The 223658-nt window shown below is 62.2% G+C and carries 223 protein-coding genes, 6 tRNA genes, 1 other RNA gene, 13 pseudogenes and 1 riboswitch (2 of these 244 cut by a window edge); of the genes and pseudogenes, 109 read left to right on the top strand and 134 right to left on the bottom strand.

Going from position 1 to position 223658, the window contains the following annotated elements:
• The 13 genes from OKW43_RS27505 to gyrA form a co-directional block, all read right to left on the bottom strand.
• Nucleotides 1–13, bottom strand: partial view of a UDP-glucose dehydrogenase family protein gene (locus OKW43_RS27505; protein WP_429450908.1) — the beginning only. It extends 1391 nt beyond the left edge of the window; 13 of the gene's 1404 nt are visible here — the first part of the coding sequence; the start codon lies at nucleotides 11–13; its stop codon lies off the left edge, out of view.
• A 126-nt stretch (nucleotides 14–139) separates the two neighbouring features.
• The gene (lapB, locus tag OKW43_RS27510; RefSeq protein ID WP_187635521.1) at nucleotides 140–1315 is read right to left on the bottom strand and encodes a lipopolysaccharide assembly protein LapB; all 1176 of its coding nucleotides are present in this window, start codon (nucleotides 1313–1315) and stop codon (nucleotides 140–142) included.
• Between the two features lie 68 nt (nucleotides 1316–1383).
• Nucleotides 1384–1680 carry a LapA family protein gene (locus OKW43_RS27515; RefSeq protein ID WP_429450910.1) on the bottom strand — a complete coding sequence of 99 codons (297 nt, stop codon included), beginning with the start codon at nucleotides 1678–1680 and terminating at the stop codon, nucleotides 1384–1386.
• Between the two features lie 293 nt (nucleotides 1681–1973).
• Nucleotides 1974–2297 (bottom strand): integration host factor subunit beta, encoded by a 324-nt coding sequence (locus tag OKW43_RS27520; protein ID WP_006050255.1) that lies wholly within the window; start codon nucleotides 2295–2297, stop codon nucleotides 1974–1976.
• 21 nt (nucleotides 2298–2318) lie between these two features.
• Nucleotides 2319–4052 (bottom strand): 30S ribosomal protein S1, encoded by a 1734-nt coding sequence (rpsA, locus tag OKW43_RS27525; RefSeq protein ID WP_187635523.1) that lies wholly within the window; start codon nucleotides 4050–4052, stop codon nucleotides 2319–2321.
• Nucleotides 4053–4215: 163 nt separating this feature from the next.
• Nucleotides 4216–4902: a (d)CMP kinase gene (cmk, locus tag OKW43_RS27530; RefSeq protein WP_187635524.1), complete on the bottom strand. Its 687-nt coding sequence runs from the start codon at nucleotides 4900–4902 to the stop codon at nucleotides 4216–4218.
• 46 nt (nucleotides 4903–4948) lie between these two features.
• Nucleotides 4949–6253 (bottom strand): 3-phosphoshikimate 1-carboxyvinyltransferase, encoded by a 1305-nt coding sequence (aroA, locus tag OKW43_RS27535; RefSeq protein WP_246530122.1) that lies wholly within the window; start codon nucleotides 6251–6253, stop codon nucleotides 4949–4951.
• 18 nt (nucleotides 6254–6271) lie between these two features.
• Nucleotides 6272–7213, bottom strand: coding sequence for a prephenate dehydrogenase (locus OKW43_RS27540; RefSeq protein ID WP_429451799.1), 942 nt, complete (start codon nucleotides 7211–7213; stop codon nucleotides 6272–6274).
• Nucleotides 7214–7274: 61 nt separating this feature from the next.
• Entirely contained in the window at nucleotides 7275–8396 is a 1122-nt protein-coding gene (hisC, locus tag OKW43_RS27545; protein WP_429450913.1) for a histidinol-phosphate transaminase, read from the bottom strand.
• 81 nt (nucleotides 8397–8477) lie between these two features.
• On the bottom strand, nucleotides 8478–9557 hold the full coding sequence (gene pheA / locus OKW43_RS27550; RefSeq protein ID WP_187635526.1) for a prephenate dehydratase: 1080 nt from the start codon (nucleotides 9555–9557) through the stop codon (nucleotides 8478–8480).
• A gap of 63 nt (nucleotides 9558–9620) precedes the next feature.
• Nucleotides 9621–10703 carry a 3-phosphoserine/phosphohydroxythreonine transaminase gene (serC, locus tag OKW43_RS27555; protein ID WP_187635527.1) on the bottom strand — a complete coding sequence of 361 codons (1083 nt, stop codon included), beginning with the start codon at nucleotides 10701–10703 and terminating at the stop codon, nucleotides 9621–9623.
• 197 nt (nucleotides 10704–10900) lie between these two features.
• A complete protein-coding gene (locus OKW43_RS27560; RefSeq protein WP_187635528.1) occupies nucleotides 10901–11506 on the bottom strand; it encodes a DUF2059 domain-containing protein in 606 nt (201 codons plus the stop codon).
• A 124-nt stretch (nucleotides 11507–11630) separates the two neighbouring features.
• The gene (gene gyrA / locus OKW43_RS27565; RefSeq protein ID WP_429450916.1) at nucleotides 11631–14261 is read right to left on the bottom strand and encodes a DNA gyrase subunit A; all 2631 of its coding nucleotides are present in this window, start codon (nucleotides 14259–14261) and stop codon (nucleotides 11631–11633) included.
• A 475-nt stretch (nucleotides 14262–14736) separates the two neighbouring features.
• Here gyrA and ompA point away from each other — a divergent pair, with 475 nt between their 5' ends.
• The 5 genes from ompA to OKW43_RS27590 all read left to right on the top strand — a co-directional run bounded on the left by ompA (nucleotide 14737) and on the right by OKW43_RS27590 (nucleotide 17874).
• Complete coding sequence (ompA, locus tag OKW43_RS27570) at nucleotides 14737–15384, top strand: outer membrane protein OmpA (protein ID WP_187635530.1); 648 nt, start codon at nucleotides 14737–14739, stop codon at nucleotides 15382–15384.
• A gap of 240 nt (nucleotides 15385–15624) precedes the next feature.
• Complete coding sequence (gene ubiG, locus OKW43_RS27575; RefSeq protein ID WP_187635531.1) at nucleotides 15625–16323, top strand: bifunctional 2-polyprenyl-6-hydroxyphenol methylase/3-demethylubiquinol 3-O-methyltransferase UbiG; 699 nt, start codon at nucleotides 15625–15627, stop codon at nucleotides 16321–16323.
• 42 nt (nucleotides 16324–16365) lie between these two features.
• A complete protein-coding gene (gene gph / locus OKW43_RS27580) occupies nucleotides 16366–17079 on the top strand; it encodes a phosphoglycolate phosphatase (protein WP_187635532.1) in 714 nt (237 codons plus the stop codon).
• Nucleotides 17080–17211: 132 nt separating this feature from the next.
• Nucleotides 17212–17581, top strand: a transfer-messenger RNA (tmRNA) gene (gene ssrA, locus OKW43_RS27585).
• A gap of 17 nt (nucleotides 17582–17598) precedes the next feature.
• Nucleotides 17599–17874: a hypothetical protein gene (locus OKW43_RS27590; protein ID WP_187635686.1), complete on the top strand. Its 276-nt coding sequence runs from the start codon at nucleotides 17599–17601 to the stop codon at nucleotides 17872–17874.
• A gap of 114 nt (nucleotides 17875–17988) precedes the next feature.
• On the opposite strand, the gene OKW43_RS27595 is transcribed toward OKW43_RS27590, so the two are convergent.
• Nucleotides 17989–18255, bottom strand: coding sequence for a hypothetical protein (locus OKW43_RS27595; RefSeq protein ID WP_187635533.1), 267 nt, complete (start codon nucleotides 18253–18255; stop codon nucleotides 17989–17991).
• Between the two features lie 130 nt (nucleotides 18256–18385).
• The gene (locus OKW43_RS27600) at nucleotides 18386–19465 is read right to left on the bottom strand and encodes a substrate-binding domain-containing protein (RefSeq protein ID WP_429450919.1); all 1080 of its coding nucleotides are present in this window, start codon (nucleotides 19463–19465) and stop codon (nucleotides 18386–18388) included.
• A gap of 135 nt (nucleotides 19466–19600) precedes the next feature.
• Here OKW43_RS27600 and OKW43_RS27605 point away from each other — a divergent pair, with 135 nt between their 5' ends.
• From OKW43_RS27605 to OKW43_RS27620, 4 genes are read left to right on the top strand one after another with little or no spacing between them, the layout of a single operon-like run.
• Complete coding sequence (locus OKW43_RS27605) at nucleotides 19601–20086, top strand: NAD(P)H-dependent oxidoreductase subunit E (RefSeq protein WP_429450921.1); 486 nt, start codon at nucleotides 19601–19603, stop codon at nucleotides 20084–20086.
• Nucleotides 20083–21657: a formate dehydrogenase beta subunit gene (locus tag OKW43_RS27610; protein ID WP_429450923.1), complete on the top strand. Its 1575-nt coding sequence runs from the start codon at nucleotides 20083–20085 to the stop codon at nucleotides 21655–21657. The genes OKW43_RS27605 and OKW43_RS27610 overlap by 4 nt, the downstream gene beginning before the upstream one ends.
• Before the next feature lie 15 nt (nucleotides 21658–21672).
• Nucleotides 21673–24657: a formate dehydrogenase subunit alpha gene (fdhF, locus tag OKW43_RS27615; protein ID WP_429450925.1), complete on the top strand. Its 2985-nt coding sequence runs from the start codon at nucleotides 21673–21675 to the stop codon at nucleotides 24655–24657.
• Nucleotides 24658–24665: 8 nt separating this feature from the next.
• Complete coding sequence (locus OKW43_RS27620; protein ID WP_187635538.1) at nucleotides 24666–24920, top strand: formate dehydrogenase subunit delta; 255 nt, start codon at nucleotides 24666–24668, stop codon at nucleotides 24918–24920.
• A 101-nt stretch (nucleotides 24921–25021) separates the two neighbouring features.
• On the opposite strand, the gene OKW43_RS27625 is transcribed toward OKW43_RS27620, so the two are convergent.
• Nucleotides 25022–26746 carry an FAD-dependent monooxygenase gene (locus tag OKW43_RS27625; RefSeq protein ID WP_429450927.1) on the bottom strand — a complete coding sequence of 575 codons (1725 nt, stop codon included), beginning with the start codon at nucleotides 26744–26746 and terminating at the stop codon, nucleotides 25022–25024.
• Nucleotides 26747–26881: 135 nt separating this feature from the next.
• Here OKW43_RS27625 and OKW43_RS27630 point away from each other — a divergent pair, with 135 nt between their 5' ends.
• On the top strand, nucleotides 26882–28729 hold the full coding sequence (locus tag OKW43_RS27630; protein ID WP_429450929.1) for a tetratricopeptide repeat protein: 1848 nt from the start codon (nucleotides 26882–26884) through the stop codon (nucleotides 28727–28729).
• A 148-nt stretch (nucleotides 28730–28877) separates the two neighbouring features.
• Here the strand turns inward: OKW43_RS27630 and OKW43_RS27635 are convergent.
• A pseudogene (locus tag OKW43_RS27635) lies at nucleotides 28878–29108 on the bottom strand (MFS transporter); the annotation flags it as partial.
• Between the two features lie 258 nt (nucleotides 29109–29366).
• Here OKW43_RS27635 and OKW43_RS27640 point away from each other — a divergent pair.
• Nucleotides 29367–29894 carry a GNAT family N-acetyltransferase gene (locus OKW43_RS27640; protein WP_187635541.1) on the top strand — a complete coding sequence of 176 codons (528 nt, stop codon included), beginning with the start codon at nucleotides 29367–29369 and terminating at the stop codon, nucleotides 29892–29894.
• A 111-nt stretch (nucleotides 29895–30005) separates the two neighbouring features.
• A complete protein-coding gene (locus OKW43_RS27645) occupies nucleotides 30006–31034 on the top strand; it encodes a hypothetical protein (protein ID WP_429450931.1) in 1029 nt (342 codons plus the stop codon).
• Between the two features lie 19 nt (nucleotides 31035–31053).
• On the opposite strand, the gene OKW43_RS27650 is transcribed toward OKW43_RS27645, so the two are convergent.
• The 3 genes from OKW43_RS27650 to OKW43_RS27660 form a co-directional block, all read right to left on the bottom strand.
• Nucleotides 31054–31767 (bottom strand): DUF2968 domain-containing protein, encoded by a 714-nt coding sequence (locus tag OKW43_RS27650; protein WP_429450933.1) that lies wholly within the window; start codon nucleotides 31765–31767, stop codon nucleotides 31054–31056.
• Nucleotides 31768–31950: 183 nt separating this feature from the next.
• Nucleotides 31951–33402 (bottom strand): gamma-glutamyl-gamma-aminobutyrate hydrolase family protein, encoded by a 1452-nt coding sequence (locus tag OKW43_RS27655; protein WP_429450935.1) that lies wholly within the window; start codon nucleotides 33400–33402, stop codon nucleotides 31951–31953.
• A gap of 127 nt (nucleotides 33403–33529) precedes the next feature.
• Nucleotides 33530–35287: a cation:proton antiporter gene (locus OKW43_RS27660; protein ID WP_429450937.1), complete on the bottom strand. Its 1758-nt coding sequence runs from the start codon at nucleotides 35285–35287 to the stop codon at nucleotides 33530–33532.
• 214 nt (nucleotides 35288–35501) lie between these two features.
• Between OKW43_RS27660 and OKW43_RS27665 the strand changes: the two genes are divergently transcribed.
• From OKW43_RS27665 to guaD, 7 genes are all read left to right on the top strand, one after another.
• Entirely contained in the window at nucleotides 35502–36881 is a 1380-nt protein-coding gene (locus OKW43_RS27665) for an amidase (RefSeq protein WP_429450939.1), read from the top strand.
• 74 nt (nucleotides 36882–36955) lie between these two features.
• The gene (locus tag OKW43_RS27670; protein WP_187635547.1) at nucleotides 36956–37465 is read left to right on the top strand and encodes a disulfide bond formation protein B; all 510 of its coding nucleotides are present in this window, start codon (nucleotides 36956–36958) and stop codon (nucleotides 37463–37465) included.
• A gap of 321 nt (nucleotides 37466–37786) precedes the next feature.
• Entirely contained in the window at nucleotides 37787–39325 is a 1539-nt protein-coding gene (gene xdhA, locus OKW43_RS27675) for a xanthine dehydrogenase small subunit (RefSeq protein WP_429450942.1), read from the top strand.
• Nucleotides 39325–41790 (top strand): xanthine dehydrogenase molybdopterin binding subunit, encoded by a 2466-nt coding sequence (xdhB, locus tag OKW43_RS27680; protein ID WP_429450944.1) that lies wholly within the window; start codon nucleotides 39325–39327, stop codon nucleotides 41788–41790. Before xdhA ends, xdhB begins: the two co-directional genes overlap by 1 nt.
• Entirely contained in the window at nucleotides 41771–42787 is a 1017-nt protein-coding gene (gene xdhC, locus OKW43_RS27685; RefSeq protein WP_429450946.1) for a xanthine dehydrogenase accessory protein XdhC, read from the top strand. Before xdhB ends, xdhC begins: the two co-directional genes overlap by 20 nt.
• Nucleotides 42788–42833: 46 nt before the next feature.
• Complete coding sequence (locus OKW43_RS27690) at nucleotides 42834–43913, top strand: adenosine deaminase (protein WP_429450948.1); 1080 nt, start codon at nucleotides 42834–42836, stop codon at nucleotides 43911–43913.
• A 68-nt stretch (nucleotides 43914–43981) separates the two neighbouring features.
• The gene (gene guaD, locus OKW43_RS27695; RefSeq protein WP_429450950.1) at nucleotides 43982–45355 is read left to right on the top strand and encodes a guanine deaminase; all 1374 of its coding nucleotides are present in this window, start codon (nucleotides 43982–43984) and stop codon (nucleotides 45353–45355) included.
• Nucleotides 45356–45412: 57 nt separating this feature from the next.
• Here the strand turns inward: guaD and OKW43_RS27700 are convergent, their stop codons facing one another.
• Genes OKW43_RS27700 through OKW43_RS27780 form a run of 17 tightly spaced genes read right to left on the bottom strand, consistent with a single transcriptional unit; the run spans nucleotide 45413 to nucleotide 62889 of the window.
• Nucleotides 45413–46657 carry an NAD(P)/FAD-dependent oxidoreductase gene (locus tag OKW43_RS27700; protein WP_429450952.1) on the bottom strand — a complete coding sequence of 415 codons (1245 nt, stop codon included), beginning with the start codon at nucleotides 46655–46657 and terminating at the stop codon, nucleotides 45413–45415.
• Nucleotides 46654–47934 (bottom strand): beta-ketoacyl-[acyl-carrier-protein] synthase family protein, encoded by a 1281-nt coding sequence (locus OKW43_RS27705; protein WP_187635554.1) that lies wholly within the window; start codon nucleotides 47932–47934, stop codon nucleotides 46654–46656. The genes OKW43_RS27700 and OKW43_RS27705 overlap by 4 nt, the downstream gene beginning before the upstream one ends.
• Nucleotides 47931–49157: a beta-ketoacyl-ACP synthase gene (locus tag OKW43_RS27710; RefSeq protein ID WP_429450955.1), complete on the bottom strand. Its 1227-nt coding sequence runs from the start codon at nucleotides 49155–49157 to the stop codon at nucleotides 47931–47933. Before OKW43_RS27710 ends, OKW43_RS27705 begins: the two co-directional genes overlap by 4 nt.
• Complete coding sequence (locus OKW43_RS27715; protein WP_429450957.1) at nucleotides 49157–49882, bottom strand: 3-ketoacyl-ACP reductase FabG2; 726 nt, start codon at nucleotides 49880–49882, stop codon at nucleotides 49157–49159. Before OKW43_RS27715 ends, OKW43_RS27710 begins: the two co-directional genes overlap by 1 nt.
• Nucleotides 49879–50373, bottom strand: a complete 495-nt coding sequence (locus tag OKW43_RS27720; RefSeq protein WP_429450959.1) for a hotdog family protein — start codon at nucleotides 50371–50373, stop codon at nucleotides 49879–49881. The genes OKW43_RS27715 and OKW43_RS27720 overlap by 4 nt, the downstream gene beginning before the upstream one ends.
• On the bottom strand, nucleotides 50373–51557 hold the full coding sequence (locus OKW43_RS27725) for a beta-ketoacyl-[acyl-carrier-protein] synthase family protein (protein ID WP_429450961.1): 1185 nt from the start codon (nucleotides 51555–51557) through the stop codon (nucleotides 50373–50375). The genes OKW43_RS27720 and OKW43_RS27725 overlap by 1 nt, the downstream gene beginning before the upstream one ends.
• Nucleotides 51554–54025, bottom strand: coding sequence for an MMPL family transporter (locus OKW43_RS27730; RefSeq protein WP_429450963.1), 2472 nt, complete (start codon nucleotides 54023–54025; stop codon nucleotides 51554–51556). Before OKW43_RS27730 ends, OKW43_RS27725 begins: the two co-directional genes overlap by 4 nt.
• Nucleotides 54025–54744 (bottom strand): LolA family protein, encoded by a 720-nt coding sequence (locus OKW43_RS27735; protein WP_429450965.1) that lies wholly within the window; start codon nucleotides 54742–54744, stop codon nucleotides 54025–54027. The genes OKW43_RS27730 and OKW43_RS27735 overlap by 1 nt, the downstream gene beginning before the upstream one ends.
• Nucleotides 54732–55172: an acyl-CoA thioesterase gene (locus OKW43_RS27740; RefSeq protein ID WP_429450967.1), complete on the bottom strand. Its 441-nt coding sequence runs from the start codon at nucleotides 55170–55172 to the stop codon at nucleotides 54732–54734. The genes OKW43_RS27735 and OKW43_RS27740 overlap by 13 nt, the downstream gene beginning before the upstream one ends.
• Complete coding sequence (locus OKW43_RS27745; RefSeq protein WP_429450969.1) at nucleotides 55169–56788, bottom strand: HAL/PAL/TAL family ammonia-lyase; 1620 nt, start codon at nucleotides 56786–56788, stop codon at nucleotides 55169–55171. The genes OKW43_RS27740 and OKW43_RS27745 overlap by 4 nt, the downstream gene beginning before the upstream one ends.
• Entirely contained in the window at nucleotides 56775–58499 is a 1725-nt protein-coding gene (locus tag OKW43_RS27750) for a glycosyltransferase family 2 protein (RefSeq protein WP_187635563.1), read from the bottom strand. Before OKW43_RS27750 ends, OKW43_RS27745 begins: the two co-directional genes overlap by 14 nt.
• Nucleotides 58499–60193 (bottom strand): AMP-binding protein, encoded by a 1695-nt coding sequence (locus tag OKW43_RS27755; RefSeq protein WP_429450972.1) that lies wholly within the window; start codon nucleotides 60191–60193, stop codon nucleotides 58499–58501. The genes OKW43_RS27750 and OKW43_RS27755 overlap by 1 nt, the downstream gene beginning before the upstream one ends.
• Nucleotides 60190–60858, bottom strand: coding sequence for a hypothetical protein (locus OKW43_RS27760; protein ID WP_429450974.1), 669 nt, complete (start codon nucleotides 60856–60858; stop codon nucleotides 60190–60192). Before OKW43_RS27760 ends, OKW43_RS27755 begins: the two co-directional genes overlap by 4 nt.
• Nucleotides 60858–61109 carry an acyl carrier protein gene (locus OKW43_RS27765; RefSeq protein ID WP_187635566.1) on the bottom strand — a complete coding sequence of 84 codons (252 nt, stop codon included), beginning with the start codon at nucleotides 61107–61109 and terminating at the stop codon, nucleotides 60858–60860. The genes OKW43_RS27760 and OKW43_RS27765 overlap by 1 nt, the downstream gene beginning before the upstream one ends.
• A 2-nt stretch (nucleotides 61110–61111) precedes the next feature.
• On the bottom strand, nucleotides 61112–61411 hold the full coding sequence (locus tag OKW43_RS27770) for a phosphopantetheine-binding protein (RefSeq protein ID WP_187635567.1): 300 nt from the start codon (nucleotides 61409–61411) through the stop codon (nucleotides 61112–61114).
• Nucleotides 61386–62180, bottom strand: coding sequence for a lysophospholipid acyltransferase family protein (locus tag OKW43_RS27775; RefSeq protein WP_429450977.1), 795 nt, complete (start codon nucleotides 62178–62180; stop codon nucleotides 61386–61388). Before OKW43_RS27775 ends, OKW43_RS27770 begins: the two co-directional genes overlap by 26 nt.
• Nucleotides 62164–62889 (bottom strand): beta-ketoacyl synthase chain length factor, encoded by a 726-nt coding sequence (locus OKW43_RS27780; RefSeq protein ID WP_429450979.1) that lies wholly within the window; start codon nucleotides 62887–62889, stop codon nucleotides 62164–62166. The genes OKW43_RS27775 and OKW43_RS27780 overlap by 17 nt, the downstream gene beginning before the upstream one ends.
• A gap of 465 nt (nucleotides 62890–63354) precedes the next feature.
• Nucleotides 63355–63568, top strand: a riboswitch (yybP-ykoY riboswitch).
• Between the two features lie 10 nt (nucleotides 63569–63578).
• On the opposite strand from OKW43_RS27780, the gene OKW43_RS27785 reads away from it, so the two are divergent.
• The gene (locus tag OKW43_RS27785; RefSeq protein WP_187635570.1) at nucleotides 63579–64151 is read left to right on the top strand and encodes a TMEM165/GDT1 family protein; all 573 of its coding nucleotides are present in this window, start codon (nucleotides 63579–63581) and stop codon (nucleotides 64149–64151) included.
• On the opposite strand, the gene OKW43_RS27790 is transcribed toward OKW43_RS27785, so the two are convergent.
• Entirely contained in the window at nucleotides 64152–64826 is a 675-nt protein-coding gene (locus OKW43_RS27790) for a DUF4136 domain-containing protein (RefSeq protein ID WP_187635571.1), read from the bottom strand.
• A gap of 67 nt (nucleotides 64827–64893) precedes the next feature.
• Nucleotides 64894–65130 carry a hypothetical protein gene (locus OKW43_RS27795; RefSeq protein WP_429450981.1) on the bottom strand — a complete coding sequence of 79 codons (237 nt, stop codon included), beginning with the start codon at nucleotides 65128–65130 and terminating at the stop codon, nucleotides 64894–64896.
• Here OKW43_RS27795 and pepN point away from each other — a divergent pair.
• The 7 genes from pepN to OKW43_RS27830 all read left to right on the top strand — a co-directional run bounded on the left by pepN (nucleotide 65129) and on the right by OKW43_RS27830 (nucleotide 72179).
• Nucleotides 65129–67825 carry an aminopeptidase N gene (gene pepN / locus OKW43_RS27800; protein ID WP_429450983.1) on the top strand — a complete coding sequence of 899 codons (2697 nt, stop codon included), beginning with the start codon at nucleotides 65129–65131 and terminating at the stop codon, nucleotides 67823–67825. The two genes, OKW43_RS27795 and pepN, sit on opposite strands and share 2 nt — an antisense overlap.
• A gap of 203 nt (nucleotides 67826–68028) precedes the next feature.
• Complete coding sequence (locus OKW43_RS27805; RefSeq protein ID WP_187635573.1) at nucleotides 68029–68310, top strand: type II toxin-antitoxin system RelE/ParE family toxin; 282 nt, start codon at nucleotides 68029–68031, stop codon at nucleotides 68308–68310.
• Nucleotides 68311–68326: 16 nt separating this feature from the next.
• Entirely contained in the window at nucleotides 68327–68779 is a 453-nt protein-coding gene (locus OKW43_RS27810; RefSeq protein WP_187635574.1) for a HigA family addiction module antitoxin, read from the top strand.
• An 85-nt stretch (nucleotides 68780–68864) separates the two neighbouring features.
• Nucleotides 68865–69881, top strand: coding sequence for a class 1 fructose-bisphosphatase (locus tag OKW43_RS27815; RefSeq protein ID WP_187635575.1), 1017 nt, complete (start codon nucleotides 68865–68867; stop codon nucleotides 69879–69881).
• 70 nt (nucleotides 69882–69951) lie between these two features.
• Nucleotides 69952–70027 (top strand) — tRNA-Thr (locus tag OKW43_RS27820).
• A 1114-nt stretch (nucleotides 70028–71141) separates the two neighbouring features.
• Complete coding sequence (locus tag OKW43_RS27825; RefSeq protein ID WP_008921206.1) at nucleotides 71142–71291, top strand: hypothetical protein; 150 nt, start codon at nucleotides 71142–71144, stop codon at nucleotides 71289–71291.
• A gap of 291 nt (nucleotides 71292–71582) precedes the next feature.
• Entirely contained in the window at nucleotides 71583–72179 is a 597-nt protein-coding gene (locus tag OKW43_RS27830; RefSeq protein ID WP_187635595.1) for a chorismate mutase, read from the top strand.
• Nucleotides 72180–72217: 38 nt separating this feature from the next.
• Here the strand turns inward: OKW43_RS27830 and OKW43_RS27835 are convergent, their stop codons facing one another.
• A complete protein-coding gene (locus tag OKW43_RS27835; protein ID WP_429450987.1) occupies nucleotides 72218–73366 on the bottom strand; it encodes an exonuclease domain-containing protein in 1149 nt (382 codons plus the stop codon).
• Between the two features lie 337 nt (nucleotides 73367–73703).
• Nucleotides 73704–73907, bottom strand: coding sequence for a cold-shock protein (locus OKW43_RS27840; protein ID WP_187635597.1), 204 nt, complete (start codon nucleotides 73905–73907; stop codon nucleotides 73704–73706).
• A 393-nt stretch (nucleotides 73908–74300) separates the two neighbouring features.
• On the opposite strand from OKW43_RS27840, the gene OKW43_RS27845 reads away from it, so the two are divergent.
• Both OKW43_RS27845 and OKW43_RS27850 read left to right on the top strand, forming a co-directional pair.
• The gene (locus OKW43_RS27845) at nucleotides 74301–74546 is read left to right on the top strand and encodes a hypothetical protein (protein ID WP_187635598.1); all 246 of its coding nucleotides are present in this window, start codon (nucleotides 74301–74303) and stop codon (nucleotides 74544–74546) included.
• A 525-nt stretch (nucleotides 74547–75071) separates the two neighbouring features.
• Nucleotides 75072–76220: a porin gene (locus OKW43_RS27850; protein ID WP_187635599.1), complete on the top strand. Its 1149-nt coding sequence runs from the start codon at nucleotides 75072–75074 to the stop codon at nucleotides 76218–76220.
• A 128-nt stretch (nucleotides 76221–76348) separates the two neighbouring features.
• Here OKW43_RS27850 and greB read toward each other — a convergent pair whose 3' ends face one another.
• Complete coding sequence (gene greB / locus OKW43_RS27855) at nucleotides 76349–76918, bottom strand: transcription elongation factor GreB (RefSeq protein ID WP_187635600.1); 570 nt, start codon at nucleotides 76916–76918, stop codon at nucleotides 76349–76351.
• A gap of 123 nt (nucleotides 76919–77041) precedes the next feature.
• Between greB and OKW43_RS27860 the strand changes: the two genes are divergently transcribed.
• Both OKW43_RS27860 and OKW43_RS27865 read left to right on the top strand, forming a co-directional pair.
• Nucleotides 77042–77118: transfer RNA gene (locus tag OKW43_RS27860), tRNA-Arg, on the top strand.
• 74 nt (nucleotides 77119–77192) lie between these two features.
• Nucleotides 77193–77269 (top strand) — tRNA-Arg (locus OKW43_RS27865).
• 74 nt (nucleotides 77270–77343) lie between these two features.
• Here the strand turns inward: OKW43_RS27865 and OKW43_RS27870 are convergent.
• The 5 genes from OKW43_RS27870 to OKW43_RS27890 all read right to left on the bottom strand — a co-directional run bounded on the left by OKW43_RS27870 (nucleotide 77344) and on the right by OKW43_RS27890 (nucleotide 82306).
• Nucleotides 77344–77829: a phage protein NinX family protein gene (locus tag OKW43_RS27870; RefSeq protein WP_187635601.1), complete on the bottom strand. Its 486-nt coding sequence runs from the start codon at nucleotides 77827–77829 to the stop codon at nucleotides 77344–77346.
• 120 nt (nucleotides 77830–77949) lie between these two features.
• On the bottom strand, nucleotides 77950–80310 hold the full coding sequence (locus tag OKW43_RS27875) for a RelA/SpoT family protein (protein WP_187635602.1): 2361 nt from the start codon (nucleotides 80308–80310) through the stop codon (nucleotides 77950–77952).
• 99 nt (nucleotides 80311–80409) lie between these two features.
• Nucleotides 80410–80613: a DNA-directed RNA polymerase subunit omega gene (gene rpoZ / locus OKW43_RS27880; protein ID WP_008921215.1), complete on the bottom strand. Its 204-nt coding sequence runs from the start codon at nucleotides 80611–80613 to the stop codon at nucleotides 80410–80412.
• A gap of 60 nt (nucleotides 80614–80673) precedes the next feature.
• Nucleotides 80674–81357 carry a guanylate kinase gene (gene gmk / locus OKW43_RS27885; protein ID WP_187635603.1) on the bottom strand — a complete coding sequence of 228 codons (684 nt, stop codon included), beginning with the start codon at nucleotides 81355–81357 and terminating at the stop codon, nucleotides 80674–80676.
• Nucleotides 81358–81376: 19 nt separating this feature from the next.
• Nucleotides 81377–82306: a YicC/YloC family endoribonuclease gene (locus tag OKW43_RS27890; protein ID WP_187635604.1), complete on the bottom strand. Its 930-nt coding sequence runs from the start codon at nucleotides 82304–82306 to the stop codon at nucleotides 81377–81379.
• Nucleotides 82307–82653: 347 nt separating this feature from the next.
• Between OKW43_RS27890 and rph the strand changes: the two genes are divergently transcribed.
• From rph to OKW43_RS27910, 4 genes are all read left to right on the top strand, one after another.
• Complete coding sequence (gene rph / locus OKW43_RS27895) at nucleotides 82654–83391, top strand: ribonuclease PH (RefSeq protein ID WP_429450992.1); 738 nt, start codon at nucleotides 82654–82656, stop codon at nucleotides 83389–83391.
• Nucleotides 83392–83444: 53 nt separating this feature from the next.
• Nucleotides 83445–84050, top strand: a complete 606-nt coding sequence (rdgB, locus tag OKW43_RS27900; RefSeq protein WP_187635680.1) for an RdgB/HAM1 family non-canonical purine NTP pyrophosphatase — start codon at nucleotides 83445–83447, stop codon at nucleotides 84048–84050.
• Nucleotides 84047–85288 (top strand): radical SAM family heme chaperone HemW, encoded by a 1242-nt coding sequence (gene hemW, locus OKW43_RS27905; protein WP_429450994.1) that lies wholly within the window; start codon nucleotides 84047–84049, stop codon nucleotides 85286–85288. Before rdgB ends, hemW begins: the two co-directional genes overlap by 4 nt.
• 55 nt (nucleotides 85289–85343) lie before the next feature.
• Nucleotides 85344–85433 (top strand) — tRNA-Ser (locus OKW43_RS27910).
• Between the two features lie 250 nt (nucleotides 85434–85683).
• On the opposite strand, the gene OKW43_RS27915 is transcribed toward OKW43_RS27910, so the two are convergent.
• The 6 genes from OKW43_RS27915 to OKW43_RS27940 form a co-directional block, all read right to left on the bottom strand.
• Entirely contained in the window at nucleotides 85684–86088 is a 405-nt protein-coding gene (locus OKW43_RS27915; RefSeq protein WP_187639040.1) for a lysozyme inhibitor LprI family protein, read from the bottom strand.
• A 6-nt stretch (nucleotides 86089–86094) separates the two neighbouring features.
• Nucleotides 86095–88578 carry a glycoside hydrolase family 19 protein gene (locus OKW43_RS27920; protein ID WP_429450997.1) on the bottom strand — a complete coding sequence of 828 codons (2484 nt, stop codon included), beginning with the start codon at nucleotides 88576–88578 and terminating at the stop codon, nucleotides 86095–86097.
• A 235-nt stretch (nucleotides 88579–88813) separates the two neighbouring features.
• On the bottom strand, nucleotides 88814–89032 hold the full coding sequence (locus tag OKW43_RS27925; RefSeq protein ID WP_429450999.1) for a phage integrase central domain-containing protein: 219 nt from the start codon (nucleotides 89030–89032) through the stop codon (nucleotides 88814–88816).
• Between the two features lie 453 nt (nucleotides 89033–89485).
• Nucleotides 89486–89890, bottom strand: coding sequence for a RidA family protein (locus OKW43_RS27930; RefSeq protein ID WP_187639042.1), 405 nt, complete (start codon nucleotides 89888–89890; stop codon nucleotides 89486–89488).
• 65 nt (nucleotides 89891–89955) lie between these two features.
• Nucleotides 89956–90186 (bottom strand): hypothetical protein, encoded by a 231-nt coding sequence (locus OKW43_RS27935; RefSeq protein WP_187639043.1) that lies wholly within the window; start codon nucleotides 90184–90186, stop codon nucleotides 89956–89958.
• Between the two features lie 214 nt (nucleotides 90187–90400).
• A complete protein-coding gene (locus tag OKW43_RS27940; protein WP_429451001.1) occupies nucleotides 90401–91621 on the bottom strand; it encodes a Bcr/CflA family multidrug efflux MFS transporter in 1221 nt (406 codons plus the stop codon).
• Between the two features lie 260 nt (nucleotides 91622–91881).
• Here OKW43_RS27940 and OKW43_RS27945 point away from each other — a divergent pair, with 260 nt between their 5' ends.
• The 4 genes from OKW43_RS27945 to OKW43_RS27960 all read left to right on the top strand — a co-directional run bounded on the left by OKW43_RS27945 (nucleotide 91882) and on the right by OKW43_RS27960 (nucleotide 95622).
• Nucleotides 91882–92352, top strand: a complete 471-nt coding sequence (locus OKW43_RS27945; protein WP_429451003.1) for a hypothetical protein — start codon at nucleotides 91882–91884, stop codon at nucleotides 92350–92352.
• Nucleotides 92353–92513: 161 nt separating this feature from the next.
• Nucleotides 92514–93797 (top strand): glutamate-1-semialdehyde 2,1-aminomutase, encoded by a 1284-nt coding sequence (gene hemL / locus OKW43_RS27950; protein WP_429451005.1) that lies wholly within the window; start codon nucleotides 92514–92516, stop codon nucleotides 93795–93797.
• A 28-nt stretch (nucleotides 93798–93825) separates the two neighbouring features.
• The gene (gene ribD, locus OKW43_RS27955; protein ID WP_429451007.1) at nucleotides 93826–94977 is read left to right on the top strand and encodes a bifunctional diaminohydroxyphosphoribosylaminopyrimidine deaminase/5-amino-6-(5-phosphoribosylamino)uracil reductase RibD; all 1152 of its coding nucleotides are present in this window, start codon (nucleotides 93826–93828) and stop codon (nucleotides 94975–94977) included.
• Between the two features lie 15 nt (nucleotides 94978–94992).
• On the top strand, nucleotides 94993–95622 hold the full coding sequence (locus tag OKW43_RS27960) for a riboflavin synthase (RefSeq protein WP_429451009.1): 630 nt from the start codon (nucleotides 94993–94995) through the stop codon (nucleotides 95620–95622).
• Nucleotides 95623–95921: 299 nt separating this feature from the next.
• On the opposite strand, the gene catA is transcribed toward OKW43_RS27960, so the two are convergent.
• The 7 genes and pseudogenes from catA to OKW43_RS27995 all read right to left on the bottom strand — a co-directional run.
• Nucleotides 95922–96857: a catechol 1,2-dioxygenase gene (gene catA, locus OKW43_RS27965; RefSeq protein ID WP_429451011.1), complete on the bottom strand. Its 936-nt coding sequence runs from the start codon at nucleotides 96855–96857 to the stop codon at nucleotides 95922–95924.
• 79 nt (nucleotides 96858–96936) lie between these two features.
• On the bottom strand, nucleotides 96937–97227 hold the full coding sequence (gene catC, locus OKW43_RS27970; protein ID WP_429451013.1) for a muconolactone Delta-isomerase: 291 nt from the start codon (nucleotides 97225–97227) through the stop codon (nucleotides 96937–96939).
• Nucleotides 97228–97254: 27 nt separating this feature from the next.
• The gene (locus OKW43_RS27975) at nucleotides 97255–98391 is read right to left on the bottom strand and encodes a muconate/chloromuconate family cycloisomerase (RefSeq protein ID WP_429451015.1); all 1137 of its coding nucleotides are present in this window, start codon (nucleotides 98389–98391) and stop codon (nucleotides 97255–97257) included.
• Nucleotides 98392–98623: 232 nt separating this feature from the next.
• Nucleotides 98624–100309 (bottom strand): GMC family oxidoreductase, encoded by a 1686-nt coding sequence (locus OKW43_RS27980; RefSeq protein ID WP_429451017.1) that lies wholly within the window; start codon nucleotides 100307–100309, stop codon nucleotides 98624–98626.
• Nucleotides 100299–100964 (bottom strand): gluconate 2-dehydrogenase subunit 3 family protein, encoded by a 666-nt coding sequence (locus tag OKW43_RS27985; RefSeq protein WP_429451019.1) that lies wholly within the window; start codon nucleotides 100962–100964, stop codon nucleotides 100299–100301. Before OKW43_RS27985 ends, OKW43_RS27980 begins: the two co-directional genes overlap by 11 nt.
• Nucleotides 100961–101998, bottom strand: a complete 1038-nt coding sequence (locus OKW43_RS27990; protein WP_429451021.1) for a hypothetical protein — start codon at nucleotides 101996–101998, stop codon at nucleotides 100961–100963. The genes OKW43_RS27985 and OKW43_RS27990 overlap by 4 nt, the downstream gene beginning before the upstream one ends.
• A gap of 28 nt (nucleotides 101999–102026) precedes the next feature.
• Nucleotides 102027–102218 (bottom strand): annotated as a pseudogene (locus OKW43_RS27995) (enolase C-terminal domain-like protein); the annotation flags it as partial.
• A 270-nt stretch (nucleotides 102219–102488) separates the two neighbouring features.
• Between OKW43_RS27995 and ribBA the strand changes: the two are divergent.
• The 4 genes from ribBA to OKW43_RS28015 all read left to right on the top strand — a co-directional run bounded on the left by ribBA (nucleotide 102489) and on the right by OKW43_RS28015 (nucleotide 105964).
• On the top strand, nucleotides 102489–103622 hold the full coding sequence (gene ribBA / locus OKW43_RS28000) for a bifunctional 3,4-dihydroxy-2-butanone-4-phosphate synthase/GTP cyclohydrolase II (RefSeq protein ID WP_187638423.1): 1134 nt from the start codon (nucleotides 102489–102491) through the stop codon (nucleotides 103620–103622).
• A gap of 48 nt (nucleotides 103623–103670) precedes the next feature.
• Complete coding sequence (ribH, locus tag OKW43_RS28005; RefSeq protein WP_187638424.1) at nucleotides 103671–104183, top strand: 6,7-dimethyl-8-ribityllumazine synthase; 513 nt, start codon at nucleotides 103671–103673, stop codon at nucleotides 104181–104183.
• Nucleotides 104180–104614, top strand: coding sequence for a transcription antitermination factor NusB (nusB, locus tag OKW43_RS28010; protein WP_187638425.1), 435 nt, complete (start codon nucleotides 104180–104182; stop codon nucleotides 104612–104614). Before ribH ends, nusB begins: the two co-directional genes overlap by 4 nt.
• 153 nt (nucleotides 104615–104767) lie before the next feature.
• The gene (locus tag OKW43_RS28015; protein ID WP_429451024.1) at nucleotides 104768–105964 is read left to right on the top strand and encodes a pyridoxal phosphate-dependent aminotransferase; all 1197 of its coding nucleotides are present in this window, start codon (nucleotides 104768–104770) and stop codon (nucleotides 105962–105964) included.
• A 92-nt stretch (nucleotides 105965–106056) separates the two neighbouring features.
• Here OKW43_RS28015 and OKW43_RS28020 read toward each other — a convergent pair whose 3' ends face one another.
• On the bottom strand, nucleotides 106057–107271 hold the full coding sequence (locus OKW43_RS28020; RefSeq protein ID WP_429451026.1) for a transglycosylase SLT domain-containing protein: 1215 nt from the start codon (nucleotides 107269–107271) through the stop codon (nucleotides 106057–106059).
• Between the two features lie 617 nt (nucleotides 107272–107888).
• Here OKW43_RS28020 and OKW43_RS28025 point away from each other — a divergent pair.
• Both OKW43_RS28025 and OKW43_RS28030 read left to right on the top strand, forming a co-directional pair.
• The gene (locus OKW43_RS28025; RefSeq protein WP_429451028.1) at nucleotides 107889–109463 is read left to right on the top strand and encodes a UbiD family decarboxylase; all 1575 of its coding nucleotides are present in this window, start codon (nucleotides 107889–107891) and stop codon (nucleotides 109461–109463) included.
• A 46-nt stretch (nucleotides 109464–109509) separates the two neighbouring features.
• A complete protein-coding gene (locus OKW43_RS28030; protein ID WP_429451030.1) occupies nucleotides 109510–110190 on the top strand; it encodes a LysE family translocator in 681 nt (226 codons plus the stop codon).
• Between the two features lie 72 nt (nucleotides 110191–110262).
• On the opposite strand, the gene OKW43_RS28035 is transcribed toward OKW43_RS28030, so the two are convergent.
• The 3 genes from OKW43_RS28035 to OKW43_RS28045 form a co-directional block, all read right to left on the bottom strand.
• Nucleotides 110263–111228, bottom strand: a complete 966-nt coding sequence (locus OKW43_RS28035) for a threo-3-hydroxy-L-aspartate ammonia-lyase (protein ID WP_429451032.1) — start codon at nucleotides 111226–111228, stop codon at nucleotides 110263–110265.
• A gap of 207 nt (nucleotides 111229–111435) precedes the next feature.
• The gene (locus OKW43_RS28040; protein ID WP_429451034.1) at nucleotides 111436–111744 is read right to left on the bottom strand and encodes a hypothetical protein; all 309 of its coding nucleotides are present in this window, start codon (nucleotides 111742–111744) and stop codon (nucleotides 111436–111438) included.
• Nucleotides 111745–112125: 381 nt separating this feature from the next.
• The gene (locus OKW43_RS28045) at nucleotides 112126–112287 is read right to left on the bottom strand and encodes a hypothetical protein (RefSeq protein WP_171910228.1); all 162 of its coding nucleotides are present in this window, start codon (nucleotides 112285–112287) and stop codon (nucleotides 112126–112128) included.
• 271 nt (nucleotides 112288–112558) lie between these two features.
• On the opposite strand from OKW43_RS28045, the gene OKW43_RS28050 reads away from it, so the two are divergent.
• From OKW43_RS28050 to OKW43_RS28060, 3 genes are all read left to right on the top strand, one after another.
• Nucleotides 112559–113494, top strand: coding sequence for a Rossmann-like and DUF2520 domain-containing protein (locus OKW43_RS28050; protein WP_429451037.1), 936 nt, complete (start codon nucleotides 112559–112561; stop codon nucleotides 113492–113494).
• 96 nt (nucleotides 113495–113590) lie between these two features.
• Nucleotides 113591–113911: an EthD family reductase gene (locus tag OKW43_RS28055; RefSeq protein WP_429451039.1), complete on the top strand. Its 321-nt coding sequence runs from the start codon at nucleotides 113591–113593 to the stop codon at nucleotides 113909–113911.
• A 159-nt stretch (nucleotides 113912–114070) separates the two neighbouring features.
• On the top strand, nucleotides 114071–114634 hold the full coding sequence (locus tag OKW43_RS28060; RefSeq protein ID WP_187638433.1) for a YggT family protein: 564 nt from the start codon (nucleotides 114071–114073) through the stop codon (nucleotides 114632–114634).
• Nucleotides 114635–114692: 58 nt separating this feature from the next.
• On the opposite strand, the pseudogene OKW43_RS28065 reads toward OKW43_RS28060, so the two are convergent.
• Nucleotides 114693–116411 (bottom strand): annotated as a pseudogene (locus OKW43_RS28065) (methyl-accepting chemotaxis protein).
• 223 nt (nucleotides 116412–116634) lie between these two features.
• On the opposite strand from OKW43_RS28065, the gene OKW43_RS28070 reads away from it, so the two are divergent.
• A tRNA-Gly gene (locus OKW43_RS28070) sits at nucleotides 116635–116708 on the top strand.
• Between the two features lie 126 nt (nucleotides 116709–116834).
• A complete protein-coding gene (trmB, locus tag OKW43_RS28075; RefSeq protein ID WP_429451041.1) occupies nucleotides 116835–117644 on the top strand; it encodes a tRNA (guanosine(46)-N7)-methyltransferase TrmB in 810 nt (269 codons plus the stop codon).
• Between the two features lie 68 nt (nucleotides 117645–117712).
• Here trmB and OKW43_RS28080 read toward each other — a convergent pair whose 3' ends face one another.
• The 3 genes from OKW43_RS28080 to OKW43_RS28090 all read right to left on the bottom strand — a co-directional run bounded on the left by OKW43_RS28080 (nucleotide 117713) and on the right by OKW43_RS28090 (nucleotide 119620).
• Complete coding sequence (locus OKW43_RS28080; RefSeq protein ID WP_429451043.1) at nucleotides 117713–118549, bottom strand: undecaprenyl-diphosphate phosphatase; 837 nt, start codon at nucleotides 118547–118549, stop codon at nucleotides 117713–117715.
• 89 nt (nucleotides 118550–118638) lie between these two features.
• Nucleotides 118639–119232, bottom strand: a complete 594-nt coding sequence (locus tag OKW43_RS28085; RefSeq protein WP_429451045.1) for a DUF1439 domain-containing protein — start codon at nucleotides 119230–119232, stop codon at nucleotides 118639–118641.
• A gap of 85 nt (nucleotides 119233–119317) precedes the next feature.
• Nucleotides 119318–119620 (bottom strand): YkgJ family cysteine cluster protein, encoded by a 303-nt coding sequence (locus OKW43_RS28090; protein WP_429451047.1) that lies wholly within the window; start codon nucleotides 119618–119620, stop codon nucleotides 119318–119320.
• A 193-nt stretch (nucleotides 119621–119813) separates the two neighbouring features.
• On the opposite strand from OKW43_RS28090, the pseudogene OKW43_RS28095 reads away from it, so the two are divergent.
• The 3 genes and pseudogenes from OKW43_RS28095 to OKW43_RS28105 form a co-directional block, all read left to right on the top strand.
• Nucleotides 119814–120461 (top strand): annotated as a pseudogene (locus tag OKW43_RS28095) (oxygen-independent coproporphyrinogen III oxidase); the annotation flags it as partial.
• A gap of 96 nt (nucleotides 120462–120557) precedes the next feature.
• A tRNA-Leu gene (locus OKW43_RS28100) sits at nucleotides 120558–120642 on the top strand.
• Nucleotides 120643–121172: 530 nt separating this feature from the next.
• The gene (locus OKW43_RS28105) at nucleotides 121173–121535 is read left to right on the top strand and encodes a hypothetical protein (RefSeq protein ID WP_429451049.1); all 363 of its coding nucleotides are present in this window, start codon (nucleotides 121173–121175) and stop codon (nucleotides 121533–121535) included.
• 195 nt (nucleotides 121536–121730) lie between these two features.
• Here the strand turns inward: OKW43_RS28105 and OKW43_RS28110 are convergent, their stop codons facing one another.
• Complete coding sequence (locus OKW43_RS28110; RefSeq protein ID WP_429451051.1) at nucleotides 121731–122162, bottom strand: hypothetical protein; 432 nt, start codon at nucleotides 122160–122162, stop codon at nucleotides 121731–121733.
• A 25-nt stretch (nucleotides 122163–122187) separates the two neighbouring features.
• Between OKW43_RS28110 and OKW43_RS28115 the strand changes: the two genes are divergently transcribed.
• Nucleotides 122188–123210, top strand: coding sequence for an IS30 family transposase (locus OKW43_RS28115; protein ID WP_429445436.1), 1023 nt, complete (start codon nucleotides 122188–122190; stop codon nucleotides 123208–123210).
• Here the strand turns inward: OKW43_RS28115 and OKW43_RS28120 are convergent.
• A complete protein-coding gene (locus tag OKW43_RS28120; protein WP_429451053.1) occupies nucleotides 123193–123594 on the bottom strand; it encodes a hypothetical protein in 402 nt (133 codons plus the stop codon). The genes OKW43_RS28115 and OKW43_RS28120 overlap by 18 nt on opposite strands.
• A gap of 320 nt (nucleotides 123595–123914) precedes the next feature.
• Here OKW43_RS28120 and OKW43_RS28125 point away from each other — a divergent pair, with 320 nt between their 5' ends.
• Nucleotides 123915–125333: a PLP-dependent aminotransferase family protein gene (locus tag OKW43_RS28125; RefSeq protein WP_429451055.1), complete on the top strand. Its 1419-nt coding sequence runs from the start codon at nucleotides 123915–123917 to the stop codon at nucleotides 125331–125333.
• Nucleotides 125334–125428: 95 nt separating this feature from the next.
• On the opposite strand, the gene OKW43_RS28130 is transcribed toward OKW43_RS28125, so the two are convergent.
• A complete protein-coding gene (locus OKW43_RS28130; protein WP_187639425.1) occupies nucleotides 125429–125632 on the bottom strand; it encodes a DUF2970 domain-containing protein in 204 nt (67 codons plus the stop codon).
• Nucleotides 125633–126130: 498 nt separating this feature from the next.
• Between OKW43_RS28130 and OKW43_RS28135 the strand changes: the two genes are divergently transcribed.
• Nucleotides 126131–126442 (top strand): hypothetical protein, encoded by a 312-nt coding sequence (locus OKW43_RS28135; RefSeq protein WP_187639424.1) that lies wholly within the window; start codon nucleotides 126131–126133, stop codon nucleotides 126440–126442.
• Between the two features lie 112 nt (nucleotides 126443–126554).
• On the opposite strand, the gene OKW43_RS28140 is transcribed toward OKW43_RS28135, so the two are convergent.
• Together OKW43_RS28140 and OKW43_RS28145 are read right to left on the bottom strand one after the other, a co-directional pair.
• Entirely contained in the window at nucleotides 126555–127313 is a 759-nt protein-coding gene (locus OKW43_RS28140; RefSeq protein ID WP_187639423.1) for an H-NS family nucleoid-associated regulatory protein, read from the bottom strand.
• A 472-nt stretch (nucleotides 127314–127785) separates the two neighbouring features.
• Nucleotides 127786–128151 carry a hypothetical protein gene (locus OKW43_RS28145; protein WP_187639422.1) on the bottom strand — a complete coding sequence of 122 codons (366 nt, stop codon included), beginning with the start codon at nucleotides 128149–128151 and terminating at the stop codon, nucleotides 127786–127788.
• A 753-nt stretch (nucleotides 128152–128904) separates the two neighbouring features.
• Between OKW43_RS28145 and OKW43_RS28150 the strand changes: the two genes are divergently transcribed.
• Together OKW43_RS28150 and OKW43_RS28155 are read left to right on the top strand one after the other, a co-directional pair.
• Entirely contained in the window at nucleotides 128905–129150 is a 246-nt protein-coding gene (locus OKW43_RS28150) for a type II toxin-antitoxin system Phd/YefM family antitoxin (RefSeq protein ID WP_187639421.1), read from the top strand.
• A gap of 254 nt (nucleotides 129151–129404) precedes the next feature.
• Entirely contained in the window at nucleotides 129405–130220 is an 816-nt protein-coding gene (locus OKW43_RS28155; RefSeq protein WP_187639420.1) for a class I SAM-dependent methyltransferase, read from the top strand.
• An 804-nt stretch (nucleotides 130221–131024) separates the two neighbouring features.
• Here the strand turns inward: OKW43_RS28155 and tnpC (OKW43_RS28160) are convergent.
• From tnpC (OKW43_RS28160) to OKW43_RS28205, 10 genes and pseudogenes are all read right to left on the bottom strand, one after another.
• A complete protein-coding gene (gene tnpC, locus OKW43_RS28160) occupies nucleotides 131025–132665 on the bottom strand; it encodes an IS66 family transposase (protein WP_429451058.1) in 1641 nt (546 codons plus the stop codon).
• 90 nt (nucleotides 132666–132755) lie between these two features.
• Complete coding sequence (tnpB, locus tag OKW43_RS28165) at nucleotides 132756–133109, bottom strand: IS66 family insertion sequence element accessory protein TnpB (RefSeq protein ID WP_429445452.1); 354 nt, start codon at nucleotides 133107–133109, stop codon at nucleotides 132756–132758.
• Nucleotides 133109–133567, bottom strand: a complete 459-nt coding sequence (tnpA, locus tag OKW43_RS28170) for an IS66-like element accessory protein TnpA (protein WP_429445454.1) — start codon at nucleotides 133565–133567, stop codon at nucleotides 133109–133111. The genes tnpB (OKW43_RS28165) and tnpA (OKW43_RS28170) overlap by 1 nt, the downstream gene beginning before the upstream one ends.
• A gap of 146 nt (nucleotides 133568–133713) precedes the next feature.
• Nucleotides 133714–133917, bottom strand: a pseudogene (locus OKW43_RS28175) (calcium-binding protein); the annotation flags it as partial.
• Between the two features lie 54 nt (nucleotides 133918–133971).
• Nucleotides 133972–134460: a hypothetical protein gene (locus OKW43_RS28180; protein ID WP_187639766.1), complete on the bottom strand. Its 489-nt coding sequence runs from the start codon at nucleotides 134458–134460 to the stop codon at nucleotides 133972–133974.
• Between the two features lie 14 nt (nucleotides 134461–134474).
• Nucleotides 134475–135278 (bottom strand): IS66 family transposase, encoded by an 804-nt coding sequence (tnpC, locus tag OKW43_RS28185; protein WP_429451061.1) that lies wholly within the window; start codon nucleotides 135276–135278, stop codon nucleotides 134475–134477.
• On the bottom strand, nucleotides 135166–135999 hold the full coding sequence (locus tag OKW43_RS28190) for a transposase (protein WP_429451063.1): 834 nt from the start codon (nucleotides 135997–135999) through the stop codon (nucleotides 135166–135168). The genes tnpC (OKW43_RS28185) and OKW43_RS28190 overlap by 113 nt, the downstream gene beginning before the upstream one ends.
• Before the next feature lie 65 nt (nucleotides 136000–136064).
• Nucleotides 136065–136412, bottom strand: coding sequence for an IS66 family insertion sequence element accessory protein TnpB (gene tnpB, locus OKW43_RS28195; protein ID WP_147394152.1), 348 nt, complete (start codon nucleotides 136410–136412; stop codon nucleotides 136065–136067).
• Nucleotides 136406–136816 (bottom strand): IS66 family insertion sequence element accessory protein TnpA, encoded by a 411-nt coding sequence (gene tnpA, locus OKW43_RS28200; RefSeq protein WP_187633489.1) that lies wholly within the window; start codon nucleotides 136814–136816, stop codon nucleotides 136406–136408. Before tnpA (OKW43_RS28200) ends, tnpB (OKW43_RS28195) begins: the two co-directional genes overlap by 7 nt.
• A gap of 53 nt (nucleotides 136817–136869) precedes the next feature.
• Nucleotides 136870–137205, bottom strand: a complete 336-nt coding sequence (locus tag OKW43_RS28205) for a hypothetical protein (RefSeq protein WP_187639688.1) — start codon at nucleotides 137203–137205, stop codon at nucleotides 136870–136872.
• Nucleotides 137206–137953: 748 nt separating this feature from the next.
• Here OKW43_RS28205 and OKW43_RS28210 point away from each other — a divergent pair.
• Entirely contained in the window at nucleotides 137954–138805 is an 852-nt protein-coding gene (locus OKW43_RS28210; protein WP_187639689.1) for a class I SAM-dependent methyltransferase, read from the top strand.
• Between the two features lie 195 nt (nucleotides 138806–139000).
• The gene (locus OKW43_RS28215) at nucleotides 139001–139480 is read left to right on the top strand and encodes a GNAT family N-acetyltransferase (protein ID WP_429451067.1); all 480 of its coding nucleotides are present in this window, start codon (nucleotides 139001–139003) and stop codon (nucleotides 139478–139480) included.
• Nucleotides 139481–139493: 13 nt separating this feature from the next.
• Here OKW43_RS28215 and OKW43_RS28220 read toward each other — a convergent pair whose 3' ends face one another.
• The 3 genes from OKW43_RS28220 to OKW43_RS28230 form a co-directional block, all read right to left on the bottom strand.
• Nucleotides 139494–139757, bottom strand: a complete 264-nt coding sequence (locus OKW43_RS28220; protein WP_187639149.1) for a hypothetical protein — start codon at nucleotides 139755–139757, stop codon at nucleotides 139494–139496.
• A gap of 87 nt (nucleotides 139758–139844) precedes the next feature.
• Nucleotides 139845–140456, bottom strand: a complete 612-nt coding sequence (locus OKW43_RS28225) for a hypothetical protein (protein WP_429451069.1) — start codon at nucleotides 140454–140456, stop codon at nucleotides 139845–139847.
• 159 nt (nucleotides 140457–140615) lie between these two features.
• A complete protein-coding gene (locus OKW43_RS28230; protein ID WP_187639151.1) occupies nucleotides 140616–140921 on the bottom strand; it encodes an acylphosphatase in 306 nt (101 codons plus the stop codon).
• A gap of 681 nt (nucleotides 140922–141602) precedes the next feature.
• Here OKW43_RS28230 and OKW43_RS28235 point away from each other — a divergent pair.
• Together OKW43_RS28235 and OKW43_RS28240 are read left to right on the top strand one after the other, a co-directional pair.
• Nucleotides 141603–143240 (top strand): recombinase family protein, encoded by a 1638-nt coding sequence (locus tag OKW43_RS28235; protein WP_429451071.1) that lies wholly within the window; start codon nucleotides 141603–141605, stop codon nucleotides 143238–143240.
• A gap of 366 nt (nucleotides 143241–143606) precedes the next feature.
• Nucleotides 143607–144587, top strand: a complete 981-nt coding sequence (locus OKW43_RS28240; protein ID WP_187639153.1) for a plasmid partitioning protein RepB C-terminal domain-containing protein — start codon at nucleotides 143607–143609, stop codon at nucleotides 144585–144587.
• A 271-nt stretch (nucleotides 144588–144858) separates the two neighbouring features.
• Here the strand turns inward: OKW43_RS28240 and OKW43_RS28245 are convergent, their stop codons facing one another.
• From OKW43_RS28245 to OKW43_RS28265, 5 genes are all read right to left on the bottom strand, one after another.
• Nucleotides 144859–145119 carry a hypothetical protein gene (locus tag OKW43_RS28245; RefSeq protein ID WP_429451073.1) on the bottom strand — a complete coding sequence of 87 codons (261 nt, stop codon included), beginning with the start codon at nucleotides 145117–145119 and terminating at the stop codon, nucleotides 144859–144861.
• A gap of 775 nt (nucleotides 145120–145894) precedes the next feature.
• Entirely contained in the window at nucleotides 145895–146098 is a 204-nt protein-coding gene (locus OKW43_RS28250; protein WP_187631690.1) for a cold-shock protein, read from the bottom strand.
• Between the two features lie 494 nt (nucleotides 146099–146592).
• Entirely contained in the window at nucleotides 146593–147009 is a 417-nt protein-coding gene (locus tag OKW43_RS28255; protein ID WP_187639157.1) for a hypothetical protein, read from the bottom strand.
• A gap of 370 nt (nucleotides 147010–147379) precedes the next feature.
• Complete coding sequence (locus OKW43_RS28260) at nucleotides 147380–148120, bottom strand: 3-ketoacyl-ACP reductase (protein ID WP_187639158.1); 741 nt, start codon at nucleotides 148118–148120, stop codon at nucleotides 147380–147382.
• Between the two features lie 241 nt (nucleotides 148121–148361).
• Nucleotides 148362–148565, bottom strand: coding sequence for a hypothetical protein (locus OKW43_RS28265; protein ID WP_187639159.1), 204 nt, complete (start codon nucleotides 148563–148565; stop codon nucleotides 148362–148364).
• 1311 nt (nucleotides 148566–149876) lie between these two features.
• Here OKW43_RS28265 and phaP (OKW43_RS28270) point away from each other — a divergent pair.
• The 6 genes from phaP (OKW43_RS28270) to OKW43_RS28295 all read left to right on the top strand — a co-directional run bounded on the left by phaP (OKW43_RS28270) (nucleotide 149877) and on the right by OKW43_RS28295 (nucleotide 153368).
• Complete coding sequence (gene phaP, locus OKW43_RS28270) at nucleotides 149877–150452, top strand: TIGR01841 family phasin (RefSeq protein ID WP_429451076.1); 576 nt, start codon at nucleotides 149877–149879, stop codon at nucleotides 150450–150452.
• A gap of 701 nt (nucleotides 150453–151153) precedes the next feature.
• Nucleotides 151154–151423 carry a hypothetical protein gene (locus tag OKW43_RS28275; RefSeq protein WP_187639161.1) on the top strand — a complete coding sequence of 90 codons (270 nt, stop codon included), beginning with the start codon at nucleotides 151154–151156 and terminating at the stop codon, nucleotides 151421–151423.
• Between the two features lie 235 nt (nucleotides 151424–151658).
• The gene (locus OKW43_RS28280; RefSeq protein WP_187639162.1) at nucleotides 151659–151931 is read left to right on the top strand and encodes a DUF1488 family protein; all 273 of its coding nucleotides are present in this window, start codon (nucleotides 151659–151661) and stop codon (nucleotides 151929–151931) included.
• A gap of 154 nt (nucleotides 151932–152085) precedes the next feature.
• Nucleotides 152086–152355 (top strand): hypothetical protein, encoded by a 270-nt coding sequence (locus tag OKW43_RS28285; protein ID WP_429451079.1) that lies wholly within the window; start codon nucleotides 152086–152088, stop codon nucleotides 152353–152355.
• A gap of 384 nt (nucleotides 152356–152739) precedes the next feature.
• Nucleotides 152740–153051, top strand: coding sequence for a hypothetical protein (locus tag OKW43_RS28290; RefSeq protein WP_187639612.1), 312 nt, complete (start codon nucleotides 152740–152742; stop codon nucleotides 153049–153051).
• A 53-nt stretch (nucleotides 153052–153104) separates the two neighbouring features.
• A complete protein-coding gene (locus OKW43_RS28295) occupies nucleotides 153105–153368 on the top strand; it encodes a hypothetical protein (protein WP_376776530.1) in 264 nt (87 codons plus the stop codon).
• A 70-nt stretch (nucleotides 153369–153438) separates the two neighbouring features.
• Here OKW43_RS28295 and OKW43_RS28300 read toward each other — a convergent pair whose 3' ends face one another.
• The 3 genes from OKW43_RS28300 to OKW43_RS28310 form a co-directional block, all read right to left on the bottom strand.
• Nucleotides 153439–154197: an H-NS histone family protein gene (locus OKW43_RS28300; protein ID WP_187639610.1), complete on the bottom strand. Its 759-nt coding sequence runs from the start codon at nucleotides 154195–154197 to the stop codon at nucleotides 153439–153441.
• Between the two features lie 93 nt (nucleotides 154198–154290).
• Entirely contained in the window at nucleotides 154291–155028 is a 738-nt protein-coding gene (locus OKW43_RS28305; protein ID WP_312893026.1) for an MYXO-CTERM sorting domain-containing protein, read from the bottom strand.
• Between the two features lie 99 nt (nucleotides 155029–155127).
• Entirely contained in the window at nucleotides 155128–155466 is a 339-nt protein-coding gene (locus tag OKW43_RS28310; RefSeq protein WP_187639613.1) for a hypothetical protein, read from the bottom strand.
• 348 nt (nucleotides 155467–155814) lie between these two features.
• Here OKW43_RS28310 and OKW43_RS28315 point away from each other — a divergent pair, with 348 nt between their 5' ends.
• From OKW43_RS28315 to OKW43_RS28325, 3 genes are all read left to right on the top strand, one after another.
• On the top strand, nucleotides 155815–156132 hold the full coding sequence (locus tag OKW43_RS28315) for a hypothetical protein (RefSeq protein WP_429451082.1): 318 nt from the start codon (nucleotides 155815–155817) through the stop codon (nucleotides 156130–156132).
• A gap of 57 nt (nucleotides 156133–156189) precedes the next feature.
• Nucleotides 156190–156426 (top strand): hypothetical protein, encoded by a 237-nt coding sequence (locus tag OKW43_RS28320; protein WP_246530544.1) that lies wholly within the window; start codon nucleotides 156190–156192, stop codon nucleotides 156424–156426.
• 362 nt (nucleotides 156427–156788) lie between these two features.
• The gene (locus tag OKW43_RS28325; protein ID WP_187631684.1) at nucleotides 156789–157427 is read left to right on the top strand and encodes a sel1 repeat family protein; all 639 of its coding nucleotides are present in this window, start codon (nucleotides 156789–156791) and stop codon (nucleotides 157425–157427) included.
• A gap of 64 nt (nucleotides 157428–157491) precedes the next feature.
• On the opposite strand, the gene OKW43_RS28330 is transcribed toward OKW43_RS28325, so the two are convergent.
• Nucleotides 157492–157854 (bottom strand): H-NS family nucleoid-associated regulatory protein, encoded by a 363-nt coding sequence (locus OKW43_RS28330; protein WP_429451085.1) that lies wholly within the window; start codon nucleotides 157852–157854, stop codon nucleotides 157492–157494.
• A 643-nt stretch (nucleotides 157855–158497) separates the two neighbouring features.
• The gene (locus OKW43_RS28335; protein ID WP_187639294.1) at nucleotides 158498–158725 is read right to left on the bottom strand and encodes a hypothetical protein; all 228 of its coding nucleotides are present in this window, start codon (nucleotides 158723–158725) and stop codon (nucleotides 158498–158500) included.
• A 128-nt stretch (nucleotides 158726–158853) separates the two neighbouring features.
• Here OKW43_RS28335 and OKW43_RS28340 point away from each other — a divergent pair.
• Nucleotides 158854–159054, top strand: a pseudogene (locus OKW43_RS28340) (HU family DNA-binding protein); the annotation flags it as partial.
• 95 nt (nucleotides 159055–159149) lie between these two features.
• Here the strand turns inward: OKW43_RS28340 and OKW43_RS28345 are convergent.
• Entirely contained in the window at nucleotides 159150–160076 is a 927-nt protein-coding gene (locus OKW43_RS28345) for an H-NS histone family protein (RefSeq protein WP_187639296.1), read from the bottom strand.
• A gap of 307 nt (nucleotides 160077–160383) precedes the next feature.
• Between OKW43_RS28345 and OKW43_RS28350 the strand changes: the two genes are divergently transcribed.
• Nucleotides 160384–160707 (top strand): H-NS family nucleoid-associated regulatory protein, encoded by a 324-nt coding sequence (locus OKW43_RS28350; protein ID WP_187639297.1) that lies wholly within the window; start codon nucleotides 160384–160386, stop codon nucleotides 160705–160707.
• A gap of 350 nt (nucleotides 160708–161057) precedes the next feature.
• Nucleotides 161058–161288, top strand: a complete 231-nt coding sequence (locus OKW43_RS28355) for a hypothetical protein (RefSeq protein WP_429451088.1) — start codon at nucleotides 161058–161060, stop codon at nucleotides 161286–161288.
• Between the two features lie 246 nt (nucleotides 161289–161534).
• Here OKW43_RS28355 and phaP (OKW43_RS28360) read toward each other — a convergent pair whose 3' ends face one another.
• Nucleotides 161535–162116 (bottom strand): TIGR01841 family phasin, encoded by a 582-nt coding sequence (phaP, locus tag OKW43_RS28360; RefSeq protein WP_187639299.1) that lies wholly within the window; start codon nucleotides 162114–162116, stop codon nucleotides 161535–161537.
• A gap of 778 nt (nucleotides 162117–162894) precedes the next feature.
• On the opposite strand from phaP (OKW43_RS28360), the gene OKW43_RS28365 reads away from it, so the two are divergent.
• The 3 genes and pseudogenes from OKW43_RS28365 (at nucleotide 162895) to OKW43_RS28375 (ending at nucleotide 163989) form a co-directional block, all read left to right on the top strand.
• Nucleotides 162895–163158 (top strand): XRE family transcriptional regulator, encoded by a 264-nt coding sequence (locus tag OKW43_RS28365; RefSeq protein ID WP_187639300.1) that lies wholly within the window; start codon nucleotides 162895–162897, stop codon nucleotides 163156–163158.
• A 152-nt stretch (nucleotides 163159–163310) separates the two neighbouring features.
• Nucleotides 163311–163505 (top strand): annotated as a pseudogene (locus tag OKW43_RS28370) (cold-shock protein); the annotation flags it as partial.
• A gap of 304 nt (nucleotides 163506–163809) precedes the next feature.
• Nucleotides 163810–163989 carry a DUF2934 domain-containing protein gene (locus OKW43_RS28375; protein ID WP_187639302.1) on the top strand — a complete coding sequence of 60 codons (180 nt, stop codon included), beginning with the start codon at nucleotides 163810–163812 and terminating at the stop codon, nucleotides 163987–163989.
• 279 nt (nucleotides 163990–164268) lie between these two features.
• Here the strand turns inward: OKW43_RS28375 and OKW43_RS28380 are convergent, their stop codons facing one another.
• Complete coding sequence (locus OKW43_RS28380) at nucleotides 164269–164538, bottom strand: response regulator (RefSeq protein WP_429451090.1); 270 nt, start codon at nucleotides 164536–164538, stop codon at nucleotides 164269–164271.
• A gap of 178 nt (nucleotides 164539–164716) precedes the next feature.
• On the opposite strand from OKW43_RS28380, the gene OKW43_RS28385 reads away from it, so the two are divergent.
• The 6 genes from OKW43_RS28385 (at nucleotide 164717) to OKW43_RS28410 (ending at nucleotide 169199) form a co-directional block, all read left to right on the top strand.
• On the top strand, nucleotides 164717–166477 hold the full coding sequence (locus OKW43_RS28385; RefSeq protein ID WP_187639304.1) for a hybrid sensor histidine kinase/response regulator: 1761 nt from the start codon (nucleotides 164717–164719) through the stop codon (nucleotides 166475–166477).
• A 271-nt stretch (nucleotides 166478–166748) separates the two neighbouring features.
• Nucleotides 166749–167057 (top strand): acylphosphatase, encoded by a 309-nt coding sequence (locus tag OKW43_RS28390; RefSeq protein ID WP_187639305.1) that lies wholly within the window; start codon nucleotides 166749–166751, stop codon nucleotides 167055–167057.
• 534 nt (nucleotides 167058–167591) lie between these two features.
• Complete coding sequence (locus OKW43_RS28395; RefSeq protein WP_187614494.1) at nucleotides 167592–167804, top strand: hypothetical protein; 213 nt, start codon at nucleotides 167592–167594, stop codon at nucleotides 167802–167804.
• Between the two features lie 56 nt (nucleotides 167805–167860).
• On the top strand, nucleotides 167861–168196 hold the full coding sequence (locus OKW43_RS28400; protein WP_187639306.1) for a hypothetical protein: 336 nt from the start codon (nucleotides 167861–167863) through the stop codon (nucleotides 168194–168196).
• Nucleotides 168197–168535: 339 nt separating this feature from the next.
• Nucleotides 168536–168739 (top strand): cold-shock protein, encoded by a 204-nt coding sequence (locus tag OKW43_RS28405; protein WP_187639307.1) that lies wholly within the window; start codon nucleotides 168536–168538, stop codon nucleotides 168737–168739.
• 331 nt (nucleotides 168740–169070) lie between these two features.
• Nucleotides 169071–169199, top strand: a complete 129-nt coding sequence (locus OKW43_RS28410) for a DUF2934 domain-containing protein (RefSeq protein ID WP_312893011.1) — start codon at nucleotides 169071–169073, stop codon at nucleotides 169197–169199.
• Between the two features lie 777 nt (nucleotides 169200–169976).
• Here the strand turns inward: OKW43_RS28410 and OKW43_RS28415 are convergent.
• The 8 genes and pseudogenes from OKW43_RS28415 to OKW43_RS28450 form a co-directional block, all read right to left on the bottom strand.
• Nucleotides 169977–170283, bottom strand: a pseudogene (locus tag OKW43_RS28415) (SOS response-associated peptidase family protein); the annotation flags it as partial.
• Nucleotides 170284–171112: 829 nt separating this feature from the next.
• Nucleotides 171113–171247, bottom strand: a complete 135-nt coding sequence (locus OKW43_RS28420) for a hypothetical protein (RefSeq protein WP_429451094.1) — start codon at nucleotides 171245–171247, stop codon at nucleotides 171113–171115.
• A gap of 531 nt (nucleotides 171248–171778) precedes the next feature.
• On the bottom strand, nucleotides 171779–172108 hold the full coding sequence (locus tag OKW43_RS28425; RefSeq protein ID WP_187639241.1) for a hypothetical protein: 330 nt from the start codon (nucleotides 172106–172108) through the stop codon (nucleotides 171779–171781).
• 79 nt (nucleotides 172109–172187) lie between these two features.
• Nucleotides 172188–172931 (bottom strand): 3-ketoacyl-ACP reductase, encoded by a 744-nt coding sequence (locus OKW43_RS28430; protein ID WP_429451096.1) that lies wholly within the window; start codon nucleotides 172929–172931, stop codon nucleotides 172188–172190.
• Nucleotides 172932–173358: 427 nt separating this feature from the next.
• Nucleotides 173359–173820, bottom strand: coding sequence for a hypothetical protein (locus OKW43_RS28435; protein WP_187639243.1), 462 nt, complete (start codon nucleotides 173818–173820; stop codon nucleotides 173359–173361).
• Between the two features lie 95 nt (nucleotides 173821–173915).
• Nucleotides 173916–174188 carry a helix-turn-helix domain-containing protein gene (locus OKW43_RS28440; protein WP_376776512.1) on the bottom strand — a complete coding sequence of 91 codons (273 nt, stop codon included), beginning with the start codon at nucleotides 174186–174188 and terminating at the stop codon, nucleotides 173916–173918.
• 338 nt (nucleotides 174189–174526) lie between these two features.
• A complete protein-coding gene (locus OKW43_RS28445) occupies nucleotides 174527–175549 on the bottom strand; it encodes an IS30 family transposase (RefSeq protein WP_429445436.1) in 1023 nt (340 codons plus the stop codon).
• 1266 nt (nucleotides 175550–176815) lie between these two features.
• Nucleotides 176816–177127, bottom strand: coding sequence for an XRE family transcriptional regulator (locus OKW43_RS28450; RefSeq protein ID WP_429451099.1), 312 nt, complete (start codon nucleotides 177125–177127; stop codon nucleotides 176816–176818).
• Nucleotides 177128–177706: 579 nt separating this feature from the next.
• Here OKW43_RS28450 and phaP (OKW43_RS28455) point away from each other — a divergent pair.
• The 5 genes from phaP (OKW43_RS28455) to OKW43_RS28475 all read left to right on the top strand — a co-directional run bounded on the left by phaP (OKW43_RS28455) (nucleotide 177707) and on the right by OKW43_RS28475 (nucleotide 181232).
• Nucleotides 177707–178243: a TIGR01841 family phasin gene (phaP, locus tag OKW43_RS28455; RefSeq protein WP_429451101.1), complete on the top strand. Its 537-nt coding sequence runs from the start codon at nucleotides 177707–177709 to the stop codon at nucleotides 178241–178243.
• A gap of 734 nt (nucleotides 178244–178977) precedes the next feature.
• Nucleotides 178978–179277, top strand: a complete 300-nt coding sequence (locus OKW43_RS28460) for a hypothetical protein (RefSeq protein WP_246530488.1) — start codon at nucleotides 178978–178980, stop codon at nucleotides 179275–179277.
• A 301-nt stretch (nucleotides 179278–179578) separates the two neighbouring features.
• Nucleotides 179579–179851, top strand: coding sequence for a DUF1488 family protein (locus OKW43_RS28465; RefSeq protein ID WP_187639245.1), 273 nt, complete (start codon nucleotides 179579–179581; stop codon nucleotides 179849–179851).
• Between the two features lie 520 nt (nucleotides 179852–180371).
• Nucleotides 180372–180650, top strand: coding sequence for an RNA chaperone Hfq (gene hfq / locus OKW43_RS28470; RefSeq protein WP_187639246.1), 279 nt, complete (start codon nucleotides 180372–180374; stop codon nucleotides 180648–180650).
• Between the two features lie 420 nt (nucleotides 180651–181070).
• The gene (locus tag OKW43_RS28475; protein WP_187639247.1) at nucleotides 181071–181232 is read left to right on the top strand and encodes a hypothetical protein; all 162 of its coding nucleotides are present in this window, start codon (nucleotides 181071–181073) and stop codon (nucleotides 181230–181232) included.
• Nucleotides 181233–181387: 155 nt separating this feature from the next.
• On the opposite strand, the gene phoB is transcribed toward OKW43_RS28475, so the two are convergent.
• The 3 genes from phoB to OKW43_RS28490 form a co-directional block, all read right to left on the bottom strand.
• Complete coding sequence (phoB, locus tag OKW43_RS28480; protein WP_187639248.1) at nucleotides 181388–182116, bottom strand: phosphate regulon transcriptional regulator PhoB; 729 nt, start codon at nucleotides 182114–182116, stop codon at nucleotides 181388–181390.
• A gap of 308 nt (nucleotides 182117–182424) precedes the next feature.
• Nucleotides 182425–182799, bottom strand: a complete 375-nt coding sequence (locus tag OKW43_RS28485) for a cupin domain-containing protein (protein WP_187639249.1) — start codon at nucleotides 182797–182799, stop codon at nucleotides 182425–182427.
• Nucleotides 182800–183184: 385 nt separating this feature from the next.
• Nucleotides 183185–183523, bottom strand: a complete 339-nt coding sequence (locus OKW43_RS28490; protein ID WP_187639250.1) for a hypothetical protein — start codon at nucleotides 183521–183523, stop codon at nucleotides 183185–183187.
• A 369-nt stretch (nucleotides 183524–183892) separates the two neighbouring features.
• Between OKW43_RS28490 and OKW43_RS28495 the strand changes: the two are divergent.
• A pseudogene (locus tag OKW43_RS28495) lies at nucleotides 183893–184087 on the top strand (cold-shock protein); the annotation flags it as partial.
• A gap of 735 nt (nucleotides 184088–184822) precedes the next feature.
• Here the strand turns inward: OKW43_RS28495 and OKW43_RS28500 are convergent.
• Nucleotides 184823–185125 carry a hypothetical protein gene (locus OKW43_RS28500; RefSeq protein WP_187639130.1) on the bottom strand — a complete coding sequence of 101 codons (303 nt, stop codon included), beginning with the start codon at nucleotides 185123–185125 and terminating at the stop codon, nucleotides 184823–184825.
• A gap of 607 nt (nucleotides 185126–185732) precedes the next feature.
• Here OKW43_RS28500 and OKW43_RS28505 point away from each other — a divergent pair.
• From OKW43_RS28505 to OKW43_RS28525, 5 genes and pseudogenes are all read left to right on the top strand, one after another.
• A complete protein-coding gene (locus OKW43_RS28505; protein ID WP_429451106.1) occupies nucleotides 185733–186104 on the top strand; it encodes a cupin domain-containing protein in 372 nt (123 codons plus the stop codon).
• A gap of 334 nt (nucleotides 186105–186438) precedes the next feature.
• Nucleotides 186439–187434 (top strand): dienelactone hydrolase family protein, encoded by a 996-nt coding sequence (locus OKW43_RS28510; protein ID WP_429451108.1) that lies wholly within the window; start codon nucleotides 186439–186441, stop codon nucleotides 187432–187434.
• A gap of 319 nt (nucleotides 187435–187753) precedes the next feature.
• Nucleotides 187754–187960 carry a hypothetical protein gene (locus OKW43_RS28515; RefSeq protein ID WP_429451803.1) on the top strand — a complete coding sequence of 69 codons (207 nt, stop codon included), beginning with the start codon at nucleotides 187754–187756 and terminating at the stop codon, nucleotides 187958–187960.
• 92 nt (nucleotides 187961–188052) lie between these two features.
• Nucleotides 188053–188332 (top strand): annotated as a pseudogene (locus tag OKW43_RS28520) (hypothetical protein).
• A 343-nt stretch (nucleotides 188333–188675) separates the two neighbouring features.
• Nucleotides 188676–188894, top strand: coding sequence for a hypothetical protein (locus tag OKW43_RS28525; RefSeq protein WP_429451110.1), 219 nt, complete (start codon nucleotides 188676–188678; stop codon nucleotides 188892–188894).
• A 91-nt stretch (nucleotides 188895–188985) separates the two neighbouring features.
• Here the strand turns inward: OKW43_RS28525 and OKW43_RS28530 are convergent, their stop codons facing one another.
• Together OKW43_RS28530 and OKW43_RS28535 are read right to left on the bottom strand one after the other, a co-directional pair.
• Nucleotides 188986–189180 (bottom strand): DUF3562 domain-containing protein, encoded by a 195-nt coding sequence (locus tag OKW43_RS28530; RefSeq protein WP_429451112.1) that lies wholly within the window; start codon nucleotides 189178–189180, stop codon nucleotides 188986–188988.
• Nucleotides 189181–189410: 230 nt separating this feature from the next.
• A pseudogene (locus tag OKW43_RS28535) lies at nucleotides 189411–189718 on the bottom strand (hypothetical protein).
• 906 nt (nucleotides 189719–190624) lie between these two features.
• Between OKW43_RS28535 and OKW43_RS28540 the strand changes: the two are divergent.
• The 3 genes from OKW43_RS28540 (at nucleotide 190625) to OKW43_RS28550 (ending at nucleotide 193603) form a co-directional block, all read left to right on the top strand.
• Entirely contained in the window at nucleotides 190625–191209 is a 585-nt protein-coding gene (locus OKW43_RS28540; protein WP_429451114.1) for a hypothetical protein, read from the top strand.
• Nucleotides 191210–192178: 969 nt separating this feature from the next.
• Entirely contained in the window at nucleotides 192179–192403 is a 225-nt protein-coding gene (locus OKW43_RS28545) for a dodecin family protein (RefSeq protein ID WP_018419043.1), read from the top strand.
• Between the two features lie 420 nt (nucleotides 192404–192823).
• Complete coding sequence (locus tag OKW43_RS28550) at nucleotides 192824–193603, top strand: DUF72 domain-containing protein (protein WP_429451805.1); 780 nt, start codon at nucleotides 192824–192826, stop codon at nucleotides 193601–193603.
• 196 nt (nucleotides 193604–193799) lie between these two features.
• Here the strand turns inward: OKW43_RS28550 and OKW43_RS28555 are convergent.
• The 4 genes and pseudogenes from OKW43_RS28555 to OKW43_RS28570 all read right to left on the bottom strand — a co-directional run.
• A pseudogene (locus OKW43_RS28555) lies at nucleotides 193800–194063 on the bottom strand (hypothetical protein); the annotation flags it as partial.
• A gap of 161 nt (nucleotides 194064–194224) precedes the next feature.
• Nucleotides 194225–194491 carry a hypothetical protein gene (locus tag OKW43_RS28560; RefSeq protein ID WP_429451115.1) on the bottom strand — a complete coding sequence of 89 codons (267 nt, stop codon included), beginning with the start codon at nucleotides 194489–194491 and terminating at the stop codon, nucleotides 194225–194227.
• A gap of 821 nt (nucleotides 194492–195312) precedes the next feature.
• On the bottom strand, nucleotides 195313–196125 hold the full coding sequence (locus OKW43_RS28565) for a class I SAM-dependent methyltransferase (RefSeq protein ID WP_429451117.1): 813 nt from the start codon (nucleotides 196123–196125) through the stop codon (nucleotides 195313–195315).
• Nucleotides 196126–196359: 234 nt separating this feature from the next.
• Nucleotides 196360–196731 carry a hypothetical protein gene (locus tag OKW43_RS28570; RefSeq protein ID WP_429451119.1) on the bottom strand — a complete coding sequence of 124 codons (372 nt, stop codon included), beginning with the start codon at nucleotides 196729–196731 and terminating at the stop codon, nucleotides 196360–196362.
• A gap of 50 nt (nucleotides 196732–196781) precedes the next feature.
• Here OKW43_RS28570 and OKW43_RS28575 point away from each other — a divergent pair, with 50 nt between their 5' ends.
• Complete coding sequence (locus OKW43_RS28575) at nucleotides 196782–197135, top strand: hypothetical protein (protein ID WP_429451121.1); 354 nt, start codon at nucleotides 196782–196784, stop codon at nucleotides 197133–197135.
• A 164-nt stretch (nucleotides 197136–197299) separates the two neighbouring features.
• On the opposite strand, the gene OKW43_RS28580 is transcribed toward OKW43_RS28575, so the two are convergent.
• From OKW43_RS28580 to OKW43_RS28595, 4 genes are all read right to left on the bottom strand, one after another.
• Nucleotides 197300–197692 (bottom strand): hypothetical protein, encoded by a 393-nt coding sequence (locus tag OKW43_RS28580; RefSeq protein ID WP_429451123.1) that lies wholly within the window; start codon nucleotides 197690–197692, stop codon nucleotides 197300–197302.
• Nucleotides 197693–197897: 205 nt separating this feature from the next.
• On the bottom strand, nucleotides 197898–198656 hold the full coding sequence (locus OKW43_RS28585) for a hypothetical protein (protein ID WP_429451125.1): 759 nt from the start codon (nucleotides 198654–198656) through the stop codon (nucleotides 197898–197900).
• 101 nt (nucleotides 198657–198757) lie between these two features.
• A complete protein-coding gene (locus tag OKW43_RS28590) occupies nucleotides 198758–199480 on the bottom strand; it encodes a hypothetical protein (RefSeq protein ID WP_429451127.1) in 723 nt (240 codons plus the stop codon).
• A 1810-nt stretch (nucleotides 199481–201290) separates the two neighbouring features.
• Nucleotides 201291–201695, bottom strand: coding sequence for a hypothetical protein (locus OKW43_RS28595; protein ID WP_429451129.1), 405 nt, complete (start codon nucleotides 201693–201695; stop codon nucleotides 201291–201293).
• On the opposite strand from OKW43_RS28595, the gene OKW43_RS28600 reads away from it, so the two are divergent.
• Nucleotides 201685–201915, top strand: a complete 231-nt coding sequence (locus OKW43_RS28600) for a hypothetical protein (protein ID WP_429451131.1) — start codon at nucleotides 201685–201687, stop codon at nucleotides 201913–201915. The two genes, OKW43_RS28595 and OKW43_RS28600, sit on opposite strands and share 11 nt — an antisense overlap.
• A gap of 46 nt (nucleotides 201916–201961) precedes the next feature.
• Nucleotides 201962–203215 (top strand): NAD(P)/FAD-dependent oxidoreductase, encoded by a 1254-nt coding sequence (locus OKW43_RS28605; protein ID WP_429451133.1) that lies wholly within the window; start codon nucleotides 201962–201964, stop codon nucleotides 203213–203215.
• Between the two features lie 157 nt (nucleotides 203216–203372).
• Here the strand turns inward: OKW43_RS28605 and OKW43_RS28610 are convergent, their stop codons facing one another.
• Nucleotides 203373–203579: a hypothetical protein gene (locus OKW43_RS28610; protein ID WP_429451135.1), complete on the bottom strand. Its 207-nt coding sequence runs from the start codon at nucleotides 203577–203579 to the stop codon at nucleotides 203373–203375.
• Between the two features lie 91 nt (nucleotides 203580–203670).
• Between OKW43_RS28610 and OKW43_RS28615 the strand changes: the two genes are divergently transcribed.
• The gene (locus tag OKW43_RS28615) at nucleotides 203671–204015 is read left to right on the top strand and encodes a hypothetical protein (protein ID WP_429451137.1); all 345 of its coding nucleotides are present in this window, start codon (nucleotides 203671–203673) and stop codon (nucleotides 204013–204015) included.
• A gap of 247 nt (nucleotides 204016–204262) precedes the next feature.
• Here the strand turns inward: OKW43_RS28615 and OKW43_RS28620 are convergent, their stop codons facing one another.
• A complete protein-coding gene (locus tag OKW43_RS28620; RefSeq protein ID WP_429451139.1) occupies nucleotides 204263–204445 on the bottom strand; it encodes a hypothetical protein in 183 nt (60 codons plus the stop codon).
• Nucleotides 204446–205137: 692 nt separating this feature from the next.
• On the opposite strand from OKW43_RS28620, the gene OKW43_RS28625 reads away from it, so the two are divergent.
• The gene (locus OKW43_RS28625) at nucleotides 205138–205473 is read left to right on the top strand and encodes a hypothetical protein (RefSeq protein WP_429451141.1); all 336 of its coding nucleotides are present in this window, start codon (nucleotides 205138–205140) and stop codon (nucleotides 205471–205473) included.
• A 1221-nt stretch (nucleotides 205474–206694) separates the two neighbouring features.
• Here OKW43_RS28625 and OKW43_RS28630 read toward each other — a convergent pair.
• Together OKW43_RS28630 and OKW43_RS28635 are read right to left on the bottom strand one after the other, a co-directional pair.
• Nucleotides 206695–207063, bottom strand: coding sequence for a hypothetical protein (locus OKW43_RS28630; protein WP_429451143.1), 369 nt, complete (start codon nucleotides 207061–207063; stop codon nucleotides 206695–206697).
• A gap of 305 nt (nucleotides 207064–207368) precedes the next feature.
• Nucleotides 207369–207896, bottom strand: coding sequence for a Uma2 family endonuclease (locus OKW43_RS28635; protein ID WP_429451145.1), 528 nt, complete (start codon nucleotides 207894–207896; stop codon nucleotides 207369–207371).
• A 560-nt stretch (nucleotides 207897–208456) separates the two neighbouring features.
• On the opposite strand from OKW43_RS28635, the gene OKW43_RS28640 reads away from it, so the two are divergent.
• On the top strand, nucleotides 208457–209056 hold the full coding sequence (locus tag OKW43_RS28640) for a short chain dehydrogenase (protein WP_429451147.1): 600 nt from the start codon (nucleotides 208457–208459) through the stop codon (nucleotides 209054–209056).
• 1010 nt (nucleotides 209057–210066) lie between these two features.
• Here OKW43_RS28640 and OKW43_RS28645 read toward each other — a convergent pair.
• Nucleotides 210067–210255 carry a CsbD family protein gene (locus OKW43_RS28645; RefSeq protein ID WP_429451149.1) on the bottom strand — a complete coding sequence of 63 codons (189 nt, stop codon included), beginning with the start codon at nucleotides 210253–210255 and terminating at the stop codon, nucleotides 210067–210069.
• Nucleotides 210256–211328: 1073 nt separating this feature from the next.
• On the opposite strand from OKW43_RS28645, the gene OKW43_RS28650 reads away from it, so the two are divergent.
• Nucleotides 211329–212186, top strand: a complete 858-nt coding sequence (locus OKW43_RS28650) for an SET domain-containing protein (protein WP_429451151.1) — start codon at nucleotides 211329–211331, stop codon at nucleotides 212184–212186.
• 618 nt (nucleotides 212187–212804) lie between these two features.
• Entirely contained in the window at nucleotides 212805–213062 is a 258-nt protein-coding gene (locus OKW43_RS28655) for a hypothetical protein (protein WP_187639119.1), read from the top strand.
• A 337-nt stretch (nucleotides 213063–213399) separates the two neighbouring features.
• On the opposite strand, the gene OKW43_RS28660 is transcribed toward OKW43_RS28655, so the two are convergent.
• Nucleotides 213400–213672, bottom strand: coding sequence for a hypothetical protein (locus OKW43_RS28660; protein ID WP_429451153.1), 273 nt, complete (start codon nucleotides 213670–213672; stop codon nucleotides 213400–213402).
• 235 nt (nucleotides 213673–213907) lie between these two features.
• Between OKW43_RS28660 and OKW43_RS28665 the strand changes: the two genes are divergently transcribed.
• Nucleotides 213908–214576 (top strand): SDR family NAD(P)-dependent oxidoreductase, encoded by a 669-nt coding sequence (locus OKW43_RS28665; RefSeq protein WP_429451155.1) that lies wholly within the window; start codon nucleotides 213908–213910, stop codon nucleotides 214574–214576.
• A gap of 615 nt (nucleotides 214577–215191) precedes the next feature.
• Here the strand turns inward: OKW43_RS28665 and OKW43_RS28670 are convergent.
• Nucleotides 215192–215455 carry a hypothetical protein gene (locus OKW43_RS28670; RefSeq protein ID WP_187639122.1) on the bottom strand — a complete coding sequence of 88 codons (264 nt, stop codon included), beginning with the start codon at nucleotides 215453–215455 and terminating at the stop codon, nucleotides 215192–215194.
• Nucleotides 215456–215495: 40 nt separating this feature from the next.
• On the opposite strand from OKW43_RS28670, the gene OKW43_RS28675 reads away from it, so the two are divergent.
• On the top strand, nucleotides 215496–215933 hold the full coding sequence (locus OKW43_RS28675; RefSeq protein ID WP_187639123.1) for a hypothetical protein: 438 nt from the start codon (nucleotides 215496–215498) through the stop codon (nucleotides 215931–215933).
• A gap of 268 nt (nucleotides 215934–216201) precedes the next feature.
• Complete coding sequence (locus OKW43_RS28680) at nucleotides 216202–216894, top strand: GntR family transcriptional regulator (RefSeq protein WP_187639124.1); 693 nt, start codon at nucleotides 216202–216204, stop codon at nucleotides 216892–216894.
• 89 nt (nucleotides 216895–216983) lie between these two features.
• On the opposite strand, the gene OKW43_RS28685 is transcribed toward OKW43_RS28680, so the two are convergent.
• Together OKW43_RS28685 and OKW43_RS28690 are read right to left on the bottom strand one after the other, a co-directional pair.
• Nucleotides 216984–218291: an MFS transporter gene (locus tag OKW43_RS28685; protein WP_429451158.1), complete on the bottom strand. Its 1308-nt coding sequence runs from the start codon at nucleotides 218289–218291 to the stop codon at nucleotides 216984–216986.
• A 122-nt stretch (nucleotides 218292–218413) separates the two neighbouring features.
• Nucleotides 218414–219256 carry a class II aldolase/adducin family protein gene (locus tag OKW43_RS28690; protein WP_187639126.1) on the bottom strand — a complete coding sequence of 281 codons (843 nt, stop codon included), beginning with the start codon at nucleotides 219254–219256 and terminating at the stop codon, nucleotides 218414–218416.
• Between the two features lie 181 nt (nucleotides 219257–219437).
• Here OKW43_RS28690 and OKW43_RS28695 point away from each other — a divergent pair, with 181 nt between their 5' ends.
• Nucleotides 219438–220337, top strand: coding sequence for a LysR substrate-binding domain-containing protein (locus OKW43_RS28695; protein WP_187639127.1), 900 nt, complete (start codon nucleotides 219438–219440; stop codon nucleotides 220335–220337).
• Nucleotides 220338–220500: 163 nt separating this feature from the next.
• On the opposite strand, the pseudogene OKW43_RS28700 reads toward OKW43_RS28695, so the two are convergent.
• From OKW43_RS28700 to OKW43_RS28715, 4 genes and pseudogenes are all read right to left on the bottom strand, one after another.
• Nucleotides 220501–220779 (bottom strand): annotated as a pseudogene (locus OKW43_RS28700) (GntR family transcriptional regulator); the annotation flags it as partial.
• A gap of 74 nt (nucleotides 220780–220853) precedes the next feature.
• On the bottom strand, nucleotides 220854–221909 hold the full coding sequence (gene ilvC / locus OKW43_RS28705) for a ketol-acid reductoisomerase (RefSeq protein ID WP_429451807.1): 1056 nt from the start codon (nucleotides 221907–221909) through the stop codon (nucleotides 220854–220856).
• Nucleotides 221910–221973: 64 nt separating this feature from the next.
• Nucleotides 221974–222984, bottom strand: coding sequence for a PDR/VanB family oxidoreductase (locus tag OKW43_RS28710; RefSeq protein WP_429451160.1), 1011 nt, complete (start codon nucleotides 222982–222984; stop codon nucleotides 221974–221976).
• Nucleotides 222985–223079: 95 nt separating this feature from the next.
• Nucleotides 223080–223658, bottom strand: partial view of a Rieske 2Fe-2S domain-containing protein gene (locus tag OKW43_RS28715; protein WP_187639135.1) — the end only. The gene runs 966 nt beyond the window's last position; only the last 579 of its 1545 coding nucleotides appear in the window; its start codon lies off the right edge, out of view — the gene reads right to left on this strand; it ends in the stop codon at nucleotides 223080–223082.

The raw sequence follows: 223658 nt of genomic DNA on the forward strand, positions 1-223658 counted from the left end.
TGGTGATTTTCATACGCTTTCCGGTAGAGGGTTCCGGTGGTGAATGCCGGTCATGAAGCCGGCGATAATCTCGTTGCGAAATTCGCGGGGCGGTCGCGCGGCAATCGACGCCGACGCGGCCAACGCCGCCCGTGCGCCGTCAGCTCGACGCGGTAATGGGCTCGACGCGGCGTGGCGCATAGGTTTCCCAACCGCTGCAACCGGGGCACTGCCAGTAGAAAAGCCGCGCCCTGAAACCACAATTCTGGCACGTATAGCGCGGCAGATTCTTGGTGCGCTGCCGGATCAGTGTGCGCATCAACTCGAGCTCGCTGCGCCGCGGCTCTTCGGCGACGGCCTGCTGCGCTTCGAGCAGGCGCGTCATGCCGGCCAGATTCGGCGACTTCTGCATTTGCGTGCGCGCGAGTGCATGCGCGGCATCGGCGCCGCGCAGCGACGCGACGTGCTGATACGCGACATCGAGCAGATCGTTGCTCGGATGACGGTCGACCCACGTGGTCAGCAGATCGGCGCCCTCCTGCGCCCGGCCGAGCGCTTCATACGCCTTCATGATCTTCTCGGCGACGAGCGGCAGATACGCGGGGTTCTGTTCCTCGACGCGGCGCCATTGCCCGATCGCCGCTTCCGGCGCGCCGCCGGTCACGTCGACATCGCCGAACAGGATCGTCGCGCGCACGTTGGTCGGGTTAGCCTTCAGCGCGAGACCGAGCTGGTGACGCGCTTCGTCCGGTTTCTTCTGCTGCAGCGCTTCCTGCGCAAGTTCGCAATGGAACTGCGCAATTTCCTTGTCGAGCGACGGTGCGCCCATCGTTTCGAGGTGTCGCGCGGTATCGATCGACTTGACCCAGTCCTTCTCGATCTCGTAGATCGTCAACAGCGCGCGTTGAGCGCCCAGTGCGTAATCGCCCGCCTGCAGCGAGCGGAAGGTTTCTTCGGCACGGTCGAGCAGACCTGCTTTCAGGAAGTCCTGGCCGAGCTCGTACAGCGCGTGATCGCGCTCACTGACAGGCAGGTCCGCGCGGCTCAGCAGATTTTGATGCACTCGGATCGCTCGATCCGTTTCGCCGCGCCGGCGGAACAGATTGCCGAGCGCGAAATGCAATTCGACCGTTTCAGGGTCGAGCTTGACGACTTCGATGAATGCGTCGATCGCCTGGTCAGGCTGTTCGTTGAGCAGGAAGTTCAGACCGCGAAAATACGAACGCGGCAGGTTGGCGCTTTCGGACAGCAGCGTCTTGAGGTCGTAGCGCGCAGCCATCCAGCCGAACGCGAACGCGACGGGTATGACCAGCAGCCACCAGAAGTCTAGATCCATGCGATTAATGCAAATGTGCGGGAAGCGGAAACGAAAAGCCGCGCTCAGCGCGCGCGGCGCAAAATAGCTCAGATCAGCGGCGGCAGCGGCGGCGGCTGCTCGACGACGGGTGGGGTTTCGCGCGCCACGCGCAGTTCGCGCCTGAGCCGGCCATTCTCCATGCGCAGACGCACGACGGCCGGCATCGCCGATATAAGCCCCGCGAGCAAGCCGATCACGAAAAATGCGAGGCCAATCAGAATCAGAGGCGCCGACCAGACGTAGCCGGCGAGGAAATTCAGCGTAGCGGGTTGCGTGTTGGAGAGCGCCAGCACCAGCAGCAGCACGAACACCAGCACACGGATCAGCCAGACGATAAATTTCATGAATGGATCTCTTGACGGCAGTTGCGGGGTGACGCCGGCTCGATGACGCGTCGCGCCACAGTGTTGCCCGCGCCGAAGTGACCCGTATTGTAATGGATGCCCTCGCGACTGGGCAGCACGTGGCGGGACGGGGCACTTACAGGCGATTCGCGAAATGCAACGGCCACCGGAAGGCGCCCCCTCAAATCATGGACGAAAAAAAAGCGCCCGAAGGCGCTTTTCCTGGTCTTTTGCCGACTGGCTTTGGCCGCTGACGCTAGCTATGCCACGCTGCAAGACGCACAGCGGAGTCATTAAAGGTCGTCATCCGGCTCCTCGGCCTTCAGCGGCTCGCCCGCGCGACGATCCACCCGCTCACGCAATTCCTTGCCCGGCTTGAAGTGCGGTACGTATTTCTCGGGTACCAGCACCTTCTCGCCCGACTTCGGATTGCGCCCGACGCGGGAGGGACGGCGGTTGAGGCCGAAGCTGCCGAAGCCACGAATTTCGATACGATGACCTTTGGCAAGCGCCTCCGACATCGCATCGAGCATCGTCTTCACCGCGAAATCCGCATCTTTGAGAACAAGTTGCGGAAATCGCGTAGCCAGCTGGGCGACCAATTCCGATTTGGTCATACTGCAGCAGACCTCTCAGGCTTACTGGTTCTGGCCGTCGAGCTTGGCCTTCAGCAACGCACCGAGGTTCGTCGTGCCGGTAGCGGCTGCGCTCGAATCCGAAGCAGCGAGGCCGCGAATGGCTTCCTGCTGCTCAGCCGAATCCTTCGCCTTGATCGACAGGTTGATGCCACGCGACTTGCGATCGATGTTAATGATCATTGCGTTGACCTTGTCGCCTTCCTTCAGCACGTTACGGGCGTCTTCCACGCGGTCCTGCGCGATTTCCGAAGCACGCAGATAGCCTTCGATTTCACCCGACAGCTGAACCACAGCGCCCTTCGCGTCCACCGACTTGACGGTACCGTCGACGATCGAACCCTTGTCGTTCATTGCAACGTAGTTGCTGAACGGGTCGCCTTCGAGCTGCTTGATACCAAGCGAAATTCGTTCCTTTTCGACGTCGATGCCGAGAACGATCGCTTCCACTTCGTCGCCCTTCTTGTACTTGCGAACGGCTTCCTCGCCGGTTTCGCTCCACGACAGATCCGACAGGTGAACCAGACCGTCGATTCCGCCCGGCAGACCAATGAACACGCCGAAGTCGGTGATCGACTTGATCGCGCCGCTGATCTTGTCGCCCTTCTTGAAGTTGCGGCTGAAGTCGTCCCACGGGTTCGGCTTGCACTGCTTCATGCCGAGGCTGATACGACGGCGGTCTTCGTCGATTTCGAGAACCATGACTTCGACTTCGTCGCCCAACTGGACAACCTTCGACGGAGCAACGTTCTTGTTGGTCCAGTCCATTTCCGATACGTGGACAAGTCCTTCAATGCCCGATTCCACTTCGACGAACGCGCCGTAGTCGGTGATGTTGGTGACCTTACCGAACAGACGCGTGCCCGACGGGTAACGGCGCGAGATGCCTTCCCACGGATCGTCGCCCAGTTGCTTGATACCGAGTGAAACGCGGTTCTTTTCCTGGTCGAACTTGAGGATCTTCGCGGTGACTTCCTGGCCAACCGACAGAACTTCGCTCGGGTGACGCACACGACGCCATGCGATGTCGGTGATGTGCAGCAGGCCGTCGATACCGCCGAGATCCACGAACGCGCCGTAGTCGGTGATGTTCTTGACCACGCCTTCGACGATCGCGCCTTCCTTCAGCGTTTCGAGCAGTTTCGCGCGCTCTTCGCCTTGCGTTGCCTCGATGACGGCGCGGCGCGACAGCACGACGTTGTTACGCTTGCGGTCCAGCTTGATGACGCGGAATTCGAGGGTCTTGCCTTCGTACGGGGTCGTGTCCTTGACCGGACGCGTATCAACCAGCGAACCCGGCAGGAACGCGCGGATGCCGTTGACCATCACGGTCATGCCGCCCTTGACCTTGCCCGTGATCGTGCCGGTCACGAGTTCGTTGTTGTCCAGCGCTTTTTCCAGCGACAGCCACGAAGCCAGACGCTTCGCCTTGTCGCGCGACAGGATCGTGTCTCCATAGCCGTTTTCCAGCGCGTCGATCGCGACGGAAACGAAGTCGCCCGCCTGCACTTCTACCTCGCCCGCGTCGTTCAGGAACTCTTCGAGCGGGATGTAGGCTTCGGACTTCAGACCAGCGTTAACGACCACGAAGTTGTGGTCGACACGCACGACTTCGGCGGAGATCACTTCGCCAGCGCGCATGTCCTGCTTGGTCAGCGACTCTTCGAACAGAGCCGCAAAAGATTCGGTATTCGGGGTAGAGGTTTGCAGGTCGGACATAAAAATCAGAGTTTGCATGGTTTTCGCAGCGCCTGGCTCACCGGACCGGTCAGCAACTACGGCAAATACGCGAACGCCACGCGGGGTTAAAGGGTTAAAAACAACGCTTCGCGACCATCGCGAAGCACCTACCAACAACGGGACTGCCGCTGTCTGGCCGCTGCTGCGCGACCGATTTCAGTTACGCATGCGGGACCAGCGCTTCATACCATTGCACCACCTGCTCGACCGCCTGGTCGATCGACAATGCCGAGGTATCAAGCAGCTTTGCATCCGCCGCGGGCTTGAGCGGCGCGGCCGCGCGCTGACTGTCACGCTCGTCGCGTTCACGCAAATCCCGGAGCAAGTCATCTATATTAGCAGAAAATCCTTTTTGGATCAATTGCTTATGCCGCCGCGTCGCGCGGGCCTCGACGCTCGCGGTCATGAATACCTTCAACACGGCGTCCTGGAAGATTACGGTGCCCATGTCGCGGCCGTCGGCGACGAGCCCCGGCTCTTTGCGAAACGCGCGCTGACGCGCCACCAGCGCGACTCGTACCGGCGCGTGCACGGCGATCGCCGAGGCGCGGCTGCCCACTTCCTCAGCCCGAATTTCGGTCGATACGTCGACGCCGTCGATCTGCGCGAGCCCCTCGCGAAACGTGATATGGAGATCGCCGATCAGTTTGACAAGTGCGACGACATGGTCCTCCGCGATGCCGTAGCGCAGGCTCGCAAGCGCCGCGAGCCGGTACAGCGCGCCACTGTCGAGCAGGTGAAAGCCGAGATTGGCGGCCACCATCGCGGCCACAGTGCCTTTGCCGGAGGCGCTGGGGCCGTCGATCGTAATGACGGGCGTCTGGTGAAAGGGACGGGTCGGTTTCATCGAAAAAGTCGCACGTCGGGCGATTCGCACGCGAATCTGGGTTGAATCAGGGATGCGCGAGCGCGGCGAAGCGCTCGAAATAATCGGGGAACGTCTTGCCGACGCACTTCGGATCGTTGATGCGGATCGGCACGCCGCCCAGGCTCACGAGCGAGAAGCACATCGCCATGCGGTGATCGTCGTAGGTGTCAATCGCGGCATTCGGGATCAGCTTCTCGGGTGGCGTGACGACGAGGAAATCCTCGCCCTCCTGCACCTTCGCGCCGACCTTGCGCAACTCGGTCGCCATCGCGGCGATGCGGTCGGTTTCCTTCACGCGCCAGCTCGCGATGTTGCGCAGCGTGGTCGTGCCGTCCGCGAACAGCGCGGCGACGGCGATCGTCATCGCGGCATCGGGGATCAGGTTGAAGTCCATGTCGATCGGATCGAGCTTGCCGTGGTCGGTGCCGACGCCGCGCACTTCGATCCAGTCGTCGCCCATCTGCAGGTTCGCGCCCATCTTGATGAGCGCATCGGCAAATCCGACGTCGCCCTGGATGCTCGCGCGGCCTACGCCCTCCACTTTCAGCGGCCCGCCGCCGAGCGCGCCCGCGGCGAGGAAATACGACGCCGACGACGCATCCCCTTCCACCATGATCGTGCCCGGCGACTGATACCGCTGCGCCGCTGGCACCACGAACTGGTGCCAGCCGTGACGCTCGACCTTGATGCCGAAGCGCTCCATCAGCTTGATCGTGATCTCGATGTACGGCTTCGAGATCAACTCGCCGTCGACCTGCACGGTGGTGACGCCGCTCGATGTGCGCAAGAGGGGCAGCGTCATCAACAGCGAAGTCAGGAACTGGCTCGACACATCGCCGCGCACGCGGATCGGCGCGTCGGCCGTAATCTGCGCGGGGCGGATGCGCAGCGGCGGATAGCCCTCGTTCTGCTCATAGTCGATCTTCGCGCCGATCTGGCGTAGGCCGTCGACGAGATCGCCGATCGGCCGCTCGTGCATGCGCGACACGCCGTGGATCCGGTAGTCGCCGCCGTTCACGGCGAGCGCCGCGGTCAGCGGACGCACCGCCGTGCCCGCATTCCCGAGGAACAGGTCGGCCGTACGCGCGGTGAACGCGCCGCGCGTACCGGTCACGGCGCAGGTGTCGCCTTCGCGCTTCAGGCGTACGCCAAGCTTTTCGAGCGCGTCGAGCATCACCCGGGTGTCGTCGGAATCGAGCAGGTTCGTGATCGTCGTCTCGCCTTCGGCGAGCGCGGCGAGCAGCAGCACTCGGTTCGAGATGCTCTTCGAGCCGGGCAGACGAACCGTGCCGGACGCACGGGAAAAGGGTCCGAGATCGAGGAATTCCATGATGTGTCCAGTTTCCGGTTATTTGGACGCGTCGCCGTCGGCCACGCCAGCCGCGCGCTGCTCCTGCCACTGACTGCGCGCGACGCGCGAGCGCGCGAACACCGTTTCGAGCGCGGCGCCGTCGCCGGCTTCGATCGCAGCGCGCAGGCGCGCGAGCACCGCGGTGTACCCGTCAAGTTCGTCGAGCAGCGCCGCGCGATTGGCGACACATACGTCGCGCCACATCTCCGGACTCGACGCGGCGATGCGCGTGAAGTCGCGAAATCCGCCCGCCGCGAACGAGAACTTCAACCCGGCGTCGGGCGAATTGAGGATCTGCTCGACGAGCGCGAACGACAGCACGTGCGGCAGATGACTGACGGACGCGAACACGCGGTCGTGCTGCTGCGCCGTCATGTTCCGCACCAATGCGCCGGTGGCGCGCCACATCGCCGCGACGCGCTCGACCGCTTCCGGCGCGTTCTCCGGCAGCGGGCACAGCACGACGTTGCGGTTCACGTATAGATCGGGCAACGCGGCATCGACGCCGCTCGACTCGCGGCCGGCGATCGGATGGCCCGGCACGAACTGGCCGATCCGCGCGCCGAGCGCCGCGCGCGCGGCGACGACCACGTCGGATTTGGTGCTGCCCGCATCGGTGACGATCGTGTCGGCGTCGAGATGCGGCGCGATGCGTTCGAGCAGCAGCAGCGTCTGCGCGACCGGCGCCGCGAGCAGCACGAAGTCCGCGCCCGCGAGCGCGTCGCGCAACGCGGCGTCGTCGTTGAGCGCCGCGGCGCCGTCGATCACACCGAGCGCCAACGCGCGTTCGCTCGACGCGGACGTCCGTCCCACGCCAATTACCGTGCGCGCTCCGCCGGCCTCGCCGCGTTCACGCAACGCGCGCGCGAGCGATCCGCCGATCAGGCCAACACCGAAAATCACCAGCTTGTTAAAAGAAAACGCGGCCACGTCGCTCACACAATACGGACAATAAGCGCGCCGCTCCTGCCGGCCGACGCGCGGGGTCAAGGATCAACGCTTACGCCGCGGCAGGCTCGGCAAGCGTCTTTTCGAGCGCCGCGAGGAACGCTTCGTTTTCCTGCGGCAGGCCGATCGTGATACGCAGCCACTGCGGCAAGCCGTAGTTGTCGACCGGTCGCACGATCACGGCCTGCTTCAGCAGCGCGAGGTTCACACGAGCGCCGGCCTGGTCGTCGCTGCCGACGCGCACGAGCACGAAGTTGCCTTCGGATGGCACGTATTCGAGGCCGAGTTTGTCGAACGCCTCGGTCAGAAGCCTGTAGCCCTGCGCGTTCAGCGCCGCGCTCTTCTGCAGAAACGCGCTGTCGTTCAACGCCGCGATCGCCGCGGCTTGCGCGAGCGTATTGGCGTTGAACGGCTGACGCAAGCGGTTCAGCAGATCGGTCAGCTCGGGCTGCGCGATCGCGAAACCGATGCGCAGGCCAGCGAGACCGAACGCCTTCGAGAAGGTGCGCGACACCAGCAGGTTCGGATAGCGACGCACCCAGTGAATCGAGTCGTAGCGCTTGTCCGCCGACAGATACTCGGTGTACGCCTCGTCGAGCACGACGACCACATGGCGCGGCACCCTGTCGAGGAACGCCTCGAGTGTCGGACCGTCGACGAACGTGCCGGTCGGATTGTTCGGATTCGCGACGAATACGAGACGCGTGTCGTCGTCGATCGCGGCGAGCATCGCGTCGAGGTCGTGACCATAGCGCACGGCCGGCACGACGATCGCGCGCGCGCCGACACCTTGCGTCGCGAGCGCATAGACCGCGAACGAATACTGCGAGAACACGACCGCCTGGCCCTTCTCGACGAACGCGTGCGCGGCGAGTTCGAGGATGTCGTTGCTGCCGTTGCCGAGCGTGATCCATTCGGCCGGCACCCCAAAGCGCGCGGCAAGCGCCGCCTTCAGCTCGAAACCGTTCGAGTCCGGATAGCGGCCGAGGTCGGCGATCGCCTGCGCCATCGCGCGCTGCGCGGATTCCGGCATGCCGAGCGGATTCTCGTTCGATGCCAGCTTCACGATGCTCGCCTCTTCGAGACCGAACTCGCGGGCCACTTCCGCGATCGGCTTGCCGGCGATGTACGGCGCGATCGCACGCACATAGGAAGGGCCGAAAGACGCTGTCATGAAAATCTCCGAACGACGATGGATGGTGAAATATGCTTTCGGGCAGCGCACACGGCGCCGCCCCAACTCCGCTGCCAGCTCTTAGCGGGCGCGCGGATACGAGCCGAGTATCTTCAGGAACGCCGCCTTCTCGCCGAGCCCGGTGAGCGCGGCGGCCACGGCCGGATCGTCGCGATGTCCTTCGACGTCGATATAGAAGTAGTATTCCCACGTGCCGACGCGGGCCGGGCGGGATTCGAAACGCGACATCGACACGCCGTGGCGTGCAAGCGGCTCGAGCAGCTTGACCATCGCGCCCGGTTCGTTCACGACCGACACGATCAGCGACGTCTGGTCGTAGCCGCTCGGACCGGTCGGCTGCTTGCCGATCATTACGAAGCGCGTGCGGTTGTGCGGATCGTCCTGGATCAGCGCGTTGGTGACCTGCAGCCCGTAGTGGATCGCGGCGCGGTCGCCGGCGATGGCCGCAACGGTCGAATCTTCGGCCGCCATCCGTGCGGCTTCCGCATTGCTCGACACCGCCTGGCGCTCGAGATGCGGCGCGTTGGTCGACAGCCAGCGCTGGCACTGCGCAAGCGCCTGCGCATGCGCGCATACGCGCGTGACGCCGACGAGGCCGTTTTGCGTAAGCAGGTTGTGATGGATCGGCAACGCGAGTTCGCCGCCGATGGTCAGCTGCGTTTGCAGCAGCAGATCCAGCGTGCGCGACACCGCGCCTTCGGTCGAATTCTCGACCGGCACGACGCCGTAGTCGGCGGCGCCCGCCTCGACGGAGCGGAACACTTCATCGATCGACGGGCACGGCAGCCCTTCGATCGACTGACCGAAGTACTCATGCATCGCCTGTTCGCTATAGGTGCCGACCGGCCCGAGGTACGCGGCCTTGATGCTCTTTTCGAGCGCGCGGCTTGCGGCCATGATCTCGCGCCAGATCGCGCTGATGTGCTCGTCCGAGAGCGGCCCCGCGCTCATTTCCTGCAGGCGCGCGATCACCTGCATCTCGCGCTCGGGCCGGAACACCGGCGCGTTGAAATGCTTCTTGACCTCCCCGACTTCGAGCGCGACCGACGCGCGCTGGTTCAGGAGCGCGATCAGTTGCGCGTCGAGCGCGTCGATGCGATCGCGCAGAGGTTTGAGTCGTGTATTGAGTTCGTCGTCCATGCGTAAAACGGCTCTGCCGGGTAACTGCTGGAAAAGATGCGCACGCCTGCCGGTCAGTGTGACTCAGGCGCCGCGCTGTTCGAATTCCTTCATGTATTCGACAAGCGTTTTGACGCCTTCGAGCGGGACGGCGTTATAAATCGACGCCCGCATGCCGCCGACGGACTTGTGGCCCTTTAGCTGCACCAATCCCCGCGCTTTCGCGCCGGACAGGAAATCTTCGTTGCGCGACTCGTCGGCGAGAAAGAACGGTACGTTCATCCGCGAGCGCGAGCCACGCTCGACCTTGTTCAGATAGAAGCTGCTCGAGTCGATCGTGTCGTACAGCAGCTTCGCTTTTTCGAGGTTGCGCGCCTCCATCGCCGTGAGGCCGCCCAGCTTCTTCAACCATTTGAACACGAGCCCGGCGATATAGATCGCATAGGTGGGCGGGGTGTTGTACATGGAGTTGTTTTCGGCGACGGTTTTCCAGTCGAACGCCGACGGGCAGATCGGCATCGCGCGATCGAGCATGTCCTCGCGTACGATGACGACCGTGACGCCGGCCATGCCGATGTTCTTCTGTGCGCCCCCGAACAGCACGCCATACTTGGCGACATCCATTGGGCGCGACAGGATATGCGACGACGCGTCCGCGACGAGCGGAATATCGCCAAGGTCGGGAATCTCGAAGGTTTCGACGCCGTGAATGGTCTCGTTCGTGCACAAGTGCACGTAGGCCGGATCGTCCGACAACTGCCATTCCGAGCACGCCGGCGCGCGGGTGAAGCCATCAGCCGTTTGGCCGCTCGCGGCCACGTGCACGCTGCCGTATTTCTGTGCTTCCTTGAACGACTTCTGCGACCATGAGCCGGTCACGACGAAATCCGCGCGCGGTTTCGAGCCGAACAGGTTCATCGGCACGATCGCGTTTTCGCCGAGCCCGCCACCCTGCAGAAACAGGATCCGATGGCTTGCCGGCACCTGCAGCAGCTCGCGCAGGTCCGTCAGCGCTTCCTCGTGGATCGACATGAATTCCTTGCCGCGATGGCTCATTTCCATCACGCTCATACCGCTGCCTTGCCAATTTAGCATCTCGTCGGCTGCCTGGCGCAGCACTTCTTCGGGCATGGCTGCCGGGCCGGCGGAGAAATTAAAGACGCGCATGTGAGGTCCTGGAAGCGGGCGCGAAAAACGGAGTCGCGCAGGAATCGGCGAAGATATCTACGAAATGGCTCGCCGAAAAAGAAAATGGCCGTCTGCGCCAGTGCGCAAACGACCATTATCGCATTGTCGCCGCCAACCCGCCACGCCGGTGTGCCGCAGGCGACAGGCCGGCTGATCAGCGCGGCCTGCGAGCAAATTTACTTGGCAGCCGACTTGACCGATGCGACTTCCTTGTCGGCCTGGTCTCGCGTTGCCTTGATCGATTCCGGCATGTACTTCTGCATCAGGCCGTTCACGACGTCGCGACCAACCTGATCTTGCACCTGGATGAACTTGCGACCGGTCGGGCTCTTGTAGAACGCGGTCAGATCCTTGATTTCCGACGTGCTGTAGTACTTCGCGTACGCATCGTACTGAGCTTGCATTGCGTCCTGACGGAAAGAGTCGGTCGCGAACACCTGGCCCGCGCTGTCCACCAGCTTCGGCACCGCGTTCTTCTGCAGCGCCGGCACAGCGGCCTGCTTCTGCTTGTCCGTCATCGACTTGTTCTCGGTCAGCGCGTCCGACAGGATTGCCGGCACGAGCTGCTTGGCCTGCATCTGCGCGCTGTTGCCGATTGCGCCAACCAGCTTCTGTGCGTCGATGGCGTCGAGCAGGTCCTTGATGGCAGCCTGCTTGGCCGGATCAACCGGTGCTGCTGCGGCAGCCGGAGCCGCCGGCGCCTGGTTCTGCAGCGCTTGAGCCATGGCGAAGGTCGGCACGATGGCAGCCAGCAACATCAGTTGTTTGAATCGTTTTTGCATCATTACTCCCTAAGAGAAATTAACTTGGACTGCACGCCGCACGAGAAAGCGTACCGGCCCGATACGCGGTGACCCGCAGCGTAGCTTCAACGTGTTAACTGAGACTGAAAACCGCTGGCACGGATCAAGCCGCGCCGCCGCTCTCACCGCCGTTATCACCTTCAGCGGAGCCGTCGGAATCGCTTTCCGACTCGCCCTCGGCCTCAGCTACCTGTTGCAGACCCGACAGCTTGGTCCCTTCGTCAAGGCTGATGAGTGTAACACCTTGCGTTGCACGTCCCATTTCGCGAATTTCCGACACGCGCGTGCGAATCAGCACGCCCGTCGTCGTAATCAGCATGATCTGCGCTTCCGGGTCCACGAGCGTCGCGGCAACCACCTTGCCATTACGCTCCGACGTCTGGATCGCGATCATGCCCTTCGTGCCGCGACCATGACGCGTGTACTCGGTGATCGGCGTGCGCTTGCCGAAACCGTTCTCGGTCGCCGTAAGCACCGACTGTTGCTCGTCGCCGGCCACCAGCAACGCGATCACGTTCTGACCGTCCTCGAGTTGCATGCCGCGCACGCCGCGCGCCTCGCGGCCCATCGGACGCACGTCGTTTTCGTCAAAGCGCACTGCCTTGCCCGAATCCGAGAACAGCATCACGTCATGCTGGCCGTCAGTGATCGCGGCGCCGATCAGGTAATCGCCCTCATCGAGACCGACCGCAATAATACCCTTGCGCAGCGGACGGCTGAATGCTTCCAGCGGCGTCTTTTTTACCGTTCCTAACGCGGTCGCCATGAACACGAACTTGTCGGCGGAGAATTCCTTGACCGGCAGCACGACCGTAATCTTTTCGCCTTCCTGCAGCGGGAACATATTGACGATCGGCCGGCCGCGCGAATTGCGCGAACCCTGCGGCACTTCGTAGACCTTGACCCAGTACACGCGACCGCGGTTCGAGAAACACAGGATATGGTCGTGCGTATTGGCGATGAACAGCGTGTCGATCCAGTCGTCTTCCTTCATCGAAGTGGCCTGCTTGCCGCGACCACCGCGCTTCTGCGCCCGATATTCGGACAGCGGCTGCGATTTCACGTAGCCCGCGTGCGACATCGTCACGACCATTTCCTGCGGCGTGATCAGGTCTTCGGTGTTCAACTCGGTCGCGTTCAGCTCGATTTTCGAGCGGCGTGCATCGCCGAATTCGGCCTTGATCGACGTGAGTTCATCGACGATGATCGCCGAAATGCGTTCCGGGCGAGCCAGGATGTCCAACAGGTCGGCGATCTGCGCCATCACGTCGCGGTATTCGCCGATGATCTTGTCTTGCTCGAGACCGGTCAGGCGCTGCAGACGCATCTGCAGAATCTCCTGGGCCTGGGTATCGGACAGACGGTAGAGGCCGTCAGCCTGCATGCCGAACGACGGGTTAAGGCCTTCCGGACGGTAAGCTTCGCGGCCGCCGGCCGTCGCGTTTTCGGTCTCGGCGCGCGACAGCATTTCACGCACGAGCGACGAATCCCACTCGCGCAACATCAATTCCTGCTTCGCGATAGGCGGCGTCGGCGCGGCCTTGATGAGCGCGATGAATTCGTCGATGTTCGCGAGCGCAACCGCCAGACCTTCGAGCACATGGCCACGTTCGCGCGCCTTGCGCAGTTCGTAGACCGTGCGCCGCGTCAGCACTTCCCGGCGATGCGACAGGAAGCACGTCAGCATTTCCTTCAGATTCAGCAGCTTCGGCTGGCCGTCGACAAGCGCGACCATGTTCATGCCGAAGGTGTCCTGAAGCTGGGTCGCCTTGTACAGATTGTTCAGCACGACCTCGGGCACTTCGCCGCGCTTGAGCTCGATCACGACACGCATTCCGCTCTTGTCGGACTCGTCGCGGATGTCGGAAATGCCTTCGAGCTTCTTCTCATTGACGAGCTCGGCGATGCGCTCGAGCAGCGAGCGCTTGTTCACCTGATACGGCAATTCGTCGACGATGATCGCCATGCGCTGGCCGCGATCGATTTCCTCGAAGTGCGTGAGCGCGCGCATCACGACGCGGCCGCGACCGGTGCGATAGCCGTCGCGCACGCCGGCCACGCCGTAGATGATGCCGGCGGTCGGGAAGTCGGGCGCGGGGATGATCTCGATCAGCTCGTCGATCGTCGCTTCCGGGTTTTTCAGCAGGTGCTGACACGCGTCGACGACTTCATTGAGGTTGTGCGGCGGGATGTTGGTCGCCATGCCGACGGCGATGCCGGACGAGCCATTGATCAGCAGATTAGGGATGCGCGCAGGCAGGATGGCCGGTTCGTTTTCGCTGCCATCGTAGTTCGGCACGAAGTCGACCGTTTCCTTGTCGATGTCGGCCAGCAGCTCATGGCCGATCTTCGCCATGCGGATTTCGGTGTAACGCATCGCCGCGGCATTGTCGCCGTCGACCGAACCGAAGTTCCCCTGGCCGTCGACGAGCATGTAGCGTAGCGAGAAATTCTGCGCCATCCGGACGATCGTGTCGTAGACAGCGGTGTCGCCATGCGGGTGGTATTTACCGATGACGTCGCCGACGATACGCGCCGACTTCTTGTAGGCGCGATTCCAGTCGTTGTTCAGCTCGTGCATCGCGTACAGCACGCGCCGGTGCACCGGCTTCAGGCCATCGCGGACATCGGGAAGCGCTCGCCCCACGATCACGCTCATCGCGTAATCGAGATACGAACGGCGCATTTCCTCCTCAAGGGAGATTGGCAGAGTCTCTTTGGCGAATTGATCCATTATCCGTATCTTTTACGTGCGAAGGCGCGGGCTCGCCGCATCTTCGCGTAAGCATTGCAGGCGCAACGCATCACGCGATTCTAACATGCCACGCCTTCTCGCCCGACGACGGTACGTATACATATTAGAGGGCCGGCCCGCCAACACCTCGCCGATAGCTCATTTTCCGTCCCGTCGGGCCCGATTCGTGCATGGGGCCGATTCCCCGCTCAGCCAGAGCCAGCGGACCGTCCAGGCGAATCATTTGTTGCGCGTGCACCACAATTGGACGGGGATTTGATCGGGGGCGGATTTTTTTTTCGTCGGAAGGGAACGATATGGCAAAATGCCAACGCACAAAGAGTCAGACACTGCTCGAAGTCTACACAGACAGTTTTTGTTCCCCACCAATGTTATACTTCGAGCAATGTATGACTGGTCTTCGTCAACAGGCTCGCAGTAAACCTGCGGTAATCTCAATTTCGAGAGGAGAAATATGAATAAACTTTCAAAGCTCGCGTTCATTGCAGCTACCGCAGTTATGGCTGCATCCGCCATGGCGCAGTCGGTGCCGGCGTCGCGACAAGCTACCAACGACAACTGGGTGAATGGTACTGGCGAATACGTGTGGATGAATGGCACGAACGAGCTTTGCTGGCGCGATGCATTCTGGACGCCCGCAACGGCTAACGCCAAGTGCGACGGCGCTCTGGTTGCTCAAGCTCCGACCCCGCCGGCACCGGTCGCTCCGGCTCCGGCTATCTCCAGCCAAAAGATTACGTATCAAGCTGATGCGCTGTTCGACTTCGACAAGGCAATCCTGAAGCCGGCCGGCAAGGAACGTCTGGGCGAACTGGCATCGAAGATCCAGGGCATCAACCTCGAAGTCGTCGTCGCGACGGGCCACACCGACCGCATCGGTTCGGACGCCTACAACGACCGTCTGTCGCTGCGTCGTGCTCAAGCTGTGAAGGCCTTCCTGGTCAGCAAGGGCGTCGAAGCCAACCGTATCTACACGGAAGGCAAGGGCCGTCGCAACCCGGTTACCACCGGTTGCAACCAGAAGAACCGCAAGCAACTCATCGCCTGCCTCGCACCGGACCGCCGCGTGGAAGTCGAAGTTGTCGGTACGCCGAAGCAGTAAGCTGGAAAATTACCGCAGTGTCGAAAGCCCCGCTTCAGCGGGGCTTTTTTTATGCGCGGGGGCTGTGATGTTCCGTGACGCGCGACGGAGAAACGTCCCCACTCCGCGACTAGCGGCTGGCAACTCGCATCGCATCAGCACCGCTACCCGCCGCGCTTTTGCCGCCCTTTCTCTCGCCCTATATACTCAGGGTTTATCCTCGAGCGTCCGCTCACCGCTCTCATCGAGGCAGCCTTCGCCATGACCAACGCCGATCCCCACGAACTACAGAAATTCAGCGACCTCGCGCATCGTTGGTGGGACCCGAACGCCGAATTCAAACCGCTGCACGAACTGAATCCGATCCGCCTGAGCTGGATCGATGCGCACGCGCACCTCGCCGGCAAAAAGGTGCTCGACATCGGCTGCGGCGGCGGCATCCTGTCTGAATCGATGGCAGGTCTGGGCGCTAATGTGAAGGGCATCGACCTGTCGGCGCAGGCCCTCGGCGTCGCCGACCTTCACAGTCTTGAAAGTGGTGTAACCGTCGACTACGAAGAAATCGCCGCCGAGGCGTTGGCCACGCGCGAACCGGGCACGTACGACGCGGTCACCTGCATGGAAATGCTCGAACACGTGCCCCGGCCGGCCGCAATCGTCGAGGCCTGCAGGAATCTTGTGAAGCCGGGCGGCTGGGTGTTTTTCTCCACGCTGAACCGCAACGTGAAGTCGTATCTGTTCGCGGTGATCGGCGCCGAATACATCGCGCGAATGTTGCCGAAGGGCACCCACGACTACGCGCGCTTCATCCGCCCGTCGGAACTCGCCGGCTTCGTGCGCGCCGCCGAGCTGCGCACGGCCGACATCAAGGGCATCGTCTACAACCCGCTCAGCAAGCATTTCGCGCTGTCGTCCGACACGAGCGTCAACTATATGCTCGCCTGCCGCCGCGACGCCTGACCTGCCAGTACCGCCCCGACCCGCCGCATCCGAAACGAACCCATGAGCGATCCGACTCCCCTGCCGCAGCGCGAAGACAACGACGACACGCTCGGCTTTTGCCTCGCCGTGCTTTTCGACCTCGACGGCACGCTTGCCGACACGGCGCCCGACCTCGCGGCCGCCGTCAACAAGATGCGCCACGACCGGGGACTCGAGATGGTGCCGCTCGGAAAGCTGCGCCCGCTGGCTTCGGCCGGAGCGCGCGGACTCATCTGCGGCGCGTTCGGCATCGGGCCCGACCATCACGAATTCGCATCGATGCGCGAGGAGTTTCTCGCGAACTACGAAGCGGATCTGTGCATCGAGACGACACTCTTTCCGGGCATCGCCGAAGTGCTCGACGAACTCGACGCGCGTGGCGTGCGCTGGGGCATCGTCACCAACAAGGTCGCGCGGCTCACCGAGCCGCTCGTTGCGCAACTTGGACTCGAGGAGCGCGCCGGCTGCGTGGTGAGCGGCGACACGACCCCACATTCGAAACCGCACCCCGCGCCGCTGCTGCACGCAGCTCGCGAGTTGGACATCGCGCCGGAGCGCGTCGTTTATATCGGCGACGATCTGCGTGACGTGCAAGCCGGTTTTGCGGCCGGCATGAAGACCGTAGCCGCGGCGTACGGCTATTGTGGCAACGACATTCCGCCGACACGATGGCACGCGCAGCACGTGGTGGAATCGACGGCCGCGTTGCAGACGCTGCTGCGCGACGTCGGCTGACAGATCGGCTGAAAGGCGCGTCCGACACTTGCGCACCAGGTTGCGTCATTCAGCGGCCATCCAAGAGTCCGGACGCCGCCCCCGATCTATTGTAAAATGTCCTTTGGCTCATATATGTGAGCAACGAACCGCGGGGGCGACCTGGTTTCGACAGGGGTTGCGAAGCGGCTAGGGCATGTCGAGGACCCGTCACCTCGTTAATCAATGGGAAAAACGTAACTGCAAACGACGATACGTTCGCACTGGCAGCCTAAGGGCCGCCGTCCTCTGCCTAGTTCACTGACGGGCTAGTGTCGCAAGACCGGTAGCAATACCGACAGAGGTCATATACGTCAGTTAAGCCTTGGCGGCGTCACGACGTCCGGGTCGAAAATTTAGTGAATCGCCGTAGCGCAGCGTGTTCGTCCGCGTCGCTGCGGTTAAATCAAAAGACAGAACTAAACATGTAGAACTGGTCGTAGAGGACTTCTGGACGCGGGTTCGATTCCCGCCGCCTCCACCAAACACTGGGCGTTCGCGATGAACGCCCCCGAAAAGCCCCGGCAGTGTAACGCTGCCGGGGCTTTTCATTTTCGGCACCCCGCAACGCTTCGCGGGGCAAGTCAGGCGCCCTCGTTTGCTCAGCGGGACACTCAACACGAGCCGGTAAATCCGCAGCCGCTGCCTATACTCGAAAACTCGAAACAGGTCGTCGCTCGTCAAGCACGTCGTCGAAATCACTACGCGGCCGACAAGCAGGCGGGCGATGCAAAGGGAGACGGCTTCAAGGAAATCTGGCACATCGCCAAGCCTTGAGACACCGAACCGGCTGGCAGATGGGCCGGAATTCACCAGCCGCAAAGCACAACGCCGACCCACGGGCCGGCGTTGCGTCAAACCAGGAAGCTCGGGCAAAGCCCGAGCGAACGCTCATTCGTCTTTCGGGCACTGCAGATTGCAGCCGCTCGGATCGCCCAGGTCACCGCGCTTGCGCGCCTGCGAGCGTTGGCCGTGCTGATACTTGTTCGACGGCGCGGACGCGGCGAACGGCATCTGCGGATGCTCGTTGAGGCGGAATTCGTCGTTCAGGATGCCGCCTGGCACGCCAGGCGAGTTTTGCGCGAAGGCAACGGAAACGGTGGCGCAAAGCACACCAGCCGCGGCAGCGGCGGCACATGCGTGGAGAAGAGCTTTCATGTCGGTTCGGCGCGTCTTGGCGCGCGGTTAGAGCGGATGCGAAGCCAAGAGAGTAGCCGAAACCGACGAGCCGCGCAGCGGCGCGCTCGGAGCACCATCGCTTTTCTGATTACAGGCTCTTACGCCGCCGTTACGCGAGCGCGCCGCCGAGCCCCTCGTGCACATCGAGAAGCCTGCCGCAGTCGCGCGGATCATAGCCGTCGAGCTGCTCGACGCGATGGTGAAACGCGCTGCCGCGCAGCAGATCGATCACTGTCGCGAGCGGCGCGCGAGCGAGATGCGCGCGGTCGCACGCGAAGTAATAGTCCTCATCGACGATCGGAATGAAGTCGAGCCCGAAATGATGCGCGGCCGGCTCGACGCCGAAGCCTATGTCCGCCATGCCACTCGCGACGAAAGCCGCGATCGCCGAGTGCGTCAATTCGGTCGACGCATAACCGTTGACGCGGTCCGGGTCGACACCCAGCTGTCGCAGCGCAAGATCGAGCAGCATCCGCGTACCCGAGCCCGGCTGGCGGTTGACGAAACGGATGTCGTCGCGGGCAAGGTCGCCGAGCCCGCCGATCCGCTTCGGATTGCCCTTGCCGACGAAGAGCCCCTGCTTGCGCCGGGTCAGATGCACGAGCACATGGCGCTGCGGATCGAGCCAGCGCCGGTAGGTATCGGCGCACACCGAACGAAACTCGCCAAGCGGCAGATGAAAGCCCGCCAGATCGCACTCGCCGCGCGCGAGCGCGCTGACCGCGTCGGCACTGTCGCGATATTTGATCTCGACCGGTAGATCTTTGGCGACGAGCGCGGTGACGAGCGCGGCCACCGCATAACCATGCGACGCGTGAATCCGCACGTCATCGGCGGGGGGCGCGAGCCAGCGATTCAGATCGCTCGCCACTTCGCTCGCGAGCGCCTGCAGATTGCCGTCGAGCCGCTCGCCGCAGAGTCGCTGTCCGCGCAGCACCGCATGACCGAGCTCGGACAGCACGGAGCCGCGCCCGCGCTCTTTCGCGATCAGCGGACCGCCGAGCCGCTCCTCGATGCTGCGCAGCAAACCCCATGCGTGCCGATAGGACAAACCCTTACGCGCCGCGGCCTGCGCAATGCTGCCAGATTCGTTGACGAGCGCGAGCAGCGGCACCACGTCCGTCAGGCTGGCCTCGCGGCCGTCCGCGCCCTTCACCACCAGCTCGACCTGGCATTCGATCCTGACCATATATGTTGGACTCTTTCCTATTGCACGGGCCGGTTAGCCCGCCTATCTTTCGGCTATACCATATCGAATAAGCGAAGCATACGTGCGCGTATTATGAATAACAAGTGCATATATCGCTTTGGAGGAGCCCCCACTTTGGACGATTCTCTCGCCACGGCGCCGGATCAGCTCGTGCAACGTCACGCGCAGCCGGGCCGCACTCTGATCACGATCCTGCACGCGATCCAGGACGAACTCGGCTATGTGCCGCCCGCGGCGGTCGAACCGCTCGCGCGCGCGCTGAACCTGTCACGCGCGGAAGTGCACGGCGTCATCACCTACTACCATCACTTTCGCACCACGCCGGCCGCGCCCGTCACGGTGCAGCTTTGCCGCGCCGAAGCGTGCCGCAGCATGGGCACCGAGGCGCTCGCACAGCACATCGAAGCGCACACCGGTTGCCGCTTCGATGCCGGTCACCATGACGGCGCAACGGTAGAACTCGAATCGGTGTACTGCCTCGGCCAATGCGCGCTGTCGCCGGCGCTGATGCTCAACGGCACATTGCACGCGCGCGTGTCGCCGCAGAAATTCGATGCGCTATTCGCCGCAGCCCGCAAACGCGTGGAGGTACCGGCATGACGCGCCTCTATGTTCCGCGAGACTCTTCGGCGCTCGCGCTCGGCGCCGATACACTGGCTGAAGCCATCAGCAGCGAAGCCGCGAGCCGCGGCGTGGAAATCGAACTGATCCGCAACGGTTCGCGCGGCTTGCTGTGGCTTGAACCGCTCGTCGAAGTCGCGACGCCTGAAGGCCGCATCGGCTATGCGAATGTCGACGTCGAAGACGTCGCCGCGTTGTTCGACGCGGGCTTCATCGACGGCGGCGAGCATGCGCGTCGCGTCGGCGTGGTCGACGAGATTCCGTATCTGAAGAAGCAGCAGCGCCTGACCTTCGCGCGCATCGGCATCACCGACCCGCTGTCCATCGACGACTACGTCGCGCATGGTGGTCTCGAAGGCCTGCGCAACGCGCTGCAAGCCGACGGCGACACCGCGTGCGAAGCCTTGATCGAATCGGGTCTGCGCGGCCGCGGCGGCGCGGCCTTCCCGGCCGGGATCAAGTGGCGCACCGTGCGCGCCGCGAAGGCTGCGCAGAAGTACATCGTCTGCAATGCCGACGAAGGCGACTCGGGCACCTTCTCCGATCGTCTCGTGATGGAAAGCGATCCGTACTTGCTGATCGAAGGCATGATCATCGCGGGCATCGTGACCGGCGCGAGCGTCGGCTACATCTATGTGCGCAGCGAATACCCGCACTCGATCGCGACGCTCGAAGCGGCCATCGCCCGCGCGCGTCAAGCTGGCTGGCTCGGCGACAGCGTGCTGTCGAGCGGGCAGCGCTTCGAGCTGTTCGTCGCGAAAGGCGCGGGCTCGTATGTGTGCGGCGAGGAAACCGCGCTGCTCGAATCGCTCGAAGGCAAGCGCGGCATCGTTCGCGCGAAGCCGCCGGTGCCCGCGCTCGCGGGTCTCTACGGCCAGCCCACCGTGATCAACAACGTGATCACGCTCGCCACGGTGCCGATCATCTTCGCGCGCGGCGCGGCGTTCTATAAGGACTTCGGCATGGGCCGCTCGCGCGGCACGCTGCCGTTCCAGCTGGCCGGCAACATCAAGCGAGGCGGCCTCGTCGAACTCGCGTTCGGCGTGACGCTGCGCGAACTGCTCGACGACTTCGGCGGCGGCACCGCGAGCGGCCGGCCGGCGCGCGCGGTGCAGGTGGGCGGTCCGCTCGGCACCTATCTGCCGCCAAGCCAGTGGGACATTCCGATGGACTACGAAGCCTATGCGGCGGTCGGCGCGGTGATCGGCCACGGCGGTCTGGTCGTGCATGACGATACGTCGAACCTTGCCGAACTCGCGCAATACGCGATGCACTTCTGCGCGCTCGAATCGTGCGGCAAATGCACGCCGTGCCGGATCGGCTCGACGCGCGGCGTCGAAGTGATCGCGCGGATTCGGAATGGCGACACGTCGACGCGTCAGGTGCAATTGCTGCGCGATCTGTGCGACACGATGGTGTCCGGCTCGCTGTGCGCGATGGGCGGCATGACGCCATATCCGGTGTTGTCCGCGCTCGATCATTTCCCTGAAGACTTCGGTCTCGCCGCCGATCCCACCGCCGACCACGCCACCAAAGCGGCCGCGGCCTGACTCCAGGAGTTCACCATGTCCGACCAGTTCAACTCCCCCGCCGGCGCCCCGAAGGAAGTCCCCCTGGGGGGCGGCTGCGGCTCAGGCAACTGCGCATGCAAGTCGCAAGCCCTGGCACGCGCCGCCTACCCCTTCTCCGACGAAACCGACTACGGCACCCCCGCCCGCCACTCGGACGTCGACGTGACGCTCGAAATCGACGGCCAGGCGGTGACCGTACCGGCCGGCACGTCGGTGATGCGCGCGGCGGCCGAAGCTGGCGTCAACGTGCCGAAGCTGTGCGCGACCGATTCGCTCGAACCGTTCGGCTCATGCCGCCTGTGTCTCGTCGAAATCGAAGGGCGGCGCGGCTATCCGGCCTCATGCACGACGCCGGTCGAAGCCGGCATGAAGGTGCGCACGCAGACCGACCGTCTGCAGTCGCTGCGTCGCAATGTGATGGAGCTGTACATCTCCGACCATCCGCTCGATTGCCTGACCTGCCCCGCCAACGGCGACTGCGAACTGCAGGACATGGCGGGCGTGACCGGCCTGCGCGAAGTGCGCTACGGCTTCGACGGCGCGAATCATCTGAAGGACGAAAAGGACGAATCGAATCCGTACTTCACATACGACCCGGCGAAGTGCATCGTCTGTAATCGCTGCGTGCGCGCGTGCGAGGAAACCCAGGGCACGTTCGCGCTGACGATCACCGGGCGCGGCTTCGAATCGCGCGTCGCGGCCAGCGAGAACCAGCCGTTCATGGAATCGGAGTGCGTGTCGTGCGGCGCGTGCGTGGCCGCGTGCCCGACCGCGACCTTGCAGGAAAAGTCCGTCGTGATGCTCGGCCAGCCCGAGCACTCGGTCGTCACCACCTGCGCGTATTGCGGCGTCGGCTGCTCGTTCAAGGCCGAGATGAAGGGCAATCAGGTCGTGCGGATGGTGCCGCACAAGAACGGCCACGCCAACGAGGGTCATGCATGCGTAAAGGGCCGCTTTGCGTGGGGCTACGCGACGCACAAGGACCGCATCACGAAGCCGATGATCCGCGCGAAGATCACCGACCCGTGGCGCGAGGTCAGCTGGGACGAAGCGATCTCGTACGCGGCGTCGGAATTCCGCCGCATCCAGGCGAAGCATGGCCGCGATTCGATCGGCGGTATCACGTCCTCGCGCTGCACGAACGAGGAAACCTACCTCGTGCAGAAGCTCGTGCGCGCCGCGTTCGGCAACAACAATGTCGACACCTGCGCGCGCGTCTGCCACTCGCCGACCGGCTATGGCCTGAAGACGACGCTCGGCGAATCGGCCGGCACGCAGACGTTCGCCTCCGTCGACAAAGCGGACGTAATCATGGTGATCGGCGCGAATCCGACCGATGGCCACCCGGTGTTCGCCTCGCGTCTGAAACGGCGCGTGCGCGAGGGTGCGAAGCTGATCGTCGTCGATCCGCGCCGGATCGACATAGTCGATACGCCGCACGTGAAGGCGTCGCATCATCTGCAATTGCGGCCCGGCACCAACGTCGCGATCGTCAACGCGCTCGCGCATGTGATCGTCACCGAAGGCCTGCTCGACCAGCCGTTCGTCGCCGAGCGCTGCGAAACGCGCGCGTTCGAGCAGTGGCGCGATTTCGTCGCGCTGCCGGAAAACTCACCCGAAGCGACCGAAGCAGCGACCGGCGTGCCCGCGCAACAGGTGCGCGAAGCCGCCCGCATCTACGCGAGCGCCGGCAACGCCGCGATCTACTACGGCCTCGGCGTCACCGAACACGCGCAAGGCTCGACGATGGTGATCGGCATCGCGAACCTGGCGATGGCGACCGGCAACATCGGCCGCGAAGGTGTCGGCGTGAATCCGCTGCGCGGCCAGAACAACGTGCAGGGTTCGTGCGACATGGGCTCGTTCCCGCACGAGCTGCCCGGCTATCGTCACATCGGCGATCCGCTCGTGCGCGCGCAGTTCGAAAACGACTGGGCCGTCACACTGCAACCGGAACCTGGCCTGCGCATTCCGAACATGTTCGACGCCGCGCTGCACGGCAGTTTCAAGGGTCTGTACTGCCAGGGCGAGGACATCGTGCAGTCGGACCCGAACACGCATCATGTGGCGGCGGCGCTGTCGTCGATGGAATGCATCGTCGTGCAGGACATCTTCCTGAACGAAACCGCCAAGTATGCCCACGTGCTGCTGCCCGGTTCGTCGTTCCTCGAAAAGGACGGCACGTTCACCAATGCCGAGCGCCGCATCTCGCGCGTACGCAAGGTGATGCCGCCGCTTGGCGGTTACGCGGACTGGGAAGTCACGCTGCTGCTGTCGCGCGCGCTCGGCTACGAGATGGACTACTCGCATCCGTCCGAGATCATGGATGAAATCGCGCGGCTCACGCCCACCTTCCACGGCTTGTCGTACCGCAAGCTCGACGAAATGGGCAGCATCCAGTGGCCGTGCAATGAGGACGCGCCCGACGGCACGCCGACGATGCACGTCGATACCTTCGTGCGCGGCAAGGGCAAGTTCGTGATCACGAAGTTCATCGCATCGCCGGAGAAGGTCACGCGCAAGTATCCGCTACTGCTGACGACCGGCCGCATCCTGTCGCAGTACAACGTCGGCGCGCAGACGCGCCGCACCGAGAACTCGCGCTGGCACGAGGAAGACCGGCTCGAACTGCATCCGCACGATGCGGACGAACGCGGCATCAAAACCGGCGACTGGGTCGGCATCGAATCGCGCGCGGGGCAGACCGTGTTGCGCGCCAAGGTGACGGAGCGGATGCAGCCGGGCGTCGTCTATACGACGTTCCACTTCCCCGAATCGGGTGCGAACGTGATCACGACCGACAGCTCCGACTGGGCGACCAACTGCCCCGAATACAAGGTGACCGCGGTGCAGGTGATGCCGGTCGAGCAGCCGTCGCAATGGCAGCAGGAGTATTCGCGCTTCAATAGCGAACAGCTCGAGCTGCTGAAGCAGCGCGAGTTGGCCAATGCGGCCGCGGCCGTCACCGCGGGCAAGTGAGACGAGCGATGGACAAACGGAATCTGATCGACATGGCGAACCGGATCGGCGACTTCTTCGAGTCGATGCCCGATCACGAGGAAGCGCTGACCGGCGTCGCCGAGCATATCCGCCGCTCCTGGGAGCCGCGCATGCGGCGCGCGCTGCTAGCGACGCTCGATGAAGCGCCGGACACGTATGGCATCGCGCTATCGGACTTCACTCGCGAGGCGATCGTCAGGTATCGCGAGAAGTTGACGCCTGCGCAGGCGCCAGCGGCTTAGGCTTTAGGCCGTTCGCTCGATCACCGGGGCGCGGCGGCGCAATCCCTGCCGCTCGCGTGCTTGTGCCCACGGGCCACGCAACGGGAAACAGGCGGCTGTGATCACAACGACGCCTGCTCCGGTATTTCTCCCCCCACCGCAAACCACGCCTCGCAGTGCCGTACCAGACCGTGCAGGTCCGAGCCGGTGCGTCCGCGCGCGCTGATATAGCCGTCGGGCCGCACCAGATAAAACGACGGCCGCGTGCGCCCATACGATTCGGACAGCGCCGGGCCGCCATCACCGGTCGTATCCGTGACGCGCCAGATGCGCACCGCGTTCGGCAGCAGCCGCTCCACCGCGGCGGCGAGCTTTTCCAGCTCCGGGTCCGGCGGCGCCGCATGTTTCGCGGCCGGGTCGAGCGGCGTGTCGTCGACGGGCAGCGGCGGCACCAGCAAAAACAGCGAGAAGAACGCCGGATCGTGCAGATCGAAAATGCAGCCGACACCCGGCGCACGACCGAGCGGACCGTCGACGACGTGCACAAGCGCATCGGGCGCGCGCTCTCCCGCGCGCGGGCCGCCGTCGAGCACGCGTTCGAGCGTCAGCGGACTGCGTCGGTACTGGATCGACAGCTCGCTGATCGTCGCGCGCGCGGCATCGCGCAGCGGACCGAGCGCGGCCAGCACCGGCATCACGCGCTCGCGCAGCAGCTTCAGCGGACCGTGATCGGCTTCCGCCATCTGCGTGATGAAGCCGGTCTGCCTTAGCACGTCGCGCTCGATCGGATGCCGTTCGCCGTGATACGTGTCGAGCAGGCGATCCGGCGCCGCACCACCGATCACGCGCGCGAGCTTCCAGCCGAGGTTGAGCGCTTCCTGGATGCCGGTATTCATGCCCTGCGCGCCCGCGGGGCTGTGCACGTGCGCGGCATCGCCGGCGAGGAAGATACGGCCTACGCGCAGCCGATCGACCATCCGGCTATTCACGTGGAAATATGCCGACCACGCGAGGTCCGACACGTCGACCCGCTCGCGCACGCGTCGCGCGATCAGCGCCTTGCATTGTTCGAGCGACGGCGCCGGCGTCGCGTCCAGCGGCGGCTCGCCGAGCACCGCGGGGGTCGGCGCCGCGGTGCTGCCCGACGGCTCGACCGCGTGATCGGCGATCAGGCGATGGCGGCCATGGCCCATCGGAAACAGCGCGACGAGACCGTCGCCGGACGCGAAGATCTGGAACTCGTCGTCGGGCCAGTCGGTTTCCGCGTGCAGGTCGGCGAGCAGGAAGGTCTGGTCGATGGTCTTGCCCTCGAAGTTCAGGCCGAGGCGATGCCGAATCGCGCTGTGCGCGCCGTCGGCCGCGATCAGATACGACGGGCGCATGGTTTCCGTGTGGCCGTTGGCGCGGCGCAGCGTCGTCTGAATGCTCGCGGAGCCTTGCATGAACGCCATTAGCTCGACGCCGCGCTCGACCCTCACGCCGAGCGTCGCCAGATGCTCGGTCAGAAGCCGCTCGGTTACCGACTGGTCGAGAAACAGCAGATAGGGATAGCGCGTGTGCAGCGGATCGAAATCGAGCTGCGCAAGCCGCGTACCGTTCGAAAACAGATTCGCGACGCGTGCGCGATGGCCGAGCTCGAGAAACGGCTCGATCAGCCGATGCTGCTCGAGCAGTTCGAGCGTGCGTGCCTGAATGCCGATCGCGCGCGAGTGCGGATTCGGCTGCGGCGCCTTGTCGATCAGACGCACAGGGATGTGGGCGCGCGCGAGACTCATCGCTGCGGCAAGTCCGGTCGGACCAGCCCCGACGATCAGCACCGGCGACGCGTCGTAGGCGGCAGCGTCCATGCGGAACTCCGGAGGCAACAATGCGTTCTAGTGTACGCCGCCGCTCCTGCGCGCACGATCCGCGCGAATCCGGGCCCCTTGCGCAAGTATGGGAAAATGCGGCCTCGTCTGATTGATTCGAATGCCCTCCCCGTCATGCAACCTGTATTTGACCGCGCGTTCGCGGCGCATCGTGACGGCCGCCTCGACGACGCCGAACGCGGCTACCGCGCCACGCTCGACCACAATCCCAGCCATGTCGACGCGCTGCATCTGCTCGGCGTGCTGCGCCACCAGCAGGGCCAGCACGCCGAAGCCGCGGCGCTCGTGCGGCGCGCGGTCGGCCTGCGCCCCGAAGACGCGGCGCTTCAGCTGAACCTCGGCAACGCGCTGAAGGCGCTCGGCCAGATCGACGCCGCGATCGAGCAGTTCCGCAACGCGCTGACGCTCGCGCCGACCTTTCCGATGGCGCACTACAACCTCGGCAACGCGTACGCGTCGCTAGGCCGTCACGAAGACGCCGCCGATGCGTTCGAACGCTCGCTGCGCCTGCAGCCGGACGACGCGTCGTCGCACAACAATCTCGGCAACGCGCTGCACGCGCTCGGCCGTCACGCGGACGCGATCGCGTCGTTCCGGCGCGCGCTCGAGCTGCGCCCCGGTCATGCGGGCGCGCTGAACAACCTGGGCATGTCGCTGAACGCGCTCGATCGGCCGAACGAGGCGGTGCCCTGCTTCGAGGCCGCGCTCGCCGCCGAGCCCCGCTTCGTCGCCGCGCATTTCAATCTCGCGAATACGTTCGATGCGATCGGCCGCCATGCGCAGGCGGTCGCGTCGTTTGAAGCGGCGCTGCGTCTGCAGCCGAACCTGCCGCCCGCGATCTATGGCATGGGCAACGCGCTCGCGGCGCTCGGCCGTGCCGAACAGGCGCTGCCACATCTCGAGCGCGCGGTCGGGCTCGATCCGCAATTCGCGCTTGCGTGGCTTGCGCTCGGCACCGCGCACCAGGCGCTCGGCGCGCACGCGGCCGCGGTGCGCGCGCTCGACCAGGCGCTGCGGCTGCGTCCCGATCTCGCGTCCGCGCATATGAACCGCGCGCTCGCCTGGCTCGCGATGCGCGACTTCGAGCGCGGGCTGCCCGAATACGAATGGCGGTTGCAAACCGCCGCGCAACCGGCGATCCAGACGTTGCCGCGCTGGCACGGCGAGTCAATCGACAAGCACACGCTGCTGATCCATGCCGAACAGGGTTTCGGCGACACGTTGCAGTTCGTGCGCTTCGTACCGCTTGCCGCGCAACGCGCCGCGCGCGTCGTGCTCGAAGTGCAGCCGCAGTTGGTGCCGCTGCTCGCGCCCGCCGCGCAGAGGTGGCGGGTGTCGCTGATCGCTCAGGGCCAGCCGCGCCCCGCCGCCGATCTGCAGATTCCGCTGCTGAGTCTGCCGCTCGCGCTCGGCACGCGCTACGACACGATCGACGCGCGCACGCCGTATCTGAACGTGCCGCCGGCCTATGGCCGCAAATGGCGCGGCTCGCTCGGCGGTCAGGCGAAGCGCAAGATCGGGCTCGCGTGGTCGGGGCGCATCCAGCGCAACGAAACCCGTACGATGCCGCTCGCCGCGCTCGAGCCGCTGTTCGCGCTGAACGGGATCGACTGGATCGTGCTGCAGCCCGATCTGTCGGAACACGAACGTGCGGCGCTCGACGCGCATCCGCGGGCGGCCGCGATCCATCGCTTCGACCATCGCATCGGCGACTTCGCGGATACCGCGGCGATCGTCGAGCGGCTCGACGCGGTGGTGTCGATCGACACGTCGATCGCGCACCTCGCGGGCGCGCTGCGCAAGCCGCTATGGCTGATGCTGCCGTTCGCCGCCGACTGGCGCTGGTTCGACGGCGACACGCGTAGCCCCTGGTATCCCGGTGCGACGCTCGTGCGTCAGCCGAGGCCGGGCGCGTGGGATGAAGTCGTCGATGTGGTCGCCAACAAATTGCGGCACGGTTAGCCACGAACAGCCATGCGCCGCCAACAAAAAACCCCGCTGTCGCGGGGTTTTTTGCTTTCAGAAGACGAGGCGAACCCGTCAGGCCGCCCGATACTGATTGCGCGCCTCCGGCGTGCGGTACAGGAACAGCGTCGCGAGCAGACGCGCGAACGATCGCGCCAAGCGGACGCATCAGGAAGCCCTCGCCGAACACGGACAGCGACAGCATCAGCGACGCGAATTCGCTGCCGCTCGGGAAGTAGGTCTTGGCGATCGCCGAAGCGTAGTAGCCATAGACCATGAAGTCGTACATCTCAAGAAAGTTGCCGCTGACGACGCGGAACACTGTCTTGACCCTGGATTCTTCCGTGGTGGAAGCGGCGTGGGTCGCAGTGGACATGACACTCTCGGATGGGCCCGCCGCCCTGTGGGACGGATCGACGCGGACGGTGACGAGCGGGCAGTTGGGAGGATCCACTGCGTTTGGCAAGCGGATGCCATCCGATACCAGGGTAAACGCTTAGCTTGATGCGGGGCCGATGCCACGTAATGTTACTGCTGATGAGGTCGCCACGAAACGCATACAGTTTGCTTACGCGCGACACTAACGGGCGGACCGGTAGACTGTCCGCGCGAGACCATTCCGTTGACCACTCCGATGCGAACCACCACTCCTGCTCTTTCCGTGCGCCCCGCCATGCTCGAGGACGCCTCGCTGATTGCGTCGATCCATAGCGTCAGTTGGCAGGCGACCTATCGCGGTCTGTTGCCCGACGCGTTCCTCGATGGCGAAGTCACGCGCGAACGCGCCGCCTATTGGGAAGCGCGTCTCGGCGCGCCGGGCGGCGAGCACCGCATCGTGCTGATCGCCGAGCTGGCTGGCGAGCCGACCGGCTTCGTGTGTGTCGAGCGTCAGCCCGAGTCCGCGTGGGGCGTGCTGCTCGACAACCTGCATGCGCTGCCTGGTTATCAGGGCATCGGCGTCGGCAAAACGCTGATGCGCGCGGCCGTTGACTGGGCGCGCGCGCAGGGCGAGGCACAGCTCTATCTGTACGTGCTCGAGGGCAATACCGCGGCGATCGGCTTCTACGAACGGCACGGCTGGCAGTTCGTCGGCGCGGAGCCCGACCATATGGGTGGCGTGGATATCACTGCGTTGCGCTACGTGTACCGCTTGAAGCCTTGAACGTCGCGGCGACGGCGCGTGCGCTGATGTCTTCGTTTTCGGAGTCATCTGAAGGCTGGACGACGTAGTTTCGAGGGATCATTTTCTGTTGCCGATGGCTTCAGGAAACCGATGACCAGCATGCCGCTCACCTTGATCGAAGGCGCATTCGCGCTTCCCCGTCTCCGTCCGCTCGACCGCCTGCCCGAACCGTTCGGCCGTGACTGGGCGTTGCGGCCCGTCCGTCAGCGCTGGCGGGCCGGACTCGATTCGCTGTACACCGCGTTGCTGCGCACCGTCTGCATCCGGGATCCGCGGTTGCTGTCGTATGCGCAGTGGGTGTCGATCGACGGCGTGCTGATCGGTGCGAAGCGTCCGGCAGAGGCGCGCGTCGCGCACGCCACGCAGCCTGCCGGTGAACCTGCGCGTACCGCTACCGCGGCGCGTCCCGTTACGCAACGGAAGGTGCCTCAGGGTCCAATGCGAATTGCGCTCAAGGCCCGCTCGCCGCGAATCGCGCAGCGGCGCACTGTGTGGCATCGGCGTACGGTCGCGGTGAGCGCCGGCGTAATCGGCTGCGTCGCGGTGTTGGCGTGGTGGATGGTCGATCAGCCTGTGGCACCTCGGCTCATGGCCTCTGACATGCTGGAATCGGCGCAAGCCCTGATCGCGCGTCGTGACGCGCCGGCGCCGGTAGAAGAACGTCGTGCGCAGCATCAGGTTGCCAGACCCGAAGCGCCAGTGATCGCCGAGGCCGTCGCACCCGCTCCTGTGCTCCCGCCATTACCTGCCAACGTGGCCGCCGCCGCGCTCGCGCCGATAGCGGCTTCGCCTCAGCGCAACACCACGCGACACGAGCCCGCGCCACGTGAGGTGATTCGCTCATCTGCTGCGCGTCGTGTGCTTCGCGCGCAAGCGCATCCGCTTCCGGTGAATCGCCGTGCCGCAAACGCGTCGTTGCATGATTCGCGCGTGCAAAATACCCGATCTGGCGAACACGAATACGCTGACGTGACGACGTTCGCCATGATGTCCTTGCGCGACATCGCGCCGCTGCCGCCTTCCGCCGTGTCGAACCATCTGCCGGCAAGCAGCACCGAGTGGATGAACCACATGGCGCAGCGTCGCGTCACCGAAATCCCGCAACAATTCGCGCCATGAGCGCCGCCGTTCCTCGCTGTTACCTCGGCGCAGGCAAACCGGCTTCCGTCTGCTGCTGCAAACGCGCGACCTCGCTGCGAAGCTGACCCAATTGCGCCTGCGCGTTGTCGCGCTCCGCGCGCAGCGCGAGCGCCTCGTCGTGCGTCTGACGCTGACGGTCGTCGACCGTCGCCTGCTGCGTGCGGGCGACGTCGAGATCGGCCTGCAGCCGTTGCGCCTGCTGCCGCGATATCGCGATGATGCCTTGCAGATTCGCATTCTGCGCCTGCAAACGCGTGCGGCGAATCTCGACGTCCGCGAGCTGCTGCGTCTGCTGCGCGAATGCGGCGTAGATCGCCTCCGCGCGTTCCGCTGAATCGCTCCTGATCACGCGCCAGAAATGCTTGTTCTGAAACAACGCGACGTAGTACGTGATCTGCCGCGGATAGAAGAACAGGCTCGCACCGTAGCTGCCGTTGTAGGTCGTGCGCAATTCGCTGAGATTGGCATCGTGGATCAGTTGCATCAGTTCGGCGACGTCGCCGCGCGCCGCGGCGGGTGTATCTGCGGGCACCGCGGGTGCATTGTCGGAGCGAGCGCCAACCTCTTGTGGCGTCAGCTCGCCCACAGCCGGCCGCGTGCCCGCCAGCGGCACCCTGGCGCCGTCCTGCTGCGCCATTGAGACACCCGTATGCCACAACGCGTAGGCACCGGCGAGCAACATCACGCGCCGAATAATCGAGGAGTACTTCATAACTGGCCGCTCCACGCAAATCCACAATAGCGTTGGATTATCGCTTGGATTTACCGTGATGCGAAGCGCCTGGCCACCGCGTGGACCCGCTCGAAATCGAGATAGATCGCGGGACCGGTACGCAGCCGCGGGAGCGTGCTCACACTCAACCGTGCATGCCGCGCCAACGCAAACCCGCCGCGCCTAGAACCGCGTCTCGCGTGCGACCCGCAGGAAGGTATCGAGCAACGGCGTGCAATCGAGCAGCTCCGGCCCGCCCGCGCGATGAAACTCCGGGTGCCATTGCACGCCCATCACGAACGGTGCGCGCCGGTAGCGCACGGCCTCGATAATGCCGTCCGACGCCGACACCGCCTCGATATTCAGATCGCGGCCCAGCGTCTTCACCGCTTGATGGTGAATCGAGTTGACGATCGCGTCGCGTCGCCCGGGGAACATGTTCACCAGCGTCGAGCCATCCGGAAAGTGCACGCCGTGCCGGTGCTGATCGTAGTTCTCGTTGACGTGAGCGTTCGCGGTCGGCACTTCCGTTGCGATGTCCTGATACAGCGTGCCGCCGAACGCGACGTTGATCAGCTGGCAGCCACGACACACGCCGAGCACCGGCTTGCCCGACTCGATGAACTCGTGCAGCAGCTCGAGCTCGTACATGTCGCGCACGCGGTCGCCGGGCCATTCGTGGCTGTTCGCCGCTTCCGCATAGGTCTGCGGCGACACGTCGGCGCCGCCTTGCAGCAGCAGGCCATCGAGATGCTTCGCATAGTCGCGCAGACGGATGTTGCTCGGATGCAGCATGCCCTGATGACCGACGGTCGGGATCATGAACACCAGCACGTCGCGTGACATCACCCAGTGCGCGATCGACTCCTCCAGGTACTGCAGCGTCTTGCCGCGCAAGCCCTTCGCGCCCGGTTCCGGGTGGAAGATGCGCGCCGACACGCCGATGCGCAGTGTGCGCTGCGTGATCCGCTGCCCCGCGCGATCGAACAACTGTCGCGCGCGCGCCGCGATGATGCGGCCGAACACGCTCCACGCCGAATCGCTCTGCTTCAGGTAACGCGGCGGCGACGGCGGAAGCGCGCTGGGCGGCGGCGGGTTGGTGGCGCTGAAATCGGGTGCGGCGCCGAAGCCGGGCGGCGGCGAGCCGGGCGCATGCTTCGTGGGCGCGGCGGCTTCCTCGGTGGCGATTTCGTCGTCGGTGGCGATGTCCGCGGCGCTGACGTCGCCCGCGTGCGGCTCGCCGGCGGCCGCCGGCGGTTTCGCGACCGGATCGGGTTTCACGGTGGTCGCGCCGACGCTGCGCGTACCGCCGCGCCGCGCTTCGCGCTCGTGCACCGCGGCTTCCTGCCGTGCGGTCGATTCGGCGGCGGCGCTGCGCGCCTCGGCCGCGTCCCGCAGCCGCGCCGTTCGCGGATCTTCGGGGGTGAGCGCCGATGCGCTGATCGGATCGTCGGTCGACGATCTCACCTTCGCCTGCTCGGCAGCCGGGCTCGTGTCTTTGGAGACCGACTGGGCGGCATCTTCATGCGACGGAGGAAGCGAGGCGGCCGGTTCGGCCGGCGCGCCGCTCGGCGCGGGTGAGGCCGGCTGCGGACTGCCGGTCGTGCCGGCGTTTTCGGGTTTGTTTTCGCTCATGACTGTCGGACGGGCACCTTGCACGCGAACGAATGAATATGCCCTGATTATCCGTCAGTGCAGCAGGCCCCGCAAACCCGCACACAATTACTCACATTGTTGCGAAGCGTTAACCGAACGCGATGAGTCAAGGATCTGGCTGCTCTTCGAACGTCTCCCGCAACGCGATCTGCATCGACGCATGAATCTTCACGCACCAGCGCCACACGAGTGCGAGCAGTAGCGCGGCGCACACCAGCACCGCGACGAGCAGGCCGGTTGGCGGCAGGATGCTGCCCGACAGCGCGGCCACCAGCAGAAACACGCCGATCATCGACACGATCGGCACGAGGTCGGCGATCGCATGACGCAGCGCGCTCGTGAAGCGCCCCGCGGTGATCGGCTGCACGCTGACTTCGGCGAGCAGCAGCGCGAGCGACTTGGTCTTGCGATAGACGGCCACCAGAAACGGCAGTGAGACGACGAGCGCGACACTCCACTGCACGACGCGTTGCAGCGGTTCGTCATCGAGCCAGTGCGCGAGCAGCCGACCGCTATGCGGCGCGCTATACGACACGGCGAGGAAGATTGCCGCGACGAGCGCCAGATTGACCGCAATCTGCAATACGATGCGCCGCGTCATGCCGATGAGCGTCGGCTCGCCGCGCGCTGTCATCAGGCTGCGCAGCCATTGCCCATACATGCCGAACGCGTTGGACAACGTGACGGGCATCGCGCGCGCGATGCGGCGAGTAAACGGATCGGCGACGCGGATCAGATAGGGTGTCGTCAGCGTGGTCAACGCCGATATGGCGACCGCGATCGGATACAGAAACCCGCTCGTCACCTTCAACGTCAAACCGAGCGTCGCGATAATGAACGAGAACTCGCCGATCTGCGATACGGTCATGCCGACGCGCATCGACGTGCGCGCGTCCTGCCCCGACAGAAACGTGCCAAGCCCGCACGACACGATCTTGCCGACGATCACCGCGAGCGTGATGACCGCGATCGGCCACCCGTAGTCGAGCATCACGGCCGGATTCAGCATCAGTCCGATCGTCACGAAGAAGATCGCGGAAAACGCGTCGCGCAGCGGCGCGATCAAATGCTCGATCCGATGCAGATGGCGCGACTCGGCCATGATCGCGCCGATCAGGAACGCGCCGAGCGCGATGCTGTAGTCGAGCTTGACGACCAGCAGACAAAAGCCGAAGCAGAAGCCGAGCACGGACACGAGCATCATCTCGTCGCTACCGGTGCGCGCAACGTAGTTCAGCGCGCGCGGCGCGAGCAGCACACCGATCAGCAGCGACACCGTCATGAACAGCAGCAGCTTGCCGAGCGTGACGGCGGCGAGCCCGGCCGAAAGCTGCCCGGTCTGCGCGATGCCGGTCAGCAGCACCAGCATCGCGATGCCGAGAATATCCTCGACGATCAGAATGCCGAACACGAGCTGCGCGAAGCTTTCGCGTTTGAGCCCGAGGTCGGACAGCGCTTTCACGATGATCGTCGTCGACGAGATCGCGAGGATCGCGCCGAGGAACAGCGAGTCCATCGGGCCCCAGCCGAACGCGCTGCCGATCTCGTAGCCGATCCACAGCATCAGCACGATCTCGGACAGCGCGGCGACGATCGCCGTCGCGCCGACCTTGAACAGCTTGCGCAGGCTGAACTCGAGACCCAGCGAAAACATCAGGAACACGACGCCCAGTTCGCCGAGCGTCTGGATCGTCTGTTCGTCGTGGATCAGCTGGAACGGCGGCGTGTACGGCCCGATGATCACGCCGGCCGCGATATAGCCGAGCACCACCGGCTGCTTCAGGCGATGGAACAGCACGGTGACGACGCCGGCCAGCGCCATCACGACGGCCAGATCCTGGATGAAGCCGATGCCCTGGTGCATGAGCGCCTTCCTTACAAAAAGTAATCTCAGAAAGCGCAGTGTAACAAACGCCCCAGCCTTGTTTTTGGCGGATGCGCGCGCCGAGCGCCGCCGCCCGCCTCGGGCCGCTCGGCCGCAAAACCTTGCTCTACAATGCAGACGGACCTTTCCCGTTGGCTCGACCCTGCCCCGCTCATGCGCCCGACCGGCGCTCCACCCGATTTCTACCGACATCATGGCCACTGAATTCGCTCCCTTTCCGCCGCTTGCCCAGCTTGCCGCCGATCTCGCCGCCGGCCGCACCACGAGCCGCGCGCTCGTCGAAACCGCGCTCGACCGGATCGCCGACCCGGCCGGCCAGGGCGCCGCCGTCTACATGCATGTCGACGCCGCTGCCGCGCGCGCCGCCGCCGACGCGCATGACCGCTTGCGCGCGGCCGGCACCGTGCTGTCGCCGCTCGCCGGGATTCCGGTGTCGGTCAAGGACCTGTTCGACCTCGAAGGCCAGCCGACCCGCGCGGGCTCAGTCGTGCTCGCCGACGCGCCCGCCGCGAAGGCAGATGCGGTCGCGGTCGCGCGTCTGAAGCGGGCCGGCGCCGTGATCGTCGGGCGCACCAACATGAGCGAGTTCGCGTTTTCCGGGCTCGGCCTGAATCCGCACTACGGCCATCCGCTGTCGCCGTACCGGCGCGGTGTGAAGGGCGACGAACGGGTCTCGGGCGGATCGTCGTCGGGCGCGGCCGCCTCGGTCGCCGACGGCATGGCCGCGGTCGCACTCGGCACCGACACTGGCGGCTCGATCCGCATTCCGGCCGCCTTGTGCGGGCTGACCGGCTTCAAGCCGACCGCCGCGCGCATCCCGAAGCAGGGCGGCGTGCCGCTGTCGTCGACGCTCGATTCGTTCGGGCCGATCGGCGTGTCGGTCGCGTGCTGCGCGCTGGTCGACCGGATGCTTGCGGGGCTCGAGCCGCGCATCCCGGCCGCGCGGCCGCTCGAGGGCGTGCGCCTCGGCGTGTTGACCAACTTCGTGACCGACGGCATCGAGCCCGAAGTCGCGCGCGCGATCGATACCGCGCTCAAGCATCTGGAAGCGGCCGGCGCGATCGTCAGCGAGGTGCGCTTCGCGCCGCTCGAGCGCCTGCCGGAGATCAACCGCTTCGGTTTTCCGTCGATCGAGGCGTATGCGTGGCATCGTCCGCTGCTCGACAAGCATCGCGAGCAATACGATCCGCGCGTGCTGGTGCGCATCATGAAGGGACAGCCGGCCAGCGCGGTCGACTATCTGGACCTGCTCGCCGAGCGCGAGGCAATGCTCGGCGAAGCCGCGCGCACACTGTGGCAGCGTTTCGACGCGGTCGTCGCGCCGACGGTGCCGGTCGTGCCCCCGCGTCTGGCCGACCTGCTGCGCGATGACGATACGTTCGGCCGCGCCAACGCGCTGATCTTGCGTAATCCGAGCGCGTTCAACTTCCTCGATAGCTGCGCGCTGTCGCTGCCATGCCATCTGCGCGGCGACGCGCCGGTCGGCCTGATGCTGGCCGGCGCCCCCTATGCCGACGACGCGCTGCTCGCGATCGGCCGCGCGGCCGAGGCGGTGCTGAACGCGATCCGGTAAAGCGCGGCGCGACGAGGGTTCGCGCTAGAATCGCGGGCACCCGTCCTTTCGTCTCCAGACCCAATCGAAGATCCATGAATAACGACTCCGCGATGCTGCGCCGCGAGCGCACCCTGCTGGTTCTGCTCGGCCTGATCTGCGTCGCCCTCGTGGGCGGTGCGTTGTACCTGCAGTTCGGCCTGCGCGAAGACCCGTGCCCGCTGTGCATCATCCAGCGCTATTTCTTTCTGTTGATCGCGATCTTCGCGTTCCTCGGCGCGCGTTTCAACCACTGGCGTGGGGTGCGCGTGCTCGAAGTGATGGCCGCGCTGTCGGCACTCGCCGGCATCGCGACGGCCGCGCGTCATGTATATATCCAGGCGAATCCGGGCTTCAGCTGCGGCTTCGACGCGCTGCAGCCGGTGGTGGACAGCCTGCCGCCCGCACAGTGGCTGCCGAGCGTGTTCAAGGTCGCGGGCCTGTGCGAAACCGCGTATCCGCCGATTCTCGGGCTGACGCTGCCGATGTGGTCGGGCGTCGCGTTCATCGTCGCGTTCGTCGCGCTGGTGCTGAGCCTCGTGCGCAATCGCCGCCGGGTGGCCTGAGGGGGCCGAACTCGCCGCCAGGCTGCCTGCCGATCCGCGTTGCCAATGACGCCGGACTTCGTGTCGCCCATGCCGGGCGACCGGAGTCCGGCGTTTTTTTCACGCGGCGTTCCCGGATCGCGCGCCATTCCCGTCGTTCGCCGCCGCGCGACTCGTACCGGGATCATGACCGCCGCCGCATGAGCTTCATGCGACGCGGAAAATATTTTCGGGCCGGGGTAGTGCTATCTTCGGGTATGGATGGCGATCTACGTGCGCGAGGCCGGCTTTTGCGACCCCATGCGTAACGCGCGCCCGGTCCGCACTGTCTTCCGATTCGCCATGACAACGCAACCCATCCGCTTCTATCACCAGGGGTCCGTCCGCGAGGTCGCGGGCGTCCCGCCGACGCGCACCGTGCTGCAACACCTGCGCGAGGACTTGCGCTGCACCGGCACCAAGGAAGGCTGCGCGGAAGGCGACTGCGGCGCGTGCACGGTCGTGGTCGGCGAACTCGACGCGCGCGGCGAGCTTGCGCTGAAGGCGGTCAACGCCTGCATTCAGTTCCTGCCGACGCTCGACGGCCGCGCCCTGTTCACCGTCGAAGACCTGCGCGCCGCGAGCGGCGCGCTGCATCCGGTGCAGCAGGCGCTGGTCGACTGTCATGGTTCGCAATGCGGCTTCTGCACGCCCGGCTTCGTGATGTCGCTGTGGGCGCTCTACGAGAACCAGCCGGCCAGCGCCGGCCTGCCGACCCGCGACGAAATCGGCGCCGCGCTGTCCGGCAATCTGTGCCGCTGTACGGGCTACCGGCCGATCATCGACGCCGCGCAGAAGATGTTCGGCTACGCGCAGCACCCGCGTGTCGCGCTCGATCGCGACGCGATCGCGGCCACACTGCGCACACTGCGACGCGAAGACACGTTCGAATACAGCGCGCCCGACACCCGCGGCGCCGCGTTCGGCTCGCCCACCTTCCACGCCCCGCTCACGCTCGACGCATTCGCGACGCTGCGCGCACAGCATCCGGACGCGCGCATCGTCGCGGGCAGCACCGACGTCGGCCTGTGGGTCACCAAACAGTTTCACGATCTCGGCGACCTGCTGTACACCGGCAACGTCGCGGAGTTGAAGACGGTCGCGCGCGACGCGCAAACGCTGACCATCGGCGCGGCGCTCACGCTCGAAGACGCGTACGCGGCGCTCACCGCCGACTACCCCGAACTCGCCGAACTGTGGACGCGCTTCGCATCGCTGCCGATCCGCAATGCGGGCACGCTCGGCGGCAATGTCGCGAACGGCTCGCCGATCGGCGACTCGATGCCGGCACTGCTTGCGCTCGGCGCCGAGGTCGTGCTGCGCCGCGATCGCACGACCCGCACGCTGCCGCTCGACGCGTTCTATGTCGGCTATCAGAAGACCGCGCTCGCCGCCGGCGAATTCGTGTGCGCGCTGCGCGTGCCGCGCCCGGCCGGCGCGCTGCGGTTTCGCACGTACAAGGTGGCGAAGCGTTACGACCAGGACATCTCCGCGGTGTGCGCGGCGTTTGCGCTGCACGTCGCGGAAGATGGCACGATCCGCGCGGCGCGCGTCGCGTTCGGCGGCATGGCGGCGACACCGAAGCGCGCCGCGCACGCCGAAGCCGCGCTCACTGACGCGGCGTGGAACGAACCGACCGCGCGACGCGCGATGGACGCGCTAGCCGCCGACTACCAGCCGCTCACCGACATGCGCGCGTCGAGCGCGTATCGGCTGAAGGTCGCGCGCAATCTGCTGTGGCGCTTCTACCTCGAAACGCGCGACGACGCGCCGCTCGCGCTGTGCGACGTGAATGCGTTCGCGTTCGAAGCCAACGCAATCGTCGCGAAGGAGTCGTCGTGATGAACCGGACCGATGCTTTTATCGAACGCGCGGGCGAGCCCGCCACACAGCGCGAAGCGGCGCCGAATGAGGCCATCAGCGGCGCGTCGATCGGTGTGCCGCTGCCGCACGAATCCGCCGCGCTGCACGTGAGCGGCGAAGCGACCTACACCGACGACATCGCCGAGTTGCACGGCACGCTGCACGCGGCGCTCGGTCTGTCGCGCCACGCGCATGCGCGCATCGTGTCGATGGATCTCGACGCGGTGAGAAACGCGCCCGGCGTGGTCGCGGTGTTGTGCGCCGACGATATCCCCGGCGAAAACAATTGCGGGCCGGTACTGCACGACGATCCGATCCTCGCCGACGGCGAAGTGCTCTATCTGGGCCAGCCGGTCTTCGCGGTGATCGCCGAGAGCCACGAACTCGCGCTCCGCGCAGCCGCGCTCGCGAAAAGCGACGACGTGATCCGCTATGAGCCGCTCGACGCGATCCTCACCGCCACCGATGCGAAAGCCGCCAGGCAATTCGTTCTGCCGCCGCTGCATCTGCGGCGCGGCGATCCCGACGCGAAGATCGCGGCCGCGCCGCATCGGCTCGCCGGCACATTCGAGGTCGGTGGCCAGGAGCAGTTTTATCTCGAAGGCCAGATCGCGTACGCGGTGCCGAAGGAAATGGACGGCATGCTCGTCTACAGCTCGACGCAGCATCCGAGCGAGATGCAGCAGGTCGTCGCGCATATGCTCGACTGGCCCGCGCATAACGTCGTGTGCGAATGCCGGCGCATGGGCGGCGGCTTCGGCGGCAAGGAATCGCAATCGGCGCTGTTCGCGTGCGTGGCCGCGCTCGCCGCGCAGTCCTTGCGTCGGCCGGTCAAGCTGCGCGCCGATCGCGACGACGACTTCCTGATCACCGGCAAGCGCCACGACGCGGTCTACGAATACGCAGCGGGCTTCGACGATCACGGCCGCCTACTTGGCGTGCGCGTCGAGATCGCGCTGCGCGCCGGCTATTCGGCTGATCTGTCCGGCGCGGTCGCAACGCGTGCGGTGTGCCACTTCGACAACGCGTACTACCTACCCGACGTCGATATCGTCGCGCTGTGCTGCAAGACCAATACGCAGTCGAACACCGCGTTTCGCGGCTTCGGCGGACCGCAGGGCGCGCTCGTGATGGAGGCGCTGCTCGACAGCGTCGCGCGCGAGTTGCGGCTCGATCCGCTCGACGTGCGGCTCGCGAATTACTACGGCATCGGCGAACGCGATACGACGCCGTACGGACAGCGCGTCGAAGACAACATCATCGCGCCCTTGACCGACGCGCTGCTCGATTCGAGCGACTACCGCACGCGGCGCGCGGCGCTCGCCGAATTCAACGCAACCAGCCCGGTGCTCAAACGCGGCCTCGCGTTTTCACCGGTCAAGTTCGGCATCTCGTTCAACGTGCCATTCCTGAATCAGGCCGGCGCGCTCGTGCACGTGTACAAGGACGGCTCCGTGCTCGTCAATCACGGCGGCACCGAGATGGGCCAGGGACTCAACACGAAAGTCGCGCAGGTGGTCGCGAATCAGTTCGGCTTGCCGTTATCGCGCGTACGGGTGAGCGCGACCGATACGTCGAAGATCGCCAATACGTCGGCGACCGCGGCCTCGACCGGCAGCGATCTGAACGGCATGGCTGCCGAAGCCGCGGCGCAGACGATCCGCGCGCGGCTCGCCGAAGTCGCGGCGCGCCAGCTCGGCGGCGACGCCAACGACGTGCAGTTCGCGCACGGCAGCGTGTCGGTGAACGGCGGCGCACTGCCGTTCGAACAGCTCGTCAACGCCGCCTATCTCGCGCGCGTGCAGTTGTGGTCGGATGGCTTCTATGCGACGCCGAAAGTGCATTGGGATGCGCAGACGCTGACCGGTCATCCGTTCTACTACTTCGCGTATGGCGCGGCGGTGTCGGAGGTCGTTGTCGATACGCTGACCGGCGAATGGAAGCTCGTGCGCGCGGACCTGTTGCACGACGCGGGCGACTCGATCAATCCGGCGATCGATCTCGGCCAGATCGAAGGCGGCTTCATTCAGGGCATGGGCTGGCTCACCAGCGAAGAGCTGTGGTGGAACCGCGACGGCCGCCTGATGACGCACGCGCCGTCGACGTACAAGATTCCCGCGGTCAGCGACACACCCGCCGCGTTCCACGTGCGGCTCTACGACAATAGCAACGCGGAGCCGACCGTGTTCCGCTCGAAGGCGGTCGGCGAGCCACCGTTATTGCTGGCGTTCTCGGTGTTTCTCGCGATTCGCGACGCGATCGCGGTCGCGGTGCCGGGCGCGCAACATGCTGCGCCGTTGCGCGCGCCCGCGACGCCCGAGGCGATACTCGACGCGTTGGACGCTTTGAACGCGTCGCGCAACGCAGACCCGACCGAACCCGCCGCGCCAACACCTGACGCGGCCCCCCACGGAGAATCGCCGGATGCAAGCCTGGCTCACTGACCTGCAACATCTGCTCGCGCACGGCGACGCGGCCGTGCTGGTGACGGTCGCGCGCGTCGAAGGTTCGGCGCCGCGCGAAGCCGGCACGAAGATGATCGTCACGCGAGAGGCGGCCAAACATACGATTGGCGGCGGCCACCTCGAATGGAAGGCGATCGAGACCGCGCGCCAGGTGCTGCGCGACGGCATGCGCGCGCCGCGGATGCGGCGGCTCGAACGCTTCGCGCTGGGGCCGAGTCTCGGGCAGTGCTGCGGCGGCGCCGTGGTCCTCGCGTTCGAGCGGCTCGACGTCGGCGATCTCGGCTGGATCGCGTCGCTGGCCAAGCGGCTCGCGGCGGGTCAATCGACCGTGCGTAGCGTATCATTCGGCGCCGCGCCGGATGCGGTGATGCTGTCCGAGCCCGAGCCCGGCATCGACGGCGCCGACTGCCTGTTGTGGGACGGCGCCGGTTTCGACGACAGCAGCGCGCTGCTGACCGAGACCATCGCGCCGGGAGAATTCGCCGTCGTGCTGTTCGGCGCCGGTCACGTCGGCGCGGCGCTCGTGCGCGTGCTCGCTACGCTGCCCTGCACGGTGCGCTGGGTCGACGAGCGCGACGCGCAGTTCCCGTCGCCCGATACGCTGCACGCGCCGAACGTGACGATCGACGCGAACGACGCGCCCGACGAAGCGATCGATCAGGCCGCGCCAAGCACGTACTTCGTCGTGATGACGCACAACCACGCGCGCGATCTCGAACTGGCCGAGCGCATCCTGCGGCGGGGCGACTTCGCGTTCTTCGGCATGATCGGCTCGCATACCAAGCGCAAGCAGTTCGAGCACCGGCTCGCCGCGCGCGGCATCGATCCGGCGCGGATCGCGCGGATGAAGTGTCCGCTCGGCGTCGACGGCATCGTCGACAAGTCGCCCGAGGTCATCGCCATCTCGGCGGCCGCGCAGGTGCTGCAGGCGGTCGAGGCGAACGCGGGTGCGCGCCACTCGACGCAGGCGGTTTGATCCGCGGCCCGCGCCGCTCGTTACCCCACACAAAATTCCAAACACAATGAACCCGACAACCGCTACCCACGCTTCCGCCCTTTCCCCGCTTTCCCTCGTTACGCTCGCCGACAAAACCGCGCGCGCACCGAAGGCCGAGCTGCATATCCACATCGAAGGCTCGCTCGAACCCGAGCTGATTTTCGCGCTCGCGCAGCGCAACGGTGTGAAGCTCGCCTACGACTCGGTGGAAGCACTGCGCGCGGCCTATGCGTTCACCGATCTGCAATCGTTCCTCGACATCTATTACGCGGGCGCGAGCGTGCTGCTGCACGAGCAGGACTTCTACGATATGACGATGGCCTATGTCGAGCGCTGTCTCGCCGACAACGTCGTGCATAGCGAAATCTTCTTCGATCCGCAGACACACACTGAGCGCGGCGTGCGGATCGCGACGGTGGTGGCCGGCATCGAACGGGCGCTCGCCGACGCGCAACAGCACGGCATGTCGAGCAAGCTGATCCTGTGCTTCCTGCGACATTTGTCCGAAGACGATGCGCTCGCGACCTTCGACGAAGCGCTGCCGCTGTTCGAGCAATACAAGCATCGGCTGATCGGCGTGGGGCTCGATTCGTCGGAGCGCGGCCATCCGCCGTCGAAGTTCGAGCGGGTGTTCGCGAGGGCGCGCGCGCTCGGTCTGAAGCTCGTCGCGCATGCGGGCGAGGAAGGCCCGCCGTCCTACATTTACGAAGCGCTCGACGTGCTGAAGGTCGACCGCGTTGATCATGGCGTGCGCAGCATCGAGGACCCGGCGCTCGTCGCGCGTCTGGCCGACACGCGCGTCGCGCTGACCGTGTGCCCGCTGTCGAACCTGAAGCTTTGCGTATTCGACGATCTGACCAAACACACGCTGAAAGCGCTGCTCGATCGCGGCGTCGCGGTGACCGTCAACTCCGACGATCCAGCGTATTTCGGCGGCTACGTGAACGCCAACTATCAGGCGACGATCGACGCGCTGAAGCTCGACGACGCTGAGGTCTACACGATCATCCGCAACGGCTTCGAGGCGTCGTTCGTGACGCCCGAGGAACGCGCGATGCTGATCGGTAAGCTCGACGCGCACTGGCGGCAGCCCGCCGCGCACTGACGGATTTCAACAGCCGGGCCTCGACTGACGTCGGCGGACGGCGGCTTCGCTTTGGAGACAGCTTTTCCATGACTGAATCGGCTCATACCGCGCAAGCGGCACCACCGGCGCAATCGGCATTCCGCGCGCCTCTGCTGACCTTCAACGGCGATCCGGCGCACGCGCCGAACGCGGTGGTGTTCCACGAGGACGGTCTGCTGATCGTCGAAGACGGCCGCGTCATCGCGGCGGACGCGTATGCGGCGCTCGCCTCGCGGCTGGCACCCGGCACGCAGGTCGTGGAGCGGCGCGACAAGCTGATCGTGCCGGGCTTCATCGATACGCACATCCACTATCCGCAGACCGACATGATCGCGTCGCCGGCGCCGGGCCTGCTGCCGTGGCTCGACACCTACACGTTCCCGACCGAGCGCCGCTTCGCCGACATCGCGCACGCGCGCGACACCGCGAGCTTTTTCCTCGACGAACTGCTCGCGTGCGGCACGACGACCGCGCTCGTGTACTGCACGGTGCACAAGGAATCCGCCGATGCGCTGTTCGCCGAGAGCGAGGCGCGCAATCTGCGCATGGTCGCGGGCAAGGTGCTGATGGACCGCCACTGCCCCGAGTTTCTGCGCGACACCGCGCAATCGGGCTACGACGACAGCGCCGAGCTGATCGGCCGCTGGCACGATCGCGGCCGCCAGATGTACGCGCTGACGCCGCGCTTCGCGCCGACCTCGACCGAGGCGCAGCTCGAAGCGTGCGGCGCGCTCGCGCGGCTGCATCCGGACGTGTTCATCCAGAGCCACGTCGCGGAGAACACCGACGAGGTCGAATGGGTCGCCGAGCTATTCCCCGGCCACCGCAGCTATCTCGACATCTACGATCACTACGGCCTGTTGCGCCGTCGCGCGGTGTACGGCCATTGCATCCATCTCGACGACGAGGACCGCAAGCGCATGGCGCAAACCGGTGCGCTCGCGTCGCACTGCCCGACTTCGAACCTGTTCCTCGGCAGCGGCCTGTTCGACTTCGAGAAGGCCGACTCGGCCGGCATGCCGATCGCGCTCGCGACCGATGTCGGCGGCGGCACGTCGTTCTCGATGCTGCAGACGATGAACGAAGCGCACAAGGTCGCGCGCCTCGGCGGCCATCATCTGACGGCGACGCGGATGTTCTATCTCGCGACCGCCGGCGCGGCCGAAGCGCTCGACCTCGCCGACAAGGTCGGCACGCTCAGGGACGGCTCGGAAGCGGACTTCGTCGTACTCGATCCGCAGGCGACGCCGCTGCTCGCGCGCCGCACAGCGCGTCGCGAATCGCTCGAGGAGCTGCTGTTCGCGTTCGCGTTGCTCGGCGACGATCGAGCGGTGTACGAAACGTATGCGGCCGGCAAGCGCGTGCATCGCCGCGACGACGCGCGCCGGCGCGTGCCGGGGCGCGCGAAGATCGCGGCTTGAGGTTGGCTTGAGGTTGGCTTGAAGGTGGCTTGACGCCGACTCGAATCGGGCCGCGTGTCAGCCCGGCTTGCACACCTCGTGCAACGCGTTGAGCCGCCGCACCGGGTCCGCGACATACGGATTCGACTCGTCCCACGCATAACCGGCGAGCACCGCGCAAATCATGCGACGGATCGTCGGCGCCTGCTCCGGGTAGTAGATGATGTCCTGCAGCTCGCCCGTGTACCAGCGCTCGACGAACGCGCGGAACGTGTCGATGCCCTTGCGCAACGGCACGTCGTAATCGGCCGACCAGTCGAGCGTCGCGCCGTCGAGCTGCCGGTTCAGCGCGCGCGCCGCCAGATGCGCGGAGCGCAGCGCGATCGTCACGCCCGACGAAAACACCGGATCGAGAAATTCGCCCGCATTGCCTAGCAGCGCATAGCCCGGCCCGTGCAGACTCGCGACATTCGCCGCGTAGCCACCGATCTGCCGCACCGGCATCAGGAACGGCGCCTGCCCGATCAGACGGTTCAGCGTCGGCTCCTGCTGGATCAGCGCGCGCAGCGTCGCCTCGCGCTGTGTTTCGGGCACCTCGAGAAAACTCGCCTCGGCGACACATCCCACCGAAGAACGGCCGCCCGCAAGCGGAATCATCCAGAACCACACATCGCGACGCTCGGGATGCGTCGCGATGCAGATCTTGCTGCGATCGATGTCGTCGAGCGCGAGGCCGTCGCGCACGTGCGTGAAGAGCGCGGCGCGCGTCGGCATCTGCGTCGGCGCCTCCAGCTTCAGCAGGCGCGGCAGCACGCGCCCGAAGCCGCTCGCATCGAGCATGAAACGCGCTTCGACCCGGTACGCGCAGGCACTTTCATCGACGACGTCGAGCATCGGCGCCGCACCCGTGTGCACCGCGTTCACCGTGTGGCCGAAACGCACGTCGGCGCCTTGCGCAGCCGCGCAGCGAATCAGCACATCGTCGAACACCGCGCGCTCGACCTGGTACGTGGTGCCCCAGCCAGGCGAATGCTTGTCGCGAAAGTCGAACGACGAGCGCTGGTCGCGATACACGAAATACGCGCCGTTCTTGTGCTGGAAGCCCGCCTCGACGACGGCCTGCAGCATGCCGGCCTCTTCGAGGTACGCCATGCTTTGCGGCAACAGGCTCTCGCCGATCGAGAAGCGCGGAAAGTGCTGACGCTCCAGCACCAGCACCGAACGGCCCGCCTGACGCAACAGCGCCGCGGCCACCGCGCCGGCGGGACCCGCGCCGATGATCGCGACGTCGACCACGGTCCGCTTCGAAGAATCGCTATTCAAGTCACTCCTCCTACGGTTTGCATGCGTGGCCGCGCCGTATGTCGGCCTCGCCACGCTTCGAACATCAGGCTCGCGCAACTACCGCCGAACCCGAAAGAAACCGACATCGCCGTGTCGATGCGCGCGTCGCGCGTCACGCGCACGAGCGGCATGCCCCGCACTTGCGGCTCCGGCGTATCGACCCGCGCGGTCCCCGCGATAAAGCCGTCGCGCATCATCAGCAGCGTATAGATCGCTTCGTGCGCGCCGCACGCGCCGAGCGAATGCCCGGTCATGCCCTTGGTCGACGAAAACGCGGGCACCCCTTCAGCCGATGCACCGAACAGGTCGCGCAACGCGTGCAGTTCTTCGAGATCGCCAAGCGGTGTGGACGGCGCATGCGTGTTCACGTAGTCGGGACGGCGGCCCGCCTGCTCGAGCGCGCCGCGCATCGCGCGCGCGATGCCGGCCGCACGCGGCGCGATCATGCCCGCGCGATCGGTGCAATCGCCGAAGCCGCTCAGCTCCGCGTAGATGCGCGCGCCGCGCGCGAGCGCATGGTCGAGCGCTTCGAGCACGAGCACGCCGCCGCCCGACGCGATCACGAAGCCGTCGCGCTGCGTGTCGTACGGCCGCGATGCGCTCTCAGGCGAGTCGTTGAAGCGGCGCGACAGCGCGCCCATCGCGTCGAACATCAGCGTCGTGTTGTCGTGCAGCGCTTCGCTGCCGCCCGCGAGAACGATCTGCTGCCGGCCGGTCTGGATCAGTTGCATCGCCTGACCGATCGCGAGCGCAGAGGTCGTGCAGGCCGATGACGGCGAATAGCTGACGCCTTCGAGCCCGAACATTTGCGCGACGTTCGCCGACGCGGTGCTGCTCATCGCTTGCGGCACCGTGTACGGCGGCACCTTGTCGACGCCGCGTGTGTGCGCAATCGCGAGCGCCGCGTCGTAGCTCGCCATCGCGCCGACGCCCGAGCCGATCACGACGCCCGCGCGTGGCGACTGCAACGAAGCGAGCGCGAGCCCGGCATCGTCGATCGCGCGTTGCGCCGCGTGGCACGCGAAGCGCGCGGTATCGCCCATGAAGCGTTCGAGCTTGCGCTCGAACGGCGCCTCGCGCGCAATCGACGCGACGCCGGCGACCTGCGACGCAAACCCGCGCTCGCGCCACGCATCGATACGCTCGACGCGCGAACGCCCCGCGCGCAATGCAGCCGAGACATCGTCGAGCGTATTGCCGAGACACGACACGATGCCCATGCCGGTCACGACCACGCGTTGCAGGCCGACGCTCATCGAACGCGCCGGAAAATCAGCGACGTGTTGATGCCGCCGAACGCGAAATTGTTGCTCATCACGTACTCGGCGTCGATCTCGCGCGCGCCGCCGACGATGTAGTCGAGCGGCGCGCAGGCGGGATCGACGTGGTCCAGATTCAGCGTCGGCGCGTACCAGTTGCGCTTCATCATCTCGATCGTCCACCACGCTTCGATCGCGCCACACGCGCCGAGCGTGTGGCCGACATAGCTTTTTAGCGAGCTGATCGGCATGCGGGCGCCGAAGGTCTGCGCGGTCGCATGGCTTTCGGCGATGTCGCCGCGATCGGTCGACGTGCCGTGCGCGTTCACGTAGGCAATCGCATCGGGCGACAATTGCGCGTCGCGCAGCGCGAGTTGCATCGCGAGCGCCATCGTGTCGGCGGTCGGTTGCGTCATGTGTGCGCCGTCCGAGTTGCAGCCGAAGCCGACCAATTCCGCGTGAATCCGCGCGCCGCGCGCGACTGCGTGCTCGTAGTCCTCGAGCACCAGCGTCGCCGCGCCCTCGCCGACCACGAGGCCGTCGCGCGCGGCATCGAACGGGCGCGGCGTCAGATGCGGCTCGCCATTGCGCGTGCTGGTTGCGTACAGCGTGTCGAACACGGCGACCGCCGGACCCGACAACTCTTCCGCGCCGCCCGCGAGCATCAGCGTCTGCTTGCCGGACTGGATCGTCTCGTACGCATAGCCGATCGCCTGGCTGCCCGACGCGCATGCGCACGAGGTCGGGATGATGCGGCCTTTGAGGTCCCAGAACAGGCTCACGTTGACGGCCGTCGTGTGCGGCATCATCTGCACGTAGCTGTTCGACGTGACGTTGTTCATCGAGCCGGTTTCGAGCATCGTGCCGAACGCGCGGATCGGCTGCACCGAGCCCGACGACGAACCGTACGCGACGCCCATGCGGCCGTCGGCGATGCGCGTGTCGTCGGCCAGGCCCGCGTCGGCGAGCGCGAGTTCGCTCGCGCGCACCGAGTACAGCGACACCGGGCCCATCGAGCGCACCTTCTTGCGCGGATAATGCGCGGGAGTCGTGAAGCCGGGCAGCGGACACGCGAGCCGCGTATGCAGCGACTCGAAATAATCCCACTCGGTCATGCGCCGCACCGCGTTCTCGCCGCGCTTCAGGTGCGCTTGAACCGCGTCCCAGCTATCGCCGAACGCAGTCACGCCGCCCATGCCGGTGATGACGACGCGCTTCATCAGACCATCCCGCCGTTCACGCCGATCACCTGGCGCGTCACATACGACGCGCCATCCGACATCAGAAAGCTCACCACCGACGCGACCTCCGCCGGCTGGCCGACGCGGTTCATCGGCACGGTCTTCAGCGCGTGATCGAGCGTCACCTGTTCGAGCATGCCGGTTTCGATCAACCCCGGCGCGACGCAATTGACGGTGATGTTGCGCGACGCGAGTTCGACCGCGAGCGCCTTGGTCGCGCCGATGAGTCCCGCCTTCGCGGCGCTGTAGTTGACCTGGCCGCGATTGCCCATCACGCCCGACACCGATGCGATCGTGACGATGCGCCCGCCCTGGCGCGCGCGCACCATCGGCATCGTCAGCGGATGCACGACGTTATAGAAAGCGTCGAGGCCGGTTTCGATCACGACGTCCCAGTCTTCTCCGGTGAGCGCCGGAAACGCTGCGTCGCGTGTGACGCCCGCGCTGCACACGATGCCGTAGTAAGGACCGTGCGCGGCGACGTCCGCCTCGAGCGACTCGCGGCACACCGCGCGCTCGCGCACGTCGAATTGCAGCACGCGCGCCGCACCGCCCTGCGCGGCGATGCCCGTCGCGACCGCGTCGGCTTCGCTGCGTCCGGTGCGGCAATGTACGGTCACGGCGAACCCGTCGCCGGCCAACTTGTACGCAATCGCGCGGCCGATGCCGCGGCTTGCGCCGGTAACGAGAACTCGCCGGCTCATGAACTGATACTCCCTTCGATGAATGACTGGAAATCGGGCGGTTGAAACACCTTGATCACGGCTTCGGCACAGCGCGCGTCGCCGTCGTCGATCGTGCATTCGTAGGCGCTGTGGCCCGCGTCGCTGCGCAGCAGCTCGCTCACGTGTACCCGCAAACGCGCGCCGCGTCGAAACGCCGGCTGCGGCGCCTGATAGCTGCGCGAGCCGAGCAGCACGCCGGGACGCGCATGGCCGCCGCCGCGCATCGCGACGAGCGCAATATGCGCGGCGATCGCCTGCGCCATCAGCTCGATGCCGATCCAAGCAGGCATCGCGCCGGCGGCGTCGGCATACCACGCGTGCGGGTCGACGCAGGCGAAGGCGCTCAACGTGGTGTCGGCGAACGTGTCGATCGCATCGAGCAGCAGCATGCTGCCGCGGTGCGGGATGATCGCTTCGATCGGCTGCCGCACGAGTTGCTCGACCGTGAGTGGCGGAGTCGTCATGCGCATCACCGGGCGAGGATCAGGCTGACATTGCTGCCGCCGAACGCGAACGAATTGCTCATCGCGTACTGCGGGCCCGTGCCGCGCGGCAAATAACGCGCGCCGTCGACGAGGTCGAGCGCGGGCAGCGCGGGATCGGCCTCGCCGTCCCACAGATGCGGTGGCAGCGTCGCGTTCTCGCGCGCGAGGGCGAGCCACGCGAAGCCGAGTTCGGTCGCACCAGCCGCGCCGAGTTGGTGGCCGGTCAGCGGTTTGGTGCCGCTCGCGGCGACGCCGTCGGGAAACACGCGTGCCATCAGATGCGCTTCCATTTCGTCGTTCTTCTGCGTGGCGGTCGCGTGCAGATTCACATAGCCGACCGCCGACGCCGCGATGCCCGCGTCCGCGAGCGCCTCGCGAAGCGCGAGTTCGCCGCCGACGCCCTGCGGGTCGGGCGCCGAAATATGATGCGCGTCGCTCGATTCGCCGAGGCCCGCGAGCCGCACCGCCGCTTCGTCGCGGCTCATCAGGAACACGGCCGCGCCCTCCCCGACGTTGATGCCGCGGCGATTGCGGCTCATCGGATTGGTGCGCGCGCTGCTGGTCGATTCGAGCGACGCAAAGCCCTGCACGGTCAATTCGCATAGCGAATCGACGCCACCGACGACAACCGCATCGCATAGCTGCAATTGCAGCAGCCGACGCGCGGACGCGAACGCCTTCGCGCTCGACGTGCACGCAGTCGAAATCGTAAACGCCGGGCCCTGCAAGCCGAGCGCAGCGGCCGCGAACGGCGCGGCGGTGCCGATTTCCATTTGCCGGTAGTTGAAGCTGCCCGGCAATTCGCCGGCTCGCGCGTGATAGACGAACGCGGTTTCGGCCGCCTCGATGCCCGACGTGCTGGTGCCGAGCACGACACCGATGCGCTGCGGGCCGTAGCGTTCGCGCGCGGCGTCGAGCGCGGCTGTGATCTGCGCGAGCGCCGCGAGCAGCAGCCGGTTGTTGCGGCAGTCGTAGCGCGCGAGATCGGCGCGCGGCGCGAGATCGAGCGGCGCGAGCACGCTGCCGACGAACGCGTCGCCGATGCCCGTATGCACGTTGCCCATGCCGGGCGAGCGCGCGGCGGCGAGCGCCGGCACGATCTCGTCGACGTCGCCGCCGAGCGCGTTGATCATGCCGAGCGCGTGCAGATAAACCGTTGGCGCTTTCATGCCGCCCTCCGTGATTCCGATGGCTCGCCCGATGACCTGCCGGAGCGCGTTGCCGATGGCATGCCGATAGGCGCGAGCAGCACCGCGACCGCGATGCCGAGCGCGAGCGTCGTGCCGAAGCTCTTGAGTGCGGGCATCGCGCTGACGCCGAGCATGCCGAACGACAACAACGTGGTGGCGGCCGACAGCAGCACGCCGGTCCACACCGCGCCGAGATCCGCGTCCGCGCGCGCGCAGCCTTCGCGCAGAAACACCGCATAGTTTGCGCCGACGCCGAGCACCAGCATCAGCGCGAGCCAGTTGAACAGATTGAGCGGCACGCCCGCGTAGCCGAACACCGCCAGCGCGACGCCGACCGCGAACAACACCGGCAAGGTCGTCTTGATCCCGCCTTTCGCGCCGTGGCGCAGCATCAGCAGCACGCCCACGAGCACCAGCGCGCCGCCCAGCCACCAGCCGCTATCCACGCGATACGCGCCGAATAGCTTCGACACGCTCGCGGCCTTGTCGACGAACACGACGCCGGGCAGCCCGCGCGCCAGCGCGATCAGCGTGGGCTCGTTACGCGGGCTCACGTGTTGCGGGATCACGACGGCCGCATAGCTTTGTTCGTGCGCCTGATGCGCGTCGTTCGATCCGACCGCGCCGAGCCACAGATGCCGGTACGGCTGCGACCACGGCGCCGCGAGCCAGCGCTCGACGCTCAGCGGCGCGGGCGGCTGAGCGAAAGCCGCGAGCCACGCATCGGCGACTTCGTCCTTGAAGCCCGCTTGCAGCAGCGTCGCACGCAACACGGCGGAATCGTCGAACACGTGCTGCGCAAGCAGCGCGCGATCCTCGCGCTGACGTTGCGCGGACGGCACGAACTGCGCGACCGACTGATAGCCGCCGACGCTATCGGCGCCGCCGTTCAGCGCATCGAGCTTCGCGCCGAGCGCTTCGGCGCGTTGCAGCACCGCTTGTTGCGTCGCGCCGCGCACGACGAAAAACTGCGCACTGTTATCGACGCCGACCGCGTTGCGCACCGTGTCTTCCTGCGCGGCTAACGACGCATCGCGCTGGATCAGCAGATGGATGTCGTCGTCGCTAGTCAAACGCAGCCAGCCGGGCACCGATGCGATCAGCAGCAGCGCGGCGACCCACCACGCGCGCCTGCCGCTGAGCGCATGCTGCCAGCGCGCGAGCAGCCGCGCCGCGCCCGCGAACAGGCGTCGAGGGCTGTGCTTCGGCGCGCGCGTGAGCAGCGCGGGCAGCAGCCACAGCACCGACGCGAACGCGGTCGTGATGCCCACCATCGCGAAACACGCGATCTGCTTCAACGCGGGGAACGGCACCCACATCAGGATCGCGTAACCCAGCAGGCTGGTTGCCAGCGCCACGCTCAGCGCGGGCCGCACCATGCGCGCGCCGCGCCGCGCATCCCAGTCGCGGCCCGCGCCGAGATAGACGACGAAATACTGGATCGAATAATCGACGGCCTCGCCGATCAGGCTCGCGCCGAACACCAGCGTCAACAGATGCAGCTTGCCGAAGATCAGCAGCGTCGCCGCGAGCGCGCAGACGACGCCGAGCGCGGTCGAGACGAAACCCAGCAGCAACAGACGCGGCGAGCGGAACACCCACATCATCAGCAGCGCAATGCCGCACAGCGACGCGATGCCGATCACGTGCACTTCGCGTTCGGATGCGCTGCGCGCGGCCTCGGCGTAGAACACGGCACCGGTGCGCGCCAGCGATACGTCGGGGAACGCCTGACGCAACGTGCTTTGCGCGTCGGCGAGCGCCGCATGGACTGCGCGCTGCGTGCTCGTCTCATAGGCGGAGCCCGGCAGCGTCGCGATGATCAGCACGCTGGTCGTGTCGCCATGCGCATCGTGACGATGCGACACCAGCAGGTTGTCCTCGACTTCGAGATTCGACGTCGCGAGCGGCAGATTGCCGAGCCAGCGTTCGAGCCAGCCGAACGGATCGTCGGCGAGCTGGGTGCTGAGGCCGCCTTGCAGCGGGCTGTAAATGCGCTGCGCGAGCATGTCGTGCAGCGTCGTTGCGCTTGCGCTCGCGAGCGCGGTGCGATCGGCCGGCGCGAGCAGGCCGAAGCGGTACGGCAGATACAGCCCCGCGATCTGCGACAGGTCGAACGGCGGCAGCTCGGCCGTTACCGATGCGAATGCGCCGCTCTTTTGCAACGACGCGCCCAGTTGCTTCGCGGCCGCTTTCGCGTGCGCATCGTCGCGGCTCGTCACGAGCAGCACGGTTCGATCGCCGAGCGCGCTCGCGAGCGTGTCGACCGCTTTTTCGGCGACCGGGTCCGCTTCGGTCGCGGGCAGCAGCGCGAGCAGATTGGTTTCGAGCGGCGACGCTCCCGCGAAGCGCCAGCCGCAATACAGCGCCGCCAGCAACGCGAGCGCGAGCCATGCGGCACGCACGCCCCATACGCGCTTCGCGGCTCGCTGCTGCGGCATGTCCATCACGGCGCTCCGAACAGGCTGCGCTCGCCCGGCGTCGGCGCGGCGACGGCGGTGCTGTTCGCGAACTCGAGCTTCGTCACGTCGCCGTTCGCGAGCGTGATGCGCAGGCTTTGCAAATAGTCGCCGCCGCTCATGTCGAGACCCTTGATCGATTGGGCGAGCTGCGGTTGATTCGGCGTGAGTCGCATGCGCCATTGCGCGGCGCTGCCTTCGGCGCTCACGTCGAACTGCGAGTACAGCGCCGACAGATCGCCGCCGAGCATCGCACGCATCATCTTCGACACCTGCGCGACGCCGCGCGTGCCCTGCGCGCCACTTGTGCCATTCGCGCCCGAGCGCCGGCCACCGGCGTCGACCTGCGCGACGCCCGCATCGGTGATCACGTAGGTGGCCTTGTACGGCGTGTCGATCTGCCAGATCACGCCGCGCTCGCGGAAGAACAGCAAGGTGCCGTTGCTGACGAGCGGCTGCTTCATCGCGGCGAGCGTCTGCGTCTGCGTGAATCGCGCGCGCACGCCCTTAGGCTGCGCGAGATGCGCGGCGATCTGCGAGACGAGCGCGGCGTTGGCGTCGTTGTTGGCGGCGCTGGTTGAGGCTGGATTGCTTGCGGTAGCCGCATCGGCCGACACCGCTGGCAATGCAAGCGCCCCCAACACGCCGATCGCCGCAGCGAGCCCCGACGCGAGCGCTGTCAGCGCGCGCCGATTCATCGTCCCCATACGCGCTCCAGCTTTTCGAATACGACCGGCGGCGACACGAACTGCAATTCCTCGGTGGCGGCATCGACGGCGACCTGGACCGTATAGCCCTTCGTGAGCCGCGTGCCCGACCCGCAATCGACGATTTCATAGCCTATTTTCAGGCGGTTTTCGTATTCGAGCAGTTGCGCGCGCACTTCGAGCGACTGCCCGTACACCGCTGGCCGCACGTACTTCAGATGCGCCTCGACGATCGGCCACAGATAGCCGGACGCCCGCATCTCGCGATAGTCGTAGTCGAACGCGCGCAACAGCGCCGCGCGGCCCATCTCGAAGTACTTCAGATAATTGCCGTGCCAGCACACGTTCATCGCGTCGACGTCGTGAAACGGCACTTCGAGCGTCGCGCTGGCAGTCAGCACATGGTTCGGTTTCGCGGCGTCGCTCATGCGTTCGCTCCCTCGCGATAGTCGTCAAGCAGTTCGCACGCGGCGATGCGTGCGCTCAACGCGCGCAGTTCGCGTTCGAGCGCGCGGTCCTCGGCGACGAACGGCGAGTGCGCCCCTACGTCGTCGACGAATGCGCGCAGCGGCGCAGGCACCGGCGTTGCACTGTCGATGCGCAGGCGCAAATGCACGGCCTGCACCGTCGCGAGCGTATGCGCGGCGGCGACCTGCTCCGTCAATTCGAGAACGCGCAGGCAATCGCGCGCGGCGATCGTGCCCATGCTGACCTTGTCCTGATTGTGCGCCTCGGTCGAGCGCGAAAACACGCTCGCGGGCATCGTGTTCTTCAGGGCCTCGGCAGTCCATGCGGACGACGAAATCTGCACGGCCTTGAAGCCATGATTGATCGCCGCGCGTTCGGGCGCCGCACCCGACAGATTGCGCGGCAAGCCGTTGTTGAAGTTGACATCGACCAGCAACGCGAGCTGCCGGTCCATCAGATCCGCCAGATTGGCGACGGCGACCTTCAGCGCATCCATCGCGAACGCGATATGGCCGCCATAGAAGTTGCCGCCGTGCAAAATGCGTTCGTTGTCGGGATCGACGAGCGGATTGTCGTTCGCGCTGTTCAGCTCGTTTTCGACGTCGCGGCGCACCCAGCCAAGCGCATCGCGCGCGACGCCGATCACGTGCGGAGCGCAACGGATCGAATAGCGGTCCTGCAAACGATGCCCCGGCGTGTCGGCGCGGCCGGCCAGATCGGCGCGGATCCACGCGGCCGCCTCGGCCTGACCCGCGTGCGGCTTCACGTCGAACAGCGTCGCGTCGAAGTGCGCGGCGCGGCCGTCGAGCGCGACGGTCGACAGCGCGGTCAAACGCGCGGCAAGCCGCGTCAGATGCTCCGCGCGGGCCACCGCGAGACACGCGAGCCCGGTCATCACGGCCGTGCCGTTCATCAGCGCGAGACCTTCCTTCGGCGCGAGCGTCAGCGGCTCGACCCCTAGCTCGGTCCACACGTCGCGCGCCGCGCGCAACGCGCCGGCGTACTGCACGTCGCGCTCGCCCGCGAGCGCAGCGGCCACGTATGACAACGGCGTCAGATCGCCGCTCGCGCCGACCGAACCCTCGGACGGAATGCGCGGCAACACGCGATGATTGATCAAGGCCGCGAGCCGTTCGAGCAACACCGTACGCACGCCCGAGAAGCCATACGCGAGCGAATTGAGACGCGCGGCGATCACCGCGAGGGTTTGCGCGTCGTCGAGATAGGCGCCCATGCCGCACCCGTGATAACGCATCAGTTGCAACGGCAACGCCTCGACGAGCGCCATCGGCACGTCGACCACGCAGGCGTCGCCGTAACCGGTGTTCACGCCGTACACGCTCGCGCCGGCAGCCAACTGCCGGCGCAGAAACGCCGCGCCGCGCTCGATGCGCGCGCGCCATGCGGGATCGTCGTTCAGCGCGACGAACGCACGCTGGCGCGCAATCGCGACGACCTCTTCGATCGTCAGTCGGCGCGCACCGACGACGACCGGTGCATAACCGACTTCATTAGCGGTACCGGCATTCGCCACAATGCACGCGCGCCGCGCATCGCTCAGATCATGTGCGGCCATTCGCGCCTCGCTTGGAGCTGGCCCAGAAATCGAAGAAGTTGAACCATTGATAAGGGGCCTTGCGGCAATAGTGTTCGAGGCGCAGCGCGTAGCGTTGCGCCCACGCTGCCAGATGCTGCGCGCGTTCGCCGCGCGGCAGCTCGATGCGCTCGGCGAACGGCTCGAAATACATGCGATAGCCGCCGCCTTCCTTCAGGCAGAAGAACAGATAGACCGGACAGCCGAGCGCATGCGCGAGCACGTAGGGTCCTTGCGCGAACGGCGCGCTCGCGCCGAGAAATTGCGCGTCGGTGGTGCGTCCCGCTTCGCGCGCCGGCACCCGGTCGCCGACGATCACCAGCAGTTCGCCCGCATCGATGCGCTGCTGCATCAGCACCGCGGTCTCGGGACCGAAGTCGCCGACTTCGAGCAGATGCCGCGCGAAGTCGCGATGCGACGACGCCAGCACCTGATTGAAGCGGCGCGCGTGCCCGGTGTAGACGACCGCCGTGACCTTCGCGCGGTCGCCACGCACGGCGAGCGCGCGCATCATCTCCAGATTACCGAGGTGCGCGCCGATCACGAGGGCGCCTTTGCCGCTCGCAATCAATGCTTCGAACGCCGAAGGATCGTCGAATGTGACGTCGGTGTCGTCGACGCGGCCGGTCCACGCGGCGAGCTTGTCGAAGCTCGATTGCGCGAACGCGAGCATATGCCGATACGCGGTCAGCCAGCCCGGCCGCGGCGTATTCGCGCCCGGTGCGGCCGCGTTCAGACGCATGAAGTAGTTGTCCGACGCGGCGCGCGCTACCCGGCCCGTCAGCAGAAAATACGCGACGACCGGATGCAGCCACAGCGCGGTGAAGCGGCGGCCGAACAGCTTGCAGCTCAGCGCGAGCAGGCTCATGCCGAGGCGGCTGCCGCGTTCGGCGATGCGCCACCAGGCTTCGGGCTGACGTGCATCGGTGTCGTCGGCCACCGCGCCACGACGCGGCATCACCTTGTGCGCGAGCAGCATCGGCAGACGCCACAGCATGCCGAACACGAGCCGCGTATGACTGCGGCTGATGCGCACGTTGTCCCACAGCACGTCGAAATGCGACACGCCGTCGGCCGCGTAGGTCACGCGCGTCGGGATCGAGCGGAACGCGGCGCGGCGCCAGTACAGACGCACGAGGATCTCGATGTCGAAGTCCATGCGCGTCGGCAGACGCACACTGTCGATCAGCTCGCACGCGAGCGCGAGCGGATAGAGACGAAAGCCGCACATCGAATCGCGGATCGTCGGCGACAGCGTCTCGATCCATACCCACACATGGGTCAGATAGCGGCCGTACAGACGCGCCTTCGGCACGCTGTCGTCGTAGACCGGACGGCCGAGAATCACCGCGCCGGGTTCGGCGCGCGCGGCATCGATGAAGCGCGGCACGTCGGTCGCGTCGTGCTGACCGTCGGCGTCGATCTGCAGCGCGTGCGTGTAGCCCGCGGCACGCGCCGCGCGCAGGCCCGCCATCACTGCCGCGCCCTTGCCGCCGTTTGCCCGCAGACGCAGCAGCGTCATCTGCTGTGCGTATTGCAGCGCGAGCGCGGCGAGTACCCGCTGGGTCGGCGCGTCGCTGCCGTCGTCGACGACGAAGATCGGCAAGCCGTGCACCGCGAGATGCGCGACGCTCGCACCGATCGCGTCCTTGTGGTTGTAGATCGGAATGACGATGCAGGGCGCGAACGTCATCACGCGTCCTCCCGATGCACGAGCAAGCCCGACGCGCATTCGCGTCCGTCGAGCCGGTACGCGAACTGCACGCGCCGGCGCGCGGCATCATAGGCGAGCGTGAGCTCGAGCACCGCACCGGGCGACACCGGCGCCATGAACTTCAGGCGGTCGACCGATGCCACCTCTCGCACCCGCGGCCAATGCCCGGCCGCGAGCCGCGCTGCCCAGTCGATCTGCACGACGCCCGGCAGAATCGGCAGACCCGGAAAGTGGCCGGCGAAATGCTGGAGTGACTGCGGCACGCGCAGCACGTAGTGCAGCGTGTCGTCGACGCGCGTTTCGGCGAGCACTTCCATGCCTTCCGCGCGCGGCGCAAACGCGGCCGCGACCGCGTTCGCGGGCAGCTTGCCGCGCGCGTCGAAGGGCAGGCTCACGCGAAAACGCCAATGACGCGGCAGCACGACCGCATCGAAGTAATCGGCCAGATGCCGGCGCAGCGTTTTCGCGAGCGCGACGCGGCCTTCGTCGCGCAACGCGGCGCTGCCCGCTCCGGTCAGCGCGACCACCGCGCCGACCCGTTCGCGCGACACGCCTTCGAGCGGCACCAGCGCCGCCTGCGCGACATATCGATGCAGCGCGAGACGCGCCTCCAGCTCGGGCAGCGACACGCGCTTGCCGCCGAGCTTCAGCACGCGGTCGAGGCGTCCTTGCAAGCGGAAGCGCCCGTCGGCATCGAACGCGATGCGGTCGCCCGTGCGATGCCAGCCGTCGTGATCGAGATGCGGCGAGCGAACGCGCAGCGCGCCGTCGTCGTCGCGCTGCACCTCGGCGCCGGCGACCGGCTGCCACGCGTCGCCCAGATCCTGACGCCGCCACGCGATCCCGCCGGTTTCCGTGCTGCCATAGATTTCGAGCGGCGCGGCGTGGTGGAGCGCCGCATAGGCCTGCGCCGCGTCGGCCGCGAGCGGACCACCCGACGAAAAGAACGCGCGTGGCGCGGGCGCGAGCGCGGCGAAGCCCGGCGACGCGGGCCAGCGCGATAGTTGCGCGGGCGTCGACACGATCGCCGTCGCGCCGCATTGCGCGATGCGCGCCTGCAGCTGTAGCGGCTCTATGCCGATCGCGCGATCGAACGCACGGCCGGCCGCGAGCGGCCACAGCACGCGAAACAGCAGACCGTAGATGTGATGATGCGGCACGCTGGCAAGCATCGTTGCGTCGCCGAGCAACGCGCCCCACTGCTGTTCCAGCGTGTGGACTTCAGCGTTGAATTGCGCGAGCGTCTTGCGGATCGGCTTCGGCATGCCGCTGCTGCCCGACGTGTAGAGCGTGAGCGGCGCGTGGGGGTCGATCGGGTGCGCGATGTGGGCTGCGGCACGCGTCGCTGGGACGAACGCCGGCAGATCCGCATCCGTCAGCAGGAAGTCGTACGCGTCGGCGAGATCGGCGAGATAACCCGGCGTTGCATTGGCCGGAATCACCGGCTCCTTGCCGCATGCGAACAGCGCGAACAATGCGCAGGCGAACTCGAACGGATCGTCGATACAGAGCGCGCAGCGCGGCGCGTCGTGGGTTCGCACGAGCTCGATCAAGGCCGCGACGCGCGCGCGAAACGCCGCGCGATCGAGCAGCACGGCGCCATCGCGGCACACCGGCGCGCCGGGCGCGGTCAGTGCGGCGTCGGCCGACAACAGGTCATGCAACGCGATCATGGCGCCTCCGAATCCGCCCGCGCGGCACGCGGCAGCACCAAAAGTCGCCGCCAGACGTATTCGCCGGCCAGCAACGCGCCGATCAGCCCATACGCGATCGCGCCGTTGTACAGCGACCAACTCGCGCGACTCCAATCGAGCGCGGTAAAGGCTGAAAACATGCCGTTCAGCACGAAGAACACGCACCAGACCTGCGTCACGCGCCGCGTATAGCGCACCGTGCCCGGCGGCAGTTCAGGGCTGCCGAGGCGCGCGAATTTTTCGATCATGGACTGCCCGCGTACGAGCGTCGCGCCGAAAGCGATCAGCAAGCCGAGATTGACGAGCGATGGATAGAAGCGCAGCAGCAACTCGCTGTCGGTGACGACGATCGCCGCCGACGCGCAACTCAGCATCGCCACCACGCCCCAGTCGAGCGTGGAGAGCTGCCGCAGCGACATCGCGACCGGACCGCCGCCGGCCCAGCGCTGCAGCCACAACGTCACGAGCAGCATGCCGCCGACGAGACGCGGCGCGTCCCAGCGCCATGCGCATAAAATCAACGCGGGGTAAGCGAGTTTCAGCAGCACCTGCAAGACGGTCCTGCTCCAGTGAGGCCGGGCGCCGTATTCGCTTGCGGCCGGACGTGGCTCCGACATCTGCGTGCGCGGGTGCGCGGCCGGCATCAGCCTTGCGCCGCGAGCAGCGATTCGACCGCGCCGATCACGTCGCCGACCGTGCGCACGGACTTGAATTCCTCCGGCTTGATGCGGCGGCCGGTCATTTCCTGCAGCTTGATCGCGAGATCGACCGCATCGATGCTGTCGAGATCGAGGTCTTCGAACAGGTGAGCGTCGGGCGTCACGCGCTGCGGCTCGATCGCGAAGTTCTCCAGGAAGATCGCGCGGATGCGCTCAAGAATCTCAGTCTCGGACACGGTTAATCCCCCTTCCTTGCGGTTTCGTTCGCAGCGTGCGCCGCTTCGCGCTGACTCGCGACCAACGCCGCGAGCGTGTTGATCGAACGAAAGTGCTCGCGCGTGCGTTCGTCGTTCGCCGCGATGGTCAGTTGGTATTGTTTGCGCAGCACGATGCCGATCTCGAGCGCGTCGATCGAATCGAGACCGATGCCGTCGGAACCGAACAACGGGGCGTCGTCGTCGATATCGGTGGGGCTCAGGTCTTCGAGATCGAGGGCTTCGATCAGAAGCAGTTTAATTTCCAGTTTTAAAGAATCCATAATCGAACAGGTGCTGGGTAATGTGGGCTTCTACGGCATTCGTCACGCTGCGCGCCGCGATGGCCGCGGTGGTGTCGTGCGCGGCCAGCTCGTCGATGCCGAGCGGCGCGAGCACGTTCACGCGCATCCGGAAAGCGCGCGCCGGCACGTCGTACCAGCGCATCTGCCGCGTGAACGCGGGCGGATCGCAATCCATCAACACCGGCACGATCGGCGCACCGGCCTTCAGCGCCATGTGCGCGAAACCGCGCGAAAACGCGTGCAGCCGGTTCGGCGCGGGGCTGCGCGTGCCTTCCGGAAAAATGATCATCGTATAGCCGGCCGCGAGCTGCTTCGCGCCCGCCTCGACGAGCGCGATCGCATCCGCGTTGCTCACGTATTCGGCCGCGCGCACGATGCCCCAGAAACACGGGTTGCGCCAGTGCGCATGCTTGACGACGCAGCACGCGCGCGGCGTCAGCGACAGCAGGACCATCACGTCGAGGTACGTCGGGTGATTCGCGACGACGATCGCCGGTGCGCCCGCGCGCAACGCCCGGGCACCGGACACTTCGAGTTCCATCACGCCGAGCGCGCGCAGCACCGCGACGAGCGCGCGAAAAAACCGGTGGATCACCACGGTCACCGCGCGCTGCCGCGACGCGCGATGCGGCCACAGCCACGCGAGCGGAAACACGAGCAGCGAAAACAGCACGCCGCACACGCCGAACCCGACGAAGGCGAGACCGGTCGCGCAAAAACGCCACGCGTAATCAAGCCGCGCCGTCATCCCACCTCCAGTGCCACGACGCGCCGGCGCGCTGCCAGCGCGCGGGCTGGCCGGTTTCGAGGCAGTGCAGCAGCGCCTGGCTCTGGGTCGGAAAACTGGTGGCGTCGCTCGACGCGGTCCGCGGCTCGCCGCGTTGCTCGGGCGCATCCTCGTCGACGCGGCTCAACGCGCAAACAAGATGCCCGGACGACGCCTCCTTGTCGAGCAACACCGCGATCGCACCGCCGTGCACTTCGTCTTCGATCGTGCCGTACGCGAGATCGGCCGGTTCGTCGGCATACACGAGCAGCACCGGCGCATCCGGTCGTGTCGCGTATTGCGCGTACGCTTCGAGCAGCGCATAGCCGAGCGTTTGCGCACCGGCCGATACCGCACTCGCGGCCGAGCGGTCGCCGCGCGCAATTCCGAACACGCCGGTCATCGCATTCAGCACCGACAGGCTGAAGGCGGTCGGCGACACCGGCTCGCCCGCGCTGATGCTGCGCAGGATGTCGGTGGTACGCCGCAATTCCCCGTGCCGCGATGCGAACACCACCCGCGCGCGTTCCAGCGCGGCACAGTCGTGCGCGACCTTGAGCGCTACCTTGGACAGCGTGCTGAGACGCCGCCGCACGATCGGCTCGATGAAGCCGATATCGGGTGCGGCAGCTGAGGTAGCCGGCCAGCTAGACCAGCGTCCGACCGGAATGGTCCAGTGCAGATCGGGCATATTGGTGTTCGCGCGTGGAAAACGGGGAAGCGGGGGAAGCGGCTCGGGCGCCTGACGGAATACACAGCCGTCACAGCGAGCGGCGCCGCGCGGATCGCGAGGTTCCAGCCGGGATCGACCAGGCTTCCTTTGCGGAAATGCAGCGTGACCGGCGATCAAGCCCGATTATTCAGGCGCCCCTGACAATCGGTGTGTGAATGGCGGCTCGGGCTCCTTTGGTGGCCGAAATAGTACTGGATATTTTGAATCAGATTGGCCAGAAAAGACGTATCCATCTGTATCCGCGCCTGCCCGACAACGCACCGTCAAGCGGTTCAGCGTCAGCAATCACGCGGCATCGCGCGCGCAATATCGGCGAAACAAGCTTTCATTCTGCTTTCCTGGCAACTGTTACAGGACGGTGCAACCGACGCCGCGTCGTCCGCGCAACAGTCGTGGCAACGATGCGGCCGCGCCTGTTATACTCCGCCCCTCATTGGGGAGTAGCCGCCCCGCGGCACGTCCGCACCGCTTCGCCGGTGCGTCGCACGTGTGGCTCGCGGGGGCGCCTGTCAACAGACTTGGCCATCACGGCCATGGCAGTCGCAGCCTCTGGCCTGGCGAGACCGATGATCCACACGCGCCGCAACAGGGCCCGGCGTGTCGTGGGTCGTCGCTCGTTCATCTTCGGCCCGAGGAATCCATTCAACGTGAATCAAGCCTTCCTCATTTCGACCGGTGCGGTCGCGCTCGCCGAGATCGGCGACAAGACGCAACTGCTGTCGCTCGTGCTGGCCGCCCGCTATCGCAAGCCCGTGCCGATCATTCTCGGCGTGCTCGCAGCGACGCTGATCAATCACGCGGGCGCCGGCGCGCTCGGCGCGTGGCTCGGCTCGATGCTGACGCCGACCACCATGCGCTGGGCGCTGGCGGCGTCGTTCGTCGGCATGGGGCTGTGGATTCTCGTGCCCGACAAGCTCGACGACGAGGAAGCCAACACGAACCGCACGCACTTCGGCGTGTTCGGCGCGACGGTCGTCACGTTCTTCCTCGCGGAGATGGGCGACAAGACGCAGATTGCGACGGTCGCCCTCGCCGCGCGCTTTCACGACTTCTTCGGTGTGGTGGCGGGCACGACGCTGGGCATGATGATCGCGAACGTGCCGGCGATCCTGCTTGGCGACCGCTTCGCGCATCGTCTGCCAACCAGGCTCGTGCACGGCATCGCCGCGGTGATGTTCGTCGTGCTGGGCGCGTTGGGGTTGTTCGGGGTCGGGGTCTGACTACTGCGTGGCTTTCGGCGCCGACGCCGCCGGCAGCGACACTTCGTTCGCGTCCGCACCAGCGCCACCGCCGAGCGGAATCTTCACCGTATGCACGGCGCCGTTGGCAAGCGGGAAATCGGCGAGAGCACTACGTGCCAGATAAGGCATCGCCCGCACCAGCGACGACTCCTCGCCAAAATTGCGCGCCGTCACGTTGTAGACCTCCCGACCGCTCGCGCGCTCGGTGATCCGGATGCCGAGCAGGTGCGTGAACACCGGGTAGCTCTGGTTCACATAGGTCGCCGGGAAAGGCCCCCACGGTCCCCACGGATCGAACGGCCGGCCCCAGTACGGACCGGGCCACGGGTCGTAGTAGACCGGCTGCGCGACCGTCACGATGTCCGAGCGGATGCCATAGGCCAGTTCGACCAGATAGCGCGCGTCGTCGCGAGCGACTTCGCGAAACGCGTGCACGGCGAGCTCGTTCGCGACGATCCGCTCGTACGCGCCCAGCTCGAGGTTGTTCTTCTGATCCTTTTGCCGCGTGAACGCATAAGTGCGCGTCGCGTCGCTGCCGCTCCAGTCCGAGAACGCCGTGACCTGCGTCGTCACGTAGGTCGTGCAGCCGCACAGCAGCGCCGTCAGCGCGACGAACAGCAGCGCGACGCGGCGGGTCCATCGATCGATATTCATGGTCTGCCTCGTGATGCCTGTGGGTTATATCAGTTCTGCTTCAGTTAAAACCCTGATTCTGGCGCGATTATTCCGTCGCGCGATACGCTGGGCGATTGACGATGCCGGCCCCCACCACGCGCGGCGCCAGATAATACGCTGACCGCGCCAGCCGGTAAAAGGTTCGTCCCTTGCCCGGCGCGGAAAATCGGCCCGCCTTCCCTTCCGCACGATTGCCCGAGGCTTTGTACAATGAGTCGACCCAACCCGGCTCGCGCGCCGTTTGCGCGCCCGACCGCTCGAGTACACCACCAAAGAACGCCATGGCCGATACCGCAACGCCCAATGTGATCCGCCGCGCCGATTATGCGCCGCCCGCCTTCCTGATCGACACCGTCGCGCTGGAATTCGATCTGGTCCCCGAACGCACGGTCGTCAGGAACACGATGCGGGTGCGCCGCAACCCGGATGCGTCACACGCCGCGCATCTCGAACTGATGGGCGAGCAGCTTGAGTTCGTCAGCGCCGGCATCGACGGCAAGCCGTTCCCGAACGCGCATCCGCACGAGCACGGGCTGCTGCTCGACAATGTGCCGGACAGCTTCGAGCTGACGCTCACGAGCATCTGCAATCCCGTGGAAAACACCACGCTGTCGGGCCTGTATGTATCGAGCGGCAACTTCTTCACGCAGTGCGAGGCCGAGGGTTTTCGCCGCATCACGTACTTCCTCGACCGCCCCGACGTGATGGCGAGCTTCACGGTCACGCTGCGCGCAAGCAAGGCCGACTATCCGGTGCTGCTGTCGAACGGCAATCTGCTCGAACAAGGCGAGTTGCCCGGCGGCCGCCATTTCGCGCGCTGGGAAGATCCGTTCAGGAAGCCGAGCTATCTGTTCGCGCTCGTCGCGGGCAAGCTCGTCGCGCTCGAAGAACGCGTGAAGACCGGCTCGGGCAAGGAGAAGCTGCTGCAGGTATGGGTCGAGCCGCACGACCTCGACAAGACCCGTCACGCGATGGATTCCCTGATCCACTCGATCCGCTGGGACGAACAACGCTTCGGGCTCGAGCTCGATCTGGACCGCTTCATGATCGTCGCGGTCAGCGACTTCAACATGGGCGCGATGGAGAACAAGGGGCTCAACATCTTCAACACGAAGTACGTGCTCGCGAACCCCGAAACGGCCACCGACACCGACTTCTCGAACATCGAGGCGGTGGTCGGCCACGAGTACTTCCACAACTGGACCGGCAACCGCGTGACCTGCCGCGACTGGTTCCAGCTGAGCCTGAAGGAAGGTCTGACGGTGTTCCGCGACCAGGAGTTTTCGGCCGACATGGCCGGAGGCGCCGCCGACGAAGCCGCACGCGCGACGAAGCGCATCGAGGACGTGCGCGTGCTGCGCCAGATGCAGTTCGCCGAGGACGCGGGCCCGATGGCGCATCCGGTGCGCCCGGAGAGCTACGTCGAAATCAACAACTTCTACACGATGACCGTCTACGAAAAAGGCTCGGAAGTCGTGCGGATGTATCAGACGCTGTTCGGCCGCGACGGCTTTCGCAAGGGCATGGATCTGTACTTCAAGCGTCATGACGGCCAGGCCGTGACCTGCGACGACTTCCGTCACGCGCTCGCCGACGCGAATGGCCGCGACCTCGCGCAGTTCGAGCGCTGGTATAGCCAGGCCGGCACGCCGCGCGTGTCGGTTCGTACGCGCTACGACGCCGCGCAGCAGCGCTACAGCGTGACGCTGCGCCAGGGCTACGGCGATGCCGCGCCAACCGCGCGCGAAACGCAGAAGGGCCCGCTGCTGATTCCGTTCGCGATCGGTCTGATCGGCAAGGACGGCCGCGACCTGCCGCTGCGGCTCGACGGCGACGCGAAGGCGTCGGAGTCGACCACGCGCGTGCTCGAATTCACGCAGACCGAGCAGACCTTCACGTTCGTCAACGTCGGACAGGAACCGTTGCCCTCGCTGCTGCGCAATTTCTCGGCACCGGTGATCGTCGAGTACGACTACACGGCTGAACAGCTCGCGTTCCTGCTCGCGCACGACAGCGATCCGTTCAACCGCTGGGAAGCCGGGCAGCGGCTCGCCACGCGCGAACTGCTCGCGCTCGCCGCGCGCGCGGCCATGGGCGCGGCGCTGCGGCTCGACGACTCGGTGGTCGCCGCATTCGCGCGCGTTTTGACCGACGAGACGCTGTCGCCGGCGTTCCGCGAGCTCGCGCTGATGCTGCCGTCCGAAGCGTATCTGGCTGAGCAGATGGCCGAATCGAATCCGGCCGCTGTGCACGCGGCACGGCAGTTCGTGCGCAAGCGCCTCGCGAATGCGCTGCGTGACGACTGGCTGAAGGTCTACGAGCAGCATCGCACGCCGGGCGCCTATGAAACGACGCCCGAGGCCGCCGGTCGTCGCGCGCTGAAGAATCTGGCGCTGTCGTATCTGACCGAACTCGACGACTCCGCGGACGCCGTCCGTCTCGCCGCCGCGCAATATGAAACCGCGAACAACATGACCGACCGCGCGGCCGCGCTGTCGGCACTGCTCAACGCGGCCGCGCCGCAAGGCGGCAGCCCCGAGGCGCAGCACGCGCTCGACGACTTCTATCGACGCTTCGAGAAGGAGCCGCTCGTCATCGACAAATGGTTCGCGTTGCAGGCCACCCAGCGCGGCGGCGCACGACATCCGGTGATCGATACGGTGCGCAAGCTGATGACGCATCCGGCCTTCAACCTGAAGAATCCGAATCGGGCGCGTTCGCTGATTTTCAGCTTCTGCGCGGCGAACCCTGCGCAGTTCCACGCGGCAGATGGCTCCGGCTACGCATTCTGGGCCGAGCAGGTGATCGCGCTCGACGCGCTCAATCCGCAGGTGGCCGCGCGCCTCGCGCGCTCGCTCGAACTGTGGCGACGCTTCACGCCGGCGCTGCGCGACAGCATGCGCGCGGCGCTCGAGAAAGTGGCCGCACAGGTCAAGTCGCGCGACGTGCGCGAGATCGTCGAGAAGGCGTTGGCGTGATGCCTCGCTGAGTTCTTGAGTCGCATCGGAAAGCCGGCACGCGTTGCCGGCTTTTTTTCGCGCTGTTTTTCGCGCTGTTTCTCGTTGACGGGCTGAGTTCACGCCGTTAGCCATTTGGCCGACTGTTCATCAGGCGTCGCCGGGAAGAAAGTATACGTACACGCTTAACGCTTTACATTTAACGCTGTACGTTATACGATTCCATGATCACGACATTCGCAGACAAGGCCACCGCAAGAATTTTTCAGGGCAGGTTCGTGCATACATTGCCGCACTCGATCCAATCGCTAGCGCATCGCAAGTTGCTGATGATCGACGCCGCGAGCTCCATCGCGAGTTTGCACGCGCCGCCCGGCAACCGGCTCGAAGCCCTGCAAGGCGAGCGCAGCGGGCAATGGAGTATCCGCGTCAATGCGCAGTGGCGCATCTGTTTTCATTTCGTCGGCGAAGACGCGCTGAATGTCGAGATCGTCGACTATCACTGATTATTGGGAGACCGACATGGTCATCAAACGCTCCGCGCTGAACAGCATCGATTTCTCCGACATCGATACGGGCGCGGCCATTGCCGAGATCCATCCGGGCGAGATTCTGCGCAGCGAGTTCCTCGAGCCGCTCGGCATGTCCGTCAACGCACTGGCGCTTGCGCTGCGGGTGCCGGCGCCGCGAATCAACGACGTCGTGCGCGGCCGCCGCGCAATCTCCGCCGATACCGCGCTGCGGCTCGAGCGCTACTTCGGCGCCAGCGCGCAGTTCTGGCTCAACCTGCAAATCGCCTACGACCTGCGCGTCGCCACCGCCGCCGCCGGCGAGCAGATCGAACGGGAAATCGAACCGATGCCGCGCGGCGATCGCCCGAAACTGCCCAGTGTGCCCGCGGGACACGCGCGAGCCGCGGCGCTCGCGGCCAGCGTCAGCGGCACCGTGTCGGCCAGGACGCGCCGCAAGGCCTGAAGGCGTCCGTGCGACCAAAAGCACGGAGCCGACACAACGAGCGGTTAAAATCCCCACATTCTTCTAGCCTTCCTGGAGTACAGCAATGTCCTTGCAACGTCGTACCACTCTCACGAAGTACCTGATCGAACAGCAGCGCGAAACCAACAACCTGCCCGCCGACCTGCGCCTGTTGATCGAAGTCGTCGCGCGCGCGTGCAAGGCGATCAGCTACCACGTCAGCAAGGGCGCGCTCGGCGATGCGCTCGGCTCGGCGGGCAGCGAAAACGTCCAGGGCGAAGTGCAGAAGAAGCTCGACATTCTGTCGAACGAAATCCTGCTCGAGGCGAACGAATGGGGCGGCAACCTCGCGGGCATGGCCTCCGAGGAAATGGAACAATTCTTCCCGATTCCGGCCAATTATCCGAAGGGCGAATATCTGCTCGTGTTCGATCCGCTCGACGGCTCGTCGAACATCGACGTCAACGTGTCGATCGGCACAATCTTCTCGGTGCTGCGCTGCCCGGACGGCCATCAGGCCACCGAGCAGTCGTTCCTGCAGCCGGGCACCCAGCAGGTCGCCGCGGGCTATGCAGTGTACGGCCCGCAAACGGTGCTCGTGCTGACCACCGGTAACGGCGTGAACTGCTTCACGCTCGACCGCGAACTCGGCTCGTGGGTGCTCACGCAAAGCGACATGCGCATTCCCGTCGAAACGCGCGAGTATGCGATCAACGCGTCGAACGAGCGCCACTGGTATCCGCCGGTTCAGCAATACATCGGCGAGCTGAAGGCGGGTAAGGACGGCTCGCGCCAGGCCGACTTCAACATGCGCTGGATCGCGTCGATGGTCTCCGACGTGCATCGCATCCTGAATCGCGGCGGCATCTTCATGTACCCAGCCGACAAGCGTACGCCGGATAAGCCGGGCAAGCTGCGTCTGATGTACGAAGCGAATCCGATGGCGTTCATCGTCGAGCAGGCGGGCGGCGCCGCAACCAACGGCGAGAAGCGCATTCTCGACGTCCAGCCGAAGAGCCTGCACGAGCGCGTCGCGGTGTTCCTCGGCTCGAAGAACGAGGTCGATCGCGTGACCCGCTACCACCTCGAAGCGAAACAGTGATCGCGAATAAAAAATGCGTCGGGGCTTGCCAAGGCCCCAAAGTAGTCCCTATAATCTCGCTTCTCCTGATGCCGGAATAGCTCAGACGGTAGAGCAGCGCATTCGTAATGCGAAGGTCGGGGGTTCGATTCCTCTTTCCGGCACCATCAAGTTTCAAGCAAAAAGCCCAGTCCTCGTGACTGGGCTTTTTGTTTTGCCGTCGCGATGATCGCGCAGCACGCCGGCAGGTCAATCAGCAAACAGCCGAGCACTGCCGACCACGACAACGCCGAGTTGGACGATCAGTATCAGCATCGCGGCGCCCACGTGCGGCGGACGGGTTGCTTAGGGCCTCCAAAAGGCGTTTGCGGCCAACGTCGCGACTGAACCGGCGCGAGTCGTGACTCAACGCGGGGCCAGCCTAGCGGGGAACGTCGAGGGGTCGTAGGACCGTGGCATCGCGAGGTTGCGCGCGACGACTGTATCGGCTCGCGCGGTCAGTTGCTGGCGCGGCGCGCCGTATGCGGCTATCGCTTGCGCGGGGGCCGACGCGAACCACAAGATCCTGCCGGCGCATTCGATGCCAACCTGACGTCCGTTCCAGTAGACACCGTTTTCCATCGCGACCTCCCCCGAACTTTGAAGACCGTCATCATCCGCGTCGCACGTCGCGCGTCCGTCTGCCAACGCACGTCGGGTAAGCAGTAGTCGCTTCAACGATAGGTGGCCTGGCGCGGTGCGTCTGACTTGTCACCAAATGACGTTCTTTTGTCACAGCAATGCGGGAATGAGTCTGGTAGCCCACTGTCATAAGTTAATTAACGACAAATCTTTAAATAGTGTTTTGGGCGGTCAACGCGATGCGGAATGTGCCGTTTACTAGGAATCAGGCCGGAAGAATATGCAATCGGCAATACGAACGTTCAGTTCAGAAAAGCAAAAATCCTGCCGATGCGGCAATGCACAAGATTGTCCACCTTTGATTCACACGAAGGATTAGGTGCAGCGCAACGTCGATACGACCGGTCGTGCTGAAAACCAGGCAAGGCAAGGCGCAGAAGGGAATGGCGAAGGGCGGGACAGAGATGATTTCGCGCTGACAATTAAGCGGATCAAGCGGTTCGCGAATCCCAGCGCATAGTCAGACGATAAATTTTATTCAATCCCTCTGCTGATGTGTCGGCTTGTGCCGTTAAAGCAACAGAGTATGAGTGACTCGCATCGGACGCTGGTGCGACGCGGGGAACGAGGCCGATAATCGGTTCGCAAAGGAGAAAGATCATGGATGCCAAACCACCGAAGATTCCGACCCCGGACAAAGTGTTTTACCCGGATCCGGAACCTGTGGCCGTCGAGTTCCTGGGAGCCGAGCTGCCCGAGCATGTTCGCGCATTCTTCGATGAACAACGCAAGTCGTGCGATCCGAAGTAACGGGGGGCACTGACGCGACGCAACATTCGCGCTCGTTGAATTCACGCGCGGCGATCGCTCGCGCCCTCATCATGCGTCCGACGTTTCCGTCATGACGCCGGGTCGGTTCGCCTGATCACAGCAACAGCGCAGCGCTGGGCCACCCGGCTCCAGCCGTACTCATGCGCGCGACCTTCTCGCACCAACCTTCCTGCTCCCGACGACCTGTGTGAATTGGCCCGGTGCGCGCCTTTTGCCTGGCATCATTTATTCTTCTGGTTTTCTTCAGCGGCCGCGTGGCCAAGTCACCTCATGAATCGTTTGCATCGCTTCGGCGCGTCTTGCGCGCTCGCCATCGCCGCCTTCTTCGCCTTATCGCCCGCCCCCGCTGTCGCCGATGGCGACGATACCGCGCTCACCAACCTGATCGCGCTGGTCTCGCAGCGTCTTGCGCTCGCAGAGCCGGTCGCGCACTGGAAGTGGGCGAACCATCAGCCGATCACCGATACGCCGCGTGAAAATGCGCTGCTCGCCGACGTGGAAAAGCGCGCCGCGGCGGCAAACGTCGATCCGGCGTTCGCCCGCGCGTTCTTCCGTGATCAGATCGATGCAAGCAAGGACTTGCAGAACGCGCTGTTCGCCAACTGGCGGCGCACCCAGCCACCGCAAGGTCCCGCACCCGATCTCGCAACCAGCACGCGACCGCAACTCGACAAGCTGACACAATCGCTGGTGTCGAGTCTCGCGCGCGTGCAGCCACTGCGCGCGGCGGACGATTGTCCGTCGCGCGTCGCGCAATCACTGGCTAACTGGAAAGCGCTGACGCGCTATGACTCTGCCTACTCGAGCGCGTTGACGCGCGCGCTAGGTCACGTGTGCGAGACGGGCGGGGTTGGCGCGACCGGCTGATTCCGGTAACGCCACGGCGCATGGACGCTGCATAAGCGTCACATGACGACGCTCGACTCAGGCGTGTCACGCGATACGCTCAACGGCATCACGCGCAGACCACGCGCCAGACCGCTCTGCAAGATACGGTACGTCGAGAGTTCGAACGGCCCGGCCATCGTCGACGCATGAAGCTGCGCCGCCTGGATCAGCGACGGCGCGTGCCCGAGGTAGCGCCAGCCATCGACCACGTGGAAGATGCGCTGCGCGTCCTCACGCTCCTCGAACACGATAGGTCCCTCGAACGGCCAAGGCGCATTCGCCGGATCGCTCTTCGTCACACGCGGCAAGCGGTTGTGGCCCGGCCGCAGCGTGGCGATCCACTGCGCTTCGGCGAGCATCGCACCGAGTTCGCCGCCAGTCGCGCGCCATTCGACGCGTCGCACGAGCTGCGCGAGCCGCATATCCTTCGACGAACGCCGCTCGCCGGTCAGATGCGAGCGTAGCCGCTGACGCACACGTACGCTGCGCCCGACATACAGCGGCGCATCGCCTTCGCCATAGAACACATACACACCACAGCCCGCCGGCGCGGTGTCGAGCAGATCCTCGGTAATATCGCCGGCCAGCCGGTAACGCCGCGTCGTGCGCTCGATCTGCGCGCGCAGCGCCTCCAGCGGCACGAGCGTCGGCAGCCGCTGCCAGAACTGCCAGATCAGATCGGCGTCGGCGAGCGCACGGTGGCGGTCGGACGGCACCAGCGCATGGCGTTCGACGAGCGCATCGAGACCGTGGCGCTTTTCACCGGGAAACAGCGCGCGCGACAACCGCACCGTGCACAGAACGTCCGGATCGAACACGATTCCCGCGCGACGAAATTCGCTGCGCAGAAATCCGCGATCGAAACTCGCGTTGTGCGCGACGAACAGCTTGCCATTCAGACGCTCGAACAGCGCGGGCGCAATCGACTCGAACGTCGGTGCGCCGCGCACCATCTCGTTCGTGATGCCGGTCAGTTGCTGGATGAAAGACGGAATCGGCTGCTGTGGGTCGATCAGACTGCTCCAGCGCACTACGCCAGCCGGCCCGACTTCGACGACGCCGACTTCGGTAATGCGGTGCTCGCTCGCGGAGCCGCCGGTCGTTTCGAGATCGACGAAAACGATGGGTGCATCGAGTGCCGGTTCCGGCGAAAAGAGTTCAGACATGGGACAAGGGATTCGGACGCATGAATTTGCGGCAAGTATGCACCAGTTGGACGTTGCGCATCCAGGTTGCGCCGCGTGCGCAGGCGGAAACGGCAACGACGTGGCTTCCGGATTTGGCGCCGACATTCCGCAGACGCTTAAACCAGGCAATTAAACCGGAGGTCGCACGTTTCGTTTCGGCGCATTATGTTCGGACGATAATGCCTATTATTGAACCAGGCAGTTCCCGCTAAATTCGGGTTTAGAAACTACTCGAGCTTGAAATAAAAAACCCTCGCGCGGCCGGCGAAGGCTTGTGTTTGCTGACTGCGCGCGCGGCGCGGCCGGCGCGGCGCATTCACAGCGGCTGAATATTGGCCGCCTGCTTGCCCTTCGGGCTGGTCTTGACATCGAAGGACACACGCTGGTTTTCCTTCAGCGACTTGAAGCCCTCGCTGCAGATCTCCGAAAAGTGCGCGAACAGATCCTCTCCGCCCATATCCGACGTGATAAAGCCAAAACCTTTAGCATCGTTGAACCATTTGACGATACCAGTTTCCATTTCCTGTTTTCCCCTGTGATTTATCCAAAGCGGGCATTGCCCTTGAATCGATCCACCCCGATTCAATTGTCTATGTCTGATTGAAATGGAACCAGAAACAGCCAATGAAATTCGGCTTTGTCGTTATACGGGGAACGGAGAATGGCCGTCAAGTAAACTTTCTATATGCATTTAGCCTATAACAAGATAAAACTCTTAAGTCGCCGGGATATATCGGCCTCGTCAAATTTACCTGGACGAACTTTGGCCCAAGTTTTTACCGGGAAAATTTGCGATATATGCGATGCGAATGTAACAAAATCTATCTTTAAGTAAGTGTTTGTCCGAGTTGTTGCAGCGCGGCCCGACTCGCATGATGCAAACAGTGGTAGCGATGCGCTTCAGGAGGTCGCCATGCTGTTCACTGAAATTCGCCGTCTCTTCGCCTGTCTCGCTCATCCGCACGCAAAGGTCCCCGATCAGCGCGCACCCACTGAGGACTCGGCCAGCGCTTTCGACTTCGACCCGATGTGGCACGGCGACCACTGGCAGAACCTGCTCTCGTCGCCGATGGATGCGCGCCGTTATGTGATGGAAGACTGGAGCGTGTCCGCCCAGCCTAGCTGGGACGACGCGGAAGGTACCGCGCCCGCTCATTAGAGTTCTGCGCGTAGAGCTTCCGCCAAAAAAAAGCGCGACTGGTAGGTCGCGCCGACAAGGTTTGGAGATCTTTTTCGTCAACGAAAAAGTCTGCTTTGGGAAGCAGAAATTACCGTATAGCGGCCGTCTGGGATTTCTATTATTCACACAATTAACAATCCTCTATTGTCGCGATAACAACAATCCGTTTTTTCGCATTTCTTTCCGTTGTTTTTTCGCATCGTTCCGTGTCGCGAAGCAACAACGCATCGCAGGAAAATTCAGGCGGTGAATCCGCCGAGTCGGACGCAAAGCCTTTATACATAAGGCTCTAATGGCAATCACCCATCGTTTCTCTTCCCGTAATACTTTATTGCGCGAATCGGAACGCCAACTCCTGGAAGTGTCTCTCTACACTCTGCCTAATCGGATACCGGCGCGGATCTGGTCAACGCGCTTCTCACGCGGATTCCGCTTCTCGCAGCGCTCGCGTGAAGGTCTCCTAAGCCAGGGTTTTATACCTCTCTCGCTCTCGGAGTTATATCAATGAAGAAGACACTCATGGTCGCTGCCCTGTCGGGCGTTTTCGTAACGGCAGCGCACGCTCAAAGTAGCGTCACCCTCTATGGCCTGATCGACGCCGGTATCACCTATACGAACAACCAGCACGGCCATAGCAACTGGCAAATGACGAGCGGCTCGGTGAACGGCAGCCGCTTCGGCCTGCGTGGCGCTGAAGACCTCGGCGGCGGTCTGAAGGCCATCTTCACGTTGGAAAACGGCTTCGGCATCAACGATGGCACGCTCAAGCAAAACAGCCGTCTGTTCGGCCGGCAGGCGTTCGTCGGTCTGTCGAGCGACCAGTTCGGCGCGGTCACGCTCGGCCGTCAATATGACAGCGTGGTCGACTACGTCGCCCCGTTGGCGCTGACCGGCACGCAATATGGCGGGACGCAGTTCGCGCACCCGTTCGACAACGACAACCTGAACAACTCGTTCCGTATCGACAACTCGGTCAAGTTCCAGAGCGCGAACTATGGCGGCTTCAAGTTCGGCGCGTTGTACGGCTTCTCGAACCAGGCTGCCGGCTTCGCGAACAACCGCGCGTACAGCGCCGGCGCGTCGTACAACTGGGGCGGCCTGAACGTCGCTGCCGCTTACATGCAACTGAATGCCAACGGCGCAACCAGCGCGGCCGCGGCATTCAATTCGGGCGGCGCAGTGTCGGGCGACAACACGTTCTTCGCACAACGTCAGCAAACGTGGGGCGCAGGCGCCAACTACGCGTTCGGCCCGGCAACGGTGGGCCTCGTGTATTCGCAGACGAACCTGCACGGCCTCTCCGGTATCAGCCAGGCCGCATCGGGTATTGCGGGCGGCGTGGCCTTCCCGACCAACAGCGCCCAGTTCCAGAACTTCGAAGCCAATGCCCGTTACGCTCTGACGCCGGCACTGAGCCTCGCGGCCGCGTACACGTACACCCGCGCGAACCTGTCGAGCTCACACGTGCACTGGAACCAGGTCAACCTGCAAACCGCCTACGCGCTGTCCAAGCGAACCGACGTGTACCTGCAGGGCGTCTATCAGGCCGCCAACGAAAATTCGATCGTCGACGCCAACATCAATGGCCTCGGCGCGGCTTCGAGCAACAACAAGCAGGTCGCCGTGACGGCTGGTCTGCGTCACCGCTTCTAAGCACTGCGCAACGACTGGCAGCAGAAAAGGCGCCGTTCGCGGCGCCTTTTTTATGACCGTGCCGAAGCTGTTTTTGCCTGGCTTTGTGCAAGCTTGCTTGCACGTGATTCCACGTCTTCGCCAGTGGCCTAGCGGCCGCTCTCGGGCGGCGGATACCTGACGTCAAGAATATCGATTGTTTGCGGACCGGCTGGCGTGAATAACGTGACCGTATCGCCGACTTTAGCCTTCAGCAGCGCGCGAGCAATGGGCGAGATCCAGCTCACGTGCCCGATGTCCAGGTCGACCTCGTCGATACCGACGATCGTCACCTTATGCTCTTCGCCATCCTCGGTCGCATAGACGACCGTCGCGCCGAAGAACACCTGATCGACGTTTTCCTGCCGGCTGCTATCTACAACCTCGGCCAGGTCCAGCCGCTTGGTCAGAAAACGAATGCGCCGGTCGATTTCGCGCAGACGGCGTTTGCCGTAGATGTAGTCGCCATTCTCCGAGCGGTCGCCGTTCGACGCCGCCCACGAAACGAGCTTGACGACCTCGGGCCGCTCGACATCGATCAGATGCAGCAGTTCATCGCGCATTCGCCGATGACCGGCGGGAGTCATGTAGTTTTTGGTGCCTGCAGGCACGTCGGGCTGGGCGACATCGAGATCGTCATCGTTGTCTTCGCTCGACTCTTTGACAAAGGCCTTGTTCATAATGATCCAGTAACAGCAGCTAGCAACAATCTCTTAAAAGGTTACACGATCGAGCCCGCGACACAAAACGCCGTGATGGACTTCCTTTTTCGGAATCCGTTGGCTATAATCTCGTCTCTGTGTGCGGCTGTAGCTCAGTTGGATAGAGTACTTGGCTACGAACCAAGGGGTCGTGGGTTCGAATCCTGCCAGCCGCACCACCTTATTCGAGGGCGTTCCCGCCGGGAGTTCTCAGGTTTCACCAGTTTTTGCAGTAAGCATCACCATTTTGCGTGCGGCTGTAGCTCAGTTGGATAGAGTACTTGGCTACGAACCAAGGGGTCGTGGGTTCGAATCCTGCCAGCCGCACCACCCATGAAGGGCCTTCCAACCGGAAGGCCCTTTGTCTTTCCGGCGCACTACGCTCGCGCCAATGCGCGAGCCACTCATCGCGGCGCCGACTGGATATCCCCAATCTGCGCGTCCGGGTGCGGCAAGTCCTCCACCACCCCGCCTACGGTTTGCTCGCCGATCGTCTCGGCCTGCGTGCCGGTCAGTGCCTGGCGCTCACGCAGTAGATCTTCGACGGTATCGCCGAAATGGCTCGCGATAAACGCTCGCAGCAAAGCGATCCGCAGCGAGTCGCCCCGCCCTTCGGAGGCTCGATGTCCGCCCACGAACTCAGCAACGCATACCGCGCCTTGATCGCCCTGCTCGCGCACGTCGAGCCGGATCGCACGCTCGAGCACAACGGCAGCCGCCTCCCATGACGCGGAAGGCGTGAACCGTCCGTCCCACGGGCGACCCCGGTCATTGCCGCGGATCGCAACAGTCTCGCCACTGTCGGTAAAGTAGATTTCGCGCACGAAGTCGTGCAGGCTGCGCGCGACCCAGTAATCGAGCGCCACGCCAGTGAGGTCGGATACGTTCATCTGCGTTCTTCCTGGGGTTCAGGTGAGACTTGCCTTCAGTTGTATCCTGAGCCGCACGAAAGATGCCTGACTGGCGTGAAGCGCCAGTCGAGGCCGCGCCAACGCCCAGTCAGAAGCCGCTCAGTAATCTGCCCGCTCGCGGTCGATGCGCATGCCGCCTTCGTGGCGGTGATGCCCCTCTTCGCTCGGCCGCTCACGCGCGATGCGCATCACGTCGGGGTTCGTGCGCACGCGCCGCATCACGTTGGCCAGATGCACGCGATCGCTGACCTGAATCACGAAGCGCAGAATCGTGGATTCCTGCGATAGATCTTCGTCCATCGCGATATGGACGATGTTCGCGTCCGCCGACGTGATGTCGGCCGCCACGCGCGCGAACACGCCCTTGGTGTTCTTGACCAGCACCTTCACCGCGACATCGAATAGACGCCCCGGCTGCGGCGCCCACGCAACGTCGATCCAGCGACCCGGATCGCGCCGGTGGATACGCTGCGCGACGCGGCAGTCGGTGGTATGGATCGCCATGCCGAGGCCGATGCCGATATAGCCCATGATGTCGTCGCCCGGAATCGGACGGCAGCAGGCGGACAGTTGCACCGACATGCCCTCGGTGCCGGTGATGACGACCGGCGGCGCATGCGGTGTCGAACCGGACTCGGAGCGCGAGCCGTCGTCGTCGGCGTCTCGCCCGCTCATCAGCACTTCGATGCGCTTGGCCATCACCGCGGCGACCCGCCGGCCGAGACCGATGTCCGCGAAAATTTCCTGACGGTTCTTGTTGCCCGTCCACTGCACGAGCTTTTCCCACGCTTCCGGCGTCACGTCCGATAGCGCGAGACCATAGCCCTTCAACGCCTGATCGACGAGACGCTCGCCGAGCTGCACCGACTCGTTCAGGCGCATCGTCTTCAGATAGTGACGGATCGCCGAGCGCGCCTTACCGCTGCGCACGAAGCCAAGCCATGCGGGGTTCGGTTTGGAATACGGCGCCGTGATGACCTCGACGATGTCGCCGCTCTTCAGCTCGGTACGCAACGGCAGCAGCTCGTTGTTGATCTTCACCGCGACGCACTGGTTGCCGAGGTCGCTGTGGATCGAATACGCGAAGTCGAGCGCGGTGGCGCCGCGCGGCAGCGCCATGATCTTCGACTTCGGCGTGAACACGTAGACCGCGTCCGGGAACAGGTCGATCTTCACGTGCTCGAGGAATTCACTCGAGTCACCCGCTTCGCTCTGGATGTCGAGCAGCGACTTCAGCCACTGGTGCGCGCGCTTCTGCACGTCGTTCAGATCCGCGCTGCCGTTCTTGTACAGCCAGTGCGCGGCGACGCCCGCCTCGGCGATCTCGTGCATCTTGCGCGTTCGCACCTGAAACTCGATCGGCGCGCCGAACGGGCCGACGAGCGTGGTGTGCAGCGACTGATAGCCGTTCACCTTCGGGATCGCGATGTAATCCTTGAATTTGCCCGGCACCGGTTTAAAGAGCGCATGGAGCGCACCGATGCAGGTATAGCACTCGAGTGCGCTCTCCACGACCACACGAAAACCGTACACGTCGAGTACCTGCGAGAACGACAACTGCTTGTCGCGCATCTTCTTGTAGATACTGAAGATGGTTTTCTCGCGACCGGTGACTTCGGCGTCGATCTTTGCGTCCGCGATAGCGCGTTGCACCAATTCGAGAATCTTGCCAACCACCTCGCGACGGTTGCCGCGCGCAGCCTTGACGGCTTTTTCGAGCGTCGCGTAACGGTGCGGGTTGAAGTTCGCGAAGCTCAGGTCCTGCAACTCGCGGTAGGTATTGTTCAGGCCGAGCCGATGGGCGATGGGAGCGTAAATGTCGAGCGTTTCGCGCGCGACGCGGCGACGTTTCTCAGCCGGCACCGCGCCGAGAGTACGCATGTTGTGCAGCCGGTCGGCGAGCTTTACGAGGATCACGCGCACGTCGCGCGCCATCGCGAGCAGCATCTTGCGGAAGTTCTCCGCCTGCGCTTCCTCGCGATTGCGGAACTCCATCTTGTCCAGCTTGGACAACCCGTCGACCAGTTCCGCGACCTTCGCGCCGAAGCGCTCGGCGAGTTCCGCCTTGGTCACGCCCTGGTCTTCCATCACGTCGTGCAGAAGCGCCGCCATGATCGCCTGGGCGTCGAGATTCCAGCCCGCGCAGATTTCCGCGACGGCGACTGGATGCGTGATGTAGGGCTCGCCGCTCTGGCGATACTGGCCGAGGTGGGCTTCGTCGCTGAAGTGGAACGCCGCCTTGATGTCCTTGATCTCTTCCGGCTGCAGATAGCCGGACAGCGCGGACGTCAGATTGGCGATGGAAACGACGTCATGCCGGCGCGGCTGCTCCGGCGTGGCGGTCGGCCCGAACAGATGGCGAAACGATTGCTCGAGGACCGCGTCGATGTACTTGCGTGCAGACGAAGGCGAGTCGGCGTCGTGGTCCGCTTCCGTGGCGGTGGGCGGGGTAGCACTCATGGTCGCCTCCGGTAGCGGTCAGGGTTGGACGCAGTTCTGCGCGTTGAGCAATCCGGTGTGGCGAATACCGGGCAGGTCGAAAACGAAAATCCGTGCGCCTTAGACCGGCACCTTCTTCAGCATTTCAACGCCGACCTGACCCGATGCGATTTCACGCAGCGCGAGGACGGTGGGCTTGTCGCGGCTTTCGATCTTCGGCGTGTGGCCTTGAGCGAGCTGACGCGCGCGATAGGTTGCGGCAAGCGCGAGTTCGAAACGGTTCGGGATCTGTTTGAGGCAGTCTTCGACGGTAATGCGGGCCATGTTGGGTTCCTTCTCAGTATGTTGTTCATTCTACCTTATGTGCCTGACACCACGCCGCGCTCACGCGTGCGGCAGGTGGATGCCGAGCTGCATGAAAAGCTGCGTGTGACGGGCGTACTGCGACGCGAAGCGCGAGCGCGTCGCGCCGACGAGGCACTGCAACTCAGCCAGCGCGCGATCGAAGTTTTCGTTGATCACGACGTACTCCGCTTCGGCCGCGTGCGCGATCTCACCGCCCGCCGCGAGCAGGCGTCGCGTAATCACGTTCGGCTCGTCCTGGCCGCGCTTTTTCAGACGCTCTTCGAGCGCTTCGAGCGACGGCGGCAGAATAAAAATCTCCACCGCGTTGTGGAATTGCTTCTTCACCTGCAGCGCGCCCTGCCAATCGATTTCGAGCAGCACGTCATGGCCGATTTTCATCTGCTCCTCGATCCACACGCGCGACGTGCCGTAGTAGTTGCCATGCACTTCCGCGCTTTCGAGAAACTCGCCCGCGTCGTGACGCTGCATGAAGTCCTCGACGGTCGTGAAGTGATAGTGCTCGCCGTCCTGCTCCTGCGGACGCGGCGGGCGCGTCGTGTACGAGATCGACAGACGGATCGCGTCGTCGCCCGCGAGCAGAGCGTTCACGAGCGTCGACTTGCCCGCGCCCGACGGCGCGACGACCATGAACAGATTGCCGGGATAAGCGCCGGCGTACGGATGGCGCGCCGCGCCGGTTTCGCGTGGATGGTGGTCGGTCATGATGTGTAGTGCTCCAGCCTTATTCGAGATTCTGTACCTGCTCGCGCATCTGTTCGATCAACAGCTTCAGCGTCATCGACGAATCCGCGAGTTCCTTCGCCGCCGCCTTCGAACCGAGCGTGTTCGCCTCGCGGTTCAGCTCCTGCATCATGAAGTCGAGCCGCTTGCCGACCTTGCCGCCCTTCTCGATCACGTGACGCGTTTCGTTCAGGTGCGCGGTGAGGCGCGACAGCTCTTCGGCGATATCGATGCGAATGCCGTACATCGTCACCTCCTGGCGAATCCGCTCGTTGATCTCTTCACGCGACACGATCGTCGCGGCCGCATCCGGCGCGGCGATGCCGAGCGCTTCCTGCAGACGCTCGACGATCTTCTGCTGATGCCGCGCAATCAGATCGGGCACGAGCGGCGTGATCTTCGCGACGATCGCCTCCATTTCGGTGACGTTGACGAGCAGCATGGTCGCGAGCTGCGCGCCTTCGCGCGCGCGCACGTCGATCAGGTCCGCGATCGCCTGCTTGCCGCAGGCGAGCACCGCGTCGCGCAGCGTCTCGGGCGCGATGCCGCTTTCGGCGAGCACGCCCGGCCAGCGCAGAATTTCGCCGGTGCGCAGACGGCCGGCTTCTGGAAACGTGTCGAGCACTGTGCGTTCCAGCTGCGCGAGTTGCGCGAGCGCGTCGCGGTTAATCGCGCCCGCGTTCGCCGACTGCTCGCTGCGTTGCAGATTCACGCGAATGTCGACCTTGCCGCGCGACAGCTTGTTCATCAGCATCTCGCGCAGCGTCGGTTCGACGACGCGCACGTCTTCCGGCATGCGGAAATTCAGATCGAGAAAGCGCGAGTTCACCGTGCGCAATTCGACCGACACGCTGACGCCGCCCGTGCCCGTGCCCGAGGCCGCCACGAGTTCGCGCGTCGCGCTCGCATAGCCAGTCATGCTGTAGATCATCGTAGTTCTCGCGATTGCGGCCACGCGTTCGACGATGGCCTGAGAAGCGGATCGCCCGGCGTGTACGAGACGCGGGGCGGGGAATCGGCATTATCCCATTTTTGGCGGCGCCATCCGCTCGCGAGCGAGCACGGATGCGGCTCGGCACGCGGTTGCCTCGTTGCCTCGTTGCCATCCATTGCCGCTCGCCGGCACGATATGCTTCACGCACTCGCGCGGCATTCGTCGCCCGCAATTCTGCATGCCATCCGTGCATGCCATCCGTATAGGCAACCGCCCTATCCGATCGGCGGTAAAATTATGGATTCTCTCCGCCCCTCTTCCAGCCCATCCCGACCCAATCCCACATGAGCAACGACACCCAACGCCCCAGCGGTCGCCAGCCCCACCAGTTGCGCGACGTGCGCATCACGCGTCACTACACGAAACATGCGGAGGGCTCGGTGCTGGTCGAATTCGGCGACACCAAGGTGATCTGCACCGCCAGCGTCAGCGAGAGCGTGCCGCCGTTTCTGCGCGACCGCGGCCAAGGTTGGCTCACTGCGGAATACGGCATGCTTCCGCGCGCCACGCATACCCGCAGCGACCGCGAAGCCGCGCGCGGCAAGCAGACCGGCCGCACGCAGGAAATCCAGCGGCTGATCGGCCGCGCGCTGCGCACGGTGTTCGACCTCGAGAAGCTCGGCGCGCGCACGCTCAATCTCGACTGCGACGTGATCCAGGCCGACGGCGGCACGCGCACCGCGAGCATCACCGGCGCGTTCGTCGCGGCGCATGACGCGGTCGCCAAATTGCTCGCTACCGGCCGCATCGAAAGCTCGCCGATCAACGACTACGTCGCCGCGATTTCGGTCGGCGTGTACGACGGCGTGCCGGTGCTCGACCTCGACTACGACGAAGACTCGCAGTGCGACACCGATATGAACGTCGTGATGACGGGTGCGGGCGGCTTCGTCGAAATTCAGGGGACCGCGGAAGGCGTGCCGTTCTCGCGCGAAGAAATGAATGCGCTGCTCGATCTGGCAAGCGACGGCATCAGCACGCTGATCGCGAAGCAGAAAGAGGCGCTGGGAGTGCAGCAGTGAATGAGGCTCGTCGGAACAGCGGCACGAACGAGGCTCACGGCGAAACGTCGGGCATGCCGTTGAAAAAGGTCGTGCTGGCGTCGAACAACGCGGGCAAGCTGCGCGAATTCGCGGCGCTGCTCGGCGCGGCCGGCATCGAGTTGATCGCACAAGGCGAGCTCAACGTGCCGGAAGCGGAAGAGCCGCATCCCACCTTCGTCGAAAACGCGCTGACCAAGGCGCGTCACGCGGCGAAGCTCACCGGCCTGCCCGCGCTCGCCGACGACTCGGGCCTTTGCGTGCGCGCGCTGCGCGGCGCGCCGGGGGTTTACTCGGCCCGCTTCGCGCAACTCGCCGGCGGCGAGAAAAGCGACGCGGCCAACAATGCGCGCCTCGTCGATGAACTGCGGGACGCGAGCGACCGCCGCGGCTATTACTACTGCGTGCTCGCACTCGTGCGTCATGCGGAGGATCCCGAACCGCTGATCGCGGAAGGCCGCTGGCATGGCGAAATCCTCGACGCGCCGCGCGGCGAGCATGGCTTCGGTTACGACCCGTACTTCTATCTGCCCTCGCTGAACGCGAGCGCCGCGGAACTCGAACCCGCGGTCAAGAACGCCAGCAGTCATCGCGCGATCGCGCTGCGGCAACTGCTCGCGCGTCTGTCGGAGGAAGCGTGATTCCGATCCGATCGACGCCGGCCGAGGTTGGCAACCGAGTTGGCAAAGGTGTCGTCAAAGCGTTCACGTCGCCGGGCAGCATCCGCTTGACGTCGCTGCCGCCGCTTGCGCTATACGTGCATTTTCCGTGGTGCGTGCGCAAGTGCCCGTACTGCGACTTCAATTCGCATGAGTGGAAAGGCGAGACGTTCCCGGAGAACGACTACCTCGACGCGCTGCGCGCGGATCTGGAAATGGCCTTGCCACTGATCTGGGGCCGCCAGGTGCATACGGTGTTCATCGGTGGGGGCACGCCGAGTCTGCTGTCGGCGGCGGGGCTCGACCGCATGCTGTCGGATATACGCGCGTTGCTGCCGCTCGACGCCGACGCGGAAATCACGCTCGAAGCGAACCCCGGCACGTTCGAAGCGGACAAGTTCGCGCAGTTTCGTGCGAGCGGCGTGAATCGGCTATCGGTGGGCATCCAGAGTTTCAACGAAACGCATCTGCAGGCGCTGGGACGCATTCACGACGCGGCGCAGGCGCGCCATGCGGTCGAAGTTGCCGCGACCACGTTCGACAACTTCAACCTCGACCTGATGTTCGCGCTGCCAAAGCAATCGCTCGCCGAATGCCAGGCCGACGTGGAAACGGCGCTGTCGTTCGCGCCGCCGCATCTGTCGCTGTATCACCTGACGCTCGAACCGAACACGCTGTTCGCAAAGTTCCCGCCCGCGTTGCCCGACGACGACGCGTCCGCGGACATGCAGGACTGGATTCATCAACGCACCGCCGAGGCCGGTTACGAGCGCTACGAGGTGTCCGCGTATGCGCGGCCGCATCGGCAGAGCAAACACAATCTGAACTACTGGCGTTTCGGCGACTATCTCGGCATCGGCGCGGGCGCACATACGAAGCTATCGTTCCCGAATCGTATCGTGCGCCAGGCGCGCTACAAACATCCGACCACATTTATCGAGCAGGCCAAGGCCGGTGCAAGCGTGCAGGAAGAGCACGAGGTCGGGCCGCGCGATCTGCCATTCGAGTTCATGCTGAACGCGCTGCGCCTGGTGGAAGGATTTCCGGTGCATCGGTTCATCGAACGCACGGGTCTGTCGATCACGACGATCGAACCGGCGTTGCAGGAAGCGGAACGGCGCAAGCTGATCACACGCGACCACGAACGGATCGCGCCGACGCCGCTCGGCCAGGCGTTCCTGAACGACCTGCAGGCGCTGTTCCTGAAGGATCCGCAGTGATGGCGGGTCGCCTGGACTCGGCAGCGAAGTCTTTTCAGGTTACAATTTGCGGCTTGGAGGTGTGGCCGAGTGGTTTAAGGCACCGGTCTTGAAAACCGGCGAAGGAGCAATCCTTCCGTGAGTTCGAATCTCACCGCCTCCGCCAGATTCGAGGCAAAAGCCCCGTACAGTCAAAGATTTACGGGGCTTTCGTTTTTTTGACCCACAAAATAACCACGTCGCGGTCGGCAACCTCGATAAAGCGGTCTCGGTATGGGCGTCTCATCTTTCTTGGCATGCGTCAGACCGAAATACGTTTGAGGCAGCGCCGCCCGATGATGGAAGCTTGGGCGGCGCATATCATGAACTATCGATTAGCTGCTAATGCAACCGTCGATGATTCAAAGCCACGACATCTAATTTCCGCCCATTTCATCTGACATCATCTCAAGTTCGCTTGCCCTATCGAACACCGACCGCAACATGAAATCGAGGCTCGTTCCCCGAGTAGCACCGAAAGAGCCTGACACATGTTCGGCGAGAAAATTATAGTTATCATCCCGCCACGTGATCCATTCGTGCTGCACCTTGTCTAGATATGTCTTATCCTCGGGCGCGAGTTTTTTGGCTGCATTCGCGAAAGCGATATTTAGTCGCTTCTTTTGCACCGCAATCTCCGCAGTAACGCAATCAGCTTGCGCATCACTGCTGGATGCTACTTTACTGCATCGTGCGAATTGTTGTGAGTAATTTCGGTCCTCGGCATTGACGACAGCGGATAGCAACACGAAAAAAACACAGAGAATTTTCATATTTTTCATAAATCATTAAACCCCACTTTTTATAGAAAGCAATATGTCTCTGAGTTGGTTTGTCGACGGCATAAATGCGCGATTGGCCGAAGAATCATAATACGACTGGGTTCCATCCGATATTCTGCCACCTTGAATTGCACGTCCACTAGGCGCAGCAATTGACGCCCACTCTTTGGCTGCCGCAAATTGCGCATCATCCGCAGTTCCAACGCCGTTTTTCACAAATGCCGCAAGTGCGCCCCCTCCGGCCTTGCCTATCAAATACTCTCTGAACACACGCTCCTGCATATCCGCATCGTACTTCTCATCGCCGGTTAGATTCATTGCGACTTTTGCGTTGCGCAGGGTAGAAATAACCGTCTGATATTTCCCAGTTGCAAAGAGCCGATTGTGGTCAGTGCCTGACAAGGACTCGGTTCCAATTATTTCGTTAATCGTTTTGTCAGTAACTGCACCTGGCGACGGATGTCTGGGCGAATAACCAACCTTTCCACCGGGAACGTCCTTGGCGCCAGAATTATACGATTCGTAGCCACCTTCCCCACCAGAAATGATATCCCCGATTTTTCGAATTAACTCATCAAGACTGTTTGCCGATTTAAAGAAATTTCCCACCAGCCCAATTGGATTTATGTGATACACATCAGAGTCGGGGAACCCGGAGACACCAGCCGCCACCTCATCCCACCACACGAGTTTGGCGACGCGCTTCTGCTCTTCCTCGTGCTGCGGCTTGGGCCCCGTCTGCTTCTCCAACTCGGCGATCAACTGCTTCCATTTTTCCGGGTTCGCCCACTCGCTCTCGTGCCTGACGATCAGCCGGGACGCCGCCTGCATCAGCCACGGATACCCGCCACGCTCAGTCTGTGACAGCATGCATAGCTCATCAGCTGCCTGCTTCCCATCGCCTTTCCTGAACAGCGCGTCGTACGCCTTGAGCATCAACGGACTGAGATTCGAACGCGAAGCGAGGTCCGCGACATTGGCGCCGCTCGCATAATCCACCCACTTCCGGGTGGTCGCAAAAATCGTATGCGCCGGATCATGGGCATCCGCCAGGCACTCGAAGTCGATCCACTTCTGCGCGAATTCCGGCGTCACCCGGCCGCCCGGGTGGTTGAAGTCGCACACCCAGCCGTCGACCGGTTGACCTTGGGCATTCACCCCGTGTACGTGCCACCAGCTCACCGGGTAACCCGGATCGGGATGCGGATGCGGCTCGGGGACCCGTCGATTCGGGTCACGCGCCAGTTCGGCGAGCGAATGCACCTGGACGGTGTCCGTCTTTCTCGACTGCGGGTCTGCGCCGGGGACAAACTCATCGTTCTGCGTACGCTGATGCAGCACCGTGCCCGGTGCAATCCGCAGGATCGTCGGCTCGGACGGCAGGCCCAGTGCCGCCCAGTCCTCCTTGTGCGGACCGTGCTGGTTGACCCATGCGCGGCCCTGTTCGAGGAACGGCTGGATGCTGTCGTCGCAGAACACCTCGATGTGCGCCATCCGCGTCCCGGACGTGCACCCGTTCAGCGAGTCATACCGGCCGAGGTGGCCGATCAGGTCGCCCGCCTTGATCGGGACGCCGCCTTGTGTTCCCTGAGGATCGCCCGGGCTGCATGTCTGCTCCGTTGTGACAATCACACGATCCAAATTCGACTCAGGGATGCGCTCTTCGGCAACCGGGCCGCCATTCTGCATGCCCAGGTAAATCCAGCGATTGATAGCCACGGCAGGCGCGACATGGCCGCCTGCCTCAGGCGGATACAGCGTGGCTCCATTCAGGTGCGTTACCTGGCCCCATGCTGCACCCTGTACCGTCTCCGACTTGCCTATGCTGACGCTCGCACCCTGCGGCAGGATGCCAAGAACGGAGCCGTTAGGCGTCTTGCGCACTTGCAAACCGACCTGCGACGGGTCCGCGAGCTGACCAGCACGACCCCGCAGAGGCTTGTCCTGCGCGTACTGCGTCACCCGCCACTGCCGCGACCAGTACGCCGGTTTCTGCCGCTTCGGGAAATTGCTGTCGTAGTCGGCGTTCGACATCAGGTGCATGTACAGGCTGTAGAACGTCAGCTTCGTGCCGCGCGGAAACTCCATCTCGTGCCGCACGAGAGCAAAGCCCGTACTGTAGGGAGCCCGAAGCGGCACGTTGCTGCCGTCCACGCTCACTTCGCTGATCGGACAGTCGCTGTCGGCGCGATAGGCGACCAGCACGCCATTTGCGATGCAGCGTAGTCCCGCGTCGAGATCGAGCGCCTGCCCAGCGCCGGCCTCGGTGATGTGAATCCCGCCGTGCCACATGCCCTTGCGGCTGACGAGATACGCGCCGGACGGCTCGTTCAAGGCCAGCAGCCGGTAAATCTCGTGCTCATCGGTGAACTGCACTGAAGGTCGGGCATTGTCTTGTGCCTTGCGCAGGAAGGGAAAGACAAATGCCAGTTGCTTGAGGCTGGGCGGTGGTGGCGTTTGCGGGTGATGCGGTACCGACTTGCTCGTCATGGATTCGGTGCACTCCTTATAGATGAGGTCGCACCACCTTATGACGGATCGAGGGCCAGCATCAATGCGGCGCGCTCTGAATTTATGCAAACAATTGTCAAATGAAAATCTGCCGCTTCGCTGCTGCCGGTGGCCTTAGTTGTCCTCTACCGGTCGAGCTTGTATCGGGTCAAAGTCCGCCAGCCGTGCGCTACCCTTCTTGAGTTTTCTTTGCGCATCGTGCCGCCACGCTTCGTCAACAACATGTTGCCATTCGGTTGGTGTGGCTCGCGCTGCCGTTCCAGCGCTTCGGCAGCAGCTTGTCGCGGTGGCCGCGCACCGTCGCCCGGTCGAGAACCGGTTCGATGCGTCCGCGAATGCGCGACGCGTTTTGGGCTTTCGTCGCGCACATCGGCTCCAGCACCTTCATGACGAGCGCGGTTCGATAAGACGTCGCGCACGCGGCGACCGTCATGCCCCTTGCCTTTTCGACCTTCGCCGCCGTCCTCTCACCCTGCTGGGCGTCGAGCGGATCAACGCCGTCAAGTAGCTGGCGCCAGCATTCGCGCGCACGCTGGCGGGCGTCGGCCAGTCCGACAGTGCGCAGAGGTCCGAGACCCAGTCCAGGACTTGATGCGCGCCGTCGTGATTTGCAGATACAGGCCATTGCGGCCGCAGTAGTCGCCCGCCTCGGCGGTACGATTAACGAATGCGTGGGTAAGTCGGCAAACTGCCTTAGCCATGAGCCAGATTCCGTGGCACTCTAACCCCGTCACTTCTCATGAATGACGTGGCTTTGCTTTAGCGACTCTGAAAACGCTGACGGTTTCGAACGTGTTGAATTCAAACCGGCCGCCTGCTCAACACACTTCAGGCAGGCATCGAAAGGCGAGCGGAGATTCGCACATCCCGCTCCCGCCATCACGAGCTAAACCACCGCCACCGCCTCAACCTCAATCTTGAACCCATAGTGCAATTGCGGCACCGGCACGACCGCGCGCGCGGGTTTTGCGTCGCCGGCCCAGCGCGCGTAGATCTGATTGAAGCTCGCCCAATGTTCGACATCGACGACATACACGCGCACCTGCACCAGTTGCGCGACGCTGCTGCCGACGCTTTCGAGCGCCGCCTTCACATTGGCCAGAACCTGTTCGGCTTGCGCGTCGAATGGCGCATCGGCGAGCTTCTCGCCCTGCGCATTGATCGGCAGTTGCCCGGACACGAACACGAAGCCATTCGCCACCGCGACATGACTGTAGTGACCGCCGGGTTTCGCGAGCGCGGCAGGGTTGTCGGTGTGTGGCAATCGCGGGGCGTGCGTGCTATCGGTCATCAACCACTCCAGAAGTGAAAATCTCGGAGCGGTTCATCGCCGTGATGCTCACGGCGGAGCGCGCATCACGCGTCCGCCATCTCGAGCTTCTCGCGCGCATCCGCGCAGCGACGATTCAGATCGCGATGCATCAACTGGCTATCGAGCAATGCCGATACATCCGTCAAACCGTGATCAAAGCGCAACACGTATTCGATGTCGGTGTAATCGTAATAGGCGCCGCTGTCGGCTAGCCGTTGCGCTTCGGCGAATGCGGCATGCTGCCGTTCGCCGTTCATCAGGTCTTTGATCGCCATGATTGCCGCTCCGAGGAACAGTGGCTTCATCATAGCAATGCAAACTGCCGCGCACGGTGGTGCGCGCGCAACACCAGGTTTTTTCCGGAGACGGTCCGGGTGAACTCATGCGTTGACCGATCCTCGCAGCCGGGGTAGCACAAGCGTCATACACTTTTCACGCCGTTTTCACAGCGCTCGCGCAGTGAAAACGGCGTAGTACCGAGAACATCGCTCACGCCGCCGCAACCGGCGATTTCGTCGCATGCCAGCGCCTCACGAACAAGCGTCCGACAAAGCACAGGCAGCCCGCGGCGCCGACCACGATCCCCATGCCCTTCGGGGTGCCGTCCTGCCACAGTCCGACCGCGAGGCTCGACAACGCGCCGAGCGCGAGCTGCACCGCGCCGAACACGGCCGCCGCGGCGCCCGCGTTGGCGGGGTAGCGATGCATCAGATCGGTCGTGCAGTTGGCGGACAACACGCCCACCACGCTGACGACGAAGAACAGCCCGAACACGATCGACCACAAGCCGCCCCACCCCGTCAGCGACACGATGGACACGAACAGCGACGCGACGAAGCTCACGGTGGCCGCGAACGAGATGATCGGCACCGGCCCGAGCCGGCCCACGAGCCGCGTGTTCAGGTAATTGCCGAACATGATGCCGGCGATATTCAGCGCGAACAGGAAGCCATAGTGCTGTGCGGAGACGTGGAAGTACTCGATGTACACGAATGGCGTCGCCGTGATGTACGCGAACATCGACGCGAACGCCATGCCGCCGCACAGCATATGTCCCCACGCGACCGGATCGCGCAGTAGCGTGCCGTACGCACCAAACGACTTCAGCAGCGCCGACTGCGCGCGCATCTCGCGCGGCCAGGTCTCCGGCACTTTCAGAAATGCGGTCAGCGCGCACGCTGAACCGAACAGCGTCAGCGCGACGAACACGGCGCGCCAGCCGCCCACCAGCAGCAACTGTCCGCCGATCAGCGGCGCGAGCAGCGGACCGATCGCGGTGACGATGGCGATCATCGACAGTACGCGCGCCGCGTCGCCCGGCTCGTGCGCGTCGCGCGCGATCGCGCGAGCGAGCACCGACGCCGCGCCCGCGCCCAACGCCTGCACGAAGCGGAAGCCGACCAGCGAGCCGATCGAGACTGACAGCGCGCAGGCGATGCTCGCGAGCGCATACATGATGATGCCGCCAAGCAGGATCGGCCGGCGGCCATACGTATCGGACAGCGGACCGTACAGCAGCATGCCGATCGAAAAGCCGAACATGAAGCTCGTGAGCGTCGATTGCGCGGCGCCCGTGCCGACCGCGAAGGCCTGCGCGATGGTCGGCAGGCTCGGCAGATACATGTCGATGGAAATCGGCCCGCACGCGGCCAGCGCGCCGAGCAACAGGATCAGCCGGCCATCGGGCCGGCGTTTGATGACGTGAGGCATGGGGAAATCCGGATGGAACGCCGCGCCGGCATCGGCAGCGGAACGCGTGAAGCGGGAACGGTCATCGGCTGACCGGCTCGATTGTACGCGACGGTTAATCCGCTGACCGCGCACGTGCCGCGCTGCGTTGAAGTCGCGCGACAACGCCGCGCGCCGCATCCATCGTCGATCTGTTAAGCTGCTGCCTGGCTATCCGGCGCACTTATCTATGCGCAGCTTGACGTCGCGCAACGTTTCCCCTGATCCCGTTCGAACCCGCGATGACTGCCTTCCTGCTGATCTGGAGCCCGAAAAAGTGGCCGTGGCCAGAGTTGCCCGACATCGCGAAACGCGTGGCGGCCGGCGACGCGGTGGCCGACGTGTGGGGCTGCGGCTTCGCGCGCGGCATCCTGCCCGGCGATCGCGTGTTCCTGCATCGCGTCGCGCAAGAGCCGAAGGGCATCTTCGGCTCGGGCTACGCGACGCGCGCGCCCTACGAAGTCCCGGACGCGTCGACCAAACGCGGCCACCGGCTGTGCATCGACTTCGTCTACGACTGGCTCGTCGATGCGCATGACGCGCCGGTCATCACGCGCGATCAGCTGCGCGTGCATCCGTTCTCGGTGCAGACGTGGGATGCGCAAAGCTCAGGCACGATCATCAAACCGATCGCCGAAGGTGCGCTGGAGAAGCGCTGGGCCGAATTGACCGGCAAGCGCAAAGCGCCGACGATAACCGTCCCGGGCAGCTAGCCGAAACACGCGCCGCCGTGAGCGCCCGCCCGCACAGCCCGCCGGCGCCGACTCCGGTACAATTTCTCGATCCATCCCAGCATTGCGCGAGGTGCCCGCGTGAATCGTCCGAGCCCCTTTGCGCCGCTGCGCAACCCGTGTTCCCTATTCCAGCCATTGCCATGTCCAGAAACGAAATCCTCTTCGAACGCGCGCAACGCACGATCCCCGGCGGCGTGAATTCGCCGGTGCGGGCTTTCCGCTCCGTCGGCGGCACGCCGCGCTTCGTCGAGCGCGCGCAAGGCCCGTACTTCTGGGACGCGGACGGCCAGCGCTATACGGACTACATCGGCTCGTGGGGTCCGATGATCCTCGGCCACGTTCATCCCGAAGTGCTCGAAGCCGTGCAGCGCGTGCTCGCGAATGGTTTCTCGTTCGGCGCGCCGACCGAATCGGAAGTCGAGATCGCCGAGGAAATCTGCAAGCTGGTGCCGTCGATCGAACAGGTGCGCATGGTGTCGAGCGGCACCGAGGCGACGATGAGCGCGCTGCGTCTCGCGCGCGGCTTCACGAACCGAAGCCGCATCGTCAAGTTCGAGGGCTGCTATCACGGCCACGCGGACAGCCTGCTCGTGAAGGCCGGCTCGGGCCTGTTGACCTTCGGCAATCCGACCTCGGCGGGCGTGCCGGTCGATATCGCGAAGCACACCACCGTGCTCGAATACAACAACGTCGCCGCGCTCGAAGAAGCGTTCAGCGCGTTCGGCAACGAGATCGCCTCGGTGATCGTCGAGCCGGTCGCGGGCAACATGAACCTCGTGCGCGCGACCCCCGAGTTCCTGCAGGCATTGCGGCGCCTGTGCGCCGAGTACGGCTCGGTGCTGATTTTCGATGAAGTGATGTGCGGCTTCCGGGTTGCGCTCGGCGGCGCGCAGCAGCTGTACGGCATCTCGCCTGACCTCACGTGTCTCGGCAAGGTGATCGGCGGCGGCATGCCGGCGGCGGCGTTCGGCGGCCGGCGCGACATCATGGCTCAGCTGGCGCCGCTCGGCGGCGTCTATCAGGCGGGCACGCTGTCGGGCAATCCGATCGCGGTCGCGGCCGGCCTGAAGACGCTGCAGCTGATCCAGGCGCCCGGCTTCTATGACACGCTCGCCGCGCGCACCGCGCGTCTCGCGCAAGGCCTCGCGCGGGCGGCACGCGAGGCGGGCGTGCCGTTCGCGGCCGATGCGCTCGGCGGCATGTTCGGCATCTACTTCCGCGAAGCGGTCCCGGCGAGCTTCGCCGACGTCACGACGAGCGATGTGCCGCGCTTCAACGCGTTCTTCCACAAGATGCTCGACGCGGGCGTGTACTTCGCGCCGTCGGCCTACGAGGCGGGCTTCGTGTCGAGCGCGCACGACGACGCGGTGATCGACGCGACGATCGATGCGGCGCGCGGCGCGTTCGCAGCGTTGAAGGGCTGACCTAGACACCGCACCACAACGGACACCGATGTTCTCGCAAACCGATTTCGTCCATATGGAACGCGCGCTCGCGCTCGCGAGGCGCGGCATGTACACGACCGACCCGAATCCGCGCGTCGGTTGCGTGCTCGTCAGAAACGGCGAAGTGATCGGCGAAGGCTTTACGCAGCCGGCCGGCCAGGATCACGCCGAGATTCGCGCGTTGAAGGACGCGCGCTCGCGCGGCCACGATCTGCGCGGCGCGACTGCCTACGTGACGCTCGAACCGTGCAGCCATTTCGGCCGCACGCCGCCGTGCGCGAACGCGCTGATCGAAGCGCAGATCGGCCGCGTGATCGCAGCGATGGAAGATCCCAATCCGCAGGTCTCCGGCCGCGGTCTCGCGATGCTGCGCGAAGCCGGTATCGAAGTTCGCTGCGGGCTGCTCGCGAACGAAGCGCGGGAGTTGAACATCGGCTTCGTGTCGCGCATGACGCGCGGCCGTCCGTGGGTGCGCATGAAAGTGGCGGCGTCGCTCGATGGCCGCACCGGCTTGCCGTCGGGCGAAAGCCAGTGGATCACGAGCGCGGCGGCGCGTGCCGACGGCCACGCTTGGCGCGCGCGCGCGTCGGCGATCCTGACCGGCATCGGCACCGTCCGCGAGGACGATCCGCGCATGACCGTGCGCGCGGTCGATACGCCGCGCCAGCCGCACCGCGTGCTGATCGACAGCCAGCTCGACGTGCCGCTAGACGCGCAGATCCTGGCCGGCGCACCGACACTGATCTTCTGCGGCGAGTTCGATGCGCGTCTCGAAGAACGCGCGAGCGCACTGCGCGAGCGCGGCGCCGAGATCGTGCCGCTGCCGAACGCGTTCGGCAAGGTGGATCTACCGCGCATGCTGAGCATACTCGGCGAGCGCAACGTCAACGAGTTGCACGTCGAAGCCGGCTACAAGCTGAACGGCTCGCTGTTGCGCGAAGGCTGCGTCGATGAACTGCTCGTGTATCTCGCGCCGAGCCTGCTCGGCATGGACTCGATGAGCATGTTCAATCTGGCCTCGCCCGATCTGCTCGAAGACCGCGTCAAGCTGAATTTCCATACGGTCGAGCGGATCGGCGACGATCTGCGGATCCTCGCGCGCTTCGCACCGACAGCCGTACCCGGGACCGACGCCGTGTCCCCCACCGTTTCGAAATGATCAAGGACTAGCACGATGTTTACAGGGATCGTCGCGGCAGTGGGCCGCATCGAATCAGTCAAGCCGCTCGGCACGGGCGGCGACGCGGGCGTGCGCCTGAACGTCGAGGCCGGCGGGCTCGACCTCGCCGACGTGCAACTCGGCGACAGCATCACGATCCAGGGCGCCTGCATGACGGTGGTCGCGAAGACCGCTCATTCGTTCGAAGTCGATGTGTCGCGCGAAAGCCTGAACCGCACGGCTGGTCTCGGCGAAACCGGCGAGGTCAATCTCGAGAAAGCGTTGCGCGCGCATGACCGGCTCGGCGGACATATCGTGTCCGGGCACGTCGACGGGCTCGGCACCGTCACGGGTTTTGCGCCGGTCGGTGAATCGCACGAGCTGCGCATTCTCGCGCCGCGCGAGATCGGCCGCTATCTGGCGTACAAGGGATCGATTACGGTCAATGGCGTGAGCCTGACCGTGAATTCCGTCGATGACCGCGACGATGGCTGCGAGTTTTCGATCAATCTGATCCCGCATACCGTGCAGGTGACGGCGCTCAAGCATCTGCGCGACGGCGCGCGGGTGAATCTGGAAATCGATCTGATTGCGCGGTATGTGGAGCGGATGTTGTCGACGGCTTCGCCCATAGGACAGTCTTGATTCGCGAAGCAGCCCGAGACCGCCGCAGCCTCAGACAGATTCCGACCGCACCTGGCACCTGAGGTCGAGCAAGTCTTCCGCATGTAGCTGAGCGCGGCGTGGAGGCGTCCATAGTCGACACCCGCGACCTCGCACACCGGCCCATTTGCGCCCGCACGCTCGACGCCGATAGCGTCGAAACCGACATCGCTTTCGAGGTCGATATGCGCGAGTGAAGCGTCGGGCTCGATCAGATGATCGCCCAACAGCCGGGCAACGAAAGGCGGCGGCCGTGTCGCCACGCCGCCGCCCTCGTGCGATTACGCTTCGGCCGAAGCGCGCAGACGATGGACCAGCTGGTTGTCCTTACCCTCTACCAGCGGCGTAATCGTCAAGTTGAACTCGATGTCCTTGTAGGTATCGGCCTTCAGTCCCAGCGCCGCGCCACCGGTCTTCTCGGCGACCGGCGGAATCAGCTCTTCGCGCGTGGCGTAGGCGAAGTCGTCCCAGATCAGCGGATCGCCTTCGATGTTGAACTGCGTGGTCAGCTTGCGATGGCCGTCGCTGCTGACGAAGAGGTGCACGTGCGCCGGACGGTTGCCGTGACGGCCCAGCACGTTCAGCAGCCGCTGTGTCGAGCCGTGCGGCGGGCAGCCGTAGCCGACCGGCATCAGTGTGCGGAACTCGTACCTGCCGTCGGCGCCGGTCTTCACCGCGCCGCGCAGGTTGAATTCGCTTTGCGCGCCGGTCGGATCGAAATGCGAGTAGAAGCCTTTCGAGTTAGCGTGCCAGCACTCGACGATCGCGTCCGCGACCGGCTCGCCGTCCAGATCCTTGACCGTGCCGCGAATCACGAGCGGGCCCGCGTCTTCGTCCGGGTTGACGTCGATCTTCGAGACGCCCTCGCGCACCGTCGCGCCGGCGACGTACAGCGGGCCTTCGATCGTACGCGGCGTGCCGCCTTCGAGACCGATCGCCTTGTCGGCGGCGTCCATGCGGATGTCGAGGTACTTTTCGAGGCCGAGGCCGGCCGCGAGCAGCGCCGCTTCGCCGTCCTGACCGAGCTTGTTCAGATAGTTGACGCCGGCCCAGACTTCGTCGGGCGTGATGTCGAGGTCATCGATTGCCTTGAACAGGTCGCCCAGCAGACGGAAAACGATCTGCTGGAAACGTGCGTTGCCATTGCCGGCATCGACGTTGGAAGCGGCTTTCAGCAGATCCTGCACTTCTTTGGTTTCAAAAACTTTGACGCTCACGATGACTGTCTCCAGTTTGTATTGGGAAAAATGATGGCTTTGGATGCGCTCGCCTTCAAACAGCGCTTGGCCCCTGGGCTCAGATGTCGTCGTCCCGAATCGACGACGGGTGACGACACAGAGGCGTCACCGAAATCTTCATGTACGGGAACAGAGGCAAGCCGGACAGAATGTCGTGAAGTTCGGCATTGCTCTGTACATCGAAGATGCTGTAATTCGCGTACTCGCCAACGAGGCGCCAGATATGACGCCACTTGCCGCTACGCTGGAGTTCCTGCGAGTAAGCCTTCTCGCGCGTCTTGATTTCGTTCGCCACTTCGGCTGGCATGTCGGCCGGCAGGTGCACGTCCATTCGTACATGGAAAAGCATCGTTGAGTCCTCTTGATTGGAATCCGTTTAGCGGGTGACTTTCATCAGCCCGTCTCGCGTGAATCGCTTGACCTTCGCGTCGTCGAGTTCGATGCCGAGACCCGGGCCGTTCGGCACGGTCAGCTCGAAGTCGCTGTAATCGAGCGGTGTGGTCAGAATTTCTTCGGTGATCAGCAACGGCCCGAACAGCTCGGTGCCCCATTGCAGATTCGCGAAGCTCGCGAACAGATGCGCCGACGCCACCGTGCTGAACGCACCTTCGAGCATCGTGCCGCCGTACAACTCGATGCCGGCGGAATCGGCGATCGCGGCCACGCGCTGAGCGGCGAACAGGCCGCCGCTCTGTTCGATCTTGATCGCGAACACATCGGCGCCGCCGTTCTTCGCGATTTCGAACGCGCTGTCCGGACCTTGCAGGACTTCGTCGGCCATCAGCGCGACGGGGAAACGGCGCATCAGGCGCGCGAGCGCGGCGGCGGACGCGACCGGCTGCTCGACCAGATCGCAGCCCGCGTCGGCCAGCGCCGGAATCGCCCACGCGGCCTGCGTCTCGCCCCACGCCATGTTGACGTCGACGCGCACCGCGGCGCGCTCGCCGAGCGCCTTCTTGATGTCGGCGACGTGCTTGATGTCGGTCTTCAGTTCCTTCGCGCCGATCTTCAGCTTGAAGACCTTGTGCCGGCGCACGTCGAGCATATGCTCGGCTTCGCCGATGTCCTTCGCGGTGTCGCCCGACGCGAGCGTCCACGCAACCGGCAGGCGCTCACGACGACGGCCGCCGAGCAGCTCGCTCACCGGCACGCCGAGGCGCTTGCCCTGTGCGTCGAGCAGCGCGGTTTCGAGTGCGCTCTTCGAGAAATGATTGAGCTTGACCAGCTTGCCGAGGTGCGCCATCAGCGCCTGAATCCGCGTCGCGTCCTTGCCGATCATCGCCGGCGCGAAGTAGGCGTCGATCGCGAGCTTCATTGCTTCGGGGCTTTCCGGGCCGTAGGCCATGCCGGCGATCGTGGTGCCTTCGCCGACCCCGACGATGCCGTCGCTGCAATACACCTTGACCAGCATCAGCGTCTGCCCGTACATCGTGGCGACCGACAGCTTGTGAGGGCGGATCGTCGGCAGATCGACGAGGCGGGTTTCGATACGTTCGATGGTCGCTTGGATCATGGAGGCGGCTACGAGAAGTGGGTTTATTGGTCCTTTTTATACCCTTCGCCGGTTTCGCCCGTCCAATACTTTTCCCGTCCTTTTTCATACCCACAGGGTATGGTGAGGGCAGAAAGCCCGGCCTTTCTAGGGATTTTGCATTGCACCATGCGCGTCGCGCATTGAAGAATGCGAGCGTTTTCGCGCTTCAAAGATGATTTGCGTCTAGCTTCGATGCACAGAGAGCATGTTGTCATCGCATCGGATGCACGCGGAGCCGCTGACGGCTACCTGGCCATAGCTCGCCGCGCGCGGCCAGCGCGGCGATCCGGTCGGCGGTGCGGCACGCGATCGCCTGGATCGTCAGCGACGGATTCACGCCGCCGACGGTCGGAAACACCGAGCCGTCGCACACCCACAGGTTGCGGATGTCCCAGCTGCGGCAGTCCGCATCGACGACGCTCGTCGCCGGATCGTCGCCCATGCGCGCGGTGCCGTTCAGGTGGCAGGTGTCGTCGGTCTCGCGCCAGAGCTCCTTGCCACCGGCGGCCGCAAGCGCCTGCTCCATGAAGTCGAGCGAATGCGCGATGAGCCGCTTGTCGTTGTCGCACCATGAATAGGTGACGCGCGCGATCGGCAGCCCGTACTGGTCTTTCTCGTCGGCAAGCGTCACGCGGTTGCGCTGCTGCGGCAGCATCTCGCCGACGATCTTCAACCCCGCCTGATGGTTGTACTTGAGCATCTCCGCGCCGAGCGCGTCGCCCCACAGGCCGCGACCGTTCTGCGACGCGACCCACGCGTTGGGCAACGGTCCCTGGCTCATGTACGCATAGCCGCCGAAGAAATCCTTGCCCTTGTCCTCGTAGTTCCAGTGCTCGGTGATCGACAGCGACGGCGGCCCCTTGTACCAGCGGATGTCGTCATCGAAGGTGCCGTAGACGGCCTGGTTCGATTGCGCCATCAGATATTTGCCGACGAGTCCCGAGCTGTTCGCGAGTCCGTCCGGAAAGCGGCTGTTGGCCGACATCAGCAACAGGCGCGGCGTCTCGATCGCGTAGCCGGCCACCACCACGTTCTTCTCGCGCTGGAATTGCCAACGCCCTTCGCGCAGATATTCGACGCCGCTGGCGAGCCCTGCGTCGTTGGTGACGACGCGGCCGACCATCGCCAGATCGCGCACTTCGGCGCCGGCTCGCACAGCGCGCGGAATCCACGTGACGAGCGCGCTTTGCTTCGCGTTGGTCGCGCAGCCGGACACGCAGAAACCACGGTACACGCACGGATGCGCGCGGCCACGCGGCGCCGAGATGGTCGCGAGCGGCGTCGGGCTCCAGCCGATGCCGAGCGCCTCGGCGCCGCGCGCGAGCACCAACGCCGCCGCGTTCAGTTCATGCGCGCGATACGGATAGCGCGGCCGCTTCGGCCCCCACGGGTAGTTGACCGGTCCGGAGATTTTCAGTGCGTTCTCGACCTCGCCGTAGTAGCGCCACATCTCGCGCCAGTCGAGCGGCCAGTCGGCGCCATAGCCGAGCACGCTGCGCGACTTGAACCACTCGGGCCGAAAGCGCAGCGACACCATCGCGAAATGGACCGTGCTGCCGCCCACCGCCTTGCCGCTGTTGTTGTTGCCGAGCTTCAACGGATTGTCGCCATCGCAGATACGCTCGTCGGTCCAGAACAGTTTTTCCTGATGCGCTTCGTCGGACGCGAACTCTTCGAGCGGACGCCACCACGCGCCGGCATCGAACGCGACGATCTTGAAGCCTTTCTCCGCGAGCCGGCACGCAAGCGTGCCACCGCCGGCGCCGGTGCCGACGATCGCGAAATCGACCTCCTCGCTGTCAGCGTACGTGCGCATCGGCACCCAGCCGCCGCGCTGAAACACGTCGGGTGCGCGGCCGTCCTTGCCGCGCGGCCGTTGTTGCGCGTCATCGGACACGGCGGTTCTCCTTCGCGGCCTGCTCATGGGTGTTGGGCGGCGCTTCGACCGCCTCCCACGGATCGCGCCGGTTCAGGTACATGCGCACATAACCGCGCGGATTCGCCGGGCCGCCGAAGCCGATCTCGCTCCACGCGTGCGGGTGCGAGTAGTAGAGACCGCAGATGTCGTGCAGCACGCGCTCGCCGAAGAACAGCTTCGACGGCATGCCGCGCCACGCGGGGTTCGTCAGTTCGCCGCGCTGCATCTCGCCGAGCAGCGCGATCTGTGTATCTTCCGCGAGGCTCGCGAACGGCAGGCCGCCGCGCTCGCGGCACTCGGCATCGAGCGCGGCGAGGCCGATGCGCCAGGCGTCGCGCATCGGCGGCAAGCGGGCGTCGCGGTAGCCGTCGTTGCTGTTGCCGGCGAGGCGCGCGTCGAGCAGCGCGGCGAGCGGCACGACCGGTTGCGCGTTCGCTTGCGGCACGATGCGGGCGCACAGCGGTGTGACCGCGAGCCACTCGACGGCGTTGAAAAAGCGCGGCTCGAGCGGGGTCGCGAGGCGCTCGGCGATCACCGCGCGGGTGTGCGCGTCCCACGACGGCGTCGTGCGTTTGTCGAGCACGTCATAGTCTGGATAGTGGGTGGCTCTGGTCGAGCGTGGTCCGTTGGTCATTTTTCAGTCTCCCGCAGACGCAGCGCGGCGAGCCCGGCGAGCGCCAGCGCGGAAAAGCTCGGCGGCGCGGGCAGCGGCGGCCCGTCGAACAGGTTCTGGCTCCAGTTGCGCCAGCCGCCCTGGCGACGCGCGACACCGCGTGCATGAAAAGCCGCGCCGACGAAGCCGAGCGCGGTCGTGATGCGCAACCAGAGCCGCGTGTGCCAGCGCTCGCGCGGCGCGCTCAGCGCGGCATGCGCGAGCAGCGCCGCGCTGACGGGCGGAATGCTGACCGGCGCGTACATCGCGCGATGCTGGAATGCGCCACGAAAATGCAGCAGCGCAGCCTCCCCCACCGTGCCGACGAGACCCGCGGCGACCAGCAGACCGAGCGCCTGACCGGCCGGCATGCCGAGCAGTCGCGGAGTGCCGGCGGGCTCGCCGCGCAGCCGTTCGGCGACGGCCCCGAGCGCGCCCGACAGCAGTAGCGCCAGCGGCGCGCCGATCGGCGCCGCGTGAAACAGATTGTTCCAGCTCCAGCCGCCCGGCCGCTTCATCACGTTGTACAGATGGAAGCCCGTGCCGGCGATGCCCGTCGCCGCCGCGCTCAGATAAATCGCATGGCGAGCGCGATGCGTGTGCCCGCGACGATCCGCGCCGCCATGCAGGCCCGCGGCGAGCGACAGACTCGCGCTGACGAGCGGCGCGAACATCGCGGGGTTGTCGAACGAGCCGCGGTAGTGCTCCATCGCGCTGTCGGCGAGCACCGCCAGCGCGAGCAGCGCGGAGCTGTGGTTGATGGTGCGGGCCGCTTCGACGTGTGCCTCGACTTCGGCGCTGGACTCGCTCGCTCGCGCGTGCGCCGGCGCACGTCGAACGCTCCGGTCGGACCACGCCGGGGACGTCGAAGATGCTCGTGGCATGCGGCCGTGCGGGCCGCTGCCGCGTGCTTCACGATGCGACTCAGGTTGTCCCGCGCCGCGCGCGGCCAACGCCGCGATGGCCGCCACCGCTGCCGCCGTGTAAAACAATCCGGGTACGCGTGAAGCACTCATCGATCTCGATTCCTGGTGGGGACCTGCTCTATTTGATGAGGTAGCGAGCTGCGTCGCCGTGCCTGAATTCGAGCCCGCAACCGGGCCGCGACAGATCCGGCTTCATCTGGCCATCGTGCAAACGGGGTGCGCCGTCGAACAGCATGGCTTCGATCCGCGCGTGATCGTGGAACCATTCCTGGTGGCGCAAGCGCGGCGCCGCGCACGCGACATGCAGTCTCGGACATTCCGGTCTCCGGTGGTAGTGAGACGAAGCCGCCTGCTTCGCCGCAAGTACCATTCCGCACTATTGCAATCCGTACAGCGGGCCGCGCTGGCGCACCGCCCGCGTTGCCGCCCGCGCCAACGGCGCCCTCGCCCACCGTTTCGACGAGCATAGCAACCGCGCCCCGCTCATCACCAGTCGGCCAAACGGCCTATGTCGTTTAGCGGAGGCGACTTGGACCCGCGCGTGGCGTAAAATACCCGCTTTCCCGAAAAACTCGCCAACATGACGCTCGCCTCCACCCAAGAGATCATCGCCGAACTGAAAGCGGGCCGGATGGTGATCCTCGTCGACGAAGAAGACCGCGAAAACGAGGGTGACCTCGTGATCGCCGCCGAGTTTGTCACCCCGGAAGCGATCAATTTCATGGCTCGCTACGGCCGCGGCCTGATCTGTCTGACGCTGACCCAGGACCGCTGCACGCAGCTGAACCTGCCGCTGATGACCTACCGCAACGGCACGCAGTACGGCACCGCGTTTACGGTCAGCATCGAAGCGGCCGAAGGCGTGACGACCGGCATCTCGGCAGCCGACCGTGCCCGCACGATCGCCGCCGCGGTCGCGCCGGACGCCAAGGCCGAGCACATCGTGCAGCCGGGCCATATTTTCCCGATCATGGCCCAGCCGGGCGGCGTGCTGGTGCGCGCCGGCCATACCGAGGCCGGGTGCGACTTCACGAGGCTCGCGGGCCTCACGCCGGCCGCGGTGATCTGCGAAGTCATCAAGGACGACGGGACGATGGCGCGTCTGCCGGACCTGATCGAGTTCGGCAAGCAACACGGCCTGAAGATCGGCACGATCGCCGATCTGATCCACTATCGCAGCCGCACCGAATCGATCGTCGAGCGTATCTGCGAACGCACGATGCAAACCGCGCACGGCGCGTTCCGCGCGGTCATGTATCTCGACCAGCCGAGCGGCCAGCCGCACATCGCGCTGGTGCGCGGCACGCCCGCGCCCGATCGCGACACGCCGGTGCGCGTGCATGAGCCGCTGTCGGTGCTGGATCTGCTCGAAGTCGGCGAATCCACCCATTCGTGGACGCTGGATGCGGCGATGAAAGAGATCGCCGAACGCGATATCGGCGTGGTGGTGCTGCTGAACTGCGGCGACTCGAAAGACCATCTGGTCGACGTCTTCAAGGCGTTCGACTCAACGGAAAAAGCCAACGCGCTGAAGCGCCGGCCGGTCGACTTCAAGACCTACGGCATCGGCGCGCAGATTCTGCGCGAACTCGGCGTCGGCAGGATGCAAGTGCTGTCGAACCCACGCAAGCTCGGCAGCATGTCGGGTTATGGTCTCGAAGTCACGGGCTTCATTCCGATGCCCGGCAGCAAAACGCAAGCCCCGCAAATCTGATCCGGCCACTCACGCGCCTCCCGCCCACTCAAACACTACGGAATTCACATGGAAATCGGACAATACCAACCGAACCTCGACGGCGACGGACTGCGCATCGGCATCGTCCAGGCGCGCTTTAACGAACCCGTCTGCAACGGCCTCGCCGACTCCTGCATCGAAGAACTCGAACGCCTCGGCGTGACCGGCCAGGACGTGCTGCTCGTCACCGTGCCGGGCGCGCTGGAAATCCCGCTCGCGCTTCAAAAGCTCGCGGAAAGCGCGCAATTCGACGCGCTGATCGCGCTCGGCGCGGTGATCCGTGGCGAGACCTACCACTTCGAGCTCGTGTCGAACGAGAGCGGTGCGGGCATCACCCGCATCGGCCTCGACTTCGGTATTCCGGTCGCGAATGCTGTGCTGACCACCGAGAACGACGAGCAGGCCGTCGCGCGCATGACCGAGAAGGGTCGCGACGCCGCGCGCGTGGCTGTCGAAATGGCGAACCTCGCGGTCGCGCTCGAGCAGCTCGGGGGCGATGACGACGATGAAGAAGACGAAGACGACGAGGAAGAGGCATGAAGAGCGCACGCCGACGCTCCCGCGAGCTGGCCACGCAGGGACTTTACCAATGGCTGCTGTCGGGCTCGACCGGAGGTGAGATCGACGCGCAACTGCGCGGCGCGCAAGGTTACGACAAGGCTGACCACGAGCACCTGGAAGCAATCCTGCATGGCGTGATGCGCGATTCCGAAGCGCTGTCCGCCGCCATCGCACCGTGCCTCGACCGTCCGATCGATCAGCTCTCGCCGGTCGAGCGCGCGGTGCTGCTGGTCGCCGCGTTCGAACTGAAGAGTCACGTCGATATTCCGTATCGCGTGGTCATCAACGAGGCGGTCGAGCTGACCAAGACGTTCGGCGGCTCGGACGGCTACAAGTACGTGAACGGCGTGCTCGACAAGCTCTCGGCGCAACTGCGTGCCACCGAGACGCAGGCGGCTCGCAAGAGCTGAGCGCGGCGCGCATGAGGCTATTCGACATGGCTCTCATGCGCCGCACTGCACAGGGCGAAGAATCGAATCGCCCGCAAGGACGCCGCTGCGCACATCGATGAGCGCATCATTTGATGGGTGGGCGCCGTCCTGCTTCTGAACTGGACTGACCGTATGAACTCCGTGACCGAACCTCTCGTGCGGCTTGCCGCGCGCGTCGATGCCATCCAGCCTTTCTACGTGATGGAACTGGCCAAGGAGGCCGCGCTGCTCGAACGCGCAGGGCGCGACATCATTCACATGGGCATCGGCGAGCCGGATTTCACCGCGCCCGAGCCGGTCATCGAGGCGGCCGCCAGCGCGCTGCGCGGCGGCGTCACGCAATACACGAGCGCGCTCGGCGTGCATGCGCTGCGCGACGCGATTTCCGCGCACTACGCCGAGTTCTACGGTATCGACGTCGATCCGGCGCGGATCATGGTCACGGCGGGCGCGTCGGCCGCGCTGCTGCTGGCGTGCGCGGCGCTCGTCGACCGCGACGACGAAGTGCTGATGCCCGACCCGTGCTATCCGTGCAACCGCCATTTCGTGATCGCCGCCGAAGGTAAGCCGGTGATGGTGCCGAGCGGCCCGACCGAGCGCTTCCAGCTGACCGCCGCCGACGTCGAACGCCTGTGGGGCGAGCGCACCCGCGGCGTGCTGCTCGCATCGCCGTCGAATCCGACTGGTACGTCGATCGAGCCGGCCGAACTCCAGCGCATCGTCAACGCGGTGCGCGCGCGTGGCGGCTTTACGATCGTCGATGAGATCTACCAGGGGCTCAGCTACGACGCGAAGCCGGTGTCGGCGTTGTCGTTCGGCGACGATGTGGTCACCGTCAACAGCTTCTCGAAGTACTTCAACATGACCGGCTGGCGTCTCGGCTGGCTCGTCGTGCCGGCCGCGATGGTCGGCGCGTTCGAAAAGCTCGCGCAGAACCTGTTCATCTGCGCGTCGGCGCTCGCGCAGCACGCGGCGCTCGCCTGCTTCGAACCGGACACGATCGCGATTTACGAAGCGCGGCGCCTCGAATTCAAGCGCCGCCGCGACTTCATCGCGCCGGCGCTCGAATCGCTCGGCTTTTCTGTGCCGGTGATGCCCGACGGCGCGTTTTACGTGTACGCGGACTGCTGCGGCGTCGCGCATCCGGCGGCCGGCGACAGCGCGGCGCTCACGAAGGCGATGCTGCACGATGCCGGCGTCGTGCTGGTGCCGGGCATGGACTTCGGCACGCACGCGCCGAAGGAGTACATCCGGCTGTCGTATGCGACCGCGTATCCGAAGCTCGAAGAGGCGGTCGAGCGCCTGGCGAAGCTGTTCGGGCGGCATTGACGCTTGGAGTCGGTGAAAACCGAGCTACCAGACGCAAAGAAGGACACCCTCGGGTGTCCTTCTTTTTTCACGCGGCTCGGAAAGCGCCTGACCTAAGCCCCCAGTTCCGACGCCGACGCCACATGGCGCGTCGTCGAATTGGCGCTCGCATCGTCCTGATCGGCCGGTTGCGTATGCCCCGCCGGTGTCGTCGAACTCAGCGTGTGCCCATCCTGCAGTGTCACCTGCACGCGCTTGCCGTTGCCGCCGCTCGTCGCAGCGGCCGGCGCCGGGTTGGCCGACGCGGTCAGCACCGGCGCCTGCGGCGCATTGATCGGCACCTTGCGGCCACGCGCGACGTCGCGCAGACGACCGCGCTCGGCCATCACCTTCGCGCCGTAGCCGCCGTCGTCCTGCGTGCTCGAGCCGACGTACAGGCGCAGGCCGCCCGGCAGCGAGCCGCCGCGCGCGATGCAATCCTTCAGCACGAGCGCGCCGACCTTGATATTCGCGAGCGGTTCGAGCGCCGCGGTCTGGCCGCCGAAATACTGGAATTTGTCCGAGTGCACCTTCGACATCACCTGCATCAGGCCCTGCGCGCCGACGCCGCTCTCGGCGTACGGGTTGAAGCCCGACTCGATCGCCATCACGGACAGCAACAGCAGCGGATCGAGGCCGACTTCACGGCCGGTGTCGAACGCGGCCTTCACGAGCTCGCCGACAGGCTCCTGTGCCACGCGATAACGCCGCGCGAGGTACGACGCGACCAGGTCCTGCCCGTGGCTCGACACGAGCACGCGGTCATCGCGCGCATCGGCGGACACGCGCTGCTGCGGGATTAGACGCGCGAGCGCGCTGACGCCCTGCATCGTGCGCGGATCGAGGCCGTTAAGCGCCGCGGCGCTCGTGCCCGACGAGCTGGAGCCGTCGAACGCGCCATCGAAGCTGGTGGTGGCCACGGTGAGGGTCATGCTGCCATCGTTCGCGCCATCGGCGGGGTTCGGCGCGGTCGGCTTGGTTGGCGAATTGGCCGACAGCGATTCGTCGGAGGATGCGCCGGCGTTTCTGGCCGGCCCGATGGCCGGCAACGGATTGCCTTGCAGCAGGCGGACGGGACCCGCCTGCACGGCGGCCGAAATGACCGGCATCAGACGCGCGGCGAGCGCGCCGCGCCAGGTCGGCATCAGCCACAGTGCGAGAGCCAGCACCACGGCGATACCGCCGACAATGCTGAACAGGTGATGACTCAGTCGCGTCCCGCGGCGCAGCGCACCGCGCACAATTTGCGCAATACGCTCATCGGGACGCCACGATAACCAGGCGTTCATTCAGATCTCCCATCTTGCATGATCCGCGAACTCCGCCGGGACAAAATCAGGCGATACAGCGCGCTCGCAGAGTCAAGACATCGCGTGCTCTCTGGCTGAGCGGTAGCGACGTCGGGAAAACGGCAACAAATACCGTTTGGGGAGCCATGTCAAAAACAGCCCACACATACTCGATGTATGCCGGGCTCGGCTCCCACGCGAAAAACCAGCGTTGGTGGACGCTGGTGAGGACTTCAATAATGCCGTTCCACCCTGCAGGGGAAGTAAAACGGTGACGCGTTGCGTCTAGGGACCGGGGCGACGGTAAAAAGGTTAACGGCCTGCGACCAATGTGGACGGATTCTATGCACGCTTTTATAGATCGTCAACACTATAGAATGAAAAATCTATAACTATTTGTAATTATGAACAGTGTTCAGTCGGGCCGAAACCGCGTGCAACGCGCGTTTTCAGCGATCCGACCCTGGCTGTCAGAAACAGACCATTTGGTCGATCTACGTGCGCTAGCTAACGCAGGTAAAATCGACAATCGCTTTTTTGCGCCGGACAAGGACCACCGTCGTCCCTCCTGCGTTTCCAGTCCTATGCGCCGTGCATGCGGCCCTGAACGGTTACAGATGAAATACAAAGACTTGCGCGATTTCATCGGCCGCCTCGAGACGATCGGTGAACTGCGCCGAATCTCGCAAAAGGTATCGCCGAATCTCGAAATGACCGAACTCTGCGACCGCGTGCTGCGCGTGGGCGGGCCGGCCCTGCTGTTCGAGAACACCGAGCGGCATGCGTTCCCCGTGCTCGGCAATCTGTTCGGCACACCGCGCCGCGTCGCGCTCGGCATGGGCATCGATGCCGAAGCGAACGCAGGCGACCAGGCGGCGCTCGAATCGCTGCGCGACGTCGGCCGGCTGCTTTCCGCGCTGAAGGAACCGGAGCCGCCGAAAGGCTTCAAGGACGCGGGCAAGCTGTTGTCGCTAGCGAAGGCGGTGTGGGACATGGCGCCGAAGACGGTCAGCGCGCCGCCCTGTCAGGAAATCGTCTGGGAGGGCAACGATGTGGACCTCGCCAAACTGCCCATTCAGACCTGTTGGCCGGGCGATGCCGGACCGCTGATCACCTGGGGTTTGACCGTCACGAAAGGGCCGAACAAGAGCCGACAAAACTTGGGGATCTATCGCCAGCAACTGATCGGGCGTAACAAACTGATCATGCGTTGGCTCACGCATCGCGGCGGCGCGCTCGATTTCCGTGAGTTCGCGCTGAAAAATCCCGGCAAGCCGTATCCGGTGGCGGTCGTGCTCGGCGCGGACCCGGCGACGATCCTCGGCGCGGTTACGCCGGTGCCCGACACGCTGTCCGAATACCAGTTCGCCGGGCTGCTGCGCGGCGGGCGCACCGAACTCGCGAAGTGCATCACGCCGGGCGTCGACGGTCTGCAGGTGCCCGCGCGCGCCGAAATCGTGCTCGAAGGCTTCATCTATCCGCAGGAAGGCGCGCCCTCGCCCGCTCCGGCCGGCGCGCCGCCGCGTCCGTCGAAGGGTACGTCCGCCAGGTACGAACACGCGCTCGAAGGCCCGTACGGCGATCACACCGGCTACTACAACGAACAGGAGTGGTTTCCGGTCTTCACGGTCGAGCGCATCACGATGCGCCGCGACGCGATTTATCACTCCACCTACACCGGCAAACCACCCGACGAGCCCGCTGTACTCGGCGTCGCGCTGAACGAAGTATTCGTGCCGCTGCTGCAGAAGCAGTTCACCGAGATCACGGACTTCTATCTACCGCCCGAAGGCTGCAGCTACCGCATGGCGATCGTGCAGATGAAGAAAAGCTACCCCGGCCACGCGAAACGCGTGATGTTCGGCGTGTGGAGCTTCCTGCGGCAGTTCATGTATACGAAGTTCATCGTCGTCGTCGATGAAGACGTCAATATCCGCGACTGGAAGGAAGTGATCTGGGCGATCACCACCCGAGTGGACCCGACGCGCGACACGGTGGTCGTCGATCGGACGCCGATCGACTATCTCGATTTCGCGTCGCCAGTGGCTGGCCTCGGCTCGAAGATGGGGCTCGACGCGACCAACAAGTGGCCGGGCGAAACCGACCGCGAGTGGGGCCGCCCGATCGTGATGGACGACGCGGTCAAGCAGCGTGTCGATAGCTTGTGGAACGAGTTGGGCCTCGACCTTTAACGCTCGCCGGACAACACAATCAATAACGGACGGAACGCTCGCGCGGATGCACCCTTTTTCAATGATGTCGGACGGATTTTTTCTGTCCTTGTCGCTGTGCCTCGACATCGGGCTCGTCAATGTCGCAATCATTTCGCTGACGCTGTCGCACGGCTTCCGGCCGGGCTTCTGGCTCGGCCTTGGCTCGTGCGTCGGCGACCTGATTTACGCGACGCTCGCGCTCGCGGGCATGGCCGCGCTGCTGCAGTTCGAGTCGGTGCGCTGGGTCGTGTGGATCGGCGGCGCGGCGATCCTGCTGTTCCTCACCTGGAAGATGGCGCGTGAAGCGATGTTCCCGGCCACGGCTGCCGCGGTCGCCCGCGAAGGCGACGCGGCTGCGCCGCATCGATCGGCATGGCGCGGGTTTCTGCGCGGCGTGCTGCTCGCGGTGTCGTCGCCGTCGGCGATTCTATGGTTCGCGGCGGTCGGCGGCGCGCTGATCGCGAAGACCGGCGCGACGACCCCGGCGACCGCGCTGATCTTCCTCGGCGGCTTCTTTCTCGGCGGTCTGTGCTGGACGCTTTTTATCTGTGGACTCGGCAGCCACGGACGCAAGCGCGCCGGCACCGGTCTGCTGCGCGCATGTCACGTTCTGTCGGCGCTGCTGTTCGCGTATTTCTCGTACAGCGTGATCGTCAACGGGTATCACGACCTGATCGTGCAAAGCACCGCGCAAGTGGCAAGCTGAAGCGGCTCACCGACAACAAAACGGCTCGCATCGGCGAGCCGTTTTTCCTTCATGCGACTCTGCGTGAGGCGCTCATGCGAGGTAGTGCGCGAGCTTCGGCAGATCGACGTTGCCGCCGCTCACCACCACGCCGACGCGCTTGCCCTTCACCGGCACGATGCCGTTCAGTACCGCCGCCGCCGCGAGGCAACCGGTCGGTTCGACGACGATCTTCATGCGCTGCGCGAAAAAGCGCATCGTGTCGATCAGTTGGGCGTCGCTGACCGTTTCGATTCGCGCGACCAGCCGACGGATGATGTCGAACGTGTAGTCGCCGAGATGCGTCGACGCGGCGCCGTCGGCGATCGTGCGCGGCGCGTCGATATGCACGATCTCGCCGCGCGCGAGCGATTGCTGGCCGTCGTTGCCCGCTTCGGGTTCGATGCCGATCACCGTGCAAGCCGGGCTCAGCGCGGCCGCCGACAACGCGCTGCCGCTGATCAACCCGCCGCCGCCGAGGCAGACGAACAACATGTCGAGCGGGCCGGTTTCGTCGATCAGCTCCTTGGCCGCAGTGCCTTGCCCGGCGATCACGTGTGGATGATCGTACGGTGGAATCAGCGTCATGCCGCGCTCGTCGGCCAGGCGCCGGCCGATTTCCTCGCGGTTTTCCTTGTAGCGGTCGTAGGTGATCACTTCACCGCCGTAGCCCTTCGTCGCGGCGACCTTAGCCTCGGGCGCGTCGTGCGGCATCACGATCGTCGCGTGAATGCCGGCGAGGCGCGCCGATAGCGCGATCGCTTGCGCGTGATTGCCCGACGAATAGGTCAGCACGCCGGCCTTGCGCTGCTCCGCGTCGAAATGCGAAATCGCGTTGTATGCGCCGCGGAACTTGAACGCGCCCATACGCTGGAAGTTTTCGCATTTGAAGAAGACCGACGCGCCAGTGCGCTCGTCGAGCGTGCTCGACGTCAGAACGGGGGTGCGGTGCGCGACGCCTTCGAGACGGGCGGCTGCGTCGAGGACGTCATCGAAAGTGGGAACGGGAAGCGCTGGCATCGGCGAAACTCTCCTGGAGCGGGGCAAAACAGCCATTCTCCCAGCTTCTCCGCTGCTTTGGAAAGCGGCTTGCGCGAGGACCCACCACCGTCGCGGGCCGACGCGGGCCGACGCGGACCGGCAGCGCCAAAGAAAAAACGGCGTAACCCGGCGCATCGGCCGGGGTTACGCCGTCGAGATTCCCGCGCGCCTCATGCGCGCCCGCGCTTAGCGGCGATAGTAGGGGTGTCCGTAGTAGCCGCGATAGCCGTGGTAGTAGCCACGGTAATAAGGATGGCCATACCTGTAGTAGCCTCCGACCACGACCGGAACTGGCGCATACACCGGTGGGGGCGGCGCGTAGTAGACCGGCGGGGGCGGGGGCGCGTAGTAGACCGGCGGCGGCGCCGCATAGACCGGATAAGCCGGCGCAATCGGCACCCCAAGGCCGATACCGACGGAAACACCTGCCTCCGCAGCCCCGGCAAGTCCCAGGCCGAGTGCGGCTGCAACGACAAACGGAATGATCTTTTTCACTTTTGTTCTCCTAGCGCGGCCAAGGTCGCCGACTGCACATGCCTCGCATGCGGTGAAATCAATGTATCTAAAAAGCCCCGGCTGAACTGTTCGCATTTGTTGCAAATTGCAATGGGCGAGCCGAAGCGTTTTGCCGAGCGCCGCGCGAGCGCACATACGCGCCGCCGCGACGACGGCGAAATGAGCCGGGAATCAAGGGCTTGCACGCAACTGAAGGGCCGCGCGTCATAGGTCTGATCGAAGGCGCGGGTTTGAGTTCGCGCATCGGTAATCTTTAATTACAAATTCGCTTCAAACCTGACAGCCGGAGGATTTTCCCAATAAAAATGCCCGCCTCGATTGCTCGAGCCGGGCACTTCCTCACCTGCGAAGACCGCGTGACTAGCCGACCTTCACGTACGCGAATTCGCGGGACACGTTCGGCGGCACATACGCGCCGCTGATCCGCACGCGCGGCGTCAGGCGCTTTTTCTGATCCCACCAGCGACGGCGCTGGGCGTGCGTCAGGAACCGCAAGTGCTTTCGGTAAGAAAAAATACTCATATCGACCCTCCCGAATTTTCTGACTGCGAACTAAGTACGAAAAAAACAACTAAACCGGCTCATCGACCACTGTTCCTGTCACGTACGATTGTGGGCACTTTTCACACCAATGGGCGTCGCGCCACCCCATGACCGACCGCTAGCGCCATATCGCCCGCAAGCTCATCCGACGACAGCTGTCTCACCCGCAAGGGGCCGGACCGCGCGCGCTTCGCCAGATGCGCGATACTGCTGCTTTCCCGTTCACACGATCCGTCTGGAGCAGGCGACCATGTCCCAGCCTTCCTTGCCGCGCGTCGGCTTCATCGGCGCGGGGCGGCTCGCGCGCTGTCTCGCGCTCGCGTTTGCGCGCGCCGGCTATCCGGTCACCGCGGTGGCGAGCCGCTCGGCCGCTTCCGCGCGCCGGCTCGCCGCCCAGATCGCACACTGCGCGGCCTGCGACGATCCGCAACAGGTTGTCGACGCCGCCGATATCGTTTTTTTAGCCGTTCCGGACGACAACATCGGTACGACAGCGCACACACTCCGCTTTGCAGGCGATGCGACAAGCCACTCCGGCCAGGCGCTGGTGCACTGCAGCGGCGCATCGCCGGTCGAGTTGCTCGCGCCGGCCCGCGACCAGGGCGCCGCGATCGGCGGCTTTCATCCGCTGTATCTATTTAGCGGTGAGCTTGCCGATCTCGAGCGCATCGCCGGCTGCTCGGTGACGATCGAAGCCGACGGCGAGCTGAAAGAGACGCTGACTGCGCTCGCGCTCGCGCTGCGGTGCCGTCCGCTGTCCATTCCGCCGGGCGGCCGCATGCTGTATCACGCCGCCGCGCACTACGCGGCGAGCTTCGCGCTATGCAGCCTCGCCGAATGCGTCGGCTTGTGGCGCACGCTGGGCTTCGCCGAAGACGACGCGCTGCGCGCGCTGCTGCCGATGCTCGCCGGCACGATCGAAACCGCGCGCGACAAGGGCCTGCCCAACGCGCTCGCGGGTCCGGTATCGCGCGGCGATACCGGTGTCGTGGAGGAGCAGCTCGCGCTGCTGGAAGGATTCGGCGGCGACCATGCTGCGCTGTACGGTCTGCTGACGCGCCGCGCGGTCGACCTCGCCCGACGTCGCGCCAGGCCGCCCGCGACGATTGAAGCGATCTCCGAAGCTGTGGAAGAATCGCTGGGCCGCTCGCTGAATCAGGCCGCGGCAGGTGCAAGCGTGAAGTAAGCCGTGATAATGTGACGTCCGGCGCGCCGGGCGAACCACATGCGAACCACGCGACGACCGGCGCCGCGCTTCGGGATCAACAGACGAGAACGCACAATGATCAAGGTCAGCATCCTCTACCCGTACCGGGAAAATGGCCGCTTCGACATGGACTACTACTGCGCGACCCACATGCCGCTCGCGGCAAGGCTGTTCGGGCCGGCGCTGAAAGGCTGGTCGGTCGACGCGGGCCTGAACGCCGGGCCGCCCGGCACGCCGCCGCCTTACGTGGCCGCGGGTCACTTCCTGTTCGATAGCGCGGACGAGTTCTATAAAGTGTTCAAGCCCGCGTCCGAGCAACTATTAGCGGATATCCCGAACTACACCGACGGCGGCAACGGCACGATCCTGATCAGCGAGGTTCGGATTTCCGTGTGATGCCGGACAGACAGCCATCGGAAGGGCGCGCGCAATGGCGTCGAACTTCCAGTTGGCTAACCGGGTAAGTCCAGTAATCCGCCGGCACGCGCCGATCGGGCGACGCCGGCAGCCCACGGCCGGCCCTCGGCCGTCATATCAGAAGCATAAGGACACGAGATGTTTGGCGATATCGCCCGTTTTCTGCTCAATACCGTTTTCACGTTGTTTGGCGCGGCGCTGCTGTTGCGCGCGTGGCTGCAGGTCGTGCGCCTGCCGCCGTACAACCCGGTCTCGAACGCCGTGCTGCAGGCGACCAACTGGATCGTGCTGCCGCTGCGGCGCATTCTGCCGAGCACACGCAACATCGACTGGGCGAGCGTGGTCGCGACGCTGATCACCGCGATTATCTACGTCGTCCTGATGATCGTGCTGACCGGCGCCGATCCACTGACGCTCGTGCCGACGCTGCTGATCGTCGCGGTGCTGACGGCGATCAAATGGGCGCTCAATCTGATCATCTGGATGACGATTCTGATGGCGCTGCTGTCGTGGCTCAATCCGCGTTCGCAGGCGATGCCGATTCTCTATCAGCTGACCGCGCCGTTTCTGAATCCGCTGCGCCGCGTGCTGCCGAAATTCGGCGGCATCGATCTGTCGCCGATCCTGCTGTTCGTGATCGTGCAGGTGCTGCAGATGGTTGTCACGCGCGCGGCGGTTCAGCTGACTTATTTCGTGATCTGAGCTGATCGCGCGGGTAGGTCGGCTAACGCTCGACGCCGAGCCGCGCGCAAGCCGTCGGTCAAAACGTACCCCAGTCACTCTCGGCAGCCGCGGTCGCCGCCGCGCGCTCGCGCGCAGGCGCGGCGATCGCCGGCTGTGGCAACGTCAGCTTGTCGACGCGTGCGCGTGCCGGCGCTTACGTCGGCGCCGGCTTCGATCCGGCCGCCGCGAAACCGCGGCTCTCCCCCGTCCGGAACACCGACACCGTCTGCTTCATATTGCGCGCCTGCACTTCGAGCGATTGCGCTGCTGCCGCCGCCTGTTCGACGAGCGCCGCGTTCTGCTGTGTGGTCTCGTCCATCTGCGTGACGGCCTGGCCGACCTGGTGGATGCTGCGGTTCTGCTCCTCGGAGGCCGTCGCGATCTCGCCGACGATATCCGACACGCGATGGATCGCGTCCTTGATATCGGTCATCGTTGTGCTGACTTCGGCCACTTGCCGCGTTCCGCCCTCGATGATCGCGACCGACGTCGTGATCATCTCCTTGATCTCCTTGGCCGCGCTCGCCGAGCGCTGCGCGAGATTGCGCACCTCGCTTGCGACCACCGCGAAGCCGCGCCCCTGCTCGCCCGCGCGCGCCGCCTCGACCGCCGCGTTCAACGCAAGAATATTGGTCTGGAACGCGATGCCCTCGATCACGCCGGTGATTTCCGAGATCCTGGTCGAGCTGCCGCTGATCTCGCCGATGGTCCGCACCATGCCCTCGACGGCAGTATTGCCGGTGTTGGCGACCTGCGCCGCCTGAGTCGCGAGCGCGCTCGCGTTGCGCGCGTTGTCGCTGTTGCGGCTGACGGTCTGCGTCAACTCCGACATGCTCGCCGCGGTCTGTTCGAGCGAAGCGGCCTGCTCTTCGGTGCGCGCGGACAGATCGATGTTGCCGCCCGCGATCTGCTGCGAAGCGATGCTGACCGACTCGGCGCTTTCGCGGATCGAGTCGATCGTCGTCGCGAGACGCTGCTGCATGTGCGCGACCGCCCGCAGGATGCTGCGCTCGTCAGTGCTGTCGGTGTGCAGGCGCTGGCTCAGGTCGCCGCTCGCGATCTGCTCGACGAGCTTCGCGACTTCGGCCGGTTCGCCGCCGATCTGCCGCACGACCGCGCGCGTCACCAGCAGCCCGAGGCCGATCGCGATCGCGACGCCGACGAGCGCGCAGCCCGCGATCCACCACGTCACCGAGCGGACCATGTCGACGCCGTTCGCGACGCGCTGCCTCGCCAGTTCGTCGCGCACGTCGGACAGCTTGATCATCAGCGTGCGCAGCTTGACATGCAGCGGATCGGTGGTCGATTTGAGCTCCGCGAGCGCGCCGGTCTGATCGCCCTGGTCGGCAAGCGCCATCACTTTCGCGACCGAACTCATATAGGCCGGATAGGCGGCGTCGAAGTCGCTCAGCAATTGCTTTTGCGCGTCAGTGGTCGCGTGCTTGCGCTCGTAGCCGAACGCCGACAGGATCGCCGCTTCGCCGCCGTGATTCAGGCGCACCGTATCGGCGCGGCCGGCCGGCTCCGGATTCAGAATGTACGAATACAGGCGCCGGAAGTGCGAGGCGGCTTGCCAGGCGGCGGTGCCATCGTCGCGCACCGGCACGAATTCGCGGTCGTACATCTCGGTTTGCATCGTCGCGAGTTCGCGCACCTTCAGCACACCGACCGTGCCGACGATGGCCGTCACGAATGCGCACAGCAACAACGAGCCGACAAGCTTCTGGCTCAGCTTCAGATTGGAAAGCCACTGCATCTTGGGAAAGTCTCTTGATCAGGAGGGGAGCGCCGGGCTCGTGCTGGCTTCCGGTTTCGAAAGCGCACGGCGTTGGGAACCAGGCGGGTTAACGGCAAGCGGAGACGGTATCTGAAGGTCAGTGCCGTTCGAACCGTCGAAGCGAAAAGACGGGTTTGCTGTTCGCGCGCGCGAACCATACCCCTGCCCAAACGGGCGAAATCCCTGTAAAATCTTGCCTTTCGCGGGCGTCGTATAATGGTAATACCCTAGCTTCCCAAGCTAGAGCCGTGGGTTCGATTCCCATCGCCCGCTCCACTTTCCGGCTGAGTGTTCAGCGCAATCCAGCAAGAGCCGCCTCCCTGAAGGCGGCTTTTTTGTAGTGGCAACGGCCCGGCATAGTGCGCGCGACGCGCAGCCCTCACCCTTGCAGCAGCATCGACGATGATCCACGATCCAAACGACTCCGGCCTCCCGGACGACTCCCCGACACCCATGAGCGCAGGCGCCGACCAGCCCACCGGCAACCATGCGGACAATGCCGATGGCACGCCGGGTGCAGCGCCGGCAGATACGCTGTATCACCGCCGCATTCGCAGCTTCGTCACGCGCGCCGGTCGCGTGTCGACCGGCCAGCGCCGCGCGCTCGATGAGTTCGGTCCGCGCTTCGTCGTACCCTACGCGCCGCAGCAGCCCGACTGGACCAGCGTGTTCGGCCGACAGGCGCCGCGCATACTGGAGATCGGCTTCGGCATGGGCGCGACCACCGCGGAGATCGCCGCGCAACGTCCCGCCGACGATTTCCTGGGCGTCGAAGTCCACGAGCCCGGCGTCGGCGCGCTGCTGAAGCTGATCGGCGAACTGTCGGTGACGAACATCCGCATCATCCAGCACGACGCGGTCGAAGTGCTCGAGCACATGATCGCGCCCGACAGCCTCGACGGCGTGCACATTTTCTTCCCCGACCCGTGGCACAAGGCGCGCCATCACAAGCGCCGGCTGATCCAGCCGAAGTTCGTCGCGCTACTCATGTCGCGTCTGAAGCCGGGTGCGTATCTGCATTGCGCGACCGACTGGCAGAACTACGCCGAACAGATGCATGAAGTGCTCGGCGCCGATCCGTTGCTCGAGAACACCGCCGACACCTACGCGCCGCGGCCCGACTACCGTCCGGTGACGAAGTTCGAGCGGCGCGGCCTGCGGCTCGGCCACGGCGTGTGGGATCTCGTGTTCCGCAAGCGCGGCGCCGCGTAACGCGACGAGACGGCAAGCCAACAAAAAAGGTCCGCATATGCGGACCTTTTTTCATCGCGCGGCAGGGCTCAATCGGCCCAGCTCAACCCGCCGCTATAACCGATCAGCAGGATCAGCAGGCCGAAGCCGATCCGATACCACGCGAACACCGTGAAGTCGTGCGACGCGACGTAGCGCAGCAACCAGCGTATGCAGATGAACGCACTGACGAACGCCGCCGCGAAGCCCAGCGCGAAGCTGCCGAGCGCATCGGCGGTGAGCAGATGCCAGTCCTTGTACAGCTCGTAGGCGGTCGCGCCGAAGATGATCGGAATCGCGAGAAAGAATGAAAACTCGGTCGCGGCGCGACGCTCGATGCCGAACAGCATGCCGCCGATGATCGTGGAGCCCGAACGCGAGGTTCCCGGAATCAACGCGAAGCACTGCGCGAGGCCGACTTTCAGCGCATCGAGCGGGCTCAGATCGTCGATGCTGCGCACCCGCACCGCCGTGTCGCCGCGCGCACGCTGACGCGCCTCCGCCCACAGAATCACGACGCCGCCCGCGACCAGCGCGAACGCAACCGGCACCGGCGAGAACAGGGCCTGCTTGATCGACTTTTCGAACAGCAGGCCGAGCACGACCGCCGGAATCGTCGCGATGATCACGTTCAGCGCGAAGCGGCGCGCATCGGGCCGACTCGGCAGACCCACGATCACGGTGCCGATGCGGCGGCGAAACTCCCAGCACACGGCGAGAATCGCGCCGAGCTGGATCACGACATCGAAGGTCTTTGCGTGTTCGTCGGAGAAATCGAGCAGACTGCCGACGACGATCAGATGCCCGGTGCTCGACACCGGCAAAAACTCCGTCAAACCCTCGACCACGCCGAGAATCAGCGCCTTGCAAGCCAGTAGCCAGTCCATCCGTGCCCCTTATCGCGGTAGGTTGTCGCAACGAAGAGGGCCGCGCGGTCATCGCTGGCATGCGCGGCCCAGGCGGCCGCGCGTGCGCGTCATTTTTCGACGATCTGCACGCGTATGCCGTTTGTAAGGATGGTGATTGTACCGGGTTCGTAGCTCACGCCGGCAAATTGCAGTTGCTCGGGTTTGAACGTGTAGATCGGATAGTTGGTCAGCAACTGGGTCGCGAGCAGCGCCGCGGCCGCGTTGATCTGCTGCGTGTAGGCCTGCGCCTGGCCGCTCACGCTGACGTTATCGACACTTGGCGACTTGAGGATCACCGAGCGGCTCGCGACGTCGTACGCGAGTTCGCTCGACAGCGTGAATACACCATCGACCGGCTGTTGCAGGAACGGGCTCGCGAAACGCGCATCGAGTTTCACCTGCACCCGGTTCGCATCGGGCAGCATGCCCACCACCGGATTGCTCAGCGCGACCTCGAACACCTGCGACACCGTGCGCTGATACGGGAACTTGCGCTGCACGGCCTCCTGCACCTGCTGTTGCGAGAACGTGTAATGCGACGGCATAAACGGAAACATCGGGCTCGCGCATGCCGCGAGCGACACAGTGATGCCAAGCACGCTGCTGCCAGTCAGCGCTGCGCGCAAAAAGCGGCGCCGGGCCGGCGCTGCGGGTCGAGTCATGCGAAATCTCCTGTGGACGCCCTTGCGGACATCGGCTTGCGTCGGCGGGGTGTGGTTGGCGACGGCGCTGACCGCGTGCCGCGCGTCATGGATGGGATGCCGGTTGCGTTTGCGCTTCGAGTTGCGTGAGCCACGCGAGCGCTTCACCGCGATTCGCGCCGCACATCTCGAGTTGCGGCTGCAGACCCGAGCAGCACGCGGGCCGCTCCGGCCGACCGAAGATCGCGCAGCGCAGATCGTCGCCGAGTTGCACGCAGCGCACGCCCGCCGGCTTGCCGTTCGGCATGCCCGGAATCGGACTCGAAATCGACGGCGCGATACAGCACGCGCCGCAATCGGGAAGGCACGCGTGATCGTCCACCCGTGCGCTGTTCAACCTTTGATCCACGTCATCTTTCCTGAACTCAAACCTTGGCAACGCGTTGCCAGACCCGCATTGTGCCACTGCCGCCCACCGTCCGATCCCGCTCATGTCCCAAGCCGACACCCTGTTCCGCCCCGACCTGCTCGCGCGCTACAGCGCGAATGGTCCTCGTTATACGTCCTATCCGAGCGCGCCGCAGTTCCGCGCAACGTTCGACACGATGCACATGCCACAGCTCTTCAAGATGCAGCGCCAGATGGATTCCGCGACGCTGCCGTCGAGCGAACAGCGGCTCGCTCTGCTGCAACGGGTGGTCGAACGGCAGACGCACGCGGGTTCTGTCCACATCGGCATGGATCACTTCGCGCTGCCTGGCGACGAACTCGCTCGCGCGCAGGCACGGCGCACGCTGCACCGCAATTTCCAGGGCTACAGCACGCGGGCCGAGTGCGATCTGATCGGCTTTGGCGCATCGTCGATCGGCAAGGTCGGGGACGTGTACGCACAGAACGCGAGAGCGCTGCCCGCTTACGCCGACGCGATCGATGCGGGCCGGCTCGCGATCGCGCGCGGCGTCCGCCTGTCCGCCGACGACCGTCTGCGCCGCGACGTGATCACGCAGCTCATGCGCAACCTCGAACTGCGCTTCGACGAATTCGAGACGGCGTACGGCATCCACTTCGCCGACACGTTCGCGCCGGAACTCGCGCGTCTGCGTTCATTCGAGGACGACGGGCTGATCTCGCTCAGCGCGCGCAAGCTCGAAGTGCGGATGGCCGGCCGCATGCTGGTGCGCAGTCTCGCGATGGTATTTGATCGCTATCTCGGCGAGCAGACACTCGAACGGTTCTCGCGCACGGTCTGAGCGGGCGAAAGCAGTCGGCTTGCCCGTCCACCGATTTTCGGCCATAATCGGCGTCTTCTTCGCGCGCTGATCTCCCCCATGCGCGCCGCAGTATCTGCCCAGGTGGTGAAATTGGTAGACGCAGGGGACTCAAAATCCCCCGCCGCAAGGCGTGCCGGTTCGATTCCGGCCCTGGGCACCAAATCTCTCGAAGCCTTTTCTGGCTTAGATTTCCAGCAAAGCTCCCGCCCTAGGAAATTTCCCACAGGAAAACGCAAAAAGCCGCTTTCCCACAATTTTCCCACACGGCGTGGCCCCTTTCTTATATGCGCAGGCTGACATTTCGTCGGATGCGGCAGGCCCACAGACTTGGCCTGCGTTGCGCCCCATTGCATTTGAGCGCCTGCAACCGCAGATGCCGGACAATCGTCTGGCAGCTGCCCTTCCCCAACTCGAGCTGCACATTCGTCGGCCTCGGCCTTCGCCGTTGCTTTCGTACCCGCCGCACGCGCGCGCGACATCGGGAGCCGGATATGACCTCAAGAAGCGTCCCAGCCGCCGTGGCCAGGCACATCTCGTGTAGTCACCCGTCGGGATTTGGTAACAAAAACTGCGTGGAAATCCTGCGCCGCTAAGCCATCCTGCGACCGTCAGCCAAACGACGGAGGCCATCAGACTATGGAAACAACTTGCCTTGACAGCACGTCGTCAGACGTTCGCACTGTGCTGCACATGTCACCCGCCGTGATGGCGGCGGCAATCGTGTCCGCACAGAAATGCGGGCTAAGCCTGCGCGAGTGGCTCGACCGTGCTGTCGCGAGCCTCATTGCCGACGACCATCCAGAAGGTGCGGCGCCATGGTCGCTCCAGTCGGCCGACCTTTTTGCAGATGTGGCGAACTGCTCGCCGGAGCTTCTTCACGGCCGGTGGTCGCTGCTTTTCGAGCGGGTGCAACTAGAGCGCGACCTTTGGCATCAGCCGGAGCAAACGGGGCAAGAGATGAACGACGGCGAGTTGCCGGGGGCTCCGTATATAGTGCCCGCTCGGCTGCGGAAGGCGTGGCCGCGATTGGTGGCAGGGGTGTTCTGCGTCTGAGCAGCCCACTGTCTTGACAGATATTTGTCCAGACAGCAAGTTTGAACAGCAGGCGCCACATTTCGGCGGCGCGCGACCATGATTATTCCGAGCCAGAAGGTAGCAGGGGCGAGCGGAGCACTTTCTGAATTCGCACCCACTCTGCCCGGATGAACTCATGTTCCTCACGGGCAATCGCTGCATCGCGCAATACGTTCAATGGGTACCCATATTCAATCCGGCCGTCACCTGAGGCAGGTCAATAATGGCTGACTCACCGAGTTCATCCTCGAAATCGGTGTAGACAATCTTCTTCTGACCTTTCGGTATCAACTTCACGAGCGCCCGCAGCCTGCGTCGTACCGTTTCCAGCATGGGAACAGTCACATCGTCCCACCAGTCATCGCTTGCCACGCTCTGTATGAGTACCATCTGCGCGTACTCCGTCTTGTACGTCACAACGCGAGCGAAGTGCCCTTTGTAATGCGGGTAGTTGACATCGAAGCGCCTGGCGATAAAGTCAGCATGGTCGTTGTTCTTGGCAAAGATGATGGTCTTGCCGAGCCGGTCGCCACCCGCCGTCTTGTGGCCCTTCGTCATCACCACTTCCAGGGCTTTATCCACGGCGCGATCAAATTTGAAGTGCAACACCTTGCTCGTGTAAGGTGTGCCAATGCAAAAAAGAAGTTACCAACAACTGCAGCCTGAAGAACGCATGACGATTGCAAGCATGAAGCAGCAGGGTTCGAGCGTTCAGGTCATCGCCCGAACACTCGGGCGCGCGGCGTCAACCGTGAGCCGCGAGCTGACCAGGAACACGTGTTCTGCCGTGGGCTATGCGTCTGCACCAGCGCAGGCGCTCAGCACGAGCCGACGCGAGGCTGCGCGCCCGTGTCCCAAGCTGCACCCTCAAAGCGTGTCGTGGCGCGTGGTACTCACCCTGCTGGAATGGAAGTGGTCGCCCCAGCAGATCTCAGGTACCCTCAAGCGCATGTGGCCCAACGATCCGACCCAGCATGTCTCGCACGAGACCATCTACACCGCCATCTATGCCCAGCCACGCGGCGAGCTGCGCCGCCAGCTTATCGCCTGTCTGCGCCACGGCCACAGCACGCGTATGTCACGCAAGCGGGGCACTGACCGGCGCGGCCAGATCCCCGACATGGTGAGCATCCATGTGCGCCCGCCTGAGGTCGATGACCGGGTGATGCCAGGCCATTGGGAAGGCGACTTTATCAAGGGTGCCGGCAACCAGTCTTCCGTCGGCGTGCTGGTTGAGCGCACCAGTCGCCTGGTGCTGCTGGCGAAGATGGACGACGCCACCGCCGCCTCGGCCCTGGCCGGCTTCACTGCGAAGCTGAATTCGATCGCTGCGCCCCTGCGCCAGAGCTTCACTTACGACCAGGGCAAGGAAATGACCCGCCATCAGGAGCTCAGCGCCGCCACCGGCGTGCGCGTGTACTTCTGCGATCCGCACAGCCCCTGGCAACGCGGCACCTGTGAGAACACCAACGGGCTGCTGCGTCAGTACTTGCCAAAAGGCACCGACCTCTCGATCTACAGCCAGGACGAACTCGATGCCATCGCCGACAGCCTCAACAGCCGACCGCGTGCTACGCATGCATTTCATTCGCCATTCGAGGTGTTCGAACGTATGCTCGCAACCGCTTCCATAACTTCAGCTTCCGTTCATTAACCCGCTGTTGCGCTTCACCTTTGAAACCGCCCAACAAAAGCCACTCGACCGCCCCGGCTGGATAGTCCTCCGGCCACTCTCTCTTGCCAGCAATTCCACCGCAGCACGCACCCGCAGCACCCGCAACGCCGTCTCCTCATCGCCCGCGCCCACGCTCCCTGCCCTCATTGTTTCCAACAGCGACTGCGCGCAAGCAACCCGGCCCATCGCCCGGCGTAAGCGCACGAAGCTGGAGTCAGAAATCTGCAGGTCTCTTGACGCCACTTCGATTTCGGTCATCGCGTCAGTCAGGACGTACGCGAGCAGGTCGGCGAGACGCTTCTCGGTGTGAGTGAGCGCCAACTTTCGACCGAATTCGTTGTCGTTAGGATTGAGTGTTTCCATGACCGTCAACGCCTCCTGGCATGAACTTGCTGGACGACACGGAATTCAACACATCGTTTGCGGAAATGGTGGCTTCGCGAGCCAGAACCCGTGGGACGTAGGACCGGTCGCCGCGTCCACGTGGTCGTAGCAAGGCACAGCTCAACCGACGTAACTGGGATAGCGCCCGCTCAATCGCTGCTGGCCCCACCGCAGTCGTCGCTGGCTCATCAACGGAAGCTGTAGTATTGCGGCACGGTTTCTCGGCAGACACGGCGGGAATCGCGCGAGAAAGCGTGCGCTGCGAGTTCGGTCACCGAAGAACACGGTAAGGGCAATCAATGAATCGCTACGAGACTATCGCGAAGAATCTGGCAACGCAAATCCGGGAAGGCCTTCTTCCCGCCGGAGCCAAGCTTCCGTCGCTTCGCCACCTCATCGCGCAGTACGGCGTGAGCCAGTCGACGGTATTTCGCGCCTACTCGCTCCTTGAGCAGTGGGGTCTCGTGCGCGCCGAGGAGCGTGTTGGGTATTTCGTCACTCAGGGCGCCACTGTGAACGAGACGGTTCGAGCAGAAGGACTCGCAGCGGAACCAAGGAAGGTAGACATCAGCGATTTGGTGTTCTCCGTGCTCGAATCAGCCCGGCATGCGGACATTGTGCCGTTGGGTTCAGCGTTCCCCGCTCCACAGCTCTTTCCATCTGCACGGCTTCTGAAGTCACTGGTTTCCGGCACCCGGTCGCTCACCCCATGGAACACGGTGGAAGACCTGCCGCCCGGTAACGACCATCTCCGCCAGCAAATCAGTCTTCGGTACGTTGGAACGGGCATGTCCGTGTCGCCAAACGAGATTCTCGTTACAAATGGCGCCCTCGAAGCGTTGAATCTATGTCTGATGGCCGTCACCCGGCCTGGAGACCTTGTAGCCGTGGAGTCCCCGGGTTTTTACGCCGCCCTGCAAGCAATTGAGCGGCTCGACCTTCGAGCTATAGAGATACCTGTCGACCCGGTATCCGGCCTTGACCTCGAAGCGTTACAAGGTGCGCTTGACCAGCACCCCATTCGAGCGTGCTGGTTCATGCCCAACTTCCAGAATCCGACCGGCACGTCCTTGTCGGCCGACAAGAAGCGCGCTCTGGTCGAACTACTGCGTGGACGCGAAGTACCGCTCATCGAAGACGACGTCTACCAGGAGCTTCATTTCAGCCGCGACCGTCCGCTGCCGGCCAAAGCGTTCGATACACAGGGGCTTGTCATGCACTGCAGTTCATTTTCAAAAACACTCGCGCCCGGCTATCGAGTCGGGTGGACGGCGGCTGGCCGATTCGCTGACAAAGTCAGACGGCTGAAGCTGATGACAACACTTTCTGCGTGCATTCCCGCGCAAGCAGGCGTTGCCGACTATCTGCAGCACGGAGGATACGACAGACACTTGCGCTCGCTGCGTTCGTCGCTTCAGTCGCAGCTCGAGCGAATGGAGACGGCACTGCATAAGTGGCTGCCGAGTACCGTTAGGTGGGTGCGTCCGACTGGTGGCTACATGCTGTGGCTACAGCTCCCGCAGTCTGTCAAAGCAATGGAGCTTCACGCGTTGGCGAGCGCGCGCGGTATCAGCATCGCTCCGGGGCCAATTTTCTCACCGACGCACGGCTTCCAAGACTGCATCCGGCTCAATTTCGGCCATCCTTGGGACGAGCGCTTCGAAAACGCGATTCGCGGACTCGCCGAAATCCTCGACGACCCTTCCATTCACGGCTAGTGTCACCAGTGCAGCGTCAACGGCCGGGTCTACGTCGCGAGGCGCTCTGCGGCGCTTTTGCCTTGTCCAATCCGCGTGCATGAGCGCGCTTGCAATCAGAATCCTTGCATCGAACTTGTGACGTCGGCAGTCAAATGTACGGCTCCAAAGATAAGCAAGCCAATCATCAAGGCGAGTGCGATTGCGACAAACGGCAGCAGCACCATGTTGACATTCGCCAAATCCGCCTCATGAGCAGCGCGTTTGCGTACCCCAAAAAAGCCGGCCAACACCATGCAAACCATGCGGAAAAGTTCCACGATTTCTCTCCCAGAAATCCATCTCATGCTTAATAGTCTCGTATAGCTCTCGGAATTAGAAGAAGCAGTTCTCGCCGATTCGAGGTAAGCAGGAACTGAGGGTGCAGTGGAAATGTGAACAGAGTTGGACCTGCGTTGCTGACGGCGACGCTCGCGCCCGCTGCTATCGCGACTGGCACCTATTCCCAGTTTTGGAATTCGCCTGAGGCGCGTGCGACCGCCCACATCCCAGAAGCGGGCCATTCCACCCTTTGGAAGATGCGGCATGTTCCCGGGAGTAATAACTCTTCGATGGGCCCCGGAGCGCTGGGTTCTTGGTTCTCAACCATCACACGGAGCAGTTGCAGGTCCCGACGAAGTACCGCGCACGCGGTGCACCGACATTGGTAATGTCGTGTTACGAATCTCGCACCCCCGTTTCACATGTGTCCGACGCCCCCTCCTACACTCCGAGCCGTAGTCACTGACATTGCACTCAATGTGCGAGGAGTAGCGAAGATGAACAAGAAAATTCTCGGCGCAGCGCTCGGTCTGGCAGTACTGGCAGCATCAACGGCAGCATCGGCACACGTCGACGTCGCCATTGGATTGGGCATCCCCGGAGCCGTGTATGCGCCTGCAGAACCAGTGTACGCACCGCCACCTCCCGTCGTGTATGCTCCCGCACCTGTCGCCGTCGCGTACGGCGGTGGCGACGACTGGCGAGCCCGTGAATGGCGCGAACGTCGCGAGTGGCGTGAACGTGAATGGCGCCGCCAGGAATGGCGTGAGCACGAGTGGCGCGAGCATCATGATTGGCGCGGGTATTGAAACGACGCTGGCCATCGCAACGTCAGGCAACACAGCGCAATAAACGTCGTCAGCTTGGTGTACCCGGTGGAACCACAAAATCGCTGGTCCACCGGGCATCTGACAACTACGATTAGGTCGTCAACTCGGCGCCAGACTCGACTGTGGCCACCGGAGCGGGCACGGCCACGCTCTTGCGCGGCGCTTTTTTCGCCGGCGCTTTCTTGGCCGACACCTTCGCGCTCACGGCCTTCTTGGCAGCAGTTTTCTTCGCCGTCGGGGCCTTCTTCGCAACAGCTTTCGTGACCGCCGGTTTCGCATCGCCCACCGCCGCAGCGCCGCCAATCAAGAACTTCGACCGGTCTTTGGCACCAGCCAACCACGCCGGCGCACGCCCGCGTCCACTCCACGTCGCGCCCGATTTCGGGTCACGGTACATCGCCGGTTGCGGGCCTTTCCGCTGCGCCTTGCCCGCAGTTGCACCGACTGACTTCGACGCCGTCTTCTTGACCGCAGTCTTGGCCTTGCTCACCTTTGCCGCGCCTGCAGCGACGACTGCATCAGCGCCATCCTGAACCAGGAATTTGCTACGGTCCTTCGCGTTCGCAATCCAGCCCGGAGCCCTACCGTGCCCGGACCAAGTCGCACCGGTTTTCGGGTCCTGATACTTCGCCGCAGAAGAAGCCTTCGTGACGACCGCAGCCTTTGTCCCGGGCTTCGGTCCACGCTTCTTGCCGCCAGCGTGGGCATCGATGTCGGCTGTCGTCAGTCCGTGCTTTGACATCAACGCGCGAATCTTCTCAAGTACACCACTCGATTGCTTCGCAACGAGTGCCTCTGCTTGTGCCTGCAACTTCATGATTTGTGCCTGTACCTTTTCGAGTGTAGCCATGGTTTCCCCCTTTGATGGCAGTCGCCGCACTATGCCACGGGATGCCCGAGCAACGCCAGCATCTCACTCGGCGTAGCTGAACAACCACTTGCCGGCAGGTCTCGCGGTAAGGCTTTTCCGTTCCACCATCTGCTCATCCGATATCCTCTCACGGTCGACGAACTCGATGACGAGTTGATGAGCGGATTGCCGCTATCGGGTGCAGCGTAACCCCTCACCGCCCGATTCATTGAATGTGAATCCCCGAATCACTCGCCTGAATTTGACTGTTTGCCGACGGAAGTAAGCGCAACGACGTCGACCAACCTGTCGGCATCAAAATCCGGCCACCGCTTGACGGTGGCCGGAAGTTTGCAATCAGGTGCGCACGTTCAATTCATCCTTCTCACCGGCTTGTCGCACGCATCACGATGCTTAGGCTGGTGAGCCGAAGTTCACAGCAAAGCCGGTGTTTATTCGTGTGGTAAGGACATCAAAGCTCACTCAACCATTCGTCGAATTCAAGCTCGGGAATCGTCTCCAGCACTTCCGTCAATTCCGCGTCGCCACCCTCGATGAAGTGGCACAACCGTTCCGACACCTGCCTTGCGGCCCGCATTTCCTCGCCGGACTTCAGTCCGAAATCCGCCTCGTAGCGCTGACGCTCATCGGATGAAAGCCCGTCCAACATCAGATGCGCATCGCCGAAGTACGTTTCGTCAGCGTGATTCACCACGGTTTGTCCGAAAAACCGCAGGCCTGTATCAGCCTCGCCGTTGACCGCTCTTGCGAACCAGATGGCGTGGAAGCGCCCCTGCACTGGCGTTGCCGAAGTGGTCAGTCGAGTAATCTTGTACATGCATTTCCTTTTCAGTAGGTCGTTTCACGCAAGCGGTTCCCCTGCGTACTCTAGGTCCGTTAACTCCGGACCCACCGTAATTTCCTCTCGTATGCCCGACGGCGCCACCGAACATTCGCGCTAGGATAACCGGTATAGCAAGCGCTGAAAACTCACCCCCCGCCAGCTAAAATTTCAGATAGCCGAATTCTTAAAAATTCTGTTTCGCCTTCCTCTATGTATCGTTTCTCGCGCGGCCATCCGACCCAAGGCGCGCTCGAAGCGTGCGACGGGGAACCCGGAATGAAACGACCGGTACACCGCCACACTGCGCGTGCCGTTTCGCGATGTGTCGCTGGCATGTCGAACTCGGCTTGAGAGAGAAGTCGGATTTCGTCCTTTTACGGGAAGGCCTTCCGCTTGTTCCTCAAGGAGCTCGCTTCCTTATTCTTTATAGGAAAAGGGGCTCCTTTAATATCCAGAAGACTCTTTTTTAGAAGCTGTAGCTAGGGCGGTTTAAATGTCGGGGCTGGCGGTAGCCGTCTTCAGCGTGCTGAAGTGCCTTTGGTCTGCGACAGTCGCAGCGCTCAGTTCAGTGCTGCGACTTCGTCGCCTACCTTCACGTTCATCGTCAGCATCGCAGCGCCTGGACCTGGGAGGTCGAATTACGGCGATGGGCGGAGAAGTTCTAGCAGCGTCAATGCCAGGACCTGGGGCCATATCCTACATACTCATCCTTGTCGTACCCGCCGCCCTGTTTTCAGGCGCGCATCAATGACCACCATTGCCATCAACGAAGCCGTCGCAGCCCTTCCGGCTTTGATTGCAGCCCACGAGTGCGGTGAGTTTCACGAGGTCGCCATTTTGCGTGATGGCCGCCCTATCGCGCGACTGGCGCCAATCGAGACGCAGCGCGATGGCGTTGCGCGGGGCATATTCGAGGTGGGAGATGGCACACCGTCTGAGGATGCCGAGGTAGTAGGGCCGTTCCAGTCTGATGACAAACCTGGCCCGCGCTAGGAAGTCCGCCGGAACAGGGTCGAAACACCCGGGGCTGTCTTTTGCGCAGCGACGCTATGCGTCGTACAGCGAACCCCAGTTTGATATCAATTGGCGCTGCCAACAGGCGACGTTGTTGGTGCGCCGCACCACATAGTTGCTCGCGCTTCAGTCGTCAGTCTGGATTGTTCACTCAATAGACAGACAGTACCTTTACGAGGAACATGAAGGCCCGCGCTCCAACGCGCCCGGGTGCCGAACGAGTGGAGGCAAACATGGGACAAGTCGACTTCAGCGCATTTGAGCACGAAGGCTGGGAGCGGGTCGCGCAGGCCTATGACGAGTATTTCGGTGATTTGACTGCCCAGTCGAACCACGCGATGCTCGAGGTGCTCGGCATTCAGCGAGGTTCGCGTTTTCTGGATGTAGCATCCGGCCCAGGCTACCTCGCTGCTGCAGCCAAGCTTCGCGGCGCGGATGTCGCTGGCGTGGATTTCTCCTTCGCGATGGTCGAAAAGGCGAAGCGCGTTTTTCCGGGGCTTGAGTTTCGCATCGGCGACGCCGAGGATTTGCCCTTCCCCGACGAAAGCTTCAACGCAGTGGGCATCAGTTTCGGCATGCTGCATTTTCCGCACCCCGAGCGCGCACTCGCGGAGGCGTTTCGTGTGCTGCAACCTGGCGGCAGAATCGCCTTTACGGTCTGGGCAACACCGGACAAGGCAGTCGGCTTCGGGATGGTATTCAAGGCAATCGAGAAGCACGGGACGACCGATGTGCCCGTGCCGCCGGGACCGCCCTTCTTTCGGCTCAGCGATTTGGACGAATCGAAGCGCATATTGATTGATGCGGGGTTCGTTCAATTGCATATGCGCGAGGTGGACTTGACCCTTGTGCTTCGTTTGCCGGATACACCGTTTCACGCACTCATGCGCGGTGGCGTTCGAGTCGCCGCGATGCTAAACGCCCAGACGCCGGCCGCGCTGGCGTTGATTGAACAGGCCGTGGCGCACGACGCAGAGGCATATCGGAACGACGCCGGAGAGCTGCGGATTCCCATGACCTGCGTCTTGGCTTCCGCACTCAAGGCCTAGGGCCAGCCGGTCTATACAAGCGGGTCGGTACTTCCTCGCCTTGAGTTTGCCAGCCCTGATTCTTAAACGTCCCGCATAGAGGCCCGATGACGCGCGCGACCATGAATGATTCAGCGCGTTGAAGAGTTGCGTCAATGCTGCCCTGCGTTCAATAGCATCCAAATCTGCTGCGAAGGTGTGCCACCGAGAATGCGAACGAACACCGCCCCACACTGCGAACAGATGTAGTGTTCCTCTCGTTTTGTAGCCCGCAGCGGCACAATGCCCTCGAGCGCGAGGTCGTGATGAGGAGGCTCGGCCGACGTTTTGCCGTATAGGTCAGCGCACCGTGCGCAGGGTTGAATCCAGAGGTCCATTCGCCAGTTGTCCAAAATTTCTGAGCGACACGGACTATGTCGATGCTGGTAGAACGCACGGGTTTCGAAGCGAGGAATATCTGCGACGCGGCGTCGCAAGGTAGACCATCTGGGGTAAGCGCACCATCAGCGCCCACGCCTTCAAAGTATCCGTCAGCGTAACCCGTCAGAAGTTGGAATATAGTACGAGACCAACAACGCCGCGAGAGATCAGGACGAGGTGAGCGAGATCCCGCTGCGACAGTGCGACGGCTCTCTGGATGTCAGAACGCGTAACCTTGATCGTGCCAGTAGTGCCAGTCAGCGACGGCGAGTCGTGTCGGTTGATCGTAAGCGCGAGCTTTAGCACACCGAATGGAGAATTACTTGCAAGTGACGGTCGAGCGTAGCCGCATCACTGGTTGATGGAAGCGCGCGCAGTCACGATGACGGGCGCGTGGCCAGTACGTCAGCCTGTCTCTGCCTTGGCCTGCTGTTGCCGCGCATAATTGAACGGCAACAGGTCGGTGACGTCTGCATCGGGCGCACGCTGCGGCAGCTCCGTGAGTACATGCAGCAGGTAATCGTACGGCTCGACGCCGCAAGCCCGGCACGTCAGCACCAGGCTGTAGATCGTGGCGCTGGCCTTCGCGCCATCAACCGTGTCACTGAACAGCCACGATTTTCTCGAAGTGGCAAACGGCCTTACGTCGCGCTCGATCACATTGTTATCGATGGGGGCGCAACCATCAGTGACGTAGCGACTGAGATATTCCCACTGGTTGCGCGTATAGGCAATCGCCTTGCCGAGCAGGCTTTGCGGCGTCACCTTCGGCGCCAGTTCATCGAGCCACGCCTTGAAGGCCTCGAGCAGCGGCACGCTGTGTTTTTGCCGCAATTCGTATGTATAGTCCGCACGTGTCTGGCCGGCGGGCAGATCGCCTTTGGCCAGTGCCTCAACGCGGTATAGGGTTTGGAAGTACTCAAGCGCCTTCGCCACGCGAGCATTCGGCATCTTCTGCTTGCCAGAGTCCGTCTTTTTTGTAGCCGCCTTGTCCGCCTTGACGAACAGCCTGCGCGCGTGTGCCATGCATCCGAAGTGCGTTGCATTTTTAAGCGTGCGCCAGGCACTGTAACCGTCGCTCATCAGCATGCCACTGTAGTTGCCCAGAAACTTCTTCGGATGCTCTTGGCCGCGCCCCGGCTGGTACTCGAATAACACCACGGGCTCGGCGCAGTCCTGGGCACTGCGGTAGCACCACATGTAGCTCTTGCTCAACGCGGACCTGCCGGGCTCTTTGAGTACCTGAACTGTCGTTTCATCGCCGTGGATTAGTGGCTGCGACAGCAACGTTTTATGTAGCGCATCGTACAGGCGGCTGTAGTGCAGTTCGCTGGGGCGAATGACCCAATGGGCGAGCGTGCCGCGACTCACCGGAATCTGCCAGCGTGCGAGCGCCTCCTGCATCCGGTACAACGGCATGCCGTCGACGTACTTCGCGATCGCGACCGTCGCGATCACCGATGCGTCCGCATGGCTACCCGGGATCGGCTGAATCGGCATCGGCGCAAGCATGACCGGAGTATGTTCGGCGTGCCGCTCGCAGTGTCGGCAGGCCCACTTGGAACGTACGTTTTTGCGGACTGTCCACTTGACCTCGACGTGCAACTGTTCGCTGACGTCCTCGCCGATGCGATGCATCGGATTGCCGCAACAGGGGCAGCCTCGCTGGTCCTCCGGCAGGTCGTATTCGACTGGTTCACGCGTCAGGTACGCCGGCAACGGCTTGCGTCCGGCCTTGCGTCGTTCAGGCTGGCTGGCCGATGGCAATCCGGTGTCGGGCAGCGCGGACTGGACTTCCTCATCGTTCTCGTCGCAGGGCTCGGTCCGTGCAATCTGCTCGGCTTCGTCGAACACACGATCCTTGCGTTTTTCGCTTTTCGGTGCGTAATGCTCGGCCTGCAGCAGGCGGACCTGTTCTTCAAGTTGCTCGACGCGCTGGTTCAGTTCGTCGATGTGTTTCGCGTCGTCGGCTACACGCGCTTCGAGCGCGTGGATATAGCCCTCGACGGCCCGGGGTACGTGCTTGAGGTCGAGTGCATTCTTCATGCGCTCCAGGGTAGCGAAGCGCGGCGCGTCGTAGGTTTACGTCAATTCGTTAAGGGCGCACTTCCCGTTGTTTACGTGCAACGCACCGGGCTAGCTGGCGTGCTGGTAATGGCGCACAGGATGACGGCGAAGCGCGTCGATGTCGATGCCATCGAGCAGCCAGTGAAGCTGCTGCGTCGTCAGTTCGATCACCTCCTCATGCCGTCGCGGCCAGACGAAACGGTCTTCCTCAAGCCGACGCAGCAGCAGCCAGAATCCGGTGCGATCGTACAGCAGGAGCTTGATGCGATCGCATTTGCGGTTGTGGAACGCATACACGGCGCGGGCGAGAGGGTCCATCTGCATCGAGTCCTCAATCAGGGCGGCAAGGGTATTGATGCCACAACGGAAGTCGATCGGCTCGCGGTAGAGGTAGACCCTCAGGTCATCGGCGAAGCGCAGCATCAGCGACTCCTCAACGCGTCGATCATCGCCGTGAGCAGCGCCGTATCCTGTTGGCCACATTCAAGTTCAAGACTCACCCCGTTAGGCAACTGCGCCACCAAGCGTGAGGGCAACGGCGGGCGGTGCGAGGGCCTCACTGCTTCGCGTCGCGTTGAGGCTGCCAAGGCTTCGGACGTCGCCGGTCCGGGAGGTGCGAGCTCTACGACCGGCACGAACGCCGGCACGTGAACGTCAAGGGGCTTCTCCGTGCGGCGGCACTCTCCGCGCTCGCGCTGGACCCATTTTCGCAACTGGTTGGCGTTCACGCCAGCCTTGAGAGCCAGCCCGGACACCGACACTCCTGGCCTTTGGCATGCCTCGATCAGCCGGCGCTTGTCCTCTGGATCAAAGCAGCGCCGGCCGCCTTCATCGATATGCGTGACTTTGAGAGGGAGGAAGTCAAGATCGTCTGGGGTCATGTTTGCGTCCGCAAGTTGTTGTTGCGGACACAAGCTTGACCCTCCTCAGCTGGGTTCGCCAGATGCGGAGGAATTGCCGCTTACGGTTGATCGCTGTTCACCGGGACGATCTGAGCCAGGGGTGCCACCACGTCACGTTGGCCCTACCGCGCCCAGACGAAGATGCCAACCCGACATAGGTCTTCATGAGCGAGTCCGGTGACCGAAACGTGTTCCCCCGGGTGCAGTGGTGAAGAGGCCATTGCCTGGCGAATGCCGGCCTCGAATGGAAACGAGAGCTGCTCTTCCAGATAGCAGTACCACGACATCGCCCGCTCTTCCTCGGTATAGGCGTCGACCACCACTTCCATCTCAATGCGATGTTCACGTTTTGCGTCGATCTTGGGCTACCAGAGTTGATAGGGCTATAGATCGACGATACGCCACAGCAGACCGTAGGAAACACGCCAGTGACCCTCGGAATCTGTCACGGCAATCGAGGCCGTTTTCGAGTTGAGTCTGACGATGGTGCCGACACGCTCGCTCAGGTGTTTGTCGGTGAAACCGACGGTGTCGCCGACGAGGAACTCGTCGCGTTGTGCGCGCGGTGGCGGTGCCGGTTCAGGATGAATCGGGGCTGCGCTATCGGGAACGATCGCCGCGTACGGTAGCGCCCAGCGGCGCCGGCTCGCATTGTCCTGAACGACCGCCTGTGTTTGCCGAAGCTCAACGACGGTTCCCTGCAATGGAGGGGCCAGCGGGTTGTCTGGGATATAACTGATAGCCATGCCGAGGTGCAGGCGCTGCCGTACTTCCAGGATGCGTCGGGGATCATCGAGCATTTTTCCGACGGCGAGATAAAGGCGATAGAGTTCGGCGCTGGGCGCCTGCCGGAGTGAGTCGAGAATGTCCATGAATGTGATGGCGTTTAACGGGCGAGCGGCAACAGTTCGTGCACGCGATTGACAGGATACGATGGCAGCTTCTCGAGCGTGTCCTTGAGCCACGCGTACGGCTCGAAACCGTTCAGGCGAGCCGTGCCGAGCAGCGAATACATCGTGGCGCTCGCGCGGGCGCCGCGCGGGGAGCCCGCGAAGAGCCAGTTCGCCCTTCCGAGGGCAATGGGTCTGATTTGCCGCTCGAGAGCGTTGTTGTCCGGCAGCAGGATACCGCTCTCAGTGTAGCGAACGAGCGCCGGCCAGTGACGTAACGCATAGCCGAAGGCCTTTGCAAGCGGCGCCTGAGCCGGCAAGCCGATGACGTTGCCTTCCAGCCATTGCCGGAACAGCACGAGTAGCGGCAGTGCCTCAGTTTGCCGCGCCGCATATTTGAGCTCAGGCGTCTGGTCCTTGATCCGCGACTCGATCGCATACAACTGCGTGATCCACTGCAGCGCCTGCGCTGCAAGTCCCGGTTTGCTTTGCGCCTTCGCGATTTCGAAGAAGCGTCGGCGGCAATGGGCCCAACATCCAACCTCGACGATATCTCCGGTTTCGTAGAGTGCGCCATGTCCACTGTATGCGTCGGCCTGCAGATAGCCTTTGTACTTTTGCAGGTAGCGCAGCGGATGCGAACCGGAGCGCGACTCAGCGAATTCGAACACGACCGCCGGCGGGTGGTCAACCCAGACACCGTTCTCCTCGCGCTGCCCCGCGCCCAGGTATCCCCATAATCGTGCGGTGCGCGTCGCCGTGCGACCCTTCTCGAGTAACGGCAGCGTTGTGTCGTCCACGTGCATGCGCGGGGCCTGCAACTGGTGAGCCGCGTAGCGGCGGCAGCAGCACTTCGAGCAGCTCGGCTGCCGCCAGCTTCCATTCACACAGCGTTGCCCGGGGCAGGTACACACCACGGCGCGCGTAGCGCGTCTCCTGGCGATTCAAGGGAAGATGATCGACGTAGGTATTGACCAGGATGTTAGCCAGCAGGCTCGCGCTCGCATTGCTCTTCGGCAGCGGTGAAGGCTGGGCGCTCGCCGTCACGATGGTCGACTCACCATCCTTCTTCGCCGCGTATCTGAAGCGGATGTGCTCAATGACGGTGAGCCTGGATGGCTCGTAGTGCAGCGTCTCGCTGCGCTCTTCGCCGATGCATTCGAGTGAATCGAATGCCGCCTTCTGTTCGTCGCTCAGATCGTATTCAATGCGCGTGCGCGGCAGGTCCTTCGGCAGGGCAGGACGTCCCTTGCGGGTGTGGCCTGCAACCGGAACCTCATCCGGCTCGGGCGGAACCGGTAACTCCGTAGCGGCATCGAACAGATCCGCCTGGGCCGCCAGCCGCTCGGAGCTGACCCCGAAGTGCGCGCGGTTCGCCTGGGCAATCTGGTGCTGCAGGATTTCCAGTTGCTCCCACAGCACGCATGCCAGCCTGTTCTGTTCGAGCGCGAAGGCTTGCAGCGCATCGGGCTCGACCGGCAAATCCGCGACAGTGATGGCGGTGGGCGGCATGCCTGTCATGATGCCCAACTCGCGCGACGTTTACAAGATCGGAGAGCGTTGTATCTGCGCAGGCAATAGCCAGTTCAGCTCACGCGCTTCACTGCGACGGCACGATGCGGCTCGCGCGCCGGGATCTCGATGCCTTCCAGCCAGGCGTTGAGTTCAGCGAGCGTGAAGCCACGTTGGGCGAGTGACGACGGTGATGGAAAATGTCCGTGTTCAAGCCGCTTGTACCAGAGCGCGAAACCGGTGCGATCCCAATATAAGCACTTGACCTTCGTGCGATCCCGACCAACGAACACGAACAGATTGCCAGAGGCCGGCTTCTGGGCCAGAAGCGGTTCGACCAGATACGACAGTGTGTCGATCGACTTGCGCATGTCGACCGGATCACGGCAGATGTAGGCACGAACGTCGGCGGCGATCAGCAACGCGCACCTCCAAGCTGCCCGAGCACGAAGCGCACGATGCGCTCGGCGTGCGCGCCCGTCAGTTCGATGCGAACGCCGGCGAGGGACAGCGTCACCCGATCACGCGTAGACGACGTGTCCACTGTCGGTGATGGCACCGCTGGCGGCGCCCCGATGCCCGCATGGGCAACGACGAACGCCGCGTCAGGGGTGACCGCCAGCGGACGCTCGGTTTCATCCTCCAGGTTCGACAGTTTCTTGCGCCACAGATCGAACGTACTGACGGCAAGTCCCTGCTCACGGCAGAAGTGACGCTCGCCAAGTCCGCTTCCTTTCCATGCCATGACCATCTCTCGCCAGAACGCCTCGCCCTGCCGAGGCCGCCGCGTGCCCGTCGATACAGTCTCTCCCGCGGTGTTCTCCATCGCATTGCTCCGTCGTTACGATGGCTACACCTTCGCACCGCGCGTACGTGCGTTCAAGACGGGATGCGCTGACGGATACCCTTCAAATACCAACAAGGAATCGATGTCTTTCGCGGCCGGTCCCCAAATGGGTTGCCGATTTCTTTCACTGTGGTATTGAGGTCGCGTTCCACACGCGTGGCCTTGAGCACGCGCTCGATGTCGCGCTCGAAACTGACCGCGTTGCCGAAGTGAGTCATGTTCCAGTTGCAGCTTGTCTTGTCAGCTTCATGCAACTGCGGCCCCGGCACACGAATCTTTACGCCATCCTCCATGATTTTCTGCAGTCGATGGATTCCCCGATTGACCTCCTGCTGTAGCCGCGAGGCATTGAGCGTCTTGCGTATCATCCGAGTCTTCTTCCAGTTGCTCAAGCCAGTCAAGCGCAAGTGAGGCGTTGCGCAACTTGCCGCTGAGATGCAAAGTGCCAGGAAAAGGAACGGTGCGGGCGTCGGACTAACTTGTTGCCGAAAAGCTACCCGCCGCGCGAAGCTGGGCGTCCTACGGCCGTCTCGCCACGCCAGCAGCGGGTGGAAACACGTTCCAGTAGCCGTCGTCGTGTTCAAAGAAGAACAGTGCGTGGAGACCCGTCACTTGTAAGGTTTCCACACGTACGTAACGCCCTCTGCCAAAGCGGCTATGCCCAAACGCGGTTACATGCACTGGCGCGGTGGGAGCAAGCCATTTTTCAACCTGGTACCGCAGTGACGCCGTTTTCGTGTCTTTCATCCGCTGCACCCTTGCATCGGCGCTTTTACAGCCCAGTCGCCCGATAGGCGAAAACGCCGTGACGCACCGGCCGCCTTCGAGGTATGACGCATTTTTCCGCACCGCATCCAGAGGCAGGAAACTACTTGAACTATAGTGCCAAAAGTTGACATTGGCATTTGTTTCAGCGGGACCGCAACACAAACAAGCGTAGCCCAAAAGCGGCTGTTCGGCGGCCTCGGGTGACGCTTGTTGGTGCGGCGCACCACACATTCGTTTGCTCTTTGCGTCGCCGACCCTGGATTGTTTTCCCGATAGGCAGACATACCCTTACGAGGAACATAAGCCTGCGCAGCAACTTGCCAACGTGTCGGACCGGTGGAGGTAAGCATGGGGCAACTCGACTTCAGCGCCTTCGAGCACGAAGGTTGGGAGCGGGTCGCGCAGGCCTATCATACGTATTTCGGTGATTTGACCACCCAGTCGAACCACGCAATGCTCGAGACACTCTGCCTTCAGCGAGGCGCGCGTTTTCTCGACGTTGCATGCGGCCCTGGCTACCTCGCCGCTGCCGCCGCGCGGTGCGGCGCGGATGTCGCCGGCGTGGATTTCTCGGTTGCGATGGTTGAAAAGGCGAGACGTGTCTTTCCGGGACTTGAGTTCCGCGTCGGCGACGCGGAGGATTTGCCATTTCCCGACGAAAGCTTCGCGGCAGTGGGCATCAGCTTCGCATTGTTGCATTTTCCGCACCCCGAGCGCGCGCTCGCGAAGGCGTTTCATGTACTGCAACCTAACGGCAGAATCGCCTTCACGGTATGGGCGACACCGGAGAAGGCAGTGGGCTTCGCCATGGTGTTGAAGGCCATCGAGAAGCATGGGACGACCGATGTTCCCGTCCCTCCGGGACCACCCTTCTTCCAGTTCAGCGATTGGCAGGAATCAGCACGCGTGTTGCTCGATGCCGGGTTCGTCCAACCGGGCGTGCGGGAGCTGGACCTTACCCTCGTGCTTCATGCTCCCGATACACCCTTTCATGCCCTCATACGCGGTGGCGTGCGGTTTGCCGCGTTGCTGAACGCCCAGACGTCGGCCGCCCTGAAGTCGATTGAACGGGCCGTCGCACACGACGCAGAGGCGTATCGCAGCGATGGTGGGGAACTGCGGCTTCCCATGAGCTGCGTTCTCGCTTCCGCTCTCAAGACTTTGGGGGACGCGGATTTATCTGAACGGGCCCGCGGCTAGAATTTGCCAAGCCGGATGCTTGAATACTCGGAGTAAAAGCCCCGACGCCTCGCACCACCGATAATGACACGGAGCATCGAACACTCGAATCTCCCGTCCTGCGAGTTAGAGCTTGCGGGCATGCTCGCACGCGCATTCGCGCTTGACCCTCTTGCCCGCTATGTTTTTCCGGACGACGCGGTTAGGAGACGTCACTTGGTTCTTCTTTACCGACTCTATCTGCGCTTCTTTGCGCAGCATGGGCAGGTGCAGGTCAATGACTCACTTACAGCCGCCGCACTGTGGCTACCCCCGGGCCGCTATCCGCTGACCTGGGCGCAATACCTCCGCTTGTTGCCGAAGATTCTATCGGCGACGGGGATTGCCCGTTTTCCAGCGGCAACGCGTGTATTGGACCATCTAGATGGCATGCATCCAGCGGGCAAGGAATTCCGGTACTTAGGCGTGCTGGGCGTAGACCCTGCCAGCCAACGCCTGGGGCGTGGGAGCGAGTTGCTACGCGCAGGCCTTCGAGTGTGCGACCACGAGCGAATTGCTGCGTATCTCGAGACTGCCGAACCCGCCAATCTGCCTTTTTATGCACGGTTTGGCTTCGTCAAACTGAGTGAGTCCCGGCTACGCGATGGTCCGACGGTCTGCGCTCTGTGGCGCGACCCCATCAGGAATCGCCTCTAACGCAAGTTCATCATCACTTTCCATGAGTCGGCAACCCCAACTTCAACGCTATCCACGAACCGACAATGCCGCCCACGACCGCACCAATTATCGTGAACAGAAGCTTCAAACTTTCCGTGGGTAGAATGGACTCAATTTTCTCAAAGGCGGTTGGCACCAGCCCTTTGTTGACAAACAGGTCGTGCCCAAGCTTTGCCGCGATAGACGCAGGTGAAGCTGGGTCGTCAAGCGACCCAAGCCACTCCTTTCCGAGCGCGGTGCGTAAATCATTCGCCACTTCCGGGCGCTCGCTGTCAGCGATTACGCCTGCACAGAACACGCACACATGGCCGTTGAGGGCTTTGTATCTGACGTCTCTGAGCTCCTAGTTGAAGTCGAACATACAGCCTTTGGTCCCAAAATGCATTGAGCTGTCGAGTCTAGGAACAGCAAGCGCAGCAGCTTGGCGCAAAAGCATGGCTAGAAATAGCTCAACTTCGGTCGGCGGCGCCATTGTGCGTCTCCACCCGCCCAGCGCAATCAATGCGACCACTGGGGCGCCGTCCGGCTTGCGCGCGGAATACCACCTGTGCTCGAGGAGTGCAGTGGAAAGAACGACAAAGTGACTCGGGGACTCTTCCTCGCACCGGAAGAGCGCCCTTCTGCTTTCGAGATGCGCCCGTTCCCGCTCGCCGAAAGATTCGAGCAACTGTTTATTCTCAATTTCCTCCCGAGACAGAAGCGGCCCGTAGGAGCTCATGAGTCGCGCCATGAGCGAATCGGCCGGAGGAGCGGGGACAAGTTCAAATTCAAAGCTTTGTTGGACAGCGTTCAGATGCAGTATCAAATATCGCAGCGCAGGCGAATCTCTCTTCCCCAAAGGCTCCGTGACGACACCCATTCGAAGCGCACTCGCCGACTTCTTCTCCCGTGGGAATAGCGTCCAATCGACGATAGCGGTACCTACGAGCGTCGCGACATGCTTAAGCTTCGCCACACGGCCTCCTCGAAGTCACGTTGACCGCCCAACGTTTCATCGTTGCGCACTTGTCCTCCAACACAACGAAGGCCCAAGAATTGTAACGAGCTCGCGTACCCTAGAGTCTGCAACTATCGACGGAGGCTTCCCAGTTGTTGGCAACCATCTGGACATCACCTAGATTGTCGCGGCGAGCTTGAATTCATCGAATCTGGCTACCGGTGGCAACAGCTCCCGGACTTCGAGCCGGTCCACCAGAGCTGCATGAGTACCGTCGACGAGCCAATCGCAGAATCGCTCAAGTTCTTCACCTCGGCCTTGCAACACAGCTTCGACCGAACCGTGCATCCGGTTGCGCACCCAACCGGTGACCCCCAAAGCCGTGGCCTCCTTGATGCAAGCCTGTCGGTAACCTACACCTTGCACGTGACCATAGACCCTCGTCAGTATGGTCTGCAAATCGATATCGAATTGTGGCGTCATGGTGCACGCAACTCAAGGCTGGAAAAAACGCGGCGCAATCGCTTTTGGGCTGTACCGTTGTCATCCAGTCTGTCGGCGATAGGAGTCCGGCACATAAGGCACTGCTGGACTCCACGCATTCGAGCAGTTTGGCCAACCTGTGTTGTGCGTCTGCCCAAAGGCCGCACACTGTCCGACAAACTCCGAATATCACGCGCATTGGCCAAGAGCGCTGACTCCGGCCCACCCGCGCCAGGAGACGAATATGGGGCGGTGACATCTCCACGTTCCGCGACACTACGCCATGTTCTCACTCGAACGTGCATTCATGACATGCCCCCAATATCGTAGACAACGGCCAATAGATTACAACCCAAAGAGGACGTCTTGATGCGAGAAGCGGCTGTTGTCAAAGTAGTAGTCGCTGCCCACCGCTTGTCATCGACTTGTCAGAAAGCAAGCTAGCGAAGAAACAGGGAAGCATCGCGCGCCCGGGAATTCGACTTCGTTTATTTAACCGCATACCCGACACACGCGCTCAGGTCGCGAACGAAATAAAAAATTCATCTACGGGTTCTCTCAAAGAACCCAAGGGTCACACAGTTGGGGCCCCCAATGAAGGGCCCGGAGTTTGACGTTTATGCTCCTTGACTTGTCTATCCATCGAACTATCACTAGTACCGCGCAAGACAGGAGACGGACATGCTCTCATGGGCTGGTACATCGCCCTCCCTCGAGGGCAAGCTCGCAGCACAGTACGTGCGCATGTCTACGGAGTTCCAGCAGTACTCGACGGAAAACCAGAAGCGGGTCATCGCAGAGTTCGCGGCCGTGCAGGGGCTAACTGTCATCGCGACTTACGAAGACGCCGGTAAAAGCGGTGTGTCGTTAAAAGGGCGGCAGGCTCTCGTTCAACTGCTTCGGGACGTACAGTCGCCTGGCCGTGCCTTCAGCGTTGTACTGGTGTACGACGTTAGTCGGTGGGGACGCTTTCAGGACGTCGATGAGAGCGCGCACTACGAGTACGTCTGCCGACAGGCAGGTGTGCAGGTCGTGTACTGCGCGGAACTGTTTGGCTGGGATGGCAGTCCGGCGGCGGCGTTAATGAAAGCGCTCAAGCGAGCAATGGCGGGCGAATACAGCCGTGAACTCTCCCGAAAGGTTTTCATCGGCCAATGCCGACTTGCCGAGCGAGGTTTTTGGCAGGGAGCAACTCCCGGATATGGACTGGAACGGGTCTTGGTCGCGTCGGACGGGACCGTTAAAGGTGCTCTGCGCCCGAGGGAACACAAAAACATCAAGACAGATAGAGTTATTGTGAGGCCCGGTGAGGCTCATGAAGTGGCGCTCGTTCTGCGCATCTACGACTGGTACGTACGTCAAGGGCTCGGATGCAACAGAATTGCGGAGAGACTGAATGCGTTCGGCATCTGCAACGCGTATGGCCGCCCTTGGAATCCCCAGCTTATTACCAGCATTCTGAGCGGCGAAAAATACATCGGAAATAATCTCTACGCCCGGACGTCAAGTAAGCTCGATGGCAACTGGCAAAGGAATCCCGCGTCGGAATGGACCCGTTCGGTGGGCGCTTTTCAGCCTCTCGTCGACCACGGTACGTTCGAAACAGCCGAACAGATTCGAACGAACAGGACAAGAAATCTCAGCGATGAGGAGCTTCTGGAAAAGCTTCACGACTTTGTGCTTTCCGCCGAAGTCGTCAGCGCGAGAGAAATCGACCGAACCCCGTCGATGCCGGCGGAAAAGACCTATTGCAGGCGATTCGGCAGCTTGAATATTGCCTATGAGCGCGTCGGATATGAGCCACGTTACTATCGCCCAGGTCCTGATGCCTTTCAAGCATCTCGAACTGCCTTGCAAGGCTGCATTCAAAGGACGACTGACGCGTTGGTGGCCCAAGGCCATCGTGTGGAAATCTCCAAGGACGGCACCACCATTCGGGTAGATGAGGAGCTGGTCGTCAGATACACGGTTCGCCTGATACGTCAGTACGACCGTCACAGCCCGCGCTGGCGAGCGCGGTGGCCGACCTACCGTTCTCCCGACCTTCTAGTCGTATTGCGGCTGGACTCCGCACTTCAAACCCCGCTCGACTTTTATGTGTTCCCGCGGGGCAGTCTGGCGCCCGGCTACGACTTCTCGCTGTCCATCCGAAGCGGAAGTAGCGGGCCTTTCGAGACGTTCCGCTATCCCGACGAAAGCATTCTTCTTGAACTGGCAGCGCGGTCTCACATGGAGGCATACGATGGAAGGCAATCCTCTGATTCCAATCACGAATATTCCGGTCCAGCAGATTCGGGTGCTGAATCCACGGACCCGTAGGCAGTCCGCGTTGCTGGAAGCGTACGAGAATGGAACATTGAAGGGCCCCCAGCTCGCAGTTGTCCGCAGGCTGTTGAGCCGACGCATGAGGTCGGGTGGAAAGGCTCCGCCTGTTTTCTCGGGGCCGACCGCTGCCCATCGTCGCGAACTGGCTCCAGACCAACTACGTCGTCTCTATATGCGAGAAAGTGACCGTCAGAGGGTCCTCGCAAAAAAGGTTGAGTTGACCCATGCACGACTGCTATTCATTGTTCATGCGATGCGGCAGTTGATGCGCGACGAAGGATTCATCAAGCTGCTGGAGCAAGAGGGCCTCACGAGTCTTCCCCGAGTTCTGGACCAACGTATTCGCGCCGGGGGGCAGTCATGAACAAGCTGCCAGCGAAACCCCTGAAGGTCGCGTTTGAGAGCCAGCCGGTCGTGCTACAGCTGAACGCGCTCGAGTCGTCAAGGCCGCTCCCGCACACCGCTACGTCGAGCATAAAGTTCCTGCAGATTCTCGCCTCCGTCGCGACTGTTGGTCTCGTTGAACCCCTGATTGTGGTGCGAGTCGCAGATACCGACGACAGATTTCGCATCCTCGATGGGAGACTGCGGATAGAGGCTATGCGCCGCCTGGGGATGAACGAAGCCTTGTGCCTCATTGCGACAGACGATGAGGCGTACACATACAACAAACACATCAGTCGGCTGACATCGGCGCAGGACGCACGCATGATTGCAAAGGCAATCGAGCACGGTGTACCACGCGAACGGATAGCGTCAGTACTAGGCATTGAGGTCAATACAGTGAAGCGCAGGGCAAGGCTGCTTGATGGCCTATCGGACGAGGCCGCTGCGCTGCTTGCAGACAAGGCCTGTCCGGCGACAACCTTCAAGGCGCTGAAGTTGATGAAGCCGTCGCGGCAAATGGAGGCTGTCGAACTTATGTGCGGGCAAGGAAACTTCACGTCCGCCTTTGCGCGAGCGATTGTCGCCGCCACTCCGCCGGAGCGGCTTGAGTGTGATGCTGGTGTTCGCGGGAAACGGGGCAAGGAAGTCGCGGAGCAGCTTGCCCATCTCGAGCGTGAACTGGCTACGCTTCAGACGACCGTGGCTCAAACCGACGAACGATATGGCATCGAGCATCTACATCTCACCGTGTCCGCCGCTTATATTGCAACGCTCGTTAGCAATGAGCGTGTTAGCCGTTGGTTAAAGGACCATCATCCTGATTTCGCGACGCAATTTGAGACCATCAGCCAGGAAACGCGGGATGCTCGGTCCGGGTCGGATTCCAGCGGACCGAGGTCGAAAGACTTTCACGGAATCGGGGAAAACCGGCCCGGTGTTGCCTCACCTCGATAACTTGCATTGCCGCATCAACGACAGTCGATTGCCCAAGTGCAACGGCTAGTCGTCGCGACAACGGTTTTGCGAACCACGGGGAACCTGCAAGGGAGCACCCGGCCCTAGCCCGCGGTTCGCGTCTGTTAGGACGTCCGCGGTGGCGGAACTGCCCCGGAGGCGCCCTCAAACTGCGTTAGCCGATGTAACGATTCAGCGCTTCGCTGAAGCCGCTCGGCAGCGCTCGGCGAAGGTCGGCCCATACGACGACGCACGCGACGAGGAGCAACCGTCATGAGCGGCAGCGCTCAGGCACATTCTTCAAGGTGAGCGGTTCTACGGCGAACCGGCGCGACCCAGAGAAAACACGCGGTACTGAGAGCAGGATAGCGGCGTCAATCAGAGCCGTGGCGAGCGCACCCATGAGTCCACCACCGAGGCGAAGACCGCACCACATCGTCGAGCTACGCGCCAATGAAAGCGCCGATAGTGACTTAGTCAAACGGTTGGTCTGGTAAAAATCTCCAATCACAACCACACAAAATTTGTTCATTGCTGCACCTCTCCTCAGGATGTGAGGCCCGTTGCCCCCGCTATATAAACGTGCGAGCCGTCGCCCCGCTGACGTCACTTGACTCGTCGGACTGTGACAATTCGTGTTGCTAAGGAACCGGTCCAACTGAATCAACGGCCTCCTGGCGGAACCTGACGTCGAATTCGTTTTTTGGAGATGGCACGCATTTTGCGCGGATACCTGAAATCTGGTGTCATTTGGAGGACGTCATGATGACGGTATCGGTTCTGGCACTTGCTCTTGCTCCTGTCCTGCGCGCCCTCTACGTGCGGAGGCACCTGCGAGGGTCGACGTTGGTTCGTCGCGACAGGAAGGGTGCGCTCAGCTACGAGGTGCGACGGCGTGTGTGCATGGAAGCATTGCCCCTGCACGTTTCCGAGTATCCCGTCCCCAGAGAGGTGCGTCTCCGTGTCCTCCGGCTCGCTAGTTTGGTGCTATCGAGTACGGAGCGCTCCATTGCCCTGCCTTCCGAGGCCTGTGCGCGCCTCGGGAACATTTCCGCCCAGGAATTTGATGACCACTTTCCGAATTGGCTGCAGCTCGGCCAACCCGAGGCGGGTAGCGCTATGTTCGGTCGCCGCCCGCTGTGGGCACTGGAGAGCAAACGGATACCGGTCAAGGGTCAAGCCTGGTGAGAGCGGAGCAAAAAAATCTGCGTTCGCTAAAGCGTCGGCGTAGCACAGGCAATCCGACGCTCGAAATGATAAATGGCCCGCAAGGGGCCATTTGTTTGCCAAGCCGACGGGTTACCCGGTTACAGCGGCTGGATGCTCGCCGCCTGCTTGCCCTTCGGTCCCTGCTTTACCTCGAAGCTGACTTTCTGGTTTTCCTGCAGCGACTTGAAACCGCTCGACTGGATTTCCGAAAAATGTGCGAACAGGTCCTCGCCGCCGCCATCCGGCGTGATAAAGCCAAAGCCCTTCGCATCATTGAACCACTTGACGATACCTGTTGCCATTTTCCTGATGTTCCAAAAAAGAAGTGTGTTGGTGACACGTCGCCAGCGCAACGCCCCACGTGAATCGACGTTTTAACATGAGAAAAACGGAATTAACAATAGGAGTATTCGAGATGCCAGGCCTTTTGTACCCAGTTGAGAACAAAAAACCTGCAATGCAGGCCGGAGTCGATTTGCTCCGACATGCGCCTATTGCAGGAACGCTGCCGCCGGAACGCGTTCACGGCGTGACGACGGGTCAAGGCGACAATGACAACCGGCCCCACACGAGTCGGCAAAATCGGAATCTGAGTGCCGTTACAAATCAAGCATAGGCCACCGAGCGGCTTGAGTACCTTCGTGCATGGCCATGTTCCGACAAGGTTGACGTTGCCCCAAACAGCGCAGCTGCGCTAGTGTGGTCTCGCCGTGCACTGTCGCTGAGCCCAGTTTGGCTTGCACGCCGAAAGTCGGCTGCCCCGTCAGACTGGGCCGCAGGTCGTTGCAGCAAGAGTCTATTCGGAGCCAGGCGTCGCACCCGCATGTAGTGCGGCGACGAGCATCGCGCAACGTTCTGAATCCGCCTCTTCTCCTGCGAGCAATTCCTGCTCAACCGCACGTCGGAGTAACTCGGGAACGGCGTCGCTGAGAGCCTGCGACAGTCGGTCGAGCGTTCGTTTCTTTCGACCATCCAGGACGGCTGCCAACAGCACCGCGAGCTCCTCTGCAATGGCTGCGGCGACCGGCGCGAGTGCGGGTCCGAGTTTGTCGCCCGTCCCGGGAATTTCCGACTGGTTGATTCTCTTCAATGCAGACTTGCGGCTTGTGGCCATGGTCAGCTCCATAAAATCTTCGGATAGCTTGCCTCGGCGCCCAGTATTCGCGGGCAGCTCCATTGATGCGCGAACGTCCGTCGCTTCCACGCCGAACATGTACGCCTGATGTCACTGTGCGGCGGACCGCTATCAACCGCCTGCGTCGTGTAATGCCGCCGCAAGCGTGGCGCTGTTCGACGGTCCAAACGATGAAATAAAAGACGCTTAACCCGTTAAAGCGACCCGGACGACACGGCTCATGTTGGCAAGCTTGTGGCGGAGACCACTGCGCATCCCGTGAAAACGCGAACGCCACTTTTCCCCGAAAGACGCCGATGAGAGTCGATGCGGTTTATGGCCGCATCGCATCGCGGACGCCCCGTTACCAGCAAACGCGTCGCGAGGCTTTGCGCCCATCGTCATCCGTCCTTGCGCGCGACTACGGTGCTTTCAGTTGTTGCTCACATGCGCCGGCGTCGCGCAGGCCTCAACTCATATGGAGCCCACCGTTCAGTGAGAAGTCTGCACCCGTCGCGAAGGCTGATTCGTTGCCGGCAAGCCACGAAACAATCGAGGCAATCTCCGAGGCCTCTCCGAGACGGCGAACCGGGATGCTCTGGACGATTGCATCCAGTACTTCGGGACGTACGGCACGAACCATATCCGTGCCGATGTATCCCGGTGAAACCGTATTCACGGTAATGCCCTTCGTTGCCACTTCCTGGGCAAGCGACATCGTGAAGCCGTGAATACCCGCCTTGGCAGTCGAGTAGTTCGTCTGGCCGAACTGCCCCTTCTGGCCATTCACGGATGAGATGTTGATGATTCGCCCCCACTCCCTGCTGACCATCCCCTCGATGACCTGCTTGGTGACATTGAAGAGGCTGGTCAGGTTCGTGTCAATGACATCGTTCCAGTTCTCTCTGGACATCTTGCGAAACGTGCCATCCCGCGTAATGCCGGCGTTGTTCACCAGCACGTCAATCTCGCCGACGTCCTTCTTCACCCTGGCAAACGCAGCCACGGTAGACTCCCAGTCACTGACATTCCCTTCGGAAGCGGTGAAGGAAAATCCAAGCGCCTCCTGCTCCTTCAGCCATCTTTCCCGCCGGGGAGAGTTGGGTCCACAACCGGCGACGACCGTGAATCCGTCCTTGAACAACCGCTGAGAAATTTCTGTACCAATTCCACCCATGCCGCCGGTGACATAAGCGATTCGCTTTGACATGTTCTTACCTCGGTTGTTGCGGTTAAGAATTGAAACTTGTAGTTCGCCTGCACGTATGCGGCTCACGCTGCTTGGCGAGCGTTGGTCGGCGGTAAGGCCGTACCTTTCAGCTTCCGGGCGGCAGGTTTGCGAGCAGACACAGGTACTGGCGGCGCGCTGGGTACCTCCTCTGGCAAACGGTCGCGCTCAATAAAGCGCTGGAGCACCTTGCCCCCAGCGGCTTCCCGCGCTGCTCCAGTCTTCAGAGAAGGGCGTGCGCAAATGCCTTCAGGTCGTCGCGTCGGTGCGAGGCCTCGAAGTGAAGAATGGTTTCCCTCACCGCCGCAAGCATGCTTTCCTCGTACAGCGTGCTCGCGATATGCGAGGTGCCTCGCGACAACTCCATCTCGCACTTATTGAGGCGCGGCGCCTGGTCGAACGCCGCATCTTGTTTAACTGCCTTCACATCGATTCCCTCCGGGTTTGCGGAAGAGACGCCTGCTGTGCCGCATCAGAAATGCGTACAACTGCATCATTGCGGGCGCGATGCCGACCAAGCTGCGAACATCAGAACGAATGGGCATTTACGGGAAAGAGACTCCATTGACCCACGATTACCACGAGATGCGAATCAGGCACCCTGAGGCTGCCCTGTACAAAGCCAGTGAACATCGAGCTGGAGCACAGTAGCGAGACGCATACAAGCGTTCAGCGGCGGGACGGTGATTCCGCTGCGCCAATATTGCACGTCGTCTTCCCTCACGCCTAACCTCTTCGCAGCGCGGGCTGAACGGATTCCGGCCCGTTTGAATGCCCTGTCGAGGCGTGCGGCCAACGCGCGCCTGAGGCGGTCGTCCTCGACGCTACGCTCGAGGTGGCCAATATTTTGTAGATGTCGATTCATCGCTTGGGTCTCTCAGCTTTATTCTTTATAGATTTCAGCGCCGGTTTGTTCGCGGCGACGAGTGACGTTACTGGTTGGCCATGACAGCTTCGTGACTCCTGTGGCGCACCTACAGCACCTTGATAGCACTCCGAAATTCCATCCTCGTTGGCCGCACAACTATTTACCACACCGGACATCGGCGTCAAACCAAAAACAATTCCTGGCAAATCTTTGCGCAACATTAAGCCGTTACCTCGGATTTCTCCGCTCGCGCAATGTGGCGAACTGCCCTGATGACTTCAATCACCCCGTCCATTGAAGCTCCAATGACAGAGCTTCCCCGACCTTGTCCGAACTGGTCACGCTAAAACGATGCGGCCGATGACGTTTTCGCGCTGGGTGCGGATTCGACGGTGTGGCACCCAGGATTCCTCGATGCCTCAACATCGAAGCGCAACCCGTGCACCAGCCTTCTGGCGAACATTGGGCGTGCCGCGTCGCGACCAGCAACTGCGTCTGAACGCGCGAGCGGAAACAACTCTGCACATCAGGTTCCTTAGAACTTCGGAACGAGGATGACTGTACAAATTTTTTGCCGCACTGCACAAGTACGCGTAAACCCCAATATCTGGGAATCTTGCGCTATCCGTCTGTTTAGGGTTTTCACTTAGATTTGTGTTCCTCCAATGCCATAAAGACTTTCAGCGTCGTCCGCACGGGCCGCGTACCATGCGGGCCGAAAGGCCATTGACATTCGGCCACTCCTCTCTAGAATGATTTTGCTGCATCGCATCAATCGGTCCATTTTTGCGGCTCTTTGTCGCTCATAGCCCGCGATTCGGTTCATTGGGCCGTGGGACACTGGTTCCCTCACCTTCTATGGAGTTAGTGATGAACAGTATTACTCCGGAACAAGTCGTCGCCGCGCAGAAAGCCGGCGTTGACACAACGTTTGACCTCCTGACCAAAGCGTTCAACGGAATCGAAAAGCTGGTCGAGCTGAATCTGCAAGCGGTCAAATCAAGCCTCGCGGAAAATCAGGAAATCCTGGTCAACGCGTTTTCAGCCGGAGAGCCGCGGGCGTTGTTCGCACAACAGTCAAACCAGGCTCAACCAGCCATGGAAAAAGCACAGTCGCACTGGCGTCACGTTTACGAAATTATCTCCAGCACTCAAGCCGAATTCGCGGCGGTTGCCGAAGCGCAGTTCAGGCAGTACCAGCGCGATGCGCAGGGCTTCGTCGAGAACTTTGCGAAAAATGCGCCGGCAGGAAGCGAAACCGCTGTGACGGCATGGGAGACGTTCATCACGACGGTAAGCGAGACGGCGAACACGGCATATGAAACTGCGACGAAGGCCGCAAAGCAGGCGGTAGAGACTGCGGAGAGCAATATCAGCGCGGCGGCTTCGACCTCGGTCAAGCGGACTCGACAGCTTGCAGCACCGGTCGAAAGCAGTGAGAAGTAATAGCGTTTTATCGTAGCTCACTGCTGTCAAATCGTTCAGGCGAGCACCCCGCCCGCCTTGCTTGCGGGGTTGCCGCCTGTGGCGCTCGGAGGCGCCCGGTGCGCCTCGCACGCCGTCACGGCACTCGTCTCCTGCGCCAGAAATTTTCAGGCGCCGTTGCGCAGGTCGCCTGCCGTAGCTTCGTTTGATTTCGTCCGGCATCCATCACGCGAAGTGACCACTTTCTTCGAGGCCGCAGGCACATCGAGGCGAGTGCCACAGGGCAACGCCGAGCCGACGGTAACGAAACTGAAGGAGGAGCGGATGAACACGGCAGAAAGGTCCCTGCGTTCGCTGGTTGAAAAATGGCTGACGCCAGCTGCGGCGACGCCGATTCGGGTAACCCGATTCAGTCGCACAGGCTCTAGCCGCGGACGCTACGCACGCGTCGAGGTACAGCGACCGGAAGGTTCGGTTGCGCTTTTTTTCTTCCGGCACGATGACGGCACATGGCAGGTGTTCCCGCCCGGGACCCGCGGGCCAGGAGTATGTGCTGGCGCTAGCGCCGTGTGATTGGGTCGTCGCAGCAGCCTGTTTGTTGCATTGCTTGATTTCAAGCCCTGACCCATATTGTTATATTTTTCATACCAGTAAAGATGGGCGAAACCATTTTTTCCGGACATATGCCGCAAAGCAGAAGCAGGTAAATCAGAGCGCACGCAATGACCTTCACTGACAGAAACCCGACGGGCATAAGTCCCTACACGTTCCGTAATATCGCCCCCGCGATTGGCCATCTCGAGCAGGTGCTGGGCGCGGAAGGAGCGCAGTCTCTATTCACCAGAACTTACTGGCGCAGGCGCGTGCTTCAGGCACTTGCGACGCAGGGTCTTTCACCGAACCAGCAACAACGACTGCAGAGACTGCTGGAAAGCATCGATGCATTCCCGCCTGAAATATCCGTCTCCAGTTCGGAACTGTCGATGGGTTAGGCCAACCGGCAGAGGGCTCGCACATCCAGGCGGAACTCGCCTCATCGATAGCACTTTGGAGTTTCTATTGCACCACGCCATCGAAGTCGCGAGTTGGTCGCCGATGCAACTACAAGGGAAGAAAATCTCGACAGCGGTCAACCCCGGGGGCCGTCTGGCTTACTATTGACCGGGTATGCCAGCGGGTGCTCTCGGCGGCAATTCTGCGTTTGGTCAATAAGGACTCTATACAACTATGGACGACACCCTCACCGCGGAACCCTGCGTTTCATCAGACGGAAAAGTGGTCGCTTTCGTTGCATCTATTCGCAACCGGTCGGTGCAATGCTCAATCACCCGCGACGCGCTCGAACAGCATTTCTGGTTGCCGGCCGGCGCGAACCAGGCGCGCGTATTGAAAGCATTTGCCGACGGACGACAGCGCATAATGGCAGCCGTCGAAAGAAGAATGCTCAAGAAAGCCGGTGCCGCGGTAGCCCTAACCACTGCAGACTTTGCAGGCAGATGATGCAGTTCTCGCCGCGCACCATCCGTGATGGTTGTGCAGTGACCGGACGCAGCGTAGGTTCGCAATCAGTGCATCCGATGCCTCGGGCAACAACGGTTATCGACCCTCACCGACGTGTTTTCGAAGCACGAGCGTTTGTTCGTTAAAAGCGACGATGACGATGAAAGTAAAAGCAGTATCGGCGGAAGCATCGGCCCTCGAGCGAGTCGTGAGCGCTGCGCGCGAGGTACAGGCCGCATCGCAAAGGCTGGAAGCACACTACCTGCAGTACCCCGATGAACCGCGGACGACGCTGGAGCTGGCGCGATTTGCTGCTGCCATGCAGGAGCTAAAGGACGCGCGGGAAGCCTTCGACGCATTGGTCGCGAAGGGCGCCCCACCCCTCACCGTAAACAGGAAGATAGGGATGGCACGGCGAACGTGATTGCAGGACGTCCGCCCGACACACAGTGGAATTCAACTATATAGCGATAGCAACGGCGAACCAGGCGGAATGAGCAGGCGAATGCGTGTCCCGTCCCCGCGCGAGACAGATACCGCGCCTTGGACCGCCGCGAATGTCGTCCCCACGAGGCGGTCGTTTCGACGCATATGTAGTGTGCCTGCTGGCATCGGCCGTTTGCAGTTGTGCCAGCAGCAGGCCCGCTCGATGCAGACCGAGCGTCACTCTCATGGACCGGTATCCGCCGTAAGCCGGTAACCCAGTGTTACCAATCTCGCACCGCCGTTTCACATGTGTCCGGCATCGCTCCTTACGCTCCGAGCCGTAGTCACTGACATTGCACTCAATGTGCGAGGAGTAGCGAAGATGAACAAGAAAATTCTCGGCGCAGCGCTCGGTCTGGCAGTACTGGCAGCATCAACAGCAGCATCGGCACACGTCGACGTCGCCATCGGATTGGGCATCCCCGGAGCCGTGTATGCGCCGGCAGAGCCAGCGTACGCACCGCCACCTGCCGTCGTGTATGCTCCCGCACCTGTCGCCGTCGCGTACGGTGGTGACGACGACTGGCGGGCCCGTGAATGGCGCGAACGTCGCGAGTGGCGTGAACGTGAATGGCGCCGCCAGGAATGGCGTGAGCACGAGTGGCGCGAGCATCGCGATTGGCGCGGGTATTGAAACGACGCCTGAAGGCGCCACATCCGGAAAATCCGACCTCAGAGTACTTTTGAATAAAAACTAGCCCGATACGAATCGCCTTGATTGCAGCGATGCTGTGCTTCGCAACGGCAGGCACGGCAAACGCCGCAGGCTGCCTCAAGGGCGCGGTGGTAGGCGGAGTCGCCGGGCATTACGCCGGGCACCACGCTGTCGTTGGTGCAGTCGGTGGCTGCATGGTCGGCAAGCACCTTGCGAAGCAGCACGCTCAAGAGCAGGCTCAACAGCAAGCTGCCCAACATCAAGCTGCCCAACATCAAGCAGTACAGGCGCAATAAAACGTCGTCGGCGTGGTGTGCCCGGTGGAACCCAAAAGTCGCTGTTCCACCGGGCACCTGACAACTACATTTAAGTCGTCAACTCGGCGCTAGGCTCGACTGTGGCCACCGGAGCGGGCACGGCCACGCCCTTGCGCGGCGCTTTCTTGGCCGGCACCTTCTTAGCCGGCACCTTCGCGCTCACGACCTTCTTGGCAGCCACTTTCTTCGCCGTCGGGGCTTTCTTCGCAACAGCTTTCGTGACCGCCGGTTTCGCATCGCCCACCGCCGCAGCGCCGCCAATCAAGAACTTCGACCGGTCTTTGGCACCAGCCAACCAGGCCGGCGCCGGACCGCGCCCGCTCCACATTGCGCCCGACTTGGGGTCACGGTAAAGCGCCGGCTGCGGACCTTTCCGCTGCCCCTTGCCCACAGTCGTACCAACCGACTTCGATGCCGCCTTCTTGACCGCAGTCTTTGCCTTGCTCACCTTTGCCGCGCCTGCAGCGACGACTGCATCAGCGCCATCCTGAACCAGGAATTTGCTGCGGTCCTTCGCGTTCGCAATCCAGCCCGGAGCCCTACCGTGCCCGGACCAAGTCGCACCGGTTTTCGGGTCCTGATACTTCGCCGCAGAAGAAGCCTTCGTGACGACCGCAGCCTTTGTCCCGGGCTTCGGTCCGCGTTTCTTGCCACCAGCGTGCGCGTCAATGTCAGCAGTAGTCAGTCCGTGTTCTGCCATCAAGTCGCGAATCTTTTCGATAACACCCGACGACTGCTTCGCGACGAGCGCGTCTGCTTGCTTCTGAAGTTTCTGGATTTTTGCTTGCAAGGATTCCAGGGTGGGCATTCCCGCCTCCGTAGTTGAGATGCCGCACTATGCCACGCGCAAGACGCAGTGCGCTACTTCTAGCTGGGTGGCCGAATAGATAACCGAACGTTTTTAGTGATTCCTCGGCGCGCCGCCGCCCTTCTTCCTACGTCTGAAAACCACGCCGAAGCCAACCGCGACAAGCAACGCCAACATCAGGCCACCACTCATGCCGGTCGTGCCGCGAGAGTCACTCGGACTGGAAGCACCAGAAACGACAGCAGGCGAAGAGGCTTGCGTTGCGACCGGCTGCGGGAGTGCCACACCAGTTGCACTTCCTTGGCGAACCAGGGAGGCTTCCGAGGTCGGCGATGCCTGAGATGCTACGGAAGGAGCTACGTCCGGGGCAGGGCCGACGGGAGCCATAGCGGTAGACGAGGCCATAGCGGGAGCTAGTGCAGCGCGAGAGTTGGCATCGGCGGTCTTGGCCATCACCTTCCACTGGGCAAATACGCCGTCGATACAGTGGACGTCGGTGCATGCATTCCGCGATTGCCTCCAATGGGCGAGCTGTTTGGCAGAAAGTTTCCCAGCACTCAGCAGAGCCTGCTGCTGCGCGACGATATCGTCGTATTCATTGTTCAGGATGGCGTGGTCGCATATGACGCGCTCAGCCGTTTGCCGCGTGGTTGCACATTGGATATCGCTCGCCCATGCTTCGGTTGAACCAAGGGCTGCGATATACAGCAGCAATGCCAAATGTCGTCTCAGATGCACCGGTTCCCCCTTCACGATTCGGCGTATTGCGGCGGGCACCGCGTAGTTATCCAAACCCCCTTTGAGCCGGAATGCCGTGGACAGTATCTCCACGTCCGAATTCCCGTAACTCGCGCGTGCGTACGCGCTGAACGCCGAATTCCCTAGGCAGCATCAACGAAGTGTTCCAGCTCGCCAGCAACGAGCCATGGTCTATTCGGTTGAAAAGACAACAGCCGCCATGCCGGCGACCTCCGTGAAGCTTCGTGCGAAGCGATAGGCTTGACCGCCGATTTGCATCGCATTTACGCCCGAAGACGTTGATTCGAGCATCCGATTCGCGAGCGCTGTCGAAATTGCGCCAATCTGCTTCAGGTCTTCGCGTGGGCCGTCGGGGTCACCCAAATAAACGGTGCAGACGTCGGTCGTGTGTCGCATCATCACGACGCTTGAAGCTCCGTCAAGTGACCGTTCCAGGTATCCGGCGAGTGTCTGCAGCGATTCCGGTACCTGCTCTGGCCGGTCGCCCGCCAGGTTATCGTCATCCGTCACTTTTGCCTCCCTTGCCCGATTGGCCATGTGACCGTCTTGCGCCTTCTTTGTTGCTGCCATCATGGCACATCGGCGCCCGAAAGTTTGTTGCACCTGAGATTACATCGCAGGAAGCGCGTGTCGGCTGCAACGTTGCAGCCCTACCGACCAGCGTGCGAACAGTTTTGGTCTCTGCGGTTGCAGGGGATGCCTTGCCAGCCTGAGCGCCGTGGGCCGGTAACCCTGATGCCACCGGTAATCCCGTGTTACCAATCTCGCACAGCCGTTTCGCTTGTGTCGGGCCTGGTCTCCTACACTTCGAGCCATGTTTGCTGACACGGCACGCAACGCGTGCGGGGAGTAGCGAAAATGAATAACAAGATTCTTGGCGTAGCACTCGGTCTTGCTGCATTGGCAGCGTCAACTGCCGCGTCGGCACACGTCGACGTGGGCATTTGTATCGGTATCGGTATCCCGGTCGGAGTCTATGCGCCGGCTGAGCCAGTGTACGCACCCCCACCTCCCGTCGTGTATGCTGCCGCACCTGTCGCCGTCGCATACGGCGACTATGACGACTGGCGCGCGCGGGAATGGCGCGAGCGTCGCGAATGGCGGGAACGTGAATCGCCTCGCCACGAACGGCGTGAGCACGAGCGGGACGACCGTGGTCGCTGGGGCGGGTATTGAAACAGCGCCGGGAAGCATCGTCGTCCCAAAATAACTACAACCTTCGAGTATTTCCGAATGACAACTAGCCTCATGAAGATTGCCTTGGCCAGCGCTACTCTGGCGCTGGCGACAATAGGAACGGCGAATGCCGCTGGCTGCCTTAAGGGCGCGGTGGTAGGCGGTGTTGCAGGCCACTATGCCGGTCACCATGCGGTCGTAGGCGCCGTTGGCGGCTGCGTGGTGGGGCACCACCTGGCGAAGAAACACGCCGAACAGCAGTCTGCCCAGCGGCAGACAGCGCACGCGCAATAGCAAAAAACCGCGGTCGGCCGCATCTCATAGCCGCCGCAAACAGCGTCCAGCGACAGGTCCACTTATCCCCACATTTTGTTGGCAAGGCTGTGGACAACGCGCTGGCATCTAGCGTAACGCCCTGATGTCAATGCACAAACCTCCGCCGATGCAATCGCAGCACGATTGACTTCGCCAGGCGCCTCAGCATAGTGGACGCAAGCAAAGCCGCGACGGAAAAATCAATGAGAACCTTGCTCGGGCAGAGCGGCAGTCACCGACTTGAGCTATAGCGAACACAGCCCCGCCCGGCTTGGGGCATCGGACAGCAGTAGCGGTGAGGTATCATTGTGCGCATCACTTACCACAGGACGCGAAATCTGATGTCTGTAGATTCCAGCTGGTTGGGCCAAATTGAACGTGAGTGGGCACAACTTCGCCAGAGCGACCCGGCACTCGACATAGAAAAGTTCTTCCGGCACGTTGTGTCAGCGAACAAGGTTGGATTTCTTTCACTTGAATCAATCGCGGCCATTGCGAATGGCTTGCTCACAAGCCCGTTGCCGGGCGCACCGTATCTCGGCCGGCGCCTTCTTGAACGGGTTGGCCCTGACCGGCACCCGTCGCTCCGGGTCGCCCTTGCACTGTCTCTTGTCACGGAGACAGGTGGGCCTGCCGATTTCGAGGGCGGACACGTCATTCTGGGCGATGTCCTCAAGGACGATATGGCGACCGACCCGCTTCGCGGCATGGCGGCAGCGGCTCTTGCGGACAGCGCGAGGCTTGGTCGTGGCATGGACGCCGACCTTGAGATGGCCAAGGACATGTATGCCACGGCCTTGGAGCTTGGACACCGGTCGGCCGCGTATAACTTGGGCTTGTATTGGGAGGGACGCTGGGGTACGAGTGCTCCCGGCGACGTCGTCCCCGACAGCACAAAGGCGGCACAGGCCTACAAGCGTGGTGGTTCGAACGCAAAATGCGCCGCCCGTCTGGACGCATTGCGGACCCGTTCGAGCTAAACCACGCCAATCGCGCGTGCCGACGCAAAAAAAGCGAGCTCTGTGTGCTCGCTTACACGGTCGATTAAGCAGCCGCAGCTTCCGGTGCAGCCGCGACATTCGTCGTCGTGCCCACCTTTTTGGCGCCAACCAGTTTCTTCGCCGGTGCCTTCTTCACTACCGCCGCCTTTGTCGCGGGTTTCTTCGCGACGACTTTCGGCTTGCTCGCAGCGCCAGAATCTGCAACTCCGCTAACGCTAGCAATCAGAAACTTTGCCCGGTCTTTCGCACCGGCTAGCCACGCCGGAGCCGGCCCACGTCCGCTCCAGGTCGCGCCGCTCTTGGGGTCACGGTAAAGCGCCGGCTGCGGACCTTTCGGTTGGTCCTTTCCAGCAGTTGCGCCGACAGCTTTCGATGCCTTCTTGCTCGCATTCTTTGCCTTGCTCATAGCACCCGCAGTCGTCGCGACAGCCGCTTCGGCACCGCCTGCAATCAAGAACCTATTGCGGTCTTTGGCTTCAGCAATCCAGGCCGGCGCGCGGCACCTTGGATTCGACCGGCGGCAATCACCCTTCCGACGGGTCCGCGAACCCCAGCGGGATGAAAAAGCCCTAATGAAACAGTGTTGCAGTACCACGCCACCTGCGGCGGAGTCCGGCGGACGTCACCGGGGCTTCTGCCGACGCGGCGCCCCCTCGACGCGCTCCTGCGGCGCGCCGCCGACAGCGCCTGCGACATTCAGGCCGCGAAGGCGAATGTCGCAGCGAACGTAGCGCGAATCACAGAGACCCGCGCCGCCTACCTGCCGTCACTTTCCGTGACGGCCAGACCGGCACGAGCCTGGTCCCGGGCACGCTTCGGGCGCGGACGGATACGCGTCGTCCTAGGTGACTGACAAAACAGCAGGCGTGCCGCCTGGGGACACCGGGGGGAATGAGCGTTCCCGCCGCGCTGACAAACGGGTCACCACCTCCGATTTCGTAGCACGTGCGCGCCGTGCGTATGGCGTCGGCGTCCCCCGCCGAGAGCGTGTCCTGGACCGCAGGAGACTCAATTGCCGACCGTTGGTCGGCAATTTTCATGGGTGCGGCTTAGCCGCCCCCCGCCAGCACCCGTTCGAGCGCCATCGACCTGGCCGCTTCCTCCGCTTGCTCGGCCGTATCGAACACACTGCCCGACACATGCACCCGGTGCCACTCCGGGTTATCAGACGCGTCACGGAAAATGCGAAAGCGCGCGCAGTAGCCACGTGGCGTAGCCGGTATCACGTCGATGTCGACGGACGCACCTTCTATCTGATGCCTGACGAAGCCGTCCATGCCACCCTCCTGACGCCTGCGTTGTACGCAGAAATCCTAGCATGATGGTCGCGCTGCGGTACGTGCGTTGCAGCAAATCACCGGGCATCAATCAGACGCTCGATGACTTGCACACTCGTTCGGCTTGATTGACATCAGTCCACAGGAAGGGCGCGAAGGAGTTCACACTGCCCGGTCTGCTGAAGGTTGTGGCTCAGGACGTGCCCGCCAAGAAGAAGCGCTTCGGCGAGGACCCGTTCACGGGTGAAGACAGGTGGGTCGCCGCGAAACCTGCCTCAGTGCGTCTGAAAGTGCGGCCGCTGAAGAAGCTGAAGGACGCGGCGCTCTAAATCGAGGCTTGCAGAAAAAACGCCCCTCGCGACGGAAGTCCGAAGGGGCGTTCGGCTTTGGACCTGGGCACGGAGGGTGCCCAGGCACCACGTCGTTACGCTGTTGCCTGCACGGTCACAGACGCCGGCGCAGCGGCGACGTCAGGCTCCGCGACCAGCGTTTTGGCAACTGCCTTCTGCGCCGGCGCTTTCTTGACCGCCACCTTCGTTGCAGCCGGTGCCACCGTTTTCTTCGCCGCAACCATGTTGCTCGCAGCAACCACCGCCTTCGTCGCCGGCGCCTTTTTAGCCGTCACCTTCTTCGCGACGACGGTTTGCTTCGCCGGAGCAACCTTCGTTGTCGCCACCTTCTTGACTGCAGCTGTCTTTGCAACAGCACTGCGCTTGCCAGCGGCGTTCGGCTTGCTCGCCTTGTTCACAGCACGGGTTTCTGTCGTAACCGCACTGGCGCCTTCAATCAAAAACTTGGTGCGGTCTTTGACGGCAGCCAGCCACGCAGGTGCCGGACCACGTCCGCTCCAGGTCGCCCCGCTTTTCGCGTCGCGATATTTGGCCGGTTGCGGGCCTTTGCGCTGCCCCGTGTGAGCGCCTGCGCTACCGACTGCCGATGCGTTCTCGACCGCAGCCTTTGCCTTGCCCGCCGCATCCGCAGTCGCTGCGACCGCAGCGTCGCCATCTGCAGTCAGGAACCTGGTTCGGTCCTTCACGTCCTTAATCCATGCCGGAGGACGCCCGTGCCCACTCCACGTGGCGCCAGTCTTGGGGTCACGATACTTTGGTGGCAGTCCACCCTTTGTCTCGGCGGCGGCCTTCGCCTTTCCATTCGCAGCGCTGGCACCGGGCTTGCGCCCACGCTTCTGTGCGCCACCGACGTGCGCATCAATATCTGCCGTCGTCAGACCATGCTTCTCCATCAGAGCTTTGATGTTTGCAAGAACGGCCGAAGATTGCTTTGCAATCAGTGCTTCGGCCTGCGACTGCAGCTTCTTCATCTTTTCCTCGATTTGTTCGAGTGTTGCCATATGGACTCCCTTTGTTGTTGATTAACTGGCCGCACTATGCCACATGCGTGCATACTATTGCTATGAGTTCATACGGTGCCCGAAGGTTCTGTATCAATCCAAACGCGCGAATACGGCGTCGAAGAGCCGGCGTCCTGGTTCTTCAGGCGGAAAGGGCCGCTTGCGCCTACCCCTCCGCGAATCCCATGATGCGGCAACCTGCCACGGTCGCAACGCCCGGATTTTATGGGCGCAACGCTTGCGCAGGGCAACTCACAATCGACGTTCGAAAGAATGCCGGCCAATTGATTTAGACAGGGAATAATTCATGGACGAGCGGAAGCGAGACAGCATGATTGCTTATCTCCGTCGCCGGATGGAGGAGTTTGGCATTGAGCCAGACGACTTGGCACTAGCATTAGCGAGCGACAAGTTAAAACAGAAAGAAGCGCGCTACCATAGTGCGACCGGAGACACGTGGAACGGCGAAGGGGAAATGCCTCGATGGCTTAAACAGGCAATTAGCGCCGGTCAATCCATCGAACACTTTGAATTGTCGTCAAAGGCGGCGCCGCCACGAACGAGCCGCGAACCGGCGGACTGGATGAATGACCCGTTTGCGGGAAGTCCCCTTGCGCGGCCTCGCGGCTAACGCTGCATGTGTTTAAGCAGCTGGAGCGCAGAGGAAAGGGGCTGAGATTGAATCTGCCGGTTGCTCTGACGTTAGCCTTTGGCTTGCCTGCCACGAAGCAAGTCGAAGGTTTGATGTCCATTAACTGCAGCGGCCCAAAAGCACTCGCCTGTTCCCGTACGGGAAGAACATCAACGCTCAATTAAACTGACCCTGAGCGCAATGGAGAAATCAGTCTGATACGCAAACCGCGACGGAGCCCCCCGGTGAATGATTGTCGGCTGTTGTTCTCCCGTGATACAAAGAAAATGCCACGTTCAGCCGAACGGTTGATACGAGTCACCGATACAACTCTTTGGAAAATACAGGAAATGGCAACTGGAACAGAGAAATGGTTCAACGACGCGAAAGGCTTCGGCTTTGGGCTGACGAACGACTTGATGACGTTATGCTGGTGGCTCTTGGGTTATGCGGCGGAGTCCGATAAATCGCGAGCATTTGCTGCCGGCTTTGACTACCACCTGACCAAACCCCTGTCTCTCGAAAAGTTGCAGTCCTTACTGGCTAACCGCGCCGACGGGAAACTCGGCGGCACTGTCTAATTCGAGCATCCGAGCCGACAGGCACAGGGCCAGCTCTAACCAACCGCAAACAGCATCTTTAACGCTTAGCCCCCTTTTTCTGTTACTTACGCAAGAGCTCCGCTCCTGCGGAGGTCATCTTAAAAAGACTTGTAAAAAGAGCCCCACGCAACTTATGGCTTTATATGTCAGCGGCCAGGTCGCAGTGTGTGGCCAGGCGCGTTAGCTCGCCACGCCGGGCGACCACGGGCTCAACGTTCCTTCAAATTATTGCTTCGCCGCCTTCGCCGCTTTTGCTGCTTTCTCGACTGCCTGGTCAGCTGCTTCGGTCACCTCCGATGCGGCTTTTGTTGCGGCGTCCAGGTTACTTTGTGCGACTTCGACTGCCTGCTTCGTGGCCTTTTGCACGCTTTCCTGAGTGGTGTCGGCCAGCGTGACAGCTTGTTTCAGAAATGCGATTGTGGCTTCGGAGCCGACCGGGGCGTTTTGCGCGAGGTTCTCGACGAACGATTGAACCTGGCGGCTGACCTCCTGGTACCGCGCATTGACGACCTCTGCCAGCTGCGTTTGCGTGGTCGACGCAATTTCCGCAACCTGACGTTCGTACGTCAGGACCTTCTCCGCCGAGTGCAGCGCCAGCGCGTCTTGCAGACCGGTAACTTCCTGTCGGTCCTTTTTCGCCAGCCTGTCTTGCTCGCGTTGGCGCCAGTCGGCAAGCGTCGTTTTCGCCGTATCCAGATTCAGTCTGACGAGCTTTTCCTCGCCCTCCAGCATTCTGCTGGCCAGGCCGAAAAAGAAGTCAAGATTAGCTTGCTGGGCTGTAGCAGCCTGTCTCTGAAAATCACTCATATTCGCCTCCAGAAGATGTATGCCCGACGCCCAGCATGTTCGCCAACGGTGACCAACTGATGAAGCGCGCCGTCTGCAAGCTCACGGGTCGGCTGCATTTTCGACACCGGCGCCGCAGGCGTATTGGTCTCGGCCGCGAGCCCGTACAACGTCCTCAGCGCTGGGCTGCGTAAGGGTGCTCTGCGGACGTCGACAGATGCAGGAGCTGCAAACGACGAAAATTTAATTACAGGGCGGTAGCGGCGGGGGCGCCAATTGAATCTGCCTATCCGGGGCACCCTTGAAGAAGGGTGTTTCTTTTCTCGCCGCCACCTGCCGGATGCGTCTGCGCCCTTATTGCGATGGCGCTTTCGCCGGAGACCATCATCGCGATGTGTGACGAGGTCGTGGAACAGCACGCCGCTCTCTTTTCCACGCAAGCAGATATTTCGCCAGTGGAACTTCCGGGACCCGCTGGTGACCAAAGCCGGTGACGCACGAACAGGTGCCGACCTTCGGGTAAGTTTTCCGACGGACCTACGTCTGTGAGCGTTGCTGTCCGCGTACGGGATAGGGAAAACGGTATCCGTGTCGATTACACCGGGCATTTAAAGCGTTAACTCAGAGCGGGGAAGACGCGCCGCAACGGGCGTTCAGGTGCAGTGAAGTTCACGCGAACGACATGCCAGCCCGAGTGATGGCGTTCGACCGCAAGCATCAACATCGAAGTCGTGTCACACCTTCGTAGCCTGAAGTACGTAGGTTTGGTGACGATGAGTTACACGGAGCATTGCACGTCATGAATCGTCGTCTGAATCTTGATGTACATCTGCAAGACACTCTCAAACACAACGGCTCCAGGCGGGCCTTCGCAGCACGACTGGACATGACCATCAAGCGCGCCAAGGTGACCTCCAGTCGGGTGGCCAGGTCACTCGGCGTATCGGAACACGAAGTGACCCTTTGGCGCGCCGGAGTTACCGTTCCGAAGAGTACGGATTGTGCGCGCCTGTCTGAACTTCTCGACGTGGACATCGTCTGGCTATGCGCCGGTCAGGCGTAAACGACAGCATGTCATGGCAGTTCTCATCGGATACGGCCTCGCAGGCGGTTCGGCTTGTCACAGCGATAGGTCTTTTGATGGTACCGGCGATATCTGAAGCTTGATGGTACCGGCGATATCTGAAGCCGCCAGCCTTTTCGATTTTGGACACAATGACGGCAACCGGTACAAAGTGGTTCAATGATGCCAAGGGTTTGGGTTTCATCACGCCGGACGACGGCGGGGATGACCTGTTTGCCCACTTCCCGGAAATCAGCGCAAAAGGGTTCAAGTCGCTGCAGGAGAATCAGAAGGTCAGCTTCGACGTGAAGATGGGGCCGCAAGCAAGCGCTAATATCAAACCGGTCCAGGAGATAGTCTGTCTCTTTGCCGCCTATGGCGCCGGTTCGTCAGGCATCGTACTTTCAAGGCCGAGTCGACCAAGAGCGCCTGTCGAAAAAGTAAAATCCGCCAGTAAGCGCCGAGATTCGAAACCAACGCGAAGCGGGCGGCGGCGTCATCACGCATGACTCGGACGCCAATTGCTTCGACACGTTCGCCGGCGTGGGTCTTTCTGCTTTCGCGTCGATGCTTTCGCCTTCCGCTGTGAAACTGGCACGCTGAGCAACTTCACAAGTAGCTGCTCGCGAAAAACCTCTGGAGGATTGTGCAATGGACAACATTTCGCGGGAAGAGAAGATTCGTGTACGGGCCTACGAGCTCTGGGAAAAAGACGGCAGCCCCGACGGTCGCGCCGACGAGTATTGGGAGCAGGCGCGGGCACAGATAGAAGAGGAAGAATCCGAGGCCGACGGGAGCGGAGCCGACCTGAAGGGTCGGCTGCCGTTGTGACGAAAACTGGCTTGGCGCTGGCGAAGAGCCGCCATAGACCGCTTGGTCGAGTTGCAATTATTGAAGGCGGAGCTACGGCAGCGTAATACTCGCAACGAGCCTCTTGTTGTCGCTTTGCGCCGACACTCGACGTTCCGGACGCTATCCCGCGTGGCTGGTGTCCTGCCGCACTACGCTCCTGACCGCGCGGCTGATTTGGCAGGTTAAACAGCGTGCCTCCGCAGCGACATCGTTGTCAGTAAGCCTTCTTCATTCCGCTGCTGTCAGAGGCCGGCGCATTCATTCCCCCTTGTGCATTTTCGGCTTCATCTGTTTCTGCGGCATATCCCCCGACTTACCCATGGTGTTCAGGCGTCGACACAATTCGACGCCATCGAGGCGCGGCATCATCCAGTCGGTCACTATGAGACCGGGACTCTCGATGGCAGCGACGGCGAGCGCGGCCTCCCCATCGCCGGCTGTGAGCACGCGGTATCCTTCCCGCTCCACCAGCAGTCGACGCGGACGCAGAATATTCGGGTCGTCATCAACGAGCAGTACTGTCGCCAATCCAGGTGCCGCGTTCGTACAGAAACGGTATTGTTCAGTGCGGCAATAGTCATACCCAGGCTTGTCTGCATCCCGGATGGCGTTCTTGTTGCGCAGGTCTTTGTGGTGCAGCGCCTACAATTCAATCGGCACGGAAATTTTCCATCAGTCACCCATCAGTTACGACCGTGGAGACCATATGGCCGGACTGTCTGCATCATCGGCAGCGGACCGCGCACGGCATGAGGGTAGTCTTGTCACACCAACGCTCGACATGCGTGCGCATCGCCCACCCGACTATGCTGCAGAAAGCAGCGCGATGCACCGTCTGGCGCAGGCACTGACGTCGTCGGACGGTGCCATGCTGCAGACGCTCTCGGATATGGCACTGAGTCTGTGCGAAGCGGGCAGCGCGGGCATTGGCCTGCTGGAAACGGACAACGACGGCACCCCCATCTTCCGCTGGGTCGCGGTTTCGGGTGCATGCGTTGCCGCTGTGGACACCACCATCCCGATTGCAGACAGCCCGAGCGCCGTGACGCTCGAACTGGCTTCGGGACAGCTGTTTTCGTTTCCCCGGCGCCACTTCGCCTCCCTGGAACACATTTCTCCGGAGATTATCGAAGAGCTGGTTGTACCCATTCCGGGCGAACCTGAGCCGTGGGGCACCCTGTGGGTCATGTCCCACGACGGGGGACACCTTTTCGATGCGGAGGACCGCAGAATCCTGACCAGCCTTGCAAACTTCACTTGCGCCGCGCTCACCATGACCCGGGCGAAGGCTGATGCGGAAGCCCGGGCGGCAGAAGCGGAGGCAGCAAGGAATGCGCTGGCCCTGGCTGAAGCACGCAAGGACGACTTCATTGCGACCCTGAGTCATGAACTACGCAATCCCCTCGCGCCAATCGACAGTGCCCTGACGGCCGCACGAAAGCTGGCGACAGACAATCCCGCCGTGTTAGCTGCATTGGGCATCGCTGACAGACAGATGCGGATACTGAAACGGCTCGTCGGCGACCTGCTCGACGCGTCCCGGATAAGGCATGGCAAACTGTCCGTGCGCCCGTCGTACGGGTTGTTCCAGGATATCGTGGCCGACGCGGTGACGGCGATGAAGGCCGACGCCAATAATGGTCCGCACCAGCTGCATGTCACTGTTCCCCCGTATCCGGTGACCGTTCATGCGGACGCGGCCCGACTCACCCAGGTCATATCGAATTTGCTGACGAACGCGGTGAAATACACGCCTCCCGGCGGCGACATCACGTTATCGGTAAAGGCACCGGACCTGAGCATCGCATCGATACGCGGCTCATCGCCCCGAACTGCGGTCATCACGGTGACGGACAACGGTGCGGGCATTTCATCTTCAATGCTGCCGCACGTCTTTGACATGTTTGCCCAGTCGGCGTCAGCACGCGGGCATGCAGAAGGCGGCCTCGGAATCGGACTGGCTGTCGTGAAGCATCTGGTTGCCGCACACAACGGCACGGTTACCATTGCGAGCGCGGGCGAAGGTAAAGGGACGGAAGTCACCGTGCAGCTCCCGATTGTCTGCGAGAGCACGAGCGAGCCTGTCGTGACCGCGACACGCCCGATGGCGTCGAGTCGTATCCTGCTTGTCGACGACAACGCGGACACCATGGAGGCGCTGGCTACGTTGCTGGAGCTCGAGGGGCATGAGGTGAAGCGGGCACAGAGCGGACCCGACGCGCTCTCGATAGTGGAATCATTTACTCCGGACGTTGCCCTGATTGATATCACGATGCCCGGCATGGATGGCCTTGAGCTTGCGCAACTGCTTCGCCTTCGGGCCCAGTGCTCCCAGACGAAGCTGGTTGCTTTAACGGGCTACACCGATGCCGCCAGCAGATTCCAGACCGACGAACGGGTATTTGACTGCCATCTCACCAAGCCACTATCGCTCGATGACCTGGCGGATGTCATGCGGCGCTCGTGAGCCTGATAGCCCGATGGCAAACGTGGAAGGCGAGTCTCATGGCGCCGCGCCACTGGACACCGCTATCCCGCTGGACGGTTACGTGGCTGTATGCGAATACGCATCCATTCGCGCAGCGCGGCTGCGGTACCTGAGCCGCATTTCCGGGACAGAGCGTTCTTCAGGCATTTCCAGGAAAAGCCTGCGGGAGACGATAGGCAGGCATGCGATTGCAGCCGGGCCACTTCAGTGACGGGCGAAGCTGCGCCAACACTTTTCAAGGACTACACGCATGGAAACTGACAACCAGGATGGGATGCTTGAGACCCGGCTGGTGCAGGTGCGTGGTCCGGTGCAGGGCATTGGCTACCGGGAAGCGTGCGTACGCCAGGCCCAGGCGCTGGGCGTCACCGGCTGGGTACGTAACCGCATGGACGGTTCGGTGGAGGTGATGCTGCAGGGTTCGCCGGAACAGCTTGCCAACATGTGCGCCTGGCTAATCGACGGCATGTCCGCAGCGCTGGTCGACGAGCTTGAAGTGACCGAGGTTCCGCCGCCGTTTGCCCGCTTTGACTACTTTGAGCGATTGCCCACGCTGTAAAGGTGAGCATTTCGACACAGCGGAAGATGTCGGGTTTTCCATCTGCAGGCCTGTCGGGCAGCGCCATCGTCGATGTCAACGGGATGGACCTCGGGGCCTTTCAGCTGCGGGGTCACCGCGCGCTTCGAAATACATACAACCAGGCGGTAGCGATATGCCGAACATCGAAGCCTGCCGCCGGCCCAACCGCCCCAAAAATTCAACCTGTCCGCGCCGACCCACAACAATGACCTCGCTGGCGCACCCTTCCAGATAAGCCCGCCGCACCATTAACCCGCTTCGCTGGGCGGCTGCGGCATGCCAATTAGCCTGACAGATGTGCCGATGACACCAATATGAATGTGCCGTCGCGAAATAGGTAGAGTTAACACTGGTTTTAGCTGTCGCGCGTTTCGCGCAGAATGCCCCTTCGGCGTCAAATCTCAATATGGTTGCGTTCCGTTCGGACAACGAACTGCGGCGACGTCGCGCGATTATGGTGAAGCGTCACCGACCCTTTCGCGCCGATGAAGGAGATGTAATGGAGATATCTCAATGACGGCGGCCGTTTCCACGTTACATCGGGGCTACCAACTTATCGCTATCGCGTGTCCCGCACACGGTGGTCTGCATGCCGCAGACCTTGTTATCGAGAAACCCGGCCGTGCGCCGGAAACATTCGCTGCCCTGGACTACTTCTTCGACGACGAGCAGGCGTTGAAGTATGCGACCCACTGGGGACGAATCTGGGTCGACATGAATGCCTGAGGTCTGCGTCACGCGGCAGCGTCGTAACACGCGCGGGCCAAACAATGGAGAATCGAATGCGTGATGTGCCGGATATCGAACCGTCGTCCTACGTCAACACCCAACAGAAGTTGAGGTTCCTCGCACGCGATGCCCAGAATCCCGGCGCCGCCATCGTCTATTGGTTAGGACGGACCGAGCCATCGCGCGAGTCCAGCTTTTTCGATGCCATGCAAAAATTCGGCTCGCTGATGCAACTGGTTCTGCCCGACGAGCGCCCAGGCGTCTTCGTGAAACGCGATGCCGTGCAGAGGGTTACAGACTTCGGAACAGTGAAGCGACTCGTTTTCAAGGACGGCTCATGTCTGGATGTTCGGTATGCCGGGCCCTGTAGCGACCTGTGCGACAAATGAACAGCGCGTGCATGCGTGCAGTTTGTCCCGAGACAGCCCGCCGCCAGAGATGACGGCGCCGGCTTGTTCAGCCTTGGGCGGAACGAGCTCTGGTGTTGCGGCTGAGACGTATCTCGATGCGGCCGCGACGGGTTCCTGTCGCAATATCGAGTTGTCCAAACCGGCGCTTTACCCGGATTGTCCATGCTCTACAGCAGACTGCAACGCCACTGTTGGAGTCTCGGATAACCGTCAAGCACTGCGATTGAGCAGTAAGGCACTAACTGCCGCCATTGCAGTAGTTGTAAGACTCACGCGCACCGAATGAAGCGCACTCTTCAATTTTGTTGGGAACGGATGATGGCAACTGGAACAGTGAAATGGTTCAACGACGCGAAAGGCTTCGGCTTTATCACGCCGGACGACGGCGGGGAAGACCTGTTCGCCCACTTCTCGGAAATCAAGGCAGAGGGCTTCAAGTCGCTGCAGGAGAATCAGAAGGTCAGCTTCGACGTGAAGATGGGTCCGAAGGGCAAGCAAGCTGCAAACATCAAGCCAGTCTAAGAGACAGTCTGCCTCTTTGCAGCGTACGGCGGCCGGTTTGTCGGGCATCGTACTTTCAATGCGGAGCCGAGCAAGAGCGCCAGGCGAAAAGTGGCACGCGCCAGTAAGCGCCGAAATTCGGCGTCAACGCGAAGTGCGTGCGGCGGCCTCACCACGCAGGACCCGAATGCCAATTGCTTCGATACACTCGCCGGCTCGGGTCTTTCTACACTCGCGTCTGCACCGGCGCCTTCCGTCGTCGAAACGGTAGGCCGCGCGAGTTCATGAGTACCTGCTCGTGAAGAATCTACTGGAGAGTCATGCGATGGATAACGCTTCGCGGGAATAGAAGATTCGTGCGCGGGCCTTTGAACTTTGGGAAAAAGACGGCAGCCCAGAGGGACGCGCCGACGAGTATTGGGAGCAAGCCCGGGCCCAGATAGAAGATGAAGAATCCGAGGCCCGACAGGAACGGAGATGACTCAAAAGGACGGCTTCCGTAGTGACTAAAATCGATTAGGCGCCCCGTAGGAGCCGCGCCGGGGACCGCCACTGTCCAGCGCGGTCCTTGCAGGCGAACCGAACTGAGTGAGCTGGCCAAACCAGTTCAGGGTGTCCTGCGCACGTCGCGTGGACTCACTTGATATTTAATAACTGCTTCGATGACCAAGGGCAACGGAATGCTCGGACACCGATGGGCATCTTGGGTGGTGCCAGCAATGGATTCAACCTGGTCGCCCGAAAACGAAAAGCCTTGCCGCAGGCTACCAGCAGCCATCCGCTAATACTTCGGCCGCACAGGAGACAGAAAGAACTATGAACCCGGAAGCAACGGCGGCTGGGCCTGGCATTTTTGTCCCGGCCCCGGTGTTTTACCTGGCAGCGCTCGCGATAGGAATCGCACTCGAGTATCTGCTATGGCCCATTCCGATTCCCGCAGCTTCGTCAAAGGATGTGATTGCATCGATTTTCATTATCGTCAGTGTTCTGATAATGCCGCCCGTCCTCATGCGCTTTCGTCGAGCTGCCACTCCTTTCGACGCGCGGAAGGCTGCTTCGTCTCTGATAACAGATGGACCTTACCGGTTCGCGTTCGGCCCGCTCTCGCTCTGAGTTCGGCGAAAAGCGTCGGGGTCGTGGTCTTGTCTTCTCTAAAGGAGGACCACTACGTAGCTTCCTGACGATACAAAGAGCGGTTGCCGGCAAACTCCCTTCAAAGACCAAAAGGAAAGCTGAACGCGCAGAACGACGAGACCGCTTATGCCGCCATCCTGTGTTCATAGTACGGCCGGTCTCGGTCATCGAGAATGGCGTACTGTGCCGCCAGGTTAGAAGCATCTGGATTCAGCCACGCGTCGATGTTCTCGGGCTTGATTGGGATGATGCAACGGTCATGGCCCGCCGCCGTGATTTCTGGCGGCGGCTCGTCGGTTATCGCGGCAAAATGACAGCAATTCCGCGTCGCCAGCGCCGGACCAATGCGACCAAAGAGATGCGACGAGCATGTCATGGGCTGGATTTGGTCTGAACTCCGAGACGATGTTTTCGTCCCTCTCACCGCCTGCCTGCCAGCTCATACTCCTCCCTTTTGTTCTCGCCGAATCCAGTTTGTCCCGTCTGCCAACGTTGGACTGAGCAACGTGTCAACGAAGAAACGAGTCGGCCACCAACCATTCCCGGCCAAATCGGCTGGTCAGCCGATTTCCGGCGTGCGGGTCAATATTACGTAGGCGCCAACACCCACATCGGGTGTCACTCCAGCTTGACCTACGGCAATGTGTCGCGCGTCATGCGAAAGCAAAGCAGTCTCCACTCCGCCGCAGCGTCATTTGTGACCAGAGGACGACTGTTCTCGACGTCTTCAAAACCAGGGCCATGCGGAGACCGGGAATTTCCCAACGAAACAGCTACGCGCCACGGCCATCGTGGCATCCGCGTCACCTGCCTCCGATGCGCATCGCCGCACCGGTTGACTTCGACGCGCGCAACTCTAGAATGAGGCTTCGCTGCATTGCAGCAAAAAATCCTACCGGAAGAATCCAGAACGTATGGCATACGGAAATTTGCTCCAAAGCAATCAGACGCTTGTCATCGTTACGATGTTGGCCTTCCTCGCCGCGTCCATTGTCAGCCGGCGAAGCGGTCTTTGGGGCCGTTCCCGGACGGTCAAGAAGGCAGCGCAAGTTGAGGCCGCGCGCACAGCGGCCTTGCTGGCACACTTGCGGGCCGTGCGCGGTCCCGGTCGCTCCTATAGAGGACGTAAGTTTTGGCACGAACTCTTCGCGGACCTGGAGCATGCGAATCGCGAGGACGCCCTTTCTTGGGAGGTGGTCTTGGCGGTGACAGAGGCGATGCAAACAGAGACTTGTCGCACGGCAAAACTTCGTGCAGTGATTATTCAAAGGCCCGATGCGGGCTTGATAGCACGCGCGAGCGCGCGATTTTCTCCACGCTCACCACCTCGGCGGCGAAAATTAGCGCGGTGGAGCGGTCGACGAGCGCGCGAGGCACGAATGTCCGTGCATTCATCAGCTTCTCCCTTGGAAAATTGGCGCACGGAGGAACAGCGAACACGACGGCCGTTCCTTGGCTTCGTTCAGAAAAGCGGGCAACGAATCTTGAGCAATTGACAGCGCATGCGTCCTCTCTGCGACAGACTACAGAAACTGTCAGTCACGGCGGTTCGGCGAAATTTCCAGTGACCGGGCTGAAGAATCGAGCCAATGCTCCAGCTCTCTGCCAACCCCTGACAGTCAGATGTCCGTTATCGCCTACCCCACGCTCGTCGACACCCATTGCCAGCCCTTTGACCGGCTTCTCAGCGTGCCGAATCACCATAGTCTTCTTCATTCTTGCCTCTCACCGTTACAGTGTCGGCGTCCGATGGGAGCGCGGCTCATCGTGCAGCGGGTTTTGCGAGTAACCCGTTTCATTGCAGCGATAGCGCCGCACACTTGCTGAGCAGATGGAAGCTTGCGCGGCTGTCGCTTCGCGCCGTGCTCTGCGCATCTTTCCGTGGGACCAGCGAATGACGCTCAAGGGCCCCGCTGAAAGGCCTGCTCAACGCTTTGGCCCAGGCTTGGCCAAGGCTATCATGTCGTCGACGATGCGCTGGGCTACGCCATAGCCACGCATCAGGGCTTCCGCTTCCGTAACGAACGGGCTGCCATCGTCCCTGGTGACGCGCAATTTCTCGACTGGCGCAGGACTCGCGGCAGAAGATATGCGCACAACGGCGACGTACCCGCCTGGCACGGAAAGAACGGTGCCGCTGCGGCTCCCGTCAGTGGACTCGGTCTCCACGTCGACGATGAAATTCTTGTAGCCATATGTCCGATGCATGTCGAAACCACCCTGGACTGCGCCTCGTGAAAGATTGTTGCCCGCCACGCGCCGGGATGCCCCGACGCCTTCTAGAGAGTCGCGGCCTGCGCCTTGATGCGGACATCCGTGTGCTCTGCGACTGTTCCTATCCCATGTGCAGACCGCCGTTCAGCGAGAAGTCAGCCCCTGTCGCAAAGGCTGATTCGTCACTGGCAAGCCAGGCAACAATCGAAGCAATCTCGCTGGCTTCGCCGAGACGGCCTACCGGAATGCTCTGGACGATGGCGTCCAGCACTTCGGGACGCACCGCCCGAACCATATCCGTTCCGATGTAGCCCGGCGAGACCGTGTTCACCGTGATGCCCTTGGTCGCCACTTCCTGCGCAAGCGACATCGTGAAGCCGTGAATGCCCGCCTTGGCAGTCGAATAGTTGGTTTGACCGAATTGCCCCTTCTGCCCGTTCACGGACGAGATGTTGATTATCCGGCCCCACTCCCTGCTAACCATCCCTTCGATGACCTGCTTGGTGACGTTGAAAAGGCTCGTCAGGTTCGTGTCAATGACATCGTTCCAGTTCTCGCTGGACATCTTGCGAAACGTTCCATCCCGCGTAATGCCAGCGTTATTCACCAGCACGTCAATCTCTCCGACGGCCTTCTTCACCTTGGCAAACGCCGCCTCGGTGGACTCCCAGTCACCAACATTCCCTTCCGAAGCGGTAAAGGAAAATCCCAGCGCCTCCTGCTCCTTCAGCCATCTTTCCCGCCGGGGGGGCGAGTTGGGCCCACAACCGGCGACGACCGTGAATCCGTCTTTGAACAACCGCTGACAAATTTCTGTGCCAATTCCACCCATGCCCCCAGTTACGTAAGCGATTCGCTTTGACATGCTCTTCCCCCGGCTGTTGTTGCGGTTAAGGATTAAAGACGCTTCTACTCGCCACGCCGCCCCGTCTAGCGACGTTGCCGGCTGCGGTAACCCCTCGTCTTGAGGTCGAACCCGCAACCACTTCATGGTCATTGACAGGCAGCAAGGCGGTTTCAAAAAGCAGCCCTTTCGGTTAATTCGTTGCCAGTATGTCTCGCGCCATTTTTCCGCAACCGACATCTCTCCTGCGAGAAGGAAGCTACGCATCCTCTTCCTTCTGGCACGTTGGGCTGCATCGCGGCTGCGACGTTCGACCCGACTACTCACGCACTCGTGTTCGTTGTCGATGCAGTACCAACCAGCGCCAATGGGAAAACAGCGCCGAACTTCGCCTGGTGCGATTGCCCCTGTCGGCCAAGCTGTTCCGGGCTCTGTGGCTCGCTTGAATTCACGCGCCTTTCGCCGTTACGCGTGCCTCAGACTTCCGTGAGTCCGTGCCGTCCACTTTGCGGGCGACGGGCTTGCGAGCAGACACAGGTCTGGGCGGCGTGCTGGGTATCTCTTCTGGCAAACGGCCACACTCTATAAAGTCATGGAGTACCTTGGCCGCCGCCGGCTTCTCACGCAGTTCCAATCTTCTGAGAAGGGCATGCGCAAAGGTCATCAGGTCGTCACGTCCGTGCGGGGCCTCGAACTGAAGAATGGTTTCCCTGACCGCCGCCAGCATGCTTTCCTCGTACAGCGTGCTTGCGATATGTGAAGCGCCCCTCGCCAACTCCACCTCGTATTTATTCAGGCGCAGTGCTTCGTCGGACGCCCTGTTTCGTTTAACTGCCTTCACATCGATATCCCCGGGTTCTGCGGAAAATGCCTGCTGTGCCGCCTCAGGAAACGCACGCGGGTGCAGCATTGCGCGCGCGACGCTCACTGAGCTGCGAACATCAGAACGTATGGGCATCTACGGGAGAGAAACTCCCTTGGCCCACGATTCCCACGAGATGCGAATCAGGAGGCATGAGGCTGCCCTGTGCAAAGCCAGTGAATATCGAGATGGAGGACAGTGGCGAGACGCATGCAAGCGTTCAGCGGCGGGACGGTGATACCGCGTCGCCAATATTGCACGTCGTATTCACTCACGCCCAGGCAGTTAGCTGCGCGTGCCGAACTGATGCCGGTCCGCTTCAATGCCCTGTCGAGGCGTGCAGCCAAGGCGCGCCTCAGGCGGTCATTCCCGGCACTGCGCTCGAGTAGACCCATGCTTTGGGTATGTCGATTCATCTTGTCTAACTTCTCTCAGAATTTATTTTTATGCAATTCACTGACTCTTTTGGTGCCGGTCGAATCTACGTGCTTGTCATGACGGCCCCATGGCGCCATGTAGACCTCTCGCCGGCGCCCTGGATGCCAGTCGGACTGCGTGATAGTTGCTGGTACAACTATTCCATCGCGTGTACACCGGCGTCAAACAAAAAAAGATTGTTCGTATGTGGTGCCGCATACGTACGGGTAAAAAAGGAGAATCCGAACCATCCTGAAGAGCCACAACGTTGCTCGGGTAGCTTCACGCGTCCGGGTGGGATTGAAGGGCGGTTTCAAAGGTGAAGCGCAACAGCGGGTTAATGAACGGAAGCTGAAGTTATGGAAGCGGTTGCGAGCATACGTTCGAACACCTCGAATGGCGAATGAAATGCATGCGTAGCACGCGGTCGGCTGTTGAGGCTGTCGGCGATGGCATCGAGTTCGTCCTGGCTGTAGATCGAGAGGTCGGTGCCTTTTGGCAAGTACTGACGCAGCAGCCCGTTGGTGTTCTCACAGGTGCCGCGTTGCCAGGGGCTGTGCGGATCGCAGAAGTACACGCGCACGCCGGTGGCGGCGCTGAGCTCCTGATGGCGGGTCATTTCCTTGCCCTGGTCGTAAGTGAAGCTCTGGCGCAGGGGCGCAGCGATCGAATTCAGCTTCGCAGTGAAGCCGGCCAGGGCCGAGGCGGCGGTGGCGTCGTCCATCTTCGCCAGCAGCACCAGGCGACTGGTGCGCTCAACCAGCACGCCGACGGAAGACTGGTTGCCGGCACCCTTGATAAAGTCGCCTTCCCAATGGCCTGGCATCACCCGGTCATCGACCTCAGGCGGGCGCACATGGATGCTCACCATGTCGGGGATCTGGCCGCGCCGGTCAGTGCCCCGCTTGCGTGACATACGCGTGCTGTGGCCGTGGCGCAGACAGGCGATAAGCTGGCGGCGCAGCTCGCCGCGTGGCTGGGCATAGATGGCGGTGTAGATGGTCTCGTGCGAGACATGCTGGGTCGGATCGTTGGGCCACATGCGCTTGAGGGTACCTGAGATCTGCTGGGGCGACCACTTCCATTCCAGCAGGGTGAGTACCACGCGCCACGACACGCTTTGAGGGTGCAGCTTGGGACACGGGCGCGCAGCCTCGCGTCGGCTCGTGCTGAGCGCCTGCGCTGGTGCAGACGCATAGCCCACGGCAGAACACGTGTTCCTGGTCAGCTCGCGGCTCACGGTTGACGCCGCGCGCCCGAGTGTTCGGGCGATGACCTGAACGCTCGAACCCTGCTGCTTCATGCTTGCAATCGTCATGCGTTCTTCAGGCTGCAGTTGTTGGTAACTTCTTTTTTGCATTGGCACACCTTACACGAGCAAGGTGTTGCACTTCAAATTTGATCGCGCCACGCCATACCACCACGAGCGAGTCCGGTGTTATCAAGACCAGGGCCTGCCGATTGATAACGGGGACTAGCCGTCGCCAGGAAGAAGGGGCTTCCAATCATTTGCTCGACGCTCATGACGGGATTAAAGTGGCGGCCCGCTCTGCCTGGACGCAACCGACTCTGTCGACATTCAGTCTGTGCTCCGGTCTGCATCGGCTCCCGGCATTTGCCCGCAGGATATTCGGGGCGCAGGTGTCGCGCCCGCATGTAGTGCGGCGACGAGCATCGCGCAACGCTCTGATTCCGCCTCTCCTCCTGCGAGCAATTCCTCCGCAACAACACGTCGAAGTAACTCGGGAACGGCGTCGCTGAGAGCCTGCGAAAGTCGGTCGAGCGTTCTTTTCTTTCGACCACCCAGGACAGCCGCCAACAGGACCGCGAGCTCCCCTGCAAACGCGACTGCAACCGGCGCGAGTGCGGGTCCGAGTTTGTCGCCCGTCCCGGGAATTTCCGACCGGTTGATTCTCTTCAATGCAGAGTTGCGGCTTGTGGCCATCGTCAGCTCCATAGAATCTTCGGATAGTTTGCCTCTGCGCTGTCAACCGCCTGCGTCGTGTACTTCCGCCGCCGCAAGCGTGGTACATACGTTGCTCGACGGGCTGAACGATTAAATAAGACGCTTACCCGTTGAGGCGCCCCGGACGACACAGCTCACGTTGGCTGGCGTGCGCTGAAGACCGTGACGCACCCCATGAAAACGCGAACACCACTTTTCCCCGAAAGACGCCGATGGCTGGTGATACGGTTTGCGACCGCGTCGCGTGCCAGATGAGAATGTGGCAGAGACAGCAACTGCGAGAATCGCCTCCTGTTACACCGAACACATCCAAGGCTTTGCGGCAGTAGTCACGCTGGCTGGCGCGACTACACGTGTCCGCGTCTATGCAAGACATCGAACAGAAGGATGGTCTTCCTGACCGCCGCCCGCACAGTTTCCTCGTGTAGCGCGCTCGCAATATGTGAAGCGCCACGCGCCAGCTCCATCCTCGTAATCACTGGTGCATAGGACATCGTCAGACGCCCGGTTGCGTTTCGCTAGTCTCACATCGATACCCCGCTCAGCGATACCGGCAGGCGCGTCGTCGCGAGCGCGATGCCGACCGATGGGCAAGCTTCAGAACGTATGAAGCCCCACGTGACACCGCCTCCGTATCCTGCGATTTCAGCAAGATGCGAATCAGGCGACCTGGGTCTGCCCGGTGCAAATCCTGTGAACGTCGAGATGGCGGACGGTGGCCAAACGCATACAAACGTTCAGCGGCACGACGCTGATTCCGCGTCGCCAATATTGCACGTCGTATTCGCTCACGCCCAGCCATCTCGCTGCACGCGCCGAACTGCAGCCGGCCCGTTTGAATGCCCTGTCGAGCCGTGCGGCCAAGGCGCGCCTGAGGCGGTCATTCCCGGCAGTACGCTCGAGATGGTCGATATTTAGGGTAGCCCGATTCATCTTCTTAAGGTCTCTCAGCTTATTTTTTATGCGATTCATCACCGATTCTTCTCGATGCCAAATGAATCTATGCGTCCGCCATGACAGCCTCGTGACACCAGGTTGCACTCTGCCGTGACGCTGCATGACGACCGGACTACCGTGAGAGTCGCGGTACAACTATTCCTTCGCGTGCACACTGGTGTCAAACGAAAAATAAATTTCGCGAGGCCTTGTGCCACATCGAGTCCGTGCTTCGGCTTTTCCGATGACGAACTGTATGCGCAGGCAACGACTTTCGTCACGCAATTTCGGAGCACTCATCGTCGGCTCCGGCCTGGATTGCGCCACTTTTGCAGCGCAGCACACATCCCGGCAAAAGCCGCCTCTGACATTTTGCCGGCGTCCGGGAATGTTTCCAGGGTTTCCCCTGGAATCCGTATGTCACCCATATCAACGGGGCATTTGACCTGATTCTCACGTACCACGCGTCGCTGCGATGGATTGACATTCACGCGCTCCCCCATAGAATGGGATGCTGCTGCATTGCGCCAATCTTTCCTTTTCGTGACCTATGGTTCGCGATTTCATTCATCGGACTTGCTGACGACGGTCACTTCACCCTCCATGGAGTTAGTGATGAGCGGTCTTACCCCGGAACAAATTGTTGCCACACAAAAAGCCGGTGTTGACACAACGTTTGGACACCTGAACAAAGCTTTCGCCGGCGTTGAGAAGCTGGTCGAACTGAACATGCAGGCGGTCAAATCAAGCCTCGGCGATAATCAGGAAATCCTGGTCAAGGCGTTTTCAGCTGGAGCCCCGCAGGCGTTGTTCGCACAACAGGCAAGCCAGGCTCAACCAATCCTGGAAAAAGCCCAGTCGTACTGGCGCCACGCTTACGAAATCATCTCCAGCACCCAGGCCGAATTCGCGGCGGTTGCCGAAGCGCAAGGCAAGCAGTACCAGCAAGATGCGCAGGCCTTTGTCGACAGCCTTGCGAAAAAAGCGCCTGCAGGCAGCGAAAACGCTGTCGCGGCATGGAAGACGTTTATCAACACGGCAAACGAGACGGTCAGCACAACGTATGAAACTGCGAGGAAGGCCGCAAAGCAGGCGGTGCAGCTCGTCGAAAGCAACATCAGCGCGGCGGCGGCTTCGACCAAGCGGGCTTAAAAGGTTCCGGCACCGGTCGAAACCGGCAAGAAGTAATAGCGTCCTGTCCCGGTCGACCGCCCGTCAAATCTACCACGGGAGCCCCGGCTCGCTTTTTTCGGGCGGTGGCCTGTCGCGCCCGGGAGCCCCCAGCACGCCTCGTACGCTGTCACGAAACTCGTCTCTTGAGCCAGAAGTTTTCAGGAAAAGTTGCGCAGGTCACCAGCCGTAGCTTCGTTTGATTTCGTCCGGCATCAAACACGGCACGCGACCACATTTCTCGCGGCCGAAGGTTCATCCAGGCGAATGCTGCATGGCAACGCCGGGACGACCGCAACGAAGCTGCGGAGGAGCGGATGAAGAACAGCAGAAAGGTCCCTGCGGTTCCTCGTTGAAAAGTGGCTGACACCAGCTGCCGCGACGCCGGTTCGGGTAACCCGATTCAGTCGCACTGGCACTAGCCGGCGGCGCTATGTGCGCGTTGAGGCACAGCGACCGGAAGCTTCGGTTGCGCTTTTTTTCTTCCGGCACGACGACGGCACATGGCACATGTTCCCCGCCGGAAACCGGGAGCTAACCATACTTGCTTGCAGCATGGTGCCGTGCGATTGGGTTATTTCAGCAGCCCGCTTGCTGTATTGCTTGATGTCAACTTTCGACAAAATTGATATATTTTTTATAGCAGAACAGTTGAGTGCCACCGTTCTTCCGTGCACATGCCGGACAGAAAAAGCAGGTAAATCAGAGCGCATGCAATGACCGCCACCGACAGAGGTTCGACGGGCAAAAGCCCCTACACGTTCCGCGACATCGACGCCGCAATAGCGCATCTCGAGCAGGTGCTGGGCGCAGAAGGCGCGGATTCTCTCTTCTCCAGAACTTACTGGCGTGGGCGAGTGCTTCAGGCACTTGCGACGCCGGGACTCTTACCGAACCAACAACAACGACTGCAGAGACTGCTGGAAAGCATCGATGCCTTCCGGCCTGAAGTGCCAGTCTCCAGTCCGGAGCAATCGATGAGTTTAGCCAACCGCCAGAGGGGCTCGCACACGTAGGTGGACTCACCTCATCCAGAGCCACTGCGGAGTTTCTATTGCACCACGCCATCGAAGTCGCGAATGGGTTGCAAAAGCAACTACAAGGGGAGGAAGTCCCAGGCTATCGGGTCGGGACAGGCGCCGCTGCGAACCATCCTGACTGCACTGCGCCCGCTACCCTATGGGCTGCGGTGACGCTTCCGCTTAACGAACCGACTCGACAGCCTACCCTGGGGCCCGTTTGATTTATGACTGACCTGCTACTCCAGTGGCGCCAGCGGCAAACCTGCGTTTTGGTCAATAAGGAATCGATACAACCATGGACGACACCCTCGCCGCAGCACCCTGCCTTTCATCAGACGGAAAAGCGGTTGTTTTTGTTGTATCTGTTCGCAACCAGTCGGTGCAATGCTCAATCAGCCGCGACGCGCTCCAACAGCATTTCTGGTTGCCCGCAGGCGCGACCGAGGCGCGCGTATTGACAGCATTCGCCGACGGACAACAGCGCATTACGGCGACCGTTGAACGAAGGATGCTCAAGAGAGCCGGCGTACCGATAGTATTGTCGGCAGCAGACTTTGCGGGCAGATAACAGCTCCCGCAGCACCAACTGTGATGATTCGCACCGATTGAATGCGACGCATATTTTAGAGTCAGCGCATTGCAACGCTTCCAATGCAAGCAGTGTCGGGGGAAGCATCGCTCATAACGCCGACCGACGGGCTCGGACGGTGGTCGCGCCCGGTCACTGGAAACAACGACGATGAAGGAAAAAAGGTCTCGGCGGAGGCACGCGCCCTTGAGCGCGTGGTGAGCGCCGCGCGCTAAGTACAAGCCGCGTCACTAAGGCTGGAAGCGCACTACGTAGAAGACCAAAATTAGCAACCATCGACGCTGGAACTGGCCAGATTCGCGGCGGCAATGCAGGAACTGAAAGACGCTCGGGAAGCCTTCAATGCCGTGGTCGAGAAAAGAGACTTGAATTCACCCTGACCGGGTCAGCTTTGTGAGAGGGCAGCCGTTAGACATCGGCATTTCGCCGTACTCGCCCTGATGGAATGCCGCAGCCGCATTACCATCGACTGTTCACATCCATATCGCTGGAGTTCCTGATGGTCCTTCCATCCTCCGTACAAGACGGGTTTCTCCAGATGTTGTCCAGAGACAAGACAGCTGTAAGCGTCTTTCTCAAGAGCGGCATCCGTCTGACCGGAAAAATCGAATCATTCGACCGCTACACCGTCGAGCTGGGGTCGACCAGAGGCTCGCAATCCATCATGAAGCACGCAATTGCCACCGTACTTCCGGGCGGGTGGAAGCCGCCCGCACGCTCCGCTTCGGATACGCCTGAGACCGGGGAGCGCCAATTGAATCGGCTTCGGATTCGCTGATGTCCTAAGGAAGGCTCGCCTGCGCCCGTTCGGACAGTACGCCCCTGTAGAGAGAGCGCAGAAATTATTGTGGTCCGGCTTTAGTGGTTGCGGTCTGGGAGGATTCCTGCGTCGTGCAGGCCAAGTTCCGGCTCTGTTGGCGGCATGCCCGGCACGAGGCCAGTGCTCAAATTTGTCACCGCGTACGCCAAAGCTCATAGTGACAGGGCGGCGGCGCCCACACCGCCGTTCACTCGGAACAAGCGACTCTAGAGACCGGCGAACGGACACATACAGCGCGACAATCTACGAACGCACTAATCGTCATGAGAGGTTGCTATGCGGCGTGCATATGATTATCGGGGCTTCGAGGCGACCCTTGAAGTCGAGTCGGTGGCGGCCGCTGTCGTCGCGGGCTCGGTAGTCGCGTCGGGAGGTCTCGTGGTGAAGATTGCTGTGCGACATCAGCTGTCCGGACGCGAGTTTCCCCCGGCGCGGCTCTTTGACGAAGGCGAACGGACTTTCGCCACCGAGGCTGAAGGCCTGCTGGCGGGGTTTAGTGCCGCCCGACGGCTTATCGATGACGCGCTTGCAGAACGATGATGCTCGAATGCTTCGCCGTGCGTCGCGGGTTTATAGCCATATGCGTAGCTGGTGATGATGTAGGTACGCGCGGAGCGGTTCAATAGGCCCTTGTTCCGTTTGCGGTGTATATCGCGCCGCGATGGCAGCGCGATGTGCCACGGCAATCTCGTTGCCTATATCGCAGTCTCCGTGCGCTGAGACGGGGAGGTCCGGGAAAACATGTCGCCGCTTCCACGCACCGTTTCGATGCTGCTTTCATAGCTGACTGGTTTCAGCGCCGAGCGAAGTCGTTTGATATGGACGTCGACCGTGCGCTCCTCAATAAACACATGGTTGCCCCAGACCTGGTCCAGAAGCAGGGTCCGGCTGTGGACGCGCTCCGGGTGCGTGAGAAAAAAATGCAGAAGATTGAACTCCGTCGGGCCAAGACGCACTGGAAGCTGCGCACCATCGTCTTCGACGTAGACGCGCCGGGTTGAAGGGTCGAGCGTCAGGCCATTTACCGTCACTGCGTGGTTGGCAAGCTCGGGGGCGCGCCGTCGCAGGACCGCTCCGATACGAGCCATCAGTTCCTTCGGGGAGAATGGCTTGGACATGTAGTCGTCGGCACCGGCCTCCAGACCGTCCAGCAGGTCGCGTTCTTCGGTGCATGCCGTCAGCATGATGACCGGCACCTCCGTCGTACGCGAGTCTGCACGCAGCCTGCGTAGGAAGGACAGGCCAGATGTGCCAGGTAGCATCCAGTCCAGGACGATGAGGTCGGGCAACCGTTCGGATACCAGCGCGTTCGCTCCTTCGACATCCCGTGCTGGCAGCGGATGGTAGCCTGCGTACTTTATGTGGACGGTCAATAGTTCGGCAATAGCGGGTTCGTCTTCAACAATCAGAATACTTTGGGACATTGCATTTCCTTCTCTAGAGTTCGCTGTCCGGAGTCTTGTACTCAAGTTGCTCGCGGGATACTCGAATTCGCCACAGCAGCGTCCCTGACTAACCTGCCCGTATCTATTCGCTATCCGCTCTGCTGACAAGCAAACGGCGCTTCAGCTTCATGCGTGGCGTCGCGCACGTGTCGGAAGTGGCCCTCGCCCGGTTCAGGGCGGCTCGACCGTGGGATACAGCGCGCAACCACGGCTCGGACCTCACCTTCCCGAGCACGACTTAACCGCGACGGCTCGGGCTCGCGCCCCTGCCAAAGGGAACCACGACGTCAAAGTTGAACCACGGCGAGAAGCGCTGGCCCGTCGCCGATGACACGACTCTGATGCCCCTTGCCGGTCGTGTCCTCAAGCAGTATCGCGGCTCCTGCCGCGACGCGACGTCGCTCGCCGTCACTGGCCTCGAACTCAATCTCCCCGCTGAGAAAAAATACCCACAGGCACATGGGCGAAGGATGAAGGTCGCCGACCCATCCGCTCGGCAGCCGCACAAATCCGTAGCGGGTCGCTGCCGCGAAATCCGACACGTCAAAGGATTCTGCGGGCGGCGCGAAGTTGCGGGTGAGCAGCTCGATGCTAACCGACGCAAAATGACTTTCGCCGACCGAGTCTGAATACAGTTGCGAAAATGACAGTGCATGCGCCATAGAGCTTCTCCTTTTTCGCGGTCTATATTCCAGTCGACGTTCGACGTAACCCGTCAGATTGGAATCTCAGAGGTTTGAGTTACCCAGCGCTTTGCAAGACGTCGGCCGCACAACGACCCGGGCTGAGTGTCCCGCCCGCCGGCACAGGTGTCAAGGCAAGGACGTAGCAGCGAGGGCATTGTGCCAGCGTGGCGAACAGGCTCGCAGAGGTGTGCGCTCCGTTGCGCGGGGACTATATTTCTGTTCTGTTGCCTGACTATCGCGGCACGGCGGCCTTTTGAGCGTCGCGCCTCGTGTTCACGCCGGCAGACGCGCGGAGTCAGAGCGGATGTGTCTCCGGGCTTCTTCGGCCGTCCGGCCCTTTCGCCGGCTGGAGGCGCCCAACTCACGTCGGCGCGAAAACCACAACCTGTCGGTCGGCGATGTACCTGACACTTCGCGTGAACCGATACGTCTCGCCATTGGCTGTCATCCGATTCACGCCGGCCTCCGTCAACGCGAGCATCTCGCCCGCCAGGTACGCGGCGACCGTCCCATGCTCGACCAAGTCGTCGAGTGAACCCGTTGGGTTACCAATGTACACGGAGCGTACGCTTGTGCCGTCCCGCATTACGACCACGCTCTCACCATCGTCGAGCGCCAGCTCAAGATAGTCGGCAAGCACCTGCAGTGACGCTGGCGTATGCTCTTGCGTCGCGTGACCCGAAACAGTCGAGTTCGCCATCGTACGTTTCCCCGTAAAACATGTTTTGTCCCGTGACAGAAGGGGCGCCTGGCCACTGACGCGGCCGTGTTTCTACTATAAGCTGCCACCTCAGAATGCGTCACCCCGTTGCGACGCGCTTTGCGCGATACGCGACACAGGCGGTGAGAGGACTGGTGGTGCACTACTCGCGCGTTATCGCGTAGTCCGACAGGGCGTTTTACCCGGATTGCCCCCCATCCTGCAGGATGGCTACAACTTCACTGTCGAATTATGAATAGCGGTCAGGCCCTGCGTTTGAGCGCCAAGCGCTAACTGCCCCTGTCAATGCATGTAAGGGTCATGTGCACCGAATTAAGTGTGCTCTTCAAATTTTGTTGGGAACGGATGATGGCAACCGGAACAGTGAAGTGGTTTAACGACGGCAAGGGCTTCGGGTTTATCACGCCGGACGACGGCGGGGACGACCTGTTTGCCCACTTCTCGGAAATCAGTGGGCAAGGTTTCAAGTCGCTACAAGAGAATCAGAAGGTGAGCTTCGACGTCAAGATGGGTCCGAAGGGCAAGCAGGCTGCGAATATCAAATCGGTCCAGGAAGAAATCTGTGTGCTGGTGGCGCACGATTCCCGGTCCGTTGGGCATCGTATTTTCAGGTCGGAGTCGGCGCAAGAGCGCCGCCCTGCACCAAGCGCCGAGATTCCCCGTCACGCGAGGCTTGGTATAGGCGGCGCCTGGCTGGACTGTCGTCGCGGTCACACGCAGCGGCAACGAAGGAATACCATGCGAGCAGCGCGCCGCCGTACCGTCCGCCAGCAAGAGGAACGTAATGGCCTGCGTTATGGCTCGGCCACGCACTCAACGACGTGGCTACTCCTCAGCGCTAGCCGGTTTTCGTTACCCTGGCAGCCGGCCCTTCGGGCCGTCTCCGTTGCCGTCGGCTTCCGATTCTTCCTCATCTATCTGAAACCGCGCTTGTTCCCAATACTCGTCAGCGCGTCCCTCCGGGCTGCCGTCTTTTTCCCAGAGCTGATAGGCTCTTTCACGAATCTTCTCTTCCCGCGAATCGTTATCCATTGCATGGCTCCTGGTAGGTTCCCCACGACCAGCTACTCATCAATTTGTACAGCGACCCTTTCGATGGCAGAAGACGCAGGCGCTGACGACAGAACAGACCAACTCAACGTCGGCGAATATGTGAAAGCTGCCGGCATCTGACGTTCCGGACGCTCTCCTGCGTTCCCCGGCAACCGGCAGCATAACGCTCCCTGACCGGGAGCCTGACCATGCAGATTGCAGGGTACGCCTCAAACATCACCGCCGTTAATAAGCCTTCTTCATTCCGCCACTGTCGGAGGCTGGCGCAGCCATTCCCCCCTTTTTCTGCATCTTCGGCTTCATCTGCTTTTGCGACATTTCACCTGACTTTCCCATAGTGTTTGCACCCGACGCGCCAGATGGTGACTCTGTCGTTCCGCTTGCATTCGGGGTTCCCATTCCAGTGCCACCCTGGCCTGCACCGGCGCCCCCGCCACCAGTTGTTCCCGCACCCTGCGCGTAGAAGGCGCCCGACAGACTCAACATTAACGCCGAAGCAAGCAAGATTCCTTTCGTAGCAACTCGCATGATGGGCTCCTCCGTGTGCAGAGCGACCGGCTGCGACCCAGGTCGGTGCAGTCCGTGTCCTGGTTACCGCAATTCCCGTGCCGCTGGTGGCCCTGGCATAGGCTCCTCAGTATCACCATCGGCCGTCATGAACTAAACTGCCGCGCGCACAGCGACGTTGTTCCGCGCGCTAACCCGCATACGCCGCTGCAGCGCGTGAAGGGAATTCCGCCGTGCGATTCTTTCCGTTTGCAAGATTGCAGTCCGGCGGGACGGTGAGACTTTTAGGAAGCAGTGTGGAATCCCCCCGAGGAGCGCATTGCTGGCGCTGGGATTTATGTCGTCGCTATCGGCTCCAACCATATTCTGGAACATGAACGTCACGCCTGTGCAGAGGATGTGCGCAGTCTGGTTTCTGAGCCGTTGACGGCCCCAATTTGTTTGCTTTTCAGTTCGAACCTTCTACTCTTCGGTTGAAGCCCGGCCAATATCAAGGGAGGCTTCGCGTTCCGCTGAATTGGTATGTTTTGCGTTCCGAGTCGGTAGGCCCGCCGCGTGTGGCCAGTGGTTCCGGCGCCGCGATGCACGTTTGCCTTACTGAACCGGTCGAAGAAAAAAGGAGGAGCAAATGAAGGCAACAAGGAACACGGTCGTCGGACTGTTATCAGCTTTTGCGCTGGTATTCGGGAGCGGTACGGCCCGGGCGCAGGAGACTGGAGCGCCGAAAATGGAACAGAAAGTGTTTGTCGATAATGAAAGAGTGAAAGTAGCCGAGAACACTTTCAAGCCGGGAGCGGAAAGTCCGAACATCGCTCGCCCGTTTCGGGTCGTGCGCGCTATCAAGGGCGGCAAATTCCAGCGCATTTACGCCGATGGCAGAAAAGAGGTTGGCCAGTACCAGACTGGCGACGTAGAGTCCTTCGATGCCGGCCCGCCGCACATCTTCAAGAATTTGGGGGACACTGAAATCGTCCTGTATATCGTGTACATCAAGAAATGAGAATCTCGCTTTGGTCAGCCGAGATGGGACGGTTGTTCAGTTGCCCCCAGCATGCACCACGATTCATTATCGCAGCACGTCCAGTATCCCGAAGGGCGTGCCGGGCCACAAGGCGGTGACTATCCCGAAGGATGTGACGCTTCTCATCACGATGGGTTCGTAGGGCTTGCCAACCGCGAGTACCACTCGGGTCGTAAGGTCATCGGGCGGTGCCGAGCACCGCCGCCTGGCCAAGGTTGGCTTGGCTGCTTGCCAGGCCTCAGTAGTTGCCACAACCGGTCTACGTTGCTGCCACAAGGTCATCAACCAACACGTGCTTAAAAAGGAGGAGGTCATGCTTCCGCGCACCGGTTTTTGGCACGTTGTCTTCAATGCGTTCTGCCTACTCATCGCTCTGCTGCCGGACACCGTACACGCACAGGCTGCGCGTATGGAAGTCACCCCCTTTGAGTCGCTGACACTGACCGACCAGGAATTCTTGACAGGCCGCGAGGACGGCAAGCCGGTGACCATCGCCGGCGAACTGCGCCTGCCGCGCGCGGGCAACGAGCGATTCCCGCTCGTCGTTCTGCTGCATGGGGCGTGCGGCGCCTGCGGCCTTGTCCTCGATTGGGAGCGGGATTTGCTTGCGATGGGCGTCGCGACTTTCGTCGTCGACAGCTTCACGAGTCGCGGTATCGTCAACACGAACGACGACCCATCGCGGCTCGGCCAACTGGCGCAAACGGAGGATGCGTACCGCGCGCTCGCGCTGTTGGTAAAACATCCGAGAATCGACGCAACGCGTGTGATGCTGATGGGTTTCTCCAGAGGCGGCCACAGTACGCTTTACGCGAGCCTCATGCGGTTTCAGCGCATGCATGCAGCTGCGTCAGAGGCCCATTTCGCAGCCTCTGTTGCTTTCTATCCGAGCTGTAACTTTCGGTACCGCGACGATGACGACCTCACTGCGCAGCCAGTGCGTGTGTTTATGGGGACTGCCGATAACTACACCTCGATTGGGGCATGCCGGGACTACGTTGACAGGCTGAAAGCCAAGGGTAAAGACGTTCAGCTTATCGAGTACCAGGGGGCTGGACATACATTCGACGCTCGAGCGTACAATCCGCCGCGAGTGCTGCCACAAGCGCTGACGACCCGAAACTGTCAAGTGGAGGAAGGAGACCACGGGCAGTTCGTTAATGCCAAAACCAAGCAGCCGTTTTCATACAGCGACCCCTGCGTTGAACGCGGCACGACCCTGGCATACAACGAGGCAGCAGCGACGCAAGTTAGGAAGGACATGGCCGAATTTGTCGCGATGACGCTCAAGCCAACGCGCTCGCCATAGCTTTTTGACCCACGCGATGGCCGGAGCGCCAACGGACGGCATCTCATCCCAACCCTCGACTCATGGTGACTGGAGAACGGCTGATGGCTTATGTACCGTCGTGCGAGATGCTGCTTGAGCATAACCCATATTCAGGCGCTGTCCTGGTCATTCTGCCACCTAGGCACGACTTGCGAGCCTTCCGTCAAGCCGAATCGCGGGGATATTGTTCACCTCGAATTCGACCCGGCTTCCGGACGGGAAATGAGAGGTCCGCACTTCGGACTGGTGCTGAGCGGCAAGGCCTTTAACCAGCAAGGCTTGGGCGATAATCTGCCTCATTTCGCAGGGAGCGGCCGCTCCAGCCCGGACCTATGGAACTGTCGTTACACTGATGGGTTCCGGCACGGACACCCAAGGTGCTGTTCATTGCCACCAGTTGAAATCTTTGGTTTGGCGCGCGCGCAATGTCAGATTCAAAGAAACGGTGCCGCAATACATGGCGGATGAAGTATTGGCGAGAGTTGAAGCCCTCTTGTTCGAGTAAAGGGAGTGCCAACGGCCCTCGACGGCGTAGCGTCACTAACAAAGGCCCCTGCTGCTAGTCTTCAACGTGCCGAGCAGAGGGAAGACGTCCCGATGCCGGAAATTGCGGCGTTTGTCGCGGACATGAAAGCGGCGTTTGGCGAGCGGGAAATTGATGAGGCCATCCGTCGCGGCAAGGCCGGCGAGCCGACGTTTTATGCATGCGAAAATGGTCGGTCGATTGGCACGGCAAGTCCCATGCAAACAAATGTCTGGCGCGTCGACGACGCGGTGCGGGACCGTCACTACTGAAGGCTGCGAGGACTCGTGCGTGGGACAAGTCGTCCGCTGCTGCGATTCGCTGAAGCGTCGCAATGTGGAGAAGAAACTGTGAAATTGTTTGGCGGCGGATTGCTGTTGCTAGCGTGCATGTCGACCGCATTCGCGGGCGAGCGCTATATCGAGGTCTGGGACCCACCAGAGGCGCGGGGCGGGATACATCAGCACTCGACCCCTCTGAAACCATTGAAGCCTAAGCGGCTCCTGCCCCACGTGGTAAAGACAAGGACGCATCGCACGACGGCTGCGGTCACCAAGCAGGCCACAAGGCAGCATATCGTCGGTGATGGTGCGCGAGTTGTTGCGCCAGACGTATCAGAAATTCCACGGCAGATAACTCCCGAAGGAAACGTACTTCGCGTGAATTCGCTCCGTTCAACTGTCGAGGTTACGCGCTAGTGGAAACTCAGAGCTACAGGGGATTCCGCATCTGGGGCCACGCCATCGTTCAACAGGAAGACATTCTTCACCCGGAACGATATGCGGCAAGCGGCACCATCACCCAGCACAACAAGCTTGTTGAGGCCTCGGGCGTCCTCGGCAGCTTTGAGACCGAAGAAGAGGCCCATCTAGTCGGTCTAGACTGGGCACGTGCTTGGGTGGACAGCCACTGCTGAGTCTTCGCGTTCTCGGGTGCTGCGGACATCCAGGGCTTAGCTCGCCCCGAACTCGGGCAAGGTGACCCGGCAGTGTACGGAAGATTCTGCACTACCTTGCTGTTCGGGATTTCAGGCCTTCCCGTACGCGCTTTGCTGCAAAAAGAGGAATGTAATCCAGAATGCGCGCTTCACGCTGATAATCTGCAACGGCGTCAGCGTACATCTTCGACACCAATTCTTCGTCGTTGTGCGTGGACTCGGCGATGTCATGGACAATTTTCTGCGGGTCGGCGGCCGTCTTCATATGTCCTCCATCCACTACTGGTAGCAGTGTAGTGAAGGTCGCGACGGTGGAAATCGCAAATAGAATCTGTCAATGAAGCGTGCGCCACAGGCCTGCATCCTCGAATGCTGACACGCATACCGTCGCGGAGACCAGCGTCGTGGCAATCAAGGCGATTCCTATCGGGCTAGCTTTCATTCGAAGATACTCGGAGGTTGGATTTTTCGGATGTGGCGCCTTCCGGCGTCGTTTCAATACCCGCGCCAATCATGACGCTCGCGCCACTCGTCCTCACGCCATTCCCGGCGGCGCCATTCACGTTCACGCCACTCGCGACGTTCGCGCCATTCGCGGACTCGCCAGTCGTCGTCACCACCGTACGCGACGGCGACAGGTGCGGGAGCATACACGACGGGAGGCAGGGGTGCGTACACTGGGCCGGCGCATACACGGGTCCGGGAACGCCCAATCCGATGGCTACGTCCATGTGCGCGGATGGTGCCGTTGATGCCACCAGAACCGCCCGACCAAGTGCTGCACCAAGTATCTTTTTTTTCATCTTCGCTACTCCTCGCACATTCGAATGCAATGTCAGTGACTACGGCTCGAAGTGTAGGAAGGGATGTTGGACACAGGTGAAACGGCGGTGCGAGATTGGTAACGGGGATTACCTCGAATGCAATCCCGGTCTCATCCTCGCCAAAGCTGACTGAATATTGGGGCGTCGCCGGAGAGCTCGGTATCGAACGCGTTGCGCGAAAACCGGTGAGTAGTGTGGTGTTCATGTGGGAAGAACAAAGAGCGGCGCGGCTCATGCATCAGCGACTTTCCGTTCGTATCTGACCCGCATCCATTCCAGTATGAAAGGTGAAAGCATGGGACCACGCGAATGGTTGAAGTCTAAATGGCAAGCACTGCAGAAGATGAAGGCGACACCGGTAATGCCTACTGGAGACAATCGTGAAGGGAATCCAGTCCCTTCCACCGGCGAGTCGCATGACGAATCATTTCACGACCGACAGTCTCGGGACAGGTTGGAAGAACGAACCTCTGCAATTGCCAATAACTGCCGTCCACGGAAGTCCATTTTCAAGTGATGGACCTTCATGCTCTCATGCTTCATTTCGTCCAGGCCGTCGGCGTGGACGTCGATTGCGCGCCCCAATCCGGTGGCGCGCAACCGGAGAGAGCTTTCACTCACAAGGCAAAGCATGTATCAGCGCTATGACATGCCGCTTTCAATTTCCTTAACACGTCTGAATATTGGCCGGAAAGTACGACCCGATTTCCTAATATTGTCGTGTGGCTCGCGAAGCATCCCGATAGCGAGTTATCGAGCCGTGTCCGCGTTTTGGCGGCATTCATGCGCCGGCCGTCCCTTCTGCACGCCACCGGAGTCCAAATAAACACAATTCAGGCGGGGCGGCGTCCACGGACCTCTTAACCAGCAAACTGGAGATGAAACATGACGCGCAAATTCTGGAAAGGGGCGGTGCTTGCAAGCGCCGCATTGCTGACCGTAAGTGGTACGGCGCATGCAGAAGATAGGTGTTCGAACGCGACGCTCAAAGGCCTCTACGGCTTTTCGCTTCGCGGCGAATTCATCGGCTTCTTCGACGCAGACGGCAATCCACACCGAATACCCAATCCCGACATCGTTGACGCAGTGTTTATCCAGAAGTTTGATGGCACTGGTGCCTTCACCCGGTCTGACTACGTCTCTAGTGACGGGTTTAAACGGCCCGGATTGACAGACCCGACGACCGGATTTGATACGGGCGAAACCGGCACATATACCGTCTTCCCGAACTGCACGGGCGTTATGCACATTACGTTTCCTGCTCCCATCGCTTCCACCATCATTGACATTAGATTCGTGCTGACCGAAGAGGGCCACCTACTTCACGGTGTTGTAAGCCATCAGGAAATTGCCGGCCCTTTCACTGCGGAGGATGGTACAACAACGTGTGGCCCGACGCCGGCGTGCCACATGCGGGCTCAGGAAAGCGTGGTTGGCGAGAAGTTCGATGTAGAAGAAAGAGCTCGCTGAGCAGGCGTTGGCGACTACGGCGTCGCTTTGCTCGAGAGGTAGGGGCGCGCTGTGGCGACAGCACGCTCGTACGGTTGGAGCATGCGACGCAAGGCAGATGTCAGGAAAATTGAACAAGTCACTGCTTTACAGGCGGGAGGCAGCATGCCCTCGTCCCGGGACGCCGCAATCCTTGTCGCAGCGACGTATGACGCTGCGCTGGAACCCGCTCGCTTGCCCGACGTTCTTCGGCTCATCCCCGACCAGACCGGGTCACCCGTTGCCAGGCTTTCGCTGGACTGCCTAGGCCGACGCATCGAGATGCAGACCTGAGTCGGGAGACATCATTCACACAGTCCTACGAGAACCACTTTGTGGGGACTTGACCCGGTGATGCGGGGCGTCAGGGCGACAGCGTCTGGCACCGTGATTGTCGAAGGTGCGATTTCCGGCAGTACGCTGGAGCGCAGCGAGTTCTATCATCAATGGGTGCGCCAACAGGGCCCTGTACAGCGCCGCCATGACGATGTTCCTGGACGAAGGCGACGCGCTTGGCGTGCTTGCCTGTGCATCAGGACTCAAGGCCTGCGACCCCTCCTTTGCTGGACCACGACATTGAGAAACGGCGTTCTGTTCCGTTAAACGATGGACTTTGGACTTCCGCTATCTGCACCAGAATGCCGTATCCGCGATACGGGCAACGCGAGTGGGTCCGCATGGCTGCCTCCTCTGTGCGCCGCTGTAGGAATAAGACACGACGCCGCAGCGACCGTTCCAGAAAGTTCGTGCACGTTAGCGCCTGGCCGCCGGGCGGGCCGGCGCTCCGGTGTGCAATCGACCATGGCTTCCCGCTTGGAAATTGGCCCGCATCCTGGCGGGACTCTGGCAGCGCGCGTTACCACTTCAAGCGACGCGTGGCACGCAGGGCGGCCTATGATGAAATCATTGAGGTGCGGAAAACGTGCCTCCTAACCCAGAGGAGCGAGAATCATGGCCAAGCAAGACACCGAATCCAGCGTCTACAGCGTCACGGAAATAATCGGCACCAGCCCAACCTCCTGGGAGGATGCGGCGAAAAATGCTGTGGAAATTGCAGCGAACTCGCTGCGTGATTTGCGAGTCGCCGAAGTCTGCAAGCTCGACATGAGGGTCGATAGCGGCAAGGTCGTTGAGTACCGAGCGCGAGTATCTTTGTCGTTCAAGTACGAAGCATGAAACGACGACCCCGTACCTCGGCAGAGAAGAGGCTTCCGATACTGCAAGTTTGCGGCATCGAGCTTGTACGCCAGTTGCGGTGGGCGCGACTCCCAGAATGCTCACGTTAGCGTGCAGTTCAGTCTGGCGGTATGACTGCGTGGCAGCGGGCTTCGGTCCCTCCTGCCACTCCTGCCGCTGCGAGCTGGCAGGACGCGCTCGCCTTCAACGCACACGCGTACGCGCAAGACGTCTTGCACGACAGCGGTGGATTGCTCAGTGTCTCCCTGAAGGAGCGCCAAGAAGGCAGTCTCGCCGGTTGTACGCGACAGCTCGGTCAAAAGCGGTGCCCGTGTCAAGGGCGGGCGTAAGCCCGGCGCAGCGAACCCTTGAGGCGCCCAGAATTGATACGCTGAGCCGGGGCTGGTTGCGAAGTTCCAGATTGTCGAAGTCGACTCGAGCTACTACGGGATATCATCGGCATCGAACTCCGCGTTGTGGGTTGAGCGCACGCCCGACGGCTTCACGTTCAACTTTAAAGCGTTCCGTTTATTGACTGGCCATCAAACAGCGCGCGAGGTTCTGCCGAACGACATCGCGATAGCCATCCCGGAGACTGGCAAGAAGAACTTGTACTACAAAGACGTGCCAGCAGAAGTGCTCGATGAGTTATGGCGCCGGTACCGCGAAACTCTGGAGCCGCTTCGGCAGATAAACAAACCAGGCGCGGTGCTGTTTCAGTTTCCGCCTTGGCTTACGAGTGCTCCTGACGGCAGTGCGCACGTCGAAGAATGCGCAACGCGAATGCTCGGGTATACGGTCGCGGTTGAGTTTCGCAACAGCTCCTGGCTGGACGAAAAACACGCACCGTCGACACTCGCATTTCTGCGCGAACGTGACCTCGTGCACGTGATAATGGATGCTCCACCGGGCGTAACGAATCGGGCACATACCGTTTGGGAAGTGACCAATCCAAAGCTGGCGATGGTGAGGCTTCATGGACGCAATGCGGAAACCTGGAACACCACGGGTGCAGCATCGGCGTCGGCTCGTTTTGACTACGACTACAGCGATGAAGAGTTGAGCGAACTCGCTGTGCCAATTCGGTCTATCGCGTCGCACGTTGCGAAGACTCACGTGATATTTAATAACTGCTTCGAGGACCAGGGACAGCGAAATGCGCGGAACTTGACGCAGACTTTGACAACGAGCGGGTCGTGATGCTTGGACGTTTCCAGAAGCGGGCACTTTCGTCAAAGCCGCCGCTAACAACGCTCAGGTCAGCTCCGAAACCTCGCCGACATCCTAGGACGGTTTGTAGAGGCACCGAGGTAACGGCCCGCGTTCTCTCTCACGCGTCTAACGACAACGCCGTTTCGCGCTTCGTCAGCCTCGCGTTGCTGTCAATACATCCAGCGCCAAGCGTGCGTAACACGGCGCTTCCATCGGCAGTCAATGCGAACGTGGTGGCTCCGCCTTGCTCCGACTCAACAACTTGGACCAGGCCGACTTCGCGAAGAGCTATCACGTCTGGCGTCGCCGCCATGAGCTCGGCCGGCGCCTGAAGTAATAGGAGAAGCGTGGCAATTTCATGTGCGCTCAGCATCCGACGGAGTCTGAGCCCAAGAGGTACCGGCGCTGCGTCAGGGTGCCTTGCTTTCACTGCCTTAGACATATCCATCTACCAAATTCCAGTTATTGTTGTACGTCCCAATCACGCAGGCGACGCACCTGTGCGGGTGCTAGCGTCCGACCTTGCAGCGGTAGAAACGTTCGAGCTCGCTTCCGTCCAAGACGGTCGGTTTCGCGCGGCCATAATGCCTCACGAGAAAAAATCTGTGTTTACAAGATGTAAATGCGTAATAGCTCGCCAGTACTGTCAGCGAGTACGAAGACCTCTATGCGACCGGCCCTGATATCGAGCACGAGCCGGTCAACGTCCTCGATAGCGGCAGCACGAGAGGCTGTTGACTCAACGGATTCCATCAGCGCGGCCTCGTCCATGAGCTGACGCTTTCTTCCGAAAAGTCGCCAAACCGCCCCATCTCGCGAGATAAAAAACTGCTGCATATACTCCTGCGCCCGAGCGGGTGTTGGCCACCTATTCATTCGTTACGCCGAACCAGGCTGGCTCGTTGGGTTCACAGGAGTCGCTCGCTCGGCGCGGTCGTCAGGGTACCAGCCACCCTCGGCGCACCGTACCCATCGCCCCACGGAATCCGGGCGACGTCATTCGAGCTTGCAGGGTTCCGCTCAATGAGTCGTGGCGCAACCAGCGCGCTTGGATAGATACGTTGAGCGGTAAAGCGGCTGTAAGCGTTTCACAATTCGTGAGTGAGTCCTTTAACCTCATTCGTACTCGCCAGCGCTGAGCGGTGAATTCAAAGAGGGAATAGACTGGCGCTGAAGCGCCAGCAACGCGTAGGAGGCAACGATTCATTTCTCCAGGAGACGGCCCAGCCCTCGACGTTCGTGGGTCGCACCTCACGCAAAAGAACGGGTGAGTCAACGGTCCACCATGTCGGTAACGTCTGTTCGAGCAATGGTGGACACAGGTCGATGCGTGTCGCTTGGGGAGCTTCCGCCCGACCGGCGCGTGTGCCTCATCTACAGCAAAGCTGACGACCGCTGTTTCGTGGTCGTTCAAGACATCGGGAACTGGGCTGTCGTCACCGTTCTGCCACTCTGGATGTGGAACAACGGCGTCCTGTCGGAAAGCTCGCCGCAGGCAGACCAAGCTCGAAGGTTGGCACTCCAGCCACGGTCGCGCCAACCAAAACGAGAGAATCTCAGGTACCAGGCGAGACGTCGTCCCAGTGTCTTCCGCCGTCGGCGATAAGCCAGCTGAGAGCGTAATGCCGCTCGCTGGCGACGCCCAAGTGCCCCTCCGCCTGGCGTCTCGCGGCCATTCACTTCCCGCTGAGGGCCGTTTAGGGCTTCGTCGCAGAGGCAAGCACACACGGCATCGGTACTTGAACCTCCCCGTCGTTCTGATACGCGGCCGCGTCTTCGGACACCGACTTTTCAATCAAGACTAAGGCCTCGGGCGACTGAGCTTTCAAAATTGCGGCGATGCGCACGCCGCCGCGCATCAGCATGTGGAAAGGCGTTTCCGGTGCGCGAATACGCAACGTTTGGCTGACTTCCCGGACGTGCGGCTCATTGAATCCCGCGTCGAGCAGCGCGCGTTCGGATCCGTGCCAGTCGCTGAACCGAAAGAACAGAGGCCCCGGAGGCAGCGGAACATCCATTCGGCCGTACGCCTCGATTGCTTTGAGCACCATCGCAAATCCAACGGCTTTGTCCGGTGTCGCCCATACGGTAAATGCAATTCTGCCACCGGGTCGGAGTACGCGAAACGCCTCCGCGAGCGCGTTCTCCGGGTGCGCGAAATGCAACATCCCGAAGCTGATGCCAACGGCGTCGAAACTTTCGTCGTGAAAAGGTAAGTCTTCCGCGCTGCCGACACGGAACGCAAGCGCGGGATAAGTGCGCCTTGCTTGTTCGACCATCGCGTCCGCGAAATCGACACCAACGACATCGGCGCCGCGACGCGCGGCCGCGCCGGCGAGATAGCCGGGACCCGACGCCACGTCCAGAAAACGGACACCGGGGCGGATATCCAACGCATCAAGGAGGGCGCTATTGGATTGCGTGGTTAAGTCGCCGAAATACGTGTGGTACGGCTGCGCGACCCTCTCCCAGCCGTCGTGCTCGAAAACGCTGAATTCGTCTTGTTCCATTTTAGTCTCTCCACATCTCATCGAGTCGCGAAGCAGCACAGGGCAGGCACCCGTTACACCGATGCATGGCTTTCATGGGTGGTCCCACGCGAACTCTAGTACAAGCTCGGTGTCGGCGACCACCGATACCAATTCACTTTTCCTGCATCCAGTACTCGCCTTCGTACTTGGTGTCATTGAAGCCTTTAACTCAACATTGACCGGTGAGCCTCACGGCCTTCTCTCGACACCGGCCTACGGCGACCGCGCCGGTTTGAGCGTGGCATTCACAAACGCCCTAACTGCCTTTTTGGCTTCCGATGCTGCCTTCTCATCGTAAGCGCGGGTTACTCCGCGTTCAACACAGCGGTCACTGTATGAATAAGGCTGCTCTGTTTTGGCATTGAAGAGCTGGCCGTTTTCGCCCTCCTGCCACCGGCAGTTCCGTGTTGTCTGCGCCTGCGGAAGCGCCATGGGTGGCTTGAACGCTCGCCCGTCGAAGAAATGGCCCGCGCCGGGATATTCCGTAAGCTGAACGTCTTTGCCTTTAGCTCTCAACCTCTCGACGTATGCGCGGCATGGCGCAATGGGATTATAGTTGTCGGCGGCCCCCTGAAAAATGCGCACGGGCCTCGCAGCGATGTCTTCGTCGTCGCGGTATGTGTCCCTACGAGCGTGTGGGCGCTCTTGGCCGCATCGAACGTTGTAAACACTTTATCGCCATCCGCATCCGTCTCGGTGCAGGCACCCGTACCACCGACTTTGCCGCCCATGGACGTCCAAAAGAAGAGACAACGCACCGACATCTAGTCGAAGAGCTTCTGGCCGTCCGCGTTGCGCGTGATGCCGACCACTTCCTGCAGAACTCCATTGCCAACGTTGCCCATATCGAGATTGGCGAGCGAGTGGCTCATCTAGTACGTCACGTAGGTTGCGGTGCCTTGCTTCGGCATCTGGACTTTCTCGGCCATAGCATGCTGCACGAGGAACGAAAGCACACCGGCAAGAACCACAAAAAAGAATGTTTTTAATTTGGCGTCACTCATCGATTGGCGCGCTGGGTATGGAAGTCTAACGGTGATGGTCTCCTTGAGGCAGTACTCGTTACCCCGACGACGAGGGACGCGCGCCGCTCGCTATCCGTTACATCCTCCCACTTGGCGGCAATGAGCACACCGTTGTCCGAGCTGCGCACTCACGTTGCCAACAATGCGATTCGCATGATGCCGACAACCGAGTCGCTCCGATTCTCCGTCGTTTCGGGCATGCCCTTTTTGCAAGTCCAGACATCACCCGTCTTGGCAACAAACGGCTTGCCCATTCCCTGGTTAATGTACAACTCGCGCTTCAGGCAATGGCAGACCATGTCCGTAGCCATGGAAGGGTTCGCGAACTTCGACTTGGGCTGAAACACGAGGTCCACCAACATCACCGACTTGTAGGCGGGGATTTCGGATGCACGTTTCGAGAGGTCGATGCGCCTGACACCGGGCGCGAGTTCCTTTCCCTCATCAGGGCGGTAGCGCTGAGCGGAGGCCGTGGTTGGTGCCAGTAGCGCCGGTGACCGCAACTGCAGTAGCCAGCGCAACGTTCAGCAAAGACCGGCGATTGGCACTGTGTTCCTCGGACTTTGAGCGCAAAGCGGGTATGCGCTCGTCACTCGACTTAGCGGGAATCTTCATGACGACTCCTTGCGGGCAGTGCGGCGTTCAATGGGCGGCAGCGCCGCCAACCTACGCTACGTACCTACCGGCTCTGTCTAGAACACATCGGGAACCACGTGACCGAATGCGTCATCGCGGGCTGACAATGAGGTTGTAGGTGATGTCCACACTAAATGGAGTACCGTTGAAAGTGCCCGCACCGCCGAACTTGATGGTATGAGGCCCCGGGGGAAGCGGTGCAAGCATCAGGTAGTAGCCGTCCGCCACCGCCGGGGAATAGACCATCGCGCTGACACCAAACAGATTGTTTTCTGGAAGCGTTACGCTAAACCCTGGCGCTGTACAAGGGGGAATGAGCCCGGCGCACGCACGGAACATTGCAGGAACGAGGTTGCTTACGGGTACCCCATCGACGCTCGCATGGAGCTCAGTGACTGGCCCGATGAACGATTGCAAATCCTTCCAAAGCTTTGGGACAGTGTCGTTGGTGTCCCCCCCAGGGAGGCCCTCCGGGACGTGGATATCAATAAAGTTCAAGAGGGGGAAGAACAAAAACTTGCCCGCCGGCACGGAGCAGTTGTTGCGGGTAGCACTTCCTGGCCCAAACGTGCCGACGAGGAAAAACACCCGGCTGCTTGTCGACTGGTCCACCGCGCAGTCTTGACCGGTCAGGTCCAACAGTGGATTGTTGGGGGTCGCCTTCGAAAGAACGTACTGCCACCAACTCACCGACCATGTCCCATAGTTCATCCCGGCTTGCGCTTGCGCGTCGTTTGGCGGAATCACGGCAAACGCATGCGCCTGCGAGGCGCTGGGCCTCGCTGCAAACGCCAGCATCAAGGCGGTCACGGCCGCTGCCGTGAAGGCCTGCCATCTGTTGTTTTTCATGATAGGCGCCTCTCTCGTTTAATAGGCTTACGGTTCAAGGGCCGTGGACGCGCAAGCCAATCCATTCGGCTGGCAACGCGTCTCACGCGACACACCGGGATTCACGGCGTCACAGTCAGCGTATACATCACATTGACCGAAAAGCCGGCGAACGGGCCTGATGTCAAAGCACCTCCGAATTGCACTGTGTGCGTGCCGGGTGGCAGCGGCTTGAGCATCAGCCAGTAACCATCGCTGATGGAATAGCCCGTTCCACCCCCCGGGGCTTTGAGAATATTGTTCGGGGGAAGCGTAAAAGGGAAAAACGACGGCGATTGAAACCGGAAGGTTTGCAGTCCATTGACCACTGCGCCATCAATCGAAGCGTTCAGGGAGTTTGTCCCAATCTCATCGGCAAAGCTTTTAGCGCACGCGCGGCACGATGCTTCATCCGTGCAATGAAACGGCGGGTCATCACGAGTCGAACACTCGACGTTGATGAGAGGAAAGAAGATTGAACTTGTCGACGACACGGTACAGGTGCGCATCACCGGCTGTCCAGAGCCGCTGCCCACGAGGTACCACACCGGGCCCGATTGGTTGGTGGCGCAAAACTGACCCGACGTATCGTTTTGCGGATTTTTGTTGGCGGGTATCGCCAACAGCCATTGCCACCAGGTCTGAGACCATTGAGCATAGGTAGCGCCCGCAATTTTTGCACCCGGCCCGTAAACCTCCGAATTCGCGCTCTGAGCGAAGGCCTTCGATGCGCAGGAGAGGCCGAGGACGACGCCGGCCATTGCCAAGGCGAGCGTGAGTCGCCGACATTGCAAGTTGCGGTTCATAGGGACCTCCATTGAAATTCAGCCAACCGTGCCGTCGCACTGAGCGGTCGACTTTCGGTGCGAAGGAATCTGTCCGGAAACTCGGCACGCACTGAGTAGGGCTGTGAAGCCCATCCAAAGATTCGCGCTAGGGCAACCTGCCCACGTTCGCCGAGGTGTACGGTGCCGAGTCGTTGCCAACGGCCAAACCCGGTCGCGGCCTCGCCGGCCGCCACGGCCCATTGGGTCAATGTCGTTGCGACTGAGGTGGCGATGTCCGATGCCTGCAATGCTCTCTTGATGAGCGAGACCCAGTTTTTCATGGCGACCTCCAACATGCCAAACCTGTTCTTGAAGAGGGCCAGAATCACAACCGCGAAGTGTTCGAGGACGGCGAACGGCGGCCAACGCGATTGCCGGCAGGCAGCGGCGCAAAGGTTGGCCGAAGGTATTGCTGGACTACGGTTTATTCGAGCAGAGTCAAACGCCCCATGTCATCAGCACACGTTGCGTTGAAGACAGAGTTTGAGAGCAGCTCGATGCGATGTCGACAATGAAGTCGTGTAATGCGCGCTCTGATGACGAAGTAGCAGTCGCCTTCTTATTGCTCTTATTAATTGACGCCAAACAAGCGTTTCAAAGTGATTTTAGAGCTCGCTCAATGACATGACAATAGGCGGTCCTGATAGCAATTTGTCGTCATAGTACGGTGGAAATCGGAAAAGTTTTAAAAATAATTTCTGGTAACACGCGTGACCTATAATGCGCGCAAGGTTGGTCCTGCCTGAGGTTGCAGTTAAAAAATATGAGGTGTCGGACAGCACGCAGCAATTGAACCCGTGTCTGCGCGGTATCTAGTCGCTGGCTGTCACACAGTTGTCTCGATAAAAACGTTTTCATCCTCGCTACCGGTGTCGGGAATTCATTGACAGCATTCGCCCGTCCCGGGCGGCGCCCGGAGGTGTCGCTGGCTGGAGCTGCACACCGTTTCTGGTGGCGGTTCGTCGGTGATGGCAGCGAACGACTGGAGGTCTGGCTCACCTGCCACCCTCGGCTCGCTCCCAGTAGAGTTGAACAAACTGCTTGATGCTCATGTGAGCGCCGAACATTTGAAAAGCTGCAAATTGCGTCAGGAACTGGGGGTTTTCCCAATCGGTATCGGTATTGAAGGCTTTCGCAGATAACGTGTTTGGCATTGGAAAACACGTTTCACGGCTAGCTGTTCGCCACGACCAAGCACGGGGCGGCGTTGCGTCACGCGCGGCCCATCATTTGAATAAGAGTGCTGCGTAACTAGGGCTAAACGTTTTTGGGGCAGGTCAAATCGTCGCACGAAAGTCTGCACGCGGTGACCTTTCAAGGAGAAAGAGAAGACGGCAATAAGCCATCCCCACCCAATTTGGAATAAACGCGGAGACTGCGTATCGGGACAGCTTGCAGCAGCTGGACACGCTTGGGCAGGAGCATCTCAAAGCGCAGCAGGAACTCGCTGCATTGCTCGACTTCCGACCTGGCGCACATCTGATGCTTGCGCCGCCCCCCGAACCCTATGACATCCCCGCTCGACGCCATACATGACGCGCTAAGCAATCTCAGCCAGCGTCGTCCGGACCTGCTGGCATTGCACGCTGGATACACGGAACAGGACGAGCGCTACCGCGCTGCACTTCTCGGGCAATTTCCTCGTCTGGATCCAGAACTTCGAATTTCATTTCTACCTCCAGGGCAAACCGGAACCCACATTCTGAAGCTTCCCATGGCGGGAAGGTCAAGCAGGCGTAAAGCGCCTGCTTCTGCTTTCTGCTGCCGCTTGCAGGCAGTGCCCGGCGAGCTACCCCGGGGCGTAGAGCGTCAGGTCGACACCGTGCTGCATGATGATGTGTACGGTCGCGCTGATGACAAACGTGACGAAGGACGCTACACCGAGCGAAGAAGCATCCTTCTGATTTTCGTCTCCAACGTAATGAAGCACGGCCGCCGTTGATAGATGCGCAATCGTCTGCCCCGCTCGAACCGTTTCACCAGGCGTGATTCGCAAGCCCGAAACAAAACCCGCCGTTGGCGCGGCCAGTACTGCGTTGGAGACGGCCTGCACATGCGCTGGCGCAGATACTTTCACCACAATGCGTTTCTGTACTGCAGGCATTGTCACAACGTCCTGGGCGAGCACGCTGGGACCGGCCGTGTACCACGCGCTCACGATGGCGGCAATGACGAGAAGGCGAATGGACTTCATCTCGGACCTATTGAAGAGATTGGTGGTCAATGGCGCTTACGCCAATCAGGGTGCACAACTCGACCTGCTGTTCAAGCACTGCGCCTTCGAGCTTCGTGATTGCGATACGTTGGTTCAGCCGGCGCGACTTGAGGTCCATCAACGTCGGGAGTGTCACATCGCCCCGAACATGGGCGCTGCGCGCCTGTTTCGTCGCTTGTTCAAGCGTCGCTTCCATTGACCGGGCGTTGAGAAGCCGGTCACTGAGCAGGTCCAGGTTCGAAACGATGTTGTCGACTGCGACCCTCGCCGAGGCCCAGTCGGCTGACTACGTCGTGGTTGGTGGAGGCTTGTCTGGTTTGAACGCAGCGGTAGAATTGGCACGTCTCGGTGCGTCAGTGGTCGTGCTCGAACAAGACAGCATTGGTCAAGCTGCGTCAGGACGCAACAATGGTCAAGTCATTCCTCACCATTCGAAGGCTAGCCCAAGTGAGATTGAGCATCTACTCGGTCCCGTTCGAGGCGAAAGATATAACGGGCTCGTTGCAACGGCTCCGATGAAGCTTTTCGATTTAATCGACCGCTACGATATTTCATGTGACTCGGTACGCAACGGCTGGATGCAGGCCTGCCATTCGACACAGGCATTGGAAAGGGGGCGAGTCTTCTATAACGAGTGGAGAAGTTTTGGCGCTTCGGTGGAGTGGCTCGACCGCGACGCCTTTAGTGAGCGAATGGGAAGCACCAACTATTTGGGAGGCTGGAAGGCAATCAATGCCGGTCATCTGAACCCGTACGCCCTTTGCAGAGGACTTGCGCGGGGAGTCGCTAGTGAAGGCATTCGCCTCTTTGAGAGGTCTGCGGTCATCTCATTAGTTCGGGATGGGAGCAGATGGCGAGTGCGAACCTCTGCGGGCGAAGTCTCGGCGAAGGGTGTCCTGATTACTACGAACGCTCTGACTGGGAATTTCTGGCCAGGGCTACGCCGCTCGCTGATACCAGTGCGTATTTACCAGGTTGCCACCGAGCCGTTGAGCGAACTTCAGCGGAAGAATGTGCTTCCAGGAAACGAAGGTGTCTCCGACACGCGAAGAGACCTGTTCGCGTGCCGCTACGACAGCGAAGGCTGGCTCGAAGCAATCGGAACTCATACTCTTTGGCACGATGCTGCGGAGCGAGGTCAGAATGCGGTGATGCAGAAATTCCGGGGTGTGTTTCCGCAGCTTAAGGGTCTTAAGGCCGCGGCGTATTGGGAGGGCACCCTCGCCGTGGTTCCTGACCGTATTCCGCGACTCATGAGTCTCGGGCCAAACCTGCTCTTCGCTGGAGTTTATTCAGGACGTGGCGTTGCCATGAGTACGGTGTGGGGAGCCAGTGCGGCTCGCCTGCTCGCCGGGGCGGCACGCGAGGAAGATATGCCCGTTCCCGTTACCTCGCTGAAGCAAATTTACGGACATGGAATTGCCGTCCGCGTGGCCAGCCTGGTACATCCGTGGCATCGATTTGTAGACAAGGCCGAAGCGCAGATTGCAAAAATCTGAAGCTCGATTTGGCTGAGGCGCAGACCTATCCAGTTATGAAAAGCCTGAAGTCCTCGAAAACCTGCCGGCGCGATTCTAGAAATGTCATACGTAGAGCCGCCAAAGAGGCGCGAACCATTGGTTCAGAGCCTGCGACGGAATCAGCGTGGCATGAACATCAGGCAAGCCCGATAACTTTTAGTCCTTTCCCTGGGGCGCACTCTCTTGGTCCAGCTGATGGTGCTGCACCCGGTACGCGCGCGTTGGTAAGCGCCTGCATCGCATTGACGACTTGCGATTCAACGAAGCCGCCCATCTCGAACACTTTGGACAATACGTGGTTGATGTCAGCGTCGAATCGACCGGAAAGGTGCTCGTCTGGCATCGGAATCCCCTTCAACCGCCCCGGCTATTTGCCTAATCGCCATTCGGTTTCGTGACCCCTGTATCAGTTTAGGGTCGAGTCGTAAGGAACGGTGGCCGAAGTTCCACGAAACGTGCAGGCCGAGATTGTGTCGACCACACAAACGCAGCTGGCAGAGGTAGTCAATGCGCGGCACCAGGCGGTCAGCCGCCAAGTTCAATCGTTCGTCGAAAATCTCGCACAAAACACCCCGGCCGGCTCCGAAGCCACAATCGCATTTCTGAAACAGGCTATCACGCTGGCCAACACCGCTCAGGAAAGCGTGCAAAAGGCAACGAAGCAGGCCGTCGAAGTCGCGCAAACTAACCTGGACGTCGCAACGAAGGCCGCATCAGAGGTGACCAAGGCAGCTGACCAGGCAGTCGAGAATGCGACGAAGTCGAAGGCGGTGAAGTAATCATTTGAAGGAGCGCTGAACCCGCGTGGTGGCCCGGCGTGGCGAGCCGACGCGTTTGGCCACGCGGCGATGTGGCCGCCACCGGACAAGACCACCTGTCGTGTGCGCTGGTCGTTCTTTCCGGCGCACGCCATGTCCGCCACTTCGGCCTCTGTTACCCGCCACGGTTGTTCAGCTTCGGCATCGAACCATTGAGTCTTGCGAGCAGACTGTGCGCTGTACTTGCTGACTTCACCGGCCTCGCGACTTACACGCCACGGGGGTCAATAAGTTCGATGGTTTCAACACTCTCCGGATGGTCCGCAGCTTGTCCGCCATTGCGCTCGACATCGCCAGCGGCCGCAACCTCGTTCGCCTGCACGCTTTCGGGGTCGCCATCAGTCAAATCAGCACGCACCTCCTCGCCAGCCGTCACCAACGGCAGACTCACGCCGAGCCACGAAACATCTCCCTTCAGCGAGCGTGGAGGCGTGTACCCACCATCCCCTCTGCGTTGCCGGTAAGCCGGCTCCGCAGGACGGTCGAAGCAAGACACTCACGCGCTTGCAAGACTAATGGGTCGGCGCGTCGAACAGGGACAGAAGCAGCCAGAGCATAATCGCCGCGCCCCCACTGTGGCAGGAGGAAATGCGGACGTTCGTTTGTTACTGCTCGCAAGAACGGTTTTTCTGGACCCTGCGCGGCACCCGTGTTCGCTCGTAGAGGTGGCATGGCGGCGCGATTCGTGCGCCGTCGTTTTGTCCGAGCGGTCGCTTCCGAGGTTGCGTCACCGACGTCAGTGAAAAGCGCGCCGACGATGAACACCGGACGGCCTGGCGAGTCCAATCAAATACCGACGAAAACACCTCCTATGCCGAAGAAAGAGGACGCCTGAAGAGAACCAGAAGCCAATTTCCGGACATCTCAAATTCGCGGACGACGCGCGATGTGGAGTATCTTCTTCCTTCTCTGCTCGGATTCTCAGAGGTGTACGCGCCAATGGACATGCGTGCGCAGGGACCAATTTGAGGGTTGGCACCGTTCGCTGATTGCGCCGACGGGGGCTGCCGCCTACGCGCGAGCGCGTCAGCAAACTGGCGGCCCTTGAGGCTCGTGGTTGCGGGACAGACCAAGGAGCGGCAGATGGACGTTTCTCAATATCTGCAGGCGATGGAGCAACTTGAACGCGCGACGGAAAGCATCTGGAAGAATGCGCCGGAGCCATTCAAAACCCAGGCATTCAAGTGCGGCTGGGCGCTCGACGATACAAAGAAGCGCCTTCGCTCATGGGGTTACGATTTGCTTCGAGACCGCGACCGAATGTTGCTGGCTACGGCTGGCACGAACGCCCAGCGGCTGGAGGCACGCGGAGATTTTGAGAGAGCGTTAAAAGAGATTCAGGCCGCGATTCTCATCTTGCGCAATAGTCACGGCGGGCCGTTTGACGACATCTTCGGCGGTCCACTTACACCAGAGTAAGAGGCTGACTTGCGGCTCCGTGACCTCGGGCCGCCTGCAAGCGCGCCGACTATGGACACCGGACTCCTTCGCGAGTCCAATCAGATACCGCCGAAAAATCCTCCGTTACCTAAGAACGAAGACGACTAAGGAGAACCAGAAGCATGTTTTCGGGTCTCTCGAATCTTGCCGACAAGCCTTGTTTTAAGGATTCTTCCCGCCCTCGAACCGCGCGCAGGTGGTGAGCCCGCCAACACGAAGGCTGCACTAGGCATAAGCGCGGTGGGGCTTCGAATCGGATTTGGCTGAAGTCTCGTACGTGCTCGTTGTGTCAAACCAGGCTTGATGCGTTTACCTGTGAGACGGTCTCAGGTTCCTTCTCATGCATCTCGAAGTAACAGTCAAGCGCGGCGAGCGTGATGTTTTCGAGCACGGCGGTGCGCGCTTCGCTCTACACCATGTTGCCAAGTGCTGTGACCTTGTAGCCCTGGTCGTCAAGACGTTCCTGGATTTCGTTGCAGCCTTCATAGATAGCGTCAAGCAGCATGGCCGGTCGCCGCTACCGAGTGGCGCAGCGCATCCGCGGACCAGCTCCTCAGAACATCCATTGCCCGCGTTGCGATGCGCCCCGACACGGAATAGGATTGCCTGACTGCCGCAGCAATGCGTGGGAGGCGAAGATGCATTTCTCGAAGAGACGGTCCAGCAATCGACGGTCGTGGGTCGCACCTCACGCGAAGGAACGAGTGAGTCAACGGTCTACCTTGTCGGCAACCTCTGTTCGAGAAATGGTGGACGCAGGTCGACGCGTGTCACTTGGGGAGGTTCCGCCCAACCGGCGCTGCTACCTCATCTACAGTAAAGTCGACGACCGCAGTTATGTCGTCGTGCAGGACATGGCTAACTGGGCTGTCATTACAGTTCTGCCCCTCTGGATCTGGAACAACGACGAGTTGTCGGAAAGTTCGCCGCAGGCAGACGAAGCTCGCAGGTTGGCGCTCGAACCACGCTCACGCCAGCCAAACCGAGAAAATGTCGGGTATCAGTCGCGACAGCCGACCGGCCTGTTCAGACGTCGACGATAAGCCCGGCCCGGAGCGTAACGATTCTCGCAGTTGCTTCGCGTAGCGGATTCGGTCTACGCCAATCGCCCACGCGCCATGAACGAAGGCGACCGGAGTACCTTCTTCAGCATTGCAGGAGCAGGTTCAAGTTGTCAGTTGGACTTTGTTAGAACCTGATTCAGTGGGCAACCAGGCGGGTATGCCACCACGCCATGACGCTTGCCAGGAATACACCCCAGCACGCGCCAAGGGCAAGCATCATGAACGGAATGGCGGCGCACATCGTGTCGAACGAGAGTGCGCGCAGTACACGCGGCAATGCATACTGGTCACTGGCCGTGAGGAACAACGCGAAGAGTCCAGTAGACACAGCCCTGCGCCCGTGCATGACGGCAGGGGCAACCCGCACATGGTAGCGGACGATGAAATATGCGAAAAAACAGGCGACGGCCGCAGGAGCGACCAGCAACAGCGAAAATAGCGCGTCGTGCTGGACTGCAAAGCCCATCAACGCCGCGTGCACATTGTCCAACGCTGCTTCCAACATTCTAGTTTGCCCTCGTGCTCTCTTCTCGCCGGTACCAGTTTCACCCATTTGCCGACATCGAACTGACCAGCTTGACAATTGGGAAAACAACTCCGCCATCGACAACTCGCGGCCCAACCCGGCTGGTCAGTCTAATGTTGGCGAGCGGGTCAATATTGTGTTGGCGCCAGCACATGAAGCGCCGCGAGGTCAGAAACTCCTCGCTTATCGAAATTTCGACAACTTTGACCGGTACCACCTCTGAAACCAGGTCCGATTTTCACCACTGCTTTTAGGAGAGATGTTTTGAGCAATGCCGATGCACGTCACGCCCACGCGAAAAACATCGGGTCCGGGTCGAGGGTCACGCGAAACAAGGATGACGCACGCGGACCGTCTAGTCCTCGAAATTCAACCTTCCCGAGGGGGCCGACGATGATGACTTCCTGCGCACCGCTGTTGAGGTAGGCGTCAGCCTTGCGCTCAACCTGGTCGGCGTCATTGTCGTCCGCGAGCACCTCGATGCATAGGTCGGGAACGGAAGGTAACGGGGCGTCCGAATCGATTTCCGGCCACTTCTCCTCGGGCATCCACACGACGTCGGCAATGCGGATACCGAACGACCGGGTTGATACCGGCTGACGCATCGCCACGCGAGGCCCCAACTGCGAGGCAAGCTGGCAGAACATGTCGGTGACCAGGAGTTGATGCCATGGACACACCCGTCGATGGTCGACGACTCGTCCCAGCTGGTCGACTTCGTATCCGACCCTTCCGTCGCTGGCCGCGTGAGCATTCAGGTTTCGCCATACTGCCAACAGCCTGTCTGGGCCCGAGAGATTTTGCGTTTTCATGATGCTCTCCGCCAAAGAGACAAGCCCAGTGTATACCCTCGCGGAAGCATTGGGTCCAGGTCGACTGCCTCAACGTTGCGGATACCCGGACGACCAGGAGTGCACCGTCCACTCCAACGGCCAACGGGCGCCGGCCCCATATGAGCGTGGCGCTCATCGGATGCAGGGGGTACCTCGCTGAGCCCACAGCCGCCAGCGTCAGACCATCGGCGAACACCGTTAGACTTCGCGACGGCGGGTGAGCATGCCGGTTGGCCGAGCGCGCTCATGCAAGACCGTACAGTCCCACGACGAGCATGGGGTGGTCAGCTGCTCAGCCGCCGATAGGCGCCCAAATGACACACGAAGCCCTGCTGGTCATCAAGTTTGTCGTGAAGCAGGCAAGGTTACGATGCGCATCAGCGTAGGAGGGGTCGAACTCAAGGCATCGCTCGTAGCCCGGTCAGCGTCATCCAGTCGACCTCCCCCCGCTCGAACGGTAGTACGATATTCGCTCGTCTGCACGCCGAGCGTGATGCGTCGCTCCGCGGTGGCGTGACCCTTCCGGATAAGGAGGACCTATGCGCGTGCTGATGGTTGGCGCAACCGGACTGCTCGGCAAGGAAATCGTTCGCCTGCTCTCGTCCGACCACCAGGTCATTGGCGCGAGCCGCAATGGCCCGGACCTGTCAGTGGACCTCGCAGACAAGGCGTCCATCGTGTCAATGTACCGGCAACTCGGAACTGTTGATGCCGTGATTTGCGCCGCAGGTGCAGCGAAATTTGCACCGCTTGATTCGCTGACCGACGAAGACTTTGCGTTTAGTCTGACGAACAAGCTGATGGGACAGGTCAATCTCGTCCGGTGCTCGGTTGGTCACATCGCACAAGGCGGGTCCCTGACGCTAACCAGCGGCATTCTCTCCCTGCATCCGGTCACAGGGAGTGCCGTAGTGGGCATCGTGAATGCAGGGGTCGAGGCGTTCGTCCGGTCTGCAGCTCTCGAAATGCACGGCAACGCACGCGTTAACGTCATCAGCCCAGGCTGGGTTTCAGAAACACTTGCCGCGATGGGGCAGGCCTATTCGGCAGGTACTCCTGCCGCGGTGGTGGCCCAAGCGTACAAGCGAAGCCTGGTCGAGGACATCACGGGACAGGTCATCACAGTCAAAAAATCGTGAAAGCAGCGCCGCCGCCGTTCAACGCGCTGCCGTCGCAGCAACGGCGTCGCCGGTAGCCGAATCAATCGAACCTGACAGGCCAGTCATGCGGTGTGCTTCTTCGTCGTGTAACCAACCATTGCAGGTGCTGTGCAGCGCGCCGGCTGAATCACCGCAGCCAGGCGAGTATCATCGGAACAAGCACGCAACGGACGGAGATACTGCAATGGACGACCCGTTTGACAGACGCGAGCTGCTGCTTCACCTCGGTGGCCGGAGTTCAGCGCACATGTCGCGAGCGCGTTCTTCCTGTGGCCAAAGGAACTGCTTGATACGGAGCTCAACCGGAAAGCTCTGGCGTCAACCGTTCAGCACGACCTTTTTGATGGCAACCCTGACGGCTGGAACTTGTATGTCGGTCACCTCCGGAAGAAGGTGAAGTGGTTCGGGACGGGGCTTCCTCAGATGATAACGGACGCGTTGGCCGAGCCGTTGCACGATGCCGTGGAGGAAGTGAATCGAGCCGGGGTCGCGTCGTCCCCTGAGCGGGATGTGCCCGGCGAGCGGAAGGGTTGGCCTTGGCCCGAGCCAAAGAGGACAACCTGACCCCAGCGAATCGTCGCATCCAACCCGGATTCAAGGTCCCCAACGCGGCCGGCCCAGCCTCGTCAACGACGAAGTCTCTCTTCCGGAAACTGGCGGTGCTTGTCGAGCGGCCGACAATGGTCCATGCGAAGCGCCGAATGCGGCTTCCATTCCGTCTGCATTCCGACAAACGTGCTTCGTTATGCCGCCGATGCCAGCGCGACGCACTGACCCTCAAACCTTCTGTGGCGCAACACGCTACCGAGGGGCGACATGACGGCGAGGACGCGCCGTTGAATCTTCCAGCTCAGCTAAACGTATTGGTAACCACGCGCAATGAGGCACCCTTCCACCGCCGGTGCCGGCGACCAACTTCGCGAGTCGGCCGCCTGATGAGGCCTTTGACGCTGGGTCAATGCATTGACCCAGCCCCGGGAGGCGTGCGGTTAATGGTGACGCGTCGTGCGGCCCTTCGCCGCTTCCCTGGCGTCACCGACGTCTTTCCTGGCTTGTCCCGCGGCTTGCTCAACATCGCCTTTCAGTTCCCGGGCCGGTCTGCCCGTAACCTTGCCCATTGCCTCATTGACCTTGCCCTTCATCTTTTGAGCAACGCCTTTGACCTGGTCCTTGTTCATGATGCCTTCCTCCGAGTATGCGACCGACGTCGCGTTAACCAGATTGCGATAAAAACAGTATAGGAAAAGCGGGGCGTTCGTGAAGCGGAGGGCGTGCACGAACACCAGGTTGCACGATTCGCGTATGGTAAATCGCCGACAACAAAACGCTCACGTGAGTAGCCCCGGGGCTGGCGCTTGCGATGTGCGTCCTGCGGACGCGGAACGGTTGAAGCAATAGCGAATGAGGTTCTCGTTGCGCTCGATAAACGCGAGACTCGCCAACTCCTTCCTTCGCGCGGCGTGCCCCTTCACCAAGACAACGCCTGCCCAGCACCGGGGGAACGTGTTCTGAATTCAGATGGGACCTCACTCACTACGGCCCCTATAGCAGAGCGGCCCGGTAAGCCTCATCCCGCCTACGTTCGGCCGGACAGGTGACGGGTCGACAGGTCGCCGCGAGCAGGACATCGAGCCCTTCTCCCATCCCTCAGTTCCTGCATTGCGCACTACTGGCCGTTTTGCCTTGAGCCGCTCGGTCCGCTGTTTGACGTCGCTGTTCGCGCCGCTACGTGTCCCCTTGAATTTCCCTGTCGCTCCGCTGACTCGAGCCAGGCTTGTGGAACAGGAATGTCGTCGGGCCAGACGTCCTTGCCAAAGCAAGACTGGGCCGCCTGAGAGAGAGGCGACAGGGCAAAACTTTTTTGCGCCATCGAGAGCCTCCGTATAGAGAGAATCACGACTCTCCACTTTGAAGGGGATGCCGGGGTTCTCCCCGTAGAGCTTGCGGCTTGCCCCCACCCGCTACGTAGCTGAGTACAAGTCACAAGGTGTTTGAGAAGTGCGAGCTACGGGCGATATGAGCCAGGAACGACAGCAGCGCGGTGACGTTCACATCCTCATCGATTAGCCTCCGGAAGAGGAAACCAGTTCGGCGGCAATTCGGACAACCTGACCGCCATAGAGGTCTGGAAGCAAACGCGCATCGTCGAAACGTCAGCGGCCGCACCGCGCGCGTTGACAGCGTCTAATGGCTTCGCCACCATCTGACACAGCACAAGAAAACCCGCTTACTTCCTCATGGCACTGACGACGTGACCCAGACTGTCCGAAATTCCCGCCCCCGTTTTGTCACCCGGCGTTCGCCGGTGCATGGCCGCGGGCTGTTCGCCAACCGCGCCATCGCCGCTGCCGAACTCGTCTGCGAATACAAGGGTGCGCGTGTCACCTGGCGCGAAGTGCTGCGCCGGTGCGCCCGCGACACCTCAGAATCGGACCATACGTTCTTCGACCTGGACGATGGCACCGTCATCGATGGCGGCGAAGGGGGCAATAACGCACGATGGCTCAATCACGGGTGCGTGCCGAACTGCGAAGCCGAAATCGTGGACCGACGCGTGTTCATCCGCGCGTTGCGCGATATCGCGCCGGGTGAAGAGCTGACCATCGACTACGCGCTGTCGGTCGAAGGCCGCCACACCGCTGAACTGAGGGCGCGCTTCCGGTGTCACTGCGCGGCCCCCGGCTGTCGTGGCACCATGCTGCAGAAGCGAAGAACGGGCCGCCGGAAGGTCGTCGCAAACGACGCCGTCAGGAAGACAGCGTCAGACCCGCAGGCAGCGGGTGCTGGTGCACCGCGCGGCGCAGCAGGTGAAAGCGCGGTACAACAACAGCGTCAACATGCCGCTCCCACGGTACGGATAATGGAGAGGCCGGACACCGGCTCAATCGTGGTCACATGGCGGGAGCCCGGACGCTGCTGCTATACAGAGCAGCTCTGGAAACTGACTAGAGCGCCATCGCATGGCCAATGCGCGTTCTCGGGAATTCCGGTGCATGCGGGCGACTGTGTTTATATGCCATGCGGAGACCCTCGACCGGTCAATGCCGACTCACTGATTACTGAAGAAAGCATTGCAGGCATGACAGTCGGCAACGGCTGCGCAGCCTGAGGTAGCGCTGTCGCCAGGAATAAAACGGCGCGGGGACTGGTGGCCTGGGCCGTGCGGCGATGTACGCTCCCGCCGTGTTGCGGATTCCGCGTGAGGTCGTCACAGGCACGGGGAAAGCATGTGGAAATCCTTACAATTGCGGCGGTATTGTTCACAGTGGCGTCAGCCGCGTTTGCTGATGGAAGTGTGTCGAAGTCTGGAACCCGCCTGAAACTCGCATGGTACCCAACGGACACCGGCACGCTACTTCTCCGAAGCCTGCGAAACACGCGTCGGCGCCCCGTTCGACTAAACGCCCAACACACGTAGTAGTCCAGCCGCTAAGCGCCGGTGTCTCTGCCGCCGGAAATCCGGCGACTTCGGGCCGTGACGGACCGAAAGCGCCACCGGACCCTGCCGGTATCCCACGAATAGTTGGCCCGGACGGCAACGTTCTTCGCGTCCGGCTTGATGTTCTCGGGATAGGCGTAGGCAAATCCGCGCCGTCAACTGAAAGACGACTCATGCAAGAGGTTCACACACTCACGCGGGACCAGATGGCGACACTGCTTTGCTATCTTGCCATCGCCGAACTGGCGGCGTTCGCATTGCAGGGCGCGTGGCTGTCGGAGGCAAACCTTGTCGAATCAGCTCGCATATGGGTCTGCACGCAACCACCTGGCGACGGGCTGGCTTGACCGTGTGACACTCGCGCGACGCGCTCACGCAATTGCGCAGGATGCGGTGCTGCTCGACAAGGTCCAGTTGACTGCCATCATCCCGGCGCGGCTGTTCACCGACGCGATGACGGTCAACTACGCCGATTCACTGGTCATGAAAATCTGGCACAGATGTCTGGACGCGACCCAACATCGTGAAGACTGGCGCCGCTCCTGACGCATCAGAGAATGGCACGCAGAGCCACACCATCGTCGGACATGTCATCGCCCGGAACGGTCGACATGCCGCTAGCGATAGCTAGCGTGCAGGGAATGAAACTTATCCAACGGTTCCGGCATCATCGCCACGTCGGTGGAGTTGCTGCTGCTCCTCCAGATATTTGACTGCCCTCTTCAACGCATGTGGCTCATCGAGCTGGAAAGCCTATTCGCGGAGTAAAGTTTCGCGCGGTCAAGCGCATATGGTTTCCGCGCGGCCGATGTGCATCACCATCGTGTCGACGGCGCCGTCGAGCACCCCATGCAGTCCCCTCCAGTATTGCGGCCACGTCCCCTCAAAAGCGCCGGACGCCCTTCAGCCGCTCGAATTCCGCGGGCCGTGTATATGACCGGTAGAGCTCGCTGACGGAGCCAAACGCCAGCGCTGGTTTGAGCGTTGCGCCGGGGAGCGCCTGCGACAACCACTCAAACGCGTTCATGTCGCGTCGTTCTTCCTGCATTGCAGAGGTCAGTGCTGCCAGCGCCTTGTCGGGCGAGTGACTGCCAAGGTCCACAAATAATTTTTCAAAGGGGTGTCTCGTACGATTCGGGGAGCGCGAGATGGTCAACACCCTTCTCCTGCACGGTTTGCTCTCCTTGCTTATACCAGCTCTATGTGACGTTATGTGAAATGTGGGAAGCTCGTCTGCGGCTACGATTCGGCTAACTCGGAATCTCGGGCCAGCAGTCACAACGTGCGCTGTGCCGTAAGCACGCCCGTCCCTGACCCCTGCTGGTAATGGCCGCCCGGTACGTGAATGCAATTTGTTGCGAACGTCTACAATTGGCTAGGTAGGAAACGTTATGCATGAGCGCAAGACAACGTGCTCCACATCACTATCCCTAATTGAATCTGGAGGAGCTGTGAGTCGAACCGAGACGGCACTGATTGTTGGCGCAGGACAGGGGCTGAGTGCCTCCCTTGCTCGTCTGTTTGCAGGAGAGGGCATGCAGGTTGCGCTCGCCGCCCGCGACACAAGTAAGCTCGCGGACCTGGTAGACGAGACAGGCGCCTTGGCCGTGAGTTGCGATGCTGGTCGACCAGACGAGGTCACTGCGCTTTTTGACCGCGTAGAGAACGCATTCGGCGCTCCCGACCTTGTTGTCTACAACGCGAGCGGCCGCTATCGCGCAGCGGTTGAAGCCATCGACCCACAAAAGCTTGAGGATGCCATCAGAGTGACGGCCCTCGGTGGATTTCTGATTGCTCAGGCCGCCGCAGTTCGGATGGTGACTCGCGGCAGCGGCACTATCCTGCTCACCGGAGCTACGGCTAGCGTGAAGGGCCTACCCGGTTCGACACCATTTGCGATGGGGAAATTCGCGCTGCGAGGAATGGCGCAATGTATGGCGCGAGAACTTGCCCCAAGGAATATTCACGTCGCGCATTTTGTTATTGATGGCGGCATCGCTAGTAGTCGAGTGCAACCGGACGGGGCAACACCGACGACAAATGGCTGGAGCCTGACGTGATAGCCAAGGAGTATCTTCATATTCATCGGCAGCATCGGAGCGCATGGACGTGGGAAGTCGAACTGCGACCTTGGGTGGAACGGTTTTAACGCGTGTATCGCCCGAAATACGAGGGAAGGCTCACTTTTAAATATCGCTAACGGCGTCGTCCACCGAGACCGCATGCGTTAAAGAGATGCATCAGCTATGCCGTAGTTGCAGTCAGCGGGTCTTGCGACTCGCCCTATTCCAACAATCAAAATCGAGGACATAGATGGCAGCAATTAACGGGTACCTTCCGCAGCCGACAGCGTTGATGTTCGAAACGGACGAAGGCAAACGCATGGCCAGCGGCCGACAGGTGTATTGGCGTCAGCGTTTTTTCGCGATGATTCCACCCTCCGAACTGCAAACATCGCAGTCGCGTCATCGGGTCCAGGCGCTTGGGGGCGCCTAGCAAATTTGGTGACAAGAGACCGGCGGCTCGCGATGCCCTACGGGGCTGTGGCGCGAGTCGCCGAAAAGCAATTTATTGGGTTGAGCGGACAATCGAAATTGCCCTTCTGCGCGAAAGAATGATAAGGGTCGATAAATAGCTTTCTAGACGTACAGGCTACGCCTATACGTCAAAGAGTGTTACTCGGCCGGGTCAAAGAAGCTCGCGACCCCTGGATAGGTGACGGAATCCAGTTCCGCGCTTCCCAGTTTTTTCAAAGCGTAAAGGCGACGGTCGTTCAGCCACCGGTCGCTTCCTGCGTCGCGAAGGATTAGGCGGAAGGCGCGGACGTCCTCCTTGCTCGCAAACAACTGCTCGATGTACTGGTCGCCGTCAAGGATGCCAGGTTCGGCCGCTGCTGCGAGGCTGTCCATCGCCCAGACTAAGCCGGGATTGCCCGGCATTGTTAGCAGGGTCTCCGACAGCCAACGACATCAGTCGGCATTGGCGCCATCGAACTGTGTCGATGGATTTCCCTCCGGCGTCAAAACTTTGCTGAACGCACATCAACGGTTTGAAGGCATAACCGGCCTGATTCGCGTGATGACCGAATCAGATGGTACAGGCCGATTTTCTGCAGGGTGGATACTCGCGCGCGCGCCGAGCGGTCTCGTCTCTATCGTCGTGCGGGAGACCAGCAGAGTCACTGCTGGCGAGCTCGCGGCAGATGTAAACTTCGCAGTCGAACAAGCGAAAAGGTACTGCGCTTCTTCCGCTGTCGTTGTCGAGCAAGAACTACGGACAAGCTACACGGGACAGCAGGGGGATGTCTCGGAAAAAGCATTCGGAATTAGCAACGCGAAGCCCGACCTCCTCTATGCAGTAAGCGCAGTTTCCGCCGTTCCGGTCTGGTTCGCCGGACTGTCACCACGAAATCCGTAATCGCCAAAGTTGCTGCAGTTTGACGCCCCGCACATCTGCATCCAGTGGCGTCTCCTTTGAACACCATCGACGGCATAGGTCTTGTCATCGTCCTCCAGGCATCACCATTGGCCCAATCAGGAGCGACACAAGCAACTGGTCGCATACCTCGAACACGCGCGCCGTGGCGTTTTCTGCGTCTTGCGAATCAGCTTCGCCCCACCCATCTCCGCATTCGCAATCAATGCTGGTAAGCTGACGGTATTCAGTATCCATACCGACTGTCACCATGCCCGCGAAACTCTTGAAAATTCAGGCCCGTACGGATTACGTCGATGAAGTCTACCGGGTCCTCCTCGACGCCATCAGCGAGGGTTCAATCGCACCGGGAACGCGAATCGTCCAGGAAGACATTGCCGAGCAGTTGGCCGTTTCCCGCTCGCCGGTACTGCAGGCGTTCCGGATGTTGAAGAAGGACGGACTTGTAGAGGATGCGCCGGGCCGTGGGCTGCAGGTTACGCCATTGGACGCCAAGCGAATTGGTCATCTCTACGAGCTTCGGGGAGCCCTCGACGGTCTGGCGGCACGCCTGGCAGCGAGACAGCGAACAAAGATAGACAAATCCCTCGTTACAACCGGCCGAAAGCTCGCCAAGGGCAACGACATTCGAGCCATGATTGACGCTGACATGGCGTTTCACATCGCCGTTTACACCGCATCCGGAAATCCGCTCATTCTTGAGAATGCGCGTCTGCACTGGTTGCACCTGAGGCGTGTGATGGGCGCGGTTCACCAGGTGGTCGGACAACGAAAGACCGTCTGGGATGAGCATGCTGCGATAGCTGAGGCCATTGCGCAGGGTGACGAAGAGCTCTCGGCTAAGCTCAGCGTGCAGCACACTGAATTTGCGCGCGAGAATCTTCTTCGACATATGAGCCAGGCTGTCGGAACCGAAGCGGACGCTCAACGTTCCGCTAGCTGATGCCATTTTTAGAACTCATCATTCCAAAAAGTTGTCCGCCGGCACCATTCTGACAGCGAGTGCCGGCGAAACCAACCTGGTCCAACCGCCTAGCGGCGTCGGTTGTTGACTAGAGCTGGAGGGACCAGCAGCACCAGCAGCCCTCCAATCACCAGACTTACCGAGAGCACCAGCACTCCGGCGCCAGCCGAACCGGTCGCGGTCTTGATGACGCCAATCAGCGAAGGGCTGACTACGCCCGATATGCTTCCGACCGAGTTTGCCAATGCCAGCCCAGCGGCAGCGGCAGCTCCGCTCAGAAAAGCCGGCGGAAGAACCCAAAATTGCGAGATGGTCGTCATGACACCCATGGTCCCAATCGTTAAGGCAATCATCGCAAGCACAGTCGAGTGAGCAAACCAGACGCTCAACGCAAGCCCGAACGCGCCCGCTAGACCCGGGATAATCAGATGCCAGCGTCGCTCGCCCGTGCGGTCTGAACTCCGACTCACGACAACCATAGCGATGGCTCCAACTGCATAGGGAATCGCTGTAAGCAGACCCACATTGAGCGGGTCTGAGACGCCACTTGTTTTAATCAAGGTTGGCAGCCAGAAGCTGACCCCATACAACCCCATTGTGTAGAAGAAGTAGACCGCACTGACAAGGAGAATTTTTGGATTCAACAGGCCGTCCCTGACGGAATGAAGACCGTTCTCAGGCTCTTCATCTTTTAGCTTCTGCTCAATCACAGCCTTCTGTGAATCGGTCAGCCAGTTCGCGTCCTGCACCTTGTCATCAAGATAGAAGAACGCGACTACGCCGAGCACGACTGTTGGGATGCCCTCAAGCAGGAAAAGCCATTGCCATCCCGCCATCCCATGAGCACCCGCCAGTGCCGTCATCAACCAGCCAGAGAGCGGCCCGCCAATTACGCCAGACATAGGAATGCCTGTCATGAATAGTGCTGTCACTTTGGAGCGACGTGACGATGGAAACCAATAGGTTAGGTACAGAACAATTGCTGGAAAAAAGCCGGCCTCGGCGACCCCGAGCAGGAAGCGCATGCCATAGAACATTACAGGCGTCTTTACGAACATCATGCCGGCTGAGATGAGCCCCCACGTAACCATAATGCGTGCAATCCAACGACGTGGGCCAACCCGCAACAGCATTAAGTTGCTCGGAACCTCGAACAGAAGGTATCCAATGAAAAACACGCTCGCGCCGAACCCATAAACAGCCTCGCTGAAGCCGAGGTCATTCAGCATCTGTAGCTTCGCGAACGCTACATTTATTCGGTCGAGGTAGGCGGAAAGGTAGCAGAGGAACAGGAAGGGTACTAGCCGCCACGCCGCTTTCGCAAACGCAGACGACTCACCAGCTTCCAGATATGCGGCCGGACTAAGGGAACTCATTTGTTGTCTCCTGAGGGACTTTCTGTTAACGGCGTGCGCTGTTTGTGCTTTTCTCCGCCTCTGCTCACTCGCAGCGACACCACGCACTGGCATCGCCGCGTATCTGGGTTGGTCAAACTTGGTTAGTCGAGCATGTCCGGCTGGGTCGCGATGAGGTCGTTCCAGATGGTCTGGAAGTGCAGCCAGCCGATGTAATCGCTACCGACGTGCTCCCGGCTGTAGCGCGCACGGTCTGGCGCCACCTCTTTTGGTGTGGCTCCCGTAGCCTCAATCATCAGCTGCTGTTGGCAGCAGCGCTCAAGCGCGATAAACCAGAAAGCTGCGGAGTCGATGCTGTGGCGGCTTGCCGTGAGGAGGCCGTGGTTCTGATGAATTGCTGCCTTCGCGCCAGCAAAGGCATTGGCTACCTTGTTGCCGCCTTTCACTTCAACCGCAACCCTTCCCGCCTCGTCACCGATGACTACGTGGTCTTCAAAGAACGCAGCCGCATCCTGGGAGATTGGAGCCAGCGGCTTTCCAAGCGCCGCGAAGGCGGTACCGTAAACCGTATGCGCATGGCACATTGCAACGATGTCGGGATGCTGCTCGTGCACCGCAGCGTGCAGCACAAAGCCAGCGCGGTTAATCGCATACTCTCCTTCGACCACCGTTCCAGTGTGGTCTGCGCAAATGAGATTCGAAACCTTCACCTGCGCGAAGTGCACGGCCATCGGGTTGGTCCAGTACAGACCGGGGTTTTCCGGGTCGCGTACAGTCAGGTGACCGGCGAAGCCGTAGTCAAAACCTTGCAGGGCAAACGCACGGCATGCAGCGACAAGATGCTCCTTCAGATACTGACGATGCTCGGCAGCCGTCTTGAACGTCGGCATTTCCGGAAAAATCAGCCCTTCCTGGTCCGGCTGATAAATCGAAACCTTGCCGGGCTTCACAATCGATTCAACTTGAGATTCAGCGACGGTGGACATGATGTCTCTCCTTTAAACAAAAAATGGTTGGAAACATGGTGCGAACTTCGTTCGCGCTCTGGAAACGTATGTTTTCACGCTTATCAGCGAACCCACACCAACATGGTCAGTCCCGACAACGGAGTTGACAAACAATGACTGTTCATACCACCATGAATCAGGTTCATACATCGAGATAAGCATGAGACGAATTCCAAATTTCGTACTACTTAGAGCTTTTGAAGCAACGGCACGGTTGTGCAGCTTTACGCGGGCCGCCGAGGAACTTCACCTAACCCAATCGGCAATCAGTCACCAGGTTCGAGAACTTGAGGACTATTTCAGGCGACCTTTACTCGTTCGTCGCAATCGCATGGTGGAAACGACCGCAGAAGGGTTACGTCTACAGCAGAACCTTTGTCGCGTCTTCGACGTCATCGAAGCCGCATGCAATGAGGTAAGTCTCGGTCCGACGGAGCAAGTTCTCGCCCTGCATAGCGCCCCGAGCTTTGCCGCCAAGTGGTTAGGGCCGCGCCTACCTCAATTCATGCGCGACAATCCCAATATCACCATCCGGTTGTCATCCGGAGCACCGCCAATTGATTTGGTCCGCGCCAGAGAGATAGACGTTGCAATTTCCTACGGAAGTGCTATCCAGCCGGCCGGCATCATAGCGGTGCCACTGGGCGCAGAGCGAATCGCACCAATGTGTTCACCGTCGTTGTTACGGTCAAGAACCGGACCTCGCGAATTGATAACTGGCCTTACACTTATCGAATCTCAACTGAGCAGAATCACCTGGTCGGACTGGTTTGCCTGCAATGGCATGGCGCTCCCTATCAAGCCACGTCCTTCTTTCGACCGCGCTGCGCTTGCCCTTTCGGCAGCAGTTGACGGAATGGGCGTCGCACTGGAAACAACGCGCCTCGCAGAGCGTGAATTGTCCCGTGGAGACCTTGTGATACTGGGTGATGAAGAATTTGTCCCACTCCATCGAGAAACTCATTTTCTCTCCTTTCGTGCAGACGAAGCTGACTCGTACAAGGTGAAGCAATTTCGAGACTGGCTACGCGCAGCGGTAGGGCTGGAAACCTCTCGGTAATCAACGTGACTTCTCCGACTCGAATCACCCTAGAAGTGTGATTCGAATCGACCTCAGGCGTGCGCACCGTCGCCTTGCGCTAACGACTCGGGTACGGGGCCATTTGCCTTCAGCACGATTCCGAGCTCTGCGACGAGATGCGCATGAGCTCGTCGTGTGTGCAACTCCCACGAATTTCGTACAAGTCTCCAAGCCACTGCAGGTCCAGCGGAGCAACGATTACACCCCTGCCCGGCGCATCCTGAACAAGACCGTCTTTCTTCAGCAGCCTCAGAGCCTGGAGTACCGGGGACCGCGAGACCGAAAGCTGCTCCGCAATCTCCTCTTGCGTCAAGCGCGTCCCAGGAGCTAGCGAGCCTTCGCAGATGGCGTCAACGAGGACCTTATACACCTCGTCGACGTAGTCCGTCCGCGACGGAATCTGAAGCAACTTCGATGTCATGATGTACTCCGTTGCTATCCGCGTTTACGCGCTGGCCGAAGATTCACTCGGACCAGCGCGCGTTGCTCCTTCGTTCAGTTTTTGGAACGGTCGACAAGCGCTTCCTTGCCAATCCACGGCATCATCGCGCGTAGTCTTGCTCCCACGGTTTCAATGGGATGGTCTGCGGTCAAGCGCCGGCGCGACTGAAGTGTCGGCGCACCAGCCCGATTTTCAAGAATGAAGCTCTTGGCGTACTCGCCCGTCTGAATGTCATGCAGAACCGCCTTCATTGCGGCTTTGGTCAAATCCGTGACGATACGAGGTCCCGTCACGTATTCTCCGAATTCGGCATTGTTTGATATACCGTAGTTCATGTTCGCGATGCCGCCCTCGTAGATGAGGTCCACGATAAGCTTCACTTCGTGCAAGCATTCAAAGTAGGCCATTTCCGGCGCATAGCCTGCCTCGACGAGAGTCTCGAAGCCCGCTTTGATAAGGTCGACCAAGCCGCCGCACAGAACAGCCTGTTCACCAAAGAGGTCAGTCTCAGTCTCCTCAAGGAAACTGGTCTCAATGATGCCCGCCCGGCCACCGCCGATGGCGGCGGCGTACGCGAGCGCAATATCCCGAGCCGTGCCTGAAGGGTCTTGGGCGACCGCGATAAGGTGCGGAACTCCGCCGCCCGAAACGTATGTGCTGCGCACTGTGTGACCTGGAGCTTTTGGCGCGACCATCATCACATCAAGGTCTGCGCGAGGTGTCACCTGACCATAGTGAATGTTGAAGCCGTGCGCAAAGCCGAGGACCGCACCTTCGCGAGCGTTCGGTGCCACTTCCGCACGATAGACTTCTGCAATTCGCTCGTCGGGCAGAAGCATCATGATGATGTCTGCCTCCTTGACCGCATCGGCAATACTCTTCACGTGCAGGCCCGCCTTCTCGGCTTTGTCCCAGGACGTACCCTTGCGCAATCCGACGCCGACATTGATGCCGCTGTCCTTGAGGTTCAGCGCGTGAGCGTGGCCCTGCGACCCATAACCGATGACCGCAATGCTGCGGGTTTTCAACAGGGTGAGGTCGGCATCTTTTTCGTAGAAGACTTTCATACGATTTCCAGTTTCGTGCGCCAAGGGTGTTTTTCGCGACACGCGAAGAAGGTGAAGGTGCAGGCAGGGTTTTGCTGCCCGCCGGTGGTTAAGCGTGAAGTAGACGTTACAAATCCAGCACAAGTGTTTTGTTGGCAGGCCTCGAGACACAAACCGTGAGGTACTCCTGTCGCTCGTCTTCGCTCAGAATGAAGTCATTGTGTTCAACTTCGCCCTCGAGATAGCGGACCTTGCACGTGGCGCACAGGCCCGCACAACAGGAGGTTGGTACAGCGACGCCGGCTTCATTGAGAACGTCCGCAAAGTTCTGGTCAGGTGCGACGTGGACAACCTTGCCAGTACTAGCGATGGTGACATCACAGCCACCCTCGCTATCCGTGCTCACTGGCGCCCGCGTGGCTTGCTCGGGTGCCTTGAAGTGCTCGAAATGCACTGTGCCTTTCGGCCAATGGCTCGCCGCGTCGCTACAGGCGGCCATGAAGCCAGCGGGACCGCAGTAGTAAACATGAGTACCGGGCTCTGGGGTTCTTAGAAGCTCGCGGAGGTCCAGTCTGTTACCGAATCCGTCGTCGTCGAAGTGATAGTGCAATTTTCCTGCGCGCTTGATATCCGCAAATTCTTCGCCGAAAGCAGCAGCATCCGGGTTGCGCGCGCAGTAATGCATCTCGAAGTCCACGCCCTGGATGTCCAATTCATGCGCCATCGCTTTAAGCGGCGTCACTCCAATTCCTCCGGCTATCAGCAGCACTTTTTTGGCGTCTTTGGCCAAGGCGAAGTGATTGCGCGGTTTGCTGATAGTGAGGATGTCTCCAGCCCCGATGCTTTCGTGAACAGCGCGCGAACCGCCACGACCATTCTCGTCTTTGAGAACAGCGATGACATACCGGTTGCGCTCGGCCGGTGAGTTGCAGAGGGAGTACTGCCTGATTACACCGTTTTTCAGATGGACGTCGATGTGCGAGCCTGCTTCGAACCGCGGCAGGGCATTACCGCTCGGGCTCGTGAACTCGTAGGAATTTATGCCTTTGCCTTCGTACCGAACCTGCCGCACGCGGACATCGAGCGTTCCAGCCTCGACCTCCTGAACTGCTTCTTCCCGTTCCAATAAGGTATCCATGTTCCTTTCCCCGCTGGCGAGCCGCCAGCCCTCCTGCGAGGCTGACTGGCACCGGTGCCGCGCCCACGCCAGAGAGCGTGACGCGCGTGTCCCATTTAGCGCTTCAGCGACTGCTCAAGCTCTTCGAATCTGCTTCGCACGAATTCGCTCCGCTCGCTACCCTTCAACGAGTCGCTCTGGGTCAGAATTTCCACCACCGTCTTCAGCACCTTGCGGCGTCGGACAACCTCTTGTTCCACGGTCTCGCCTTCCGGAATCTCGAAGACGTTGCCCGAGCAGTAGCTGTTCGGGGCGCCGCCAAGCTCACGTAACCACTCTGCAAAGCCATGGGCAGACGACGCGGGATTGGTGCCACGAACCGCGTCGCGCAGCATTTTGCGAAACTGGAAGAGACCTGCATCGAAGCGTGTCGGGTTCTCGAGCGCGTGCACGGCGATGGGTCGCTGGCTGATGATTGCCTCGTAGTCGCCGGGCGCATACTGCGCGTCCTTGTAACCCGCGCGTTCCCGGTGGTTTGGCGGAATCGGCGGCAGGTCCTCGAGCTTGTATTTCCCGAAGCGCTCCGGCCGACGCATTGCGACTTGTCCTTCGAGGAAGTCGATGGTTTCGTATCCGACCATTTCCTTATTGCCGACGCCACGTGTGTCGATGCCCGGGCCCATGACACGCCAACC

The sequence above is a fragment of the Paraburkholderia sp. WC7.3g genome, from assembly GCF_050436345.1.
Lineage (GTDB): Bacteria > Pseudomonadota > Gammaproteobacteria > Burkholderiales > Burkholderiaceae > Paraburkholderia > Paraburkholderia podalyriae.

What these genes read in the sequence shown, in the direction of transcription:
- lapB (WP_187635521.1), bottom strand. Translation starts at nt 1,315, where the DNA reads ATGGATCTAGACTTCTGGTGGCTGCTGGTCATACCCGTCGCGTTCGCG.
- OKW43_RS27515 (WP_429450910.1), bottom strand. Translation starts at nt 1,680, where the DNA reads ATGAAATTTATCGTCTGGCTGATCCGTGTGCTGGTGTTCGTGCTGCTG.
- OKW43_RS27520 (WP_006050255.1), bottom strand. Translation starts at nt 2,297, where the DNA reads ATGACCAAATCGGAATTGGTCGCCCAGCTGGCTACGCGATTTCCGCAA.
- rpsA (WP_187635523.1), bottom strand. Translation starts at nt 4,052, where the DNA reads ATGCAAACTCTGATTTTTATGTCCGACCTGCAAACCTCTACCCCGAAT.
- cmk (WP_187635524.1), bottom strand. Translation starts at nt 4,902, where the DNA reads ATGAAACCGACCCGTCCCTTTCACCAGACGCCCGTCATTACGATCGAC.
- aroA (WP_246530122.1), bottom strand. Translation starts at nt 6,253, where the DNA reads ATGGAATTCCTCGATCTCGGACCCTTTTCCCGTGCGTCCGGCACGGTT.
- hisC (WP_429450913.1), bottom strand. Translation starts at nt 8,396, where the DNA reads ATGACAGCGTCTTTCGGCCCTTCCTATGTGCGTGCGATCGCGCCGTAC.
- pheA (WP_187635526.1), bottom strand. Translation starts at nt 9,557, where the DNA reads ATGGACGACGAACTCAATACACGACTCAAACCTCTGCGCGATCGCATC.
- serC (WP_187635527.1), bottom strand. Translation starts at nt 10,703, where the DNA reads ATGCGCGTCTTTAATTTCTCCGCCGGCCCGGCAGCCATGCCCGAAGAA.
- OKW43_RS27560 (WP_187635528.1), bottom strand. Translation starts at nt 11,506, where the DNA reads ATGCAAAAACGATTCAAACAACTGATGTTGCTGGCTGCCATCGTGCCG.
- gyrA (WP_429450916.1), bottom strand. Translation starts at nt 14,261, where the DNA reads ATGGATCAATTCGCCAAAGAGACTCTGCCAATCTCCCTTGAGGAGGAA.
- ompA (WP_187635530.1), top strand. Translation starts at nt 14,737, where the DNA reads ATGAATAAACTTTCAAAGCTCGCGTTCATTGCAGCTACCGCAGTTATG.
- ubiG (WP_187635531.1), top strand. Translation starts at nt 15,625, where the DNA reads ATGACCAACGCCGATCCCCACGAACTACAGAAATTCAGCGACCTCGCG.
- gph (WP_187635532.1), top strand. Translation starts at nt 16,366, where the DNA reads ATGAGCGATCCGACTCCCCTGCCGCAGCGCGAAGACAACGACGACACG.
- OKW43_RS27590 (WP_187635686.1), top strand. Translation starts at nt 17,599, where the DNA reads ATGAACGCCCCCGAAAAGCCCCGGCAGTGTAACGCTGCCGGGGCTTTT.
- OKW43_RS27595 (WP_187635533.1), bottom strand. Translation starts at nt 18,255, where the DNA reads ATGAAAGCTCTTCTCCACGCATGTGCCGCCGCTGCCGCGGCTGGTGTG.
- OKW43_RS27600 (WP_429450919.1), bottom strand. Translation starts at nt 19,465, where the DNA reads ATGGTCAGGATCGAATGCCAGGTCGAGCTGGTGGTGAAGGGCGCGGAC.
- OKW43_RS27610 (WP_429450923.1), top strand. Translation starts at nt 20,083, where the DNA reads ATGACGCGCCTCTATGTTCCGCGAGACTCTTCGGCGCTCGCGCTCGGC.
- fdhF (WP_429450925.1), top strand. Translation starts at nt 21,673, where the DNA reads ATGTCCGACCAGTTCAACTCCCCCGCCGGCGCCCCGAAGGAAGTCCCC.
- OKW43_RS27620 (WP_187635538.1), top strand. Translation starts at nt 24,666, where the DNA reads ATGGACAAACGGAATCTGATCGACATGGCGAACCGGATCGGCGACTTC.
- OKW43_RS27625 (WP_429450927.1), bottom strand. Translation starts at nt 26,746, where the DNA reads ATGGACGCTGCCGCCTACGACGCGTCGCCGGTGCTGATCGTCGGGGCT.
- OKW43_RS27630 (WP_429450929.1), top strand. Translation starts at nt 26,882, where the DNA reads ATGCAACCTGTATTTGACCGCGCGTTCGCGGCGCATCGTGACGGCCGC.
- OKW43_RS27640 (WP_187635541.1), top strand. Translation starts at nt 29,367, where the DNA reads ATGCGAACCACCACTCCTGCTCTTTCCGTGCGCCCCGCCATGCTCGAG.
- OKW43_RS27645 (WP_429450931.1), top strand. Translation starts at nt 30,006, where the DNA reads ATGACCAGCATGCCGCTCACCTTGATCGAAGGCGCATTCGCGCTTCCC.
- OKW43_RS27650 (WP_429450933.1), bottom strand. Translation starts at nt 31,767, where the DNA reads ATGAAGTACTCCTCGATTATTCGGCGCGTGATGTTGCTCGCCGGTGCC.
- OKW43_RS27655 (WP_429450935.1), bottom strand. Translation starts at nt 33,402, where the DNA reads ATGAGCGAAAACAAACCCGAAAACGCCGGCACGACCGGCAGTCCGCAG.
- OKW43_RS27660 (WP_429450937.1), bottom strand. Translation starts at nt 35,287, where the DNA reads ATGCACCAGGGCATCGGCTTCATCCAGGATCTGGCCGTCGTGATGGCG.
- OKW43_RS27665 (WP_429450939.1), top strand. Translation starts at nt 35,502, where the DNA reads ATGGCCACTGAATTCGCTCCCTTTCCGCCGCTTGCCCAGCTTGCCGCC.
- OKW43_RS27670 (WP_187635547.1), top strand. Translation starts at nt 36,956, where the DNA reads ATGAATAACGACTCCGCGATGCTGCGCCGCGAGCGCACCCTGCTGGTT.
- xdhA (WP_429450942.1), top strand. Translation starts at nt 37,787, where the DNA reads ATGACAACGCAACCCATCCGCTTCTATCACCAGGGGTCCGTCCGCGAG.
- xdhB (WP_429450944.1), top strand. Translation starts at nt 39,325, where the DNA reads ATGAACCGGACCGATGCTTTTATCGAACGCGCGGGCGAGCCCGCCACA.
- xdhC (WP_429450946.1), top strand. Translation starts at nt 41,771, where the DNA reads ATGCAAGCCTGGCTCACTGACCTGCAACATCTGCTCGCGCACGGCGAC.
- OKW43_RS27690 (WP_429450948.1), top strand. Translation starts at nt 42,834, where the DNA reads ATGAACCCGACAACCGCTACCCACGCTTCCGCCCTTTCCCCGCTTTCC.
- guaD (WP_429450950.1), top strand. Translation starts at nt 43,982, where the DNA reads ATGACTGAATCGGCTCATACCGCGCAAGCGGCACCACCGGCGCAATCG.
- OKW43_RS27705 (WP_187635554.1), bottom strand. Translation starts at nt 47,934, where the DNA reads ATGAGCGTCGGCCTGCAACGCGTGGTCGTGACCGGCATGGGCATCGTG.
- OKW43_RS27710 (WP_429450955.1), bottom strand. Translation starts at nt 49,157, where the DNA reads ATGAAGCGCGTCGTCATCACCGGCATGGGCGGCGTGACTGCGTTCGGC.
- OKW43_RS27715 (WP_429450957.1), bottom strand. Translation starts at nt 49,882, where the DNA reads ATGAGCCGGCGAGTTCTCGTTACCGGCGCAAGCCGCGGCATCGGCCGC.
- OKW43_RS27720 (WP_429450959.1), bottom strand. Translation starts at nt 50,373, where the DNA reads ATGCGCATGACGACTCCGCCACTCACGGTCGAGCAACTCGTGCGGCAG.
- OKW43_RS27725 (WP_429450961.1), bottom strand. Translation starts at nt 51,557, where the DNA reads ATGAAAGCGCCAACGGTTTATCTGCACGCGCTCGGCATGATCAACGCG.
- OKW43_RS27730 (WP_429450963.1), bottom strand. Translation starts at nt 54,025, where the DNA reads ATGGACATGCCGCAGCAGCGAGCCGCGAAGCGCGTATGGGGCGTGCGT.
- OKW43_RS27735 (WP_429450965.1), bottom strand. Translation starts at nt 54,744, where the DNA reads ATGGGGACGATGAATCGGCGCGCGCTGACAGCGCTCGCGTCGGGGCTC.
- OKW43_RS27740 (WP_429450967.1), bottom strand. Translation starts at nt 55,172, where the DNA reads ATGAGCGACGCCGCGAAACCGAACCATGTGCTGACTGCCAGCGCGACG.
- OKW43_RS27745 (WP_429450969.1), bottom strand. Translation starts at nt 56,788, where the DNA reads ATGGCCGCACATGATCTGAGCGATGCGCGGCGCGCGTGCATTGTGGCG.
- OKW43_RS27750 (WP_187635563.1), bottom strand. Translation starts at nt 58,499, where the DNA reads ATGACGTTCGCGCCCTGCATCGTCATTCCGATCTACAACCACAAGGAC.
- OKW43_RS27755 (WP_429450972.1), bottom strand. Translation starts at nt 60,193, where the DNA reads ATGATCGCGTTGCATGACCTGTTGTCGGCCGACGCCGCACTGACCGCG.
- OKW43_RS27760 (WP_429450974.1), bottom strand. Translation starts at nt 60,858, where the DNA reads ATGCCGGCCGCGCACCCGCGCACGCAGATGTCGGAGCCACGTCCGGCC.
- OKW43_RS27770 (WP_187635567.1), bottom strand. Translation starts at nt 61,411, where the DNA reads ATGGATTCTTTAAAACTGGAAATTAAACTGCTTCTGATCGAAGCCCTC.
- OKW43_RS27775 (WP_429450977.1), bottom strand. Translation starts at nt 62,180, where the DNA reads ATGACGGCGCGGCTTGATTACGCGTGGCGTTTTTGCGCGACCGGTCTC.
- OKW43_RS27780 (WP_429450979.1), bottom strand. Translation starts at nt 62,889, where the DNA reads ATGCCCGATCTGCACTGGACCATTCCGGTCGGACGCTGGTCTAGCTGG.
- OKW43_RS27790 (WP_187635571.1), bottom strand. Translation starts at nt 64,826, where the DNA reads ATGAATATCGATCGATGGACCCGCCGCGTCGCGCTGCTGTTCGTCGCG.
- pepN (WP_429450983.1), top strand. Translation starts at nt 65,129, where the DNA reads ATGGCCGATACCGCAACGCCCAATGTGATCCGCCGCGCCGATTATGCG.
- OKW43_RS27795 (WP_429450981.1), bottom strand. Translation starts at nt 65,130, where the DNA reads ATGGCGTTCTTTGGTGGTGTACTCGAGCGGTCGGGCGCGCAAACGGCG.
- OKW43_RS27805 (WP_187635573.1), top strand. Translation starts at nt 68,029, where the DNA reads ATGATCACGACATTCGCAGACAAGGCCACCGCAAGAATTTTTCAGGGC.
- OKW43_RS27810 (WP_187635574.1), top strand. Translation starts at nt 68,327, where the DNA reads ATGGTCATCAAACGCTCCGCGCTGAACAGCATCGATTTCTCCGACATC.
- OKW43_RS27815 (WP_187635575.1), top strand. Translation starts at nt 68,865, where the DNA reads ATGTCCTTGCAACGTCGTACCACTCTCACGAAGTACCTGATCGAACAG.
- OKW43_RS27825 (WP_008921206.1), top strand. Translation starts at nt 71,142, where the DNA reads ATGGATGCCAAACCACCGAAGATTCCGACCCCGGACAAAGTGTTTTAC.
- OKW43_RS27830 (WP_187635595.1), top strand. Translation starts at nt 71,583, where the DNA reads ATGAATCGTTTGCATCGCTTCGGCGCGTCTTGCGCGCTCGCCATCGCC.
- OKW43_RS27835 (WP_429450987.1), bottom strand. Translation starts at nt 73,366, where the DNA reads ATGTCTGAACTCTTTTCGCCGGAACCGGCACTCGATGCACCCATCGTT.
- OKW43_RS27840 (WP_187635597.1), bottom strand. Translation starts at nt 73,907, where the DNA reads ATGGAAACTGGTATCGTCAAATGGTTCAACGATGCTAAAGGTTTTGGC.
- OKW43_RS27845 (WP_187635598.1), top strand. Translation starts at nt 74,301, where the DNA reads ATGCTGTTCACTGAAATTCGCCGTCTCTTCGCCTGTCTCGCTCATCCG.
- OKW43_RS27850 (WP_187635599.1), top strand. Translation starts at nt 75,072, where the DNA reads ATGAAGAAGACACTCATGGTCGCTGCCCTGTCGGGCGTTTTCGTAACG.
- greB (WP_187635600.1), bottom strand. Translation starts at nt 76,918, where the DNA reads ATGAACAAGGCCTTTGTCAAAGAGTCGAGCGAAGACAACGATGACGAT.
- OKW43_RS27870 (WP_187635601.1), bottom strand. Translation starts at nt 77,829, where the DNA reads ATGAACGTATCCGACCTCACTGGCGTGGCGCTCGATTACTGGGTCGCG.
- OKW43_RS27875 (WP_187635602.1), bottom strand. Translation starts at nt 80,310, where the DNA reads ATGAGTGCTACCCCGCCCACCGCCACGGAAGCGGACCACGACGCCGAC.
- rpoZ (WP_008921215.1), bottom strand. Translation starts at nt 80,613, where the DNA reads ATGGCCCGCATTACCGTCGAAGACTGCCTCAAACAGATCCCGAACCGT.
- gmk (WP_187635603.1), bottom strand. Translation starts at nt 81,357, where the DNA reads ATGACCGACCACCATCCACGCGAAACCGGCGCGGCGCGCCATCCGTAC.
- OKW43_RS27890 (WP_187635604.1), bottom strand. Translation starts at nt 82,306, where the DNA reads ATGATCTACAGCATGACTGGCTATGCGAGCGCGACGCGCGAACTCGTG.
- rph (WP_429450992.1), top strand. Translation starts at nt 82,654, where the DNA reads ATGAGCAACGACACCCAACGCCCCAGCGGTCGCCAGCCCCACCAGTTG.
- rdgB (WP_187635680.1), top strand. Translation starts at nt 83,445, where the DNA reads ATGCCGTTGAAAAAGGTCGTGCTGGCGTCGAACAACGCGGGCAAGCTG.
- OKW43_RS27915 (WP_187639040.1), bottom strand. Translation starts at nt 86,088, where the DNA reads ATGAAAAATATGAAAATTCTCTGTGTTTTTTTCGTGTTGCTATCCGCT.
- OKW43_RS27920 (WP_429450997.1), bottom strand. Translation starts at nt 88,578, where the DNA reads ATGACGAGCAAGTCGGTACCGCATCACCCGCAAACGCCACCACCGCCC.
- OKW43_RS27925 (WP_429450999.1), bottom strand. Translation starts at nt 89,032, where the DNA reads ATGACGGTCGCCGCGTGCGCGACGTCTTATCGAACCGCGCTCGTCATG.
- OKW43_RS27930 (WP_187639042.1), bottom strand. Translation starts at nt 89,890, where the DNA reads ATGACCGATAGCACGCACGCCCCGCGATTGCCACACACCGACAACCCT.
- OKW43_RS27935 (WP_187639043.1), bottom strand. Translation starts at nt 90,186, where the DNA reads ATGGCGATCAAAGACCTGATGAACGGCGAACGGCAGCATGCCGCATTC.
- OKW43_RS27940 (WP_429451001.1), bottom strand. Translation starts at nt 91,621, where the DNA reads ATGCCTCACGTCATCAAACGCCGGCCCGATGGCCGGCTGATCCTGTTG.
- OKW43_RS27945 (WP_429451003.1), top strand. Translation starts at nt 91,882, where the DNA reads ATGACTGCCTTCCTGCTGATCTGGAGCCCGAAAAAGTGGCCGTGGCCA.
- hemL (WP_429451005.1), top strand. Translation starts at nt 92,514, where the DNA reads ATGTCCAGAAACGAAATCCTCTTCGAACGCGCGCAACGCACGATCCCC.
- ribD (WP_429451007.1), top strand. Translation starts at nt 93,826, where the DNA reads ATGTTCTCGCAAACCGATTTCGTCCATATGGAACGCGCGCTCGCGCTC.
- OKW43_RS27960 (WP_429451009.1), top strand. Translation starts at nt 94,993, where the DNA reads ATGTTTACAGGGATCGTCGCGGCAGTGGGCCGCATCGAATCAGTCAAG.
- catC (WP_429451013.1), bottom strand. Translation starts at nt 97,227, where the DNA reads ATGCTTTTCCATGTACGAATGGACGTGCACCTGCCGGCCGACATGCCA.
- OKW43_RS27975 (WP_429451015.1), bottom strand. Translation starts at nt 98,391, where the DNA reads ATGATCCAAGCGACCATCGAACGTATCGAAACCCGCCTCGTCGATCTG.
- OKW43_RS27985 (WP_429451019.1), bottom strand. Translation starts at nt 100,964, where the DNA reads ATGACCAACGGACCACGCTCGACCAGAGCCACCCACTATCCAGACTAT.
- OKW43_RS27990 (WP_429451021.1), bottom strand. Translation starts at nt 101,998, where the DNA reads ATGAGTGCTTCACGCGTACCCGGATTGTTTTACACGGCGGCAGCGGTG.
- ribBA (WP_187638423.1), top strand. Translation starts at nt 102,489, where the DNA reads ATGACGCTCGCCTCCACCCAAGAGATCATCGCCGAACTGAAAGCGGGC.
- ribH (WP_187638424.1), top strand. Translation starts at nt 103,671, where the DNA reads ATGGAAATCGGACAATACCAACCGAACCTCGACGGCGACGGACTGCGC.
- nusB (WP_187638425.1), top strand. Translation starts at nt 104,180, where the DNA reads ATGAAGAGCGCACGCCGACGCTCCCGCGAGCTGGCCACGCAGGGACTT.
- OKW43_RS28015 (WP_429451024.1), top strand. Translation starts at nt 104,768, where the DNA reads ATGAACTCCGTGACCGAACCTCTCGTGCGGCTTGCCGCGCGCGTCGAT.
- OKW43_RS28020 (WP_429451026.1), bottom strand. Translation starts at nt 107,271, where the DNA reads ATGAACGCCTGGTTATCGTGGCGTCCCGATGAGCGTATTGCGCAAATT.
- OKW43_RS28025 (WP_429451028.1), top strand. Translation starts at nt 107,889, where the DNA reads ATGAAATACAAAGACTTGCGCGATTTCATCGGCCGCCTCGAGACGATC.
- OKW43_RS28030 (WP_429451030.1), top strand. Translation starts at nt 109,510, where the DNA reads ATGCACCCTTTTTCAATGATGTCGGACGGATTTTTTCTGTCCTTGTCG.
- OKW43_RS28035 (WP_429451032.1), bottom strand. Translation starts at nt 111,228, where the DNA reads ATGCCAGCGCTTCCCGTTCCCACTTTCGATGACGTCCTCGACGCAGCC.
- OKW43_RS28045 (WP_171910228.1), bottom strand. Translation starts at nt 112,287, where the DNA reads ATGAGTATTTTTTCTTACCGAAAGCACTTGCGGTTCCTGACGCACGCC.
- OKW43_RS28050 (WP_429451037.1), top strand. Translation starts at nt 112,559, where the DNA reads ATGTCCCAGCCTTCCTTGCCGCGCGTCGGCTTCATCGGCGCGGGGCGG.
- OKW43_RS28055 (WP_429451039.1), top strand. Translation starts at nt 113,591, where the DNA reads ATGATCAAGGTCAGCATCCTCTACCCGTACCGGGAAAATGGCCGCTTC.
- OKW43_RS28060 (WP_187638433.1), top strand. Translation starts at nt 114,071, where the DNA reads ATGTTTGGCGATATCGCCCGTTTTCTGCTCAATACCGTTTTCACGTTG.
- trmB (WP_429451041.1), top strand. Translation starts at nt 116,835, where the DNA reads ATGATCCACGATCCAAACGACTCCGGCCTCCCGGACGACTCCCCGACA.
- OKW43_RS28080 (WP_429451043.1), bottom strand. Translation starts at nt 118,549, where the DNA reads ATGGACTGGCTACTGGCTTGCAAGGCGCTGATTCTCGGCGTGGTCGAG.
- OKW43_RS28085 (WP_429451045.1), bottom strand. Translation starts at nt 119,232, where the DNA reads ATGACTCGACCCGCAGCGCCGGCCCGGCGCCGCTTTTTGCGCGCAGCG.
- OKW43_RS28105 (WP_429451049.1), top strand. Translation starts at nt 121,173, where the DNA reads ATGTCACCCGCCGTGATGGCGGCGGCAATCGTGTCCGCACAGAAATGC.
- OKW43_RS28115 (WP_429445436.1), top strand. Translation starts at nt 122,188, where the DNA reads ATGCAAAAAAGAAGTTACCAACAACTGCAGCCTGAAGAACGCATGACG.
- OKW43_RS28120 (WP_429451053.1), bottom strand. Translation starts at nt 123,594, where the DNA reads ATGGAAACACTCAATCCTAACGACAACGAATTCGGTCGAAAGTTGGCG.
- OKW43_RS28125 (WP_429451055.1), top strand. Translation starts at nt 123,915, where the DNA reads ATGAATCGCTACGAGACTATCGCGAAGAATCTGGCAACGCAAATCCGG.
- OKW43_RS28135 (WP_187639424.1), top strand. Translation starts at nt 126,131, where the DNA reads ATGAACAAGAAAATTCTCGGCGCAGCGCTCGGTCTGGCAGTACTGGCA.
- OKW43_RS28140 (WP_187639423.1), bottom strand. Translation starts at nt 127,313, where the DNA reads ATGGCTACACTCGAAAAGGTACAGGCACAAATCATGAAGTTGCAGGCA.
- OKW43_RS28145 (WP_187639422.1), bottom strand. Translation starts at nt 128,151, where the DNA reads ATGTACAAGATTACTCGACTGACCACTTCGGCAACGCCAGTGCAGGGG.
- OKW43_RS28150 (WP_187639421.1), top strand. Translation starts at nt 128,905, where the DNA reads ATGACCACCATTGCCATCAACGAAGCCGTCGCAGCCCTTCCGGCTTTG.
- OKW43_RS28155 (WP_187639420.1), top strand. Translation starts at nt 129,405, where the DNA reads ATGGGACAAGTCGACTTCAGCGCATTTGAGCACGAAGGCTGGGAGCGG.
- tnpC (WP_429451058.1), bottom strand. Translation starts at nt 132,665, where the DNA reads ATGAAGAATGCACTCGACCTCAAGCACGTACCCCGGGCCGTCGAGGGC.
- tnpB (WP_429445452.1), bottom strand. Translation starts at nt 133,109, where the DNA reads ATGCTGCGCTTCGCCGATGACCTGAGGGTCTACCTCTACCGCGAGCCG.
- tnpA (WP_429445454.1), bottom strand. Translation starts at nt 133,567, where the DNA reads ATGACCCCAGACGATCTTGACTTCCTCCCTCTCAAAGTCACGCATATC.
- OKW43_RS28180 (WP_187639766.1), bottom strand. Translation starts at nt 134,460, where the DNA reads ATGGACATTCTCGACTCACTCCGGCAGGCGCCCAGCGCCGAACTCTAT.
- OKW43_RS28190 (WP_429451063.1), bottom strand. Translation starts at nt 135,999, where the DNA reads ATGACAGGCATGCCGCCCACCGCCATCACTGTCGCGGATTTGCCGGTC.
- tnpA (WP_187633489.1), bottom strand. Translation starts at nt 136,816, where the DNA reads ATGGAGAACACCGCGGGAGAGACTGTATCGACGGGCACGCGGCGGCCT.
- OKW43_RS28205 (WP_187639688.1), bottom strand. Translation starts at nt 137,205, where the DNA reads ATGATACGCAAGACGCTCAATGCCTCGCGGCTACAGCAGGAGGTCAAT.
- OKW43_RS28210 (WP_187639689.1), top strand. Translation starts at nt 137,954, where the DNA reads ATGGGGCAACTCGACTTCAGCGCCTTCGAGCACGAAGGTTGGGAGCGG.
- OKW43_RS28230 (WP_187639151.1), bottom strand. Translation starts at nt 140,921, where the DNA reads ATGACGCCACAATTCGATATCGATTTGCAGACCATACTGACGAGGGTC.
- OKW43_RS28235 (WP_429451071.1), top strand. Translation starts at nt 141,603, where the DNA reads ATGCTCTCATGGGCTGGTACATCGCCCTCCCTCGAGGGCAAGCTCGCA.
- OKW43_RS28240 (WP_187639153.1), top strand. Translation starts at nt 143,607, where the DNA reads ATGAACAAGCTGCCAGCGAAACCCCTGAAGGTCGCGTTTGAGAGCCAG.
- OKW43_RS28245 (WP_429451073.1), bottom strand. Translation starts at nt 145,119, where the DNA reads ATGAACAAATTTTGTGTGGTTGTGATTGGAGATTTTTACCAGACCAAC.
- OKW43_RS28250 (WP_187631690.1), bottom strand. Translation starts at nt 146,098, where the DNA reads ATGGCAACAGGTATCGTCAAGTGGTTCAATGATGCGAAGGGCTTTGGC.
- OKW43_RS28255 (WP_187639157.1), bottom strand. Translation starts at nt 147,009, where the DNA reads ATGTTCGGCGTGGAAGCGACGGACGTTCGCGCATCAATGGAGCTGCCC.
- OKW43_RS28260 (WP_187639158.1), bottom strand. Translation starts at nt 148,120, where the DNA reads ATGTCAAAGCGAATCGCTTATGTCACCGGCGGCATGGGTGGAATTGGT.
- phaP (WP_429451076.1), top strand. Translation starts at nt 149,877, where the DNA reads ATGAACAGTATTACTCCGGAACAAGTCGTCGCCGCGCAGAAAGCCGGC.
- OKW43_RS28275 (WP_187639161.1), top strand. Translation starts at nt 151,154, where the DNA reads ATGACCTTCACTGACAGAAACCCGACGGGCATAAGTCCCTACACGTTC.
- OKW43_RS28280 (WP_187639162.1), top strand. Translation starts at nt 151,659, where the DNA reads ATGGACGACACCCTCACCGCGGAACCCTGCGTTTCATCAGACGGAAAA.
- OKW43_RS28285 (WP_429451079.1), top strand. Translation starts at nt 152,086, where the DNA reads ATGACGATGAAAGTAAAAGCAGTATCGGCGGAAGCATCGGCCCTCGAG.
- OKW43_RS28290 (WP_187639612.1), top strand. Translation starts at nt 152,740, where the DNA reads ATGAACAAGAAAATTCTCGGCGCAGCGCTCGGTCTGGCAGTACTGGCA.
- OKW43_RS28300 (WP_187639610.1), bottom strand. Translation starts at nt 154,197, where the DNA reads ATGCCCACCCTGGAATCCTTGCAAGCAAAAATCCAGAAACTTCAGAAG.
- OKW43_RS28315 (WP_429451082.1), top strand. Translation starts at nt 155,815, where the DNA reads ATGAATAACAAGATTCTTGGCGTAGCACTCGGTCTTGCTGCATTGGCA.
- OKW43_RS28320 (WP_246530544.1), top strand. Translation starts at nt 156,190, where the DNA reads ATGACAACTAGCCTCATGAAGATTGCCTTGGCCAGCGCTACTCTGGCG.
- OKW43_RS28325 (WP_187631684.1), top strand. Translation starts at nt 156,789, where the DNA reads ATGTCTGTAGATTCCAGCTGGTTGGGCCAAATTGAACGTGAGTGGGCA.
- OKW43_RS28330 (WP_429451085.1), bottom strand. Translation starts at nt 157,854, where the DNA reads ATGAGCAAGGCAAAGAATGCGAGCAAGAAGGCATCGAAAGCTGTCGGC.
- OKW43_RS28335 (WP_187639294.1), bottom strand. Translation starts at nt 158,725, where the DNA reads ATGGACGGCTTCGTCAGGCATCAGATAGAAGGTGCGTCCGTCGACATC.
- OKW43_RS28345 (WP_187639296.1), bottom strand. Translation starts at nt 160,076, where the DNA reads ATGGCAACACTCGAACAAATCGAGGAAAAGATGAAGAAGCTGCAGTCG.
- OKW43_RS28350 (WP_187639297.1), top strand. Translation starts at nt 160,384, where the DNA reads ATGGACGAGCGGAAGCGAGACAGCATGATTGCTTATCTCCGTCGCCGG.
- OKW43_RS28355 (WP_429451088.1), top strand. Translation starts at nt 161,058, where the DNA reads ATGGCAACTGGAACAGAGAAATGGTTCAACGACGCGAAAGGCTTCGGC.
- phaP (WP_187639299.1), bottom strand. Translation starts at nt 162,116, where the DNA reads ATGAGTGATTTTCAGAGACAGGCTGCTACAGCCCAGCAAGCTAATCTT.
- OKW43_RS28365 (WP_187639300.1), top strand. Translation starts at nt 162,895, where the DNA reads ATGAATCGTCGTCTGAATCTTGATGTACATCTGCAAGACACTCTCAAA.
- OKW43_RS28375 (WP_187639302.1), top strand. Translation starts at nt 163,810, where the DNA reads ATGGACAACATTTCGCGGGAAGAGAAGATTCGTGTACGGGCCTACGAG.
- OKW43_RS28385 (WP_187639304.1), top strand. Translation starts at nt 164,717, where the DNA reads ATGGCCGGACTGTCTGCATCATCGGCAGCGGACCGCGCACGGCATGAG.
- OKW43_RS28390 (WP_187639305.1), top strand. Translation starts at nt 166,749, where the DNA reads ATGGAAACTGACAACCAGGATGGGATGCTTGAGACCCGGCTGGTGCAG.
- OKW43_RS28395 (WP_187614494.1), top strand. Translation starts at nt 167,592, where the DNA reads ATGACGGCGGCCGTTTCCACGTTACATCGGGGCTACCAACTTATCGCT.
- OKW43_RS28400 (WP_187639306.1), top strand. Translation starts at nt 167,861, where the DNA reads ATGCGTGATGTGCCGGATATCGAACCGTCGTCCTACGTCAACACCCAA.
- OKW43_RS28405 (WP_187639307.1), top strand. Translation starts at nt 168,536, where the DNA reads ATGGCAACTGGAACAGTGAAATGGTTCAACGACGCGAAAGGCTTCGGC.
- OKW43_RS28420 (WP_429451094.1), bottom strand. Translation starts at nt 171,247, where the DNA reads ATGAATGCACGGACATTCGTGCCTCGCGCGCTCGTCGACCGCTCCACC.
- OKW43_RS28430 (WP_429451096.1), bottom strand. Translation starts at nt 172,931, where the DNA reads ATGTCAAAGCGAATCGCTTACGTAACTGGGGGCATGGGTGGAATTGGC.
- OKW43_RS28435 (WP_187639243.1), bottom strand. Translation starts at nt 173,820, where the DNA reads ATGCTGCACCCGCGTGCGTTTCCTGAGGCGGCACAGCAGGCATTTTCC.
- OKW43_RS28440 (WP_376776512.1), bottom strand. Translation starts at nt 174,188, where the DNA reads ATGAATCGACATACCCAAAGCATGGGTCTACTCGAGCGCAGTGCCGGG.
- OKW43_RS28445 (WP_429445436.1), bottom strand. Translation starts at nt 175,549, where the DNA reads ATGCAAAAAAGAAGTTACCAACAACTGCAGCCTGAAGAACGCATGACG.
- OKW43_RS28450 (WP_429451099.1), bottom strand. Translation starts at nt 177,127, where the DNA reads ATGAATCGCATAAAAAATAAGCTGAGAGACCTTAAGAAGATGAATCGG.
- phaP (WP_429451101.1), top strand. Translation starts at nt 177,707, where the DNA reads ATGAGCGGTCTTACCCCGGAACAAATTGTTGCCACACAAAAAGCCGGT.
- OKW43_RS28460 (WP_246530488.1), top strand. Translation starts at nt 178,978, where the DNA reads ATGACCGCCACCGACAGAGGTTCGACGGGCAAAAGCCCCTACACGTTC.
- OKW43_RS28465 (WP_187639245.1), top strand. Translation starts at nt 179,579, where the DNA reads ATGGACGACACCCTCGCCGCAGCACCCTGCCTTTCATCAGACGGAAAA.
- hfq (WP_187639246.1), top strand. Translation starts at nt 180,372, where the DNA reads ATGGTCCTTCCATCCTCCGTACAAGACGGGTTTCTCCAGATGTTGTCC.
- phoB (WP_187639248.1), bottom strand. Translation starts at nt 182,116, where the DNA reads ATGTCCCAAAGTATTCTGATTGTTGAAGACGAACCCGCTATTGCCGAA.
- OKW43_RS28485 (WP_187639249.1), bottom strand. Translation starts at nt 182,799, where the DNA reads ATGGCGCATGCACTGTCATTTTCGCAACTGTATTCAGACTCGGTCGGC.
- OKW43_RS28490 (WP_187639250.1), bottom strand. Translation starts at nt 183,523, where the DNA reads ATGGCGAACTCGACTGTTTCGGGTCACGCGACGCAAGAGCATACGCCA.
- OKW43_RS28500 (WP_187639130.1), bottom strand. Translation starts at nt 185,125, where the DNA reads ATGCGAGTTGCTACGAAAGGAATCTTGCTTGCTTCGGCGTTAATGTTG.
- OKW43_RS28505 (WP_429451106.1), top strand. Translation starts at nt 185,733, where the DNA reads ATGAAGGCAACAAGGAACACGGTCGTCGGACTGTTATCAGCTTTTGCG.
- OKW43_RS28510 (WP_429451108.1), top strand. Translation starts at nt 186,439, where the DNA reads ATGCTTCCGCGCACCGGTTTTTGGCACGTTGTCTTCAATGCGTTCTGC.
- OKW43_RS28530 (WP_429451112.1), bottom strand. Translation starts at nt 189,180, where the DNA reads ATGAAGACGGCCGCCGACCCGCAGAAAATTGTCCATGACATCGCCGAG.
- OKW43_RS28540 (WP_429451114.1), top strand. Translation starts at nt 190,625, where the DNA reads ATGACGCGCAAATTCTGGAAAGGGGCGGTGCTTGCAAGCGCCGCATTG.
- OKW43_RS28545 (WP_018419043.1), top strand. Translation starts at nt 192,179, where the DNA reads ATGGCCAAGCAAGACACCGAATCCAGCGTCTACAGCGTCACGGAAATA.
- OKW43_RS28560 (WP_429451115.1), bottom strand. Translation starts at nt 194,491, where the DNA reads ATGAATAGGTGGCCAACACCCGCTCGGGCGCAGGAGTATATGCAGCAG.
- OKW43_RS28565 (WP_429451117.1), bottom strand. Translation starts at nt 196,125, where the DNA reads ATGGAACAAGACGAATTCAGCGTTTTCGAGCACGACGGCTGGGAGAGG.
- OKW43_RS28585 (WP_429451125.1), bottom strand. Translation starts at nt 198,656, where the DNA reads ATGAAAAACAACAGATGGCAGGCCTTCACGGCAGCGGCCGTGACCGCC.
- OKW43_RS28590 (WP_429451127.1), bottom strand. Translation starts at nt 199,480, where the DNA reads ATGAACCGCAACTTGCAATGTCGGCGACTCACGCTCGCCTTGGCAATG.
- OKW43_RS28600 (WP_429451131.1), top strand. Translation starts at nt 201,685, where the DNA reads ATGGACTTCATCTCGGACCTATTGAAGAGATTGGTGGTCAATGGCGCT.
- OKW43_RS28595 (WP_429451129.1), bottom strand. Translation starts at nt 201,695, where the DNA reads ATGAAGTCCATTCGCCTTCTCGTCATTGCCGCCATCGTGAGCGCGTGG.
- OKW43_RS28605 (WP_429451133.1), top strand. Translation starts at nt 201,962, where the DNA reads ATGTTGTCGACTGCGACCCTCGCCGAGGCCCAGTCGGCTGACTACGTC.
- OKW43_RS28610 (WP_429451135.1), bottom strand. Translation starts at nt 203,579, where the DNA reads ATGCCAGACGAGCACCTTTCCGGTCGATTCGACGCTGACATCAACCAC.
- OKW43_RS28625 (WP_429451141.1), top strand. Translation starts at nt 205,138, where the DNA reads ATGGACGTTTCTCAATATCTGCAGGCGATGGAGCAACTTGAACGCGCG.
- OKW43_RS28630 (WP_429451143.1), bottom strand. Translation starts at nt 207,063, where the DNA reads ATGTTGGAAGCAGCGTTGGACAATGTGCACGCGGCGTTGATGGGCTTT.
- OKW43_RS28635 (WP_429451145.1), bottom strand. Translation starts at nt 207,896, where the DNA reads ATGAAAACGCAAAATCTCTCGGGCCCAGACAGGCTGTTGGCAGTATGG.
- OKW43_RS28640 (WP_429451147.1), top strand. Translation starts at nt 208,457, where the DNA reads ATGCGCGTGCTGATGGTTGGCGCAACCGGACTGCTCGGCAAGGAAATC.
- OKW43_RS28645 (WP_429451149.1), bottom strand. Translation starts at nt 210,255, where the DNA reads ATGAACAAGGACCAGGTCAAAGGCGTTGCTCAAAAGATGAAGGGCAAG.
- OKW43_RS28665 (WP_429451155.1), top strand. Translation starts at nt 213,908, where the DNA reads ATGCATGAGCGCAAGACAACGTGCTCCACATCACTATCCCTAATTGAA.
- OKW43_RS28670 (WP_187639122.1), bottom strand. Translation starts at nt 215,455, where the DNA reads ATGCCGGGCAATCCCGGCTTAGTCTGGGCGATGGACAGCCTCGCAGCA.
- OKW43_RS28680 (WP_187639124.1), top strand. Translation starts at nt 216,202, where the DNA reads ATGCCCGCGAAACTCTTGAAAATTCAGGCCCGTACGGATTACGTCGAT.
- OKW43_RS28685 (WP_429451158.1), bottom strand. Translation starts at nt 218,291, where the DNA reads ATGAGTTCCCTTAGTCCGGCCGCATATCTGGAAGCTGGTGAGTCGTCT.
- OKW43_RS28690 (WP_187639126.1), bottom strand. Translation starts at nt 219,256, where the DNA reads ATGTCCACCGTCGCTGAATCTCAAGTTGAATCGATTGTGAAGCCCGGC.
- OKW43_RS28695 (WP_187639127.1), top strand. Translation starts at nt 219,438, where the DNA reads ATGAGACGAATTCCAAATTTCGTACTACTTAGAGCTTTTGAAGCAACG.
- OKW43_RS28710 (WP_429451160.1), bottom strand. Translation starts at nt 222,984, where the DNA reads ATGGATACCTTATTGGAACGGGAAGAAGCAGTTCAGGAGGTCGAGGCT.